The organism is Pseudomonas sp. H9, assembly GCF_004353925.1.
Taxonomy (GTDB): Bacteria; Pseudomonadota; Gammaproteobacteria; order Pseudomonadales; family Pseudomonadaceae; genus Aquipseudomonas.
On the sequence record NZ_SMOK01000017.1, the window covers coordinates 1 to 230,686 of the forward strand.

Annotated in this window: 204 protein-coding genes and 3 pseudogenes (1 of these 207 cut by a window edge); 111 read left to right on the plus strand and 96 right to left on the minus strand. The window is 60.2% G+C overall.

Annotated features, from left to right (window positions below; genetic code table 11):
- Nucleotides 1–248: 248 nt before the first annotated feature.
- The 3 genes from ycaC to E1573_RS13930 all read right to left on the minus strand — a co-directional run bounded on the left by ycaC (nucleotide 249) and on the right by E1573_RS13930 (nucleotide 2,594).
- Complete coding sequence (ycaC, locus tag E1573_RS13920) at nucleotides 249–875, minus strand: isochorismate family cysteine hydrolase YcaC (protein ID WP_133214598.1); 627 nt, start codon at nucleotides 873–875, stop codon at nucleotides 249–251.
- Between the two features lie 54 nt (nucleotides 876–929).
- On the minus strand, nucleotides 930–1,616 hold the full coding sequence (locus tag E1573_RS13925) for a hydrolase (RefSeq protein WP_133214600.1): 687 nt from the start codon (nucleotides 1,614–1,616) through the stop codon (nucleotides 930–932).
- A gap of 87 nt (nucleotides 1,617–1,703) precedes the next feature.
- On the minus strand, nucleotides 1,704–2,594 hold the full coding sequence (locus E1573_RS13930) for a pirin family protein (protein ID WP_133214602.1): 891 nt from the start codon (nucleotides 2,592–2,594) through the stop codon (nucleotides 1,704–1,706).
- Between the two features lie 96 nt (nucleotides 2,595–2,690).
- Between E1573_RS13930 and E1573_RS13935 the strand changes: the two genes are divergently transcribed.
- The gene (locus E1573_RS13935) at nucleotides 2,691–3,599 is read left to right on the plus strand and encodes a LysR family transcriptional regulator (protein ID WP_177494585.1); all 909 of its coding nucleotides are present in this window, start codon (nucleotides 2,691–2,693) and stop codon (nucleotides 3,597–3,599) included.
- Between the two features lie 84 nt (nucleotides 3,600–3,683).
- Here the strand turns inward: E1573_RS13935 and E1573_RS13940 are convergent, their stop codons facing one another.
- From E1573_RS13940 to E1573_RS13955, 4 genes are all read right to left on the minus strand, one after another.
- A complete protein-coding gene (locus tag E1573_RS13940; RefSeq protein ID WP_133214606.1) occupies nucleotides 3,684–4,559 on the minus strand; it encodes an alpha/beta fold hydrolase in 876 nt (291 codons plus the stop codon).
- Between the two features lie 16 nt (nucleotides 4,560–4,575).
- Nucleotides 4,576–5,196, minus strand: a complete 621-nt coding sequence (locus tag E1573_RS13945) for a LysE family translocator (RefSeq protein ID WP_133214608.1) — start codon at nucleotides 5,194–5,196, stop codon at nucleotides 4,576–4,578.
- Between the two features lie 109 nt (nucleotides 5,197–5,305).
- Nucleotides 5,306–5,896, minus strand: a complete 591-nt coding sequence (locus E1573_RS13950; protein ID WP_133214610.1) for a 2-hydroxychromene-2-carboxylate isomerase — start codon at nucleotides 5,894–5,896, stop codon at nucleotides 5,306–5,308.
- Nucleotides 5,897–5,925: 29 nt separating this feature from the next.
- Nucleotides 5,926–6,657 (minus strand): SDR family oxidoreductase, encoded by a 732-nt coding sequence (locus E1573_RS13955; RefSeq protein ID WP_133214612.1) that lies wholly within the window; start codon nucleotides 6,655–6,657, stop codon nucleotides 5,926–5,928.
- 91 nt (nucleotides 6,658–6,748) lie between these two features.
- Between E1573_RS13955 and E1573_RS13960 the strand changes: the two genes are divergently transcribed.
- From E1573_RS13960 to E1573_RS14045, 18 genes are all read left to right on the plus strand, one after another.
- Nucleotides 6,749–7,303, plus strand: a complete 555-nt coding sequence (locus E1573_RS13960) for a TetR/AcrR family transcriptional regulator (protein WP_133214614.1) — start codon at nucleotides 6,749–6,751, stop codon at nucleotides 7,301–7,303.
- Nucleotides 7,290–7,886, plus strand: coding sequence for a DUF4157 domain-containing protein (locus E1573_RS13965; RefSeq protein WP_133214616.1), 597 nt, complete (start codon nucleotides 7,290–7,292; stop codon nucleotides 7,884–7,886). The genes E1573_RS13960 and E1573_RS13965 overlap by 14 nt, the downstream gene beginning before the upstream one ends.
- A gap of 95 nt (nucleotides 7,887–7,981) precedes the next feature.
- A complete protein-coding gene (locus E1573_RS13970) occupies nucleotides 7,982–9,028 on the plus strand; it encodes a class I SAM-dependent methyltransferase (protein ID WP_133214618.1) in 1,047 nt (348 codons plus the stop codon).
- Nucleotides 9,029–9,141: 113 nt separating this feature from the next.
- Entirely contained in the window at nucleotides 9,142–9,810 is a 669-nt protein-coding gene (locus E1573_RS13975) for a GntR family transcriptional regulator (protein ID WP_133214620.1), read from the plus strand.
- A 193-nt stretch (nucleotides 9,811–10,003) separates the two neighbouring features.
- Nucleotides 10,004–10,936, plus strand: coding sequence for a 4-hydroxyproline epimerase (locus tag E1573_RS13980; RefSeq protein WP_133214622.1), 933 nt, complete (start codon nucleotides 10,004–10,006; stop codon nucleotides 10,934–10,936).
- Entirely contained in the window at nucleotides 10,933–12,042 is a 1,110-nt protein-coding gene (locus E1573_RS13985; RefSeq protein WP_133214624.1) for an FAD-binding oxidoreductase, read from the plus strand. The genes E1573_RS13980 and E1573_RS13985 overlap by 4 nt, the downstream gene beginning before the upstream one ends.
- On the plus strand, nucleotides 12,035–12,271 hold the full coding sequence (locus E1573_RS13990) for a (2Fe-2S)-binding protein (protein ID WP_133214626.1): 237 nt from the start codon (nucleotides 12,035–12,037) through the stop codon (nucleotides 12,269–12,271). Before E1573_RS13985 ends, E1573_RS13990 begins: the two co-directional genes overlap by 8 nt.
- Complete coding sequence (locus E1573_RS13995; RefSeq protein ID WP_133215068.1) at nucleotides 12,268–13,524, plus strand: FAD/NAD(P)-binding oxidoreductase; 1,257 nt, start codon at nucleotides 12,268–12,270, stop codon at nucleotides 13,522–13,524. Before E1573_RS13990 ends, E1573_RS13995 begins: the two co-directional genes overlap by 4 nt.
- Nucleotides 13,525–13,579: 55 nt before the next feature.
- Nucleotides 13,580–14,329 carry an AraC family transcriptional regulator gene (locus E1573_RS14000; RefSeq protein WP_133214628.1) on the plus strand — a complete coding sequence of 250 codons (750 nt, stop codon included), beginning with the start codon at nucleotides 13,580–13,582 and terminating at the stop codon, nucleotides 14,327–14,329.
- 238 nt (nucleotides 14,330–14,567) lie between these two features.
- Nucleotides 14,568–15,386, plus strand: coding sequence for a transporter substrate-binding domain-containing protein (locus E1573_RS14005; protein WP_133214631.1), 819 nt, complete (start codon nucleotides 14,568–14,570; stop codon nucleotides 15,384–15,386).
- A 10-nt stretch (nucleotides 15,387–15,396) separates the two neighbouring features.
- Nucleotides 15,397–17,178, plus strand: a complete 1,782-nt coding sequence (locus E1573_RS14010) for an aconitase X (RefSeq protein ID WP_133214633.1) — start codon at nucleotides 15,397–15,399, stop codon at nucleotides 17,176–17,178.
- Nucleotides 17,171–17,836: an amino acid ABC transporter permease gene (locus E1573_RS14015; RefSeq protein WP_133214635.1), complete on the plus strand. Its 666-nt coding sequence runs from the start codon at nucleotides 17,171–17,173 to the stop codon at nucleotides 17,834–17,836. Before E1573_RS14010 ends, E1573_RS14015 begins: the two co-directional genes overlap by 8 nt.
- Before the next feature lie 10 nt (nucleotides 17,837–17,846).
- The gene (locus E1573_RS14020; RefSeq protein WP_133214637.1) at nucleotides 17,847–18,497 is read left to right on the plus strand and encodes an amino acid ABC transporter permease; all 651 of its coding nucleotides are present in this window, start codon (nucleotides 17,847–17,849) and stop codon (nucleotides 18,495–18,497) included.
- Complete coding sequence (locus E1573_RS14025; protein ID WP_133214639.1) at nucleotides 18,490–19,212, plus strand: amino acid ABC transporter ATP-binding protein; 723 nt, start codon at nucleotides 18,490–18,492, stop codon at nucleotides 19,210–19,212. Before E1573_RS14020 ends, E1573_RS14025 begins: the two co-directional genes overlap by 8 nt.
- An 80-nt stretch (nucleotides 19,213–19,292) precedes the next feature.
- Entirely contained in the window at nucleotides 19,293–20,321 is a 1,029-nt protein-coding gene (locus E1573_RS14030) for a proline racemase family protein (protein WP_133214641.1), read from the plus strand.
- A gap of 123 nt (nucleotides 20,322–20,444) precedes the next feature.
- On the plus strand, nucleotides 20,445–21,362 hold the full coding sequence (locus E1573_RS14035; protein WP_133214643.1) for a dihydrodipicolinate synthase family protein: 918 nt from the start codon (nucleotides 20,445–20,447) through the stop codon (nucleotides 21,360–21,362).
- Between the two features lie 72 nt (nucleotides 21,363–21,434).
- The gene (abaF, locus tag E1573_RS14040; protein WP_133214645.1) at nucleotides 21,435–22,817 is read left to right on the plus strand and encodes a fosfomycin efflux MFS transporter AbaF; all 1,383 of its coding nucleotides are present in this window, start codon (nucleotides 21,435–21,437) and stop codon (nucleotides 22,815–22,817) included.
- Nucleotides 22,818–22,842: 25 nt separating this feature from the next.
- Nucleotides 22,843–24,423: an aldehyde dehydrogenase (NADP(+)) gene (locus E1573_RS14045; protein WP_133214647.1), complete on the plus strand. Its 1,581-nt coding sequence runs from the start codon at nucleotides 22,843–22,845 to the stop codon at nucleotides 24,421–24,423.
- A gap of 95 nt (nucleotides 24,424–24,518) precedes the next feature.
- Here E1573_RS14045 and E1573_RS14050 read toward each other — a convergent pair whose 3' ends face one another.
- Entirely contained in the window at nucleotides 24,519–26,984 is a 2,466-nt protein-coding gene (locus E1573_RS14050; protein WP_133214649.1) for a UvrD-helicase domain-containing protein, read from the minus strand.
- 221 nt (nucleotides 26,985–27,205) lie between these two features.
- Here E1573_RS14050 and E1573_RS14055 point away from each other — a divergent pair, with 221 nt between their 5' ends.
- Nucleotides 27,206–27,904 (plus strand): pirin family protein, encoded by a 699-nt coding sequence (locus E1573_RS14055; protein WP_133214651.1) that lies wholly within the window; start codon nucleotides 27,206–27,208, stop codon nucleotides 27,902–27,904.
- An 81-nt stretch (nucleotides 27,905–27,985) separates the two neighbouring features.
- On the opposite strand, the gene pgm is transcribed toward E1573_RS14055, so the two are convergent.
- The 3 genes from pgm to E1573_RS14070 all read right to left on the minus strand — a co-directional run bounded on the left by pgm (nucleotide 27,986) and on the right by E1573_RS14070 (nucleotide 33,629).
- Nucleotides 27,986–29,623: a phosphoglucomutase (alpha-D-glucose-1,6-bisphosphate-dependent) gene (gene pgm / locus E1573_RS14060; protein ID WP_133214653.1), complete on the minus strand. Its 1,638-nt coding sequence runs from the start codon at nucleotides 29,621–29,623 to the stop codon at nucleotides 27,986–27,988.
- Between the two features lie 95 nt (nucleotides 29,624–29,718).
- Entirely contained in the window at nucleotides 29,719–31,980 is a 2,262-nt protein-coding gene (locus E1573_RS14065; protein ID WP_133214654.1) for an ATP-dependent DNA helicase, read from the minus strand.
- A complete protein-coding gene (locus tag E1573_RS14070; RefSeq protein ID WP_133214656.1) occupies nucleotides 31,977–33,629 on the minus strand; it encodes a VRR-NUC domain-containing protein in 1,653 nt (550 codons plus the stop codon). Before E1573_RS14070 ends, E1573_RS14065 begins: the two co-directional genes overlap by 4 nt.
- A 301-nt stretch (nucleotides 33,630–33,930) precedes the next feature.
- On the opposite strand from E1573_RS14070, the gene E1573_RS14075 reads away from it, so the two are divergent.
- The 7 genes from E1573_RS14075 to E1573_RS14110 all read left to right on the plus strand — a co-directional run bounded on the left by E1573_RS14075 (nucleotide 33,931) and on the right by E1573_RS14110 (nucleotide 43,049).
- Nucleotides 33,931–35,958: a type VI secretion system tip protein VgrG gene (locus E1573_RS14075; RefSeq protein ID WP_133214658.1), complete on the plus strand. Its 2,028-nt coding sequence runs from the start codon at nucleotides 33,931–33,933 to the stop codon at nucleotides 35,956–35,958.
- A complete protein-coding gene (locus tag E1573_RS14080) occupies nucleotides 35,955–36,806 on the plus strand; it encodes a DUF4123 domain-containing protein (RefSeq protein ID WP_133214660.1) in 852 nt (283 codons plus the stop codon). The genes E1573_RS14075 and E1573_RS14080 overlap by 4 nt, the downstream gene beginning before the upstream one ends.
- Nucleotides 36,803–40,087 (plus strand): toxin VasX, encoded by a 3,285-nt coding sequence (locus E1573_RS14085; protein WP_256659534.1) that lies wholly within the window; start codon nucleotides 36,803–36,805, stop codon nucleotides 40,085–40,087. Before E1573_RS14080 ends, E1573_RS14085 begins: the two co-directional genes overlap by 4 nt.
- Entirely contained in the window at nucleotides 40,084–41,007 is a 924-nt protein-coding gene (locus tag E1573_RS14095) for a DUF6708 domain-containing protein (protein WP_133214662.1), read from the plus strand. Before E1573_RS14085 ends, E1573_RS14095 begins: the two co-directional genes overlap by 4 nt.
- A 130-nt stretch (nucleotides 41,008–41,137) precedes the next feature.
- Nucleotides 41,138–41,698, plus strand: a complete 561-nt coding sequence (locus E1573_RS14100; RefSeq protein ID WP_133214664.1) for a hypothetical protein — start codon at nucleotides 41,138–41,140, stop codon at nucleotides 41,696–41,698.
- The gene (locus tag E1573_RS14105; RefSeq protein WP_133214666.1) at nucleotides 41,695–42,609 is read left to right on the plus strand and encodes a hypothetical protein; all 915 of its coding nucleotides are present in this window, start codon (nucleotides 41,695–41,697) and stop codon (nucleotides 42,607–42,609) included. The genes E1573_RS14100 and E1573_RS14105 overlap by 4 nt, the downstream gene beginning before the upstream one ends.
- A gap of 5 nt (nucleotides 42,610–42,614) precedes the next feature.
- Nucleotides 42,615–43,049, plus strand: a complete 435-nt coding sequence (locus E1573_RS14110; RefSeq protein WP_305955361.1) for a hypothetical protein — start codon at nucleotides 42,615–42,617, stop codon at nucleotides 43,047–43,049.
- Between the two features lie 248 nt (nucleotides 43,050–43,297).
- Here E1573_RS14110 and E1573_RS14115 read toward each other — a convergent pair whose 3' ends face one another.
- From E1573_RS14115 to E1573_RS14125, 3 genes are all read right to left on the minus strand, one after another.
- On the minus strand, nucleotides 43,298–45,064 hold the full coding sequence (locus E1573_RS14115; RefSeq protein ID WP_133214668.1) for an FAD-dependent monooxygenase: 1,767 nt from the start codon (nucleotides 45,062–45,064) through the stop codon (nucleotides 43,298–43,300).
- Nucleotides 45,065–45,209: 145 nt separating this feature from the next.
- On the minus strand, nucleotides 45,210–46,115 hold the full coding sequence (locus E1573_RS14120; RefSeq protein WP_133214670.1) for a VOC family protein: 906 nt from the start codon (nucleotides 46,113–46,115) through the stop codon (nucleotides 45,210–45,212).
- 74 nt (nucleotides 46,116–46,189) lie between these two features.
- On the minus strand, nucleotides 46,190–47,023 hold the full coding sequence (locus E1573_RS14125) for a fumarylacetoacetate hydrolase family protein (RefSeq protein ID WP_133214672.1): 834 nt from the start codon (nucleotides 47,021–47,023) through the stop codon (nucleotides 46,190–46,192).
- Nucleotides 47,024–47,197: 174 nt separating this feature from the next.
- Between E1573_RS14125 and E1573_RS14130 the strand changes: the two genes are divergently transcribed.
- The 3 genes from E1573_RS14130 to E1573_RS14140 all read left to right on the plus strand — a co-directional run bounded on the left by E1573_RS14130 (nucleotide 47,198) and on the right by E1573_RS14140 (nucleotide 50,638).
- The gene (locus E1573_RS14130) at nucleotides 47,198–47,902 is read left to right on the plus strand and encodes a GntR family transcriptional regulator (RefSeq protein WP_256659535.1); all 705 of its coding nucleotides are present in this window, start codon (nucleotides 47,198–47,200) and stop codon (nucleotides 47,900–47,902) included.
- Between the two features lie 371 nt (nucleotides 47,903–48,273).
- A complete protein-coding gene (locus tag E1573_RS14135; RefSeq protein WP_133214674.1) occupies nucleotides 48,274–49,692 on the plus strand; it encodes an OprD family outer membrane porin in 1,419 nt (472 codons plus the stop codon).
- A 25-nt stretch (nucleotides 49,693–49,717) separates the two neighbouring features.
- Nucleotides 49,718–50,638, plus strand: a complete 921-nt coding sequence (locus E1573_RS14140) for a transporter (RefSeq protein ID WP_133214676.1) — start codon at nucleotides 49,718–49,720, stop codon at nucleotides 50,636–50,638.
- On the opposite strand, the gene E1573_RS14145 is transcribed toward E1573_RS14140, so the two are convergent.
- The 3 genes from E1573_RS14145 to E1573_RS14155 all read right to left on the minus strand — a co-directional run bounded on the left by E1573_RS14145 (nucleotide 50,635) and on the right by E1573_RS14155 (nucleotide 55,331).
- Entirely contained in the window at nucleotides 50,635–52,023 is a 1,389-nt protein-coding gene (locus E1573_RS14145; RefSeq protein ID WP_133214678.1) for a PLP-dependent aminotransferase family protein, read from the minus strand. The two genes, E1573_RS14140 and E1573_RS14145, sit on opposite strands and share 4 nt — an antisense overlap.
- Nucleotides 52,020–53,495, minus strand: coding sequence for a hypothetical protein (locus E1573_RS14150; protein ID WP_133214680.1), 1,476 nt, complete (start codon nucleotides 53,493–53,495; stop codon nucleotides 52,020–52,022). The genes E1573_RS14145 and E1573_RS14150 overlap by 4 nt, the downstream gene beginning before the upstream one ends.
- A gap of 813 nt (nucleotides 53,496–54,308) precedes the next feature.
- Complete coding sequence (locus E1573_RS14155) at nucleotides 54,309–55,331, minus strand: zinc-dependent alcohol dehydrogenase family protein (RefSeq protein WP_133214682.1); 1,023 nt, start codon at nucleotides 55,329–55,331, stop codon at nucleotides 54,309–54,311.
- 199 nt (nucleotides 55,332–55,530) lie between these two features.
- Here E1573_RS14155 and E1573_RS14160 point away from each other — a divergent pair, with 199 nt between their 5' ends.
- Complete coding sequence (locus E1573_RS14160) at nucleotides 55,531–56,445, plus strand: LysR family transcriptional regulator (RefSeq protein ID WP_133214684.1); 915 nt, start codon at nucleotides 55,531–55,533, stop codon at nucleotides 56,443–56,445.
- Between the two features lie 119 nt (nucleotides 56,446–56,564).
- Complete coding sequence (locus tag E1573_RS14165) at nucleotides 56,565–56,888, plus strand: gamma-glutamylcyclotransferase family protein (RefSeq protein ID WP_133214686.1); 324 nt, start codon at nucleotides 56,565–56,567, stop codon at nucleotides 56,886–56,888.
- Nucleotides 56,889–56,940: 52 nt separating this feature from the next.
- On the opposite strand, the gene E1573_RS14170 is transcribed toward E1573_RS14165, so the two are convergent.
- Complete coding sequence (locus E1573_RS14170) at nucleotides 56,941–57,864, minus strand: carbon-nitrogen hydrolase family protein (protein WP_133214688.1); 924 nt, start codon at nucleotides 57,862–57,864, stop codon at nucleotides 56,941–56,943.
- Nucleotides 57,865–57,945: 81 nt separating this feature from the next.
- Here E1573_RS14170 and E1573_RS14175 point away from each other — a divergent pair, with 81 nt between their 5' ends.
- Entirely contained in the window at nucleotides 57,946–58,845 is a 900-nt protein-coding gene (locus tag E1573_RS14175; RefSeq protein WP_133214690.1) for a LysR family transcriptional regulator, read from the plus strand.
- A 52-nt stretch (nucleotides 58,846–58,897) separates the two neighbouring features.
- On the opposite strand, the gene E1573_RS14180 is transcribed toward E1573_RS14175, so the two are convergent.
- The 6 genes and pseudogenes from E1573_RS14180 to E1573_RS14205 all read right to left on the minus strand — a co-directional run bounded on the left by E1573_RS14180 (nucleotide 58,898) and on the right by E1573_RS14205 (nucleotide 65,811).
- Nucleotides 58,898–60,097 (minus strand): 3-oxoadipyl-CoA thiolase, encoded by a 1,200-nt coding sequence (locus tag E1573_RS14180; RefSeq protein ID WP_133214692.1) that lies wholly within the window; start codon nucleotides 60,095–60,097, stop codon nucleotides 58,898–58,900.
- A 5-nt stretch (nucleotides 60,098–60,102) separates the two neighbouring features.
- Nucleotides 60,103–61,614: a 3-hydroxyacyl-CoA dehydrogenase gene (locus tag E1573_RS14185; RefSeq protein WP_133214694.1), complete on the minus strand. Its 1,512-nt coding sequence runs from the start codon at nucleotides 61,612–61,614 to the stop codon at nucleotides 60,103–60,105.
- Nucleotides 61,615–61,717: 103 nt separating this feature from the next.
- A complete protein-coding gene (locus E1573_RS14190; protein ID WP_133214696.1) occupies nucleotides 61,718–62,860 on the minus strand; it encodes an acyl-CoA dehydrogenase family protein in 1,143 nt (380 codons plus the stop codon).
- Nucleotides 62,861–62,872: 12 nt separating this feature from the next.
- The gene (locus E1573_RS14195) at nucleotides 62,873–64,069 is read right to left on the minus strand and encodes an acyl-CoA dehydrogenase family protein (RefSeq protein ID WP_133214698.1); all 1,197 of its coding nucleotides are present in this window, start codon (nucleotides 64,067–64,069) and stop codon (nucleotides 62,873–62,875) included.
- Between the two features lie 56 nt (nucleotides 64,070–64,125).
- Nucleotides 64,126–64,968, minus strand: a pseudogene (locus tag E1573_RS14200) (enoyl-CoA hydratase/isomerase family protein); the annotation flags it as partial.
- 66 nt (nucleotides 64,969–65,034) lie between these two features.
- Nucleotides 65,035–65,811 carry an enoyl-CoA hydratase gene (locus E1573_RS14205; RefSeq protein ID WP_133214702.1) on the minus strand — a complete coding sequence of 259 codons (777 nt, stop codon included), beginning with the start codon at nucleotides 65,809–65,811 and terminating at the stop codon, nucleotides 65,035–65,037.
- A 188-nt stretch (nucleotides 65,812–65,999) separates the two neighbouring features.
- Here E1573_RS14205 and E1573_RS14210 point away from each other — a divergent pair, with 188 nt between their 5' ends.
- From E1573_RS14210 to E1573_RS14230, 5 genes are read left to right on the plus strand one after another with little or no spacing between them, the layout of a single operon-like run.
- On the plus strand, nucleotides 66,000–67,658 hold the full coding sequence (locus E1573_RS14210) for an AMP-binding protein (protein ID WP_133214704.1): 1,659 nt from the start codon (nucleotides 66,000–66,002) through the stop codon (nucleotides 67,656–67,658).
- A gap of 30 nt (nucleotides 67,659–67,688) precedes the next feature.
- A complete protein-coding gene (locus E1573_RS14215; RefSeq protein ID WP_133214706.1) occupies nucleotides 67,689–68,456 on the plus strand; it encodes an SDR family NAD(P)-dependent oxidoreductase in 768 nt (255 codons plus the stop codon).
- Nucleotides 68,457–68,487: 31 nt separating this feature from the next.
- Entirely contained in the window at nucleotides 68,488–69,270 is a 783-nt protein-coding gene (badI, locus tag E1573_RS14220) for a 2-ketocyclohexanecarboxyl-CoA hydrolase (RefSeq protein ID WP_133214708.1), read from the plus strand.
- A gap of 57 nt (nucleotides 69,271–69,327) precedes the next feature.
- On the plus strand, nucleotides 69,328–70,467 hold the full coding sequence (gene aliB / locus E1573_RS14225; protein ID WP_133214710.1) for a cyclohexanecarboxyl-CoA dehydrogenase: 1,140 nt from the start codon (nucleotides 69,328–69,330) through the stop codon (nucleotides 70,465–70,467).
- A gap of 54 nt (nucleotides 70,468–70,521) precedes the next feature.
- Nucleotides 70,522–71,007, plus strand: coding sequence for a MarR family winged helix-turn-helix transcriptional regulator (locus E1573_RS14230; RefSeq protein ID WP_133214712.1), 486 nt, complete (start codon nucleotides 70,522–70,524; stop codon nucleotides 71,005–71,007).
- A 291-nt stretch (nucleotides 71,008–71,298) separates the two neighbouring features.
- On the opposite strand, the gene E1573_RS14235 is transcribed toward E1573_RS14230, so the two are convergent.
- The 4 genes from E1573_RS14235 to E1573_RS14250 all read right to left on the minus strand — a co-directional run bounded on the left by E1573_RS14235 (nucleotide 71,299) and on the right by E1573_RS14250 (nucleotide 76,601).
- Nucleotides 71,299–72,621, minus strand: a complete 1,323-nt coding sequence (locus E1573_RS14235) for an amidohydrolase (protein WP_133214714.1) — start codon at nucleotides 72,619–72,621, stop codon at nucleotides 71,299–71,301.
- A gap of 53 nt (nucleotides 72,622–72,674) precedes the next feature.
- Nucleotides 72,675–73,997: an OprD family outer membrane porin gene (locus E1573_RS14240; RefSeq protein ID WP_165957328.1), complete on the minus strand. Its 1,323-nt coding sequence runs from the start codon at nucleotides 73,995–73,997 to the stop codon at nucleotides 72,675–72,677.
- 68 nt (nucleotides 73,998–74,065) lie between these two features.
- Nucleotides 74,066–75,367: an MFS transporter gene (locus E1573_RS14245; RefSeq protein ID WP_133214718.1), complete on the minus strand. Its 1,302-nt coding sequence runs from the start codon at nucleotides 75,365–75,367 to the stop codon at nucleotides 74,066–74,068.
- 55 nt (nucleotides 75,368–75,422) lie between these two features.
- Nucleotides 75,423–76,601, minus strand: a complete 1,179-nt coding sequence (locus tag E1573_RS14250) for a M20 aminoacylase family protein (protein ID WP_133214720.1) — start codon at nucleotides 76,599–76,601, stop codon at nucleotides 75,423–75,425.
- 132 nt (nucleotides 76,602–76,733) lie between these two features.
- Between E1573_RS14250 and E1573_RS14255 the strand changes: the two genes are divergently transcribed.
- A complete protein-coding gene (locus E1573_RS14255) occupies nucleotides 76,734–77,687 on the plus strand; it encodes a LysR family transcriptional regulator (protein WP_133214722.1) in 954 nt (317 codons plus the stop codon).
- Between the two features lie 85 nt (nucleotides 77,688–77,772).
- Here E1573_RS14255 and E1573_RS14260 read toward each other — a convergent pair whose 3' ends face one another.
- The gene (locus E1573_RS14260) at nucleotides 77,773–78,975 is read right to left on the minus strand and encodes a hypothetical protein (RefSeq protein WP_133214724.1); all 1,203 of its coding nucleotides are present in this window, start codon (nucleotides 78,973–78,975) and stop codon (nucleotides 77,773–77,775) included.
- Between the two features lie 531 nt (nucleotides 78,976–79,506).
- On the opposite strand from E1573_RS14260, the gene E1573_RS14265 reads away from it, so the two are divergent.
- The 4 genes from E1573_RS14265 (at nucleotide 79,507) to E1573_RS14285 (ending at nucleotide 83,461) form a co-directional block, all read left to right on the plus strand.
- Entirely contained in the window at nucleotides 79,507–79,854 is a 348-nt protein-coding gene (locus E1573_RS14265; protein ID WP_133214726.1) for a DUF6124 family protein, read from the plus strand.
- 422 nt (nucleotides 79,855–80,276) lie between these two features.
- A complete protein-coding gene (locus E1573_RS14270; RefSeq protein WP_133214728.1) occupies nucleotides 80,277–80,894 on the plus strand; it encodes a LysE family transporter in 618 nt (205 codons plus the stop codon).
- 201 nt (nucleotides 80,895–81,095) lie between these two features.
- Complete coding sequence (locus tag E1573_RS14275; protein WP_133214730.1) at nucleotides 81,096–81,638, plus strand: cysteine hydrolase family protein; 543 nt, start codon at nucleotides 81,096–81,098, stop codon at nucleotides 81,636–81,638.
- A 557-nt stretch (nucleotides 81,639–82,195) separates the two neighbouring features.
- On the plus strand, nucleotides 82,196–83,461 hold the full coding sequence (locus tag E1573_RS14285; protein ID WP_165957329.1) for a DUF4303 domain-containing protein: 1,266 nt from the start codon (nucleotides 82,196–82,198) through the stop codon (nucleotides 83,459–83,461).
- 171 nt (nucleotides 83,462–83,632) lie between these two features.
- Here the strand turns inward: E1573_RS14285 and E1573_RS14290 are convergent, their stop codons facing one another.
- The 4 genes from E1573_RS14290 to E1573_RS14305 all read right to left on the minus strand — a co-directional run bounded on the left by E1573_RS14290 (nucleotide 83,633) and on the right by E1573_RS14305 (nucleotide 88,721).
- On the minus strand, nucleotides 83,633–84,616 hold the full coding sequence (locus tag E1573_RS14290) for a sensor domain-containing diguanylate cyclase (RefSeq protein ID WP_133214734.1): 984 nt from the start codon (nucleotides 84,614–84,616) through the stop codon (nucleotides 83,633–83,635).
- Between the two features lie 275 nt (nucleotides 84,617–84,891).
- Nucleotides 84,892–85,461 carry a cysteine dioxygenase family protein gene (locus E1573_RS14295; RefSeq protein ID WP_133214736.1) on the minus strand — a complete coding sequence of 190 codons (570 nt, stop codon included), beginning with the start codon at nucleotides 85,459–85,461 and terminating at the stop codon, nucleotides 84,892–84,894.
- Nucleotides 85,462–85,595: 134 nt separating this feature from the next.
- Complete coding sequence (locus E1573_RS14300) at nucleotides 85,596–86,924, minus strand: tetratricopeptide repeat protein (RefSeq protein ID WP_133214738.1); 1,329 nt, start codon at nucleotides 86,922–86,924, stop codon at nucleotides 85,596–85,598.
- A 414-nt stretch (nucleotides 86,925–87,338) separates the two neighbouring features.
- Nucleotides 87,339–88,721, minus strand: a complete 1,383-nt coding sequence (locus tag E1573_RS14305) for a hypothetical protein (RefSeq protein ID WP_133214740.1) — start codon at nucleotides 88,719–88,721, stop codon at nucleotides 87,339–87,341.
- Nucleotides 88,722–88,905: 184 nt separating this feature from the next.
- Between E1573_RS14305 and E1573_RS14310 the strand changes: the two genes are divergently transcribed.
- On the plus strand, nucleotides 88,906–89,598 hold the full coding sequence (locus E1573_RS14310) for a Crp/Fnr family transcriptional regulator (protein ID WP_133214742.1): 693 nt from the start codon (nucleotides 88,906–88,908) through the stop codon (nucleotides 89,596–89,598).
- Nucleotides 89,599–89,619: 21 nt separating this feature from the next.
- Here E1573_RS14310 and E1573_RS14315 read toward each other — a convergent pair whose 3' ends face one another.
- The gene (locus E1573_RS14315) at nucleotides 89,620–90,657 is read right to left on the minus strand and encodes an AraC family transcriptional regulator (protein WP_165957330.1); all 1,038 of its coding nucleotides are present in this window, start codon (nucleotides 90,655–90,657) and stop codon (nucleotides 89,620–89,622) included.
- 134 nt (nucleotides 90,658–90,791) lie between these two features.
- Here E1573_RS14315 and E1573_RS14320 point away from each other — a divergent pair, with 134 nt between their 5' ends.
- From E1573_RS14320 to E1573_RS14355, 8 genes are all read left to right on the plus strand, one after another.
- Nucleotides 90,792–92,612: a DUF1302 domain-containing protein gene (locus tag E1573_RS14320; RefSeq protein WP_256659536.1), complete on the plus strand. Its 1,821-nt coding sequence runs from the start codon at nucleotides 90,792–90,794 to the stop codon at nucleotides 92,610–92,612.
- The gene (locus E1573_RS14325; RefSeq protein ID WP_133214746.1) at nucleotides 92,612–93,958 is read left to right on the plus strand and encodes a DUF1329 domain-containing protein; all 1,347 of its coding nucleotides are present in this window, start codon (nucleotides 92,612–92,614) and stop codon (nucleotides 93,956–93,958) included. The genes E1573_RS14320 and E1573_RS14325 overlap by 1 nt, the downstream gene beginning before the upstream one ends.
- Nucleotides 93,959–94,101: 143 nt before the next feature.
- On the plus strand, nucleotides 94,102–95,133 hold the full coding sequence (locus E1573_RS14330) for an AraC family transcriptional regulator (protein ID WP_177494581.1): 1,032 nt from the start codon (nucleotides 94,102–94,104) through the stop codon (nucleotides 95,131–95,133).
- A gap of 176 nt (nucleotides 95,134–95,309) precedes the next feature.
- Nucleotides 95,310–96,002, plus strand: coding sequence for a response regulator transcription factor (locus E1573_RS14335; protein ID WP_133214748.1), 693 nt, complete (start codon nucleotides 95,310–95,312; stop codon nucleotides 96,000–96,002).
- Nucleotides 96,002–97,348: a sensor histidine kinase gene (locus E1573_RS14340; RefSeq protein WP_133214750.1), complete on the plus strand. Its 1,347-nt coding sequence runs from the start codon at nucleotides 96,002–96,004 to the stop codon at nucleotides 97,346–97,348. The genes E1573_RS14335 and E1573_RS14340 overlap by 1 nt, the downstream gene beginning before the upstream one ends.
- Before the next feature lie 75 nt (nucleotides 97,349–97,423).
- The gene (locus E1573_RS14345; RefSeq protein WP_133214752.1) at nucleotides 97,424–99,655 is read left to right on the plus strand and encodes a TonB-dependent siderophore receptor; all 2,232 of its coding nucleotides are present in this window, start codon (nucleotides 97,424–97,426) and stop codon (nucleotides 99,653–99,655) included.
- A 74-nt stretch (nucleotides 99,656–99,729) separates the two neighbouring features.
- On the plus strand, nucleotides 99,730–100,641 hold the full coding sequence (locus E1573_RS14350; RefSeq protein WP_133214754.1) for an alpha/beta hydrolase: 912 nt from the start codon (nucleotides 99,730–99,732) through the stop codon (nucleotides 100,639–100,641).
- Nucleotides 100,642–100,659: 18 nt separating this feature from the next.
- On the plus strand, nucleotides 100,660–101,214 hold the full coding sequence (locus E1573_RS14355) for a YdeI/OmpD-associated family protein (RefSeq protein WP_133214756.1): 555 nt from the start codon (nucleotides 100,660–100,662) through the stop codon (nucleotides 101,212–101,214).
- A 331-nt stretch (nucleotides 101,215–101,545) separates the two neighbouring features.
- Here E1573_RS14355 and E1573_RS14360 read toward each other — a convergent pair whose 3' ends face one another.
- Nucleotides 101,546–102,637 carry a DUF3616 domain-containing protein gene (locus E1573_RS14360; protein WP_133214758.1) on the minus strand — a complete coding sequence of 364 codons (1,092 nt, stop codon included), beginning with the start codon at nucleotides 102,635–102,637 and terminating at the stop codon, nucleotides 101,546–101,548.
- A 324-nt stretch (nucleotides 102,638–102,961) separates the two neighbouring features.
- On the opposite strand from E1573_RS14360, the gene E1573_RS14365 reads away from it, so the two are divergent.
- On the plus strand, nucleotides 102,962–104,014 hold the full coding sequence (locus E1573_RS14365; RefSeq protein WP_133214760.1) for a GGDEF domain-containing protein: 1,053 nt from the start codon (nucleotides 102,962–102,964) through the stop codon (nucleotides 104,012–104,014).
- Nucleotides 104,015–104,219: 205 nt separating this feature from the next.
- Here the strand turns inward: E1573_RS14365 and E1573_RS14370 are convergent, their stop codons facing one another.
- Nucleotides 104,220–105,629, minus strand: coding sequence for a DUF1254 domain-containing protein (locus tag E1573_RS14370; protein WP_133214762.1), 1,410 nt, complete (start codon nucleotides 105,627–105,629; stop codon nucleotides 104,220–104,222).
- 220 nt (nucleotides 105,630–105,849) lie between these two features.
- Here E1573_RS14370 and E1573_RS14375 point away from each other — a divergent pair.
- The 4 genes and pseudogenes from E1573_RS14375 to E1573_RS14390 form a co-directional block, all read left to right on the plus strand.
- Nucleotides 105,850–106,023, plus strand: a pseudogene (locus tag E1573_RS14375) (PaaI family thioesterase); the annotation flags it as partial.
- A gap of 375 nt (nucleotides 106,024–106,398) precedes the next feature.
- The gene (locus E1573_RS14380) at nucleotides 106,399–107,535 is read left to right on the plus strand and encodes an aminotransferase class V-fold PLP-dependent enzyme (protein WP_133214764.1); all 1,137 of its coding nucleotides are present in this window, start codon (nucleotides 106,399–106,401) and stop codon (nucleotides 107,533–107,535) included.
- A gap of 507 nt (nucleotides 107,536–108,042) precedes the next feature.
- A complete protein-coding gene (locus tag E1573_RS14385) occupies nucleotides 108,043–108,711 on the plus strand; it encodes a cupin domain-containing protein (protein WP_133214766.1) in 669 nt (222 codons plus the stop codon).
- 116 nt (nucleotides 108,712–108,827) lie between these two features.
- A complete protein-coding gene (locus E1573_RS14390; protein ID WP_133214768.1) occupies nucleotides 108,828–109,697 on the plus strand; it encodes a DMT family transporter in 870 nt (289 codons plus the stop codon).
- A 23-nt stretch (nucleotides 109,698–109,720) separates the two neighbouring features.
- Here E1573_RS14390 and E1573_RS14395 read toward each other — a convergent pair whose 3' ends face one another.
- Nucleotides 109,721–110,212, minus strand: a complete 492-nt coding sequence (locus E1573_RS14395; protein WP_133214770.1) for a GNAT family N-acetyltransferase — start codon at nucleotides 110,210–110,212, stop codon at nucleotides 109,721–109,723.
- 104 nt (nucleotides 110,213–110,316) lie between these two features.
- The gene (locus E1573_RS14400; RefSeq protein ID WP_133215078.1) at nucleotides 110,317–110,799 is read right to left on the minus strand and encodes an Lrp/AsnC family transcriptional regulator; all 483 of its coding nucleotides are present in this window, start codon (nucleotides 110,797–110,799) and stop codon (nucleotides 110,317–110,319) included.
- A gap of 135 nt (nucleotides 110,800–110,934) precedes the next feature.
- On the opposite strand from E1573_RS14400, the gene E1573_RS14405 reads away from it, so the two are divergent.
- Entirely contained in the window at nucleotides 110,935–111,564 is a 630-nt protein-coding gene (locus E1573_RS14405) for a LysE family translocator (RefSeq protein ID WP_133214772.1), read from the plus strand.
- 180 nt (nucleotides 111,565–111,744) lie between these two features.
- Here the strand turns inward: E1573_RS14405 and guaD are convergent, their stop codons facing one another.
- From guaD to E1573_RS14420, 3 genes are all read right to left on the minus strand, one after another.
- Nucleotides 111,745–113,085: a guanine deaminase gene (gene guaD / locus E1573_RS14410; protein ID WP_133214775.1), complete on the minus strand. Its 1,341-nt coding sequence runs from the start codon at nucleotides 113,083–113,085 to the stop codon at nucleotides 111,745–111,747.
- Nucleotides 113,057–114,361: a nitrate/nitrite transporter gene (locus tag E1573_RS14415; protein ID WP_133214777.1), complete on the minus strand. Its 1,305-nt coding sequence runs from the start codon at nucleotides 114,359–114,361 to the stop codon at nucleotides 113,057–113,059. The genes guaD and E1573_RS14415 overlap by 29 nt, the downstream gene beginning before the upstream one ends.
- Nucleotides 114,362–114,533: 172 nt before the next feature.
- Nucleotides 114,534–115,232 carry a hypothetical protein gene (locus tag E1573_RS14420; RefSeq protein ID WP_133214779.1) on the minus strand — a complete coding sequence of 233 codons (699 nt, stop codon included), beginning with the start codon at nucleotides 115,230–115,232 and terminating at the stop codon, nucleotides 114,534–114,536.
- 78 nt (nucleotides 115,233–115,310) lie between these two features.
- On the opposite strand from E1573_RS14420, the gene E1573_RS14425 reads away from it, so the two are divergent.
- Both E1573_RS14425 and E1573_RS14430 read left to right on the plus strand, forming a co-directional pair.
- Nucleotides 115,311–115,964 carry a hypothetical protein gene (locus E1573_RS14425; RefSeq protein WP_133214781.1) on the plus strand — a complete coding sequence of 218 codons (654 nt, stop codon included), beginning with the start codon at nucleotides 115,311–115,313 and terminating at the stop codon, nucleotides 115,962–115,964.
- A 13-nt stretch (nucleotides 115,965–115,977) separates the two neighbouring features.
- A complete protein-coding gene (locus E1573_RS14430) occupies nucleotides 115,978–116,766 on the plus strand; it encodes an NAD-dependent deacetylase (RefSeq protein WP_371925168.1) in 789 nt (262 codons plus the stop codon).
- A gap of 191 nt (nucleotides 116,767–116,957) precedes the next feature.
- Here E1573_RS14430 and E1573_RS14435 read toward each other — a convergent pair whose 3' ends face one another.
- Nucleotides 116,958–117,494, minus strand: a complete 537-nt coding sequence (locus tag E1573_RS14435; RefSeq protein ID WP_133214785.1) for an SMI1/KNR4 family protein — start codon at nucleotides 117,492–117,494, stop codon at nucleotides 116,958–116,960.
- A gap of 314 nt (nucleotides 117,495–117,808) precedes the next feature.
- Nucleotides 117,809–118,219, minus strand: a complete 411-nt coding sequence (gene fos, locus E1573_RS14445; protein ID WP_133214787.1) for a fosfomycin resistance glutathione transferase — start codon at nucleotides 118,217–118,219, stop codon at nucleotides 117,809–117,811.
- Nucleotides 118,220–118,548: 329 nt separating this feature from the next.
- On the opposite strand from fos, the gene E1573_RS14450 reads away from it, so the two are divergent.
- The 5 genes from E1573_RS14450 to E1573_RS14470 all read left to right on the plus strand — a co-directional run bounded on the left by E1573_RS14450 (nucleotide 118,549) and on the right by E1573_RS14470 (nucleotide 122,787).
- On the plus strand, nucleotides 118,549–119,349 hold the full coding sequence (locus tag E1573_RS14450; RefSeq protein WP_133214789.1) for an aminoglycoside phosphotransferase family protein: 801 nt from the start codon (nucleotides 118,549–118,551) through the stop codon (nucleotides 119,347–119,349).
- A 152-nt stretch (nucleotides 119,350–119,501) separates the two neighbouring features.
- Nucleotides 119,502–120,059: a DNA-binding transcriptional regulator gene (locus E1573_RS14455; protein ID WP_133214791.1), complete on the plus strand. Its 558-nt coding sequence runs from the start codon at nucleotides 119,502–119,504 to the stop codon at nucleotides 120,057–120,059.
- A 112-nt stretch (nucleotides 120,060–120,171) separates the two neighbouring features.
- Complete coding sequence (locus E1573_RS14460; RefSeq protein ID WP_133214793.1) at nucleotides 120,172–120,780, plus strand: HD family hydrolase; 609 nt, start codon at nucleotides 120,172–120,174, stop codon at nucleotides 120,778–120,780.
- Nucleotides 120,781–121,041: 261 nt separating this feature from the next.
- Nucleotides 121,042–122,382 (plus strand): hypothetical protein, encoded by a 1,341-nt coding sequence (locus E1573_RS26850; RefSeq protein ID WP_177494582.1) that lies wholly within the window; start codon nucleotides 121,042–121,044, stop codon nucleotides 122,380–122,382.
- Nucleotides 122,383–122,493: 111 nt separating this feature from the next.
- Entirely contained in the window at nucleotides 122,494–122,787 is a 294-nt protein-coding gene (locus tag E1573_RS14470; RefSeq protein ID WP_133214795.1) for a hypothetical protein, read from the plus strand.
- A gap of 221 nt (nucleotides 122,788–123,008) precedes the next feature.
- On the opposite strand, the gene E1573_RS14475 is transcribed toward E1573_RS14470, so the two are convergent.
- The 3 genes from E1573_RS14475 to E1573_RS14485 all read right to left on the minus strand — a co-directional run bounded on the left by E1573_RS14475 (nucleotide 123,009) and on the right by E1573_RS14485 (nucleotide 126,207).
- Complete coding sequence (locus E1573_RS14475; protein ID WP_133215080.1) at nucleotides 123,009–124,130, minus strand: P1 family peptidase; 1,122 nt, start codon at nucleotides 124,128–124,130, stop codon at nucleotides 123,009–123,011.
- A 59-nt stretch (nucleotides 124,131–124,189) separates the two neighbouring features.
- Nucleotides 124,190–125,299: a polyamine ABC transporter substrate-binding protein gene (locus tag E1573_RS14480; RefSeq protein ID WP_133214797.1), complete on the minus strand. Its 1,110-nt coding sequence runs from the start codon at nucleotides 125,297–125,299 to the stop codon at nucleotides 124,190–124,192.
- 92 nt (nucleotides 125,300–125,391) lie between these two features.
- Nucleotides 125,392–126,207: a carbon-nitrogen hydrolase family protein gene (locus E1573_RS14485; protein WP_133214799.1), complete on the minus strand. Its 816-nt coding sequence runs from the start codon at nucleotides 126,205–126,207 to the stop codon at nucleotides 125,392–125,394.
- Between the two features lie 154 nt (nucleotides 126,208–126,361).
- On the opposite strand from E1573_RS14485, the gene E1573_RS14490 reads away from it, so the two are divergent.
- The 6 genes from E1573_RS14490 to E1573_RS14515 all read left to right on the plus strand — a co-directional run bounded on the left by E1573_RS14490 (nucleotide 126,362) and on the right by E1573_RS14515 (nucleotide 131,135).
- Nucleotides 126,362–127,126 carry a helix-turn-helix transcriptional regulator gene (locus tag E1573_RS14490; protein ID WP_133215082.1) on the plus strand — a complete coding sequence of 255 codons (765 nt, stop codon included), beginning with the start codon at nucleotides 126,362–126,364 and terminating at the stop codon, nucleotides 127,124–127,126.
- Between the two features lie 72 nt (nucleotides 127,127–127,198).
- The gene (locus E1573_RS14495; protein WP_133214801.1) at nucleotides 127,199–128,020 is read left to right on the plus strand and encodes a glucose 1-dehydrogenase; all 822 of its coding nucleotides are present in this window, start codon (nucleotides 127,199–127,201) and stop codon (nucleotides 128,018–128,020) included.
- Nucleotides 128,021–128,265: 245 nt separating this feature from the next.
- The gene (locus E1573_RS14500) at nucleotides 128,266–128,796 is read left to right on the plus strand and encodes a glyoxalase superfamily protein (protein ID WP_133214803.1); all 531 of its coding nucleotides are present in this window, start codon (nucleotides 128,266–128,268) and stop codon (nucleotides 128,794–128,796) included.
- A gap of 333 nt (nucleotides 128,797–129,129) precedes the next feature.
- Entirely contained in the window at nucleotides 129,130–129,348 is a 219-nt protein-coding gene (locus tag E1573_RS27250) for a response regulator transcription factor (RefSeq protein ID WP_371925169.1), read from the plus strand.
- Nucleotides 129,348–129,587 carry a response regulator transcription factor gene (locus tag E1573_RS14510; RefSeq protein WP_133214805.1) on the plus strand — a complete coding sequence of 80 codons (240 nt, stop codon included), beginning with the start codon at nucleotides 129,348–129,350 and terminating at the stop codon, nucleotides 129,585–129,587. The genes E1573_RS27250 and E1573_RS14510 overlap by 1 nt, the downstream gene beginning before the upstream one ends.
- Before the next feature lie 156 nt (nucleotides 129,588–129,743).
- The gene (locus E1573_RS14515; protein ID WP_133214807.1) at nucleotides 129,744–131,135 is read left to right on the plus strand and encodes a hypothetical protein; all 1,392 of its coding nucleotides are present in this window, start codon (nucleotides 129,744–129,746) and stop codon (nucleotides 131,133–131,135) included.
- A gap of 523 nt (nucleotides 131,136–131,658) precedes the next feature.
- Here the strand turns inward: E1573_RS14515 and E1573_RS14520 are convergent.
- Nucleotides 131,659–132,519 carry a CAP domain-containing protein gene (locus E1573_RS14520; RefSeq protein ID WP_133214809.1) on the minus strand — a complete coding sequence of 287 codons (861 nt, stop codon included), beginning with the start codon at nucleotides 132,517–132,519 and terminating at the stop codon, nucleotides 131,659–131,661.
- A gap of 221 nt (nucleotides 132,520–132,740) precedes the next feature.
- Here E1573_RS14520 and E1573_RS14525 point away from each other — a divergent pair, with 221 nt between their 5' ends.
- Together E1573_RS14525 and E1573_RS14530 are read left to right on the plus strand one after the other, a co-directional pair.
- The gene (locus tag E1573_RS14525; protein WP_133214811.1) at nucleotides 132,741–133,613 is read left to right on the plus strand and encodes a GNAT family N-acetyltransferase; all 873 of its coding nucleotides are present in this window, start codon (nucleotides 132,741–132,743) and stop codon (nucleotides 133,611–133,613) included.
- Complete coding sequence (locus E1573_RS14530; RefSeq protein WP_133214813.1) at nucleotides 133,613–134,506, plus strand: polysaccharide deacetylase family protein; 894 nt, start codon at nucleotides 133,613–133,615, stop codon at nucleotides 134,504–134,506. The genes E1573_RS14525 and E1573_RS14530 overlap by 1 nt, the downstream gene beginning before the upstream one ends.
- A gap of 16 nt (nucleotides 134,507–134,522) precedes the next feature.
- On the opposite strand, the gene E1573_RS14535 is transcribed toward E1573_RS14530, so the two are convergent.
- The 3 genes from E1573_RS14535 to E1573_RS14545 form a co-directional block, all read right to left on the minus strand.
- Nucleotides 134,523–136,001, minus strand: a complete 1,479-nt coding sequence (locus E1573_RS14535) for a DUF1254 domain-containing protein (protein WP_256659537.1) — start codon at nucleotides 135,999–136,001, stop codon at nucleotides 134,523–134,525.
- A 54-nt stretch (nucleotides 136,002–136,055) separates the two neighbouring features.
- Nucleotides 136,056–137,522 carry a DUF1254 domain-containing protein gene (locus E1573_RS14540; protein WP_165957331.1) on the minus strand — a complete coding sequence of 489 codons (1,467 nt, stop codon included), beginning with the start codon at nucleotides 137,520–137,522 and terminating at the stop codon, nucleotides 136,056–136,058.
- A 288-nt stretch (nucleotides 137,523–137,810) separates the two neighbouring features.
- A complete protein-coding gene (locus E1573_RS14545) occupies nucleotides 137,811–138,554 on the minus strand; it encodes a lytic transglycosylase domain-containing protein (protein ID WP_133214818.1) in 744 nt (247 codons plus the stop codon).
- Nucleotides 138,555–138,764: 210 nt separating this feature from the next.
- Between E1573_RS14545 and E1573_RS14550 the strand changes: the two genes are divergently transcribed.
- Entirely contained in the window at nucleotides 138,765–139,097 is a 333-nt protein-coding gene (locus tag E1573_RS14550) for a DUF2790 domain-containing protein (protein ID WP_133214820.1), read from the plus strand.
- A gap of 59 nt (nucleotides 139,098–139,156) precedes the next feature.
- Here E1573_RS14550 and E1573_RS14555 read toward each other — a convergent pair whose 3' ends face one another.
- Nucleotides 139,157–139,804, minus strand: a complete 648-nt coding sequence (locus E1573_RS14555) for a cytochrome c (RefSeq protein ID WP_133214822.1) — start codon at nucleotides 139,802–139,804, stop codon at nucleotides 139,157–139,159.
- 267 nt (nucleotides 139,805–140,071) lie between these two features.
- On the opposite strand from E1573_RS14555, the gene E1573_RS14560 reads away from it, so the two are divergent.
- Entirely contained in the window at nucleotides 140,072–140,851 is a 780-nt protein-coding gene (locus E1573_RS14560; protein WP_218568381.1) for a hypothetical protein, read from the plus strand.
- A complete protein-coding gene (locus E1573_RS14565; RefSeq protein WP_133214826.1) occupies nucleotides 140,851–141,585 on the plus strand; it encodes a hypothetical protein in 735 nt (244 codons plus the stop codon). The genes E1573_RS14560 and E1573_RS14565 overlap by 1 nt, the downstream gene beginning before the upstream one ends.
- Nucleotides 141,586–141,598: 13 nt before the next feature.
- On the opposite strand, the gene E1573_RS14570 is transcribed toward E1573_RS14565, so the two are convergent.
- Nucleotides 141,599–142,573: a S9 family peptidase gene (locus E1573_RS14570; RefSeq protein WP_133214828.1), complete on the minus strand. Its 975-nt coding sequence runs from the start codon at nucleotides 142,571–142,573 to the stop codon at nucleotides 141,599–141,601.
- A gap of 116 nt (nucleotides 142,574–142,689) precedes the next feature.
- Between E1573_RS14570 and E1573_RS14575 the strand changes: the two genes are divergently transcribed.
- Complete coding sequence (locus E1573_RS14575) at nucleotides 142,690–143,613, plus strand: LysR family transcriptional regulator (RefSeq protein WP_133214830.1); 924 nt, start codon at nucleotides 142,690–142,692, stop codon at nucleotides 143,611–143,613.
- Between the two features lie 42 nt (nucleotides 143,614–143,655).
- On the opposite strand, the gene E1573_RS14580 is transcribed toward E1573_RS14575, so the two are convergent.
- From E1573_RS14580 to E1573_RS14595, 4 genes are all read right to left on the minus strand, one after another.
- Nucleotides 143,656–145,629: a choline BCCT transporter BetT gene (locus E1573_RS14580; protein WP_133214832.1), complete on the minus strand. Its 1,974-nt coding sequence runs from the start codon at nucleotides 145,627–145,629 to the stop codon at nucleotides 143,656–143,658.
- A gap of 119 nt (nucleotides 145,630–145,748) precedes the next feature.
- Complete coding sequence (locus tag E1573_RS14585; RefSeq protein ID WP_133214834.1) at nucleotides 145,749–148,160, minus strand: TonB-dependent siderophore receptor; 2,412 nt, start codon at nucleotides 148,158–148,160, stop codon at nucleotides 145,749–145,751.
- A gap of 122 nt (nucleotides 148,161–148,282) precedes the next feature.
- Complete coding sequence (locus tag E1573_RS14590) at nucleotides 148,283–149,260, minus strand: FecR domain-containing protein (RefSeq protein ID WP_133214836.1); 978 nt, start codon at nucleotides 149,258–149,260, stop codon at nucleotides 148,283–148,285.
- A complete protein-coding gene (locus E1573_RS14595) occupies nucleotides 149,247–149,762 on the minus strand; it encodes a sigma-70 family RNA polymerase sigma factor (RefSeq protein ID WP_133215088.1) in 516 nt (171 codons plus the stop codon). The genes E1573_RS14590 and E1573_RS14595 overlap by 14 nt, the downstream gene beginning before the upstream one ends.
- Nucleotides 149,763–149,944: 182 nt before the next feature.
- Between E1573_RS14595 and E1573_RS14600 the strand changes: the two genes are divergently transcribed.
- Complete coding sequence (locus E1573_RS14600; RefSeq protein WP_133214838.1) at nucleotides 149,945–150,457, plus strand: hypothetical protein; 513 nt, start codon at nucleotides 149,945–149,947, stop codon at nucleotides 150,455–150,457.
- A 77-nt stretch (nucleotides 150,458–150,534) separates the two neighbouring features.
- Here E1573_RS14600 and E1573_RS14605 read toward each other — a convergent pair whose 3' ends face one another.
- Both E1573_RS14605 and E1573_RS14610 read right to left on the minus strand, forming a co-directional pair.
- Nucleotides 150,535–150,756 carry a YMGG-like glycine zipper-containing protein gene (locus E1573_RS14605; RefSeq protein WP_133214840.1) on the minus strand — a complete coding sequence of 74 codons (222 nt, stop codon included), beginning with the start codon at nucleotides 150,754–150,756 and terminating at the stop codon, nucleotides 150,535–150,537.
- 11 nt (nucleotides 150,757–150,767) lie between these two features.
- A complete protein-coding gene (locus E1573_RS14610) occupies nucleotides 150,768–151,148 on the minus strand; it encodes a hypothetical protein (RefSeq protein ID WP_133214842.1) in 381 nt (126 codons plus the stop codon).
- Nucleotides 151,149–151,473: 325 nt separating this feature from the next.
- Between E1573_RS14610 and E1573_RS14615 the strand changes: the two genes are divergently transcribed.
- On the plus strand, nucleotides 151,474–151,836 hold the full coding sequence (locus E1573_RS14615) for a VOC family protein (protein ID WP_256659538.1): 363 nt from the start codon (nucleotides 151,474–151,476) through the stop codon (nucleotides 151,834–151,836).
- Here the strand turns inward: E1573_RS14615 and E1573_RS14620 are convergent.
- Together E1573_RS14620 and E1573_RS14625 are read right to left on the minus strand one after the other, a co-directional pair.
- On the minus strand, nucleotides 151,800–152,738 hold the full coding sequence (locus tag E1573_RS14620; RefSeq protein WP_133214846.1) for a LysR family transcriptional regulator: 939 nt from the start codon (nucleotides 152,736–152,738) through the stop codon (nucleotides 151,800–151,802). The genes E1573_RS14615 and E1573_RS14620 overlap by 37 nt on opposite strands.
- A gap of 300 nt (nucleotides 152,739–153,038) precedes the next feature.
- Complete coding sequence (locus E1573_RS14625) at nucleotides 153,039–154,031, minus strand: hypothetical protein (protein WP_133214848.1); 993 nt, start codon at nucleotides 154,029–154,031, stop codon at nucleotides 153,039–153,041.
- A gap of 179 nt (nucleotides 154,032–154,210) precedes the next feature.
- On the opposite strand from E1573_RS14625, the gene E1573_RS14630 reads away from it, so the two are divergent.
- The 6 genes from E1573_RS14630 to E1573_RS14655 all read left to right on the plus strand — a co-directional run bounded on the left by E1573_RS14630 (nucleotide 154,211) and on the right by E1573_RS14655 (nucleotide 162,409).
- Nucleotides 154,211–154,720, plus strand: a complete 510-nt coding sequence (locus E1573_RS14630; RefSeq protein WP_177494583.1) for an RNA polymerase sigma factor — start codon at nucleotides 154,211–154,213, stop codon at nucleotides 154,718–154,720.
- A gap of 3 nt (nucleotides 154,721–154,723) precedes the next feature.
- A complete protein-coding gene (locus tag E1573_RS14635) occupies nucleotides 154,724–155,548 on the plus strand; it encodes a FecR family protein (RefSeq protein ID WP_177494584.1) in 825 nt (274 codons plus the stop codon).
- Between the two features lie 89 nt (nucleotides 155,549–155,637).
- Nucleotides 155,638–158,142 (plus strand): TonB-dependent receptor, encoded by a 2,505-nt coding sequence (locus tag E1573_RS14640; RefSeq protein WP_133214850.1) that lies wholly within the window; start codon nucleotides 155,638–155,640, stop codon nucleotides 158,140–158,142.
- Nucleotides 158,143–158,285: 143 nt separating this feature from the next.
- Nucleotides 158,286–158,870 carry an RNA polymerase sigma factor gene (locus tag E1573_RS14645; RefSeq protein WP_133214852.1) on the plus strand — a complete coding sequence of 195 codons (585 nt, stop codon included), beginning with the start codon at nucleotides 158,286–158,288 and terminating at the stop codon, nucleotides 158,868–158,870.
- Nucleotides 158,867–159,805 carry a FecR domain-containing protein gene (locus E1573_RS14650; RefSeq protein ID WP_133214854.1) on the plus strand — a complete coding sequence of 313 codons (939 nt, stop codon included), beginning with the start codon at nucleotides 158,867–158,869 and terminating at the stop codon, nucleotides 159,803–159,805. The genes E1573_RS14645 and E1573_RS14650 overlap by 4 nt, the downstream gene beginning before the upstream one ends.
- Nucleotides 159,806–160,009: 204 nt before the next feature.
- Complete coding sequence (locus E1573_RS14655) at nucleotides 160,010–162,409, plus strand: TonB-dependent siderophore receptor (protein ID WP_256659539.1); 2,400 nt, start codon at nucleotides 160,010–160,012, stop codon at nucleotides 162,407–162,409.
- An 85-nt stretch (nucleotides 162,410–162,494) separates the two neighbouring features.
- Here the strand turns inward: E1573_RS14655 and E1573_RS14660 are convergent, their stop codons facing one another.
- The 8 genes from E1573_RS14660 to E1573_RS14695 form a co-directional block, all read right to left on the minus strand.
- Nucleotides 162,495–162,872, minus strand: a complete 378-nt coding sequence (locus E1573_RS14660) for a VOC family protein (protein WP_133214858.1) — start codon at nucleotides 162,870–162,872, stop codon at nucleotides 162,495–162,497.
- Nucleotides 162,873–162,909: 37 nt separating this feature from the next.
- Nucleotides 162,910–164,457, minus strand: coding sequence for a histidine ammonia-lyase (hutH, locus tag E1573_RS14665; RefSeq protein ID WP_133214860.1), 1,548 nt, complete (start codon nucleotides 164,455–164,457; stop codon nucleotides 162,910–162,912).
- A gap of 90 nt (nucleotides 164,458–164,547) precedes the next feature.
- Nucleotides 164,548–165,324, minus strand: a complete 777-nt coding sequence (locus E1573_RS14670) for an ABC transporter ATP-binding protein (protein ID WP_133214862.1) — start codon at nucleotides 165,322–165,324, stop codon at nucleotides 164,548–164,550.
- 5 nt (nucleotides 165,325–165,329) lie between these two features.
- A complete protein-coding gene (locus E1573_RS14675) occupies nucleotides 165,330–166,067 on the minus strand; it encodes an ABC transporter permease (protein ID WP_133214864.1) in 738 nt (245 codons plus the stop codon).
- Nucleotides 166,068–166,082: 15 nt separating this feature from the next.
- Nucleotides 166,083–166,787, minus strand: coding sequence for an ABC transporter permease (locus tag E1573_RS14680; RefSeq protein WP_256659540.1), 705 nt, complete (start codon nucleotides 166,785–166,787; stop codon nucleotides 166,083–166,085).
- A 105-nt stretch (nucleotides 166,788–166,892) separates the two neighbouring features.
- Nucleotides 166,893–167,744: a transporter substrate-binding domain-containing protein gene (locus E1573_RS14685; RefSeq protein WP_133214866.1), complete on the minus strand. Its 852-nt coding sequence runs from the start codon at nucleotides 167,742–167,744 to the stop codon at nucleotides 166,893–166,895.
- Nucleotides 167,745–167,862: 118 nt separating this feature from the next.
- On the minus strand, nucleotides 167,863–168,972 hold the full coding sequence (locus E1573_RS14690; protein ID WP_133214868.1) for an FAD-binding oxidoreductase: 1,110 nt from the start codon (nucleotides 168,970–168,972) through the stop codon (nucleotides 167,863–167,865).
- Nucleotides 168,965–170,029: an aromatic ring-hydroxylating dioxygenase subunit alpha gene (locus tag E1573_RS14695; RefSeq protein WP_133214870.1), complete on the minus strand. Its 1,065-nt coding sequence runs from the start codon at nucleotides 170,027–170,029 to the stop codon at nucleotides 168,965–168,967. Before E1573_RS14695 ends, E1573_RS14690 begins: the two co-directional genes overlap by 8 nt.
- A 154-nt stretch (nucleotides 170,030–170,183) precedes the next feature.
- Here E1573_RS14695 and E1573_RS14700 point away from each other — a divergent pair, with 154 nt between their 5' ends.
- Both E1573_RS14700 and E1573_RS14705 read left to right on the plus strand, forming a co-directional pair.
- The gene (locus E1573_RS14700; RefSeq protein WP_133214872.1) at nucleotides 170,184–171,224 is read left to right on the plus strand and encodes a LysR substrate-binding domain-containing protein; all 1,041 of its coding nucleotides are present in this window, start codon (nucleotides 170,184–170,186) and stop codon (nucleotides 171,222–171,224) included.
- Nucleotides 171,225–171,232: 8 nt separating this feature from the next.
- Complete coding sequence (locus E1573_RS14705) at nucleotides 171,233–171,592, plus strand: hypothetical protein (protein ID WP_133214874.1); 360 nt, start codon at nucleotides 171,233–171,235, stop codon at nucleotides 171,590–171,592.
- Nucleotides 171,593–171,927: 335 nt separating this feature from the next.
- On the opposite strand, the gene E1573_RS14710 is transcribed toward E1573_RS14705, so the two are convergent.
- From E1573_RS14710 to E1573_RS14735, 6 genes are all read right to left on the minus strand, one after another.
- Complete coding sequence (locus tag E1573_RS14710) at nucleotides 171,928–172,269, minus strand: DUF3325 domain-containing protein (RefSeq protein ID WP_133214876.1); 342 nt, start codon at nucleotides 172,267–172,269, stop codon at nucleotides 171,928–171,930.
- A 1-nt stretch (nucleotide 172,270) separates the two neighbouring features.
- Nucleotides 172,271–173,812, minus strand: a complete 1,542-nt coding sequence (locus E1573_RS14715; RefSeq protein ID WP_133214878.1) for a PepSY domain-containing protein — start codon at nucleotides 173,810–173,812, stop codon at nucleotides 172,271–172,273.
- The gene (locus tag E1573_RS14720) at nucleotides 173,809–174,096 is read right to left on the minus strand and encodes a DUF3649 domain-containing protein (RefSeq protein WP_133214880.1); all 288 of its coding nucleotides are present in this window, start codon (nucleotides 174,094–174,096) and stop codon (nucleotides 173,809–173,811) included. The genes E1573_RS14715 and E1573_RS14720 overlap by 4 nt, the downstream gene beginning before the upstream one ends.
- A 95-nt stretch (nucleotides 174,097–174,191) precedes the next feature.
- Nucleotides 174,192–176,405: a TonB-dependent siderophore receptor gene (locus tag E1573_RS14725; protein WP_133214882.1), complete on the minus strand. Its 2,214-nt coding sequence runs from the start codon at nucleotides 176,403–176,405 to the stop codon at nucleotides 174,192–174,194.
- 142 nt (nucleotides 176,406–176,547) lie between these two features.
- Complete coding sequence (locus E1573_RS14730) at nucleotides 176,548–177,885, minus strand: sensor histidine kinase (protein WP_133214884.1); 1,338 nt, start codon at nucleotides 177,883–177,885, stop codon at nucleotides 176,548–176,550.
- Nucleotides 177,882–178,607 carry a response regulator transcription factor gene (locus tag E1573_RS14735; protein WP_133214886.1) on the minus strand — a complete coding sequence of 242 codons (726 nt, stop codon included), beginning with the start codon at nucleotides 178,605–178,607 and terminating at the stop codon, nucleotides 177,882–177,884. The genes E1573_RS14730 and E1573_RS14735 overlap by 4 nt, the downstream gene beginning before the upstream one ends.
- A 286-nt stretch (nucleotides 178,608–178,893) precedes the next feature.
- Here E1573_RS14735 and E1573_RS14740 point away from each other — a divergent pair, with 286 nt between their 5' ends.
- The 9 genes from E1573_RS14740 to E1573_RS14780 all read left to right on the plus strand — a co-directional run bounded on the left by E1573_RS14740 (nucleotide 178,894) and on the right by E1573_RS14780 (nucleotide 190,608).
- A complete protein-coding gene (locus tag E1573_RS14740; protein WP_133214888.1) occupies nucleotides 178,894–179,724 on the plus strand; it encodes an alpha/beta fold hydrolase in 831 nt (276 codons plus the stop codon).
- A gap of 86 nt (nucleotides 179,725–179,810) precedes the next feature.
- Nucleotides 179,811–180,107 (plus strand): hypothetical protein, encoded by a 297-nt coding sequence (locus E1573_RS14745; RefSeq protein WP_133214890.1) that lies wholly within the window; start codon nucleotides 179,811–179,813, stop codon nucleotides 180,105–180,107.
- Nucleotides 180,108–180,294: 187 nt separating this feature from the next.
- On the plus strand, nucleotides 180,295–181,536 hold the full coding sequence (mexE, locus tag E1573_RS14750; RefSeq protein WP_133214892.1) for a multidrug efflux RND transporter periplasmic adaptor subunit MexE: 1,242 nt from the start codon (nucleotides 180,295–180,297) through the stop codon (nucleotides 181,534–181,536).
- 12 nt (nucleotides 181,537–181,548) lie between these two features.
- The gene (locus E1573_RS14755) at nucleotides 181,549–184,728 is read left to right on the plus strand and encodes an efflux RND transporter permease subunit (protein WP_133214894.1); all 3,180 of its coding nucleotides are present in this window, start codon (nucleotides 181,549–181,551) and stop codon (nucleotides 184,726–184,728) included.
- The gene (locus E1573_RS14760; protein WP_133214896.1) at nucleotides 184,725–186,149 is read left to right on the plus strand and encodes an efflux transporter outer membrane subunit; all 1,425 of its coding nucleotides are present in this window, start codon (nucleotides 184,725–184,727) and stop codon (nucleotides 186,147–186,149) included. Before E1573_RS14755 ends, E1573_RS14760 begins: the two co-directional genes overlap by 4 nt.
- Nucleotides 186,150–186,442: 293 nt before the next feature.
- Nucleotides 186,443–187,498, plus strand: coding sequence for a tetratricopeptide repeat protein (locus tag E1573_RS14765; RefSeq protein WP_133214898.1), 1,056 nt, complete (start codon nucleotides 186,443–186,445; stop codon nucleotides 187,496–187,498).
- Nucleotides 187,499–187,688: 190 nt separating this feature from the next.
- A complete protein-coding gene (locus tag E1573_RS14770; protein ID WP_133215096.1) occupies nucleotides 187,689–188,444 on the plus strand; it encodes an endonuclease/exonuclease/phosphatase family protein in 756 nt (251 codons plus the stop codon).
- Entirely contained in the window at nucleotides 188,441–189,658 is a 1,218-nt protein-coding gene (clsB, locus tag E1573_RS14775; protein ID WP_133214900.1) for a cardiolipin synthase ClsB, read from the plus strand. The genes E1573_RS14770 and clsB overlap by 4 nt, the downstream gene beginning before the upstream one ends.
- Nucleotides 189,655–190,608, plus strand: coding sequence for a YbhN family protein (locus tag E1573_RS14780; protein WP_133214902.1), 954 nt, complete (start codon nucleotides 189,655–189,657; stop codon nucleotides 190,606–190,608). Before clsB ends, E1573_RS14780 begins: the two co-directional genes overlap by 4 nt.
- Here E1573_RS14780 and E1573_RS14785 read toward each other — a convergent pair.
- Nucleotides 190,599–191,063, minus strand: coding sequence for a nucleoside deaminase (locus E1573_RS14785; RefSeq protein ID WP_133214904.1), 465 nt, complete (start codon nucleotides 191,061–191,063; stop codon nucleotides 190,599–190,601). The two genes, E1573_RS14780 and E1573_RS14785, sit on opposite strands and share 10 nt — an antisense overlap.
- Before the next feature lie 295 nt (nucleotides 191,064–191,358).
- Between E1573_RS14785 and E1573_RS14790 the strand changes: the two genes are divergently transcribed.
- Complete coding sequence (locus E1573_RS14790) at nucleotides 191,359–192,063, plus strand: type 1 glutamine amidotransferase domain-containing protein (RefSeq protein ID WP_133214906.1); 705 nt, start codon at nucleotides 191,359–191,361, stop codon at nucleotides 192,061–192,063.
- Between the two features lie 108 nt (nucleotides 192,064–192,171).
- A complete protein-coding gene (locus E1573_RS14795; protein WP_133214908.1) occupies nucleotides 192,172–192,975 on the plus strand; it encodes a CSS-motif domain-containing protein in 804 nt (267 codons plus the stop codon).
- Nucleotides 192,976–193,033: 58 nt separating this feature from the next.
- On the opposite strand, the gene hppD is transcribed toward E1573_RS14795, so the two are convergent.
- On the minus strand, nucleotides 193,034–194,110 hold the full coding sequence (hppD, locus tag E1573_RS14800; RefSeq protein WP_133214910.1) for a 4-hydroxyphenylpyruvate dioxygenase: 1,077 nt from the start codon (nucleotides 194,108–194,110) through the stop codon (nucleotides 193,034–193,036).
- 307 nt (nucleotides 194,111–194,417) lie between these two features.
- On the opposite strand from hppD, the gene E1573_RS14805 reads away from it, so the two are divergent.
- Together E1573_RS14805 and rarD are read left to right on the plus strand one after the other, a co-directional pair.
- Nucleotides 194,418–195,998: an EAL domain-containing protein gene (locus tag E1573_RS14805; protein ID WP_133214912.1), complete on the plus strand. Its 1,581-nt coding sequence runs from the start codon at nucleotides 194,418–194,420 to the stop codon at nucleotides 195,996–195,998.
- Between the two features lie 33 nt (nucleotides 195,999–196,031).
- Complete coding sequence (gene rarD, locus E1573_RS14810) at nucleotides 196,032–196,919, plus strand: EamA family transporter RarD (RefSeq protein ID WP_133214914.1); 888 nt, start codon at nucleotides 196,032–196,034, stop codon at nucleotides 196,917–196,919.
- Here rarD and E1573_RS14815 read toward each other — a convergent pair.
- Nucleotides 196,882–198,453, minus strand: a complete 1,572-nt coding sequence (locus E1573_RS14815; protein ID WP_133214916.1) for a TerC family protein — start codon at nucleotides 198,451–198,453, stop codon at nucleotides 196,882–196,884. The genes rarD and E1573_RS14815 overlap by 38 nt on opposite strands.
- Nucleotides 198,454–198,716: 263 nt before the next feature.
- Here E1573_RS14815 and E1573_RS14820 point away from each other — a divergent pair, with 263 nt between their 5' ends.
- The gene (locus E1573_RS14820; RefSeq protein ID WP_133214918.1) at nucleotides 198,717–199,304 is read left to right on the plus strand and encodes a LysE family translocator; all 588 of its coding nucleotides are present in this window, start codon (nucleotides 198,717–198,719) and stop codon (nucleotides 199,302–199,304) included.
- Here the strand turns inward: E1573_RS14820 and E1573_RS14825 are convergent.
- Nucleotides 199,293–200,078 (minus strand): AraC family transcriptional regulator, encoded by a 786-nt coding sequence (locus E1573_RS14825; RefSeq protein ID WP_133214920.1) that lies wholly within the window; start codon nucleotides 200,076–200,078, stop codon nucleotides 199,293–199,295. The genes E1573_RS14820 and E1573_RS14825 overlap by 12 nt on opposite strands.
- A 5-nt stretch (nucleotides 200,079–200,083) precedes the next feature.
- Nucleotides 200,084–200,626, minus strand: coding sequence for a helix-turn-helix domain-containing protein (locus E1573_RS14830; RefSeq protein ID WP_133214922.1), 543 nt, complete (start codon nucleotides 200,624–200,626; stop codon nucleotides 200,084–200,086).
- 161 nt (nucleotides 200,627–200,787) lie between these two features.
- Here E1573_RS14830 and E1573_RS14835 point away from each other — a divergent pair, with 161 nt between their 5' ends.
- On the plus strand, nucleotides 200,788–201,570 hold the full coding sequence (locus E1573_RS14835; RefSeq protein ID WP_133214924.1) for an aldolase: 783 nt from the start codon (nucleotides 200,788–200,790) through the stop codon (nucleotides 201,568–201,570).
- A 38-nt stretch (nucleotides 201,571–201,608) separates the two neighbouring features.
- A complete protein-coding gene (locus tag E1573_RS14840) occupies nucleotides 201,609–202,511 on the plus strand; it encodes a dihydrodipicolinate synthase family protein (RefSeq protein ID WP_133214926.1) in 903 nt (300 codons plus the stop codon).
- Here E1573_RS14840 and E1573_RS14845 read toward each other — a convergent pair.
- On the minus strand, nucleotides 202,488–203,501 hold the full coding sequence (locus tag E1573_RS14845; RefSeq protein WP_133214928.1) for an AraC family transcriptional regulator: 1,014 nt from the start codon (nucleotides 203,499–203,501) through the stop codon (nucleotides 202,488–202,490). The two genes, E1573_RS14840 and E1573_RS14845, sit on opposite strands and share 24 nt — an antisense overlap.
- Before the next feature lie 169 nt (nucleotides 203,502–203,670).
- On the opposite strand from E1573_RS14845, the gene E1573_RS14850 reads away from it, so the two are divergent.
- Genes E1573_RS14850 through E1573_RS14860 form a run of 3 tightly spaced genes read left to right on the plus strand, consistent with a single transcriptional unit; the run spans nucleotide 203,671 to nucleotide 206,326 of the window.
- Nucleotides 203,671–204,855: an acetyl-CoA C-acyltransferase family protein gene (locus tag E1573_RS14850; protein WP_133214930.1), complete on the plus strand. Its 1,185-nt coding sequence runs from the start codon at nucleotides 203,671–203,673 to the stop codon at nucleotides 204,853–204,855.
- The gene (locus E1573_RS14855; protein WP_371925170.1) at nucleotides 204,852–205,721 is read left to right on the plus strand and encodes a 3-hydroxybutyryl-CoA dehydrogenase; all 870 of its coding nucleotides are present in this window, start codon (nucleotides 204,852–204,854) and stop codon (nucleotides 205,719–205,721) included. The genes E1573_RS14850 and E1573_RS14855 overlap by 4 nt, the downstream gene beginning before the upstream one ends.
- Before the next feature lie 5 nt (nucleotides 205,722–205,726).
- Entirely contained in the window at nucleotides 205,727–206,326 is a 600-nt protein-coding gene (locus E1573_RS14860; RefSeq protein WP_165957332.1) for a TetR/AcrR family transcriptional regulator, read from the plus strand.
- Between the two features lie 289 nt (nucleotides 206,327–206,615).
- Here the strand turns inward: E1573_RS14860 and E1573_RS14870 are convergent, their stop codons facing one another.
- Genes E1573_RS14870 through E1573_RS14885 form a run of 4 tightly spaced genes read right to left on the minus strand, consistent with a single transcriptional unit; the run spans nucleotide 206,616 to nucleotide 212,663 of the window.
- Nucleotides 206,616–207,806 carry a hybrid sensor histidine kinase/response regulator gene (locus E1573_RS14870; RefSeq protein ID WP_133214936.1) on the minus strand — a complete coding sequence of 397 codons (1,191 nt, stop codon included), beginning with the start codon at nucleotides 207,804–207,806 and terminating at the stop codon, nucleotides 206,616–206,618.
- A complete protein-coding gene (locus tag E1573_RS14875) occupies nucleotides 207,800–208,375 on the minus strand; it encodes a chemotaxis protein CheB (protein WP_133214938.1) in 576 nt (191 codons plus the stop codon). Before E1573_RS14875 ends, E1573_RS14870 begins: the two co-directional genes overlap by 7 nt.
- On the minus strand, nucleotides 208,372–209,193 hold the full coding sequence (locus E1573_RS14880; protein WP_133214940.1) for a protein-glutamate O-methyltransferase CheR: 822 nt from the start codon (nucleotides 209,191–209,193) through the stop codon (nucleotides 208,372–208,374). The genes E1573_RS14875 and E1573_RS14880 overlap by 4 nt, the downstream gene beginning before the upstream one ends.
- Nucleotides 209,190–212,663, minus strand: a complete 3,474-nt coding sequence (locus E1573_RS14885; RefSeq protein ID WP_133214942.1) for a response regulator — start codon at nucleotides 212,661–212,663, stop codon at nucleotides 209,190–209,192. The genes E1573_RS14880 and E1573_RS14885 overlap by 4 nt, the downstream gene beginning before the upstream one ends.
- A 277-nt stretch (nucleotides 212,664–212,940) precedes the next feature.
- Between E1573_RS14885 and E1573_RS14890 the strand changes: the two genes are divergently transcribed.
- The gene (locus E1573_RS14890) at nucleotides 212,941–213,306 is read left to right on the plus strand and encodes a response regulator (RefSeq protein ID WP_133214944.1); all 366 of its coding nucleotides are present in this window, start codon (nucleotides 212,941–212,943) and stop codon (nucleotides 213,304–213,306) included.
- Between the two features lie 163 nt (nucleotides 213,307–213,469).
- Entirely contained in the window at nucleotides 213,470–214,789 is a 1,320-nt protein-coding gene (locus tag E1573_RS14895; RefSeq protein ID WP_133214946.1) for a glycosyltransferase, read from the plus strand.
- Here E1573_RS14895 and cobF read toward each other — a convergent pair.
- A complete protein-coding gene (gene cobF / locus E1573_RS14900) occupies nucleotides 214,755–215,504 on the minus strand; it encodes a precorrin-6A synthase (deacetylating) (RefSeq protein ID WP_133214948.1) in 750 nt (249 codons plus the stop codon). The two genes, E1573_RS14895 and cobF, sit on opposite strands and share 35 nt — an antisense overlap.
- Before the next feature lie 68 nt (nucleotides 215,505–215,572).
- On the minus strand, nucleotides 215,573–216,862 hold the full coding sequence (locus E1573_RS14905; RefSeq protein ID WP_133214950.1) for an OprD family porin: 1,290 nt from the start codon (nucleotides 216,860–216,862) through the stop codon (nucleotides 215,573–215,575).
- 364 nt (nucleotides 216,863–217,226) lie between these two features.
- Here E1573_RS14905 and E1573_RS14910 point away from each other — a divergent pair, with 364 nt between their 5' ends.
- The 3 genes from E1573_RS14910 to E1573_RS14920 all read left to right on the plus strand — a co-directional run bounded on the left by E1573_RS14910 (nucleotide 217,227) and on the right by E1573_RS14920 (nucleotide 218,796).
- A complete protein-coding gene (locus E1573_RS14910; protein WP_133214952.1) occupies nucleotides 217,227–217,586 on the plus strand; it encodes a histone-like nucleoid-structuring protein, MvaT/MvaU family in 360 nt (119 codons plus the stop codon).
- Nucleotides 217,587–217,804: 218 nt separating this feature from the next.
- Nucleotides 217,805–218,326: a lactoylglutathione lyase gene (gloA, locus tag E1573_RS14915; protein WP_133214954.1), complete on the plus strand. Its 522-nt coding sequence runs from the start codon at nucleotides 217,805–217,807 to the stop codon at nucleotides 218,324–218,326.
- A 221-nt stretch (nucleotides 218,327–218,547) separates the two neighbouring features.
- Complete coding sequence (locus E1573_RS14920; protein ID WP_133214956.1) at nucleotides 218,548–218,796, plus strand: hypothetical protein; 249 nt, start codon at nucleotides 218,548–218,550, stop codon at nucleotides 218,794–218,796.
- A gap of 34 nt (nucleotides 218,797–218,830) precedes the next feature.
- Here the strand turns inward: E1573_RS14920 and E1573_RS14925 are convergent, their stop codons facing one another.
- The 10 genes and pseudogenes from E1573_RS14925 to icmH all read right to left on the minus strand — a co-directional run.
- On the minus strand, nucleotides 218,831–219,043 hold the full coding sequence (locus E1573_RS14925) for a DUF3079 domain-containing protein (protein ID WP_133214958.1): 213 nt from the start codon (nucleotides 219,041–219,043) through the stop codon (nucleotides 218,831–218,833).
- Between the two features lie 111 nt (nucleotides 219,044–219,154).
- Complete coding sequence (locus E1573_RS14930; RefSeq protein ID WP_133214960.1) at nucleotides 219,155–219,850, minus strand: anaerobic ribonucleoside-triphosphate reductase activating protein; 696 nt, start codon at nucleotides 219,848–219,850, stop codon at nucleotides 219,155–219,157.
- A complete protein-coding gene (locus E1573_RS14935; protein WP_256659541.1) occupies nucleotides 219,847–221,694 on the minus strand; it encodes a ribonucleoside triphosphate reductase in 1,848 nt (615 codons plus the stop codon). The genes E1573_RS14930 and E1573_RS14935 overlap by 4 nt, the downstream gene beginning before the upstream one ends.
- Before the next feature lie 182 nt (nucleotides 221,695–221,876).
- Nucleotides 221,877–222,311 carry a hypothetical protein gene (locus tag E1573_RS14940; protein WP_133214962.1) on the minus strand — a complete coding sequence of 145 codons (435 nt, stop codon included), beginning with the start codon at nucleotides 222,309–222,311 and terminating at the stop codon, nucleotides 221,877–221,879.
- Between the two features lie 25 nt (nucleotides 222,312–222,336).
- On the minus strand, nucleotides 222,337–223,527 hold the full coding sequence (locus tag E1573_RS14945) for an NnrS family protein (protein WP_133214964.1): 1,191 nt from the start codon (nucleotides 223,525–223,527) through the stop codon (nucleotides 222,337–222,339).
- 41 nt (nucleotides 223,528–223,568) lie between these two features.
- Nucleotides 223,569–224,603, minus strand: a pseudogene (locus tag E1573_RS14950) (coproporphyrinogen III oxidase); the annotation flags it as partial.
- 105 nt (nucleotides 224,604–224,708) lie between these two features.
- Nucleotides 224,709–225,755 (minus strand): serine/threonine-protein kinase, encoded by a 1,047-nt coding sequence (locus E1573_RS14955; RefSeq protein ID WP_133214968.1) that lies wholly within the window; start codon nucleotides 225,753–225,755, stop codon nucleotides 224,709–224,711.
- Nucleotides 225,752–226,480, minus strand: coding sequence for a PP2C family serine/threonine-protein phosphatase (locus E1573_RS14960; RefSeq protein WP_133214970.1), 729 nt, complete (start codon nucleotides 226,478–226,480; stop codon nucleotides 225,752–225,754). The genes E1573_RS14955 and E1573_RS14960 overlap by 4 nt, the downstream gene beginning before the upstream one ends.
- On the minus strand, nucleotides 226,480–229,980 hold the full coding sequence (gene tssM, locus E1573_RS14965; RefSeq protein ID WP_133214972.1) for a type VI secretion system membrane subunit TssM: 3,501 nt from the start codon (nucleotides 229,978–229,980) through the stop codon (nucleotides 226,480–226,482). Before tssM ends, E1573_RS14960 begins: the two co-directional genes overlap by 1 nt.
- On the minus strand, nucleotides 229,977–230,686 hold the 3' portion of the coding sequence (icmH, locus tag E1573_RS14970; RefSeq protein ID WP_133214974.1) for a type IVB secretion system protein IcmH/DotU. 178 nt of this gene lie beyond the right edge of the window; the window shows 710 of its 888 coding nt (coding positions 179–888); its start codon lies beyond the right edge, outside the window; it ends in the stop codon at nucleotides 229,977–229,979. The genes tssM and icmH overlap by 4 nt, the downstream gene beginning before the upstream one ends.

The window sequence follows — 230,686 nt, forward strand, 5'->3', positions numbered from 1 at the left end:
TATCCGCTTCCTGTTCGTCAGGCCAGCATTTTGCCTCGGGCTTCCTTCAGATTCGCAGTCACCCGCGACACCCTTGCCTCTGGCTAACACTTCCCCTTGCCGGGTGTGTAGAGGACTTTCACCTCCAAGTCACCAGCGAGGCCACCACAGCCAAGCTGGTTGCGCTAACGCGCAACGCGCCATGCCTGGCGCACAAACGAAAACGGCCGGGCTGCACAGGCAGCCCGGCCGTTGCTCACGCGGCGCTGTTACTTGCCGTTGGTGAGGGTGTTGTAGCTGGTGATCAGGTTACGGTAGTCCGGGATGTGGTTAGAGAACAAAGTACCCAGGCCTTCGATGTCGTTACGCCAGTCACGGTGCAGCTCGCAGGCCAGACCAAACCAGGTCATCAATTGGGCGCCAGCTTGAGACATACGGTCCCAGGCCGAGTCGCGGGTCAGTGCGTTGAAGGTACCCGACGCATCGGTTACCACGAATACATCAAAACCTTCTTCCAGGGCCGACAGCGCCGGGAAGGCCACGCACACTTCGGTCACAACGCCAGCAATGATCAGTTGCTTCTTGCCGGTGGCCTTCACGGCCTTGACGAAGTCCTCGTTGTCCCAGGCGTTGATCTGGCCAGGGCGAGCGATGTAAGGCGCGTCTGGGAATTGTTCTTTGAGCTCCGGTACCAGCGGGCCATTGGGGCCGGTTTCAAAGCTGGTGGTGAGGATGGTCGGCAGTTTGAAATACTTGGCCAGGTCGCCTACTGCCAGCACGTTATTCTTGAATTTGTCCGGGTCGATATCACGCACCAGCGACAGCAGACCGGTCTGGTGATCCACCAGCAGGACAGCGGCGTTGTTCTTGTCCAGACGAACGTAGGGCTTGCTCATGGTCTAACTCCTTGCGTTGGTAAGCCGGCACCCTGAAGCACCGGTAAGGGTGAATCAGCGAGTGGAATCCAGTTGCTCTTTGTCAGTCACAACCTGTTGTGCCTTGAGGTAGCTCTCAATCAGCAATTGATAATGCGGGAACACTGCACTATAGGCCTCAGCCCACTGTTGTGCGTCGGCACGGTTCCAGGTGCGCTGCACTTCCGAGCACACGGCCGCAGTGTCCATCGGCACCACACCCGCCTGCATGATGCGCGCCAGGGTGATTTCCTGAGCCATCTTCGAGTAGGTACCGCTGGCGTCGATCACCGCAAACACCTGATAGCCTGCAGCGACAGCACTGATGCTCGGGAAGGCCATGCACACACTGGTGATGGTGCCAGCGATGATCAGCTGTTTCTTGCCAGTGGCCTCTACCGCCTTGACGAATTCGTCATTGTCCCAGGCGTTGATTTCACCTTTGCGTGCCACGTATTTGGCATGCGGTGCCGCTTCGTGGATTTCCGGGATCAATGGGCCGTTGGGGCCCTGCGGCACCGACGCTGTGGTAATGACCGGAATCTTGGCCAGACTGGCGACCTTGGCCAGGGTAATGGCATTGGTGCGCAGTTCGGTCATCGGCATGTCCTTGACCGTCTGGAACAGGCCGCTCTGATGGTCGATCAGCAGCATCGCGGCGTTATCTGGATCGATACGCGGCACCTGACCATTGAAGTTGGCAACGTTGGCAAATGTACTCATGACACATTCTCCTTGAGCTCAGACCGCAAGTTGTGCTCGCAGCCCAGGTTAAAGGCCGCCCAAAGGACGGCCTTTGGGTTTATCAGACTAGTTGTCGTGACGGGCACCGCCCGCCCCGTTCATCTGGCCAAAGCGACCGGCGCGGAAGTCATCGAAGGCCTCGGCGATTTGCGCCTCGGTGTTCATCACGAAGGGGCCGTAGCCTACGATCGGCTCATCCAGCGGCTCACCACTGAGCAGCAGTACCGAGACCTCGGTTTGCGCTTCGAGCAACAACTCGTTACCGGCGCGTTCGAACAGCACCAGCTGTGCCGGGCCCACCGCACGCTCGCCATTGACCAGCAGCTTGCCGCGCAGAACGACCAGCGCCGTGCTACGCCCCGCCGCACTAGGCAAACGTATCGGGGTGCCGGGTTTGAGCTGCACGTCCCAGACGTCCATTGGCGTGAAGGTCTGCGCCGGGCCTTTATGGCCGCGATAGTCACCAGCGATGACCCGCAACGAGCCGCTACCGGCGCCCAGCGGCACAACCGGAATATCCGTGCTCAGCAAGGTCTGGTAACCGGCAGGAGCCGACTTGTCTTTGGCCGGCAGGTTGACCCACAACTGCACCATTTCCAGGGTGCCACCCTTGGCAGCGAAAGCCGGCGAGTGGAACTCTTCGTGGAGAATGCCGTTGGCCGCAGTCATCCACTGCACATCGCCCGGGCCGATCAGACCGCCCGCACCGGTGGAGTCGCGGTGTTCCAGCTCACCCTGGTAGACGATGGTCACCGTTTCAAAACCGCGGTGTGGATGCTGGCCGACGCCACGACGGGCTGTGGTCGGGGTGAAGTCATGCGGGCCGGCATAATCGAGCAGCAGAAACGGGCTGATGTGCTGAGCCAGGTTGTCGTAAGTGAACAGGCTGCGTACCGGGAAGCCATCGCCGACCCAGTGCGGGTTGGGGCTGCTGTAAACGCCTTGGATCTTTTTCATGAGATGTCTCCTCTCGTGGATGGCTATAACCATACGAGCGCAACGACATCGGCGGTAGATCGGTTAAACTGCCCTCAGCGTTCCATATGGAGAACACTGGTGGAAGACCTTAACGACCTTTACTATTTTGCCCAGGTGGTCGATCACGGCGGCTTTGCCCCTGCCGGCCGCGCCCTGGACATGCCCAAATCCAAACTCAGCCGGCGCATTGCCGGGCTCGAGGAGCGCCTCGGCGTGCGCTTGATCCAGCGCTCGACCCGGCACTTTTCCGTGACCGAAATTGGCCAGGCCTATTACCGTCATTGCGTCGCGATGCTGGTCGAAGCGGAAAGCGCCGCCGAACTGATCGAACGCAACCGTGCCGAACCGCAGGGCATCGTGCGATTGAGCTGCCCCACGGCGCTGCTGAATTTCTGGGTCGGCGACATGCTGACGCGCTTTATGGTCCAGTGCCCGTTGGTGCAACTGCACATCGAAAGCACCAACCGCCAGATCGACCTGATCCAGGAAGGCATCGACATAGCCTTGCGCGTGCGCGTGCCGCCGCTGGAAAGCAGCGATCTGGTGATGAAGCCGCTGGCCCACAGCACCCAATGCCTGGTGGCCGCGCCGCAATTGCATGAACGCCTGCCGGCGCGCCCGGTACCGGCCGACCTGGCGGCCTTGCCGAGCATGCACTGGGGCAAACCGCACCGCGATTATCACTGGGAGCTGGTAGGGCCAAATGCGGTCCACGCCAGTGTGCGCTACCAACCCCGACTGGTCACCGACGACCTGATGGTGTTACGCCAGGCGGCGCTGGTCGGTGTCGGTGTAGTGCATGTGCCGCTGGTGGTAGTGCGCGATGACCTGGCCAGCGGGCGCTTGGTGCGCGTCACCCCAGACTGGGCGCCGGAGTGTGGTGTGGTGCACGCCGTGTTTGCCTCACGGCGCGGATTGCTGCCGGGTGTGCGCAGTTTGCTGGACTTCCTGGCAGCCGAGTTTGCAGCCAGCGATATCGCCTGAGTGATCGAACCGGTAGGAGCGGGCTTGCCCCGCGATGCAATTTTCCTGATACACCGCATCGCGGGGCAAGCCCGCTCCTACCGGTCAGTGCACCTGCAGGAACGCCTGTATCTGCTCGCTGCACGCCGCCGGATCTTCCTGCATGAAACAATGCCCGCCCGCCACCTGCTGCGCGGTCACGTGACGATTGCTCTGCGCCCAGCGCTGCACCGACTGCGGCACAAAGGGATAGGTGTGCTCACCGTAAAGCACCAGCGTTGGTGCCTGCACCCGAGTCAGCGACGCCCACATCCGCCGCGGGAACGAGCTGAAAATCTCGACCTCGCGGCTGGGGCGGCATTTGAGCACCACGCCTTCGCCGCAGTCGCCGATGGCATGGTCGATGTAGGATTGCAGCGCCGAATCGCTCCAGCCCTTGAAGATGCCACGGCCTTCCAGCGAGGCCCGTGCGGCACTGCGATCCGGCCAATGACTGCGGCGAGTGGCGGCTTTGCGTGCCAGGGCGTGACGGCGGTGCAGGCCGACCAGTGCGGCAGCGCCCATAATGCCCATCATCGACTGGCTGAACAGCACCGGATCGAGCAACACAGCACGCTGAAACAACTGCGGCTGCTGCGCCAACATCAACCCGGTGAGTACCCCGCCAAAACTGTGGCCAACGGCAAAACGCGGCACGTCGGCGTACTCGGCACGGCCCGCCTCGAACGCTTCTATTGCCAATTCTGCAGTGCGGTTCCAGCCCTGAAACGGGCCGCCGTGATCACTGTCGCCATGGCCCTGCACATCACACAGCCACAGGTCGAAGTGGTCGGCCAGGCGCGCCAGCAGAGGCTGGTAAGCCAGGCAACAGAAGCCATTACCGTGAAGAAAATGCAGCAGTGGTTTGCCGCTGGCGGCTGAGCGCCAGCCGCGCAAGGTGAAGCCGGCACTTGTGTCGTGGGACCAGGGAATCAACTGCATGTGCCAGCTTACTCATTCAGGAAAAGCTCGATTCTACAAACAGCAACGGATAAAGCGAAATCACCAGCAATGCCGCCATCAAGACATTGAACAGCATCAACCAGCGCGGATTCTGCAGCACCGTACGCAATGCACTACCGAACATTACCCAGACACACACGCTGGGCAGGTTGACCAAGGCGAACACCGTTGCAATCACAATCACGTTAGTGACGTAGCCTTGGGCAGGCGTGTAGGTGGTGATTGCCCCCACGGCCATCACCCAAGCTTTGGGGTTGACCCACTGAAAGGCCGCCGCGCCCCAGAAACCCAGTGGTTTGCGACTTTCCGGATGGCTCGCCGACAACGGCCCGGAGGTGGCGATTTTCCACGCCAGGTACAGCAAATAGGCGGCGCCGACATAACGCAGCACGGTGTAGATCGGCGGGTACGCCTTGAACACCTCACCCAGGCCAAAGCCCACCGCCAGCACCATGACCATGAAGCCAACACTGATGCCCAGGGCGTGAGGAATGGAGCGACGCACACCGAAGTTCACCCCGGAGGCCAACAACATGGTGTTGTTGGGCCCCGGAGTGATCGAGGAGACAAAAGCGAACAACACGAACGCGGTGATCAAGTCGATTGAGCTGAGCATGGCAGGCTTTCCAGATGTTTCAGGGGGCTGTCATGACACTAACGGAGACTTGTTCCGCGCCGACCATACAGTTACAGAAAATAATGCCACTACACTTGGCTGTACCCCTTCAGAGCAACGCTTCGCAGACAAACTCCAGACGGTCCTGGCCGAAGAACATCTGCTCGTCGACAAAGCAGGTCGGCGCACCGAATACACCGCGGCGCACGGCTTCTTCCGTGGCGTCCTTGAGTGCTGCCTTGACCTGTGGGTCGACCGTCCATGCCAGGTACTGCTGCGGGTCGAAGCCCGCCTCTTGCAGTACCGCTGCCAGCACCTCAGGGTCGCCGAGGTTGCGTTGCTGCACCCACATCGCCGTGAACACCGCCTTGAGGTAGGCATCAAAACGTTCGGGTTGGAACAGCTGCACTGCAACGGTGCCACGCATCAGGTTCAGGGTGTTGATTGGGAAACCCGGAGGGAACGCCAGGGTCACCCCGTAGCGCTTGGCATAACGTTGAAAGTCGGCAAACACATAGCGCGCCTTGGCCGGCACCATCACCGGAGATGCATTGCCGGTTGCCTGAAACACGCCGCCCAGCAGCATCGGCCGGTACAGCAACTGTGCATCCAGACGCTCGCACAGCGACGGCAGTTGGGTCCAGGCCAGGTAACTGGCCGGGCTGCCCAGGTCAAAGAAGAACTCAACGGTCTTGCTCATCGATCAATGTCCTTGTTGTTGTCAGAGGCTTACCAACGTTCCATCCACGGCCGCAGGTCCAGTTCGAAAGTCCAGGCATCTCGGGGTTGGGCATGCAGAAACCAGTAGCTGTCGGCAATGTGTGCTGGATCAAGAATGCCGTCTTGCTCTTTCAGGGCATAGCGCTCGGGAAAGCTGTCGCGGATGAATGCCGTGTCGATGGCACCGTCCACCACCACGTGGGCGACATGAATGTTACGTGGGCCAAGCTCACGGGCCATGCTTTGTGCCAGCGCACGAATGCCGTGCTTGGCCCCGGCGAACGCAGCAAAACCGGCCGCGCCGCGCAATCCGGCGGTGGCGCCGGTAAATAAAATGGTGCCGCGCTCACGACTCACCATACGCCGGGCCACGGCCTGGGCGGTCAAGAAACCGGCAAAGCAGGCCATTTCCCAGATCTTGAAATATTTACGTGCCGTCTCATCAAGGATGCTGCACGGCACATTGGCGCCAATGTTGAAGACAAACGCCTCAATCGGCCCAAGGGTGCTTTCGATTTGCTCAACCAGCGCCGTTACCTCATCTTCCTTGCGCGCATCGGAAGCAAAGCCGTGCGCCTCACCGCCTTGGGCACGAATCTCGTCGACCAAGGGCTGCAGTTTATCGGCGCTGCGCCGGGTCACGCAGGCGATATAGCCCTCCCGGGCAAAACGCTTGGCAATCGCTCCACCGGTGGCATCACCGGCCCCCACCACCAACACCACTTTCTTGCCCTGAGTCATCCATCGCCTCCATTGGTAAACGATCATTTAGTAAACGAACGCTATGCTATGATCCAGGCTTCGTCAAGCCAGTGATACGGAGCAGGTCGGCGTGCGTTACTCCACCACCCACAAAGAACAAACCCGGCAGAAGCTGCTGGAAAGCAGCGGCGCCCTGGCCAAGCGTGGCGGCTTCAACGCCACCGGAATCGCCGGGCTGATGAAAGCCATCGGCCTCACCGGCGGGGCGTTCTACAACCATTTCCCGTCCAAGGACGACCTGTTCACCGAAGTGGTACGCCGCGAGCTGTCGCTCAGCCCCATGGCCCAACAGCCAATGAACCGCCAACGCCTCGAACGCTGCCTGGACCAGTACCTGAGCCTTGCCCACGTGCACAACCCGGAAGGCGGTTGTGCCATTCCAGCGCTCGGTGCCGAGATTGCCCAGGCGCCGCTGCCGGTTCGTGAAGAGGCCGAACACTGGCTTCGTACCCTGCAACGTGCCTGGGCCGATACCCTGGAAGACCCAGACCTTGCCTGGGCCCTGCTCAGTCAGTGCGTGGGCGCGCTGGTAATCGCGCGCATGCTGGCCACTGAAGCGAGCCAGCAGGAAGTGCTCAAGGCCTCCCGTGATTTTCTTGCTGGGGCCATGCATGAAAGGTCTTGAAGCGCTGCTGCTTGGTGTTGCCCTGCTCGCCCCGCTCCCCGCCCTCGCCGCCTGCCCGGCTGGCCAATATGAAATCTGCCTGGGCAGCTGCCTGTGCTCGCCGATTGACCCAGGTGAAGCGGGCATCATGCTCGATGATCTCGGGCGCTTCGCCAGCAGTTCACTGGCCCTTGCCTTGCAACAGGCCCGCGACACAGCAGCAGCCGGTGAGGTGCTGCCGATCCCGCTGCACATCCGCGCCCAGCTTGAGCCGTATTACGACTTCCAGGTGCTCGACGCCGCGCGCTACAAAGTCGGTGACCAGCAGGCACTGGACAGCGCCAACGCGCTGCTGCAGAACCCTGATGTGAATGCCGTGACCCTGATCGACATCATCGTCTTTCGCAACGAAGCCGACGCCCAGGACAATGTCGCCCTCTGGGCCCATGAACTGCACCATGTGCAGCAGTACCAGCAATGGGGCGTAGCGGAGTTCGCCCGGCGTTACTCACGCGACTTCGACGCCGTGGAAGCACCGGCCTACGACATCCAGGCGAAGGTCAGCAAAGCCCTGCGCGAGCGCGCGTCCGGCCAGGCGCGCTGAACTAGACTTTACAGTTGCCTCACCTTGAATGGCCCGAGGCCGTCACTGCCGGTGACGGCCCCGTTGTCGTTGGACTTCGCACAGGAGAACACGCAATGGACGAAGCCAAACTGCAAGACTTCATGGGAAAACTGGTCAACGACATGGGCGCTGCGGCCCTGCTCGCTAATCTGATACTTGGAGATGAACTGGGCCTGTACCGGGCCATGGCCGACAGCCAGTTCATCACCCCCGAACAATTGGCCGAAAAGACCGGCTGCAACGCTCGATTGCTGCGTGAGTGGCTCAGCGCCCAGGCAGCTTCCGGCTATATGGAACATCAGGGTGGCCGTTTTCGTCTGCCTGAAGAACAAGCCATGGCCCTGGCCATCGAGGACTCGCCGGTCTACGCTGCCGGCGGCGCTTCGGTGATCGCCGCGCTGTACCACGACAAAGACAAACTGGTTGCGGCCATGCGCGGCGACGGCGGCCTGCCCTGGGGCGACCACCACCCGTGCATGTTCAGTGGCACCGAGCGCTTCTTTCGCCCTGGCTACCGCGCCAACCTGGTCAGCCAGTGGCTGCCGACACTCACCGGGGTGGTCGATAAACTCAAGGCTGGAGCTAAGGTCGCCGATGTCGGCTGCGGTCACGGCGCCTCGACGGTGATCATGGCCCAGGCTTTCCCGGCCTCACGGTTCATCGGCTATGACTACCACGCCCCGTCAATTACCGTGGCCAACCAGCGTGCCAGCGAGGCTGGCGTGGGCGAGCGTGCACAGTTCGTCAAAGCCAGTGCCAAAGATTTTCCCGACCATGACTACGACCTGATCTGCTACTTCGATTGCCTGCACGACATGGGCGACCCGGTAGGTGCCGCCCGCCATGCCTTCAAAGCGCTGAAAGCCGATGGCACGGTGTTGCTGGTCGAGCCTTATGCCGGTGACAATCTGGATGCCAACTGCACACCAGTGGGCCGCTTGTTCTATGCCGCCTCGACGTTCATCTGCACACCCAATTCACTGTCTCAGGAAGTCGGCCTGGGGCTGGGGGCACAAGCGGGGGAAGCGCGCTTGCGTGCGGTGTTTGAGGAAGCGGGATTCCGTTCGTTCAGGCGTGCGACGCAGACGCCCTTCAACCTAATTCTTGAGGCGCGCAAGTAATGCCAGATCGCGGGACAAGTCGGATCGCCGCACCGTCGCTCCTACCAGTGGGAGCGGGCTTGCCCCGCGATTTTCGTATACCATATCCATAAATAACTTCGGACGACACCACCGTGACCGTACCCCGCCTCAACGCCCCGGACTTGGGCAACACGCCTTCGACCTCGGAAATCATCACCCGCCACCTGCGCGATGCGATCATTGCCGGGCACTTTGCTGAAGACGAGGCGATCCGTCAGGACGACATCGCCCGTCAGTTCAACGTCAGCAAGATTCCGGTGCGCGAGGCACTCAAGCGCCTGGAAGCCGAGGGCCTGGTGATGTTCCAGCGTAATCGCGGGGCAATGGTCACGCGCATGTCCGAGCCGGAGCTGGCGCAAATGTTCGAAGTGCGCATGTTGCTTGAAGACAAAGCCCTGCGCCTGGCCATTCCGAACATGACCGAAGAAACCTTCGCCCGCGCCGAGCGCATCTGCCAGGAGTTCGTCGGCGAAAACGACGTCGGGCGCTGGGCCGAGCTGAACTGGGAGTTGCACGCTTGCCTGTACGAACCGGCGCAGCGGCCGTTTCTGGTCAACATGATCCGTTCAGTGAACGACAAACTGGAGCGTTACCTGCGCATGCAGATGAGCCTGTCGGCAGGCAAAGAACGCGCCGACCACGAACACCGCGAAATCCTCGAAGCCTGCCGGGCCAAGGATATCGAACGAGCGGTGACCCTGCTCGACGAGCACATCGCCGGCGTCTGCAAAACCCTCTTCGAACACCTGCCCCACAGATAACGGTAGGAGCGGGCTTGCCCCGCGATGCAATTTAATTGACACACTACAATCGCGGGACAAGTCGGGTCGCCGCACCGCCGCTCCCACCCGTCTGTGCTGATTTCGTCATTCACGTCGCTTAAACGCATCAAGCCTGCCGCCCCGCGAACACGTCACGCTGTCGTTCACCTCCCTGAACGGACGCGGCCTCCCCATGAAACGCATTACCGTGATCGACTCCCACACCGGCGGCGAACCGACCCGCCTGGTCACCGACGGTTTCCCGGACTTGGGCACCGGCAGCATGGCCGAACGCCGTCAGCGCCTGGCCCAGCAGCACGATCAATGGCGCAGCGCCTGCATGCTGGAGCCGCGTGGCAGTGATGTACTGGTCGGCGCGCTGCTGTGTGAACCGGTCGACCCCAGCGCCTGTGCCGGGGTGATTTTCTTCAACAACACCGGTTACCTGGGCATGTGCGGCCACGGCACCATCGGCCTGGTGGTGTCGCTGGCACACTTGGGCCGCATCGGCCCCGGCGTGCACCGTATCGAAACCCCGGTGGGCACCGTGCAGGCCACCCTGCACGACGATCACTCGGTGAGCGTGCGCAATGTGCCCGCCTACCGCTATCGCAAAGACCTGACACTAGAAGTGCCCGGCATCGGCCAGGTGGTTGGTGATGTAGCCTGGGGCGGTAACTGGTTCTTTCTGATCGCCGATCACGGCCTGCAGGTAGCAGGCGACAACATCGACGCCCTCACCGGCTACACCTATGCCGTGCAGCAAGCCCTCGACGACCAGGGCTTTCGCGGCGAAGACGGCGGCCTGATTGACCATATAGAACTGTTCGCCGACGACGCGCAGGCCGACAGCCGCAACTTTGTGTTGTGCCCCGGCAAAGCCTACGACCGCTCGCCGTGCGGCACCGGTACCAGCGCCAAGCTCGCCTGCCTGGCCGCCGACGGCAAGCTGCAACCCGCTCAGGTCTGGCGCCAGGCCAGTGTCATCGGCAGCCAGTTCGAGGGTTCCTATGAGGCCGACGGTGAACGCATCGTGCCGACCATTCGCGGCCGTGCGCACATCAGCGCCGAAGCCACGCTGATCCTGCAGGACGATGATCCGTTCGCCTGGGGCATTCGCCTGTGAGGGGTGACGCCGACGTCATCATCATCGGCGCCGGGATTATCGGCGCCGCCTGCGCACAGGCACTGGCGGCACGAGGCCTGCAGGTACTGGTGCTCGACGCCGGCCTGCACGGCGCCACCGCCGCCGGCATGGGCCACCTGCTGGTGCTCGATGACAACGCTGCGGAACTGGCGCTGAGCCAACACTCGCTGCAGCGCTGGCGTGAGCTGGCACCGCAGCTGCCCGAGGCCTGTGCCTACCGCAGCAACGGCACTTTATGGCTGGCCGCCAACGCCGAAGAAATGGCCGTTGCCGAACACAAGTTCAGTGTGTTGCAAGCACAGGGTGTGGCCTGCGAACTGGTGCCCGGCCATACGCTGCGCCAACGTGAACCAGCCCTGCGCGAAGGACTGGAAGGCGGCTTGCTAATCAATGGCGACGGCATTCTCTACGCCCCGGCCACGGCACAGTGGATGCTGCAAGCGCCGCGCATTGAACAACGCCGAGCCAAGGTCAGTGCCGTACAAGGCAACCGCGTGTGCCTGGACGATGGACGGTGGTTGCACGCCGAGGCGGTGGTACTGGCCAACGGTATCCAAGCCACCGAACTGTGCCCGGAGCTACCGATTCAGCCAAAGAAGGGCCACCTGCTGATCACCGACCGCTACCCCGGTACTGTCACCCATACCTTGGTGGAATTGGGCTATGTGACCAGTGCCCACAACGCCAGCGGCCCGTCCACTGCCTGCAATATCCAGCCGCGCCCGACCGGCCAATTGTTCATCGGTGCCTCGCGCCAATTCGGCACCACCGACCCGGCCGTGGAAGGCTGGATGCTCGCACGCATGCTCAAGCGCGCCACCGAATACATGCCAGACCTCGCACACCTGAACGGTATCCGCGCCTGGACCGGCTTTCGCGCCGCCAGCCCCGACGGCCTGCCGCTGGTGGGCCGTCACCCGCAACAGCAAGGCCTGTGGCTGGCGGTGGGCCACGAGGGGCTTGGCGTTACCACCGCCCCGGCAACCGCTGACTTGCTGTGCGCGCAACTGTTCGACGAGATGCCGCCGCTGGCGGCCGACGCCTACCTACCCGACCGTTTCCTCGGAGCACTCGCCCATGCCTGAACTGATCCTCAATGGCCGATCGCTGCGGGTGGCCGACGGCACCAGCGTGGCCGCTGCGCTGGTGCTCGGTGGCGATGGCTGCACGCGCACCTCAGTGAGCGGCCAGCGACGCGCGCCGCTGTGTGGCATGGGCATTTGCCAGGAATGCCGGGTCACCATCGACGGTCACCGGCGCCTGGCCTGCCAGACCCTGTGCCGCGACGGCATGCAGGTGCAGACATGGCCATGAACGAACACACCAACCTGCTGATTATCGGTGCCGGCCCTGCCGGGCTCGCCGCCGCCCAGGCTGCCGCGCCGACTGCCGCCCGCATCATTCTGCTCGATGACAACCCGCAACCGGGTGGCCAGATCTGGCGCGCTGGCCCTAAGGCCAACGTACCGGCTCAAGCACGCCAATTGCGCGAGCAGGTGCTGGCCTGCGCCAACGTGCAGTACTACCCCGGCACCCGGGTGATTGCCCAATCCGCCCCGGACACCTTGCTGGTAGAAGATGCCGAACGCGGCTGGCAGATCCGCTACGATCGCCTGATCCTCTGCACCGGTGCCCGTGAACTGCTGCTGCCGTTCCCCGGTTGGACCCTGCCCGGCGTAACCGGCGCGGGTGGTTTGCAGGCGCTGATCAAGGGTGGCCTGCCGGTGCACGACCAACGCATTGTCATCGCTGGCAGTGGCCCATTGCTGTTGGCCAGTGCGGCTACGGCCAAACAGAATGGCGCCCAAATCGTGCAGATCGCCGAACAAGCATCAACCGCCGCCGTTGCCGGCTTTGCCGCACAATTACCCCGCTGGCCGCGCAAGCTGCTGCAATCCTTCAGCCTGCTCGACCGCCAGTACCGCACCGCCAGCTACGTATTGGCCGCACTCGGCAACGAGCGCCTGGAAGGCGTGCGTTTGCAGCTTAATGACAAGGTGGTGGAAGTCGCCTGTGAGCGGCTCGCCTGCGGGTTCGGCCTGATCCCCAACACGCAGCTTGGCCAGGCCCTGGGCTGCGCGGTAGTCGATCAGGCGATCCGTGTTGACCAGTGGCAACAGACCTCGCAATCCGGCATCTATGCGGCAGGCGAATGCACCGGCTTCGGTGGCAGCGAGCGCGCCTTGGTCGAGGGCGCGATTGCCGGCTATGCGGCCGTTGGCGACCGTCAGCAGGCGCAGTCATTGTGGCGCCGCCGCAGCCGCTGGCATGGTTTTGCCAAGGCGCTGAACCGCGCCTTTGCCCTCGACCCGGCGCTGAAGTCGCTGGCGACTGCCGATACCCTGGTGTGCCGCTGCGAAGATGTCCCTTACGCCGCCCTCACCACCCAGCGCAACTGGCGCGAGGCCAAACTTGCCAGCCGCTGCGGCATGGGCGCCTGTCAGGGCCGCGTATGTGGTGCGGCGACCGCACACCTGTTCGGCTGGCAAACCCCGGCACCGCGCCCGCCGTTCAGCCCGGCGCGCATCGACACCCTGTTGTGCCTGGACGACACACACGACGCTTGAGCGTAACGCCGGGGGCGCACTATGATCCTGACGATCGCCCCCGGACCGTCAACGCATGCACGCCACGCTCAACCACTTCGCGCCTTGCGACCTGCCGACGTTACTAAGCAGCCTGCGCAGCATCGCACCGCTGCTCGACACCCTCAACGATGTGGTGTTCTTCATCAAAGACCGCGAGGCGCGCTACGCCTTCGTCAACCAGACTCTGGCCCGGCGCTGCGGCCGTCAGCACGGTAACGACCTGCTCGGGCTCACCGCCGAACATGTCTTCCCCGCGCGTTTCGGCCCGCTCTACACCGAACAGGACCGCCGTGTGCTCAGCAGTGGCCGGGAACTGGCCGATCAGCTTGAACTGCATCTGTACTTCGGCAACCAGCCGATCTGGTGCCTGACCCACAAACGTCCGCTCAAGGATACCGACGGTAACATCGTCGGCCTCGCCGGTATCTCGCGAGACCTGCAACTGCCGCAGTCCAACCACCCGGCATTCGATAAACTCGCCGCCGTGGACGCACACATCCGCAGCCATTTCTCCCGCTCCATCAGCCTCGCGGAACTGACCGCCATTGCCGGGCTTTCCGTGGCGCAACTGGAGCGCCACTGCAAACGCATCTTCCAGCTCACACCCCGACAGATGATCCACAAAGCGCGGCTGGAAGAAGCCTCGCGCCTGCTGCAAGACCCCAGCCTGCCAATCACCGACATTGCCCTGCGTTGCGGTTACACCGATCACAGCGCCTTCAGCCGCCAGTTCCGCGCCCTTACCGGCATTTCGCCGAGCCAATTCCGCGACAGCCAGCGCTGAGTGTTCCGTTACGGGGCGCCGCGCGCGAGCAGTGCTCCGATTTGTAACACCGACCGCAGCCCGAAAAACCATTGTAAAAGCCCCGACAGCAACACGCCCTCCACGCAGCCGCCCTACTTCACGGCCTGACATCCAATTGCCACTTCAGAAGCAAAACAGGCACGGCCATTGCTATAGAAAATATCGTATACGAAATCTTCAATACGATATCTAACAGCACACACGACACGAGGCCTCTATGAAAAACCGTACCTTTGCCGTAGCCCTCAGCGCTGTTCTCACTAGCTCCTTCATTGCCACCGCCCAGGCCGACAAACTCGATGACATCATCGGTTCCGGCAAGCTGCGTTGCGCCGTGACCCTGGACTTCCCACCCATGGGCTTTCGCGATGAAGCCAACAAGCCTGCAGGCTTCGATGTGGACTACTGCAACGACTTGGCGAAGATCCTCGGTGTCGAGCCAGAAGTGGTCGAAACCCCCTTCCCTGACCGTATCCCGGCGCTGATCTCGGGGCGTGCCGACGTCATCGTGGCGTCCACCTCCGATACCTTGGAGCGGGCTAAAACCGTCGGCCTGACCGTGCCTTATTTCGCCTTTCAGATGGTCGTGCTGACCCGCGACAACACGGGTATCAACAGCTTCGACGACCTCAAAGGCAAGGCGCTGGGTAACACCAGCGGTACCTATGAAGCCATCGCCCTGGAGAAAGACGTCAAGAGTTGGGGCAGCGGCAGCTTCCGCGCCTACCAGTCGCAGAACGACACCCTGCTGGCCGTCGCCCAAGGCCATATCGACGCGACCGTGGTCACCAACACCGTCGCCGCCGCTACCCTCAAGTCGGGCAAGTACAAGAACCTCAAGGTCGCCGGTAACGCGCCCTACGTGATCGATTACGTGTCGCTGGGCGCCAAGCGCAACGAGTACGGCCTGCTGCGCTACCTCGACCTGTTCGTTAACCAGCAAGTGCGCACCGGGCGCTACAAAGAGCTGTTCACCAAGTGGGTGGGCACCGAAATCGCCCCGACCGACCTGACCGTGCCACAGGTCTACTACTGAGGTGCGCAGTATGACCAGCACTCCCAACCTCTTGACCGGGCGTAGCCTGGTCGAGGGCGCGGCCCAGGGCGAACTGCTGTTCGCCGACACCGGGCTGAGTTTCTGGGGCGGGGTCGACCCGTTCAGCGGCGAAGTGATCGACCGCCACCATCCACTGAGCGGCCAATGTATTGCCGGGCGCGTACTGGCCATTCCCAGTGGGCGTGGCTCGTGCACCGGCAGCAGTGTGATGATGGAACTGATCAGTAATGGCCACGCACCGGCAGCACTGGTACTGGCCGAAGCCGACGAGATCCTGACCCTCGGCGTGCTGGTCGCACAGACGCTGTTCCAGCGTTCCCTGCCGGTGCTGTGCATCGGCAAGGAGGCCTTCGCCGGGCTCCCCGCTGCAGGCGTTGCCCGGGTCGAAGGGCAACGCCTGAGCCTGTTTGCCCAGGCCCCCGACGACCACTGGCACGCCCCGCCCCCTGCACACAGCGCCCCACCGTTCCACACCACCCTCACCCTTACCTCACTCGACCAGGCACTGCTCGACGGCTGCCACGGCCAGGCGGCACAGTTGGCCATGCAGATCGTCCTGCGCATGGCCGAGCTGCAAGGCGCCGAACAGTTGCTCGACATCACCCAGGCGCATATCGACGGCTGCATCTATACCGGCCCGGCCAGCCTGCGCTTTGCCGAACAACTGGTACAGTGGGGGGCCAAGGTACGGGTGCCGACCACCCTCAACTCGATTTCGGTCGATCAGCGCCGCTGGCGTGAGTTGGGGATCGACCCGGCACTCGGCGAGCCGGCCAGTGCCTTGGGCGATGCCTATATGGCCATGGGTGCGCAACTGAGCTTCACCTGCGCCCCGTACCTGCTGGACAGCGCGCCAGCCTTGGGCGACCAGGTGGTGTGGGCCGAATCCAATGCGGTGGTCTACGCCAACAGCGTGCTGGGTGCACGTACGCTCAAGTACCCCGACTACCTCGACATCTGCATCGCCCTCACCGGCCGTGCCCCGCGCATCGGCTGCCACCTGGATGACCTGCGCAAGGCGCAATTTATCGTCGAGGTGCCGCCACTGGGCGCGCTGGACGACAGTTTTTATCCACTGCTCGGTTACCACATTGGCGCGCTCAGCGGCTCACGGATTCCCTTGGTACGCGGGCTGGAACAGGCGCACCCGAGCCTGGACGACCTCAAAGCCTTCGGCGCCGCCTTTGCCACCACTTCGGCTGCGCCACTGTTCCACATTGCCGGGGTCACCCCCGAAGCGCTGAACCCGGCGCAGGTGCTTGAGCCCAGCATCGCTCTACCCTGTGAGCGGTTGCAACTGAACGAGCTGCTGCACAGCTGGCGTGAGCTCAACAGCGCTGACGAAGCGCACGTGGATGTGGTGTCGCTGGGCAACCCGCACTTCTCGTTGAGCGAGTTCGCAGCACTGAGCCGACTCTGCCACGGCCGCCACAAGCATCCCGAGGTGGTGGTAGCAATCACGTGCGGCCGTGCAGTGCTTGAGCAGGCCCGTGCTGCCGGCTACATCAGCGGCCTCGAACGCTTCGGCGTCACCCTGGTGACCGACACCTGCTGGTGCATGCTCGGCGAGCCGGTGATTCCGCCTGCAGCACGCACGCTGATGACCAACTCCGGCAAATACGCCCACTACGGCCCGGGTCTGGCCGGGCGCCCGGTGCATTTCGCCAGCCTCGCCGAATGTGTCGAATCGGCCTGCAGTGGTCAGGCCAGCGGCCGCCTGCCGGCCTGGTTGCAACCTGCCGCCTGCAAGGAGAAAGCCGCGCATGTTTGACTACACCTTCCAATGGCGTTCAGCCCTACGTGCCTTGCCCGACATGTTGAATGGCGCCTGGGTCACCTTCGAAACCGCGGCGCTGTCGATGATCTTCGGGGTGCTGATTGCCCTCGCCCTGACCGTGATGCGCGCGGGCAAACAGCCTGTGCTGCGCGCCTTCGCCGACACCTGGGTGTCGATTGCACGCAATACGCCATCGCTGTTCCAGATCTACATCCTGTACTTCGGCCTGGGTTCGCTGGGGCTGCATGTCAGCTCCTGGATCGCCTTGCTGGCGGGGATCACCTTCAATAACGCGGGTTATCTGGCCGAGAACTTTCGCGGTGGCCTCAAAGCCGTACCGGGTACGCAGATGCGGGCGGCGCGCTCGTTAGGCATGAGCGCCTTCCAGGCCTACCGCATGGTGATCATCCCGCAACTGTTGCGGGTGGTGTTCTACCCGCTGACCAACCAGATGGTCTGGGCAGTGTTGATGACCTCGCTGGGGGTAATCGTCGGCCTGAACAACGACCTCACTGGCGTGACCCAGGACTACAACGTCAAGACCTTCCGCACCTTCGAATACTTCGCCCTGGCAGCAGCGCTCTACTACGTGATCGCCAAAGCGATCGTTGCAGTAGCCCGGCTGATGGCCTGGCGGCTGTTCCGTTACTGAGGAGCTCAGCATGCCTTCTAGCGGTTTTACCTGGAACGACTTCATGTTCCTCCTCGACGGCGCCTGGGTCACCGTACAGCTGACCTTCTGGGCGATCATGCTGGGCACCTTCGCCGGGTTGTTGTTTGGCCTGGCCCGCGCCCTGTGGCCACGGCTCAGCTTGCCGCTGGCGTGGGTATTGGATGTGTTTCGCAGCGTGCCGTTGCTGATCCAGTTCGTGCTGTTCAACTCGTTCAAAAGCATTGTCGGCCTGAACCTCAGCGCCTTCAGCGTCGGCTGCATCGTGCTGGGGGTGTACACCGCCGCCTACTTCACCGAGATCGTCCGCGGCGGGGTACTGGCTGTGTCGCTGAGCGTACGCCGGGCCAGCCGTTCGCTGGGCATGAGCTACCTGCAGGACCTGCGCTGGATCGTCCTGCCGATGGCCACCCGGGTGGCCTTTCCTGGCTGGCTGAACCTGGTGCTCGGCGTCATGAAAGACACCGCGCTGGTGATGTGGATCGGCATTGTCGAACTGCTGCGCGCCTCGCAGACCATCGTTACACGGATTCAGGAACCCCTGCTGGTGCTGTGCATCGCGGGCCTCATTTACTACGTCATGAGCCTGGTGGTGGCCCGTTTGGGCGCCCGTCTGGAAAGAAGGTGGCAGGAAAATGATTGAGATCGAAAACGTACACAAATCCTTCGGCAACCTCGAAGTGGTCAAGGGCGTCAGCCTGACGGTCGACAAAGGCGAAGTGGTGTCGATCATCGGCGGCTCGGGCTCAGGCAAGTCAACCTTGCTGATGTGCATCAACGGCCTGGAGCCGATCCAGAAAGGCAGCATCCGGGTCGACGGTGTCGAAGTGCACAACCGCGCCACCGACCTCAACCGCCTGCGCCAGAAGATCGGCATCGTGTTCCAGCAATGGAACGCCTTCCCGCACCTTACCGTGCTGGAGAACGTGATGCTGGCGCCGCGCAAGGTGCTGGGCAAGAGCAAGGAGCAGGCCGAGGAACTGGCGGTCAAGCAGCTGACCCACGTAGGCCTGGGCGACAAGCTCAAGACCTTCCCCGGTAAATTGTCTGGCGGCCAGCAGCAACGCATGGCCATTGCCCGGGCACTGGCGATGTCGCCGGACTACATGTTGTTCGACGAAGCCACTTCGGCGCTCGACCCGCAGTTGGTTGGCGAAGTGCTCGACACCATGCGCATGCTCGCCGAAGACGGCATGACCATGGTGCTGGTGACCCACGAAATCCGCTTTGCCCGGGACGTGTCGGATCGCGTGGCGTTCTTCCGTAATGGCCTGGTGCATGAGATCGGTGCGCCGGATCAGGTCATTGGCAACCCGTTGCAGCCGGAGACGGCGGCATTCCTGAAGTCGGTGAAATAACAGCATCGCGGGGCAAGCCCGCTCCCACACCACCGGTGGGAGCGGGCTTGCCCCGCGATAAAGCACACAAGGAGTCCCCAATGCGCTCATCGAAAATCATCCACATCGTCAATTGCCATGCCGAAGGTGAAGTCGGCGACGTCATCGTCGGTGGCGTCGCCCCGCCCCCCGGTGACACGGTCTGGGAGCAGTCGCGCTGGATCGCCCGCGACGACACCCTGCGCAACTTCGTCCTCAATGAACCGCGCGGCGGGGTGTTCCGTCACGTCAACCTGCTGGTGCCAGCGAAAGACCCGCGTGCCCAAATGGCCTGGATCATCATGGAGCCTGCCGACACCCCACCGATGTCTGGTTCCAACTCACTGTGCGTGTCGACCGTGTTACTCGACAGCGGCATCCTGCCCATGACCGAGCCACAAACCCGCCTGGTCCTCGAAGCACCCGGCGGGCTGATCGAAGCCGTCGCCGAGTGCCGCGACGGCAAAGTGCAGCGGGTCGAGGTGAAGAACGTACCGTCGTTCGCCGATCACCTCGATGCCTGGATCGAGGTTGAAGGCCTCGGCTCACTCAAGGTCGACACCGCCTACGGTGGCGACAGTTTCGTCATCGCCGATGCCCACGCACTGGGTTTTGCCATCCGCCCTGATGAAGCCAGGGAAATCGTCGAGACCGGCTTGAAGATCACTCAGGCGGCCAACGAGCAATTGGGCTTTCGCCACCCGCTGAACCCGGACTGGTCGCACATCTCCTTTTGCCAGATCGCCGCGCCCATTGAGTACCAGAACGGTATCGCCACCGGCGCCAACGCCGTGGTTATCCGTCCCGGCAAAATCGACCGTTCCCCCTGCGGTACCGGTTGCTCGGCGCGCATGGCGGTGATGCAGGCCAAAGGCTTGCTGAACGTCGGCGACCGTTTCATCGGCCGTTCGATTATCGGCTCGGAGTTCCACTGCCGCATCGAATCACAGATCGAAATCGCCGGGCGTCCGGCCATTTACCCGTGCATTTCCGGGCGCGCCTGGATCACCGGTACCCATCAGTTAATGCTCGATCCGAGCGATCCCTGGCCACAAGGCTACCGGCTGTCGGACACCTGGCCCGGTGCCTGAACGCTAACCCCTTGATTTAAAACCAGCCTTAAACACCAAACGACAAGCAGCAAAAAAACTACTGGTCGATTTCTCACACTTCAAATATCGTATACGAAATACAATAAACAACCGGAGAACACCATGAGCAAGTACATCAACTGGAGCGGCGTCTTCCCTGCGGTCACCACCCAATTCAACGACGACTTCTCGATCAACCTGGAAAAGACCCACGAGGTGATTTCCAACGTCATCCGCGATGGCGTCTCGGGGCTGGTGGTTTGCGGTTCGGTGGGCGAGAACACCTCGCTGACCGCCGAAGAGAAAATCGCCGTGACCGAGGTCGCCGTCGATGCCTCCCGCGGCCGGGTGCCGGTGATCTGCGGCGTGGCCGAGTTCACCAGCGTGCAAGCGGCGAAAGTGGCCAACTCGGTGCGCCAGGTGGGCGTTGATGGGGTGATGCTGATGCCAGCCCTGGTGTACGGCTCCAAGCCATTCGAAACCGCCGAGCACTACCGCTACGTGGCCAAACACACCGACGTGCCGCTGATGGTCTACAACAACCCACCGATCTATAAGAACGACGTTACCCCGGACATCCTGATTTCCCTCGCCGACTGCGACAACGTGGTGTGCTTCAAAGATTCCTCCGGCGATACCCGCCGCTTCATCGACGTGCGCAACGAAGTGGGCGACCGTTTCGTGCTGTTCGCCGGCCTCGATGACGTCGTCCTGGAGAGCATTGCCGTCGGTGCGCAGGGTTGGGTCTCGGGCATGTCTAACGTGTTCCCCAAAGAAGGCGAAACGATCTTCCGCCTGGCCAAGGCCGGGCGCTTTGCCGAAGCCATGCCGATCTACGAATGGCTGATGCCGATCCTGCACCTCGATGCCCGCGCAGACCTGGTGCAGTGCATCAAGCTCTGTGAAGCCATTGCCGGTCGCGGCAGCGCCCTGACCCGCCCACCGCGCCTGGCCCTGCCGGAAGCGGATCGGGTCTACGTCGAGCAGATCATGGCCAAGGCCCTGGCCAACCGCCCGCACCTGCCGGACGTCGGCCTCTGATGTGATGACCGGGCCGGCACTCCTCCAAGGAGGCCGGCCCGCCTGTTTTGCGCCCATACAGGAAACGCCAGCATGTCCAGTCACCCTTCCAGCGCAACCACCCCTTCGGGATTGAAACGTGTCGTGGCCGCCGCCATGGCCGGCACCGTCGCCGAATGGTATGAATTCTTCCTCTACGGTACTGCTTCGGCACTGGTCTTCGGCCAGTTGTTCTTCCGCCAGACCGACAGCCCCATCGACGGCATCATCGCCGCCTTCGCCCTGTACGCCGTGGGCTTTCTCGCCCGGCCATTGGGCGGTTTGGTGTTTGGCCATTACGGTGACAAGTTCGGCCGCAAACGCTTGCTGCAACTGAGTTTGGTGGTGGTCGGTATCACCACCTTCCTGATGGGTTGCCTGCCCGGTTTCGACAGCATCGGCTACGCCGCACCGATCCTACTGGTGCTGCTGCGCCTGATACAGGGCTTCGCCTTTGGTGGCGAATGGGGCGGCGCGATTCTGTTGGTGTCTGAACATTGCCCCGACAACCGCCGTGGCTTCTGGGCCAGCTGGCCACAAGCCGGGGTGCCGGCAGGTAACCTGATCGCCACCCTGGCGCTGTTGCTGTTGTCGAGCACCCTCTCGGAAGAGCAGTTCCTCGCCTGGGGCTGGCGTATCGCGTTCTGGTTCTCGGCTGTGGTGGTGCTGATTGGCTACTGGATTCGCACCAGCGTCGATGATGCGCCGATTTTCAAAGAGGCCCAGGCGCGCCAGGCGAAAAAAGCCGAGCAGCAACTGGGCGTGGTCGAAGTTTTGCGCCATCACTGGCGTGCCGTGCTGGTGGGGATTGGCGCGCGTTTTGCCGAAAACATCCTCTACTACACCGTGGTGACCTTCTCGATCACCTACCTCAAGCTGGTGGTGCAAAAGGACACCTCGCTGATCCTGTTGCTGATGTTTGGCGCGCACCTGCTGCACTTCTTCCTGATCCCGGTGATGGGCTACCTCTCCGACATTGTCGGGCGCAAACCGGTCTATCTCACGGGTGCCGTGCTCACCGCATTCTGGGGCTTCGTCGGCTTCCCGATGATGGACACCGGCAACAACTGGCTGATCATGGCGGCGATCACCCTGGGCCTGGCCATCGAGTCGATGACCTATGCGCCCTACTCCGCCCTGATGGCCGAGTTGTTCCCGACTCACGTGCGCTACACCGCTTTATCGCTGTGCTATCAGGTCGCGCCGATTTTCGCCGGCTCCCTGGCCCCGCTGATCGCCATCACCTTGCTCAACAAATACCACAGCTCGACCCCCATCGCCTGGTACCTGGTGGGCGCTGCGCTGATCTCGATCGTTGCCGTCGGCCTGACCCGCGAGACCCGCGGCAAGTCGCTGCACACAGTCGACGCCGAAGCGGCCGCCCGCATCGCCGACAACCAGCCCGCCGCTGCCCGCCCGGGCCGTTCGCTGGCCTGACCTCACTCTTGACCTGGAGCTTTCCATGCCGGACATCCTCGGCCACAACTACATCGGCGGCGCGCGCAGTGCCGCTGGCACTGTCACCCTGCAGAGCCATGACGCGACCACAGGTGAGGCGTTGCCCTACCGTTTCCATCAGGCAACCCCTGCCGAAGTTGACGCTGCGGCGCAGGCCGCTGCCCAGGCATATCCAGCGTTTCGCAGCCTGTCACCGCTGCGGCGCGCGGCGTTTCTCGACGCCATCGCCACGCAACTGGAGGCCCTGGACACCGATTTTATTGAACAGGTAACCCGCGAAACCGCGCTGCCCAATGCACGCATTTTGGGTGAGCGTGGACGTACCAGCGGGCAGATGCGTCTGTTCGCTCAGGTGCTGCGCCGGGGTGATTTTCTCGGCGCGCGGATCGACCGCGCCCAGCCCGACCGGCAACCGCTACCACGCGCAGACATTCGTCAGTACCGCCTCGGCGTAGGACCAGTAGCGGTGTTCGGTGCCAGCAACTTCCCGCTGGCCTTCTCCACCGCCGGTGGCGATACCGCTGCAGCACTGGCCGCCGGCTGCCCGGTGGTGTTCAAGGCACACAGCGGCCACATGGCCACCGCTGAACGGGTGGCTGATGCGATCATCCGCGCCGCCGAACAAACCGGCATGCCTAAGGGGGTGTTCAACATGATCTACGGGGCCGGGGTCGGCGAGGCCTTGGTCAAACACCCAGCCATCCAGGCCGTCGGTTTTACCGGCTCGCTCAAAGGTGGGCGGGCGTTGTGCGACATGGCGGCTGCCCGCCCCCAGCCGATCCCGGTATTTGCCGAGATGAGCAGCATCAACCCGGTCTTGGTGCTGCCAGAGGCATTGGCCCTGCGCGGCGAACAGATCGCCCGTGAACTGGCTGCCTCAGTGGTGCTCGGCTGCGGGCAGTTCTGTACCAACCCCGGATTAGTCATCGGTGTACGCTCAACGGCCTTCAGCGCCTTCACCGAACAGCTGGCGGCGCAACTGGCCGAGCAACCGGCTCAGACCATGCTCAATCTCGGCACCCTCGCCAGCTACCGCAAGGGTGTCAGCGCGTTGCTCGCCCACCCACGCATCCGCCATCTCAGCGGCCAGCCATTGCAGGAGCATAAGGCGCAGCCACAGCTGTTCAAGGCTGATGTCAGCCTATTGATCGACGGCGATCCGCTGTTGCAGGAAGAAGTCTTTGGTCCGGCCACGGTGCTGGTCGAAGTGGCCGATGTAGGCGAATTGCAACAGGCCCTCAACGGCCTGCACGGTCAACTCACCGCCACCTTGATAGGCGAACCGGCAGACCTGCAGACCCACGCCGAGCTGCTACCGCTGCTGGAGCAAAAAGTCGGCCGTGTGTTGTTCAACGGCTACCCAACGGGCGTTGAAGTCTGTGATGCGATGGTGCATGGCGGGCCTTACCCGGCCACCTCGGATGCCCGTGGCACCTCGGTCGGCAGCCTGGCCATCGAGCGCTTCCTGCGCCCGGTGTGCTATCAGAACTGCCCGGATGCGCTGCTGCCTGAAGCCCTGCAGAACGCCAACCCGCTGGGCATCGCCCGCCTCGTTGATGGCCTGAGCAGCCGCGACGCGCTGTAACGCAGAATCCACTGTGGGAGCGGGCTTGCCCCGCGATACGATGTGACTGACAGATCGTAATCGCGGGGCAAGCCCGCTCCCACATAAGCCCGCTTCTACTCGCGGCCGTCTTCGAAGAACGCCTTGCGGCCATCGACCTGACTCGACGCCCGCGGCAGGTTGGCCGCCTCCCCAGTGGGTTTCTCCACATACCAATAGCAATGCTTGGCCGCCCGGGTAATCGCCACATACGCAAGACGCAAGACTTCGTCCTTCTGCGCATTGTCGAACGCCAGTGGATCTCCCGCCCGGCCTAACCCTGCCTGGCGATACACCTGGTTTTTATAGGGTGAACTGGTCAGGTGCTGACAATCACCGAGCATGAACACTGCATCGGCCTGCAGCCCCTTGGCACTGTGGTAGGTCAACTGCCGGAACCGTCGCTGGTTGGCTGGCAGCCCGGCCTCGTGATTAACCAAAGGCTTAATATGCTCTGATATCAATAACTTATCGCTGCTTTTTCGAAACAACATCATCACGGTTTCACCGCGGCGGTAATGCTCCATCAGCGTTTGCGCCAAGGCGGCTTCGTCACGCTCCAGCACTTTGACCGGCAACGGCTCGGCTGCTGCCGGGCCACAGGCCTTGGCTTTCTTGCCGGTGATCGCTGGCGCCGACTTCACGATGTGCTCCGCCGCATCGATGATGTACTGATGGCTGCGGTAGTTGTCCGCCAGCATCACCCGGGTGTTGCTGGGCGCCGGGAACTCCTTGGTGAACTCCATGAAAAACTTTGGCGAACTGCCACGCCAGCCATAAATTGACTGCCAGTCATCGCCCACGCACAGCAACGACGAATGCTGAGCGACACGCCCGACGTTCATCGCCGGGCCGCGGCGGCGGATTTCCCGCAGGCAGGCTCGCAGCCACGAGACGATCTGCGGCGAGACGTCCTGGAACTCGTCGATCATCAAGTGCGCCAGCGGCCGCAGCAGTGGGTCAGGCAGCAGGCGCAGGTTCTCCGGGTTGTTCTCGCCGAACAAGGCAAACATTCGATTGTAGCTCATGATCGGCGGCGACTGGCCGAGCAGGTGCGCTTCCAGCGCCTTCCAGTAAAGGGCCAGGGCTTCGAAGAACGCCGCGTCGCTGTCGCCTGCCGGAAAGCTCATGGCCGCGACCGCCGGGTTAACCTCAAGCCCGAGGTTCTCGATAAAACCTGCAGCACCGACAAAAGCGTCCAGCAACGGCACCGCCGCCAGCTCGCCTTTGACCTTGTAATCAAACCCTGGCCCTGCGACGGCATCGCCCGCCAGCGAAGATGTCAGGCGTTTTGCGGCTGCATAATTTTCCAGCCAAATCACAGGCTTATCGCAGAAAGCTTGAAACAGGGTGCGCTTTATCACCCACTCCGCCCAGACCGGCAACTTGGCACCCGGGCGCTTGTACTGCTGGTTTTCACCCGGGTCGAAACCCAGTACCACCCAGGCATCAAGCTCGGCGATATGGCCATGAACATGGAAGCGACTGCCGTTGATCTCAACCGTCTCACGGCAGGGCTCAATGCCTTTGATCGGCCAGGCACCTGCGGCAAACCAGAGGTCTTCCAGGGTGTCGCACAACTCTTCGTCACGGCTGGCTGACAACTGGGTCACGGCAACACGCTTTTGCACGTCCGGGTGATCGCGATCCAGAGCCTTGAGTTGCAACGCCTCACGGCGCAGGCCAGCTATCAACTCGGCAAACCGTGGGCTGCTGTTAAGCAGGTCGCGGTAACACAAGTTCAGTTGCTGACGCTGAGCGTCGTTGATCCGCAAGTCGAACGGATTGCTCTCTGCGTTGGCTTCACTGCCAGTGGGCATGTCGCTGCCCAGGGTCTCGAACGCGCGCACCTGGCTGAAGCCCGGCAGGCTGCGCACCAGCGGCAGAATGCGTGAGTGGAAGGTGCGCACCAGTTCGCGGGCCTGAACCGGGGTCAGCTCCAGTTGCCAGAGCCCAAACACTTGCCCCAAACGCGCGATGAAGTCTTTGCGCGACTCCCGGGTGAAGGTCACCACGGTCATGGCGTCCAGCTCGTAGCCCAGGTAGTGACGCAACAGCAGGATCCGCAGCACCAGCGAGGTTGACTTCCCTGCCCCGGCCCCGGCAATCACACAGGTCGACGGCGTGTCACTGAAGATCATCTTCCACTGCGCCGCGCTCGGTTGCGCGTGTGCGGGCAGGCGCAAGGCGACGTCGGCCTTGAAGCGCTTTTTCAGCTCGGCGGTCAGTGGCAGGCGCCAGTCGTCGAACAGCTGGTCATCGCGCCCCGGCACGCCGTGGCCCTCCGGACGCGTGTCGCGGATCACCAACACCTGGCGCCCGGCTTCATAGCCGTCTACCCGCCCTTCTTCGTAGCCTTCGCGCAGCCCATCGGCGTGACCGGTGCGTTGGCCACTGGCGTGTCCTTGAAACCAGGAGTCACGATGCTGTGCCTGCAGCCGACTCAAACCACGGCCCAGCAGCCGTGCTGCCAGGCGTCTGATCCAGGGCAGTTGCGCGGGGGGAGTCAACTCCGGGGGTAGCTTGGGACGCTGTTCAGACACACCTGCTCCAAATCAAAAAAACCTGCGCCCATGTTCGCTCCATCGAAGAAAAATCACCAGCTGAATGCTTGCATATCAGTCAATTAGACGATGAAGCGCATAAACCACCGCAGCTCATTAAATCGAATTAATCGATCAGAATTAGCCGAAATTTACGCTTATTTTCGATATTGGATTCAGCCATCATCACTCCATCAACTGACTTACCAGGAGAGCCCATCATGCTGCAACTGCGCCCGTTCAAGAGCCTTGGCCATGCCAACCATGGCTGGCTCGACGCTCACCATCACTTTTCCTTTGCCGAGTACTACGACCCGCAACGGATGCACTGGGGCACCCTGCGGGTCTGGAACGACGACCTGATCGCTGCCGGGAGTGGATTCCCGCCGCACCCGCACCGTGACATGGAAATCATTACCTATGTCCGTGAAGGTGCCATTACCCACCAAGACAGCCTGGGCAACAAAGGCCGTACCGAGGCCGGTGACGTACAGGTCATGAGTGCAGGCACGGGTATTACCCACAGCGAATACAACCTGGAGAAGGTTGATACACGGATCTTTCAGATCTGGATCATCCCTGAGCAGGTCGGACAGGCACCGTCGTGGGGCACCCGGCCCTTCCCTAAAGGCGAGCGCGGTGAAGGCTTCGTGACCCTGGCCAGCGGCCGTGAAGGCGATGAGGGCAGCCTGCGCATTCGTGCCGATGCCCGCTTGGTGGCAGCCACTTTGCAGGCCGGCGAAAGTGCCGAGTACCGTTTTGAAGCTGGCCGTCGCGGTTATCTGGTGCCGGCCAAAGGCCTGATCGAGGTTAACGGTATCCGCGCCGAAGCCCGTGACGGGGTGGCGATTGAGGATGAGCAAGTGCTCACGGTGACGGCCTTGCAGGACAGCGAGATCGTCTTGGTTGATGTGGCCTGATCAAGGGCCTCATCGCGGGGCAAGCCCGCTCCTACAGATGACCTGTGGGAGCGGGCTTGCCCCGCGATTCATATCAAACCATCACGCAATCGCAGCATCCACCAACGCCTGCGCTTCAGCCACTAGGCGCTGCAGGTGCGCTTCGTCAACAAAGCTTTCCGCGTAAATCTTATAGATGTCCTCAGTACCCGACGGCCGCGCCGCAAACCAGCCGTTGGCGGTCATCACTTTCAAACCGCCAATGGCCTGGTTATTGCCCGGTGCATGGCTGAGGATCTGCTCAATCGGCTCACCGGCCAACTCGGTCGATTTGACCTGTTCCGGCGCCAACTTGCTCAGCAGCGCTTTCTGCTGTGCATTGGCTTTGGCCTCGACACGGGTGGCAAACGGCTCGCCCAAGGCTGCGGTCAGTTCAGCATAGGCCTGGCTCGGGTCACGACCGGTACGAGCGGTGATTTCCGCCGCCAGCAGCGCCGGGATCAGGCCGTCTTTGTCGGTGGTCCAGACGCTGCCGTCCTTGCGCAGGAACGAGGCACCGGCACTTTCCTCACCACCAAAGCCCAGGCTGCCATCGAACAGGCCATCAGCGAAGAACTTGAAGCCCACCGGCACTTCGTACAAACGCCGCCCCAGGCGCGCGGTGACGCGGTCGATCAGGCCACTGCTGACCACGGTCTTGCCGACCGCAGCTTCTGCACGCCACTGTGGGCGGTGCTGGAACAGGTAGTCGATGGCCACGGCCAGGTAATTGTTCGGTGCCAGCAGGCCATTCGGGGTAACGATGCCATGGCGGTCGTGGTCCGGGTCGCAAGCAAAGGCCACGTCGAAGCGCTCACGCAGGCCGATCAGGCCCTGCATGGCGTAAGGCGAAGAAGGGTCCATGCGGATCTGGCCGTCCCAATCGACGCTCATAAAGCGGAAGGTCGGGTCGACCTCGGTGTTGACCACTTCCAGGTTCAGCTTGTAGTGCTCGGCAATCGCCGACCAGTAGCGAACACCAGCGCCACCCAAGGGGTCGACGCCCAGGCGCAGGTTGGCGCTACGGATGACCTCGAAATCGATGACGTTTTCCAGGTCGGCGACGTAGCTGCTGACGTAGTCATGGCGATGGGTAGTGCTGGCGTGTAGCGCCTGCTCGTGGTCCATGCGCTTGATGTCTTTCAAGCCGCCGGCCAGCAGTTCGTTGGCCTTGGCCTCGATCCATTTGGTCACGTCACTGTCGGCCGGGCCGCCATTGGGCGGGTTGTACTTGAAGCCACCGCTTTGCGGCGGGTTGTGCGACGGGGTAATGACAATGCCATCCGCCAGGCCGCTGCTGCGCCCACGGTTATAGCAGATGATCGCGTGGGACACTGCCGGGGTAGGCGTGTACTCGTCGTCTTTGGACAGCATCACTTCAACGCCGTTGGCGGCCAGCACCTGCAACGCGCTGGCGGCAGCCGGTGTCGACAGCGCATGGGTGTCGGCACCGATGAACAACGGGCCGTCGATACCCTTGGCCTGACGGTACAGGCAAATAGCCTGGCTGATGGCCAACACATGATGCTCGTTGAAACTCAGGTCCAGCGAGCTGCCCCGGTGCCCGGAGGTGCCGAAGGCAACGCGCTGGCTGGCAACGCTGGCATCGGGTTGGCCGGTGTAGTAGGCGGTCAACAGGCGCGGGATATCCACCAGCACGGAGGCTGGAGCCGGTTTGCCTGCCAAAGGACTGAGCTTCATGCAAAACCTCAAGAAAGGATGTTCAGGGTAATGAAACAACAGAGTTTACTGGCACTTTGACAAGCACGCGACGGCAATACTCCCCTGCACCACGATTATTTCTGCTGCCCGGCCCACCAGGCCGGAAACATCCCTTGCACCCTGGGTTCGGCAAAACGGTCATCGATCAGCATGACCATGCCTTTGTCTTGCGCGCCGCGAATCACCCGGCCAGCGGCCTGAATGACTTTCTGCACCCCAGGGTACAGGTAGGTGTAGTCAAAGCCGGCGCCGAACAGCTGATTCATGCGCTGCTTGATCTGCTCGTTCACCGGGTTGACCTGAGGCAGCCCCAGCGTCGCCACAAAGGCCCCGATCAGACGCGTGCCCGGCAGATCGACGCCTTCGGCGAAGGCACCGCCGAGCACTGCAAAACCAACCCCGCAACCAGCGGGCTGAAATCGCTCAAGAAAGGCCTGGCGCTGCGCCTCGTCCATGCCGGGCGTTTGGCTCCATTGGGGAATTTGCGGGTACGCGCTGGCCAGTGACACCGCCACCTGTTGCAGGTACTCGAAGCTGCTGAAGAAGGCCAGGTAGTTGCCGGGTTCGGCGCGGTATTGCCGGGCAATCAGCTCGGTGATTGGCGCCACCGAAGCGGCGCGGTACTGAAAGCGGGTTGAAACGTCGCTGATCACCTCGACCCGCAACTGCTCAGCGGCAAAGGGGGACGCCACCTCAAGCCAGGCGGTATCCGCCGGCATCCCCAGCAAGTCAGCGTAATAGCGCCGGGGGCTCAGGGTTGCAGAAAACAACGTGACGCTCACCGCTCCCGCCATACGCGGGCCGATCTGCGCAGCCGGTACCACGTTGCGCAGGCACAGTGTCGACAGGCTGCGCTTGCCCGGCCCTACCCGCTTGCTGATATCGAAGAGAAAATGGCCATCGAACAGCTCGCTGACACGGATGAACTGCAGGGCATCGAAGAAAAACTGCATCAAGGCCGGGTCGAGCCCGCTGGGTTGCTGGTTCATCTGCTCCTGAATCAGGCCGACACACTGCTGCAGCGCCTTGAGAAACGCCTCAGGCAAGGTGTCGGCCACCCGATAAGGCGCCAGCTGCGCCTTGTGCAGGGCATTCCATTGGCGGTTGAGACGATCCAGCGCGCTGCCCATCCCCTCGGGTTTGCTACGTCGCAACGCCTGTAACTGCCATTGATCGAGGCTGGCGCTGTACATCTGCCGCGCGCGTTCGACCAGGTTATGGGCCTCGTCCACCAGCACCGCCACACGCCATTGGTTAACCTGTGTAAGGCCATGCAGCAAGGCGCTTTGATCGAAGTAATAGTTGTAGTCGGCCACCAGCACATCGACCCAACGCGCCATCTCCTGCCCCAGGTAATACGGGCAGACCTGATGCGCCAGTGCCACCTCGCGCAAGGCTGCCTTGTCGAGCACAGTCAGCGCCTGAGCGGCCTGGCGAGCCGCTGGCAAACGGTCGTAAAAACCTTTGGCCAATGGGCAGGCCTCACCATGACACGCTGACCCGGGGTATTCGCAGGCCTTGTCGCGAGCCACCAGTTCCAGGCTGCGCAATGCAAGGTCGGGGGCGTTGCGCTGTACCTGGTGCAACGCTTCCAGGGCCAGCGCACGGCCCGGGGTCTTGGCGGTGAGGAAAAACACCTTGTCCAGACGCTGCGGCACCATGGCCTTGAGCAGCGGAAACAGAGTACCGAGGGTCTTGCCGATACCGGTGGTGGCCTGGGCCATCAGGCAACGCCCGGTGCTGACCGCCTTGTATACGGTTTCGGCCAGGTCGCGCTGGCCACGGCGCATCTGCCCATAGGGAAAGCCCAACGTCTGCAACCCGCTGTCGCGCGAGGCGATACGCTGCAGTTGTTGTTCGGCCCAGTGCAGAAACACACGGCACTGGTCGTTGAAGAACTGTTCGAGTGCGGCCGCGCTGCAGTGCTGTTCAATCAGCGTCTGGGTATCGCTGTCGACATCCAGGTACACCAGCGCCAGGTTGATCTCCGAGAGCTGACGCTGCTGGCACAACAACCAGCCATAGACTTTCGCCTGAGCCCAGTGCAACTGCCGGTGATTATCCGGCTGGCGCGCCAGGTCGCCCCGGTAGGTTTTGATTTCTTCCAGACGGTTGAGCTGCGGGTCGTAGCCATCGGCCCGGCCACGCACCTGCAAGGCACCGAACTGCCCCTCAAGGCTGATTTCCGCTTCATAGTCCGCCCCACGCCGGGCCACCACACGCTGATGGCCGCTGATGCCCTCCTGAGCGGTGGGCGACGGGGTAAAGCGCAAGTCCAGGTCGCCCACTTTGGCGCTGAACTCACACAAGGCCCGTACCGCAACGCGATAGCTCATGCTGCAGGCGTCATCCAGCGCACATGACACACTTCCACTGGCAAGCTGTGCGCCGCGCAGAACTCGATCCAGCGCAATTGGTTGTCTTGCAGGCGATCCCCCGGCCCTTTGACCTCGATCATCCGGTAGCGCCGCTGTTCGGGCCAGAACTGAATCAGGTCAGGCATGCCGGCACGGTTGGTCTGGATGTCTTCAAGCAAGCGCTGGAAACACTGCTTCAGATGATCGGCCGGCAGGCAGGTCAGCGCCTGTTCGAGCAGCGGCTCCGTGAGCACCTGCCAATAGACAAACGGCGACTGCAGGCCCTGCTTGCTGACGAAGTGACGGCGAATGGTCTGCTGGTAACGGCCATCGTCCAGCTGTGCCAGGCAGTCATCGAACAGCGCACTGCGGCGTGCCTGAAATTCAGGGTCGTGCAAATCCTGGGGCGCGCTCTGGAACGGGTGGAAGAACGCACCCGGGACCGGCGCAAAGATCGCCTCCCAGCACAACAGGCCGAACAGGCTGTTGAACAGCGTGTTCTCGACGTAATGCACCTGCCCGCCTTCCTGCTCTAGGTGCCGTTGTACCGCCTGCTCCACCCCCAACACCGCGTGTTCGAGCGGTAGTTCCAAGTCAATCAGGCCGGTCAGCGTTTTACTCCGCCGTGGTTGGGGCGGCCCGCCCAGCTTGCGTTGCAGGCGCGGCAGTATGCGCGCCAGCGCCTGCACCTCAAGCGGGCCGGGCGAGCGCTGCGCAACCTCCAGGGCCAGGGCGTGAGCCTGCTGCCACTGCTCACTGCGCTCCAGCACGCGGATACGCCGAATCCTCGCTTGCGGGTGATCGCTGCCCAGGTACACCTGCAAGGCCAAATCCCATTCGCCAAGGCGCTCGCAGTGCTGGCCAAGCTGATACAGCAAGCGCGAACGACGCCGCAGCAGCCACGGGTTGTCACTGGCCAGTGCCTCGACTTCAGCCAGCACCTGCAACACTGGCGCGCCCTGCTCCAGCCATTCGGCGCAGTGATGCAGTGTCAGCGCCAGATCAACGTCACTGCGCTGACGCAACGCCCGCGACTGCTCGCTGAACGCGACGTGCTCGTAACGCAGCACGCCCAGATCCGCCAGGATAAACTCCGACCAGTCCTGATACAGGTTGCCAAAAAACAACAAGCGAAACCGGTCGCACAAGGCTTGCAGCTGCAAGGTGATGATCGGCTCGGCAAAATCCGGTAGCCAGGCGCGCCAGGGCTGCGGCGCCTGATCGAGGGCCTGAAGTTGCTCGAACAGCTCAGCCTTGGCCGCCCGCGGGCGGGCCAGGTGCGGCGCAAAACCGCTGGCGATTTCGTCCTTGCGCAACACCTGAAACAGCTGTTCAAGGCTTAAGGGGCTGTCGTCACGGACCCAGCCCCGTTCAAGCAACGGTTGCAACGCCGGCAGCGGCGGGCCGATTTCAGCGTAAGTGAGCTTACTGGGGCGAAACAACTCCCCCTTACGCATCACCATCCGCACCAACAACGCCCGCGACGCCTGCGGCTGCTCAAGAAACTGCTGGATGAACGCCTGCTCGCCGTCATCGAGCAAATCGGCATAGCGCAAGGCAATCCACTGCAGCACTTGCTCAAAGTTGCGCAGGTAATAAAACGGGTCGTCGACAGAGTGGGCAATCACGGCAGGCTACTGACAGGCATCGATGGCACTGGTTATACATACAGACCCTACCTGTTGGCAACCTGCCCAGATGAACAGCACACCTACGGTAGGAGCGGGCTTGCTGTGGGAGCGGGCTTGCCCCGCGATTCGGTGTGACTGACAGATCGCTATCGCGGGGCAAGCCCGCTCCTACAGCAAGTCCGCCCCCACAAATTGGCAGATGCAGGCGCACTTTCGGAAGCGTCTGACATATTTCCTAATGAAACCTAGGTAGCTTTTCCGGGGTTGATTTTCTACCCGTTTAAGGAAAAACAAGCCTATGTCGACCTCGGCCCACTGCGCACGTTTTACGTTAACAATCCCTGCCGTGCGCAACGACTTCAAAGTCCTTACCTTCCACGGCACGGAAACCATCAGTTCCCTGTACGCGATTCAGGTGGAACTGGTCAGCGAACACCCTGACTTCGCCATCGAAAGCCTGCTCGGTCAACCCGCCTTCCTGCAATTCGGCCACAACGGCGAAGGCCTCCACGGGCGGATCGAAAACGCCCAGGTCGGTGAGCCCGGCAGGCGCCTGACCCGCTATCAAATCACCCTGGTCCCGGCCCTGCATTACCTGCAGTTCAGCCACAACCAGCGAATTTTCCAGCACATGACCGTGCCGCAGATCATTACCCAGGTGCTGCAGGAACATGGCATTCAGGCCGACGCCTTTACCTTCCATGTCAGCCCCAGCCCGGAGCGCGACTACTGCACGCAATACGGTGATGCCTCCGACTTCAGTTTCATCCAGCGCCTGTGCAGTGAAGAAGGCATCGCCTGGCACCATCAGCACAGCGCCGATGGCCACCACCTGGTGTTCACCGACCATCAGAGCTTCTTCCCCAAACTGGCGGAAACGCCCTATCGGCAAGGCAGCGGCATGGTCGCCGACCATCCGGTGGTTAGCCAGTTCGCCCAGCGCTTCAGCACCCGTACCAGCCGCGTCACCCACCGCGACTACGACCTCAAACGCCCGAGCCGCTTGCTCGAAAGCCGCCAGCGCGTCGACTTCACCCCCGCCCTTGAAGACTACCGCTACCCAATGCCCTTCGACAGCGAAGAGCGCAGCAAACAACTGGCCCGCCAGGCCCTGGAACGCCACCGTCTCGACTACCAGCTGGCCGAAGGTGAAAGCGATCAACCCGCGCTGCGCAGTGGTCACTTTTTCGGCCTCACCGAGCACCCGCGCAAAGCCTGCAACGACCTGTGGCTGTTGCTCAGCGTCAGCCACGAAGGCAAGCAGCCACAGGTGGTTGAGGAAGCGGCCAGCAGCACAACTCAAGCCGCAGACGGCTTCAACCAAGGCTACCGCAACAGTTTCAGTGCCATTCCCTGGGACGTGTTCTACCGGCCGCCGCTGGTCAGCCGTGAGGCACTGTTGGTCAGCCAGACCGCCCGCGTCACCGGGCCCGAGGGCGAAGAAATCTATTGCGATGAGCACGGTCGGGTCAAAGTCGAGTTCCACTGGGACCGTGCCGAACTGAACAGCGACAACAGCAGTTGCTGGCTGCGGGTGGCGTCCAACTGGGCGGGTGCGGGTTTTGGTGCAGTCACTGTGCCGCGCATCGGCATGGAAGTGCTGGTCACCTTCCAAGAGGGCAACCCCGACCAGCCGCTGATTACTGGTTGCGTGTCGAACATCCGCACAGCGCCGCCTTATCCGCTGCCCGCCAACAAAACCAAGACCGTACTGCGCAGCCGCAGTACGCCCGACAGCAGCGGCTACAACGAACTGTCGATTGAAGACCGCAGCGGCCAGGAGCTGATCTACCTGCGCGCCCAGCGCGATCTGGAACAAAACATCGAACACGACAGCCGCCTGCAGGTGGGTAACGAGCGTCGGGAAACGATCAAGGGCAACAACATTGCGGTGCTTGAAGCCGAAGAGCAACGCACGGTGACGGCTGACCGCAAGGTCGAACTCAAGGCCAACGACTACCTGCAGGTCGCCAACAGCAGCCACACCCGGATCGGGCAAACGCTGGTGGTTGAGGCCGGTCAGCAGCTGCACCTGAAGGCAGGCGTCCAAGTGGTTCTCGATGCCGGAGCCAGCATCAGTTTGAAAGGCGGCGGCCAGCATATCGTGATCGGGCCCGGGGGCATTTTCAGTAGCGTGCCCATCGTACTCGGTGGCGCGCCGGTTATGGGGGCTCCCGCAGAGCAGGGCCTGCCAACTGTACCGATGACCACCGAGGCGCCGGTTGCGCTGTCACTGATTGATCAGCAAGCGACATTGAAAGACACCGCTGAGCAAGCTGCCGCCGTCTGTGCTGCTTGCCAAAAACCAGCGGAGTCGAACACATGAATCAGGCCTATCTGCTGCTCGATGGCGCTCAGATCGATGATCTGCCGAGCCGCCTGCTGGAGCTTACCGGCAGCACGCCGTATCACATGCTGTATCAACACACCGCATACAGCGGCCTGCTAGCGGTCAGCCCGTTGTTGGTGCCAGTCATTCCGGACAGCCCATTGGCGCAGCATTTTGCCGCGACGTGGCGTTTAACGGCGGGCATCTGGCTGGAGTCCGAGGCGGATCAGGCCGCTGTCGTGCAGCATCTGCGCAGCTTGATTCACGCCCGCATCGAAGGCGATGTCAGCGTTTTCTTTCGCTACTACGACCCGCGCATAACACACTTGTGGCTGGCCGACCTGGAGCCCCAACAACGTGATCGCCTGATGGGGCCGGTCCGCCTGATTTCCTTGCCGCAATCGCTGCTCCCTGGCGGGGTCATCCGTCAGGAAAATCCCGAGCAACCCATTGCCCAATACGCGCATAGGCCTTGGTTATTCCTTCCCCAGGAACGCGTGGAGCACCTGAGTGGCGCCAAACGCCAGCGCCTGGCCCAGCAACTGATCGAACATTGCCAGCAATACGTTCCCGAGCGCCTGCAAGGGCTGGATTCTGAGGCACAACAGCTGTGGGCTCTGGACTGTCAGCGCAGCGCTGAGCGCCACGGCTTTAGTGCCGTCGATCACGTCATGCGCTGGGCCAATGTTTACGCCGTGTTAGGTGATGAGTTTCCCGATGCGGCAAGCCACGCCGTTTACCGCCAGATCCTCGACGACAAAGGGGCTTTACCTGAACAACGCCTCAACAACCTGAGTGCCGAGCTGCGTCGCCAACTGTTCACCACCAAGGAGCTCAGCGCATGAGTGCAGAAAAACTGGCAATGCTCGACCGACTGGCCCAGGCGGATCGCGCCGCCGATGCGATGCCCCACGACGATATCAACAGCTACATCACCCCCTGCCGTGTCAGTCGACCTGAAGTGTTCGTGGTCCCAGTGCGCTATGCCTTGGCCGAAGAACCCGCGTCCCACCCCAGTTGCACCCCCGGCGTGACCACGCGCAGTCATCCCATGGCGGCACGCCGCCTGCGTGGCGGTTTTCTCTACCTGTGGCAACACCAGGGCCCGCTCAAGCGCTATGCCGTCGGGCTGAATGCTTTGCTCAGCGAGCAACCGCTGGACGAAGACGACACCCGCTTGATCGAAGGCACCCTGGCGGGCGTGGCCCTGGCCAAAATCCATGACGCCTGGATGCTCTACTGCGAATACCCGTTGCCCTTGGAACAGTGCGAGGCGTTAAGCACCAGCAGCAGCCTGCGCAGCACGCACATGCGCCAGCTGGCCTTGCGCACGGTGGTCAACGAGCTGCAGGCGCCGCACTGCCCGCCGCTGAGCAGCGCCAAGCAGGTCATCGCCGAACTGATTCCGACTACCTACGCCCGCGCGATGAAGGCCGACCAAAAAAACAACCGGGGTGACGACACCGCCGCGCTGGGTGCGGCGGTGATGAAAGAACCCAGCACCGCCAACATCAACGCCTACACCACGGCGATGCACCGCGCCCGAGAGCGGGACAACATCATTCACCAACACCCCGAGGCCAGCGACGAGGAACCGGGCCTGTGGAGTGCCGAAGCCTGGCAGGGGCAAGGCACCCAGGACTGGCTGGAAACTGCTCAGGCCCAGGCAAAAGGCTGGTTCCCGGTGTTTGCCTGCCTGGATGATGACCTCGGTGTGCTGCGCGATATCAACCATGAGCAAGAGCGGGTGGAAGCGCATCACGAACAGTGGGTCGCGGACAACAACCTGCGCCTGAGCGTCGGCGGCTTTGTCCGCAGCCTGGTCAGTGAAGACGGTGCCGAACTGGCCGGCGACCTCAACTACCGCTACAGGGGCCGCCATTTCAGCCTCACGCCGGAACAGGGCAAGGTCATGCTCGATGCCCGGCATCGCCAGCATCAACTGGACGCGGAACTTAAAGCTGAAACCCAGTCGCGCCGTTACGGTGGTCACCCCACCCAGGCTGAAGCCAATGCCCGCGATGCGCGCATTGCCGAGATCCTCGCCCCGGTGCGGGCCTTCATTCCGGCTGATCTGTACTACGACGCGGAACACCTGGTGCGCCAATACCGCGAGAGAAAACAGGCCAACCTCGATAACGATTTCCTCAGCGACAAGGTCGCTGAGCACATCAACCTGGAGGCAATGAACACCTGGCTTGATACCACCGCGCCCGCGCATTTCCAGCAGGTCGAACAACGCCATACGGCCCTGTTTCGTGACCGTGGCGTGTTCCTCAAGCGCTCGAACAGCGGTACCTGGTTTGTCGACTACCACGACCTCGACAGCCGCCAGTGGCTGACCCAATTGGCCACCGGTTGCCTGACCGCCCAGTGCATCCGCGCCAAGGGCGCCGAACAATACGCTGCCTACGTGCGCGCCGCCGATGGCGGCGCCCTGACTCAACTGTTCCGTGCCTGGATACCGTCGCTCGATGCCGGCATCAACAGCACCACGCGCCTCGGTGAATTGCTGGCAGCACTGGCCGCCGACAACCTCAACGCCACCCGCCAGGCCCTGGCGCCCCTGAGCCAGCCGCTTCTGGATGACCTGGCGCAGATGGCCCAACACGCCAGCCACCCATGGAACGTACTGGTCAACCGCCTGGCGGCGGCCTTGCTGTTGCTCAAAGACGGCGGCGCCTTCAGCAGTGCCTGGCTCGGCATATTCATCGTCGCGCGCCTGGGCAGCGACACGCGCTTGCAACACGTGATCGAAGGTGGCCGCCAGCAATGGAAGCTGCTCGGGGACAAAGCCGAAGGCCTGAGCCGGTGGGCCCGTGATACCGGAAAAGCCATTGGTGGCGGGCATGTGTCACGGATCACCCGCTCGCCTGCTGTGAAGAATAGCGGTGGGGTCGTGCCACTGGCGGCCCTGCTGCTGAACTCGCTGAATGCGAGTAATTACCTGAGTCAGGCTGGGGTGTTGGAGGGGATGGATAGCCAGCGGGTTAATGACACTGCTTCTTCGACTCTGTATACGGCGGCTGCGTTGACGGCGGTGATTGATAGTCAAGTGCGGTTGGGGCTTGGGAAAGATCGGTTTCACTTCTTTAGTACCGCAGCCCCAGCGCTGACTCTGTTTGGCGGGGTGATTGGAGGGCTATCAGCTTACGCGGCCCTAAAGGAATACATGTCACTACAAATACAACTGGAGAGTGCACAAACCCGGATCGATCCGTGGTTGGAGATGCGTCAGACGGTGGTCGGCGGACAGATCGCGGCTTTTGGCACCCAGGCTCTATTGGGCGTCAGCTACACCATGAGAACCTTAGCGGGGGTGATCGGAGTCGAAACCGCCATCCTGGGCTATACGCTGTTTATGGGCCCACTGAACTGGATTATTGCCGCGCTGGGCGTGCTGTACCTGATCACCTGGTACTTCCAGCAAACACCGATACAGAATTTCCTCAGCGGCTGCTGCTGGTCGCACGCACGGGCAGACAATCTGGCGCCGATTGTCGCCGAGGCTCAGCACGCCGAACTCAACCGGCTGTACGACATCCTCTATACCCCCCGGGTCAGCATGAAGAGCCACTTGGACCTGGGCAGTGACCCTACCCCCTTGGGGATGGGCGGCAAAAGCACCATCGATGCCCTGACCATCGACCTACCCGGGGCCGAGCCTGGCAGCGTCTATCTGAAGCTAAGCCTGATGGGTGACCCGTGGGATAGCCAGCTCTCCCGCCACTTGCGCACCAACTGCCCACCCAGTGAATACCGGGAGCCCAGGCCTTGGCGGGACATGACACCCCACTGGCTGCCCAGCAGCACCTGCAGTTGGATTCCGTTCAAGGACGGCCAAGGCTTGCGCCTCAGCGGTCCCTTCAGCGCCGACCGGGAGGTCCTGGGTTCAAAACCCCGCACCGTGTCCCTGCGTGTGTGGTACCGCTCTCCGTTAACCGCGCTGTTAGGCGCACGAGAGTTTATCGGCGGTGAACGGGGCGTGGCTTTTACCCTGAATGAGCACTCAGGTGTGGTTGCTCTTCGCGGCGACCCAACACCAGAACTGGATCGAATACAACGATATGAGCTCGGCGCGGGCCTCCCCGGTTCCTATTCTCTGCAACCCAAGGACAACACATGAGCACTCCACCGGCAGGAACCACGAAAAAACGGTTGTTCTCGCGCAACGACTATCTGGCCCCGCTGCCCATCCCTACGGGTAGAAAACCCTGCGATGTGCTCAATATCATTTGGCGCAAGAACGAGGTGTTTCTCGACATCAGTAATTACAGCATAGGCTCGGCAGTGATGGTGCTATGGCCAATGGTGATGCTGTTTTTGGGGCTGAGCTATGTCTTTAATGACCCAGATGCGTTGGTTTTGGGAGCTTGTATTACAGGCATTCCTATCTTTTTTTTGATCCAGGGGCTGTTCCGTGAAGCGCCCTTACCCGTGCGCTTCAATCGGCAACGCCGTGAAGTATGCGTCCCGCAGGCAGACGGCGAATACTGGGTTGTTCCCTGGGAAAGCGTGACCGCAGCGGCGACGCAGCATTCGTCGGTCAGTCAGGGAGGTAGAGTCACGATGGGCTTATTGGTCATCGGCTTTGAAAACCCTGACCCGCAGGCTAAGGACGACCAAAAGCATTTCTCAATGGGCTTCAACTGTGGCGGTGGCACCACCGCCATGGCGTTATGGGAGTGCATCCGCAGTTATATGGAAATCGGACCGGATGCTGCGCCAGAGGCAGTAGCTCTTGATTCTGGCGGTAGTCTGCACTACTTCATCGACTACATGAGGGATAAGGCCAAAACGCGCGGCTGGTTTCTAACAATATTGTGGGAGGGCTTTGTTGGGACAATAATTTTCAACGCCCCTTTGGCTGTATACCTACAAAGGAAAAAGCTTTATCCACCACCCGACCTGACCTACCCCGCCATCATCGAATGGTCCAAACCACTACCGCCCGAACAATGGGCCAAGCGCTCCCCTGAGTTGGAAATAGCCATCGCCGAGCGTGAGGCTGAGTTGGCTGCGCAGACGGCACAAGAGCAGGCTTGATATTGACCTCAGTGTATCCAGGTGGGAGCTGGCTTGCCCCGCGATGGCGGCTCTTCAGTCACATCGCATCGCGGGGCAAGCCCGCTCCCACCGTGGAGACAAGCGCCATGACGATAGCTTTCAAGTCAGCATGAAGAGCCATTTTGACATGGGCTTTTACGCTGGCCCCTTAGGCTTGGGCGGCGAAAGCACCATCGATGCCCTGACCATCGACCTGCCCGGGGCCGAGCCTGGCAGCGTCTATCTGAAGCTGAGCCTGATGGGGGACCCGTGGGATAGCCAGCTCTCCCGCCACTTGCGCACCAACTGCCCGCCCAGTGAGTACCGGGAGCCCAGGCCTTGGCGGGACATGACACCGCACTGGCTGCCCAGCAGCACCTGCAGCTGGATTCCGTTCAAGGACGGCCAAGGCTTGCGCCTCAGCGGTCCCTTCAGCGCCGACCGGGAGGTCCTGGGTTCAAAACCCCGCACCGTGTCCCTGCGTTTGTGGTACCGCTCTCCGTTAACCGCGCTGTTGGGCGCACGAGAGTTTATCGGCGGTGAACGGGGCGTGGCTTTCACCCTGAATGAGCACTCAGGCGTGGTTGCTCTTCGCGGCGACCCAACACCGGAACTGGATCGAATACAAAGATATGAGCTCGGCGCGGGCCTCCCCGGTTCCTATTCCCTGCAACCCAAGGACAACACATGAGCACGCCACCGGCAGGAACCACGAAAAAACGGCTGTTCTCGCGCAATGACTATCTGGCCCCGCTGCCCATTCCTACCGGCGAAAAGCCCTGTGACATGCTCAACATCATTTGGCGCAAGAATGAAGTGTTTCTCGATGTTGGCACTTACAGCATAGGTTCGGCGGTGATGATGATATGGCTAATGGCGATGTTATTTATGTTTATGTATCACATCACATCTAACTCCATAATATTGGGAGGTGGGCTTATCATCGTGGGTATCCCTATTTGCTTTGTGATCCAAGGCCTATTCCGTGAGGTGCCGCTACCCGTGCGCTTCAATCGGCAACGCCGTGAAGTATGCGTCCCACAGGCGGACGGCGAGTACTGGGTTATCCCTTGGGAAAGCGTGACCGCAGCGGCGACGCAGCATTCGTCGGTCAGTCAGGGAGGTAGAGTCACGATGGGCTTATTAGTCATCGGCTTTGAAAACCCTGACCCGCAGGCCAAGGACGATCACAAACACTTTTCAATGGGCTTCAACTGTGGCGGTGGCACCAGCGCCATGGCGTTGTGGGAGTGCATCCGCAGTTACATGGAAGTAGCGCCGGATGCAGTGCCTGATAGCCGAGTAGGTATTGCGCCCTATGAAGAAACGCAAATCGGCTCGATCATCACCGACTTGCGCAAGGGAGATCTGCTGCAGGTTTTATGGGGAATATTCTGTATTACGATTTTGGGAACATACCTCGCGGAGAAACTACAGAACTTGAAGTTGTCGCATCCTCCTGATTTGACCTACCCCGCCATCATCGAATGGTCCAAACCACTACCGCCCGAACAATGGGCCAAGCGTTCCCCGGAGTTGGAAATAGCCATCGCCGAGCGTGAGGCTGAGTTGGCTGCGCAGACGGCACAAGAGCAGGCTTGATGCGGATGTCGGTGCACCTCCGGTGGGAGCGGGCTTGCCCCGCGATTGTGGTGTATCAGACACATCGCATCGCGGGGCAAGCCCGCTCCCACCGCTTAGACCAGCCCCGTCACTTGGGTATGGAGGCGGTAGCTCTTGATTCTGGCGGTAGTCTGCACTACTTCATCGACTACATGAGGGATAAGGCTAAAACGCGCGGCTGGTTTCTAACAATATTGTGGGAGGGCTTTGTTGGGATAATAATTTTCAACGCCCCTTTGGCTGTATACCTTCAAAGGAAAAAGCTGTATCCACCACCCGACCTGACCTACCCCGCCATCATCGAATGGTCCAAACCTCTACCGCCCGAACAATGGGCCAAGCGTTCCCCGGAGTTGGAAATAGCCATCGCCGAGCGTGAGGCTGAGTTGGCTGCGCAGACGGCACAAGAGCAGGCTTGATGCGGATGTCAGTGCCCCTCCGGTGGGAGCGGGCTTGCCCCGCGATTGTGGTGTATCAGACACATCGCATCGCGGGGCAAGCCCGCTCCTACCGCTTTGAAATACACCTGGGCTTCGACCTGCCCCGTCACTTAGGCGTTACGGTCGCGAATGTGCTCGCCCAAAGCCCGGGCCGGTGACGATGTCGACGGTGCCGCCAGCCAGGCCGTTATCGGCCTGGCTGGTGAGGTGATTGAGGGCGGGGAAACTCAGTGACGGGCGAGAACGGTCTTCAGTGCTTGCAGCAGCTCCGCTTCAGCCGCAGGTGACGCACTTTGCGCACGCCAGGCGACATGATGGTCAGGACGAACCAGCACGCAGCCACCCTCTTCGATCCAGCGCTGACGGGCCCAGTCGCCGTAGCTGTCGCTATAGTCCAGGCCCAGGCCAATACGCCGCACCACAAGGTCGATGCCCAGCTCGCGCGCAGCCGATGCTGCGGCTTGGCTCCAGGCGTCGCCACCGTGCCCGGTGAGCAAGGTCATGCGCCCGTGGCCACAGATATCCAGGGTCGACAGTTTGCGCCCGCTGCGGTCATGCAGCCAGGCATGGGGCAAGTGTGCGCCCGGCCAAGTGGTCGGGTGGTAGTAAAGTTCGTGGTCACGGCTATACGCCGGTGCCTCGCTGCCATCACTCTGCACGGCACAACTGGCGTAGCGCTGACCGAGTTCGACACCGTGGCAATTGAACTGGTAATGCTGCAACTGGATCGCCTGCTCCAGCGCCGCGCGCCGCTCACGGCCTTCGGCGCTATCGGCATTGAGTTCGTTCAAGCTGGCCCAGCCCTCGGCCTCGCTCTGCCCTGGCTTGAATCCCAGCGCGTTGGAGATCGGCAGCATATTGCGCACGCTGGTCATGGCCCGGTCCACCACTTGACGCCCCACCGGCTGACGCTCCTGGCTGTAACTGTCGAGCAAGCCTGGCCCGGCCTCGCCCTTGAGGGTCATGGCCAACTTCCAGGCCAGGTTGTAGGCATCCTGAACCGAGGTGTTGGTGCCCAGGCCATTGGCCGGCGGGTGCCGGTGCACGGCATCGCCACAGCAGTACACTCGACCCTGGGAATAACGCTCAGCAACCACATGGTTGATCTGCCATTTGCTGGTCGCCAACACCTCCACCGGAAAATCCGCGTCGCCGATCACGCGTCGGGCCCGCTCGATCACCGCCGCCTCGCTCAGGTCCGGCTCGCCCTGGGCTGGGTCGTACATGAACAACATCACCCACTCGTCCCACGGACGTACACAAATAAAGGTACCGCTGCCGACCCAATAGTCATTGCCCGGCTGCACCATCCAGTAGAGCACGCCCGGGCGGCTTTCACAGAAGCGGCGCAGGTCGGCGCGCAGCCAGACGTTGACCGCACAGCCCAGGCCCATCTCGCCTTGCAGCGGGATACCGAGCAACTCCATCACCCGGCTGCGGGCGCCGTCGGCACCGATCATGTATTGCGCACGGACGTTGAACACACGCCCGGTCCCGCGATCGAGAATGCGTGCGGTGACGCCATCGGCATCCTGGGTGAAATCCAGCAGTTCGTGGTTAAAGCGCATCTCACTGCCGGCACGCAGCGCCTCATTGGCCAGAATCGGTTCCATCAGGTGCTGGGGGATGTTGCACATGGCCGACGGGCTGGCCAGTTCATAGTCGGACTTGCGCTCAATGGCGTTGCCCCAGGTGAGCAATCGCCCCAACTCCTGGCCGCTGAAACCGGTGGCCCAGATATTGTTGGCCATCAGTTCATGGGGGCTGGCAGCGGCGACCACCTGCGGCTCGACGCCCGCGTCGCGGAACACTTCCATGGTGCGCTGGTTGGTGATGTGCGCCCGCGGGCTGTTGGCGGTCCAGCGATACTTGTTGACCAGCAGGTTACGAATGCCATAGCGCGACAACAGTAAAGAGGCGGTCAGGCCGGACGGGCCGCCGCCAACGATCAGGACAGGAACCTCAATGGTTTCGGAGGTGCTTTGCGAATTCATGGTCGTACTCCGTACTCTTATTCTTGGATACGCAATGCCCAGGGCTCGCGGGTCACGATCAGCCGGCAAGCCGATCCCGTGCCGCAGGCCCGGGGCGTGCGGCAACGCATGAGACATGGGCGTCAGGGTTCAGCCGGCGTGGCGCTCAGCCGTTCGCCTCGGTGTTATGGATGAAGTAGCCGGGCACGTCGGGGCCCCAGAGGTACAGCGAACTCTCTGCCGGGAAATCCCCCGCAGGCCATTGGCTGCCGGCTTCGATAAAGTCCATCTCCGTGGAGTATTCGCTGAACGAGCCCCACGGGTCGCGGACGTAATGGAAAAAATTCGAGCCCAGGCAATGGCGACCTGTGCCCCAGCCCTCGACGTAACCTGCACGCATCATCTGCTGCGCGCCATTGCCCACCTCGTCGATGCTCGACACCTCCCAGGCGGCATGGTGAAAGCCCTTGGCCGTGCTGTTGGCAAACGCCACCAAGTGATGGTCACAGCCGTGCGGCGCATGGGTGAAGGCGATAACATCCTGAGAGCGGTCAGACAGCTTGAGCCCCAGTGCCTGCTCGTAGAACGCCACGGCCCGCGACACATCCGGGGAAAACAACAGCACATGAGACAAGCGCTGCGGGCGCACCTGGCCGACCGTGTCGCGACTGCCCACGCCGCGTACGCCACGCACGCTGCGGGGTGGCTCGGGACGGGTATCCGGCATGGTCTTGCGGCCCACTTTGATCTGCAGCAGGTTGCCGTCCGGGTCGTGGAACCAGAAACCGTTACCATCACCGTGGGTGAACAACGCGCCGCTGCGTGCAACTTGTTCGCGCAGCGCAGCGAAATCGGCCTCGAAGCAGTTGAAGCTGATCCACGCCAGCGACTTGCTCGCGCCCGGTAGCAGGCGCGCCCAGCAATGGCCGTCGTCTGCATACAGGTGCAACTGCCCTTCCTGCTCGCGCAGCACCAACCCGAAGTGCTCAAAGAAGTGCCTGCCCTGCTGCAACGATGGCACGAACAGCGCGTAATGATCGATCGAATGCACACCACAGGTTGTGATAGTCATGATCGCTTCCCTCGTCTTGTTGTTGTCGAAGCCCCGGGAAAGGGGCTTCTTTCAAGTGCCTGTGCGAGGCCGACTCAGGCTTCGTCCACCACTGGGTTAACCAGTACACCGATGCCTTCGATCGACACTTCCACCACATCGCCAGCCTTGAGGTAAACCTGCGGATTCATGCCGAAGCCGACACCGGCCGGGGTGCCGCTGACAATCACGTCGCCAGCCTCCAGGGTCACCGCCTCACTGAGGGTGGAGATGATGGTGGCGACGTCAAACAACATGTCTTCGGTATTGGCCGACTGCACCAGCTTTCCGTTGACTCGGGTCTGCAGCAGCAGGCCCTTGCCACCGGGTGGCAGCTCATCGGCAGTCACCAGGTCAGGGCCGAAGGCGCCGGTGTCGTCGAAGTTCTTACCGACCGTCCACTGCGGCGATTTGAATTGGTAGTCACGCACCGAGCCTTCATTGAACAGGGCGTAACCGGCCACGCACTCCAGCGCCTTGTCCTTGGGAATATGACGCCCACCCTGCTTGAGCACTACCGCCATTTCCCCTTCATAGTCGAGGGTGTCGGACACCCGTGGGCGTACCAGCGGCTGGTTATGGGCCGTCAGGCTGCTGGCAAAGCGTGGGAACAGGGTCGGGTAATCAGGCTGCGCGTAAGGCGATTCTTTGGTGTGGTCGGCATAGTTGAGGCCGACGCAGATGATCTTGCCGGGCTTGCGCATCAGCGGCAGGTAATCCTGCTCACCGATCTGCACCACCGCCCCCTGAGCGGCAGCGCCGTAGGTGCTCAGGTCTACCCCGCGCGCCAGCAGCGCCTCCAGGGTTTCTTCGCCCAGCACTTTAACGCCTTCTGGGGTACGGACACCGAGTACGGCGCGGCCTTGGTGCTTGAAAGACACATAACGCATGGATCGTGACCTCTTCTTGTGTTGTTCGGCCACCGTCAGGCAAGACGGCATGGGTGAAAACTAAGCCCAAACAAATATACGGTCAACAATAAAATATATTTTTCATCAGATTTTCTATAAACGAGGCTGTGTGTATGATGGCTGCACACCGTTGATGCACGCTGGGAGTCTGCTATGAACCAACCTGAACGCTGGATGGAGTCAGCCACTGGCACCGACAAGCGCACCATGGCTTCCCAGCTGGAAACCCGGGTTCGACAAGACATCATCACCGGGCGCCTGGTGCCGGGCAGCAAGCTGCGTCTGAAGGAACTCGCCGAGTCGTATGACGCCGGGGTGATCCCCCTGCGCGAAGCCCTGTCGCGCCTGGCGGCCACCGGCTTTGTGGTAGCTACTGAACAGAAAGGCTTCAGCGTCGGGCACATTTCTGCAGAGGAAATCCGAGACATCACCCGTACCCGCTTGCTGATTGAATGCGAGGCGTTGCGGATGTCCATCACCCAAGGCGACCTGGACTGGGAAAGCCGCCTGATCGCCACCCACCATCGCCTCGATCGCCTCCCGGTGGTTGAGGGCCCGGAAAGAATGTTGCGCCCGGACTGGGAACAGGCGCATGAAGCCTTTCACACCGCCTTGCTGGCAGGCTGCGACTCGCCCTGGCTGATGCGCTTTACTGGCATGTTGCGCGACCAGACCGCCCGTTACCGGCAACTGTCGATGCACTACGCGGGCAGCATTGACCGCGACGTACCGGGAGAGCACCGAGCCTTGCTGGATGCGGCGCTAGCCCGTGACGTCGAGCGCGCCTGCGCCTTGCTCAGCGAGCACTACGAAACCACCACCCGCAACGTCCTCAAGCACGAACGCCTGAGCGACTGACTTCCCGGCAGCACCGCGCTGCTGTAGGAGCGGGCTTGCCCCGCGATAGCGACCTGTCAGCCATACCGCAATCGCGGCGCAAGTCCGCTCCCACCGGGATGGCTTCATGGCCAATTAATGCCCCACACGTCAGTTGATCCCACACCGGCAAACGGTAGCGGCAAAGTCCCTATGCTCGGCTACCTTCAATATCGGGCACAAGCAATTCATCGTTCCACAAACAGAACATAGAAGCCCGTTCATGTGGATTACGCGCCCACCTCAAACCCACTAAAGTCAGCCGTTATTCGATCAAGGCCGTCGATTGCGACGCATTCTGTCCTCTCAACGTACCCGTATTAGAACAACGACATTTTGGGGGCAATGCACCGATGAGCCGGATCACCCCGCGCCAATCCCCCTTGCTGGCCCTGAGCCTGGTATGCGCCTCTTCTGCCAGTCAGGCCGATAACTCCCTGGGCCAACGGGACAACATCAACATCGACCTGACCCAACGCCAACACGCAGAGCTGGCGATTCCAGCCGGGTTGGTCAATGGCTCAAGCCTTAACGGCCTGCTGCGCAATTACTACTTCGGCCGCGACAACCACCACACCCCGGCACGACGCGATCAGCGTGAGTGGGCGCAAGGTGTGCTGTTGTCCTTGCGCTCCGGCTACACCGACACCGTGATCGGCATGGGGCTGGATGTGCATGGTTTCAGCGCCCTGAAGCTCGACGGTGGTGGCGGCCGCGGCGGCGCCGGGTTGATGCCACTTGATAGCCAGGGCAAACCGCAAGACGAATTTGCCGCCGCCGGTGCCGCGTTGAAGTTCCGCGCCTTCGACAGCCTGCTCAAGGTCGGTGACCAACTGCTGGAAAACCCGCTGATCGCCAGTGGCAGCAGCCGCCTGTTTCCCCAAAGCTACCGCGGCGTGACGATCAAGAACTTCAGCCTCGACGCAGTCATGTTCGATGCTGGCTGGGTCGAGTCGACCCGCCTGCGCAATCAAAGCGGCCACAGTGACCTGCAAAGCGCCTATGGCAACGGCAACCGTGCCGGTGTCGCGCCTGATCGGGAAAGTTCACACATGACTTGGCTGGGTGCTACTTACACCGCCCCTCAATCACTGAGCCTGAGCGGGTACAGCGGACGCCTGCAAGACCTCTGGGACCAACACTACCTGGGCCTGAGCCGGACCTTTGCATTAGCGCACGAGCTTCGTCTGACGCCGTACCTGCACTACTACAAAACCCGCGACCAGGGCCGCAGCCAACTGGGCCCCATCGATAACGATGCCTACAGCGCCGGCCTGACCCTGGCACAAGGCAGCCAGTCACTGACCCTGGGGTTACAGAAAATCGACGGCGACACGCCGTTCGACTTTCTCGCCCAGAACGATCGCACCTTCCTGTACCTGAACAACGCCATGCAATACGCCGACTTCAACGGCCCGGGCGAGAAATCCTGGAAGCTGCAATACCAGACCAGCCTGCAGGCCCTGCGCGCGCCCAACCTGCAGTTCAGTATCGGCTACACCCGCGGCGAAGCCGACCTCACCCGTGTCGACCCTGCCAGCCCTGGCTATGGCTACATCTATAACCCCGACGGCAAACACGCCAAGCACTGGGAGCGCGACATCGCCTTGCGCTATGCCGTGCCCGAAGGCCAGGCCAAGGGCCTCAACCTGACCCTGCGCTGGGCCAGCCACCGCCCCGGCGACGGTTACACCGCCCCCGGCAACACCCGCGGCAACGCCAGCGCCGACGAATACCGGGTGATCCTCGATTATCCGTTCAACCTGCTTTGATCAACGCCCGACAAGAGACCAACGCATGCGTGCAACACACCTGTCCACCCTTGGCCTGCTCTGGCCCCTGCTGTGTCTGGAAGCCCAGGCCGACAGCGTCAGCCTGCCCCCCTTGCCGCTGGGTAACACCAGCTTCCTGGACGGCATCACCATGCCCGGCATGCTGTTCGAGCTGCCGTTGCAATACAATCGCAGCAATCAGGCGGTTGACGCCGGTGGCCACTCGGTACCCGGCAAGCAACGGGTGCGCAGTGCCACCTTGCTCCCGCACTTTGCCTACATCAGTGAACAGCGCATTGCTGGCGCCTACTACGGCGCTGAAGTGCTGTTACCGTTGGTTCACCTGGACCTGGACATCGACGGCGGCCCGCAAGGCACCCGCACCCGTCAGGGCGACCTGGTGGTCAGCCCGTTACTCTTGCAATGGGACCCAGTGACCCTGTTCGGACGCCCCTTCTGGCAGCGCTTGAACTTCGTCTTCACCCTCCCCACCGGCGACTACGACAAGAACGCCGAGATCAACACCGGCAGCAACGTCTGGACCTTCAGCCCGCACTACGCCTTCACCTGGCTGGCCAGCGAGCGCCTGGAGTTCAGCGGCCGCCTGCACTACGCCTGGAACAGCCGCAATGACAGCCCGGCCGAGCGCCTGCAAGCCAGCGATATTCAACCCGGCGAAGCTGTGCACAGTAACTTTGCAGCATCCTATGCACTGGACGAACACTGGCGAGTCGGCCTGGCCGGCTACCACCTCAAGCAGATCAGCGCCGACCGCATTGATGGCCATCGCCAGAAAGACTCCAAGGAACAGGTATTCGGCTTTGGCCCAGGGGTGCGCTACAGCACCGGCGGGCACAGTGTGTTCGTTAACTACTACAGTGAGTCTGGTGCGCGTAATCGGGCCGAGGGCGATCAGCTGACCCTGCGCTACCTGTTGGCGTTTTAGGCCAGTTGCAGCGCCTCACGCAGCACACTCAAACCAGCCTGCAAGTCATTGTGCGCCGAAGGCGGCCACCCCAGGCGCAGATGCTGGCGATAGTCGCCTTGCAAGCTGAACAACTCACCCGGTGCAATCACCAGCCCTTGATCGAGCATGCGGTGGAACAGCGGGCGGATGTCCAGGGTTGTGTGTGCCTGCGCCCAGATAGTGGTGCCACCTTCGGGCATATGGAACTGCAGGTGTGGCCCCAGCTGCACCTGCATCTGCCGGTACAAATGGGCGACGCGCTCCTGCAATCGCATTCGGGCCTGCTCCAGGTGTACGTCAACCCGCCCTTTGGCATACAACCGCGCCACTGCTTGCTGGCGTAACGGCGGCAAGCGAAAACCGCGGAGCATGAACTGACGCTGCAAACGCTGCGGGCAGTGGCGTGTCAGGGCATATGCATAAGGTGCTTCGGCGCCCACTGTGCGCTCCAGTGACGAGAACACCAGCAAGCGCTGCGGGTCGACCAATTCACGCAGCAAGCTTTGGGGCGGCGCAGCAAAGCAGTACTCGCTCTCCAGGTCATTCTCCAGCAGCCACACGTCGTACTCCGCCAACAGCTGGGCAATCGCTTGCTGCTGGGCCTGTGGCTGCAGGCTGCCGTGCGGGCTGTTCAAGCGTGAGGCGAGCATGACCATACGCACCGGTTCGCGCTTGAGCACCTCGGTGAAGCGCTCCAGATCCACTGCACCATCACTGCCTAATGGCAGCTCGATAACCCGCAAACCGGTAGCCTGCAAGATTCTCAGCAGGCGCCAGGAACAGGGCGTTGTTACCACAATCGTACACCCCTGCAACTCCACTGCAGCCAGCACGGTCTCGAACAACGCGTGCAGGTCCACCGCCAGGTAGACATCCTCGGCATTCCAGTACAGTTGCACCGAGCGGGTATAGCGCGCCGCCAGGGCGGTTCGCAATTCCAGATCACCACAAGGGTGGGCGCAACCGGCAGGCCGTGGGTTGTTGCGCAACAGTTGACGCTCGACACCGAACAAGCTGGCCTCCAATGAAGGCAGCGACTGCACACCACTGAACGCCAGCATTTGCGGGCTGCTTGCGTGCTGCTGCAGTTCTTGCACCATGTCATCGGCGTACAGCGCCTGGGCGACCAGCGTGCCACCCCTGGCAAAGTAGCCCGACTTCGGCACGGACTGCACACGCCCCTCGTGCTCAAGCAGCGAATAGGCGTACTGAACCGTTGAAATCGACACGTTCAAGCGTTGGGCCAGATCGCGCAGTGAAGGTAACTTGCTGTAACTGCCAGGGGGCATCTGCGCGATCAGCTCACCCAGGTAGCGATACACCGCCTGGTAGGCGAACTCGCTGTTTTTTGTCCGCTGCTTCATCTACGAACGCCGACCTGCACATCCTGCAGAAACCTGCTGTCTGCCACCCTCACCTGCAAATGGCGCAGGTCGGCACCGCGCGCCTGCAAACTGGTCAACAGGCAATCAACCGAGCGCTGGTTTAACGGCCTACGGCTGTACAGGCTTTGCAGCATCGGCAGCGGCAAGCCGCTGATGTCCACCAGCCATTGCACCACCGGCTCAGGCGCAGGCTGACCGCGCAAGGCTTTATGCAAATACGGCACTGCCACCAGCATGCCGGGGTGGCATCGACGCAAAAACGCCTCCAGTTGCAAGCCCCGCCCCATAAATGGGCTGAACAGCTGGCACACCAGTTGCGCTTCACTGAGCCCGTAGGCTCGTGAGGCAAAATCATTGGCTTCGACACGCCGCTGCTCCAGCGCACTGGGCTGCCACGCAGTAAACAGGCGAGTCTGCACGGCAGTAGGCACCCCCTTGCGTTGCAGGCTGCAGCGCACGTGTTGCAAATACGCGTCGATACCATCGCGGTAGCGGGTGTTGTCGATGAACTCGGCGCGAAGCCCCTGCAGGTGTGCCAACAGCAAGGGATTGGCAGCCCCTGAACGTTCACAGGAAAACGCCTGCTCATCAAACCGATAACCCAGAAAGCGGTTCAGCCGCTCGCCATGGGAGGCGTCACCGTCGAACACCAGGTCGTCGATGGAAATGAAGCGTAGCGCGGGCCTGAAGTCGTTGTCGGGCGTCACCGGCTGTGGTGCGGGCGGCTCCTGCCCGTGCAACAGGTTCAAGTAGCGCGTGTGCAGTTCGCTCAGGCCTTCAAGCAGCGATGCTGCGCAACTGTGGATCGGACGTACCCCGAGCAAGTCGGCATTGCGCAGCGAACGCCGGCTCCAGGCCAGATAGCGTCGACGATCGACCAGGCACTCGGCACTGATAATGGCATCGACACCGCCTTTCCAGCGCAGCGCCTGCAATGCCAGCTCGGCCAAATGCAAATAACCGTGGCTGGCGAAGTTCACCCAGTGAGGCGCATCGCCTGCCAGATGCCCACACAGCAGCAACTCCTGTCGTTCTGCCTGGCGCTGCTCGGCAGAGGGGGCACGGCGATGCTCATAGGGCATCAGTTGGCCGGCATCCAGCACCAGCAAATCGATACGCGGGTCATCATGCATAAACAACCGCGAGAACGTGCTTTCGATGTTTGCCAGCGTTGTTGCGCTCATGCCGGCTTGCCAGGCCGTGGCAATGCGCAGCTGGAAGGTGCCGGGCGAGCGTGCAGCAATACTCAACTGCGCCGCACGCACGCAAGCCAGGGCCTGGGCGCTTGACTGGCTGGCGTCGAGCACGAACATCAAACGCAGATCCCTGATCCGCTCGCTGCCTCCGGCGGTCACAATCAACCGTTGTATCAACAACTGCAGCGAGGCCTTTTGTGCCTGCGACAAATGCTCAAGTAACCGTTGTAATACTTGCTGATATATATACTGCATGGCCTGGTCGTGAATATTGCCCATAACGCCCACCTGAATTTCAGTTACGGCCGCCTGAATAACACTGCTCCTGCATCGTCATTCAATCAGCAGAGATAAGGACCCACCTAATATCCTAAGAACTTTCCCACAAGTTCCTACAGAAACTTATAGGCACACCAAACACATCCTACAAACCTCTGCAACACCACGTCATTACGGGCTCCTGCCCGTCGAGTAACCATCATCACCTCATGCTCCCTGAGCAAACCAACTAATGGCCATTATCGGCAGTTGATCGGTGAATAAAAGATACAGAACGCGGTAAAAAAACCGTTCAGAACCAGAAGGGTCAATATTAAGAAATGAGCTGAACAACAGGGACATACAACTTAAAACAGCCTGACTCCCACCTTGCGCGGGCCAAACAAATAGTTGAATTGTTCGAAATCCATTGAGGAAGATTTCGATCTGGCAGGCTGTTACGGGCTATCTTTCGATAACTCAGTGGGAGCAACTGCCTTGCAGGGCTTTACCCGAAATGACCATTGACCATGAAGCCAGCCCCCGGTGGGAGCTGGCTTGCCCTGCGATCTGGCGCGAAGCGGCAGCAATTCAGTCGCCTCGGTATGTCAGCTGTCTTGTAAGCAGCTGTTTTTACGGCCGCTGCGCAGCCGATCGCGGGGCAAGGCCCGCTCCCACCGGGTTTACCCGCACCTCGGGCCATCAACTTGCCATTCGCCGCTCTCACTCCAGATTCTATTCCTTCCTCAAGACACAAGCGGGCTAGCTCCCACCAAGGCTTGGATCAAATGCTGATTGTTGATCCAATGATCAGGCGTCGGCGACTTCCAGCACCAAGCGCCCCCCACAGGGGCATTCGTCCATGTAGCGATGCGCTTCAACCACACGCTCAAGCGGATAAACCTTGATGATCTGCGGCGTGAGCAGCTTGTCGGTGGTGAACTGGTTGATATCACGCAGCGCTCGTTGCAGGGCCACCTGGTCCTGACTGATACCCAGCTCGGGCTTGCCAGTGAAGTTGCCGATGCAATGTACAAAGAACTGAATGTTCTTCTGAAACGCCGCGCAGGCCGGAAACGGTGTTTGATTGCCGCCCTGCAGGCCGTACAACACCAGGCTGCCGCGTGGTGCCAGAACATCGCCGAGCAGCGACATCTGCGGGCCACCGAGACCGTCGAGGACCATGTCGACCCCACGGTTTTCGGTGTACTTGTTGATCTGCATAAGCAGGTCTTGCTCTTCGGTGACAATAACCTTGTCGGCGCCCAGCGAGAGCAGGTATTCGCGATCCTCCGCCTCTTTGGTGGCGGCAAACACTTTCAGGCCCAGCGCCTTGCCCATCTGCACAAAGGCCGGCCCGGCACAATGGCTGGCATCGGTAACCAGCGCCGTTTGCCCGGCTTTGGCCCGCGCCAGGTCAACATAGGCGAAATAGGCAATCAGCATTGGCGTGTAATGCACGCTGGCTTCAATCGGTGTGAGGTTTTGCGGGTAGCGGGTCACGGCATTGCGCGGCAAAACGATGATCTCACCATACACCGGATAGTCGTTGGCACTGGCCGCAGGAAAACTGGCCACCGCGTCACCCACAGCCAAATCATCGACGCCGTCGCCCACGGCGATGACCACACCCGCCATTTCATGACCCATACCTGCAGGCAAGCGTGCCTGTGACGGCGCCAGGTTCTGGCGCCAGAGCACGTCGTACCAGCTGATGCCAATCGCCTGAACGCGAATCTGCACCTCGCCGGCAGCCGGCTGCGGCACGGCCTGCTCTTCGATCTTGAGCACCTCGGCCGGGCCGAATTTATGGAAACGGATCATGCGGGACATCGCAAACCTCGCCTAGTGAACCTCTAATACCCTGAACTCTATCCGGGCTTTTGCGGTTAGACCATCCGTGGCCATTAATAGTCAACATGCCTGTCATTGATTGAAGGTAATGCCGCAGGCAGCAAATTATGCGGTGCAGGGTAACAGCCTTTACCCGTAAGATTCACCCCTGCCCCAAACGTCCAGTGAAGTTGAGCCGATGAACCGTAACGACTTGCGCCGCGTCGACCTGAACCTGCTGATCGTCTTCGAGACGTTGATGCACGAACGTAGCGTAACCCGCGCAGCGGAAAAGCTGTTCCTCGGCCAACCGGCGATCAGTGCTGCGCTGTCACGCCTGCGCAACCTGTTTGACGACCCGCTGTTCGTACGCACGGGCCGCAGCATGGAGCCCTCGGCGCGCGCGGTGGAAATCTTCGCCTTGCTGTCCCCCGCGCTCGACTCGATCTCCACCGCCGTAAGCCGCGCCGCCGACTTCGACCCGGCCACCAGCACCACGGTGTTTCGCATTGGCCTGTCCGACGATGCTGAGTTCGCCCTGCTGCCACAGTTGCTCAAGCGCATTCGGGCCGAGGCCCCCGGTATTGTGTTGGTAGTGCGCCGGGTCAACTACTTGTTGATGCCAGCACTGCTGGCCAGCGGTGAAATCTCGGTGGGCGTCAGCTGGACCAACGACTTGCCCGCCAACGCCAAACGCAAAGTATTGCGTCGCAGCATGCCGAAAGTGCTACGTGCCGACAGCATGCCTGGCAGCCTGAGCCTCGACGACTTCTGCGCCCGCCCCCACGCGCTGGTATCGTTTGCCGGCGATCTGAGCGGTTTTATGGATGAAAACCTCGAAAAGCTGGGGCGCAAACGTCACGTGGTTCTGGCCGTTCCGCAGTTCAATGGCTTGGGCAGCCTGCTGACCGGCACCGACATCCTCGCTACCGTGCCCGACTACACCGCTGAGGTACTGACTGCAGCGGGCGGCCTGCGGGCTGAAGATCCGCCGCTGGAAGTGCAGAGCTTCGAACTGCACATGGCCTGGCGCGGCTCGCAGGATAATGACCCAGGCGAGCGTTGGTTGCGTTCGCGCATTCAGATGTTCTTCGGCGACCCTGACAGTCTCTGACGCCCCTTGGCCGTACTGGCTGATCATGTCACCGAATCCCTGATAATGACGGGCAGCGACAATTGCCTTGCCCCCGGTCCTACGTCAGGATTACGCCCCTTGGAACAGTAGGAACACCTATGCAACGTCTCTTCGTTTATGGAACCTTAGGGCCAGGGCGGCCAAATGAACATGTGATGCTGAACATCGGCGGCGACTGGCAGCCTGCCATGCTAAAGGGCCGTTTGGAGCAAGCCGGTTGGGGCGCCGAAATGGGCTTCCCGGGTTTGGTCATCGCGGACGATGGTGATGAGATTCACGGCCACGTTTTCTCTTCAGAGAACTTTCCCGCCCATTGGCCGGCACTTGATGAGTTTGAAGGCGCCGAGTACCAGCGTGTCCTGACCAACGTGACGCTGGCCAGCGGCGCGGTGATTGAGGCTTACGTCTACGCCCTGCGTTAGCCAAAAGTGCTCAAGCCCCCTGTAAAAACGGCGCCTCAGGCGCCGTTTTTGATCATTGCTCAAACCTGACCGTGTGCTTGGGGCGCTCATCCACCGTCAGTGAAAACACGTCAGGGCGCGCATAGTGGCCAACCACATCGAAGTCGTAGCGGGCACGCACCAACTCATCCAGATCAATCTCGGCCGTCAGCAACCCCGTCTCATGCTTCAACGGCCCGGCCAGCACCTCACCCAATGGCCCGACGATTACGCTGTTACCTTGAATCAGCGGGCGATCTGGCTCCCAATGAGGCACCTCAATCCCCAGCGCGTTGGGTGACGGTTGCACCTGACACGCACTGATGAGAAACACCCGCCCTTCATGCGCGATGTGCCGCATCGACGCCTGCCACACATCCCGCTCGTCCACGGTCGGCGCGCACCACACCTGCACGCCCTTGGCATACATGGCCGTGCGTAACAGGGGCATATGGTTCTCCCAGCAAATTGCAGCACCGATACGCCCGACCGGCGTGTCGACTACAGGCAGTGTCGAACCATCACCCTGCCCCCAGATCAGCCGCTCTGTGCCGGTGGGCATCAACTTGCGGTGCTTGGTCACCAGCCCCTGCGTGGGTGAGAAGAACAGCGCGGTGCAGTACAGCGTGTTGCCTGAACGCTCGATGACGCCAATCACAAGCTCGGCTCCGGTACGCGCTGCCAGACCCGCGAGTTCGTCGGTTTCCGCGCCTGGCACATCGATCGCGTTGGCGTAGTACTGCGCATAGGCCTCACGGCCTTGCGGCAAGCGATACCCCAGATAGGTGCCAAACCCCTCGCCTTTCGGATAACCGCCGAGCAAGGCTTCTGGCATGACCACCAGGCGAGCCCCTGCCGCCTTGATCTCTTCTTCAAAGCCAAGAATCTGCTCCAGCGTGGCCGCCTTACCCAGTGGGGACGCACCGATCTGCAGCGCAGCAACGATTGATCGAGACATCTCAAAGCTCCGTGAATGAGTAGTTGCCTGATGGTGCTGGCGCTGGAATCATTCATCAATCGCGCACGGCGAGAATCTGATATGAATGAAATTGATTTCAGAACCATGGACCTCAACCTGCTCAAGGTCTTCGAAGCCCTCCATGAGGAAGGCGGTGCAGGCCGCGCAGCGATTCGCCTGGGCTTGACCCAATCGGCGGTCAGCGCCGCACTCGGACGGCTGCGTACCCTGTACGCCGACCCCTTGTTTGCCCGCACCGGTCGCGGCCTGCGCCCCACGGCCAAAGCCCTGGAACTGCGGCCGGTGATTGCCGAAGCCCTTGATCGTTGCCGGCACAGCCTGGCACTGGCCACACAGCAGGCAAACCTCGGCGGCCGCACCTTGACCCTCGGGCTGTCGGACGATTATGAAATTGCTTACGGTTTTACACTGGCGTCCCGCGTGCAGGCGCAATTGCCCGGCCTGCGCCTGATCCTGCGCCAAACCCACAGTTTGCTGGCCAATGACATGTTGATGGCCCGAGAAATCGACTTGTCCCTCAGCGCCGGTGGGATCGTGTCACGCACCCTGGGCCGCCAGGTGCTGGGTACGGGAAATTACGCCTGCGTCGTTGATCCTGACCATGCCCCAGCTGATGCTCTGACGCTGGATGAGTACCTACGGCGCGATCACGTCCTGGTTTCATCTGGCGGGTTTATCGGCGTGGTGGATGAAGCGCTGAGCACCTTGCAGCGCAGCCGTCATGTGCGCGTCTCCACCACCCACTTCGCTGCACTGCCTCATCTGCTATTAGGCAGCGATGCAGTGGCCACACTCCCCCGCCATGCCGCGCAAGCCTTGGCCCGAGTGACCCGACTGCGCTGCATGGAGTGCCCAGTGCCGATGCCGCAATATTCAATAGAACTGGGCTGGCGCCTCGAAAGCCAGCGCGATCCTACCCTCCAACAACTCAAAGCACAGGTGGTCAGCCTATTCCGGTAGGAGCGGGCTTGCCCCGCGATAGCGATATATCAGTCACATCGCACCACCACTCCTACAGCCGCTCAACCACGCACGCGATCCCCTGCCCCAAGCCGACACACAAACTGACCAAAGCATAACGCCCACCACAACGCTCCAGCTGACGCACCGCGCTGTACACCAGACGCGCCCCGGAAGCGCCCAATGGGTGGCCGATGGCAATCGCGCCACCATTGGCGTTGAGCCGTGAATCGTCGAATGCCACGCCCATCTGCCGCGCACAACCCAGCACCTGACTGGCAAAGGCTTCATTGATTTCGATGACGTCCATGTCCGCAAGGCTCAAGCCTGCCCGTTGCAGGGCCTTGGCGCAGGCCGGCACCGGCCCCAAGCCCATCAGCCGTGGCTCGACCCCCGCCACCGCGCCAGCGAGGATACGCGCCCGAGGTGCCAACCCGACCCGCTGCCCCACCGCCAGCGAACCCACCAGCAACGCCGCAGCACCATCATTGATGCCCGAGGCATTACCGGCAGTGACCACACCCCCTTCGGCCAATGGCCGCAGCGCTGCCAATACTTGATAGGTGCTGTCCGGGCGCGGATGCTCATCGCGGTCGATCACCTTGGGGGATTGCTTGCGACCTTGCGGCACTTCAACCGGGTGAATCTCACCGGTAAAGAAACCTTCACGCGCCGCTGCGGCGTAACGCGCCTGACTGCGTGCGGCGTAATGGTCGGCCTGCTCACGGCTGATGTCCAGTTCGCGGGCGACGTTATCAGCCGTTTCGGCCATGGTATCGGCACCAAACATCTGCTCGATTCGCGGATTAGGGAAGCGCGCGCCCAGGGTGCTGTCGTACACCTGAATGTCACGGGCATACGCGCTCTGCGCCTTGGCCATGACAAACGGTGCACGACTCATGCTCTCGGCGCCGCCGGCAATGAACAGCTCACCTTCGCCACAGCGCACGGCCCGCGCGGCATCAAGCACCGCCGCCAGGCCGGAACCGCACAGGCGGTTGACGGTAAGCCCGCCCAGCGTCACCGGCAACCCGGACAGCAAAGCCACGTGCCGCCCCAGGTTGCGGCCATCTTCACCGGCCTGGCTGGCACAACCGACAATCAAGTCTTCATAGTCGTCGGCGGCAAATGGATTGCGCGCCACCAAGGCACGCACCACACCCGCCAACAGGTCGTCCGGGCGAACGCTGGCAAGCGCTCCGGCATGGCGGCCGAAGGGGGTGCGTAAGCCGTCGTAGAGGTAGGCACTCATGCTCATCACTCCGCAGTGGTCAGGGGTAAGCCCAGTTGCACACGACGGCGCAGCCAAGGGCTGAGTCGATAACGCGGGTCTTGGTACTGGCCGTGTATCGCCTGAAGGATCTGCATGATCCGCGAGGCACCGTAGTGGTCGCCGAATGCCAGTGGGCCGTAGGGGTAACCCAACGCCAACTGCACGGCACGGTCCAGTGTCTGCGGGTCGGCAATACGCTGCTGCGCAATGTCGCAACCCAGATTGACTAGCGTGGCCAATACCCGCTGGGCGATGAAGCCGGGTGAGTCGTTGATGACTTCCACCGGTACACCATCAGCACCCAAGGCATACCGCGCTTGCGCCTGAACGGCGGGATCAAGTGCCGGTTGACGCATCAGCACCCGACGCTTGTCGAACCCAGCGAAGGTATCCACGGCCAGGCTGCGCGCGGGCGGCAACTCCAGACGGGCGATGACGCTGCTGGCATCTTCGCCCAGCGGTGTTAGCAGGCAGATTGCCTCGGCGCTGGGCTGCGGGCCGGTTTCCAGCCGCGCACCTGCCTGCGCCAACACGGCGGCGACTTGCTCGCGCACCTCGGCATCAGCGCTGTCGAGCCAGAACGGGCGAATCATGGCCACCGGTTCAGCGGGCTCCAGCGCCGGTAACTGCGCCACGCCATCCGCATAGCGATAGAATCCCTGCCCACACTTGCGTCCCAACAACCCTGCCGCCAGACGCGCAGGCACCAAGGCGCTGGGAGCGTAGCGTGGGTCTTGATAGAACTGCTGATGCACCGAGGCCATGACGGCATGAGCGACATCCAGCCCCACCAGGTCGAGCAGCTCGAACGGCCCCATGCGAAAACCCAGGCAATCCTTGAGAATGCGGTCGATCTGCTCGGGCGTGGCAATGCCTTCGGCGAGTATGCGCAACGCTTCCGGGCCATAGGCGCGGCCAGCATGGTTAACCAGAAAGCCCGGTGAATCCGGCGTCACCGCAGCAAAGTGGCCGGCTTGCGTCGCTACAGCGCACAAGCGCTGGATGACCTGCGGGTCAGTACGTTCGCCGCGCACCACTTCGACGATTTTCATCAATGGCACCGGGTTGAAGAAGTGAAACCCCGCGACCCGCTGCGGATGTTGGCAAACACTGGCGATTGCCCCGATGGACAACGATGAAGTGTTGCTGGCCAGCACCGCGTCAGGCGCAACCAGCGCTTCAAGGTCGCGAAACAATGCCTGCTTGGCCTCCAGCTGTTCAACAATCGCCTCGATCAGCAAGTCGCAACCGGCCAGCTCGGCCAGGCTTCGCGCCGGGCGCATGCGCGCCACGGTCGCGTTCAGCGCATCGGCGCCAAGTTTGCCCCGCTTTACCAAACGCTCAAGCTGCTGGCGATTGTCGGCCAGCGCCTGATCGATGGCTTCAGTGCGGCTGTCAAACAGCAACACCTCAACACCTGCCGTGGCGAACAGCTGCGCGATTCCACGGCCCATCGCGCCGCTGCCGATCACGCCGATCTGTTTGAAAGTACCCATGAGGCCTCCTTACTGTGCCGTGCCCAATTGACGTTGAAGTCCACCGCACGCTTTACCGCTACCCGTGCTTGCATGCACTTGTCCTCTGCTGACGTCGGGGCGCTCACGCCACGTGCAAGCGCGCGGCGTAGGCCTGCAGATGGTGATCGTCGTCACCCAATTGATGGCTGAGCATGACCAGACGCTTGGCGTGGTGCGCCAACGCGTACTCCCAGGTCATGCCAATGCCGCCATGCAGCTGGATCGATTGTTCGGCGATAAACCGCGCCGCACGGGTGACGATGAACTTGGCCGCGCTCAGCCGTTGGCTGCGTGTGTCGCTGTCGGGCTGGTCGGCAACACAGGCGGCGAGGATCGCCATCGAAGCGGCCATTTCCAGTTCGGCACGCAGGTCGGCCATACGGTGCTGCAACACCTGGAGCTTGCCGATGGGCGCACCGAACTGCTGACGGGTTTTCAGGTACTCAAGGGTCAGTTCACAGGCCACCTGCATACTGCCCACCGCTTCGGCGCATTGCCCGGCAATTGCCCGGCCCTGCTGGTAACGCATGGCGGGCAACGCATCCCCGAGGCTGCCGAGCAACTGTTCAGCCGTCACCTGTACGTCCTCCAGGATCAGGTCGCAGGCCCGTGGACCATCAATGGTGGCGTAATCACGACGACGCACACCGGGCGCCTGCGGATCAATCAAAAACAAGCTGATGCCCTGCTCGTCGCGTTCAGCTCCGCTGGTGCGGGCGCTGACCAGAATCTGTCCGGCACTGCCGCCGCCCATCACCACCACCTTGTGCCCGTTCAGGCACCAGCCACCGTTGACCGCCTCGGCGCGGGCTTGCACGTCTTCCAGGCAGTAATGGCTCTGGGGCTCTTCAAAGGCCACGGCCAGCTGTTGGTCACCCGTAATGACCGCGTCCAGCAGCGCCGTCTGCTCTGCATTGCTGGCCAGCTGTTGCAGCAGGCCACCGGCGTAGATCTGCGAGTACAGATACGGCTCCAGGCACAAGCCTCGGCCCAGCTCGGTCATGACCAGCCCATTGTCCACACCGTTGCCGCCCAGGCCGCCCGCCGCTTCGCTGAACGGCACGGCGGTCAGGCCCAGGGCACACAGCTGCGACCAGAACGGCGCACTGTGGCCCAGGGCGCTTTGCGCCACCTGCTGGCGCTGCTCGAAGGCATAGGTGTCACGCACCAGGCGGGCCAGGGTGTCTTGCAGCATCTGCTGCTCTTGCGTCAGTTTGAAGTCCATGGCGTGCCTCCCTCAGAGTGCGAGAATCATCTTGCTGATGATGTTCTTTTGAATTTCATTGGAGCCGCCGTAGATCGACAGCTTGCGCAGGTTGAAGTACTGACTGGCGGGCGCCGCGCTGTAGCCGGTGTGCCGCGGCTCGATCACCTCGTCCAGCTCAAGTTCGGCGTCGACAAAGGGTAAGGCGTGTACCCCCAGTGCCTTGCGCAGCAGGTGGCTGATGGCCTGGCGGATCTCTGAGCCCTTGATCTTCAGGATCGAACTCTCTGCACCCGGCACCCCGCCGTCCTGGGCCGTGGCGAGAATGCGCAAGGTGCTCATTTCGATGGCCATCAATTGCATTTCCAGCTCGGCAATCTGCGCGCGGAACAGCGGGTCGTCGAGCAGTGCGCGCCCGCCCCGCCGTTCACTGGCCGCCACCTGTTTCAAGTGCGCCAGTGCCGCCTTGGAGCCGCCGATGCCGGCCTGCCCAGTGCGCTCGTGGGTCAGCAGGTACTTGGCGCAGGTCCAACCTTGGTTTTCCTGCCCGACCAGATTGGCCAGTGGCACCCGCACGTCATCGAAGAACACCTCGTTGACTTCGTGCTCACCTTCCAGCGTGATGATCGGGCGCACGGTGATGCCCGGCGTGTTCATATCGATCAGCAGAAAGCTGATGCCACGTTGCGCCTGTGCCTCGGGGTCGGTGCGCACCAGGCAGAAAATCATGTCGGCATGCTGACCGAGGGTCGTCCAGGTTTTCTGGCCGTTGACCACGTAGTGGTCGCCCTCGCGCACGGCGCGGGTTTTCAGGCTGGCCAGGTCAGAGCCGGCGCCCGGTTCGGAATAGCCCTGGCACCACCAGTCCTGGCCGTCGAGGATGCGCGGCAAGTAATAGGCCTTCTGTGCCGGCGTACCGAACTTGATGATCACTGGCGCAACCATGTTGACCCCAAAGGCGATCAACCGTGGTGCCCCCGCCGCCGCACACGCTTCATCGAAGATGTGCCGTTGCACCACGCTCCAGCCGGTACCGCCGTATTCCACCGGCCAGTTGGCGGCGTACCAGCCCTGCGCGGCGAGAATGCGTTGCCAACGCTGGTGGTCGGCCTTGCTCAAGTGTTTACCCAGACGCACCTTGCTGGCGATGTCGTGTGGCAAGTGGCTGCTCAGAAAGTCACGCACCTGTTCGCGAAATTCGAGTTCGCCGGGGGTGTAGTCGATGTCCATGAAGCACTCCTCGATTGAAAAGGATCGCCAGCGCGTCAACCGACGCTGCGCTTGGCCTTGGCCGCCTGACGTTGGGCAAAGAACTGCTGCACCAGCGCCGCGCGTTGCGGTGAGTGCATGCACTCCTGAAAAAGTGCCCGCTCCCGTTGCAGTCCGGCGCTCAGCGGCAGGCAGGTCGCCGCTTCGACGGCGGCGATGCAGCGCAGCGGTGCAAACAGTTCGGGGCGCTCGTTGCGCTCACGCTGGCGCCGCGCCTCGAACAGCGCGCAGTCCGCCACATCGCTGAGCAAGGTGCGCTCGCCAGTGCGCCTTGGCATCGCCCTGGCGTTGAGCAACTGACGGGCATGGGCCAGGCCTGCGGCCAACGGTTCAGCGTCAAACAGCTGATCCACCAGGCCACAGCCTTCGGCTTGCGCGGCTTCGATAGGCTCACCGCTGACAATCATCTCCAGCGCCCGCGCCACACCTACCAGGCGCGGCAAGCGTTGGGTGCCACCGGCACCGGGCAGCAACCCGAGCTTGACCTCCGGCATGCCCAAGCGCGTCGAGCGCTGGGCGATGCGGTAATGACAGGCCAGCGCAACTTCCAGACCGCCGCCCAGCACCGAGCCATGCAGCACCGCCAGCACCGGTTTCTGACAGGCTTCGATGACCTGGATCAGCTGTCCGAGCGACGGTGCCTGAGGCGGCTGGCCGAACTCGCGGATATCGGCGCCCGCAATAAAAGTGCGACCGGCGCAATACAGCATCAATAAGCCGACCTGCGGATCAGCCTCGGCCGCGTGCACAGCCTCCAGCAGGCCCGCACGCACTTCGTGGCCAAGGGCGTTTACCGGTGGGTTGTCGACACAAATCAGCGCCAGGTCATCAACCCGCGTCAGGTGTACAGGGACGGACATCGAACAGCTCCTGCAGTGCATGCCTGCTGTTGTTCTGGTGGGGCCGTAACGTTGAGGCCACAGGCCTCAGCGGTGCGTCCAGACGGGTTCACGCTTTTGCACAAAAGCTTGCATACCTTCCTTCTGGTCGGCGCTGGCGAAGCTGGCGTGCAGCAGGCGCCGTTCATACAACACACCTTCGGCCAGGGTCGTTTCGAAGGCGCGGTTGACCGCTTCTTTGTTCAACTTGACCGCCATCGACGAGTAGCTGGCGATCTGTTCAGCCACCTGCAGAGCTTCATCGAGCACGCGCTCGGCTGGTACCACGCGGCTGACCAAGCCACTACGCTCTGCTTCATCGGCGTCGATGAAACGCCCGGTCAGGCACAAGTCCATCGTCCTGGCCTTGCCGATCGCACGGGCCAGACGTTGCGTACCACCCGCCCCCGGCAATGTGCCAACCCGCACTTCAGGCTGACCGAAACGCGCCGTGTCGGCGGCGATGATCAGGTCGCACATCATCGCCAGCTCGCAACCGCCGCCCAGTGCCAGCCCTGCCACGGCGGCGATCACCGGCTTGCGACAGCGGCACACCTCCTCCCAGTTGGCAGTCACGAACTCTTCCAGATAGACGTCGGCAAAGCCCTTGCTCTGCAGCTCGGCAAGGTCGGCACCAGCGGCAAACGCCTTGCTGTTGCCGGTGATAACGATGGCGCGTGTCTGCCCGTCGCGCTCATAGGCGCGCAGTGCCTCGCCCAGTTCGCTCATCAAGGCGTTGTTGAGCGCGTTGTGTACTGCCGGCCGGTTCAGCCGGATCAAGCCGACCGGACCGTGCTGCTCAACGAGGATGTTGTTATAGGCCATGGCGGCACTCCTCTTTCAGTTGACTCCGACACCCCTGACACCCAGGCATCGACCTTGGACCGAGTCTATCCACCACAAAACATAAAGACAACATGTTGACATATTAATTTTTGCAGGCGTATTGTTTGCTCAACGCCAACGCCGTCATCGCTGGCGCTATAGTCGCGTACTAATCACTGGTACATACAATGAAAACAACAACAAGCCAGCTTTCGGAACGTCGTTCAGCCATGCGTGCCTCTGGCGCATGGAATGACAAGATCATTACAGAATATTGGGATGTCGCCCTGCAGGAAGCACCCGAGCACACCGCACTGGTGGCCTATCGGGTAGGCGATGATCAACGTGTCACCATGAGCCGCCGCGAACTCGACATTCACGTCACCCGCATTGCTGTCGGCCTGGCGGCACTGGGGGTAGAAAAAGCCGACGTGGTGTCGTGCCAGTTGCCCAACTGGTGGCAGATGTTTGCCTTGCACTTGGCCTGCGTGCGCATTGGCGCGGTGCTCAACCCGCTGATGCCGATCTTCCGTGAGCGCGAACTGCGCTTCATTCTTGAGCATGCGCAAAGCCGAGTGCTGGTAGTGCCCAGCAGCTTTCGTGGCTTCAACTATGCCCAGATGGCTAACAACCTGCGCGACACCCTGCCCCGGCTCGAACACGTGCTGACCATCGGCGGCGACGACAGCTTCACCCAGCAGTTGCTGAACCGCGCCTGGGAACGGGAGACCGACGCTCGGGCCCTGTTTAACAGCCGCCGCCCCCACGCCGATGACGTCGTGCAATTGCTGTACACCTCCGGCACCACCGGCGAGCCCAAGGGTGTGCTGCACAGCTCCAATACCTTGTTCGCCAACGTGCGCCCCTATGCCGAACGCTTGCAGTTGAACCACAACGATGTGCTGTTCATGGCCTCCCCGATGGCCCACCAGACCGGCTTTCTCTACGGCTTGATGATGCCGGTGTACCTGCAGGCCACTGCGGTGTTGCAGGATGTCTGGGACCCACGCTTTGCCGCCCGCGTGGCCGCCGCCGAGCGCCCGACCTTCACCATGGCTTCCACCCCGTTCCTCGCCGACCTGGTCGAGATCGCCCCGCAGCATCACGACGCCCTGTCTTCGCTACGAGTCTTCGCCGCCGCTGGCGCGCCGATCCCCAGCATCCTCGTAGAGAAAGCCAGCAGCGCCATTGACGCGCGCATTGTCTCGGCCTGGGGCATGAGCGAAACCGGCGCGGTGACCATGACCCACCTCGATGACCCGGTGGAACGGGCGATTCACAGCGATGGCTGCGCCTTGCCGTACATGGAAGTGAAAGTGCTCGACGATCACGGCCAACCCACCTTGCCCGGTATTGAAGGCCACCTGCTGGTGCGTGGTGCGAGCCTGTTCATCGGCTACCTGAAACGCCCCGAGTGGTATGCCGTGGATGAAGACGGCTGGTTCGAAACCGGCGATCTGGCGCAAATGGACGCGCAGGGCTACATCCGCATTACCGGGCGCACCAAGGATGTAGTGATTCGCGGCGGCGAGAACATCCCGGTGGTCGAAGTCGAGAACCTGATCTACACCCACCCGGCGGTAACCGCCGTGGCCCTGGTCGGCTTCCCCGACGAGCGTCTGGGCGAACGGGTGTGCGCCTACGTGACCCTGCATGAAGGCGAAGCGCCCCTGACCCTGGCCGCGCTGGTGACGTATCTGCAGCAACACCAACTGAGCAAGAACTACCTGCCCGAGCACCTGGAAGTCCTGCCAGAACTGCCGCGCACGCCCTCGGGAAAAATCCAGAAATTCAAACTCCGCGAGCGGGCCCGGGAAATTCGCCTGCACCCAACCACACCTGCCTGACCCTTAGCCATTAATAAGAGAGACATCGACATGAAAGGTCTGAATGGAAAAACCGTGATCATTACTGGCGGCGGCGGTGGTATCGGCCGCGCCGTGTGTCAGCGCTTCGCCGCCGAAGGCAGCCTGGTCGCCGTGCTTGACCGCGACGCAGCCGCCGCCCAGGCAACCGTCGATCTGATCCTTGAACACGGCGGCAAAGCCAAGGCCTATGCCGCCGACATCACCGACTATGCAGCCATCGTCGCCACCGTCGCGGCCATCGAGCACGATTTGGGCGTACCGACCGTGCTGGTCAACAACGCCGGTTTCGACCGCTTCCTGCCGTTCCTCAAGACCGAGCCACAGCAGTGGGAGCAACTGATTGCGATCAACCTCACTGGCGCCCTGAACATGCACCACGTGGTGTTGCCGAAAATGCTTGAAGCCGGTGCTGGCAAAGTCATCAATGTCGCCTCCGACGCTGCCCGCGTCGGCTCCTCCGGCGAAGCGGTGTACGCGGCCTGTAAAGCCGGCCTGATCGGCCTGTCGAAAACCCTGGCGCGGGAGCTGGCAACCAAAAACGTCAACTTCAACGTGGTCTGCCCAGGCCCGACCGACACCGCCCTGCTCAAAAGCGTGGCCGCCACCTCGAACAATCCGGAAAAGCTCCTCGAAGCCTTCCGCAACGCCGTACCCATGCGCCGCCTCGGCCAACCCGAAGACTACCCGGGAATCATCGCCCTGCTGGCCAGCGACGACGCCAATTTCATCACCGGACAAGTTATCAGCGTGTCTGGCGGCCTGACCATGGCCGGCTAAGCCTACCGAACCCACTGACGAGAGCACCGACATGAACTACGAAGACATCCTCTACGAAGAAAAAGACGGCGTCGCCACCATTACCATCAACCGCCCGGAGCGCTACAACGCCTTCCGTGGCCAAACCTGCCTGGAACTGATCGATGCCTTCAACCGCGCTGGCTGGAACAAAGCCATTGGCGTGATCGTGTTCACCGGTGCTGGCGACAAAGCCTTCTGCACCGGCGGTGACCAGGGCGCCCATGAAGGCCAGTACGACGGCCGCGGCCTGATCGGCCTGCCGGTTGAAGAACTGCAAGGCCTGATCCGCGAAGTGCCCAAGCCGGTGATCGCCCGGGTCAACGGCTTCGCCATCGGCGGCGGCCACGTGTTGCACGTGGTGTGTGACCTGTCGATTGCTTCGGAAAACGCCATCTTCGGCCAGGTCGGACCGAAAGTCGGCTCGGTCGACCCTGGCTTTGGCACCGCTTACTTGTCGCGCCTGATCGGTGAAAAGCGCGCCCGCGAAATCTGGTACCTGTGCCGCAAATACAGCGCCCGACAAGCGCTGGACTGGGGCCTGGTCAATGCTGTGGTGCCCCACGAACAACTGGATGCCGAAGTGCAGAAATGGTGTGACGAAATTCTGGAAAAAAGCCCCACTGCGTTGTCGATTGCCAAACGCTCGTTCAATGCCGACAGCGAAAACATCGCCGGTATCGGCGGCCTCGGCATGCAGGCCCTGAGCCTGTACTACGAAACCGAGGAATCGCGTGAGGGCGTTGCCGCCTTCAAGGAAAAGCGCAAACCGGATTTCCGCAAGTTCTACCAGTAATCCCTGCGCCGTCCCACACGGGGCGGCCCCTCATCGTCAGCGGGCCAGGAGAGAATCATGAACTTCGCCTTCACCGAACAACAGAATGCCATCCGCGAAAGCGTCGCCCGCTTCAGCAGCGAAGTGCTCGCCCCCGGTTACCAACAGCGCGACCGCGACGGCTGCATCGAACGCTCCACCATTGAGCAGTTGGGGGCCATGGGCGTGCTCGGCGGCGAGCTGCCGGAAGCCTATGGCGGCAGCGGCCTGGACTGCGTCACCGCCGGGATCATCATCGAAGAGCTGGCTCGCGGCGATTTCAACGTCGCCTACATGCCGCTGCTCGCCTCCCTCAACGGTCAGATCATCGCCCAGCATGGCGAACCTGAACTGGCCCGCTACTGGCTGGGTGAAATCACCGCCGGGCGCAAGGTGGTGTGCATCGCCCTGACCGAACCCAGCGGCGGCTCCGATGCTGCCAGCCTGCGCCTGAGAGCCGACCGCCACGGCGACAGCTATGTGCTCAACGGCGAGAAAACTTCGATTTCCATGGCCGACCAGGCCGACGTCGCCGTGGTGTTTGCCCGAACCGGCACGGTTGAGCAACGCGCCAGCGGCATCAGCGCCTTTCTGGTGCCGATGAACCTGCCCGGCATCAGCACCACGCGTTTTGACGATGCCGGCGAGCGCGCCATCGGCCGCGGCTCGATCTTCTTCGACAACGTCAAAGTGCCGCTGAACCACCGCATGGGTGACGAAGGCAAAGGCTTCAAGCAGGTGATGCAGGGCTTTGACTACAGCCGCGCGTTGATCGGCCTGCAGTGCCTGGCGCTGGCCCAACAGTCGCTAGACGAAACCTGGCAGTGGCTGACCGAGCGCCAGGCCTTCGGCCAGTCGCTCAATGCCTTTCAGGGCCTGACCCATCCGCTGGCCGAGTTGCAGACCTACGTGCATGCTGCACGACTGCAGTGTTATTACTCGTTGTGGCTCAAAGACAACAATCTGTCGCACAATGCCGAAGCCGCCATGAACAAGTGGTGGGGCCCGAAGCTGGCGTTCGATGTAGTCAAGCAATGCCTGTTGGCCCACGGCCATACCGGCTACGGTGAAGACCTGCCGTTCGCCCAGCGTTTGCGCGATGTACTCGGCCTGCAGATCGGTGACGGCACCGCGCAGATCATGAAAAACATCATCGCCCGCGAACTCACCCCCAAGTAACCCTGCGCCGCCCGAGCGGCCGCGCGCATACAGCCGATCGGACAAGGAGCAGTAATGACCACCAACGAGGCGAAGAGCATCCCCAACCGGTTGTTCTTCCGGCTCTTCCAAACCGGAAACACCCTGCAGCGTCAGGTGCAGAACGAGTTCGGCATCAGTACCGTGCAATGGGCGGTACTCGGTGCCCTGTCCCGCGAAGGCTTCGAGCAAGGGGTTTCCTTCAACCAGCTCACCGAATACCTGGTGGTCAGCCGGCAGAACCTCGACGGCGTGCTCAAGCGCCTGGAGCGCGACAACCACGTGCTGCGCGTACCGCACCCCGACGACGGCCGCGCACGCATGGTGCTGCTGACCGACTCCGGCAAAGTGTTCTGGGATTCACTGCAAGTGCGTATCTACGAGTTCTACCGCCAGGCCCTGCAAGGCTTCAGCTTCGACGACAGCGTCGGCCTGCTGCACCTGCTGAACAAGCTCAACGTTGACCTGGCCAGGGTTTCTCTGGGCGACGCCCACCCAGCGCCCGAGCAACCACCGACGTAAAACAATCGCGGGGCAAGCCCGCTCCCACAGAAGCTGACAAACTCCAGTGGGAGCGGGCTTGCCCCGCGAAATCGCCAACTCAGGCACCACGCCCGGCGTAGTTGAGCACGAACACCCCCAGCACTTTCTCCCACAGAAGTTGACAAACTCCGGTGGGAGCGGGCTTGCCCCGCGAAATCGCCAACTCAGGCACCACGCCCGGCGTAGTTGAGCACGAACACCCCCAGCACTTTCTCCCACAGAAGTTGACAAACTCCGGTGGGAGCGGGCTTGCCCCGCGAAATCGCCGCCTCAGGCACCACGCCCTGTGTAGTTGAGCACAAACTGCACATGCGCCTTCACGCCGGTCGCCAAGGTGGCATCATCGGCCACGAAGTACGGGCTGTGGTTGTTGGCCACCTTGCTCATGTCTTCACCCTCAGGCGTAGCCCCCAGGAACACAAACAACCCCGGCACTTTCTGCGCATAAAAGGCGAAGTCTTCGCTAGGCGAAAGCGAAGCCGGCAAACGCTCCACCTTACCCGGCGCAGCCTTTTCCAGCGCCGGCAGCATAGCCTGGGTCAGCGCTGGGTTGTTCACCGTCACCGGCGCATACGGCACCAGTTGCAGCTCTGCTTTGGTCGCATAACTGCTGGCGATGCTCTCCACCATCGACGGCATTTTCTCCAGAATCCCCGCACGGATGTCCGGGTGGTTCGAACGAATGGTCCCAGTCATCACCACCGACTGCGGAATGATGTTGCTGGCCGTCCCCCCATTGATCGAACCCACGCTGATTACGCCCATGCCCTTGGTCAGGTCGGTACGCCGGCTCACTAGCGTTTGCAAACCGTTGACGATCTGCGCACTGGCCACAATCGGGTCAGTGCCGGTCCACGGCGCCGAGCCGTGGGTCTGGTTGCCGCTGACGGTGATGCGGAACTCGTCATCACTGTTGAGCACCGGGCCGTCTTTGTAATACAGGTGCCCGGTCGGGTAACCGGCCATCACATGCACACCAAACACCGCTTCCACCTTGGGTGAATCCAGTGCGCCGTCGCGAATCATCGCGCGGGCGCCAGCCACGCTGTGGGTGTCGAAGTCGTCGGCGTCTGCCGCGCCCTCTTCTGCCGGCTGGAACAAAAACACCACGGTTCCGGCAATCTGCTCACGGTGCTCGGCCAGCACCTTGGCAGCCCCCAGCAACATCGCGGTATGGGTATCGTGCCCACAGGCATGCATCACCGGCACGCTTTTGCCCAAGCGCACACCTTGTGCCTTGCTGGCGAACGGCAGGCCGGTCTTTTCTTCGACCGGCAAGGCGTCCATGTCGGCACGCAAGGCAATCACCGGGCCAGGCTTGCCGCCTTTGAGTACCCCCACCACACCGGTTTTGCCCACGCCGGTGCGCACCTCGATGCCCGCCGCACGCAACTGCTTGGCCACCAGCGCCGAGGTGCGCACTTCCATGTTGCCCAGCTCCGGGTGCTGGTGAATGTCGTGACGCCATTCAATCACCTGTGGGTTCACCGCCGTCACGGCGGACTCGACCCAGTCGACGTCTGCGGCATGGCTCGCCGAAGCGACCAGCAAACTCAAGAGGCTGAAGGATAAACAGGCAGGTGCCTTACGCATGGTTGAAACTCCATTGAGGTATTGTTTTTGTTGGGTGGTAACCGCTGTTGCACTCAGAAAATTTGCAGTGGCCATTCGACGATGATCATGTGCATGCTGATATCGCCATCCGGCTGCCCACGCATGGCGTTGTGGTGCCCCTCGCGCAGGCGCACTTTCAAGCCTTTGGCGGTGCCGCTCTGCACGACGTAGCGGGCTTCCAGGTCCAGCTCCTGATGCTCTGCATCGTCCGCCGCCGACCAGGCCTGATAGTTGGGGTTGGGTGAACTGCTGATGTCGTAGCCGTACACATAGCGGCCCATAAAGCTCAACCCCGGCACGCCATAGGGCGTCATGTCCAGGTCGTAACGCAGCTGCCACGACTTTTCATTCGGGCCGTTGAAGTCCGAAGCCATGACTGGGTTGCTCAGGTAGATGGAGTTACCGAACGCGCCGGAGCCGTTGTTACCAAAACCGATGTAGTCGAACGGCGTGTCGCCGATGATCCGCTGAAAGCCGAGGCTGACCTTATGGTTGAGCCACGCATAGGCAACCTGAGCGGAATACGCCGTAGTATCAATGTCACCGGCCAGGGCCTGGCCGTTGTCGTTGGTGCGGTAGGCATTCACATCAAGGTCAATGTGCGATGCCGGGTCGAGGGTCCAGCGGTAGGTACTGCCCAGGTAGTACTGGCGCCACAGGTCTTCGAAATCGGCGCCATAAGCGCTCATCGACCAATGATCATTCAACACATAGCGCCCGCCCGCAAAGTCGACCGCACGGGTTTCGACGTTGGCGTAGTTGGCCCACAGCCCGCCTTTACTGCTGGTGGACGACGGCTCGGTGCCGGCAGTGAAGTGTCCGCCTTCGAGCATCAGCCCGGCGATGTCTTCACTGCTCAACAAAAAGCCGGTGGCGGTGCTGGGGAACACACGGGTGTCGGAGGTGGCAAACACCGGGTTGGTCACTTGCATCTGGCCATAGCGCAACTGCGTTTGCGCATAGCGCGCCTTGACCAGCGCACCGGCCCTGCCGAAGCTGCGCTGCGCTTCGCCGTGTTTGTTCATCTGCACCGTGCCGTAACCGGCATGGCCGTCACCGCCATCGAGCTTGAAACCACTGTAGGCGAAGGCATCGATCCCAAGGCCCACCGTGCCTTGGGTAAACCCGGACGCGAAGTTAGCCTTCAAACCCAGCGACGCATCGCGCGGGTCGCGCCGGTTGTTGGGGCGGCGGTCATGGCCATCGCCTTTGATCTGGTTGTTGAGAATCACCGAGCGCGTGCTCAGAATCAGCTCACTGTCTTCGATAAAGCCGTGTTCCGCCGCCGTTGCCAGCAACGGAAAAACAGTCACGCACGCAATAGCCAACGGCCGCGAAGTCGAGAGAAAGGTCATGCAGATATCCATCAGAAGAGGCGCTTTCAGCGCTTGTTGTTATTGTTAATCCGCCCTTTGCGGGCGGCTTAGTGCAGCGGTTTGCCGGCGGTCTCCTTGACAAGTGACACGCCGACCAGGGTGGCGGCTACGCACACCATCACGTAGAACGCCGGAGCATGGCTGTTGCCAGTGAGGCTGATCAGCCCGGTGGCAAAGAACTGCGCAAAACCGCCGAAAACCGACACGCCCAGGCAGTACACAATCGACAACCCAGAGGCGCGAATCACCCGTGGAAACAGCTCAGTGATCATCACCACCGATGGCCCGGTAATCAGCACCAGAAAGAAGGTGCAAACCATCGACACCGCCAACAACGTCGGCAAGCTCGGGAACTGGGTCATCAGCACGAACGCGGGATAGATCAACAGCAGCATCGGCACACTGCCCAGCACAACGGTACGGCGCCGACCGATACGGTCACTGAGCTTTCCGGCCCACAGCGACAACACGATCTGCACAAAGGCACCCAGGCAGGACGCACCGATGCCCATCGACAACGGCAACTTGAGCACGGCGACGGTGTAGTTGGTCATGTAATCAAGCACGATGTAGCTGCTCGCCGTACCGCCAATGGCCATCAACACACCCGCCAACAACACGCGACGGTGGCGGGTGAAGATCAGCTGCAGCGCAGGCGTGCGCACCTCGCCCGGCACGGTCTGCTCAGCGGTTTCCTGCAGGTGACGGCGGATGTACACACCCAACGGCAGAATCATCAAGCCAAGCAGAAAAGGCATGCGCCAGCCCCAGCTTTCCAGTGCCTCGGCGCTCAAACTCAGCGACAACGCCAGGCTCACCAACGCGCCCAACAAAAAGCTCAGACCCTGGCTGAAGAACTGCCAACTGCCATAAAAACCGCGGTTGTGGTCGCCGGCGTACTCCATCAGCATCGCCGTCGAGGCCCCGACTTCACCGCCAATGGCAAAGCCCTGCACCAAACGTGCGGCCACAATCAGCAGCGGCGCCGCCAGGCCGATTTGCGCATAGGTGGGTGTGCATGCCAGCAGCGTCGAACCGAGGGCCATCAGGCTCAAGGTCAACAGCATCGCCGGGCGCCGCCCGACACGGTCGGCATAAGCGCCAATGATCACCCCACCCAGGGGGCGCATCACAAAGCCCAACCCAAACGTCGCCAACGCCAGCAACAACTGACTGAATGAGCTCTGTGCCGGGAAATACTGACGGCCGATCAGCGTGGCGAAAAAGCTGAACACCGAGAACTCGAAAAACTCCAGCGCCGAGCCGACGGTGATCGCGGCAATCGCGCGGGCACTGATTGGCGGGCGAACGACGGCGACAGGCGCCGCTTGCAAAACGGTAGCAGACATAACAACTCCTCTGGCCCGAAGCGCTCACGGCTGCTGGGCGGGCAGGCAGTGAAATTCAGACCAGAAAAGCTTCGACCAAACGCACCCAGTAGCTGGCGCCCAGGCCCAGGCAGTCGTCATTGAAGTCGTAACCGGGGTTATGCACCATGCAGCCCCCCTCGCCGTCGCCATTACCGATCAGCAAGTAGCTACCGGGGCAATGCTGGAGCATCACGGCAAAATCTTCGCTGCCAGTCAGCGGCGCCGTTTCGCTGATCACCCCGTCGCTGCCTAACCAGCCCAGCGCCACCTGACGCGCGAACGCGGTGGGCTGCTCATGATTGACCAGCGGCGGAAAACGCTGCGCCTCATCCACCACCACCCGCGCACTGGCGCCAAAGCTGGCAGCCTGCGCTTCAGCGATGGCAGTAATTCGCTCGATCAACTGGTCGCGCACCTCCAGCGTCAGCGCTCGCACGCTCAACTGCAGCGCGCAATGTTCGGGAATCACATTCGCGGCAGTACCAGCATGAAACGCCCCCACCGTCACCACCGCGCAATCGAGCGGATTGACACTGCGTGCCACCACACTCTGCAGCGCCATAACGATGGCCGAGCCGACCAGCACCGCATCAATCGCCTTGTGCGGCATCGCCCCATGCCCACCAACGCCCTGGACATGAATGCTGACCGTGTCCGTCGACGCCATGAACGGCCCACTACGAAACGCCAACTTGCCCACCGGCAGCCCCGGCATGTTGTGCATGGCAAACACCGCATCGCACGGAAAGCGCTCAAACAGCCCGTCTTCAATCATGCGCCGGGCGCCGCCATCACCCTCCTCGGCCGGCTGAAAAATCATCGTCAGCGTGCCATCGAACTCACCGCTTTGCGCCAAATGCCTGGCTGCCGCCAACAGCATCGCACTGTGCCCGTCATGCCCACAGGCATGCATCTTGCCGTCATGCTGACTGGCGTAAGGTAAGCCGGTCTGCTCAGTAATAGGCAACGCATCCATATCCGCGCGCAGGCCGATGGCCTTGCTACCCGTGCCGCGTTTCAGCCTGCCGACCACACCAGTCTCACCCAGGCCACGGTGTACCTCATAACCCCATTCCTGAAGTTTTGCGGCAATCAAGTCACTGGTGGCGAACTCTTCAAAGCTCAACTCCGGGTGAGCATGCAGGTGCCGGCGCAGGGCGATCATTTCAGCTTCAATGGCCTGAATACCGGGGAGCACGGACGGATGACTCATGGCGTTTCCTATTGTTGTTTTTCCCAGGGCTGGGCATGCTGCGCAGATCATGGGGCAGGCTCCGCAGCCCCGGAAGTCCGCAATTCGGTTGGGCTGACAACCAAAGGTTTACGCTCACAGGCAAGGGAAACCATGAAGCTGCATCAACTCCAGGCACTGGTGGCCATTGCCGATTGCGGCAGCATCCGCGCCGCTGCGCGCGCAGTGAACGTCTCACAAACCGCCATCTCCAAAGCCCTGCGCGAACTGGAAACCGACCTGCAACTGCCGCTGCTGGTGCGCAACGCCAATGGCGTTGGCCTGACCCTCTACGGCCGCTCGCTGCTCACCCATGCCCGGCAAATGCTCGGGCAACTGGAACAAGCGCAGCGCGAACTCACCCACCTCAAAGGCCAGACCGAAGGCCACCTGCGCTTTGCCATTTCGCCGTGGATGGGCATGGCATTACTGCCGGAAGTGGTGCAACTGTTCCGCCAACGCATGCCAAAAGTGCGCCTGGAAATCTTCGAAGGCCTGATGGCCGTTACCCTCCCGCGCCTGCGCGAAGGCACCATGGAATTCGCCATTGGCCTGGTCTCCGCCCTGCTGCCGAGGCCGGAGTTTGCCTGTGACCCGCTGCTCACCTACAAGATGGCGGTGATAGCCAGAAACGGGCATCCGAAACAGGGGGTTCGCAGCATTCATGAGCTGCTGGATCAGGATTGGGTGGTGAACTACCCAGACACCGGGCATGACGACTTCATGACGGAGTTGTTCTGGCAGCACAATGCGCAGATTCCCGTCGAGCAGGTGCAGCGGGCGCAGTCGTTGCAGTTGATGCTGTCGTTGATTGAACAGACGGATATGTTGAGCTACTGCCCCGAGCCGATGCTGACCGTGCCGATTTATCGGGAACGGGTGAGCAAGCTGGAACTGGAAGAGACGTTTGCTACGGATACGATCGGGATTGTGACGCCGCGAAATACCCAGTTGGGGGCGGCGGCGCAGTGTTTTGTGGAGTGTTTGTTACAGGTGGTCAGGCGGCGGGCGCGGTCGAATAAGCGGGAAGATCGGGAGTTGTTTGATGCGGTTGGGTTGTTGATATGAGGGGAGAGGCATTCGGTTTGGAGGTTTGATTTTAACCTCCTCCCCGCACAGATCGGTGCCGTTGCAGTACCGTACTATGTTTTCTCTAATTGCCCAAAATCCTGTCAAAGAGAAAGCTCAAGCCTTCGCCCGCCTTGAAATTCCAGATGACCCGCTCACCAGCTTCTCCCCTGAAACTGGCGCTGTTCTCACCTTTGTATTCATTAAGTGAAAGCTGACAAAAAGCAGTCAGCCTGCAGAATATATCTCTATATTTCCCTGAAGACCTACGCGCAATGTTACCGGCAGACAAATATGAAGAATAATTCAGGCTTGTTTGCGCGCGGGCAATGATTAACGCCTTGCTGTCAGGCGGATCATTCAACAGCTCAGAGGCCTGCATAAAATCCAGGTATTTTTCAAGCGCTCTTCTGGGGCACCAGAAAGACCAGAGGCCGCATACCATAATAGGTAAATTACAATCCCTGTTGCCCTCATAAGTCAAAGGCCGATCCCAATCAGGTGAGACATCGCTGTTCTCCAGCGCTTGCAGGTCTGCATCCGCGCGATACTTAAAGTATTCAGGAAAGCAATCGATGGCGTCTTTCAACGCCTCGGAAAAAAAACTGGCATGAACATTGTTGGTCAACGCATCGTTTGCCCTCTGAACCACTTGGGCCTTATCAATATTCCCACCAGAGAAGATCCCGCCGAAGGGCCCATCTAATTCCCAGCTTGCTGAGTTGGTTTTCTTCAAGTCTTTTTCTTTGTAGTGCTCAATAGGTACGACAAATCGCCTGAATAGGTTTGCGTAGCTGACGGGAAAATATCGCGCGGCAAATAACCAACCCACGACATTGTCTTTATCAAGTAGGCGCGACTCGATGTCCGAATTTTTCAGGATTTCGTAGTCAAAGGGCATGCTTTTATTGTTCTTGAGTCCTTCGAGTTTAGTGATTAGAGGACCGCTGGGCACGGTGGAGTAGAAACCGATAAATTTCGTGCAGCCATTGGAGTAGACGGCTGACAACGGATCGTATTCCTGATCGGCGCCCACGGCATTATCGCCATCAGCATAATGCTTGCAGCTGACTAATACATTCTCACCATTCAATTGGACCTTGAGATCCAAATCATTATCTGGCCCCCTTGCGGTACCTGCCAGTACAACGCCACCTAGTATCTTTTCAAAATATTCTTCCGCAAATTTTTCAAATGCATCCAGTTCATCCTTTACCAATGCCTTTTTTCTAGCCTTTCGCAGCTTAGGGCTGGCAGAAGGAATCTCACGAAAATCTAAAATACCCACACGACCTCCAGGTCCTTAATGTTCCATGATTCGTTCAAGTGTTTCATGGAGCTTATCAATAGAAAAGACAGTGGAGTTCATACTTGAAGAAGACGAATGACGGGAATTCCTCACTACTTGGCAGCTTGGCGTGCGATTGGGACCTTCGTTTTCATCATTCAGACATTGGCCATCGCGGGGGAGGCCCGCTCCCACTGGCTCGGCTTTCACAGTGACGGACTGTTGTTCCGTCTGTAGCGAGTCGAAACTCACTACCCCTTGAATCCCTCCCCCAACCCCGCTACCCTCCCACCGTCGCTGTCAATCCAGCGACCGGGTTTGGTAGCCCGGACGATAATCAAGGCGCACAAGCGTCCTATCCGAGCAGTTGGCGCTTTTTTTGTGCCCGCTGTTTCGTGTTATGGCAGCTGTGCGTAGGGCGCACTCGTGCGCGCTGGGTTCCTTGATTCCCGGTCTACCAACCTGCGCACAGCCGCCACCCATTCGTTTGGTAGCGATACGTGGCGGCTCCATCAATCAAGGAGCTCCACCATGACAAAGATAGTCCCCGATCCACCACCCTCCACCACCCAAACCAGCACCACCTTTGGCACCTGCAACGGCAGCCACGATCCTCTGTTCGCCGTGCGCACAGGTGTCTCTTCCGAAGATGCGTTGGTCCACGCCTGCGTCTTGCTCAAAAGCGCCTATCACACCACGGCCCACGCCTGTGACATGGTCGATAGCGAGGCGCGTGGGTTGTTGTGGGCGACTGAGCAATCGCTGGAAATGAGCCTGGCGCTGGTCGAGGCTGTGCTGGATGAAGTGGAAGCCCGCGCGGCGACGTTGGCGGTATTGCGTCGTGCTGCGCAGGCGGATCGAGCCGCGGCGAAGGAGTAGCCGCAGGTGAGATCTGGGCCGCAGGTGCGGCCCGTCTCAGAAGGTAATGGCAACTGCGAATCCATGAAATAAGCAACCCTTTGTCGCAGATTGAAAACCCCACAGGTAAGGATGCCATCAATTATGCGAAGAAGGTCAATGCGGTGGCGAGGACGCTGAATGAACGCCCTCAAAAGACACTAAACTACGAAACACCGGCCGACAGGTTCAGCCAATGAGTTGCATCGACCGGTTGAATCCACAGCCAATAGCAGTCACTCCCTACAAGATTTCTATCTCACTCTCCTTTAGCCAACCAGCAGCAATGACATCCTGCCTGGCTAGGGCAGGTTGGCGAGTGTGAGGCAGAGCCATCTACCGCGTAGCGCAGAGGTGATAGACTGCGCAAGTTCAGCCTGTCTTATCGTTCCGGAGAGCTACCCATGCTTGGAGTCACCGACTACGGCTCATTCCTGATCGCCTTCATTGTCCTCCTTGCCATTCCCGGCCCCGGGAACTTCGCTTTGATTTCAGCCACAGGAAAGGGCGGTATCAAGGCTGGTCTGGCGGCGACCTGTGGGGTGATCCTCGGCGACCAGGTGCTGTTGTGGATGGCGGTAGCGGGGGTAGCAACTTTGTTGGCCACCTATCCGGCGGCATTCCATGCCGTGCAATGGCTGGGCGCTATGTACCTCGCATGGCTTGGGCTGCGAATGCTACTGAGCAAGCCGGGCAGTGCGCCCCGCGCCAGTCGAATGGATAACGGCCACTACTTGCGCCAGACGATGATTATCACCCTGCTGAACCCCAAGGCGATCGTGTTCTATATGGCATTCCTGCCGCTCTTTATCGATCCGGTGAAGCATCAGGGCCTTGTCACCTTTGCCTTCATGGCTGCGACCGTTGCTGTGGTAACGTTCCTCTATGGCCTGATCGCCGTAGCCTTGACCTATAAGCTGGCTCAGCGCATGCGCGCCAACCCACGCGTCGCCAATATGCTGGAGCGTCTGGCCGGCGCTTGCCTGGTGGGGTTCGGCATCAAGTTGGTGGCAATGCGCTAGGAGGCTGGCGTCATCACCTAACACCCAAGAGCGGATCAAATTGACCCGCTTTTTCGTTTCAACACCTGCCAGAACATCTATCGGGCCGTCTGCTAATGGCCGACTTTCGCCAGATGCGACAGGCTGCTTCCGACCCATTGCAGTCATTCATGGGGAACAGCGACAATCCCCATCGCCGGTTCGTTTCGTAAGGAAGCAGATATGAAAGCACTGATCGTGATCGATGTGCAGCACGGGCTATTTACGCCATTACCTAGGCCCAACTCATCTTTAGAGGTCGTGAATCGTATTAACGAATTGTCACGGCGCGCTAGATTGGATAACGCGCCCGTTATCTTTGTTCAGCACGAAGCTATCAGCGGCGACTATTTCAGGCATGGCAGCGAAGCATGGACCCTGGATGCCGGGCTCATTACAGGCAGCACTGATCATTTTGTTCGCAAGACCACCCCTGATTCCTTTTTGAAAACGAATCTCGAATCCGTACTGGTAGAAAGCGGCATTTCTCATCTTGTCGTATGTGGCTATGCCACGGAATTCTGCATCGACACCACGGTCCGGCGTGCAGCTTCACTGGGGTATGACGTGACCCTAGTGAGTGATGCTCACACTACTCACGACAAAGCCCATGCCGAGGCGGCGCAAATCATCGCTCACCACAATGCCACTTTGCCCAGCATCAAAAGCTTTGGGGTGCATATCCTGGCCCAGGAAAGTAATGCCGTTGAGTTCGCTCACGTTTAGGAATCCAGCGTTCTGACAGGTCGGTGATTTGTCCACTGGAATGGCTGCTTCGGGTCGTAAGCAGCCATCTATGACCGGCAGCTTTCGACCCATTGCTGCCATTGGCGACCGGCCGCAATCAGCCGAATCCAGCCTATTGCGACAGACGCCTTCCACCCCTTTGCGGACGCACACTCAAGAGCGACATTGAAATACAGTCCTTGTCTCCAGACGGTCGCTACCAATTCCAGGCGACCCCGTGAGAAGCAGGCAACTCGCACTGGCTGTTCCCGCCGCAAATCATAGATACCCAAAACAGAAACGTGGTGTTTGGCTTCGAGGATCCTCTGTGGTCAGCAGACCTCAGCACCTGGCTAAGCCCGACCCGGGTAGAACTCAAGCTGCGCAAATACCCCGGCCATCGAGCACCTTTGGGGCTCACGATGATCGTTGAATATGCGCTGCGTATCGCTGAATATGGCGATGGCTCGCACATTGAATTGGCCCGTCTGGAAAGCACCCTTGAGGGGATGCTCGATCTGCTCGGCTGAACTTACTTGTCAGCAAGGACCTGAATGATGAATTGGACGGCTCTGGAACAGGCGCTTTTCGACGCCGCCAGACAAACATTACAAACGCTGCTCGATGAGGGAGGCAGCCCTTTGTACGCCGCAGCGTTTCATGCCAGCTACCGAGAAGAAGAGGCGGTTCTGTCGCTGCCCAGCTTTGCCGCAAACAGCCTGCAAGCACTCAGCGAAGACTACCCCGACGAGGAGGATGAAAGCTTCAGTTCGGTGAAGTGGAACCCGGCGGACTGGCGCTGGGATTGGGAAATCTGCGCTGGTGAGCCGTTTACGCGGCTCGATGATGAGCTGCAAGCCCACGCCAATCGGCTTGGCCCGCGCCAATGGCAAGCGGCTGAGCAACGCTTGCTGGTCACCGTTAGCCGTGCCGCCAGGTCCCTGGGCCGCCATTTCAGCCAGCATCCTGGTGTGACGCCTGGCTTCGTGGTGATTTTTCATGACTTTGCTGGCTATATGCCCTTGGCCAAGCGCAGCATGACCCGCCAGCAGTTCGAGGATAATTTCCCTGTCGAACTGGCGATTGAAAACACCCTGCGCGATGTCACTGCCTTGCCGCTCGCCGAGCAGGTCGCGTTCTACGTCAGCCGCTTACATTGTTCGGATGGCATTTCGGGGGAAGACGCAGAGCGCTGGCTGATTGCCAACGGCCGTCCCGCACAGGCAGCGCTTATCGAGCAGCTCAGCGGGCATAAAGAGTCTACCGCTGCCGCGCGTATTCTCGGGCTGGCCGGCATGGCTGATGAGCCCGTCATCCAGGCCCTGCGCCGACAGGCGATTGAGGCCTGTAAGCAGCCGACCCGCAACTGGTGCGCAAATGCCTTGGGTTACCTTGAGGATTTCGATTGGCTTATGCAGCAAGCGCCCGACGTCGCTGTCGCGGGGATTTGCGCTAACTTTGACGGTTTCCGCTGGCGGGGCGTGCAGCCACCGGTGCTGAACTACACACCCGTTGAGCGTCTGCTTGATCAGCGTCCTGAGCTTCGGGCTGCTGTTGAAGAGACCCTTGAAGAAGTCTACGGCCAGATCGATACCACCGCCGCCGATGTTAGCGAAGCCTTGCGCGGTTTGGTTTCACCCCACGTAGCCATTCGTCGTCATGCCGTGAGTGGATTGAATAACCGTGGCCTGCTGCCCGGCGACGCGCTTCGAGCCATTGAGGCGCTACGCCTGGCAACACAGGATACCGATGAGCAGGTGCGGCACGTCGCGGGCCTTGGCCTGGAAGCTATGAAACCCAGCCTGGCTCATCGTTTTTCCTGAGTGCACCGCAGATGGATACTTTACGAGCGTTCATGGGCGATTCGCTGACTATGGGCCTACAGGTTACCGATTCAACTCGGTGATGAGCGTGTGCCCTGTCGGACGGTTGCGAGAGGCTGCTTTCGACCCTCAGCAGAACTCACAGGCCCTCTATGAATGACTGTTAGTTGTTTATTCTTCTGCACTTTCAACTGCAGACCAGCACCCCGCCCCCTCCAATGGCACATATTCAATGCGGTGCCGTCCATTGTTTTTAGCCGCATACAGCTGCTGGTCTACGGCTTTGATGAAGTCTGTAAGCTTTTCCCGCTCACCTGGCGCCACCGAGCCTGCGCCTATGCTGACAGTCACGCGGTGACCATGTGGCGATAGCGCATGCACGATGGATTGCTTCTGAATCAACCGCTGGCAACGCTCAGCAACTTTACGCGCCACCTCGGCATCGGCTTCGGGCAGCAGCACGACAAACTCTTCGCCGCCATAACGAGCCACAAGATCGCGAGGGCCGTCCAACGCCAAACTCAGCGTTTGGGCAATCGTTATCAAACATTTGTCGCCTTGAACATGGCCGTACAAATCGTTGTACTGCTTGAAAAAATCGACGTCCAACAAGAGCAGAGACAGTGGCTGGCGTTCGCGGCGCGCACGTTCCCATTCCAACTCGAAACAGCTATCGAAGCGGCGGCGGTTGGCGATATTCGTCAAACCGTCCTTGAACGACAGCACCTCTAGCTCTTTCTGCAAGCTCAGCAGTTGGTCTTCGGTCTTCTTGCGTTCGCTGATGTCAAACATGAAACCGATCAGTGCTTCGACCTCGCCCCTGTCATTGCGCACCACGTGCACAACGTCGCGAATCCATACATAGCCGTTGTCTTTGGTCAGTGCTCGGTAGTCAGCCTCGTGGTCCACGCCAGCCTGGGATTGTGTGACGCAGAAATTCACCACATATTCGCGATCTTCTGGGTGCATGCGCATAGCCCAGTCTTCCACACTCACCCAACTTTCAGGGCTCCAACCCAACAACGCCTCAATTTGAGGGCCGATGTAGGCGAATTTCATCGAGGCCCAATCAATCTTCCAGGGAATCGCCTTGGTCGACTCCAGCAAGGTTCTGTACACCTCACTGTCATTCACAAACTCGCTTGCATCGGACATACGCAATTGCCCCCAGATCCGTGTCAGTAAACCACTGTAGTCGGAAGCGGTCAGTCGTGGAAATTTACTGAGCGGCTGTTGCTGGCCGTTTTTGGGTCGGTAGCAGGCTGGGGTAGAAGGCCGCTTTAGCCGAAGGGTGATGTATTGATGCTGCTGGCCATCGCGGGGCAAGCCCGCTCCCACCGGTTCGGCTCACTCTGTGCCGGACTAAGGAATAGCCGTAAGTGAGATCTGGGCCGCCGATGCGGCCCGTCTCGGAAGCTTGAACCATCCGCCTAACTGGCGTTGTGCTCCACCGCCATAAACCGTCGCGTGCCTGCGTCCACATCGTAGATATGGAAGTTGTTCATCATGCGCCCATACAGGTGCAGGCTGACCGCGCGGGAGCGTTCGCTGGGTACGCCAGTGATATGGATGTGGTCCGGGTTGGGTACAAAGCTGGTGACCGAGCCGGATGGCAACAGGATGACGCCACCTCGCACCAGGTCGATGCCTTCATCCAGGCTGCGGTCAGCCGACAGGCACACGTAGCTGCGCTCTTCCAACACGCCTTCGACGATGCCGACCACGCCCCAACTGCCGTGGTCGTGAACCGGGGTCCATTGCCCCGGTGACCATACGAGTGCGTACAACGACAAACCGTCATCCTCGGCGCGGTAAATCAGGTTGCGGCAGTAGTGGTTGGGGTCGCTGCGGTAGTGTTCGGGCTCAAGAAAGCGCGGCGCATGGCTCACCAGCTCCAACATCGAAGGTGCCAAGGCTTGCACGCAGTCGCAGGGCGAGCAGTGTTGCTGGCTGAGCCTGTCGGCCTGCTCGATAAACCGCACAAGTTCCGGGTGTGGCATTGAACAAGCCCTCCCTGATGATGCAAACCTATAAACCACCTTGCCAATGGGGCGGAACACAACATGAACTGGGAGCAGATGCTCAGGGAAAATGTAGCTGATTTGCACAGATTCGCAGTGACCGCCCTGCTTGGTTAACTGCAGTCACTCGCTGCGCGCAGTTTCCAGGCGCGGTTGAGTGGACTCTGGGGCTTCAGTGCAAGCCGCTCGGCAACCAGTGCCTCGGCCAGTGCGCGATTGCCCAGGCGCAGTGCAGCTTCAATCAGTGTCCATGAGAAGACATCGCGCTGCGCGTGACTGCCGCCGAAGCGGTTGGCTTTGGCACGTAACGGCATTAAACAGGCTATGGCCTGGGCGTAATCGCCACGACCAAACGCCACCAATCCTTCGCACGCGGGCACACCGATCTCCCTGCTCATCATGGCGTTGGTACCGATACCAGCAGCGGCCCGCCTCAGGGTGTCCAACTGCTGAACTTGTGCGCGGCTGTTTGCAGCCCCCACAAACGCCATCATCGCGTTCACGTCGTTAAAGGCGTACAGGCCATCTTCACAACGGGGCTCCCATTTTTCGGCCAGCCCCCGCCACCGATCGCCAACGTCATGGCCAAGCAGAGAGAGCCTCCACAGCAGCGCGGAGCTATCCAGCAACTCAAGCGCCTGAGCAAATCCACCCGCTGAAATGTCTTCATCGAAAAGACGAAGCGCACCCGCCACGTCATTGGCCTCAAGCAGGAACAGCGCCTGGTGCCACCATAGATGGAAGGCAAACATGCTATTGGGCGCCCAGGCACTGGCGCTGGATGAAAGGTAACGGGCCCCTTCCTCGGCGCGGCCCTGCATTTCCATGACATGCGTGACGGCATGCACAGCCCAGCCATCCTGTGGGTTCAAGGCTACCGCCTCGCGCCCCTGCTCTTCGGCCTGGCGGTAATCCCCTGACTCTTCCAGGCCAAAGGCATACATGCCTTTCACAAAGCCAACGCCAGGCACCTGGCTGTCCCAGTGCGGCATCACGCGGGCCACGCGATCACGCAGCATGTGCGAGTAACCCAGATAGAAATCGCCCAGATGGGCAAATTGCAGGGCCAGCAGATCGCGCGGGTACTCAATCGAAACACAGCCCCAGGTTTCAATTGCTCGCTCCCAGTCGCCGTCGAACCAGGCGCGTATGGCATGGATATGCTGGCGTTCGCGGTCATTGGCTTGGCTTGCCAGGTGCTCTGCGGCGTCCAGGCTCCTGAGAAGCTCCGCGTCGAACGCCTTGTCGGTCGCCGTCGCAATCGCGCCGGCACGAAAGGCATGAGCCAGAGCGAAATCCGGATGCTGGGCGATGATGGTGTCAGCCGCAGCCAGAGGGTCGGCCTGGTACGCGTGCAGCAAGTCGCAAGCGCTGTCCAGCGCGTCGATTGCCTCTTGCACGCCATAAGAAACCGGATTGCCACGCTTGTCGCGTTTGCTCATGGTTTGCTCCTGACCACACCACAGGGACATACCTGATCGAGAGGATGTGAAGATCGCTCTCGATTGTCTCCCCGAATGTGAATCAGGGACACTTTTCCGACGAAACGTGAAGGGCTGTGTCAAGTTCAACATTGACGGCAGCCTGTTGGCAGGATCGGCTGGCCATCGCGGGGCAAGCCCGCTTGTGTCTTGAGGAAGGAACAGAATCTGGAGTGAGCGCGGTGAATGGCAAGTTGATAGCCCGAGGTGCGGGTAGGCCCGGTGGGAGCGGGCCTTGCCCCGCGATCGGCTGCGCAGCGCGCCGTAAACACAGCTGCTTGCAAGGCAACTGGTATACCGAGGCGACTGAATTGCTGCCGCTTCGCGCCAGATCGCAGGGCAAGCCAGCTCCCACCGGGGGCTGGGGGCGGTTGATCAGATGCTGCAGCCGCGCTTTTCGAACTCGGTTTGGGACATGTAGCGGGTGTCAGGGAAGTATTCCTTCATCACCGCCGCTTCCTCACCCAGTTTGTGGGTAGCAAACAGGCTTTGTTGGAAGTCTTTTGCCGGGATCATGTTGCGGTACAACAAGAAGCCACCATGGGTGTTGCCGATACCATCGCCCACGCGCCCCCAGTCCATCCACGCTACACCGCATTCAGGCCTGGCATTGACCGGGCGCTTGTCGGCTGCAGACACCACGATGGTGTAGTCGCCTTGCGCGTCGGTCGGCACTTCTTCGTCATGCACGCACGAATCGACCGCAGTGTCGCTAAGCGAGCGGTATTTGCACACTGACCAGTAACGCAATTGGCCGGCGGCCATGGTTGTCTCGCCGTCATGGGTCTTGGGGGTGGTCGGCGCCTTGGCATGCAGCACCAAGACATCGCCAAAGCGGCTATCGATGTAGGTGCTCATGTAGGTGTTATCCAGGGTGCTGTAATAGCCGCCGCGCCGGGTGACATCCATTTTCTGGCGGATCGCTTCGTAGGGCGTGCCGATCAGCGTGGTAGTAGCGGCGAGCGGAGCATTGAAGAAGGCATTCCAGTTAGGTGGGTTTTGCGCCGGATGGTGGGGCGAGGTGGTGCTGGGCAAATTCTGCAAGATTTTGAGTTTTTCCGCAGCCAGGTGCACATCGTTGATCGAACCTTCCTTGACCACGATGGACTGGCACAACTCGCCACCGCGCAACTGTTTGCCATCGGCTAGTGTCAGCACAGGCTCCGGCAGCGGCACACCTCCGCGTGCATCACGCCCGGCATCGGGTACGTAGACTCGGTAGTACAGCTGGTGCAGGGCATCACCCTGCTGTACATACAACGTACCGGGTTCGCGCTTGGCATCATCCAGCGGCTGGCCAGCGACCAAGGCAAGCTCAGCCACATTCACCCGATAATCACGTTGTGCGGCGTCGCGCCTGGCTCCAGCCTGGAACGGGTTCGTCGCGCCTGCTACAGCGCTCATCATGACGTCATTGATACGGTCGACCGGTACGCCTTCAAGATAGCTATTGAAAGAGATATGCCGGGCATGCGGGAACTGCCCTTCCAGGGTCAGTTTTGCGCCCGCCGGCAATCGGAACTGCGTCGCCCAGTAAGTTACCCCGGAGTCAGGGAACAGGATATTGTGCGTCTCGGGGCTGACCGTACCAACCCAGAAACAGTTGCTCAGCCCGGAGCGCTGATTGGCCGAGTCGATTTCTGCAACGGGGATGGGCACAAGTTTTGGACGGAAGCTGTTGAAATCCAGGGCAGGTGTTTCTGCATGGGCCCAGGCGCTGCCCAAGACGAGTGCTAAGCCGAGAATGACGCGTTGCATACTGACTTTCCTTATTGTTATAGGTAAGAGTGTTGATCGCTCCTTGATTGCACTACCGCGCATTGTCAGTGACGACATGCATGCCGCAAGCTCGAAGCTCAGCTGAACTTATCAACGCGTCCAGAGCCTGGTCTGTCATCTGGATGACAACTTTCATGATTACAGCAAACCCAGGAGGCTCACCGTGCTCTCACCCCGACAGCTGTTCACCTCCTGCTCCTGGTTCGATGCCGTGCCTGTGCACGTCATCGAGAAACTGCTTGAGCAGACCCAGGTCCGATATTGCGAAGCCGGTCAGTGCCTGTATGCATGCGGCAGTCAGCCGGAAGGGATCTACGGCGTATTGAGCGGTGGTTTCAAGATCAGCTTCACCAATCGCGAAGGCGATGAAGCCGTGGTCAATGTGATTGGCGAAGGGGGTTGGATGGGCGAAGTTGCATTGTTCGAGAATGCGCCTTACCCGGCTAGCTGCTATGCCCTACGCCGCTCGGAAGCGCTGTTTCTACCCCAAACAACGCTCCTTGAACTCGCCGAACGCTGGCCGGTTGTTTACCGCAACCTGTTGCGGGACACCTGCACCAAGCTCAAGCAAGTGTGCTGGATGTCAATACAGAACAAGATCCAGCGCCCAGAGCAACGTCTGGCCAATCGTCTGTACCTGCTGCCTGAAGTGCAGCACACGCACGTAAGCGACTGGCTCGAGCTGCCCGAGCGCTTGCCCCATGAACTGCTGGCGCAGATGCTCGGGCTGAGTCGCCCACGCATCAGCCAGGCCATGAAGGCGCTTGAGCAGGCCGGGGTACTCCTTGGCGGGCACCACAAACTTAAAATTCATGTGACACGTTTGCGTCTGTTTTGCGAGGGGGTCGAGCCTTAGGTGCCCGGCACCGCCAAACGGTCAGCGCTGCTGGTAGGCACCGGGGTTGACGCCATACCAGCGACGAAAAGCACGGATAAAGTTAGACACCTCCTGATAGCCCAGGCGACCGGCCACTTCGCTGATACTCAACACCCTTGCCTGGATCAAGTCACGGGCCAGGTATCGCCGATGTACCTCTACGATGCTGTTAAAGCTCCAGCCTTCGCGCTGCAAGGCACGGTGCAAGGTGCGTGACGTCATGTGCAGGGCTTGTGCCGTCTGCTCCAGGTCTGGTCGCTCGTGCAAGTGCTGAAGCACCTCGCTGGCGACGCTTTCCAGCACCGATGCCTGCAACGTTTGCTTCGCGTAATTGCGCAAGGCGGCCTGCAGCGCCTTGCCGACCGCCTGGCTGCCTGGCGCTCGTTGCTCCTTGACGGCTGTCATGTCCACGACGGCTTCATCACGCTCGGCGCCAAACTGCACCGAGCCAACCGCCAACGCCAGCCAAGGGCCGGGGTTCTCGGGCTCGCTGCGGCGCAGACGCAGCATGCGAATAGCGTTGGTGGTTCCTGGCATACCCTTGAGGTGCAAGACTTGTTGTGCCGCCCAAAAATCGATCTCTTCAGTGGCCGGTTGCATCGTCTGCGCAGGCATCAAGGCTACGCACAAATGCCCTTCACGCTCGTCGAAATTCAATTCCAGATGACCGGCCAACAGCGGCCAATACTGCGCCAGCACTCCCAGTGACGCCTGGCGACTGGGCATCAGTTGCATCAGGTAAGCCACACCCAGCATCTGCCCGGGGTCGATATGCCGCGCAGCCACCACACCGATTGCCGGATCGCCGCTCAACGCCCGTGCCACTTCCCAGAATCGCCGGGCCACAAAGGCCGGCACCCGCAGATTGGGTTGGCGCAAGTAGCTCAAGCGGGTGCCCCACTGCGACTGCAATTGCTCAAGGTCAACCCCCAGGCTTTCCAGTGCCAGAACCCCGCAGATCAGATTGGAGGCGCTTAGCGACGGCCTGTTTCGATGTTCGGGAAAAGTATTTGTCGGCCAATGATTACCTGACAGCACGCTATTGCTCCCATTGTTGCTGCGGGCTGAACACCGCCCGATAGCAGGGCGCAGCCTACGGCCGAGATCGACAACCGCGGCGTTGGCGGCGTTCGAAGTACTCACCAATACAAAAATAACAGGTGACTTAGAGCATGAAAGACTTCGCCAGTCTTCGCCCCGTCGCAACCCACCGGCCGAGCATGCGGCCCACCTTGTTGGCCGCCGCCATTACCGCGGCTGGCACGGTTAGCCCCTTGGCCATGGCCACCAGTTGGCAGGTCAGTGACGATTGGTCGTTGACCACTAACACCACCTTGACCCTGGGCAGCAGCTGGGCACTGCGTAACGCTGACCCGAATCAGTTGACCATCGCGGATGCCCGCTCGATCGGAAAAAACGGTGAAGGCATAAACTACAACGCCGATGACGGCAAGCTCAACTTCCAGAAGCACGATGCCATCTCGCAGGTGTTCAAGGGCCTGACCGACTTCGACCTCAACGATGGCAACCAGGGCGCCTTTGTGCGCTTCAAATACTGGTACGACCATGCCTACGAAACCCGAGACGGTGACTTTCGCAACTTTGATGACAGCGGCTGGCAGGACCTGGCCAAGTTTCAGGGTTTCGAGGCGCTGGACCTGTATGTCTGGAGAAATTTCGACATCAACGCACACCAGCTCAATGTGAAGCTGGGCAAGCAGGTGGTGTCCTGGGGTGAGGCGCTGTTCCTGCAGAACGGTATCAATGCCATCAACCCCCTCGACGCCTCGGCGTTCAACCGCCCGGGCGTGGAACTCAAAGAGGGTCAACTGCCGGTCGAGATGCTCAGTTTCAACTATGACCTGGCTGACTCCCTGAGCCTGGAAGGTTTCTATCAGTACAACTTCCGCCCTACGGTCCTGGACGGGTGCGGCACCTTTTTCTCCATCAGCGACAACGCCCAGGAAGGCTGCCAGGTTGAGCAGATGCTGGTGAACCCGCCCGGTAACCTGACCACCCAGCAACTCATCAGCGCCCGTTCGTATGAAAGCCGTGGCGCCACCCAGTGGGCGAGCGATGGCGGGCAATACGGGCTGGCGCTGCGCAAGACCCTGGAATCGCTGAACGACGCCGAGTTGGGGATTTACTACGCCAATTATCACAGCCGCACTCCTATGGTCAGCGGCGTGGTGCGCTCCCGCCTGGCACCCGGCACCTTGCCGACCGGTCAGTACTTCACCGAATACCCCGAAGACATCCGCCTGTTCGGCCTGAGCCTCAGTGGTGTGATCGGTGATACCGCAGTGTTCAGCGAACTGAGCTACCGCCCGAACCAGCCCTTGGCCTACAACGGCTCAGACGTGGTGGCCGTGATTGCCGGCGCTGGCGCCAGCACACCAATCTTCGACGGCGTCGCGCCACCGCTGGGCAGCCGCATCAATGGCTACAAACGCAAGGAAGTCTGGCAATACAGCCTGGGCGCTACCGACAGCATCAGCAACGTCCTCGGCGCGCAGAAGCTCAATTGGGCGGCCGAGGCCGGGGCCAACTGGATCGGAGCGCTGGACGTCGACGATGAACGCTATAACCGCGCCAGCGTGTTTGGCCGCGTGCAGGACAACGGCGCCGTCTGCTTCACCCCGTCGGTCAATGGATTGAATGCGGCGCAAGCGGCGAAGAAAAACGCCGACTTCTGTAATACCCACGGTTACACCACCCCATTTTCCTGGGGCTACCGCCTGCGCGCTGCGCTCAGCTACGAAAGCCTGATCCCGGCCACCGTGGTAACCCCGGCGATCAACTTTCGGCACGACGTCGAAGGTTATGGCCCGAACTTCCAAGAGGGCCAAATGGCAGCGAGCGCTTCGCTGACCTTCGACTACCGCAACGACTACTCGCTGGAGCTGGCTTACAACGACTTTTTCGGCACCAACACGTTCTCCACCATCGACGACCGTGACTTTGCCTCGGTCAACTTCAAGGTGAGTTTCTGATGAATACAATCATAAAAAAACTGCCCCTGGCCCTGAGCCTGCTTGCCGCTTGCACCCTGGCCCAGGCCAACCCGATAGATGCCGGACAACTGGATGGCCCGTTGACGCCGATGGGCAGCGAGCGCGCAGCCAACGCTGACGGCAGCATCCCGGCCTGGGACGGTGGTATGCAAAGCGGCGCCGCCCCGATCAGCGCCATCGGCAACTATGCCGACCCTTATGCCGCCGAAAAGCCACTCTACATCGTCAGCAAGAGCAACCTGGCGCAGTACAAAGACCTGTTGAGTGCCGGCCAACAGGCCATGTTCGCGAGGTTTCCCGACTATCGCATGCGGGTGTTCCCGACGCATCGCAGTGCACGCCTGCCACAAAAGTACGTGGATGAAAGCCGCAAGAACCTGAACAAGGTCACCTTAACCGGAGGTGGCTACGGTTTGCAGAACTATAACTTCGGCATTCCCTTCCCAATCCCAACCGATGCCATGCACGTACTCTGGAACCACCTCACACGCTTTCGCGGTGGCACCCTGCACCGTGAGTACGCTTCCGCCACCGTACAGGAAAAAGGTGATTTCACTCTGGTGACTTACGATGCGTTCAATGCTCTGCGGGAAAACATCAAGGACCTGCCCGCCGACTCCAACGTGCTCCTTTTCAACCGCATACTGACCTTGTCGCCATCGCGCTTTGCTGGCGAAATCACCCTCGTCCAGGAGCCGATCAACCAGGTCGTCGAACCGCGCTCGGCCTGGCAGTACATCCCAGGTCAGCGCCGGGTCCGTCGCGCCCCCACGGTGGCGTATGACTCCAGTGCCCGCTACAGCTTCGGCCAGGTAGTCTCGGACAGCGTGGATGGCTTCAATGGCGCACCAGACCGCTACGACTGGAAACTACTCGGCAAGCAGGAACTGTTGGTGGGCTACAACGCCTTCCAGTTAGCCAGCAAGGATGTCAAGTACACCGATCTGCTCAAGCCCAACTTCATCAACCCAGACCTGGCACGCTACGAGAAACACCGCGTGTGGGTGCTCGAAGCGAATCTCAAGCCCGGTGCCCGACACATGTATGCCAAACGGCGCTTCTACATCGATGAAGACACTTGGCAGATCATGGCCTCGGATATTTATGACAGCCGTGGCGAGTTGTGGCGCAACTACGAGTCGCACCTGACCATGCTGCATGATCATGCGTTGCCACTGAGCGCCATCGAGAGCACCTATGACCTGCTTTCCGGGCGCTACGTGGTCAACTTTCTGAGCAACGAAGTACAGAAAAAGCCGGAAATCGGATTGATCACCCAGCAAGCCGAATTCACCCCCGCTCAACTCAAGCGAATCGGCAAGTAACAATCAGGTAACGTGCCCGCCAGGCGGGCACGTTACCTGCGGCCAAGTACGCACCTGTGCCTCGACATAAATGCATCGCCCGCTTGTGCAATTGCTATCCCACGCCCATGCTTGCCCCGTGTTCCATTCGCCCTGACCGCACCATGAGCCCCACCGACCCGCTCCCCCCTCCGACGCCGACCACTTTGGCAACGGTGGTGAGTTGCATCGCCGCCACCCTCAAAGGCGTCTACGCCATCGATCCTCTACCGGTATTACACAGCGTTGGCATCGACCCTGCGGTAATGCAAGACAGCGAAAAACGTCTGCCCCTGACCGTGCTCAGGCCGCTCTGGCTGCGCTGCGTGGAACTGACCGGTGATGAAGCCTTTGGCCTGCGTGCCGCGCGCTTTTACCAGCCGGCGCAGTTCTACGGCGTTGACCTGGCATTCTGCGCAGGCGCCACCTTCGGCCAGGCCCTGGAACGCCATGTACACAACATCCGGGTACTTACCACGGTGGCGACGCCGATATTGACTACCGACCCCGACGGCGACTTTCGCCTGGCGGTCTTGCAAAATGGCGCCCTGCGGCCCACCGACGCGGCGCTCGATTGCTTCTTCTACGGTATGCACATCCGACTGTTCGAACGCCAGACGGGAATGCCCGCCGCCCAATTGCTGCGGCGTCTGGAACTACCACGCAAACAGCCTCACGATCCGGCGCCCTGGCTAGCCTATGGCGTGCCGGTTACTTTTGATCGTCCCTGTGCCCTGGTGTTCAAGGCCCAAGCCTGGGACCTGCCATTACCCGGTGCTAATCCCGCCCTGTTGGCGGAACTGGAACAACCGATCCTCCAGCAACTGGTACACCTCGGCCTGCCACTGCCCACCCGTGCGCTGTGCGCTCGCCTGACCGAAATGTTGACCAGCGATCCAAGCCTTGAAGGCCTCGCCCGAACGCTGTCCATTAGCCCGGTGTTATTGCGCACCAACCTTACCCGGCAAGGTGTGAGTTTCCCGCAACTGCTCGACCAGGCCCGAGCGGCACAAGCCCTGGTGCTCTTGGCCGACCCATCATTGAGCCTGGAGCAAGTGGCCAACCGGATCGGACTTGGCAGCGCGAGTAGCTTTACACGTGCCTTCCGACGCTGGCATGGCGAAACACCTTTGCGCTACCGGCGCCAGCACTCATAACCCACTAACCTCGCCGATGCGGCCCATCTCGGCAGGTGTTGCTAGCTGCGAAACCACGAAGTAACAGTCACTCAACCGTTCATCCTGGCCGAAAATTGCCAAGCCCCTCATTGCCACCAACCCGCCTGCAATGGGATGATTCGTATTTGCAACAAATTCTCATCAAAGGCCTTCCTGTGTCGCCCACGTTGCTCCTTGCTGAAGACGATCCGCACCTGCGCCAAGACCTGGAACGGCACTTCCAGGCCCGGGGCTTTACCGTCACCGCCTGCGAGACCGGCACGCAGGCCTTGAGCGCGGTGCATCGGGGTGGTTTTGATTTGCTGCTGCTGGATATCATGCTGCCGGGCGTCGACGGCCTGTGCCTGTTGGACGAACTGCGCCGCCATCAAAGTGTGCCGGTGATGTTGATGTCGGCATTGGGCGCCGAGCAGGACCGTATCAGTGGTTTCACCCGAGGTGCCGATGACTACCTGCCCAAACCGTTCAGCCTCGCCGAACTCGATGCGCGGGTCGATGCGCTGTTGCGCCGTGTAGCCCTGGACAAACGTCATGCCCAGGCCAGCACCAGCGACGCGTTGACCCTGGACCAAAACGCTCAGGATGTTGTGCATCAAGGCCGTAGCGCCGGCCTTACCGGTTCCGAGTACCGTTTGTTTGCCACCTTGCGCGCCCACCCAGGCGAAGCCTTGAGCAAGGCCTTTCTCTATCAGACGGTGCTGCACCGCGCCTTTACCAGCCTGGATCGTGGCCTGGACGTGCATGTGTGCAATCTGCGTCGCAAGCTGGCCGATATCGGCGCGCAGCACTTGCAGATCCAGGCGGTGCGTGGCCAGGGTTACATCCTGGTCGACGCACAATTGCTCTGATGCGCCGTCATCCTCTGCTGTGGAAGCTGGCGCTGCTGCAGGTTGGCTTTTGTCTGCTGCTGACGTGGTTGATCTGGACCTGGGGCTTGTCGGTCGAGCGCAGCACTTACTTCCTCAGCCCGGCAGATCAGCAGTACCTGGCGCGCTATGCCCAGCAAGCCGAAGCGGCTTGGCACAACGGTGGCGCTGCCGGTGTCGAGGCCTATCGCCTTCAACTGCAAAGCGCCGAAGATACCTGGGTAGCGGTGATCGGCCCGCGTCTGGAGAGCCTTGGCAGCACCGCGCTGAGCGCCGAAGAAGCCGGGCGTTTGACCTTCATGCGCAAGCTCGATTGGCCGATGAGCCGACGCCTGCAAGACGAGTTGCCGTACGTCAGTATCGAGTTTCCCGAGCGGCCTGCCGATGGCCGCCTGGTCATCCAGTTGCCTGAACGTCTGCTGCCCACCGGCCTGACGCCCTGGACCCATATCATCACGCATGGTGTGGCGCCTACGCTGCTCGCCTTGTTGTTGGGCCTGGCCCTTTACCGTCAGTTGGTGGTACCGCTGAACCGCTTGCGCACCCGCGCCGATGCCCTGCGCGCCGACGATCTCGATAGCCCGGGCCTGCCCTTGCAAGAACGGCGCGACGAGTTGGGCGAGCTGGCTCAGGCGTTCGAACACATGGCCAGGCGTTTGCGTCAGAGCCTTGAGCAGCAACGTTTGCTGCTGCGTACCTTGTCTCACGAACTGCGTACACCGCTGGCGCGGCTGCGCATCGCCCACGACAGCAACCTGCCGCCCGAGCAACTGCGTGAACGCTTGGGCCGTGAAGTGGACGACATGCAAAAGCTGCTGGTCGACACCCTCGATTTGGCCTGGATGGACACCGGACACCCGCAATTGCCCACAGAACCGGTGCTGGTGCTGTCAGTCTGGGAAGCGCTGTGCGAAGACGCTTGTTTTGAAAGTGGCTGGGCACACAATCGCCTGCCCTGCACGCTGGGCACCGACTGCCTGGTGCAGGCTCACCTGAACAGCCTGGCTCAAGCCATGGAAAACCTGTTACGCAACGCCATCCGTCATTCACCGCCCAGCGGCGTGATCAGCCTCGACGGTTGGCGCGAAGGCGATCACTGGCACCTGCGTCTGCGCGACCAGGGCCCAGGCGTGCCCGAGGCCGATCTGGAGCGTATTTTCGCGCCCTATCAGCGCCTGGCCGACAGCGGTGCGGGTTTCGGCCTGGGCCTGGCTATCGCCCGGCGCGGCATCGAACTGCAAGGCGGCCGCCTGTGGGCCAGCAATGCTCAGCCGGGTTTGTGCCTGCATATCGTGTTGCCGGCGGGCGACAAATGTTTAGAAAGTTAATGAGCTTTACTCTCAAATAGGATTATTTATCATCTGCGACCTCTTACCTTCCGCTCGATGTTCCGGAGATCGAAGATGTCGCCCCGTCCGCTGCCCCTCGCCCCTTTCCTGCTGTTGACCAGCTGCCTGCTGGCCAATGCTGTGCAGGCTGCCACCACCGCGTCACAACCCGTCGAGCTGGAAAGCCAGAACGTGGTGGCCACAGCCTTGGAAGAGACCAAACAGGCTCCTGGCGTCTCGGTGATCACCGCGGAAGACATCAAGAAGCGCCCACCGGCCAATGACCTGTCGCAGATCATCCGCACCATGCCCGGGGTCAACCTGACCGGCAACTCCACCAGCGGCCAGCGCGGCAACAACCGGCAAATCGACATTCGTGGCATGGGCCCGGAGAACACCCTGATTCTGGTCGACGGCAAGCCCGTCAGCAGCCACAGCTCGGTGCGCTACGGCTGGCGTGGTGAGCGCGATTCGCGCGGCGATACCAACTGGGTGCCGGCCGACCAGGTTGAGCGCATCGAAGTGATCCGCGGCCCAGCCGCCGCACGCTACGGCTCCGGGGCCATGGGCGGGGTGGTGAACATCATCACCAAACAGGCCACGAGCGGAACCCACGGTAACGTGACGGTTTACCAGAACTTCCCTCAGCACGGCGACGAAGGCGCAACCAAACGCATGGACTTCGGCCTCAACGGCCCGCTCACCGACACCCTCAGCTACCGCGTGTACGGCAACGTGGCCACGACCGACGCCGATGACTGGGACATCAACCAGGGCCACGAGTCGGCGCGCACCGGCAACCAGGCCGGCACCCTCCCGGCGGGGCGCGAAGGCGTGCGCAACAAAGACCTCAATGGCCAACTGACCTGGCGCCTGAGCCCGGAGCAAAGCCTGGCTCTTGAAGCGGGCTTTAGCCGCCAGGGCAATATCTATACCGGGGATACACAGAACACCAACTCCAATGCCAACGTAAAAAACATGCTGGGCAAGGAAACCAACCGCATGTACCGCGAGAGCTACGCCCTCACCCACAACGGTGACTGGGACTTCGGCAGCTCCATGGCCTACCTGCAATACGAGAAAACCCGCAATTCGCGCATCAATGAAGGCTTGGCCGGCGGTACTGAAGGCATCTTCAACAGCACTGACTTCTACACCTCGACCCTGCGCGACCTCACTGCGCATGGCGAGCTGAACCTGCCGATGCACGCCTGGCGCGACCAGACCCTGACACTGGGCGCCGAGTGGAGCCAGCAAAAGCTCGATGACCCGAGCGCCAACACCCAGTCGACCAGCGAAGGCGGCGCCGTCGATGGCCTGGCCAGCAGCGGCCGCGATACCACTTCGCAGGCACAGATCGTCTCGTTATTTGCCGAAGACAACATCGAGCTGATGCCCGGCACCATGCTCACTCCGGGCCTGCGCTTCGACCATCACAGCATCGTTGGCGACAACTGGAGCCCATCGCTCAACCTGTCGCATGCGCTGACCGACACCCTTACCCTCAAGGCCGGTATCGCGCGCGCCTACAAAGCACCGAACCTGTACCAGCTCAACCCCGATTACCTGCTCTACAGCCGTGGCCAGGGCTGCTACGGCCAGACCACCAGTTGCTACCTGCAGGGCAACGCAAACCTCGATGCCGAAACCAGCGTCAACAAAGAGCTGGGGATCGAGTTCAAGCACAATGGCTGGGTCGCCGGGCTGACGTACTTCCGTAACGACTACAAGAACAAGATTGACTCAGGCCTGAGCCCGGTCGGCAGTGCCAGTGGTGGCACAGGTAGCAACGCCAACGCGGCAATCTATCAGTGGGAGAACATTCCCAAGGCACTGGTAGAGGGGCTGGAAGGCACCTTGACCATACCGCTGAGCGCGCAACTGACCTGGAGCAACAACCTGACGTACATTCTGCAATCGAAGAACAAGACCACGGGCGAGACCCTGTCGGTAACGCCGGACTACACCCTCAACTCGATGCTCGACTGGCAGGCCAATGAAGATCTGTCGCTGCAACTGAGCGTTGCGTGGTATGGCAAACAGACACCGAAAAAGTACGACTATCATGGAGATCGGGTAACCGGCAGTGCCAACGACCAGCTTTCGCCCTATGCGCTGGTGGGCATCAGCGGTACCTACGCTATTACCAAGAACCTGAGCCTGACCACCGGGATGGACAATCTGTTCGACAAACGCTTGTTCCGGGCCGGTAACGCTCAAGGTGTGAACGGAATCGAAGGGGCTGGCGCGGCCACCTACAACGAACCTGGTCGCACGTTTTACACCAGCCTGACGGCTTCCTTCTAAGCTGTTGAACTGTTGAAGCGCCGCCTGCCTTAATCAGGCGGTGCCTTGGCAAGAAGCCACAACGAGAACGCCGCATGAACAAGCCCTCCTTACTGTTGGCATTGGCACTGAGCTTAGCGACTCCCGGCCTTACCCTGGCGCAGCCGGTGCGCGAGCAGAAGATGGACACCAGCCTGTTGCAGCATCAAGAGCTGGCATATTTCTTCACGACCCTGAATTTGGACTCTGCCGACGGCAAGCGTCACTATCAGCTGTGGGTTGGCCGCCCTGACCGCCCCGCCCCCGCTGCAGGCTACCCGGTGCTGTGGATGCTCGACGGCAATGCCGCTATCGGCGCCTTGAGTCCCGAGCAGTTACAAACCCTCGCCAAGGGCCAGGCACCGCTGCTGGTTGCCGTGGGTTATCAAACCGACCAGCGCATCGAGCGCAGTGCACGCACCTATGACTACACCCCACGCTTACCTGGACAAAGCGAACAGCTCGACCCGCTGACCGGGCAACCCAGCGGAGGCGTGGATGAGTTCTTCGACCTGCTGAATCAGCGCATGCGCCCAATGGTTGCCAACGTCGCGCGTATCGACAACAGCCGGCAAACACTCTGGGGCCACTCCTACGGTGGGTTGGCGGTGCTGCACGCGCTGTTCACCCGCCCACATGAGTTCAGCACCTTCGCGGCTGCCAGCCCTTCGCTGTGGTGGCATGATGGCGCAATCGTGCAGGAAGCGGCCGGTTTGCAACAGCGGCTGGGCGCTAAGCATGCACACCTGCTGTTGATGCGCGGCAGTGATGAACCTTCACAACCACGGGGCCCGAGCCAAGGCGATGCCGAGCGCCCCGCCCGCGAACTGGGTGCGAACCTGGCGAACGTGCCGGGCCTGCAAGTCACCTTCAAACGCTTCGATGGCCTGGGGCACGGGCCGATGCTGCCAGCCTCACTGGGCTGGGTGATTGCAGGGATGTCAGAATCACCGGCACCCTCTTTGTAGATCGCTGGAGGCGTTGCAATGACAACACCCGACGTGAAAACCCGGTTCGAAGCAAAGCTTCTTCGTCCGGCAAAGCCTGGAAATGATGTGTCGTGGGCGTTCGTCGTATTACCAAGGGACGCGAGTGAACGGCTTCCGAGGCGAGGAAGGACGACAGTTGAAGGCACAATTAATGGGCAACCTTTCCAGGCAACCCTTGAGCCGGATGGCCAGCTGAGCCATTGGCTGCAGCTCAGTGCAGCGCTCGTCGAAGCCACAGGTGCGGCCGTTGGGGATATCGTTACGTTAGAGCTGTCCCCTGTGAAGAAGGAACCTGAACCTGAAGTCCCAGCAGATTTTCAGGAGGCGCTGGCAGGCATGCCTGAGGCTCGTTTGGTCTGGGACAGCACGACAACCATCGCCCGAGTAGACTGGATACACTGGATTACTTCAGCCAAACAGGTGAAGACGCGCGCGAAACGAATTGGCAACGCCTGCGAGATGCTTGCGTCCGGCAAGAAGCACGTTTGCTGCTTCGACCCGTCCGGTTACTACAGTAAGGCCTTCGGTGCGCCTGAGGCAGAACATCGTTAAATGGATCCCGCCCCCACAGGTTGAGAATCTGTGCAATCCGGGGGGGGCAACTGTCTTGCAGGGCTTTGTCCGAAGTGATCATCGACCATGAAGCCAGCTCCCGGTGGGAGCTGGCTTGCCCTGCGATATGGCGCGAAGCGGCAGCCATTCAGTCGCTTTGGTATGCCAGTTGCCTTGCAAGCAGCTGTTTTTACGGCCGCTGCGCAGCCGATCGCGGGGCAAGGCCCGCTCCCACCGGGCCTAGCCTGTTCGACAGAGGAAGATAGTGCTGCTGGATGCGCTTGAGGCCCTCGATCTACGCGGGAAGCGCCTAGAACGATTTTTGTCATGACTAATCCAGGGCGAACAAATCCCCTTCCACACCCCGCTCACCACGTTTACGACCCTGCGCCACCGCATCATAAACAATCAACAACACCTCCCCACCCTCCTCACCCCGGTCAAACAAGCACATCCCCTCGGCATGGTCATCCCCTTGCCCGAAAGGCACCTGCAGTACCGTCTCCAGCTGTTCGGCAAAGACCACAAGCGCTTCATCAGCGCCGAAACCACCACGCCAACGAAACACCGTCACCGGCCCATCCAGATCCATGGTCGGCCCTGCCAAAATCAACAGATCATCACCGCTGACACACAGGTCGCGCACCCCCAGCCCATTGAGCGAGAAGAAGTGCTTGCGGTAGCGACGCCCATCTTCCCCGATCTTCTTGAGCACCAGCGTGTCCACTGAGTTGCCATCGAGCTCAGGTTCGATCTCCAGTAGCACGGTCCACCCGCGCAGCACCGGCCCGCGCAAGCCCAGCAACAGCCGCGAGCCGATCACCGCCAGCCCTTCGATGTCGAATCCGTTGTCTTTACCCGGGATACGCAGAAAGTCCCGAAGCTGATCATCCTTGGCGATTTCCGCAGTCAGGTCGTTGCCAAGCGCGTTGCCACGCAGCTGCGCCGCCGTACGGCCATCGGCATCCACCACCCAGGCCAGCTCATGGTGGTCGTGTTGCTGCACCACAGGAACACGCGCCAACAGAAAGCGGTTACCGTCCGCCTCTATCGTTGATAGCCGCTTGATGTTCTTCTGTGCAGGTTTGTCGGGGTCGGCCTTTTTGCGCTTGAGGCTATGCGAACCCACCACCCAGAGGTAGCCGCTGTCTTGATCGTAGGCCAGGCCCTCGATATCGATCTCGTCGTCCGCCTCCGGTATGGGCAGGTCCAGGTAGGCCATGAGCGGGAACGATTGATGCGCATCGCAGATCACCTCGTCGCCGGGCGCCGTGCTTTGAACGGTCAGGCGCTCCAGGCTGGTGGTCTCGTCATTGGCCACCCACAGGGTGTCGCCAATGCGCTGAACGACCGAAAGGCCATCACGCAATGCTGCTGAGGCCCGGTCAAAACTCAGAATCACCACATTGCTTCGGTCGCTCATGAGCGCTCTCCCGCGTTGGTGGGGTAAGCGAATCCACTGTTGTCGAGGCTAGGCTTTGCCCAACGACAATCAAGCGGCTTCGCTATCACGTTTTTTCACAGGCCATAGAACAGCGGAGAATAATAAGGAAAACCCACCAGGCAAACGCGACCAGGGAGTCAGGAACGGACCACGGCGGCCTTTAGCCAGTAGACATTAAGGGCTACCTTTCGTACCGTGTGGACCGCACACTGGGTGTCAGCCTGTTCTTACACCTTGGCTGCCGGCCATAAGTAACCACCAAAAAAGAAAAACTCATAGGTGGCTCACTAGGAAGCAAGGGATATGCAAGCAATGCACTCAAAAGGCGCGTACAAGCGCGATGCTCGTCCCGAGTTCTGGCAGCTTGCAATGCGTTGCTGCGTGTTGGCTGGCAGCATTGATATAGCTTTTTTCTTCATTTTTCTTGCGCTTGATTCCCCCATTCTGGCCTGGGTGAACGTGATCAGCGTGGCCATGTATATAGGCGCCTATCGTGCGTTCATCCATCGGCGTAATCGGATTGGCTTTGCGTTGATTCAAACAGAGGTGCTGGTGCATGCCGGGCTGGGAACGCTGCTGATCGGCTGGGACAGTGGCTTTCACTATTACTTGCTGATGTTCATTCCCGCGCTGTTCGTAAGCACGCGTGCCCGCATTGCCTGGATCCTGGCTGGGCACCTGTGGATCTACTATGCAGGGCTGTACGTACTCATGTGGTATGTGAAGCCGCTACAACCCATCCCCTCTAATGCCCTGCTGGGTGTGAACATCTTCAACCTGACCGTGGTGTTCTGCATGTTCAGCTACCTTGCGCTGTTCTATGTCATCACGGTCAGCCGCGCGCACACGAGCCTGTCGCGAATGGCAACGACAGACTCATTGACCGGCCTGTTCAATCGCAGGCAAATGGTTGCCCTGACCGAAAAGGTGCTGGCACGCCACCACAGACACCCCAGCAACCTCACCTTGATGTTGATGGACATAGATCACTTCAAGCAGATCAATGATGCATACGGGCACGATGCAGGCGATCGGGTACTCATTGCCGTGAGCCAGCACCTGCAAAGCTCAATGCGCGAACAGGATTTTATGGGGCGCTGGGGCGGTGAAGAGTTTCTTGGGGTATTGCCGGACACCGACCTGGAACAGGCGGCGGAAATCGCTGAGCGCCTACGCAAGGCCATTCAAGTGTTGCAGATTGACAGCGACGGCAAGCAAGTTCAGGTGACGCTGTCTATCGGCATCACCCAGTACCATGCTGACGAGGTGCTCAGCAACGCCATTGCGCGGGCCGATTACGCGCTCTACAAAGGCAAGTCATCCGGGCGCAACAGGGTCGAAGCCATTCAAGCGTGAACGCTTGTTTTTGACCGTAAGGACGTGGCGTTTCGAATAGGCGAGCTGACGAGCAGCAGCCTGAAGGCCATGCCATTGATACCCTATCAGCTGGTCTTCGGTCGGTTGCGAGAGGCTCGCTACCGACCCATTGCGGTCCTTCGCAACATGTAATTGCAGGTTTCGAGTGGTCGTACGCACTTGATACGATCGCACAAACTATCAACTACATCCGCTTAACCGGAGGCGGATTCCATTTGCCAGTGAGTGCATCTGCCTTCGGGCCATACAGTCGCATGGTCAGATTGAATGCCCCTTCGGGTGCAGGTAACCAATTGGTTTCCTTATCTTTACCAGGGCTCTCATGTTGGATGTACAGGTCCAGAGACCCGTCAGCGTTGCTCTTGAACGGCATCCAACTGCTGACGGCAAAGCGATTGAGCACGTTACCTACCTGGAAACCTTCGCTGTCGTACAAGGTGACTGACCAGAATGCATTGACCGGTGGGGTAGCCCCCTTGTCGAAGTGCAGTGTGTACTGGTTGGCTCCATTGAGCGGTTGCCCCGTGTCATCGGTGAGGTTCAACGGATAGATCGCATCCTCTGGGAGGTTGGCGCCCAGGCCCTGTTGCGCGACGATGGCACGCTTGAGGTAGTAGTTGCCGTAGACCCCCATCGTATCGGTGTTCATTGACCAACCATTGGCGACCCTGGCAAGCGACGCCACCTTCCATTTCATGAGTTCTTGCGCTTCTGCCGGTACCGTCTCAAGCGCCTGTTTGAGCGCCGGATCGAGCTTGTCGATATCAAAACTCTTGCCGGGTTCCAGGCCGATTTTTTTCATCTGCGCGATGATGGGTTGGTCGGTACTGTGGGGGGGATTGACCTTGAGTAATTCGGCGGCATAGGCAAAGTACTGGGCGGCAGACATGGAGTCGACCTGCGTTTTTGGGGGTGTTTTCATGTCCACACTCGGGTCAATCTGGGCTGTGACCGGCTCTGCTGCCTGGCCCCATTGCGAGAGTGGAGTCACTTTATAACCTGCCTGAATCTTTTGTACCGCCGGGTAATCCGCCTCGCCGTCGGTCTTGGTACGACCGATGATCCAGACATAAGGTGTGGGTGCCGGCAGTTGGGTGAAGCCCTGCGCAACCGTGCCGCTCCATCCGGGTGGGGTTACTAGGAAATTGCCCGCCTGGGTGCCGGTAGTCCGCCAGCCAGGGGAGGCAAAGACATCCGTCCACATGTCTAGCATCGGCAAAAGGTAGAAGCGTCCCTCGGTGTCCGGTGTGGAGATCACCAAGGCTTCCTTGGTAAGGTCCAGCCACGCAGCGGAGTAGAGCGTGTCAAAGTTAGGGCGCACCACCCCCTTGAAGTCGGCGGGTGGATACTTGGGCATGTTCACGAATGTATTCATCGGGCCTTTGCCGATCTCCTTACCGGGCTCGATGTTGGTGAATTGCTTGCGGGTGAGGTCCATCGACAACAATGGATAGAGATAGGTGTAAGCATCGATGCCAATGGAGTGCGCCTGCTCAGGGGCAATCCTCGGTTCAGCATGCGCCCCGGACAATGGGAACAGAGCGAATAATGCAGGCGCACATACGATGGCTCTAAGCGATTTGGTGCTCAACATTTCGCTTCCCCCGGCAGTCATTGGCAGTGAGTTGGTCAAAAAGGTTTAGCACAAGAAGTGACTGGAGACTCGCCCAACGGTTGCGCCGTTGTGCTGCGTATGAACGCAAATTCCGCATACGTATAGCTCTTGCCCCATCGCGCGATTACGAATAAACCTCCGAATGGATTGGAGTATTCAGGTCAATGAAGCCGGTCAATAGCCGACACAAGGAGGGATCATGAATGCCACAGCCATTCCCGAGGGTTTCACTCCATTTACCCGTAGTAGTCCGTTGCTTGATTTGCTTGGCCCGATTTACGCGAGGGGTAATGGGCTGCAATTGGAATTAGGATTATTGACTGACTCACGACATGCCAATGGCCGCGGCACATTGCATGGAGGTGTATTGGCAATAGAAGAAAGCTGAATGGGTTTTGCTAAATGGAATGGGGGATGTTGCTGCTTGAGTATTCGCTGCTTATCTCTACCCTTTCCAACGGTCGATTAATAACGCCATCGTTACAGGTCGAGCCCTGTGTGCCTTGGTGAAGTTTCACTAGGGTCTGTATGAAAAGTTTTGAGACGAAGGTCAGGCAAGGCGAAAACAGCCGAGGAAGCGGAGTTTACGGGTTGTAAATGAGCATTCCGAGGCTGTTTTCAACGCAGCATCACCGAGTTTCAAAGCTTTTCGTACAGAGCCTAAAACGGTGTTAGCCGCTACTGCCCTGACATGGGTACGCGACGGTCGGCTCGATACCACGGACATCTCTGCCAAAGGAGTCACCCCATGTCAAAGCTATACCCCAGTATTGATCCTGACGGGCTGGTCGAGTACTCGGTGGTTTACACCGACCGCTCGCTCAACCACATGTCGCAGTCATTTCAAGGCGTGATGAACAACATTTCCAAGACCCTGAAACAGGTCTACAACGCCCAGGCTGTTGCGGTAGTCCCAGGCAGCGGCACATTCGGCATGGAAGCGGTAGCGCGACAGTTTGCCACCGGCCAGCACTGCCTGGTGATACGCAACGGCTGGTTCAGTTATCGCTGGAGTCAGATCCTTGAGATGGGCAACATCCCGGCGGCCACCACAGTGCTCAAAGCCCGACCGGTCGACACCGGTCGCCAGGCTGCCTACGCACCTCCTCCTCTGAACGAAGTGCTGGCAGCCATTGAGGCGCAGAAACCGCAGATTGTCTTCGCCCCCCACGTTGAGACGTCATCAGGGATTATCCTGCCCGAGGACTACCTGCGGGCCGTCGGCGACGCCGTGCATGCAGTGGGTGGCCTGTTCGTGCTGGACTGCATCGCTTCAGGCACGATTTGGGTTGATATGCACAAGTGCGCAGTCGACCTGCTGATCAGCGCACCGCAAAAAGGCTGGAGCGCCTCCCCTTGCTGCGCCTTGGTGATGTTCAGTGCATTGGCCCTCGAACGTATCGCGCAGACGCAGAGCAGCAGCTTTGCCTGCGACCTGAAAAAGTGGCTTCAGATCATGCAAGCCTACGAACAGGGCGGACATGCCTACCATGCAACCATGCCTAGCGATTCCCTCGCGCGGTTCAACGACGTGATGAAAGAGATGCAAGCCTACGGCTTCGACGAACTGCGCAGCGAACAACAGGCGCTGGGTGATCGGGTGCGGGCAATGTTGACCGGCAAAGGCATCAAAAGCGTGGCTGCTGCCGGCTTTCAGGCCCCTGGTGTAGTGGTGAGTTACACCGATGATGCCGACATCAAGAACGGCAAGAAATTTGCCGCGCACGGCCTGCAGATCGCCGCTGGAGTGCCGTTGCAATGCGACGAGCCGGCCGACTTCCAGACCTTCCGCATCGGCCTGTTCGGGTTGGAAAAACTGCACAATATCGAGCGCACAGTCAGCATCCTCGAGCAGGCACTGGACGAGGTGATGGTGAACGGGTAGGCCCGGTGGGAAATACCGTCTTGCAGGGCTCCCGGTGGGAGCTGGCTTGCCCTGCGATCTGGCGCGAAGCGGCAGCAACTCAGTCGCTTCGGTATGTCAGTTGCCTTGCAAGCAGCTGTGTTTACGGCCGCTGCGCAGCCGATCGCGGGGCAAGGCCCGCTCCCACCGGGTCTACCCGCACCTCGAGCTATCAACTTGCCATTCACCGCTCTCACTCCAGATTCTATTCCTTCCTCAAGACACAAGCGGGCCTTGGCCGTAAAAACGGCGACTCGCAGGCAAATGACATAACTTCTGCCCGCGCAGGCCCGCCGGGTTACTGGTGCCATCTGGGATGTTGACGGCGGGGTCATGGCGGGTCGCAACTAAGACCAACGCTGGCGGCCAAGGGCTGGCAAAAAAACTTTGCACTCCTGCTGACTTCAACCGTTAATTGGAGAACACGAAGAGAACCGGTCGCCACCACCGTGGAGGCCGATTCCTTACATTTCGGCTTGGATAATCCGCATGTTGATCAACGCTGACTTCACTCGCCCAGTTGTTGTAGCACCTCACCAATACCAGTGGGTTGCGTCGCCCCAGGCTGGCGTCGACCGCGTGATGCTGGATCGGGTCGGTGCAGAGAACGCGCGTGCCACCAGTATCGTGCGCTATGCGCCGGGCTCTTGCTTTTCTCGCCACCTGCACCCCGGCGGAGAAGAGATCCTGGTGCTGTCGGGCACGTTCTCTGACGAGAGAGCGGATTATCCAGCGGGTTGGTATCTACGCAATCCACCTGGCTCCAGCCACCAGCCCTCCAGCGCCGAGGGCGCTGTCATCTTCGTCAAGCTGCAGCAGATGCCTGCCAGCGAGCAACGCCCTGTGCGCATCAATACCCGCGCCCCGTCCAACTGGTATCGCCAGGGCTCGCGTGAGGTGTGCCCGTTGTTCGCCGACGATTCAGAACAGGTGAGCCTGCAACGGCTGGTAGCGAACGAACATCTGTTCAATGATCCGCTGCAGGGCTTCGAACTACTGGTACTGGAAGGTAGCGTAACGGTGGGGGAACAGCCCTATGAGCGCGGTACCTGGCTACGCCTGCCAGCGGGACACAATCTGGATATAGTTGCCGGTCAACAGGGCGCCACCGCTTACCTCAAAACCGGCCACCTGACGCCCTCAGTAGTGCAGGCATGACCCTGCAAACCACCCGCATTGGCTACTTGGACGCATTGCCGACATAAACAATAAAAAGAGGGGTAAGAATGGATGCCAAGAAGAGTACTCATGTAGAGGGCACCGGGAACAGGTTGATGCTGGTTGTCGCCATGACCAGCTTTGCCATGCTGGCGTTTGCAGCCAACTCACTGCTGACTCGCATGGCATTCCAAACCACTGCAATTGACGCGACCGCGTTCACCGCGATTCGGGTGGTGTCTGGTGCCCTGACCCTGTGGGTCATTGCGATGCTCCAGGGCGCGAAGCTGAAGCCCACTCAGACCGGCTGGTGGTCCGGGGTCTTGCTGTTTACCTACGTAGCGGCGTTCTCATTTGCTTACCGCGATATCAGCACGGGCGCAGGCGCGTTGGTGCTGTTCGCCTCGGCTCAGTTATTGATGATCTCTTATGGCTACTGCACTGGAGAGCGAACAAGTTTCTGGGGGGTACTGATTGCATTGGGCGGGATTGCTGCCTTTCTTGCACCCTCCGCCTCGGCGCCACCACTATCAGCGGCTGCGCTGATGGCTGTGGCCGGATTCGCCTGGGGTGGCTTTTCATTATTGGGAAGATCCTCCGACTCGCCAATATCCAACACGGCAGCCAGTTTTCTGTGGGCCGTTCCCCTTGCGTTGATCCTGATGTTTGCTCAGCGCGAGCACCTGAGTGTCGACACGCTGGGGGGTGTCTATGCACTGCTGTCTGGCAGCCTGGCATCGGCCATCGGTTACGCGATCTGGTACTGGGTGCGTGTTCGTATGACCGCGATCAGCGCAGGCGCCGTACAACTCTCGGTGCCAGTGCTCAGTGCGGCGCTCGGTGTACTGATCCTCAGCGAGGAGATCTCGTGGATCGGCGCGATATCGGCGCTGATCACCCTGGGCGGTGTTGCCTGGGTCACGCTTACCGCCAAGGCAGGACAGCAGAGACGTACTTCAGCCAGCGCGCAAGAGCCGAGCCGATAGCCCCTGCCTGATGGGATTGGGTACTACAGCTCCATGACCATTTCGTGCCACGACATCCCCCCATGCTCGGAGGGGGAAGGCTTTACATAGCGATAGCCAAAGTGCTTGTACAGGTCGACGTGCTGCTCCTTGCACATCAGGTGAATGGTTTGTTTGCCCATTGCGCGCATCTGCTCGATGAACCGGCGCATCAGTCGGGTTGAATGCCCCTGCCCCTGGTGGGCAGGGTCAAGCACCACCGACATGATGACCACATTAGGAGCGGCCGCGTCGTGGCCCACCAGCTCTTTGAACGCTTCGTCGGACATCACCACTTCATGGGCACAGCCACTGTTGATGAAGCCCGCAATTTCCCCATCCAGCTCCATGATCAGAAAGCCCTCTGGATACTGAGCAATCCGAGTCGCGATCTTCTCGCGAGTCGCTGCTTCATCACCCTCATATGCGAGGGTTTCGATATGGAAGCAGCGTTCCGTATCTGACGGGGTTGCTTGCCGGAAAATGGGGGCTCTCATCTGGATTAATCCTGTTGTTGCGCTAACTGCCGTGCGTGGTGGCGCTTCTACGGCAAGTTTAAGTTCAATTTGGAATGCAAAACGGGCTGCCCCGCCGCTGCCACTTAGCTGGGCAAATGATTGAGTGGCAAAGGGCTTTGCGCCTTGACGGTTTGTATCGCGAAGTTACTGCGAATATCACTCACTCCCGGCAGTTTGAGCAAGGTTCCGGTTAGAAAACGCTCATAGCCGCGCAAGTCAGGCACCACCACATGCAGTAGAAAATCAGACTCGCCCGATACCAGAAAAGCAGAAATTACTTCCGGTAGTGCCAACACGGCCTCGCGGAAGCGCTCGGCTTCTTTTTCGTGATGACGCTCGACCTTGATGCCAACGAATACTGTCAGTCCCAATCCGACTTCATCGGGATCAAGGCTCGCCTGATAGCCCCGAATCACGCCCACTTGCTCAAGATGCCGCACACGGCGCAAACAAGGTGAAGCTGACAGACCAATCTCGTCCGCCAACTGCACATTGGTCAAGCGGCCATCGCGCTGAAGGGCCGCCAGAATACGGCGATCGTAGCCATCGAGTTTTGTTTTGGGCATGTTGGCGCTATCCATTATAAAAAATTGGCAGATAATGCCAATTTTAGGCCGCTATGGGGACAAACACGCAAGCACCTACCCTGCCCTTCAAGCTTAAGATTCGCTTCAGCGCTCACTCAGTTGGAGTACCGAACAATGGAAAACCCAGGGTTGTACTTGCTGGCTTTAGCCATGATTTTCCTGATGCCCGGCCCCGACATGATTTTGTTGCTGCACATCGGCGCAGGTCAGGGGCGAAGAGCGGCACTGGCAACTGCATTGGGTCTGGCCATTGCCCGAGGCTGTCATGTGGCACTGGCCGCCTTGGGGCTGGCAACCTTGTTCAAGGTGACGCCCTGGACATTCGATGTAGTGCGTATCGCAGGCTCGGGCTATTTGCTGTGGATGGGCGCGCAGTTGTTCAAAGCGGACGCGTTAGTCTCTTCCCCCGGCGCTGGCAGGCTGCCGCAAACAGCATCCTTGCGAACAGCCATTCAACGGGGCGTGCTGACGAATCTGCTCAATCCCAAAGCCTTATTGTTCTGCTCGGTATTGCTGCCTCAGTTCATCAACCCCCAAGCGGCGTCAGTAACAACCCAATTTGCAATGCTCGGCGTTGTGCTGGTTGCCGTGGGGTTGGTGTTCGACAGCAGCTATGCACTGGCCGGCACCTGGATCGGCCGTTGGCTGGAGCGCAGCCAGACAGCGCAGCGAATCCAACGCTGGCTGTTTGGTGGGCTGCTGATTGGTTTTGCAACACGCCTGGCCTTCATGCAGCAAGCCTGACTGACGGCTGTGAGTCGGCTACTGCTGCCCGTCACCGGTAGAGATCGGCCAAGAGCGGCCGTTCATGAAGGCCAACTCACCGAAGCAGATGCCGCCTCAGCAGCACCTCTAAAGCAGAACAGGTAAAGTCGGGCGAACCAGATACATCCTCAACCTGCGTAAACCAGTGCATAGCGGCCCTTATTCTGGATAGGTGAAAGTCCCAGCTGCACCTTCGCGACTGTAGACTTTCTCTCCAGCGACATAAGTGGCCTTGATTACTCGGTCATCCCCCAGAATCATGAGCACGAACAACTGCTCCACAATGTCCTTACAGAATTCACTTCTGACGGCGAGTAACGGTGTGGCTTTCTTGTCCAGGATTACCAGATCAGCCTCATAGCCCTTTGCAACGGTGCCGATACGGTCTTCAAGACAAAGCGCCTCGGCGCTACCTCGCGTGGCAAGGTAGTACGCCTGAATTGCATTGAGCTTGGTCTGGTTCATCTGGGCAACTTTGTAAGCCTCATTGAGGCTCTGCAGCTGGCTAAAACTGGTTCCGGCTCCCAGGTCAGTCCCCAACCCGACGCGCACGGGGCGCTTGGGATTCTTCGCATCGAACAGACGGAAGAGCCCGCTGCCAAGGAAGAAATTTGATGTCGGACAGTGAGCGAGTGCCGCACCCGTCTGATGGCAAGTGCAGAAATCCGCTTCGGTAAGGTGGATGCCGTGTCCGAACACCGACCGATCCCGGACAAGCCCCGCATGGGCGTACACATCCAGATAACTCTTACGCTCGGGGAAGAGTTCCAGCACCCACTTGATCTCATCTTTGTTCTCGCACAGGTGCGTCTGTATGAACGCATCCGGATGCTCGCCGGCGAGGGCTCCGCACACTTCCAACTGGGCTTCAGTACTTGTCGGAGCGAAGCGAGGGGTAATGCAGTAGTGCTGGCGCCCCTGGTTGTGCCAACGCTGGATCAGCGCAGCGCTTTCGTCATACCCGCGCTGGGCAGTGTCCAGGAGCGCCTCAGGGGCATTGCGATCCATCAGGACTTTGCCAGCGATCATCCGCGTATTGAAGCGACTCGATTCACCGAAGAACGCATCAACTGATTGAGGGTGTACGGTGCAATAGACCACTGCGGTGGTCGTCCCAGCTCTGAGCAGCTCGCGCAGGAAGACCTTCGCAATCCGCTCTGCATGTTCAACGCTGGCGAAGTTTTGCTCTGCCACGAAGGTGTAGGTGTTCAGCCACTCCAAAAGCTGCTCGCCGTAGGCACCTATCATCTCGGTCTGCGGGTAGTGGACGTGAGTGTCGATGAATCCGGCCGAGATGATCGCGTCCGAGTAATGCTCGGGCACGATGCCGTCAGGTAGCCGCTTGAGTAACTCCGATGACGGGCCAAGGTCGGCGATGACGCCATCCTTGATGACGACGATCGCATCAGGGATGAACTGCAGACATTCGGCTGGCTCCTTCAGGAAGGGGTCCGCAGAGAATGTTACGAGGTCAGCTCGCAGCGCTTTGACTTTGGACATGGTCGCTTTCCTTGCCGGATGTCGTGATATGGGGGTAGCTTTCACGCATGATCATTGCCAGTATCAGAGCAACAGCCAGGGCGATCAGCAGCGGCTCAGCGGCATATTCGGCCAGAGCCAGGCTGTGCTCGCTCAGACCTGCTGCCTCGCCAGACACGACACGAGCCCCTGGTGCCGCGATCATGAATCCTCCCGCGATGAACGCCAGTCCGTTGACGAAAGCAGCTGACGTACCAATCAACTGGGGCGGTACCACATCGGCGGCAGAACTGAAGGTCAGCATGTGCGCCGAGTTAGCGAAGCCGAAGACGAAGTTGATGACCATGGCCAAAGGGACAGGAATGCCTGGCACATAGAGCAGCACAGCGGCACACGCTAGCTGCACCAAACAACCGACAATAATCAGCGGTTTGCGGCGATGCGTGCGGTCGGACATCGCCGGCAGCACCAAGCACCCTAACGCCAGGCCCAGCCACAAGAGCGAGGCGCTCAAAGCAGCCGTTTCCAGGCTGGCCCCAAGGGTCAGCATCAACTTGGGCGTCCACACGACCCCAGCAGCCAGCAAACTGCCGAATAGAGCAGAGCAGATCAGCGCGCTGATCCAGACATGGGGAACCTTGGCTACTTCGAGCAACGCCCCCAGCACTGAAGAGACAAAGCGTCCAAACCCGTCGGACTCGCTGGACTCGACTGGCGTGGGATTACGCAAGTAGATGAACCCCAGGAGCGTAAGAACGATGCCGAAAACACCGACATAGTTGAACAGTTCCCGCCACGGCAGCTCGTTCAGGGCAAACTGCAATGCGTTGACGGAGAAGGCCGACGACAGCGATGCGCAGAACTGCACCAGGCCGAACATGAGGCTGAACTTGGCCATACCGAACCACTGTCCACCGATGTATCCGGCACCGACGAATCCAGTGCAGGCACCCAGTGCCATGACGAATTGGGACACGATCAGCATGGTGTACGAGGAGGCGTTGGCAAAGATGAACACACCGATAGTCACGAGTGCTATGGACACCGGTAGCACCTTATGAGCCCCCAACCTGTCGAGCAGCGCTCCACCGAAAAACTGGCTGATCGCGAACACCCAGGTGTAGGTCGCAGCGATGGCGGCAACTTGAGTCACCGACAGCGAAACGCTCTTCTGGATTTGCGGGTTAACGATCGAGTAACCGGTTTGAACGCTGAACAGGTAGATCACGAAAGTCACAGCGAGCGCCCACACCCACCATGCCTTCAGTCCTCCCAACTGGAAACCTGGAGCGGCCATTTGTTCCCTCCCTTATGTAGTCATAAGCCAAGTCGGCCATGTGCATCAGGTAAGGAACAGATTGCTTGTAATGCTTGAGCATCCCTACTCTCACACACGGAACGGGTGTTCCGTACGCCATGAGGTTAGCAGAGAAAGTCTAGGTGCCAAGCTGACCAAGAGGACAGCGCCGCTAATAAAGGGCTTCCGCTTCCCCTGGAAGTAACTCGTTTTTAATGGCAGCGCGGGATGTGTTGCCCCCCGTCAAATCGCCCAGCAGCATCACCGAACGTTCTTCATAAGGATGGAATGCCCCCCCTGCAATCACCCACTTCCCGAGATACCCGCAGCGGTCCAATTTGTCCAAGCCGTCTTGGCAGATTCCCCACTCGGGAGAAGCGAAAACGACGGCCAGCAGACGATTGAAAATCGACCTGTCCTGCCCACCCGGCGGCATCAATGAGGTGTCGAAAGGCACAATATTGAAAAACAGACGGTGTTGCTGTACTTCCAACATCACACTTGCCACGTCATGTGCATCAAACGCCGGGATGGAATTGCATAGAAAGCAGGCGCACAAGGAATGGATAACCGTCTCGCCCCATTGCTGGAATGTACGGTTACAGTTTTGGTCGGCGTAGGCCAATTGATAGTTTTGCGGCAGAAACTCACGTTCTACAGGTTCTTCGTCCAAGAAGAAGACATATGAAAAGTGCCCAAATACCTGCCTTGATACATCCTGAGGTGCATTGACGAGAAACGTTAGCCGGACATGAGGACTGATTGACTGGAAGTCTTCATGCATGCGCAAACCTTCGTCATCTGCAAAGGTGTAGATACGAAAATCACTGAAGTCGACCGGAAAGTCAAAGACCTCGCTGATCCTGCTCAATCCATCCTCTCCCGCGCATAGTGTCATTCGGCTATCATGGCATATCCAACAACACTCCTCTAAAAAGCCGACGCCTCCATGTCCTTCGTACCTTCCTTTTTCGACTTCCTGACCCGCCATTTACAGCATGAGGAGCGACGTCGCATGCTGGCTTCTATGGCAGTGACGGCAGCCCCAGAACATTGGCTAAGCCTCGAAGCAGCTGCGTTGCTGGACATCCATCGGGAACGCTTTGACTTGGGAGAGCCGCTCAACGAGCGCCTCAACGTTCCCCGCTGGCTAGTCGCTGCCGAAAGAAAGAAGGTGGACATCTGGGTTGAGGATCAACGAGGCCAACAGCCACCGCATGCATTGGAATTCAAAGTTGTGCATAACAACAAGAATGCCTACCAGAAAATCTATGAAATCCGTCGCGACCTGCAAAAGGTGATCCCGAATACTGACTGGAACGAGCATGCCAATCGATGGGGTATTGTGCTGTTGGCGTTCCATCATTTCTACGATGACCAGAGCGGGAATTACTCGGTGAACCGAGAATTCAAGGACTGCGAAGCTATGCTCGAAGCCTTCCAGCATCAGCTGCAAGATGATGATGAATGGTATGCCGGCGTGCCAAAACTGGAGTTGGTCGCGGAACCCACGTTAATTTGCGACATGACCACCGCAAATTATATTGATGCCGCAAAGGGGCCATCAGCACTCTATATGGCGTTGGTCCAGAGGAAACACTGAGGTCACTGCCATGTTGCTAGATCAACGCTTGAGCGATGCGTTACGCGATGCCCGGCATGTCCTGGTTTTTACAGGCGCTGGCGTCTCTGCCGAAAGCGGGATCCCGACCTTCCGGGATCCACTGACGGGATTGTGGGCAAACTACTCCCCTGCCGATCTCGCCACCCGCCAAGCGTTCAAACGAGACCCGGCGCTGGTATGGGGTTGGTATGAGTGGCGGCGAATGCAGGTGTTCAACGCCCAGCCCAATGCAGCCCATCGGGCAATCGCTGAGTTATCCACCTACGTCCCTAGACTTACAGTGGTGACACAGAATGTCGACGACCTACATGAACGCGCTGGCATTACCGAAGTCTTACACCTTCACGGTAATTTGAATCTGCCGCATTGCTTTGCCTGCGCCAGACCGAGTGACGCTCCGTTGCCGCCACCTGAGGAGTCAGCCTCGGGTTGGTATCTTGACCCTCCCCGATGCAGCCGTTGTGGTGGCAGATTACGCCCAGGCGTTGTGTGGTTTGGTGAAAGTCTTCCGGCATCCGTGTTGAAGCAATCCTTTGCAGCAGCTCAAGACTGCGATGTTCTTCTGGCCGTTGGGACATCCGGTGTAGTCGAACCGGCCGCAAGAATACCCTGCATCGCCTGGCAGGCAGGTGCCACCGTGTTGCACATCAATCCACAAGCCAAGGAGGTTCGTATCGCTCGCGAGACCTGGCTGCCTGGACGGGCGGGCGAGGTATTGCCACAGTTGTTGAGGGAAGTATTTGGTGGGTGTGGCAGCGTAAAAATGTCCGCCCACGATTGACTGCTAACGACCCGGAGTGACCGCTCACGAACCCCGACTTTGTTCAGGTTAACCAGGCTGCTGAACATCGAAATCGCTACGCAGTGCCGCAACAACCTGATCAATTGATGGGCCTTGTACCAGCAGCGGTACAGGGCGTTCACAAAACGCTCGCCACACAAACAGGTGGATCTGGCACAGGTTACTCGCCATTAAGTTTCAGGCTGCAACTCATTTTCTAAGGCGGCCTTATGCAAAAACTCTCTTAAAGATAGAGCCAACAACCCTAACCCGTCACCCACAACTAAATTGTCTGCGTAATACCGCCAATGAAATACATTTTTATAGGTTGGGGAATCAGGCCTTACGTCATAAATGATATACGCATCAGCATCGTCATCATAATTTGTACCAATAGCTATTAAGCCATTAGGCAGTAATGATCTGTGATCATATATTGATTCCTGCAACAGCTTTGTTGACGTCACAACCCTATCTGTAGAAGATAGCACCGTCATTACGGTCACCCTGCTTTTTTCATTGTACCTCGCTGTAAAGCTATCTAGGCCATCTAGTGGGCCGCATGCCTGATCAGCCACCAGGCAAACATAATCTTTGTATTCACCTGGCAAATTAATCAATAACGCTTTTTCGACGTCAGTAATTTTTTTCTTTATCAGCAGGGAGTCAATGATTAGATTTGGTTCATCTGTTTCCCATTTTGCCAAATCTTCTTTCTGTATCTTCATACTAAAAATCCTCACTGCGCCACATTGAATTCCCTTTATGGCCTCGCAGGTGCCAGCACCTCTCAAGACGGGCCGTTCATTTTCGAAAGAAACGCCGGGGCAACCGGCACGTTGGATGCTGAGCCGATGACCGAGTCAATTCCACATTTTGGACACAAAGCGGTGGTATCCAAGTCGACCCATTCTTTGATCTCTAGGGGGGGAGAACACACTTAAGCAATAAAAACAGCCACATCGATCGCTCGCTTCAATGTGGAGGCGGTGATTTTTACAAAATCGGCGCGCTGAAATGATATCCATGGGTGAGCCCTTCATTAGTCAAAGAACTCCATACCTGCGTAAGGTTGGCGCCGACATTGATCAAGCCGCGAGGCCAGACTGCCAACATGCAACTCCAGTCGGTGCTTATCGGGATCCAGGAAGTAAAAAGAGTCACCTTCGCTCGAATTGGTTTTCCACTCGATGACATTCCGTAACCGCAAGGAAGCAGTGATTCCTGCAAAATCGCTTTGCCCTACCGTAAAGGCATAGTGCGTGTAATCCGGGTGATTTTTCGAAACACGTTGCTCGTCGAGAGACAAACAGAGCCAGAGTTCGCCAACGGTAAGATAGGCCCCCGTTTGCCAGCGAGCAGCCAATCTAAAACCGAGCAGTTCCACGTAAAATTCGATACTGCGAGGAAGGTTGGCAGTCGCCAACGTAAGGTGGTTCAAGCCAGCCAACATGATCAGGCACCCAGAACACGTCCATGAGAAGGGTGAAGGATAACAATGTCGACTTTTTCAACACAATCGGTCGGAAACTGTTGTTCGTGGCTGGCAGCAATCGGCTGTAGATTCAACCGGCAGATGCAACACACTAGATCCTTTCGTTGTGTTGGCAGATTGCGCGCTCAATCAATACCACGCTGGAGAAAGCAAGCCGTAGCCATTGTGCGAAGCTCTATAGGGAGCTGTAGAGTATGTGGTCTTTCGAGCTGAAGAGCCCGGCGAATACATCATTGGGTTTCATTTTTCCTGCTTGAGGATGTACATCGATTTTTATGACAATCGCTATGTTCGATAAATATTTGAAGCAATGGGAGTTAACCATTGATGGCGAGGCTTTCGTCTCTCTGAACGGGAATCTGCTTCCCGTTCGTCAACGCGGCTTGCCAGCCATGCTCAAAATCTCGCAAGAGCCGGAGGAGCAAGCAGGCAACCAGCTCATGGCTTGGTGGGGCGGCGATGGCGCGGCGCCCGTGCTGGCCCATGATGGTGGGGCTTTGCTGATGGAGCGCGCGCAAGGGTCGGCCTCGCTCGTGCAAATGGTCAAATGTGGCCAGGATGACGAGGCCACCCGCATCCTCTGTGCGGTAGCGGTCCGCCTACATGTGCCACGCGCCAAGCCGATCCCGGAGTTGGTTCCGCTAGTGCAATGGTTCGAAGCGCTATGGAGCATGGCGGCTACTCACGGCGGCATTCTTGAGCACTGTGCAAGGGCTGCAAGCGAGCTTTTGGCTGATCCGCGCGATGTCGCGGTACTGCACGGCGATATTCATCACGGCAATGTGCTCGATTTCGGCCAGTCCGGATGGCTCGCCATCGATCCCAAAGGGTTATACGGCGAGCGCGGCTTCGACTACGCGAATATTCTCTGCAATCCCGACGACGCAAGCGCGCTTGCACCTGGATGCTTCGCGCGGCGAATAGCGCTCATCGCGGGTGCTTCTAATATTGATCGCCGAAGACTTTTGCAATGGGTGCTTGCATGGGCAGGGCTGTCGGCAAGCTGGATGCTCGAAGACGGCGCTGAGCCAGACAGTAGGCTTGAAGTGGCGAGGCTCGCAGCTTCGACACTCAGTATTGACGTCTAAGAGATATCGACCAATAGCTATAGGTCGCGTTGCTATCGGGTGTTCGTTTTCGACTCATAGCTGTCGCTGGTGGAAGACAGCTATCGGCCAGAAGCCGCCGCCCACAAGCAGTTGGACCGGCGTAGCAGACCACCACATTCCCGGAGCTCAAAATGCCTGACCTGTTGCCAAAACCTGCGTTACCCGGCATTGCGCTAAAGAGATGGCGTATGCTGCACCGCGTCAAACAGTCCCATGCGGCGCAATTGTTCAGGGTCACCCAATCCACCCTTTCTCGCTGGGAAAGTGGCGCGCAGACCATGAATCCCTTGGCTCAAGAGCAGCTTGAGCAATTGCTGGCCGCGCGGCTTGATGCAGCCGCTGATCAAGCGCTGGCGAGGCTTGTCAGGGAAAGCTCGCGGCCTGTTCACCTCATCTGTGATCTGACCCATCGCTTGCTGGCGTGCTCCCCCTCTCGCGCAGCTGAATTCACCAGCCCGATCAGTACACTGCTGGGGCGTTCTTTGTGGCGCTTTGCAACGCCTGAGATCATCCGCATGGAGTTGACGCTGGATGACACCGGATGGCGAGAAATCATTGCACCGCCCGCGCTGGAGTTTGCCACCGGCAACAATGACTCTGACATTGTTCCTATCAGCCAGAGCCTGTGCCGCTGGACACGTATCCCCCTCTCGGACGGAACCGCAGCACGCTTGGTAGAAACCCTCTGAGTGAACGTGCGCCTTCGATGCGCATATTTTATGCGTGGACGCGCGGCACCTTCAGGCCTAGCCTGACCTCAACGGCAAAACAGCGGTTTGGACCGACGGAGTCAGTGGGTTTATGGATATCGAACAACTCAACGGGCGTCTCGCGTTTCTACGCGAGGCGGAGAAACTCAAGGATGTGCTCAGAAGCGCCCATACCTCTTGCGGGCGCATCGAAAGCACGGCAGAACATAGCTGGCGCCTTTGCCTGATGGCGCTGGTTTTCGGCGATCAACTCAACGGCCTCGATCTGCTGAAAATACTCAAGATGTGCGTCATTCACGACCTGGGGGAAGCCATCAGCGGAGACATTCCCGCCATCAACAAAGCATCGTATCCCAACAAGAGCCAGCAAGAGCGAAGCGACTTGTTGCGCTTGACCAGCACGGTGGATGAACAGCTAAAAAGCGAGATCTTGGCGCTTTGGGATGACTATGAACATGCGCTGTCGCCAGAAGCCAAAGCGGTCAAGGCACTCGATAAGCTGGAGACGTTGCTTCAGCACAACCAGGGCAAAAACCCGCCGGGCTTCGACTACTCCTTCAATCTGACCTACGGCAAGCACTACACCGATGCCGACCCGTTGTTCAAGACGCTTCGCAGCATCATTGACCGGGATACAAAAGAAAACATCCGCGTGAACACTACAATCCGCAATGAGCACAGCCAAGACATTTGCGGGTGAGGTTCCGATAGCTACTGTGGACTACCCCCATCATTTCAAGCCAGCAGCAGTTCGAATCGCCGTTTCAAGGTTTTGATAGCATTCGGCAAATCCTGCTTGGTCACATTCGGCTCCTCTGTTGGCCCACACCTGGATGCGAAGATCAAAGTATCTCTATTGGCGTCAATGGCGGGATAAACTAGCGGCCCCTGTACGACAGGTTGTGTCGCACCTAGAGGGATACTAGCGCAACTCAAGACGCCCACCACAAGGAATCGGGACATGCATCGCGATCAGTACCTCGGCACCACTTCTTCCGCCACTACGACCCCTGTGGTGGGTGACTTTGTCGATTGGCTGGCCAAAAACCTGGGCAACACGTCGCTGTTCACTCATCAATACACGGACCGCCGCAGCGGCATCCGTTGGAAATGCCAAGGGCTTCAAGACGCTTGCGCACGCTATCAATGGCGGCACAAAGGCACGCCTGGCGTGCCACCAGGAACAGACCTCACCAGCAACGCAGCAGCACTGAACGCACTGAGTAGCGCGTTGCGCAGCAGCCTCAACCCGGCAAATGATCAGGCCGCATTTTCCGCTGCTGCGCACGTGATGACGTGGGGCGGCGTCCAGGCAGGGAACATTCGCTGGCTGAGCATCAACACCAACAAACTGGCCCAGACCCTAACGTCGACGGCGGCCGCATTGAGCCGCGGCGACCTGACTGACCAGCTCCTGGTGAGTAATGAACTGCGCTTTAACGCTGGCATGACCAAGGTCTACTCGCTGCTGGTCAACGATTTCATCATCTACGACAGCCGTGTTGCGGCTGCGCTGGGCTGGATTGTCGTGAAGTATTGCCAGGAGAAGCAGCTCTCGAGTGTCCCCGCCGAACTTGCCTTTCCCTGGGCGCCGTCGAAAGAGGGCCCTAATGCAAAGTCGCCCAAGAACCGCAACCCTGGTCAGGATGGTTTCAGTTTTCCGCGTTTGATCGCCGGCGCTCACCATGCGCAGTGGAATCTCAAGGCCAGCTGGATTCTGGCGGCGGCATTGGCCCGGGCACCTGGCGGCAGCTTCACCGGCTCCTCTGCTGTACCGGCGCTACGCCAACTGGAGGCTGCATTGTTCATGATCGGTTATGACCTGCCCCGTGACGCGAGCAACGCAGAAGCTATATTGACTGCACCGCCAACGCCCGATGATGGTTGGATCGAGTGCTTCACCGCAGCAAAACGCAACAAGTTCTACTACCTGATTGACGACGGCGGATTACGGCTTCAAGACGACCGCCGCTATCCGATCGAGGTCATCAACAAGATGTTGAATATTCTTTGGGAGGTCTCGGGCAGCACGCCATTCCCGCTAGCCAACAGCGCAACCAAGGTCCGTGCTGGCGAAAGCGCGTTTGGTATCGGCGTAGCCTACTACGAAGCGACCGACAAGAAAGGTAATCCGCCTGACGCCAGCGCGCTTGCAGCCGTACTTCAAGACATTGGTGCACTGTGCTGCACACCGGGCCGTCGTGACGCATGGTCGATCAACACGCAAGCGTTCCCTCGCGACGGCATGATCGACGTCACTGCGCTCATCACCCACGAAATCGAGCTACGCGAAGACTTGTAAGCAATCACTAGAATCGGAGCGTGCATCACCCACGCTCCGAGATTCTGCCCCCTTTCAACCTTGCCAAAGGAGCGCGCCATGTCATCCAGATAACGATATGGAGATATGAATATGGCACGCACCTACAGGCGCCAAGGCTGCCAGTACGATTATATTTTTGTGCTCTGGGACATCGAACCCGAGCTGCTCACTTCGCGCTGTCTCGCAATTCGCAAGCGCCTGGCGCGCTTCCACAGCGACAGCTTCGCAAGTCAGCGAGAGACGCCACCGAGACGTTTTCGAAAGGTCGACGATCGCAAAATACGTTCCGCAAACCTGACGGCCCTCGCCTTTTGGCTCAAGCATCCGGACGTCGATCTGCTGTTTTGCGATGCCCGCCGCTGTCCTGCGTGGCACCCCATGTAAGCCTTGATGCAACTTCGGGTGTTTGTAGTGAGCGATTGTTGAACGTGGTGACGGGTAGTAATCGCCTCACAGCGGCCCCTGCATAAGTCTGAATCCGGCCATGCACGCGCGCCCGAATGTGAGGTCAATGCAGAAACCGGTGTGTATATTCCGTATGCCGGCGTGGTCTACGACTCTGATCCAAGGGCAATTTGCACTGTTGGAGAGCGATGGCGGATCGGTTAGCCATTCGTCACTCCCGGCCAGCCGGCCTGATGCAAGGCGTTGAGCAGTGTCTTCGCATCCAGTCCCGGCACGGTATGGCCGTTGCCTTCGGCAGTGTCAGCGGCCAGCAAGGCATTAATGATCGCTTCCTCCACCGACTCGGTAGCGGCCAGGAACAACTCGCTGATGTGGTCGTTGTTGACCATGCTCAGGTTGTCGGTGGTCGGCGCGCGCTTACGCTCATAAGCCGCCGGCGGCACATGATTGCCGGTGGCAAAGGCGATAAAGATGTCACCGCTATGATCTTCGTTACCACCCCCGGTGCGGGCAAGACCGAGGCTGGCCCGTTGCGCCAGGCGCGTACATTGGTGCGGTAGCAACGGCGCGTCGGTAGCCAGGCAAACGACTATCGAACCCATGCCCGGGTGCGGCAGCGAAGCCTTGAGGAACGGCGAGTTACCCTGTTCCATGCAGCGTCCGACCGGGTAACCGTCAACACGCAGCTCGTTGCGGATGCCGTGGTTGGCCTGGACGATGGCACCAACTGTCCAGCCGCCCTGCGCAGCGCTCAGACGCCGCGATGCTGTGCCAATGCCGCCCTTGAACTCGTGACAGATCATGCCGCTGCCGCCACCGACATTGCCCTCAGCAACTGGACCACCCGCCGCCGAGCGCACCGCTTCGGCCACGTGCTCGACCTTGACGTGAAAGCCGTTGATGTCGTTGAGCAAACCGTCAAAGGTCTCCAGCACCACCGGCATGTTCCAGTAGAGCCGCCCGTCCTCCGGTTGCTGCTCGCGATCCAAAACGATCAGTGCGTCACGCACCACGCCCAGGCTGTGGGTGTTGGTGAAGGCAATCGGGCTGGTCAACAGCCCGGCCTCGCGAATCCATTCCAGACCGGTGGCGTCGCCGTTGCCGTTCAGCACATGGACGCCAGCAAAACAGGGTTGCTGGCTGGTGGAACCGGCACGCGGTTCGATGACCGTTACACCCGTCAGGATGTCGCGGCCGTTCGCGCTGCGTCCTTGCACATTGCTATGGCCAACCCGTACACCCGGTACATCGGTGATGGCATTGAGGGGACCGGGTTGCAGTTGGCCGAACTGAATGTTCAGGTCGCGGGCACGCGGTTTCATCGTCTCTTTCATGATCTTTCTCTTGTTTGATGTGTTCCATGACGGGGCTTGGCTGAGCATCAGGCGCCAGTCTTTACCGTGTTCCACGTACGGGTGCGCACGCGTTCGATCTTCAGCGGGAGGGGTTCGAGCGGAAATAGCGTGTCCAGCACGTCCTTGGATGGATACACCCCGGGGTTGTCGCGGATTTTCTGCTCAACAAGCGCGGTGGCATCCTTGTTGGCGTTTGGATAGCTCAGGTAGTTGGATGACTCAGCGATGACGTCGGGGCGCAGCATGTAGTTGATGAAAGCCAACCCTTGCTCCGGGTTCGGCGCATCGTTGAGCTGCACCAGACTCTCTACCCACACCGGAGCACCTTCACGCGGAATGCTGTAGACGAGGTTGCGATGGTTGCCGGCCAGCTCGGAGGCTTTTTGTGCATCAGCAACACCACCCGCCCAGCCCAGCACCACGCAGATGTTGCCATTGGCCAGGTCAGAGATGAACTTGGAAGAATCGAAGTAAACGATATGGGGACGCAGTTTCAGCAGCAGTTCCTGGGCTTTTTTGTAATCGTCCGGATTCCGGCTGTTGTAGGGCAGTCCAAGGTAGTGCAAAGCGATAGGAACAACCTCGTTAGCGGCGTCCAGCATGGCCACACCGCATTGACTCAGTTTGGCCAGATTTTCTTCCTTGAAAATCAGGTCCCAGGAATTAACCGGCGCATCTGGGCCGAGTATCGATTTAACCTTGTCGGCGTCATAACCGATGCCAGTGGTACCCCACAGGTACGGGGCGGCATAGCTGTTGGCGGGATCGTTGCTCTGCAGCTTGGCGAGGATCTCAGGGTCGAGGTGCGACCAGTTGGGCAACTTTGAGCGGTCCAGTTTTTTCAGCACGCCTGCTTTGATCAGGTTCGGTAACAGGTCACCACTGGCCACCACCACGTCGTAGCCGCTGCGGCCGGCCATCAGCTTGCTTTGCATGACGTCGCTGTTGTCAAACACATCGTATACCGCACTGATGCCCGCTTCTTTCTGGAAGTCGCTCATCGTGTTCGGGGCGATATAGTCATACCAGTTGTAGATGTGCACACTGGGCTTGGCAGGCTCGTCGGCCTTGGCGCAGGCCAGGCCGACACTGAAAAGCGAGACCAGGGCGAACTGCATATAGCGAGTCGATTTCATCGGGATGCTCCAGAGCATTAGCGCCGGGTCCAAGGACACGAACACGGCTCCTGCTGATTTGTGATTTTTGTTGTGGCAGGGTCGAAACCGCTTCAGGGGATCAGTAGCTCACGTAGCCCGTCAGCGTGCTCAATCTGCTCGCCGGTCAGGAGCAAGCGTCGGTCATTTAGGTAGTCATAATCGCGGCGGGCGGTGCGCAGCAGGTCGAGATCCAGCTCCACCACATGACGGCACTCTGCGCGCCCCGCTTCGAACAGCGTGCGCCCGAAGGGGTCGATGGCGGCACTCCCACCGGCAAAAACGAGGCCGTCATCGCCGTCACCAACTCGATTTACCATCACCGCGAATGCCTGATTTTCCTGAGCGCGAGCCATGATCGCGGTGCGGTGGACAGCGCCGTAAGGGTCCATGTTGCCGTTAGTGACCAGGATGAGTTCGGCGCCGAGCTGGCCGAGCGCCCGAGCACTTTCCGGCAACTCAATGTCGTAGCAAATCAGGATGCCGATACGCACGCCCTTCCAGAGCACAGTGGCATAGCGGTCACCTGGTTGGAACAGGCCGCGTTCCGAGGGCCAAAGGTGAGTCTTGCGATAACTCAAGGCGATCCCTTGTGGGGTTACCAGCACGGAGGTGTTGTAGAAAGTGCCGGAGTCGTTCTCTGCAATGCCAACCACCACTGAGACGTTGCGTTCGCGTACGGCGTTCAGCACGGCCTGCAGACTTGGTCCGTTCAGGGGCTCGGCGACTTCGGCGAGCTGTTGCGGGCTGGCAAATCCCATCAACTGGGTCTCTGGAAAAATCAGCAGGTCGGTATCCACTGCGCAGGTAGCGATGGCCTGCAAGGTACGCCCCAGGTTATAAGCGGTATCGCCATCGCGACCGCCAAGTTGTACAAGTTCAATCTTCATCGCTGATCCTTTCACGTGTATGCGGGCTCGCAATCGCCAAACTGAACAGATCCCGCTAGGGTTGAATGGAGTATGGAGAGCCAAGAAATGGAAAGTAATCACATCGATGGGGTAACCCGGTTTGGGTAGTAACGTAAGCATTACATTGCACGACATGGCCTGGCACCAAGCAATTGCCAAGCTGATTGAGGCACTTGACCGCCCTGATTTCTGGCTGACGCTGGTGCGTCTTCTGGATAGGTACATTCCAGTGGACAGTTGGGTCGTGCTGATTTTCAGCAATGGCCGCCCACAAGTGCTCGCAGAATGCCCAGGCAAAGATGGTGGGCCAGACCCGCTCTTTCAGGATTACTTGAAAGGCCTGTATCTGCTGGACCCCTTTTACCTGGCCATCCGAGAGACACCGCACAACGGTTTATTCTGGTTAGCCGACGTGGCGCCGGAGTGCTTCGAACACACCGATTACTACCAACGTTACTTCCGCCTGAATGTCGTTGCCGACGAAGTACACATCAACGTCCAGCTCGACGCGCAACGCAGCCTCAGCCTGTCGCTGGGAAGTGAGCGTCAGTTCAATGCAGAGCAGATCGCCCTGCTCACGCTCATCCAGTCCTGGGTTGCCGCCCTGATGCGTCAGCGCATGGCATTCGAGCGCGAAGGACTGGAGCAGAACGCGGCGCCGCCACTCAGCTGGCAGAGCTGGCTGGACGCCACTGACCAGCAGTTGGAAACGCCGCTCTCTGCCCGCGAGCTGGAAGTCGGCCGGCTAATGCTCAGCGGCTGCTCGAACAAGGAAATCGCGCGCAAGCTGGAGATTTCTGCGGAGACGGTGAAGGTCCACCGCAAGCACATGTATAGCAAGCTCGGCATTAAGTCTCAGTCCGAGCTGTTCTCACTGTTTTTGAACGCGCAGAACTGAAGCCGCTGCTTCAGGGTGGCGTCAGGCCCCAATTCAGTCGGCTTCGCCGCCATCACGGAGGATTCGTCTTTTATGGACAATAAACTGGCTTGCAAAATCGCGGTCGTTACCGGGGCCGCTCAAGGAATTGGTGCTGCAATTGCACGACGCTTCGCGCAGGAAGGCTGCTTCGTTTACGTCACGGATATAAACGATGAACTCGGTAAAGCGGTTGCAAGCTCGCTGGGCGATCGTGCCTGCTACCTGCGTCTGGATGTGCGCAATGAAGAGCACTGGCAGCGAGCGATGACGCAAGTCTTGAACGACCGCGGCAGTTGGAACATCTTGGTGAACAACGCGGGGATTACTGGGTTTGAAGAAGGCCCCGTGCAGCATGATCCGGAACATGCACGCTTGGAGGACTGGCGCTCTGTGCATCACACCAATCTCGACGGTGTATTCCTGGGCTGCAAATACGCCATTCGCGCTATGCGTCAGTCAGGCGCGGGTTCAATCATCAACATTTCTTCTCGCTCCGGCCTGGTCGGTATTCCAGGCGCCGCAGCGTACGCATCGTCTAAAGCTGCCGTGCGCAATCACACTAAAACGGTGGCCCTCTACTGCGCCGAGCTAGGGCTGAACGTTCGATGCAACTCGATTCATCCGGCGGCCATCCTCACGCCCATTTGGGAGCCAATGCTGGGTAACGATGCAGGCCGCGAGGAGCGAATGGCCGCACTGGTTCGAGACACTCCGCTCAGGCGGTTCGGAACGCCTGAAGAAGTGGCGGCTCTGGCCTTATTACTCGCCTCGGATGACGCAACCTACATCACAGGCAGTGAGTTCAATATTGATGGTGGTCTATTGGCTGGGTCGGCTGCGACTCCAACGGTGGTGGAGGACAGTGGCGCTTAGGTGAATAAAACAGTGCATGGGGACCGCAACGATAAATCGACGCCCAAACAACGGGAAAACGGCACGCTAAAGCTAGCTTCCGAATACTCGACAGCCTGTGTACTATTGGCGGAGGCTTATGCTGCCTGCCGCTCGCGCCGTTAAGGAAAGGTGAAAGCATATCTGCTCCAAACCATTTCGCATCTCTCTTGATAGTCGGGGTTTGGCAACGCGAGCACCAAGATGCTTCGACTCCAGGAGGAATGATGTCGACAATCGAAAATGCCAAGCGCATGGCTAAAAGCTTGCGCACCTCGCTTGAGGCTCGCAATCACGAGATTTCCCATTCGGCTGCTCTTGAAATGGTGGCTCAGCAGTTGGGCTACAAAGACTGGAATACTGCATCGGCAGTGCTCCCTCACGAGCAGACCAGCCCTGCAATCACGCTGAAAAAAGCCATCCCGATTCTGCGAATGTTCGATGAGGCGAAAGCAAGGGAGTTTTACCTCGACTTTCTGGGCTTCAGCGTAGAGTTCGAACATCGTTTCGAAGCAGATCTCCCGCTTTATTTAGGGCTAAGCCGAAATGACGTGCAAATCCACCTTTCCGAGCATCATGGCGACGCAAGCCCAGGAACGACCATTTTTGTTCCCATGCAGAACATTGAGTTGTTTCGGGACGAGCTGATCACCAAACGCTACGGTTTTGGTCGGCCAAACATTGTAGAGCAGGACTGGGGAAAGCTTTTGGAGGTATACGATCCTTTTGGGAACCGTATCCGTTTCTGCCAAAGTTGATTCGAGCGGTTCTCGGGGTTAGTAGCTTTACCCCATCGAAGTGACGAAACGCCCGTTTAGCCAGATGAGGCTAAATGGGCGTTCTCTTATGGAATCTCCCGGACGCTTACATCGCCAGCGCTGGCTACACTCTTCGAGTTTCTCTAGGTGCGCCTGCCAACTGACGCGACTGATGGGGCGCCGGTTTTAGCCAATTTTCATTCTCTCGCGTTTGGCGCTAGCGCTAGGAGCAACAAGCTCCATTTCACCCGTGTGAACACCCTCTATCTAAGCGATAACCAGCCGGAAGGAATCGCGGTCATCGAACAGGGAAAGCTATCGACAGTTCAAGGCGTGCTGCTCACATCCCGCGAGCTAGATGTCCTCGCTTGCATGTTACAAGCCCTTGGCTGCAAGCAAACCGCGCGTCTGCTTGGTATCGGTGAACACACGGTTCGCAAACACCGAGGCAATCTGCTCCGAAAGTATGGTGTGAGCAATGCCGTTGAACTTGTAGCGTTCGCATTAGCGACCGTACCGCATATGGGACCCGCCGAATCGGACCCCGTCTAATGGCGCTGGCGGCTCGGCTAACGGGCCGCGAAGTCACCGTTGCCCGCCTCGTTGCGCAAGGCTTGAGCAGCAAGCGCATCGCCCGCGAGTTGGGCATTAGCGACTTGACCGTCAGAAAGCACCGCGAAAACGTATTGAGAAAGCTTGAGCTATGCGACACGGCCCATGTGGCGGTGTGCTGGCCGTTGATTGCTCGAGTACTGCAAAGCGACGCGGCTGCCGACCCAACTATTTTTTGATCTCAACGCTGTCAATACGGCATCGGTGCCGTTGTCTGCCTGACACCACCGTACGATGCTGCGCTGGCCTGCTCTTCATCTCCCATCGTTACCCAATTGGCCAGGAGTTGTGGCAGGTGCGTACTCAACGAACCATTGATTGACAAGGAGTTCATCATGCCTCGTACACTCTACATTTCTGGAACAACAATACGCAGCTGGCCACACGTTCGCGTTTGGCAACGCAATCATGGACAGTATGGTGACATCACCGCCCAATGGAGCTGGTCGAACCAACCTCACCAGCACTACGAAGTCCTGACGCTGCAGGACGGCTCCTGGTGGGTGCCGGTGTCGACAAACCCGCCACACTCCTGGGGTGGGTCTACGCCCGTCACCGGTACCCTGCCCACCGGCCAACAGCCGGTGGATCCGGATCATGTGGAGAGCCGTCCGACGGGGACCTACATCTGGATTCCGAACGGCAGCATCCCGGTGAACCTCACGCCGGGCGTGACGAGCAATTGCGTGGTTTGCAATGCGCCCGCTGCCTATCCGCCTGTACACGTGGGGGCAGCCTCCCTTGAACAGCTCCAGCTGGCCACCTCGCACGAACTACTCGACTCTGTGCTCACGCTAACGGACAACAACCAGGCGGCATTCCAGGATTCGGACGGCTTAATTTCATTTGTGTACCTATCGAGCTCGTTCGTAGCGAACAATCCGGAGTTCAAAACGGGGCGCGCGGTGTGCGACAAGGTTTCCAACTTCTTCGCCACACTGCGAATCAAGGTGTTCCAGTACCTGAAGGCCAACCCCGCAAAAGTCCTCCCAGGGGACAGCGTGCCAACGTCGCAATGGTCAGCATCAGTGACACACTACATGCAGTTCATGTTGGCGCAGTCTGGCGGACTCACCAACTACCGCGTCACGAGCGAAACCTACTCTGTAACGCAGGTGATCACGGAGTTCAGCACTGCATTCCTCAAGCTCATCTTCGACGCGGTCGTCGTGCCCGAAGCGGTGATCGCGGACGTTACAGCCTTCATCCAGGGAGTCGGTTCCAGCCTGCGCGCAAGCTGGGACGATCGTTCGCGCAACTATGAGACCGCTATACTCGCCCAGTGCCATGAAGCAGTGCCTACAGACAGCACCGGTGACACTACGGTCTACTTCCCTAAGATCAAGTACTACTACCTGTCCGTTGATTCGTCTCAGCAGGCGTTTACGTCTCCGTGCACCTCAGTTGAGAAGATCACCTTCAACTTCAAGTATGAATACTACGTCACAGGCCTGAAGGCTTCGATCCTAGACCCGACTTCGGCCGACTACGCCAGCTTCGTCGCGTTCCTCGACAAGGCCCAGGGCATCTCGTATAAGCAGGCAAACAACAACCTCGACGCCGTGCTGGCGGACACCTCGTCGCCTGGCACCTCGCAGACGGCTGGCGCGCTGCTTGAGCTGGATGCCGGGCAGTTGCTCGGTGTCAACCTGGTCGAATACCCGCGGACGGTCGGCACACCTCCACGGACCATTGAAACCCTGTTGAACACGCGCCGAGCGGTGTAGAACGGCGGCCGAGTCCCTCTGTTAAGGGGAAAGGCCAGGATTCGCCCTGGTACACCCATCAGGGCAATCCTGGTTCTTCAGGTCCCGAGGTCCGCATAGGGCAGTCGCGCCAGAGCTGGGGACGGCGAACAGTAAAGAGATCGCGGTATTCAACCAGTAGACCCGGTGGGAGCGGGCCTTGCCCCGCGATCGGCTGCGCAGCGGCCGTAAAACCAGCTGCTTGCAAGGCAACTGACATACCGAAGCGACTGAATTGCTGCCGCTTCGCGCCAGATCGCAGGGCAAGCCAGCTCCCACCGAGAGGCGACGGAGCAGTCGCTGGAAATGAGCCTGGCGCTGGTCGAGGCCGAGTGTCCGGCGCAATCAACTGACAGCAAAGCAGACCTGTTGTAAGCCATCCGTATCAAGTTTGAGGGGCTGAGTGGGGTGCCAACACTCGGCTCCCGTTCATTGGTCACGGCCAATCACATGCTGGGCCTTACCATTCTCGCAGCGCCCTAAACCTGCCGGGGCTCACGCGCCCTCAAGGGGCGCCGAACAGCATCGTCCAGTACACACCCTCATCGCTGCGCGAGTTCGTGGCATAGGCGGCACCCACCTGGGTAAACATCGGGTTCATCAGATTGGCGCAATGCCCGGGGCTGGCCAGCCAGCCTGCCATTGCCTTGCTCGCTGAGCCCTGGCCGGCGGCGATGTTCTCGCCGATCTGGCGGCCACGGTAACCAGCGTCCCTCGCCCGGTCTGCCGGCATATCACCGTCGGGGTCACGGTGCGCGAAGTAATTGCTGTTGGCCATCGTCCGGCTGTGTTTCTGCGCCGCCGCCCCCAGGGCGGTATTCCAGGCCAACGGACGTGCTGCGGCGAAGCGCTGGCGACCACACAGGCGCGGCTTTGCCCGCGCTGCGTTGACCTGTGCCAGCAACGCTTTGCTCGCGGATCGCCCATCGCCAAGCGGTGCATCGAACACGGGGCGCGCCAGCACCACCCGCCACTCGTTACGCGCGCGACTGACGCCGATATCGGTAAATTGAGTATCGAGCAGGGCTGCGCAGTAGTCGCTCTGGAGCATGTCAAAGGCCTCCTCGGCGTCCTGCGCGCCTACCAGCCGGATGCTGCGCACCGTCACCGCCTGGTAGCCGGCAGCCTTCAACCTTTCCCGCAAAGCACCGCCATAGCCGACCGGCAACGCCAGGTTCGACTTCAACACCAACGGCGCCGAGCCCCGAGCCACTCGCCTCTCGCAGCGCTGGGGCTCGGCGCGGTAGTCGTTGATGGCCTCCACCAGTTGCCTTTCTCCGCCGGCATGGGCGGGGCTGGCAAACAGGGGGAATAAAGGAATGAGGCAGAGCGAGACAAAGCGGGAGCAGCGGACGGCTTGGCGCATGGGGCGAACAGCTCTGATGGGATGGATGACGGTAATGCCGATAACAGGGCTCGGCTAAGACTGCGCTCCTCAACACAAGGTTCACGAGCAACGAGGACAAATTTATTGGTGGCACAAGGTGACGTAACGGCCTGGATCAATACCCGGGTTGAAGCTATACCGAAAGGGTTCAGAGTGGTGATGGAGCACATGCTCGATTAGCAACCGAGGAGAACCTCGCGGTGTCGAATGAGCTGGTCATACGCAACATGACCCGTCCCGAGCTGGACGAGCTCGTCGATTGGGCTGCCCGTGAGGGATGGAATCCCGGCCTTCACGATGCCGAGTTGTTCTGGGCTACGGACCCTGCCGCCTTCATCGCGGCATCACGCGGTGGCGAGTTGATCGGCGGCGGTGCCATCACCTCCTACAATGGCGACTTTGGTTTCATGGGTTTTTTCATCGTCCGGCCTGAATATCGCGGCCAAGGTCTGGGCAATACCCTCTGGCACGCACGCCGCGAGCGACTCCTCGCCCGCCTCCACCCAAGCGCAAGCATCGGCATGGACGGCGTCTTTACGATGCAGGACTACTACGCCAAAGGTGGTTTCGTCTTCTCCCATCGCAACCTGCGTTTTCGTGCCGAGATCAGCACGGGCACGGCGTCGTCACAGGTAGACGATCAGGATATCGTTCCGTTGGCCAGCTTCCCGTTCGATGAGGTTGTCGATTACGACCGCACCTGTTTCCCCACCGCGCGAGAAACCTTCCTGAGCGGATGGATAGCCCAAGCCGACGCACTCGCCGTGGGGTGCCAGCGCGAGGGCAGGCTCAGCGGTTATGGCGTCGTAAGGCGCTGCCGGGAAGGCTGCAAGATCGGCCCCTTGTTCGCCGATGACGCCCTGGCTGCCCATGCTCTCTACGCGCGCCTGGCGGGCTTTGCCCAGGGCGGGCCGTTGTTTCTCGATGCCCCGGAAAATAACCCCGCCGCGATGGCGCTCGTACGTCAACAGGGCATGATCGAGGTGTTCGGCTGCGCCCGCATGTACCTCGGCCCGCCTCCGGCGATCGCGCACGAACGTGTGTTCGGCGTCACGACCTTCGAGCTGGGCTGATGTCCGCTCGCGACCTCATCGGTTATGGCGGCTGCCCACCCCACCCGCGCTGGCCTGGTGAAGCACGCGTCGCGGTGCAGTTCGTACTCAACATCGAAGAGGGTGCGGAATCATGCATTCTCAATGGCGATGCGCAGTCAGAAGCCTGGCTTCATGAGCTACCGGGTCGCCCGCCACGTGTGGGGGAATCGGACTTGAGCGTCGAGGGCATGTACGAATATGGATCGCGCGCCGGTGTGTGGCGCATTCTGGAGCTGTTCAACGCCCGAAGTTTGCCGCTGACCGCCTTCGCTGTCGGTCGGGCACTGGAACTCACCCCAGCGATTGGCCAGGCACTCTGCGCTGCCGGGCATGAGGTTGCCGGGCACGGCTACCGTTGGCTGGACTACCGCGACATACCTGAGGACCAGGAGCGCCGCCATATCCGCCTCACCCTCGACAGTATCGAGCAGATCTGCGGTAAGCGCCCCGTCGGTTGGTACACAGGAAGGGTGAGCCAGAACACCCGCCGCCTGTTGCGTGAGGAAGGCGGGCTTCTGTACAGCTCGGACGCCTACAACGATGACCTGCCCTATTGGCTCCCGGGCTCACCCTCCCACCTGGTGATCCCCTACACACTAGTCAACAACGACGCCCGCTATCTGCTGCCGAATGGTTTCGCCTGCGGTGGAGACTTCTTCCAGTTGCTCAAGGATGCTTTCGACCTGCTGTGGCAGGAAGGTGCACTACACCCGAAGATGATGAGCGTCGGCCTGCATGGAAGGATCAGTGGTCATCCTGGTCGGGCGATGGCGCTGGCACGCTTTCTCGATTACGTGCAAAGCCATGACGCGGTGTGGATCTGCCGACGCGAAGAAATTGCCAGGCACTGGATAACCCGATTCCCCGCGTGAGCGGCAAGCCAGTTCCTTACTTCACCTTCACCACATCATCTGGCTTCCAGGTCTGGTCATAGAATGGGTCTTCGCTGCCGTACAGGCGCAAAGCGACCAGGAAGTTGCGCCCCGGGATGGTCTGGATGAAAGCAGCGTCGGCGATGTCGTTGGGTTTTTCCGGGCCGAACCAGATTTCGATGGCGCCGTCCGGTTGCTTGGGAATGTCGTAGTAACCGTTGGTTGATGGCAGTAACTGGCTGGTTTCCGGCATGGTGCCGTCGGTTATGTTGTAAGCCGTCACCGCCCAGAACAGCGCCGCTGGCGGGTTTGGTGGAAGACGTAGTTTGTAGGTGCTCCCACCTTCGAGGAATTTGCCGTCCTTGTCTCGACCCGTGAAGGGGTATTTGGAACCAGCGCCAGTGGTATGCATCACCATTGCCGGCGCGGAGGAATAGGCGAACTGGAAGAAGTTGGCCCGCTGGTTTACGTCCAGGTAGCTGTCCTGCATCCAGTCGTTGGTACCACCTGCCCAGGTGTTTTCGTACTGGCGGTCGTTGTAGTAAAGGTTTCGCTTGTCGTCGCGACCGAGCTGGCGATTGGCGAGAATCATCTTCGGCGCAATTTCAACTGCCTTCTTCAGCAGTTCCTGTTGTTTCTGATTGGGCTCGAAGGGTTGGCCCTTAACGATACCAATGGAAGCCAGCACGCCACGCAGTTCCGGGTCGATGGCCTCAACCGGCTCATAGTCGACAAAGGACTTGAGCTTGGTCCAGTAGGCGTTGTCGACGGGGTACATCATGTCGAGCTTCTTGCCGCTGGCATCGGGAAACTCCATGGGCTTGGCGTCTTTCTCGGTTGCCCAAAGCGGATAGACACGGGTTGCCTCGGCATTTTTCACTGCCGGTGCCGGGTCCGGCTTTCCGTCCCCCTTGGCCATCACCGTACGGAAGAACAGGAACACATTGTAGGTCCGCGACTTGACCGCAAAGTAGCCACCCGGCACGGGTCCGTTGTAATCCGGTGGCAACAGCAGGTACAAGCCTCCACGGGCGCGATCAGGGCCGATAGCGCCGACATCGGTGAGGGTACGCTGGAAGAAGTCGGTGAACATGCCGATGACGTTGGCAGGCGCCTTCACGACTAGCGGGCCGGTCTGCTTCAAGTCGAGGTAACTCATGGAATAGATCACATCGGCGTTTGGCGTAGGCACCATGGTCCGTGAATCCATTCGCTGCTTCCAGATCGGCAACACGTTATAGCCGGCCCCGAAGGCTTTCTCTGACCCATCCTTCATGCCGATCGTGTTGAGCGCCGGCAGCATGGTCATGTAAGCAAACACTGCCCGTTGGTAGTACATCTCCTCGCGAAGGCTTTCAGCCTCCTTCGGATCGAGCCAGTTGCCATTGTTGATCTGTTTGATCAGCGGCGAGGCCGGAGCCTGATCAGCGGCCTGTGCCACAGGTACGAAAGCCAGCGCTGTAGCCAGCGCCGATACTACGAAAGCTCTGTTCATTGAACTCATTTGAACCCCCTGACTGAAATGCGCCAAGCGCCGCGAAACATCGGTTCACTTGATCCTCTTGATGACCGGCGGTTGCCAGGTGCCGTCGAGGATCGGCCCGTCACCCCAATAGGCACGGATATAGAGCGAGATAGACTCCTTCGGTGACGGCAGCCAGTTGCTTTCCTTGTCCTTGCCCGGCGAGGTGGGGCCAACGTAAAGCGTGAGCGAACCATCAGCGTTGCGTTTGAGGTCTTTGTTCTTGGTGCCCAGGGAGTAGCGCTTGAGGTCGTTGGCGCTGAACAGGTGCCTCTCGTTGTACAACGTCATGGACCAGAAGCCCTTGACCGGCGGTTCCTCGCCCTTTGCGAAGGTGACCTCGTAGCTGTGGGCTCCGTTGAGTTGAGCGCCAGTGCCGTCAAAGTCGGTGTAGTAATACTGTGTTTCATTGGGGCGGTTGTCGAACATGTTCGACTTGGATGTTCCGGTGCGGTTGAAGTAGTCCACGCCCCATTGAGCATTGTTGGTGGAACGGTTCCAGCCGTTGCCGGCCGGACGACCGTTGTGCTTCCACTGGAAGAACGGGGCGATCAATTCCTTGTCAGCCAGCTTGGCTTCTTCCACTAACAGTTTCTTGATTTGCGGGTCCTTCGCGGCAATCGCCAGCAGTTGGCGGAACTGGGCGTACAGCGCCTCCTCGCCCGGCAGCGGCACCACGGTATCCAGCACTTGCGGGAGCTGGTCGAAGAACTGCTCCGGCACCACCCACTTGGTTTCACCCTGGCTCGCACTATCAGCATTGGGTACTGGGATATCCGGAGCCTTTTTCCAGTCGATGGTCTTCATCTTTCCGTCAAAGTCTTTCAGCGGGTAGAAGACAACCTGGTTGAGCTTCTCCTGAATGGCCGCACGGTCTGTGTCGGTATCGTCCATGAAGACTCGGGGAATGGTGTTGGCCAATGCTGTGGGGCTGCGAATAATGGCTTCCACGCCATCGGGTTTTTCTCCTTTCCAGTTCGGCCCCACCATCAGGTAGAAACCGGGCTTGCTGGCATAAGGCTTGCCCAACTGACCGAACTGGTCGGTGCGCTGGTCGTACATGGCGTACACCCAGAAGCGCTCACCGAAGTCTGGCACCTGGGCGATCACGGGTTCTTCATCCAGAGAGAAGAAGCCCAGGCCGTACACCACATCCTGGTTCGGGCAAGTCACAAAGGTCTCAGCTGGGGTGATGTAGTCGTGCAGCATCCCTAGCTGGCCACGGGGTGCGGCCGGCAGGATGCCCCCCAACAGCCCCGGATGCGGTGCCTTGGTGATGCGATCATAACGATTGATCATGTTCACCATCGGCCACCCCCAGAGATAGGCCATACGTGCGATCGTCTTCACATACTCAGGATGCATCAACGCATCGGCATTGGGTTGAGTAAGCTGTGAAGCGCTGAGCGGTTGCTGCTCGGAAGCCTGGGCCAATGGTGCATTGAATGCCATGGCCAGCAAAGCAGCAGAAATGGCGGTGAGAGCGTGATGCATCGTCGAATTCCTTTCTGGTTGGAAAACGAACGAGACGAATCAGCGAACGACGGTGAACCGCATGCTCACGTCCACACTCAACATTTTCGCCCCGCAAACCGTCTGAGAGTCTAGACGCTGATGGAAAACACACGAGGCTCCGTACGAATCTCCGAAGGGCCTTCCGGTGGGAGCGGGCTTGCTGTGGGAGCGGGCTTGCCCCGCGATAGCGATCTGTCAGTCACACCGCTTCGCGGGGCAAGCCCGCTCCTACCGTCGGCCAGTCGCCTGAAAGGGCTGTGTGATCTCCTACTGCGACCTGCCAGAAGCTTCGCGGCGATAGCGTTCGGTCAAGGATTGCACCAGGGTGACGTAGGATTGCGTCTCGGCATAAGGCGGCACGCCGTTGTACTCGACCACGGACGCTTCGCCAGCGTTGTACCCGGCTAACGCCAGCATCTGGTTGCCATTGAAGCGCTTGAGCAGCCAGGCCAGGTAGCGCACGCCGCCCCGTATGTTTTGCCGTGCGTCGAACGGATCGTCCACGGCGAAACGCTCGGCGGTGGCGGGCATCAATTGCATCAACCCCTGGGCGCCGGCTTCAGAGATGACATTGGGGCGAAACGCTGATTCGGCATGTATCACGGCGCGAATCAGTGCCCTGTCGACACCATAGTGGCCCGAAGCGGCTTCGATTTCCCGCCGATAGGAACGGGTGTCCAAACGCAATGCGGCGACGTTGAAGCCCTTCGGCGCCGTGCACAGATAGCAGCCTTTGATGTAATAAAGTTCAAGGGTATCGACCCGTGCGGCGATGCCGACGGGCCGTCGGCTTACATATTGGCGCACCCCCTTGTGGATGAAGGTGTAAACCCGAATCCGAACCGCACCTGGGGTGTCGTACCGCACTATCTGTGGCCGGGCCGCTGCCTTGGCGCTGCCACCGGCCTGGCACTCGAGCTGGGCGCTGGCACACAGCGGCGCGATCAGCAACGCCAGCCCGATGCTGCCAGGAAGGCTCTTGCGAGCCCATCGCCATGTTGTGGACTTCATCACATCGACCCTCGTTCTGATAGTTATAGCCCTTGTGACCACCCTTGGAACCTGTGTTGACGTACGGGCTGGCGTGTCGATGCGATCGGTCATCGCGGGGCAAGCCCGCTTCCACTGCGCCGGGTTGGCTTACGAAGATGTAATCCCCTGATCATTCGGGCGACAGCTGCCGAACCTTATGCTTGAGTCACACCCATCGGAGTGATGACCATGAAAGCGTTTACAGGTATTGCCGCTGCACTCATCCTTTCGGCCTCTTCGCTTGCGTTGGCCGAGGGTGGAGCCGACCGTGTGTACGGGAAGATGATTCAGGCCAATGAGCAAGCCATGCGCGCTTACGCAGAAGCCAATGGCAAGAATGTTCCAGAGGTGACGCATTACCGTTATGGCATGAAGATGGACGTTGCCAGGGTGGTTAGCGTGACCTCGGTCCGGCGCAGCTGCGATGTGGTGCCAACGCAAATGACTTACGAAGATTCGAACGGTCAGCTCAACATCCTGGAATACCGTTCCGGCGGTTTCGGTTGTCCGGGTCAGAACTGAGATGAAGACAGAAAACGGCGCTGTGAAGGCGCCGTTTTTTGTCAGACGCTTAATCGCCTTCAGCCTTCATGGGTGTGCGTTTTGCCGTCTTTGTGGGTATGCGTCTTCGAATCCGGTTTGGCGTGATGATCATCAGATTCGGCCATCTCTGTCTCGTGATGGCTATGCGTGGCACCTTCACCGCCCCCATGCTGGTGCCCCCCACTGCTGGCGACCAGTGTTTTGTACTGCTCGGGGTTCATCTGCGGCAGTTCCTCAAGGAAAGCGACAAGGCCCCAGATGTATTGATCCCCCATGCTCTTCCCCCAGGCCGGCATGCCAGTGGCCTTGATGCCGTGCTTGATGGTCCAGAACGCCGCTGCCGGATCTCCGACAGCGCCTTGCTTGGTAAGGTTGGGAGGCGCTGGGTAGAGCGCTTGGCTGAGTTCGGTTTTCTCAATGCCCGGGGCGAGGTGACAACTGACGCACATGGCATTGTAGTTCCCGGCTCCGGTGCGTATCAGGGCTTCATCTTTCAGATGCGGCACTTCGATATCGCGTGCGCGAACCTCGACAGACCGATCGCGTGCCATCGCAAGGAATGCAAACACTGCTGGCGAATGGGGATCATCAGCACCGACGTTGACCACACCGAAATAAGCACCGCCCAAGACTGCAGCGCTACCCACAGCGCCTGCTACCACCAACGTTGTAATTATTTTCTTCATGTCAGGTTCTCAATACCACCCATAAATGCCGGCAACGGGCGCCAGGCCCTGAGGCACAGTAGAGCGCCTGGGCTTTCAGCCAGCTGAGCCCGACATTACAGTTCCGTCAGGCAGCCTCCCCGTGGCAACTGCAATTGCTATCGCACCTGATTTCTTTAAGATATGGCCCATCGCCACACCTGAGATGGAACTCGCTGCATGTTCAACGGTGACTTGAAGAAAAACGCCCTCGTACAACTCGAAAAAGCACGTAGCTGCCAGGTGCTGGTGGCCGCAGACGTCGAAGCGGGTTGCAATGAGCTTCACACGGTACGCCAGAATGTCAGCACTGAGTTGATGAACCATGTTGAGGCCTACATCAACAGGCTGGCGAACACGCCCAAGGCGTTCGAAAAGTCCTATCAGGCTTTCAAAGCTGAAACCCAGTCGTTTTGCACACTGGTCGAAAAGCTGGTTATCGAAGCCGATAAAATTGAATTCACCGCAAGTTCCTCGGCAGCCGCAGGCGTGGCGGCCGGCATCGGGACTGCGGCGTTTGCACCCACTGCAGCGATGGCGGTTGCCACCACCTTCGGCACAGCTTCAACAGGCGCCGCTATTTCCGGTTTATCAGGCGCGGCGGCCAACAGTGCTGCGCTTGCCTGGCTGGGCGGCGGCGCGCTCGCAGCGGGTGGCGGTGGCATGGCGGCCGGCTCGGCGCTGCTGGCTTTGGCCGGCCCCATTGGCTGGGGGATTGGCGCAACCGCCCTCCTCGGCGGCGGGTTGTATGCCCGGCGCAAGAACAGAAAAATCGCTGAACAGGCCACAGAGCACCGTGCTCGCATCGAGGTCTCGACCCGTAAGTTGAAGGTCGCCAACGACTGGGTGACACGCATGACCGGCAGCACCGTGCAACACGCCAATGGCATCGTCCAATTGCTGAGCGAACTGGCCCGTACCGCGCCGAGCGATTACCAGCATTTCAATGCGCAGCAGAAAGACGGGCTCGGCGCGCTGGTCAACCACATGAATGCATTGGGGCCACTGCTGAACAAGGTGCCCGAATAATGGCACCTGATCAGCTGGATACACTGCGCGGCCAGGCCGCTGCGACCGCTGGTGCGGTCGGCGCTACTGTTGGCCTGAGCGCTGCGCTGTATGGCAAGTACAAAGACGGTAAGAATGCCTTCAAGGGCGACTTCACCGCGCAAGATTGGGCAGACGTGGGCATCGTCACCGGCAAAGCGGCTGTCGGTGGTGCCGTTGCCGGTGGCTCGATTGCCTTGATAAGCGATTATGCCGACTTGGCTGCCCCCTTCGCCGGAGCCGTGGTCAGCGCCGCGCAAGGCGCCAGTGCGCTGCTGGCTGACTTCCATGCCGGGCGCATCGACCTTGAGGAGTTGCTCAGCTTGGGCACAGTGGTCTGTGCCGAGTCGGCAATTGTCGGCCTCGCCACCGCAGCGGGGCAAACGTTGATCCCTCTCCCGGTCATGGGTGCAGCCATCGGTGCTGTGGCCGGCAAGGTATTCTCGGCGTTTCTGAAGGGGCAGTCGGCGCCGATCCAGGCCGCCATGGATGCACGCCTGGCCGAGTACCTGAGCACCGTCGACCAGCAGTGTCAGGCGCTGCTGGTCGACATTGTGCAGGCGTTCGACACCCTGGATGAGCTGATGACCGAAGCCTTCGATTTCCAGAACAATACCGAGCTGTTGCACAGCAGCGTCGATCTGGCGTTGGCGCTGGGGGTTGCGCCCGAGCGAGTGGTCATCAACCACGATGAACTTGATACCTTCATGAGCTGACTGCAGCAGCGTATCAGCTCATGTATTTGCCCAGGAACGACAGCACCTTCTCGGGTTGACGACCGAACCAGTTGTAGCCATCTGCAAAACGGGCGGTGGTGCCCTCAATCCAGATCAGCTCCTTGTCGGTGCTGGCCAGGGCATCGAAGGTGCGTTGGGCGTCGCTTGGGTTGTCGATCACCGCATCATCGCGCACTTGCCACATCAGTACAGGCAGCTTGACGTTCGGCGCCCACAGCGCCCCAGACATCGCAGCAGCAGGGAAGCCACCCAGCTTGAGCAACTCCAGGTCGATCAGTTCCTGATACTGCGTGATTCCCTGGTAGCCTGAGAGCTTGCTGAACACCGAATCCATGTTGGGCACCAATGGGCTGACCAGGCATTTAACGTTTTCGAACAGCTCCGGGCGCTTGCTGATCGCCGCATAAGTCGAAATACCGCCCAGGCAGTTACTGAACAAAGCTACGTCCATCTTGCTCAATTTCGGGTGGGCATCGACATACTTTTTCACCCCCACGACATCCCGCCATTCCCACTGGCCGACACCACTGATTCCACCATTGGCAGCACCGCTTTGCCCATGGTTGCGAAAGTCGAAAGTCAGCACGTTATAGCCCGCGTCGGTCAGGTGCTTGTACTGGATCACGAAGTCGATCTCGACCGCTTCCACAAAGTTGCTCCACGGCTCGCCCAAATGCCCCGGATAACCGGCGCGGCACATTGGCAGAGCGTGGCTGAAGATGACCAGCTTGTTGCTCTCGCCACCCTTGGCCGGGATATACCAGGCTTCCAGTGGCGTGCCGTCATCCGAAGGGATAGACAGATCGTGCCAACCGGTCATGCCGTAATCGTCGGGGTTCTTGAACAGGAAACTGCGGGGCATCTTCACCATACCGGCCAGTGCTTTGACCTTTTCGTGATCGTCCGCCGAGATGGTTTTTTCCTGTTCCAGGGCTTTTTGCATTCTTTCTTTCGAGATACCGGTCATGGCTGTCATTCCTCGGGTGAACTGCTGCGTGTGGTTCGATGGATGAATAGTAGCCTCGGGTTTGTTACGGAAAAACCTGCCAAAATGAACATGACTCGTCAGGAATACTTAACAATATGACTATTAACCCATCGCTGCTTCCGGCCCTGGCCTGGTTTGTCCATATCGCCCGGCACCGCAGCTTTACCAAGGCTGCAACCGAAATGGAGATATCCCGTGCGGCGCTGTCGCAGCACCTCAAGGGCCTGGAGCAGCAGCTCAACGTGCGTCTGCTGCACCGCACCACGCGCGACATGTCGCTGACGGAAGAAGGCCAGCGCCTGTTCGATGCGCTGGCGCCGGCCTTGAAGATGATCGACAGCGCAGTCGCCGAGTTGGGTGAAGTGCCCTCCGCACCTACAGGCCTGATCCGGGTCAACACCTCGCGCATCGCCGCGCGCACCCTGCTGGAACCGCATCTGGGCGAGTTCTTCCTGCGCTACCCCGGCATTCGCCTGGAACTGGTGCTCAACGACGGCTTTGCCAACATCATTGCCGATGGCGCCGATGTCGGGATTCGCCTGGGCCAGAGCCTGGACGAGCACATGATGGCAGTGCCGATCAGCCCGCGTATCGAGATGGCAGTGGTCGGCTCGCCGACCTACTTCGAACGTCACGGCATACCGCAAAACCCGGCCGAGCTGAGCCAACACAACTGCCTGGCCTACCGCTTTACCAGCAGCGGCACGCTGGATCGCTGGACATTCACCGAGCCGGACGCAGAGGGCCATACCCAGGTGTTCGAACCGCGCGGCAGTGCTGTGTTCAACGACGACGAAAGCATGCTCAAGGCTGCTATCCAAGGCGTGGGCCTGATCAAGTACCTCGATGTTTGTGTACGTGAGCAACTGGCCTCGGGCGCCTTGGTGAGGGTGTTACAACCCTGGTGTCCGTCTTTTCCGGGCTTCTACCTCTATGCCCCTACGCGGGAGCAGATGCCGGCAAAAGTACGCGCCCTGATCGACTTTCTTGTAGAGAAGCGGTCGACAGAATTGTGCTGATGCTACGGGCCATCGCGGGGCAAGCCCGCTCCTACCAAGCACTCATCGAACCACATGCAGATAGTGCAGGTGACGCTCGTACTGATCGAGGATGTCGCCAATCACATCCTCCCGGCTCCAACCCATGATGTCGTAGTCCTGCCCGCCTTCTCGCAGGTGAACTTCGGCGCGGAAGTACTTGCGCGCGTCGGAACCCTCGTCGCTGTCGCACACCACAAAGCTGGGGGTGGTATACGCGCGCGGGCGCACCTCATAGAGAAAACGCCCCTCCCCGGCGTGCGGCAACTCCAGTGCCACGCTGCCATTGTCGGACTCGTTCACCATCACCTCATGGCCCTGTTTGCGCAGTTCGCCAGCCACCTCCTCACACGCCGGCTTGACCACCTCACTGATGAATCGGTTGACATGGGCACGCCGGGGGCGCATCGCGATACTGCGTAAACGCCGCTGCCAGCCTCCATGGGTGTGCGGGGCATGTTGCGGCCCAGGCAGTGCCTGATTACGCAGCCCGCGGCGGGTGGCGTCCAGGTTCAATGCCTTGAACAACCCCCAGATGGACGCCAACAGAATGATCGAAAACGGTAACGCACTGGCGATTGTTGCGGTTTGCAGGGCCTTCAGCCCATTGGCCAGCAGTAGCGCAATGGCCACCACACCGATCGCCACTGACCAGAAAATACGCTGCCACAAAGGCGAATGGTCATGCCCCGACGACGCCAGCATGTCGACCACCAACGCCCCCGAATCGGCGGAGGTGACAAAAAACACCACCACCATCAATACCGCCAGCATCGAGATGAAACCCGAGGCCGGGAAATGCTCCAGAAAGGCAAACAACGCCAGCGAGGTGTCCTGATCGATCACCTGCGCCAGCTCCGTGACACCCTCGTTGAGAATCATGTGGATGGCCGAGTCGCCAAAGATGGTCATCCACAACAGGGTGAACCCGGCCGGCACAAACAGCACGCCACAGACGAACTCGCGAATCGTCCTGCCCTTCGAAATGCGCGCAATGAACAGGCCGACAAAGGGCGACCAGGACAACCACCACCCCCAATACAGCAGAGTCCAGCCACCGATCCAGTCCGTCGGCTCGTAGGCATACAGATTGAAGGTTTTGTTGACGATGTCGGAGAGATAGGCGCCAGTGTTCTGTACGTAGGTCTGCAGCAGGAAAACCGTCGGCCCCAGCAGCAGGATAAAGACCATCAGCACCACGGCCAGCCCGAGGTTGAGCTCGGAGAGGATGCGGATCCCCTTGTCCAGGCCGCTGGCCACCGACAAGGTCGCCAGCGCACAGGTCGCCGTGATCAACATGACCTGCACCGAGGCGTTTACCGGCAAGCCGAACAGGTGATGAAAACCGCTGTTGATCTGCAATACGCCATAACCCAGCGAAGTCGCCACCCCGAACACCGTACCGAGGATGGCGAACACATCCACGGCATGGCCGATCGGGCCGTAGATTCGCTCGCCAATCAACGGGTACAGCGCCGAGCGCAAGGTCAGTGGCAGGCCGTTGCGAAAACTGAAATAGGCCAGGATCAACGCCACAATGGCGTAGATCGCCCAGGCGTGCAGGCCCCAGTGAAAGAAGGTGATCTTCATTGCTTCGCGCGCCGCCGCAACCGTGCCACCCTCGCCCACCGGCGGGCTGCTGAAGTGCATGACCGGCTCGGCCACCCCGAAGAACATCAGGCCGATGCCCATGCCAGCGGAAAACAACATGGCAAACCAACTGCTTTTCTTGTACTCCGGCTCGCTGTGATCCGGCCCCAGCTTGATATCGCCATAGCGACTCACAGCCAGAAACACCACACTGATCAGAATCAGGGCCACCGCGAGAATGTAGAACCAACTGGCGTTGGTATTGATCCAGCGCTGTATATGGTCAAACCGGGACTGCGCCTCGGCCTGAAAGACCACGGCATAGAGCACCAGCAACAAGATCAGGGCCGCACTGGTGTAGAACACCGGCGGATTAAGCGTGCTCTTGGGCTTGCTGGGGCTATCCATGAACAGGTCGCTCTCTTCTGGGGAACAATATCACCCATCGAGTGTAGCTATCGCGGGGCAAGCCCGCTCCCACAGGGCCGGTGGGAGCGGGCTTGCCCCGCGAGCTGGTGCGCACTGGCTTACCAGTTGTAACTCACCTTGGCCGTAATTTCGCGCCCTGGGTTGTAGTAGTCCGCCGTGCCCGAGCCCACCACATGCTGCTCATCGAACAGGTTGCTGACGTTCACCGCCAGGTCGGTGCCCTTGGCAATCTGGTAGTTGAAGGCCGCATCAAACAGCGTGGTGCCGTCGCTTTTTTTAGTGTTGGCGGCATCCATGTAATAGGCACCGACATAGCGCGCGCCCAGGCCAACGCTCACGTCAGTACCGGGAATGCTGTAGTAACTCCACAGCGAAGCAGAATGCCGCGGCGCCGTGGTGAACTCATTACCTTTGAGCGAGGAGCCGTCGTACAACGAGCCACGCAACACCTCAGACTTCATGTAGGAGTAACCACCGATCAGGCTGAGGTTCTGCGTCACTTGTGCTTTGGCTTCCAGATCGAGGCCGCGCGCCCGCGATTCACCCACGGTCTGCTGCTCGATAATGCCGCTTGGCAGCACCACAGCGATTGTGACGTTTTCCTGGGTCAGGTCATAAACGGCTGCCGAGAACAGCGCATCCATTCCCATGGGCGAGTACTTCACGCCCACTTCGTACTGCTTGCCGGTCTGCGGTGTCACACCAACCTGAGGAGGCGAGACGGATTCCACCATGCTCACATAGGTGGACACCTCGTCATTGACGATATAAGTCAGCGCACCGCGGTATGAGGTTTCGGAAAAACTGTCGTTATCGTCGAACTGCACCGGGCTGGAGTACAGGTTGTAGCCCTTGCTGGACAGTTCCATGCTGTCGTTGCGCACACCGGCAGTGACGATGAAGCGTTCGTAGAACGACAGGTTTTGCTGGAGGAACACGGCCTTGGTGGTGGCGTCGTTGTTTTGTCGGGTGTAAGGCGTGAGTGCGCTTGAAACACCGGTGAACACCGGATTGGCAATATCGATCGAAGACGCCAGGTCGTACACCGAGCTTTCCTTGCTCGACGAGTCGAGATATTCCACGCCCACCAAGGTGCTGCTGTCGATATGCTCGAAGCGGGCATCGTATTGCAGCATCAAGTTGCCGTTGAACTGGTCGGCATCGCTGTCGGTACCCAGCAGGTAACGGGGAATCGTGGTGCCAACACGCGAGGCGCTATCGCTCAGGTAAACGTAGCCATAATCATCGCTCAGCTCGCTGTAACGCAGGTTGCTGCGCAGAACAAAGCCGTTGTCAAAGTCATGGGTGATGTTGCCGCTGAGGCTGGTGCGCTCGACATCGTGATAGTTAAAGCTGGGCTCGCCATAGAAATCGCTGCGGTCGTATTCCTTGTCCAGCGGATAGCCACCGCTGTTAGGCGAGCTGTTGGTTTTCAGGTAGTCCAGTATCATCGTGGCCGAGGTATAGTCGGTGGGCGCCCAGGTAAGGCCTCCCATCACAAACCTTTCGTCGTCTTGCGAGTGGTCGTACTCGCGGTCGCTGTTTTGCAGCTTGGCCGTAAAGCGACCGGCCAGAGTGTTGTCGTCGTTCAGTGCATCCCCGACATCAATGCCCGTCTCGGCATGGTCAAAAGAGCCGTAGGTGACATAGCCCTGGCCGAACTTTTCGAAACGCGGCTGTTTAGTCACGAAGTTCACCGAGCCACCTGGGTCTGCCGGGCCGAACAACGTGGAGTTGGCGCCGCGTAGAATCTCGATACGCTCATAGGCGAAAGGATCTTCACGCACGCCCCGCATCGAACTCAGGGTCAAGCCGTCACGGTAAGTGGTGGCCTGAAAACCGCGGATCTGGAAATAGTCATTGCGGTCGTCGGAACCATAAAAATCGCTGACTACCCCCGGAGTGTATTGCAGCGCCTCTTCTGTGGTGCTCACACTGCGCTGTTCCATCTCTTTGCGGGTCACCACAGACACCGAAGCCGGCGTGTTGAGGATGCTGGTCGCCACCTTGCCGCCGACCCACAGCTCCTTTGCGACCACCGAGTTGGCGTCGTCGTCGGCACTGGCCTTGACTTTGGCATTGATAATGACGGGCGCGAGGCGGTAGTCCTCTGTGGCACTTGCGCCGAGGTCCAGCGGGCTGTCAGCCTTTTTTACAGGGATCAGCAGGTAAGCATTCGGGCCTTGTTGCTCGCTCTGCAACTCGCTGCCCTGCAACAACGATGACAGTGCTGACGGCGTATCAAGCGCACCGCTCACCCCCCGGGTCGTGCGGTTGGCCATGCTCGACGCATCGTAGGACAAGCTGATACCCGCCTCACGCGCAAAGCGGTCAAGCGCTGGTGCCAGCGGGCCGGCGGGGATATTCCACTGCTGAACCTGGGCACTGTGACCGGCGGGCGAAGCATGCGCCAGCGACGGCAGCGCGTAGCTGCTGACGATTAAACCAAAGGCTGCAGCGTGTATGGCACGGCTCAGTGGATGGCGCTGTGGAACCGGGGACGAACTCATTTTCTCGCTCCGTGAACGGTGATCGGCAGATGGGCCTGTATATCGGCATTCCTTACAGGCCGAACGAGAATGAGAATCCCCCTCAATTTATTTTTTCAGAACAGCAAAATGTGCAAAAAGGCTCAACTGGCGGCGCTTAACGTCACCCAAAATCGCGTCCGATAATCAATGCGCAAGTGCAGTGACTGCGCCACCAGAGCCAGTACCTGATCGTTATCGGCGAGCTGGAAGGTGCCGGAAACGCGGCGATCAGCCACCGCTTCGGCGCAGCGCAACACGCCGGGGCGATAGCGCGACAACTCGTCAATGAAATCACTCAGGCGCATATTGCGGGCGCTGATCACCCCGTCACTCCAGCTCCACAGATCAAGGCCGTTATCCCTGAACTCGCGCGCGCCTTCTGAAGTGAACAACAGCTGCTGCCCAGCCTGAACGACGCTGCTGCCTGTCAGGTTGTGACTGCCCCCGGGAAATACAGTGACGGCACCACCCTGCACGGCGAGCAAGGTGCCGTCGTCACGCTCGCGCGCCAACACGCGAGTATTCAGGGCACGTATGGACCCATCGCGTGTTTGTACCCAGAGCGGGCGCGGCTGAGCCGAACCCTCGGTTGCGCCGACATTCACGATGATTTCACCGCGACGTAAGCGGATCAGGCGCCGCTGTGCGTCGAAGTCGACTGCACTGTCACTATTGAGCTGGATGAGGCTGCCATCATCGAGCTGGACGTGGCGTTGCTCCCCGGTGCTGCTGTGCACCTGCGCGAGCATGGCCGGCAACGGTGTGTAATCCCGCCCCAGCCACGCCGCACCACCGACAGTGGCCAATACACCCAGCAGCTTGAGACTTTCCCGGCGACGCAGGCCAGCACGGGCGCCGCTAAGGGTTTGACGGGCTAGCTGCGGCGGTATGCCTGCGAAGTCATTGCCCAGCGCTGCGACACGCCGCCACGCGACCTCATGCTCCGGGCGCTGCTGCAACCAGTGCTCAAACGTGCGCTGCGTGTGTTCATCGGCTTGGTTGAAGCGCAAACACACCAGCCAGTGGATTGCCTGGTCGACCACGGCAGGCTCCAGCGCCTGCGCTTCACTCCTCGACATAGCGCAAGCGATAGCAGTGTTGCAGGGCCGTGGCCAGGTCGCGCTCAACCGTCGCGCGGGAAACACCCAGTTTTTCGGCGATTTTCGGACAGGTCAAACCGTCAAGCTGGGCCAATAGAAACGCTTGGCGAACTCTCGGCTTGAGGGTACTCAGCATCCGGTCGATGCGCTCAAGGCTATCCAGAATCAGCAGCCGGCTCTCTTCCGAGGGCACCTCGTGTTCCGGCAGTAGCGCGACGCTCTCCAGGTAGGCGCGTTCGAGTTCACGACGGCGGTACTGATCAATCATCAACCCGCGGGCGATGCTGCTCAGATAGGCACGGGGTTCGCGCAAAGGGCTTACCTGCCGGGACTTGAGCAGGCGCACGAAGGTGTCCTGCGCCAGGTCAGCTGCGTTTTCACGGCATCCAACCCGCCGGCTCAGCCAGCCGTACAACCAGGAATGGTGGGTGTGATAAAGCAGCCCTACCTCGGCGGTACCTAGTGTCTCGTCGCTGCGCATCGACATCCCGGGAAATACGTAACTGATAATGAATCGCATTGTATTCGGGCGCCACGCATCAGGCAAACCCAGTTTTGTCGACACTGGCAAACTTGCGCCGACTGCCGGCGCGATGGTGTCTGACACCCAGATGGTGGCAATATGACTTCATCTCGTAATCAATCGTACATGGAGGTCCAGCAATGCGTTTCACTCTGGCTTTGGCTCTTACCCTGACGGCTACCGCTGTCCAAGCGGAGCCTAGCGTGTTCGGGCTGACGATCGGCAAGACGACTGAGGCGCAATTCCTCAAGCAGTATTCGGCCAGTCAGGTTGGAACTAACGCCTTTAATCAAGGGCACATGTATGAGGTAGCGCCGGGCAGCATCGACTTTGAGGGTTTGCAGAAGGTGCTTGTGGTGTTTGATGCCCAGGGTTCGCTGGCTGGGGTGAATGCCCAGTTTCCCAAAGAGAAATTCGACTACCTCAACCAAGCACTGGCCAAGAAGTACAAACTGGTCGACAAGCAGATCCCATTTGTCGGTAACAAAAGTGCGACCTACAGCGACGGCAACGCGAAGATCATCCTTGAGGCGCCGCACATGTCATTTCAAATGAACATGACTTACCTGACCAAGACGTTCGACAAGGCAATTGCCGATGGCCAGCGAAAGGCTAAGAACCAGCAAAGAGACAAGGAAGCCTCTCAACTCTGAGACGGACTGCGCCCGGTAGGGCTTGCCCCGCGATAGCGCTCGGCCTGTTGCAGTGCAATCGCGGGGCAAGCCCGCTCCTACTGTTTGCGGCCTCGGATGTTGCCAGCAACCCCGCCAGCGATGCCGCCAATCGCGGCGCCCGTCCAGCCGCTGCCACCGGAAATCGCGGCAATGCCTGCACCGGCCGCAGCACCGATAGCGGCACCACTGAGCGTCCCTTGCTGCTGAGCGGACATCGACGTGCAGCCGAGCACACTCACTGCCGTGAGGGCTGCGGCAAACCACAGGGACTTGTTCATGTTCACCTCCGCTACGGGTTCTGCTTCAAACCTGGCAAGACCATCTCGAACCAGATGGTCTCGATGACGGGCCGTTTCACCTGGTCGGGGTGGGCGGCGTACCACTGGTTGAGGCCTTCGCGTACGGTATCGAGCGTCTGCCCCTTCAACCCCCTGCCAAAACGCGGAATCAGGCTGTGCTCATCGGACGGCGGCTTCGCCGCATGGTAGGCGGCCTCCACTTCAAAGGCATTGGCGACGCCGATCAGATAGACCTTTTTGAGCTGCTCCGACGACTGCATCCATTGCTCGCCGGTGATCAAGGCGACCCCTTCGGCGCGGGCAATACCCGAAGCCGTCGTCAGGGTCAGCCATGCCGCCAATACCAACGTACCCACTCGCAATGCGCTCATCGTCTTCCCTCCTCGCCAGGCAGCCGGGAAATCCGGGTCTACCTGCAAGTTTAGATTCACGCGTGAAGACCGAACTGTTTTGCACCTGATCGGTAGAGCTGGCTTGCCCTGCGAACTGGCGCGAGGCGCATCATTCATCAGCCGCATATGGCTCGTACGAATAAACGATTTTCCTTACATACTGCTGACAGGCGATGCTTCTACTACGCAGCGAACCTTGTCATTGAATCAAGAGGAAACGTAGATGAAAGCCGAGGCAAATACGAACGATTCGAGGCCTTTTGAAGTCAAGCACTTGGACCATGTAGTGCTCAGGGTCCAGGACATGCAGCGCAGTCTGGCGTTTTACACCCAGACGCTGGGATGCCAAATCACCAAACATCGCGATGACCTTGGCATGATTCACCTCGCCGCCGGGACCTCAATGATCGACCTGGTCGATGTTCAAGGCCCAATGGGCCGTCAGGCAGGCGGTCCGGCAGATCCACAACACCGTAATGTCGATCACTTCTGCCTGCGCATCGCGCCGTTCGACGAAACCGAGATTCTGGCGTTCTTGCATTCGGTCGGCATCAAGGCAGAAAAAGCGGTGACCCGCTACGGTGCCGAAGGCGATGGCCCTTCCCTGTATTGCTTCGATCCGGACGGCAATCAGGTGGAGCTCAAAGGGCCACCCGTTTCGGTGTGAAAGGGTTGTCCGGCTTCAACGAAGCAGTTTCGCAGCCATCGCAACGCCGGATCGGCATCCTTTCTGTTATGCCAGGCTTGCCGATAGGCAAGCTTGGGCAAGGCAAGGGGTGGCTCAAAGCAACGCAGATCGGGGAACCGCTCGATCCCGATCAGGGCTTTGCTGGCGATGGTCAGGATCAGATCCGTTCCCTCGATCAACTCGGCGGCGGCGCTCCAATGCGGGAGTGCCAGGGCAATGTTGCGGGTCAAGCCTTTGGCACTGAGCGCCCGTTCGATTTCATCATTGGCGTCTGGTCGCAGGGCCAGCATCACATGCGGCCTGTGCAACCACTCCTCCAGCGTTAGCCGCCCCTGCGCGGGTAATGCAGCGGCATCGGCCACGCTCACGAACTGGTCGGGAAACAGCTCCTCAGCCAGGATTTCCTCGGGCAGTTCTGGAAAGATGCCCAGCGCGAGATCAAGCTCACCGTCGACCAACTGCGCGTGCATTGCCTCGCGGCTCGCCTGGCTGATCGCCAGCTCGATACCAGGGGCTTCGCTTCTCACCCGGCGCACCACTGCGGGTAGCACGGTTCTGGCGGAGTAATCGGACAGCGACAAGCGCATTCGGGCGCGCGCGGTTGCCGGGTCGAAGTCTGCTTCCCCCAGCAGGCTGTTCAAACCTAACAGTGCTGCTTCCAGGGGTTTTAGCAAGGCCTGGGACTTGGCCGTCAGCGCCATGTAGCCATCGCGCCGGATCAACAACTGATCGTTGAAATGGACACGCAGTTGCGCCAGTGCATGGCTCACCGCAGGCTGGCTCTTGTGCAAGCGCACCGCGGCTCGGGTCACATGGCGCTCGGTCAACAGCGCATGCAACGTCAGCAGCAGGTTCAGGTCGATACGGCGAAGCTCATCCATGGCAGGGTTCCGGTAAGGCATTGATCCCCGGGACCCTATCAGATCCATGGTATGAAGTGGCACCCTGTAGGAGCGGGCTTGCCCCGCGATGCAATGTGTCTGTCAAGCCGCCATCGCGGGGCAAGCCCGCTCCTACAGCGTCTATGCGAAGGCTTGGAGCTATCGACGATGCTACCTACCGCACACCGCATGACTTTTATGCCTTGAAAGCATCGCCCCCGAAAACGTTGCGCAGCCGGACAGATGATTGCCGTCGGCAGCTGGCCTTCAGTTATCTGCGCCCACCGAGTGAGAGCGTGCTCAGTGCAGGACGATGCTGTTCACCACCAACGGACACAGCGCCTGGAGCTTGGTGAAATCTTTATCCGCCTGTGCTTTTTTGGCCTGGCTACTCGTCGTCCCGCAACTGACCAATACGGCTTTGTCAGCCTTGAAAAACACGTTGAGGCGCACTGCCTGATACGCCTTGAAACCGTCCTGTTCTACTTCGGTGTTGTAGTCCAGCCAGTAGCCTGGCAGTGATGCAACCGTCTGTGCGCCACCGTTGATGAATGTACTGTCAGGCGGGGTCAGCGTTCTGATTCTGCCGCCTGCAAGCTGGTCTTTGATGTCCTGGGTTGAAATCCTGGCCCCCGTGTTGACGACATCGAGGGTAATGACCTGTCGGCCGTAGCCGGCCATGCTGTGCCAGCGCTGAACACTCTTTGTGTGCGCTTTTTCCGCGACCCATGAAATCGGTAGATCCATCATCAGGTTCACCCCCAGCGAATTTGGCTGCCCCTGTGTGTCGAAGCGCTGAAGCAGTTTGTCCGTGAACTCACTGGCGGGCTGATCTTTGTAGCGGACAGCCGCCAGGTACGGAAACACGCTGGCATCCACCTTGCCTTTCTCTGCGTTGTTCACTTCGGCGATGAACTTGACGGCATTGCGATGTGTTAAGGCTGGCACGTCGATCTTCTCGGCAAGGGCTGCCTCCATGCGCGAAACCATTGGGCGGAAGGTGTCCTCGCCGATCGCTGCACTTATTTCTGCACCCAGTTTGTCCTTGATCGAATTGCCAAACACCGAGGCGAAATTAAGCTCGGCGCTTTTGGCCGATGCCTGTAACTCGGGGTATCGCGTGGGGATGAGTTTGAGCGTGTAGTCTTGAGCGAGTAGGTAACCATAGGCCTTGCCGAGCCCCAGCATTGCCTCGTCGCTGCGACCAAAACTGAAGTCGGCAACGGCAGGAACAGAGAAGGCAGCAAGCATCAGGCTCAGTGGTGCGAGGGTGTGGCGGCGGAGCGTTTGCATCGGGGAAAGGTCCGTTTTCAAAACAGCGGTGGCATAGATCGGCGCACATCTAAACACTTCTAAACAGAGATGTACAAAGTGCCATCATCGCGTTCAACTGCGGTGCCCGTGGGATGTCAATTTGCCCAGCCTAGAAACATCGTGTTATAAATGAGATTCACTATCAATTGGGCGCCATCATGGCTTCGACAGATAAAGATCTCCTGCAGGCGTTGGCCTTGCACTATGACGATCTGGTCGAGCACATCCGCCGGCGATTCTCCAACCAGCATTTCGCCCGTGACGTGGTGCATGACGTCTGCGTGCAGATTCTTGAAAAGCCGCCGCTCAAAGCCATCAATGTCCCCATCGCTTTCCTGCGCCGCGCGACGCTCAACCGGGCGATCGACCGACGCCGCGCCGAAAGTACCCGTTCGTTGTACGTGCAAAGCCAGATAGCGGTGGTCGAGCAGCATCGCGACGACCTCGATGGCGCGATGGCACTGGAGTTCGAACAGCGCCTGCGCGCACTGCTGGCGGTTATCGAGTCGTTGCCGGATCGCCAACGTCAGGTGTTCCTGCTCCATCGTATCCACGGCATGCCACAGCAGGAGATCGCCGACGCGCTGGAGATTTCGCTGAACATGGTTGCCCAGCATTTCATGCGGGCCATGCGCACTCTCGCCAAACGCTGGCAGCCTGAGGCCTGACTGATGCAACGCCGTCCCCCACCCGCTGTGCCCGATGCCTTGGAGCCCTACGCCGAAGCCTTGCGCACGCTGGTGCCCAGCCGTGAAGCGCTGCTGGCCGAAGCCAAGGCGCAGCGGGCCAATCGCCGGCGCAAGACGGCCGGCACCGCCTTGTTGCTGGCGTTGGCGGGCTGGATCTGGCTGGCCGACCCGATGCTGGGCTACCGCCAGGTTGAGGTCGCCAGCAGCGACCACGACGTGTTGCGCCTGGACGATGGCAGCGTGATCGAGTTGGACGCTGGCAGTGTGCTGCGCATCGAGTACCGCCTGCGTAGCCGACAGTTCGAACTGCTTGCGGGCGAAGGCCTGTTCAGCGTTGCCCACCTGCCCACACCCTTCATCGTTCGCAGCCAGGGCGTGGCGGTGCGCGACATTGGTACGGTGTTCGATGTACGCAGCGACCTGCGCGGCGTGCGGGTGGCGGTGATCGAAGGCGCCGTGGAAGTCGACAATGGCCAGGCCCGCCAGCAACTGACGGCCAACCAGCAACTGCTCGCCAGTCGCCAGGCACTGGGGCCGGTCGAAGCGAGCAATCCTGACGAACTGCGTGCCTGGCTGTATGGCATGTTCCACTTCGACGGCACACCGCTGGACGCCGTCATCGCGCAGTTGCAACGCCACCGCGACGCACCAATTCATCTGAACAACCCGACTCCCCCGCTACCTCGACTGAGCGGCGAGTTCCCGACCGACAATGTCGAACAGCTGATCGACGCCCTGCCGCGGCTGGCCCCGGTTGATGTTCAGCGCGAAAAAAACGGCAGCGTCGAGGTGAAGGTGCGCCGCTGAATTTTTTTTCAGCGGCACATCAATATTCGTCACAACACAAACGCCAATCCCAATGAAACTTATTCTCAACCGTTTCCGATAGGGATTACATGACGTTCTTTGTCCATTCGCGACGCCAGGCGAAGGTGCTGGCAGCCCTCGGTTTACTCGTTGCTGGCCCGTTGCAGGCCGAACAGTTGCACTACCGCATTGACCTGCCGGCGCAATCACTGGATCGCTCGATCAACGCCCTCGCACGCCAGACCGGCAGCCTCATTCTGTTCAACACCGACGCGGCCCAGGCCGTTCAGGCACCGGCACTGCACCAGCAACTGAGCGTCGAACAGGCGCTGCGCCAGTTGATCGCCGGCAGCAAGCTGAGCCTTAGCCAGACCACCGATGGCCAGTACCTGATTACCCTGCCCAGCGAACCGGTTAAAGGTGCGCTGGAGCTGGATGCCTCCAGTGTCATCGGCCGCCCTCCGCTGAGCAGCATCACCGAGAACAGCCACTCCTACGCCATCGGCGCCACAACCGTCGGCAGTAAGGTGGCGCAATCGCTCAAGGAAGTGCCTCATGCGGTATCTGTCGTCACCCGCCAGCGCATCGAAGATCAGAACCTCACCACCCTGACCGATGCTCTGGACAAAACCACCGGCGTTACCCTGCAGAGAAACGGCGCCACCGGCTCGTCATTGGGCAATGACTCGAACTTTTTTTCCCGTGGTTTTGAAGTGTCGAACATCCAGCTCGATGGCGGCGCACCGATGGACACCACGATCTCCGGCTACGGCTCGATCAGCCAGCTGGACCTGGCCCAGTACGACCACGTCGAGTTCCTGCGCGGCGTCGATGGCCTGTACTCCGGCAGCGGCAACCCCGGCGGCACCATCAACCTGGTGCGCAAACGCGCGCTGGATCACAACCAAGTGAAGTTCTCGACCTCGGCCGGCAGTTGGGACACCTATCGCAGCGAGCTCGACGTCACCGGCCCACTGAACGAAGCCGGCAACATTCGCGGTCGGGCAGGCGCGGCGTATCAGAACAATCAGTTCTACTACGACACCGCCAACATGGAGAAGCACCTGTACTACGGCTCGCTGGAGTTCGACCTGAGCCCAGACACCCTGCTGACCGTCGGCGGCAGTTATCAGGAAAGCGAAGGGATACCCAACTTCGGCGGCCTGCCACGCTACAAGGACGGCAGCGACATCGGCCTGTCGCGCCACACCGCGTACCTGGCCGACTGGGCCTCGGTGCATGAAAAAACCAAACAGGCCTACCTGAAGCTCGACCACACCCTCGCTGAAGGCTGGGTGTGGACCACCGACCTGACCTGGATGGACATGGACCGCGACGGCAACTCACTGTTCGCCAACGGTGCCATCGACCCGCTCACCGGCAAAGGGCTGAAATGGATGAACTACCCCGCCAAGACCGGCCTTGAGCGCAAGAGCATCAACAGCTACGTCAAAGGTGGCTTTGACCTGTTCGGCTTGCAGCATGACGTGCTGCTGGGCGGCGACTACGCCCATTCCGACGGCTACACCGTGCAGCGCTGGGGCCTGCTTAACTTCAACGACGTCGACGTCTTCAACCCGACACAACCCGTCGACCCCGGCAGTACGCCGAACAAGACCCACGACAACACCGTCGAGAAGTACGGCTACTACGGCATGACCCGCCTGTCGCTGACCGACAGGACCAAGCTGATCCTCGGCGCGCGTGTGTCCACGTACAAGTACCGCGACACGGAAGTGTTCTTCGACGATTTCGGCAACGTGCTGGACGACCCTGCGCCCTATCACCGCAGCCTCAAGGAACAGGGGGTGACCACGCCGTATGCCGGCCTGACCTTCGACCTGACGCCGCAGTGGACCACCTACGTCAGCTACGCCGAAACCTATAAACCGCAGTTTCTACAGGTCGGCGCAGGTGGCAAGACCTTGGACGCCGCCACCTCGAAAAGCTACGAGATCGGCCTCAAAGGCTTGCTGAACGACGACCGGATCAACACCACCTTCGCTGTTTACCGCATCGAACAGGAAGGCGCCGCTATCGAAGACCTGCGCTACCCGCCAACCTACGGGGCGACCAACTGCTGCTACCTGAACCAAGGCGAAGTGGTCAGCGAAGGCTTCGATGCCGAAATCAGCGGTGAAGTACTGACGGGCCTGGAACTGTTTGCCGGCTACACCTACAACCACACGGTCGACAAAGCCAACGACAGCACGCGGGCGATCTACGCCGCCGTCACGCCCAAGCACCTGTTCAAACTGTGGGGCACCTACCGCCTGCCGGGCGACCTGGACAAATGGAAGCTTGGCCTGGGCGCCACCGCCCAGAGCAACAATGGCCGGAGTGGTACGGTGACCCCTTACAACCCGGCCACCGGCAAGTACGACGGTGATCCAGAAGCGTTCAAATTTGTTCAGGCCGGTTACACCATCTGGAGCTCCAGTGTGGAGTACCAGATCGACCAGCACTGGTCGGCGATCGTCAACGCCAACAACCTGTTCGACAAGAAGTACTACCAGACCGTCGGCACCTCGGCCAACGGCAACTTCTACGGCGACCCACGCAACTTCACCCTCACCGTACGCGCCACGTACTGAGTCTGTAGGAGCGGGCTTGCCCCGCGATGCGATCTGGCTGCAAGACCGCTATCGCGGGGCAAGCCCGCTCCTACAAGGGGACAATTTGCGAACAGTGACGCAAATAGCAATACTTCTTATTTACATAGTGTTGACAACTATTTATGCTGCCCGACGCGACCAAGCCGGTCGTTTCACAGAGCAGCCTGATCGTGCCGATTGCCCTCCCCTCTGCGCCAGTCTCGCAAAGCCCGTCGTGGCAGGACATCGACCTGCGTTGGGCCTATAACGACTTGCTGCTCAGCCTCAGCCGCCAGACCCGTTGTGTACAGCGCGCCTATGACGTGCTGCACGACGCACTGCTGCGCTTTGCATTGGCAACCCACCCCCAGCCGCTGACCCAGCCCAACGCCTACCTGCGCCAGGTGGCGCAATCGGTGTTGATCGACCATTTCCGCCGTAATGCCCGTTTGCAGCCACTGCCCGAGGAACATGAGCAAGACGGTGACCTACATGTCACCCCGTCTGCCGAGCACCTGCTGGACATCCAACAGCGGCTGATCGCCCTGCAGCGCATTCTCGATTGCCTGCCCGCGCGCTGTCGCGAGGTGTTCTGGTTGGCGCGCATCGAGGGTTACGCGCAGAAAGACATCGCCCAGCAATTGGATATCAGCCTGAACATGGTCGAGCGCCACATGGCCCGGGCCTTGGTGACGTTGCGCAACGCTCGCGACCTGCTGCGCCCATGAACAATCCACGCGAACAGGCCGCACTGTGGTTTGCGCGCCTGCACAACGACGCCGACGACCACCCTGAACGTGCCCATTTCGACGCCTGGCTGGCCGCCGACCCGCGCCATGCCGCCGAATACCAGGCGCTGCAGGAACTGTGGGGCGACTTCAGTTCCACCTCGCGCACCCAAGCCTTGGCCCAGGCCATGGAACACAGCCACCAGCACCAGCGTCAGCGCCGTCGGTTGTTACAGGGCGGTGTGCTGGCCGTGGTGCTGACGCTGGGCAGCGCGTTCGGCTGGCACAGCCACCGCTATGGCCCGCTGGACCTGAACCTGCAAACCGCCATCGGCGAACGGCACGTGCAGCACCTGCGGGACGGCACCGAACTCACCCTCGATGCTGACACCCATTTGCACCTGCACTACACCCCGCAGCAGCGCCTGGTCGAACTGTTACGCGGCGAGGCGATCTTCGCTGTCGCGCGCCAGCCGCAGCGGCCCTTCATCATCGACAGCGGCTTGGCCCGGGTGCGGGTGCTGGGTACGCGTTTTGTGGTCAACCGCCTGCCGGACCGCCTGCGAGTTAGCGTCGATCATGGCAAGGTCCAGGTCGACAGCCTCTCGCGACCCGGTGAAAGCCTGGTGCTGGAAGCCGGTGAAGTGGCCGAAGTGAGCGCCGATGGGCGCCTGCAACGCCTTCAGCGCGCCGCCAGCGATGCCTTCTCGTTCCAGCACGGCAGCCTGGTGTTCGACCAGGCCGACCTGGCAGAGGTCGCCGCCAGCCTGTCGCGCTACCGCCAGCAACCGGTGCAAGCCGGTGTTGGCAAGAGCCCACGCGTCAGCGCTGTGGTACAGCTCGCTGATGTCGATAGTTTCCTGCAGTCACTGCCGCAGGTGGTGCCGGTGCGCCTGCGCGACGTCGCTGGCACCACCGTCCTGCAGCCCCGCTAACAAGCTTGCTGTGTGCTGTAGGAGCGGGCTTGCTGTGGGAGCGGGCTTGCCCCGCGATGCGATGCGACTGAAAAACCGCAATCGCGGGGCAAGCCCGCTCCTACCGTTCGTCGGCATCGCAAATAATTCGCAATCACAACATCAGGGTAGATCGCCCTTCGCGCGTTAGTGCTAGAGCAATTAAACACAAGAAGGATGTTCTGCATGACGATGCAACCGACCCTGCGTGCCCTGTCGGCCGCAGTGGCCCTGATCCTGGCCGCGCAAGCTGTGGCCGCACCGATCGACCTCGACCTGCCGGCCCAGCCGCTGGCCACGTCGCTGCGCCAACTCGGCGACGCCGCCGGGCTGACCATCGCGGTCGACAGTAACCTGGTGCAAGGCCGCCAGGCGCCCGCGCTCAGCGGCCAGCTGGAACCGCACGACGCGCTGTCGCGCCTGCTCGCCGGCAGCGGCCTGAGCTACCAGCAAAGCGGTACCACGCTGATTGTCAGCCAACCGAGCGGGGACGCCCTGGAGCTCGGTGCCACCAGCATCAACGGCGTCGGCCTGGGCGCTACCACCGAGGGCACTGGCTCCTACACCACCGGCTCGACCGCCACCGCTACCAAGCTGCCGCTGACGATCCGTGAAACCCCGCAGTCGGTCAGCGTGATGACCCAGCAGCGCATGGAAGACCAGAACCTCACCCAGTTGCTGGATGTGGTCAAACAGGCCCCGGGCCTGAGCGTCAACCAGGGCGGTAACGCCGGCTCCGACTCCAGCCAGATCTTCTCGCGCGGCTTTGCCGTGGAGAACTATCAGGTCGATGGCCTGCAACGCCTGGACAGCAACTACAAGTCCGTGGCGCAGAGCAACGACATGGCCCTGTACGACCGCGTCGAGATTATCCGCGGTGCCACCGGCCTGACCAACGGTGTGGGTACCCCCGGCGCCACCGTGAACTTGATCCGCAAGCGGCCGACTGCCGACTTCCAGAGCAGTATTTCGAGTTCAGTCGGCTCATGGAACTATCAGCGCACCGAAGTGGACGCCAGCGGCCCGTTGAACGACAGCGGCACCCTGCGCGGCCGGGTGGTCGGCGCCTATCAGGATAACGAGTCGTACATCGACCGTTTCAACGAGCGCAAGAAGATCTTCTACGGCATCATCGAAGCCGACCTGGGCCCCGATACGCTGTTCACCTTCGGCATGGACTCGCAGTCCCACGATGCCGACGACCACGCCCGCAGCGGCCTGCCGCTGTTCAACAAGGACGGCTCGCGGACCGACTGGTCGCGCTCCGATTCGGCAGCCGCCAGTTGGGCCTACTCCAATCGCCACTTCACCACCGGTTTCGCCACCCTTGAGCACAACCTCAACGAACGCTGGAAAGCCAAGCTGACGCTGAACCGCGACCGTTACGAGTACGACGAAGTGCTGGGCTATGCCGCCGGCGGCAACCCCGATCCGGCAACCGGTGCCGGGGTCAACCTGTGGGCCGGACGCTGGGAAGCTAAGCCGGTGCAAACCAGCGCTGACTTCAACATCGCCGGTAGCTTTGATCTGTGGGGCCTGGAACACGACGCGGTGATCGGCTACACCCGTCAGCACACCGAGTTCCGCACCAACGGCTATCCACTGTGGTGGTTCGATGGCTGGAGCAATGCCATCCCCAACATCTACACCTGGAACGGCGATGTCCCCGGCAAACCACCACTGCCGGCTACCAGCCGCATCGACTATCAGGAAGACCAGACCGCCACCTATGGCAGCACGCGCCTGCGCCTGACCGACGATCTGTCGCTGATTCTCGGTGCCCGCGTCAACGACTGGAAAAACACGGTCAAGACCGATTACTACGACGACACCCCCGACACCGACGTGCGCCGTAAAGAAACCGGTGTGGTCACCCCGTTTGCCGGCGTGGTCTACGACCTCGACCAGCACTGGTCGGTGTATGCCAGCTACACCAGTATCTTCAAGCCGCAGAGCAACAAGGACATCAACGGCCAGTACATCGACCCGCTCGAAGGCGATGGTTATGAGGTGGGCAGCAAGGCGTCGTTTTTCGACGACCGCCTGAACTTCGGCCTGGCGCTGTATGAGATCAAGCAGGACAACCTGGCCGTGCTGATCCAGCCGAACGTCCCGGTACCTGGCGGTGGCTTCGCCTACCGCGCCGAGTCCGGCACCAAGACCCGCGGTTTCGAACTGGAACTGTCCGGTGAACTGGCCACGGACTGGCAAGCCAGCGCCAGCTTCAGCCGTAACATCGTACAAGACGCCAACGGCAACAAGCTCAACACCAACGTGCCGCAGAACACCTTCAAGCTGTTCACCACCTACACCCTGCGCAGTGTCGGCAACGGCCTGACGGTGGGCGGTGGGGTGAACTGGCAAAGCGAGATCTACAGCAACAACCAGGGCCCGAGCCGTGTGCGCTTCACTCAGGAAGACTACGCCGTGGTCGACCTGATGGCGCGCTACCCGATCACCCGCCAGTTGAGCGCTACGCTCAACGTCAACAACCTGTTCGACAAGGAGTACTACACCAACACCGCCGGCAGCAGCTACTACGGCACCCCGCGCAACGCGACCTTCGGCCTGAAGTACGACTTCTAAACCGTCGACCTGTAGGAGCGGGCTTGCCCCGCGATGGCGATCAGTCTGATGCATCGCAATCGCGGGGCAAGCCCGCTCCTACCCGTCAGGTGAAGCAGTACGCTGCGATTTTATTGCCGTCCAGATCCCGGAAATACGCCGCGTAAGCGTTTTCCTTCCAGTTGCGCTCACCAGGCGTGCCCTCGTCTTTGCCGCCCATGGCCAGCGCGGTGTGGTGGGCAGTATCGATGCTTAAACGGCTAGGCGCCTGAAAGCTCACCGTAACGCCATTGCCAACGCTTGCAGGCTGACCATTGGCCGGTTTGAGAACGAAGAACGAAGGGGCATCGATGCCCCAGATCGATCCGTTGTCGCCCAGGTCGGCCAGGCGCTGCATGCCGAACTGGCCCAGCACTTGATCGTAGAAGGCGCGGGCTTTGTCCAGATCGTTGGTACCGACAGTTACGTGGGTAAACACAGCCATGTTGCTTTTCCTTTTGTAGTGAACGGAGGGTCTGCGGTTATTGATTGGCCAGCACACGCGTCACGCTGGCGAGCAGTTCACCAGAGCGCAACTGCTCGGTGACCGCGACAATGTCGGGGTAGAACGCCCGGTCTTCATTGGCCACCGGTACCCGGCTACGCACCAGGTCGTACAGCGCGCGGGTGGCGCTGGAGGCCTTGCTCAGGTCATGGAAGTCCAGGGCCTGGCAACCAACCAGCACTTCGATGGCCAGCACCGATTCCAGCTTGCGCGACACCTGATAAGCCTTGATCGCAGCGTTGTAGGCAAAGCTCACCGGGTCTTCCTGGTTGCCGCAGGTCGACACGCTGTCGATGGTCGAAGGCTGCGACAACACCTTCATTTCCCCCAACAACCCGGCAGCGGTGTACTGGATGATCATGTAGCCGTTGTTCAGGCCGGGGTTGCGCACCAGAAACGCCGGCATTTCACTGAAGTGCGAGTTGACCATGCGGTCGGTACGCCGCTCGGAAATCTTCGCCAGGTTGGTCATGGCGTTGCACAGGGTGTCGGCAGCCATACCAACGTAAGAGCCATCGAAGTTCGCCCCGGAGATCGCTACGCCGTCGTCTTCGCTGGTCGGGTAGATCACCGGGTTGTCGCCGGAGGAAGCGATCTCGTTGTCGATGCAGGCCTGGGCGTAGGCAATGAACTGCTTCGACGCGCCGTGCACTTGGGGAATGGCGCGCAGGCTGTAGGTGTCTTGCAGACGGTAGTCGATGTTCTCCTCGATCAACTGACTGTCGGCCAGCAGTTGTTTGATGTAACGGGCGGTCTGCGCCTGAGTGCTGTGGGCTTTGACTGTGTGGTAGCGGGCGTCGAAGGCGCGAATGGTGCCCTTGAGCGCCTGCAACGAGATCGCCGCAGCAACATCCGCCGCCTGGGAGGCCTGGTTGGCGTTGTACTGAGCCAGGGTAGCGATGGCAGTCACCGAGGTGGTGCCGTTGAGCATCGCCAGGCCTTCCTTGCACTGCAGCGCAATCGGCTGCATGCCGACCTGACGCAACGCGGTGGCACCGTCCACCCAGTCGCCACCGGCCACACTGGCCTTGCCCTCGCCAATCAGCACCAGGGCCAGGTGACCTTCAGGGCCGAGGTAGCCGACCGAACCTTCGCCCGGTGCAAAGGGCACCACGTCGTTGTTGAGCAACCCGGCGATCTGTTCGAGCAAGGCCATGCGTACACCGGAATAGCCCTTGCCCAGGCTCACCAGAATCATCAACTGCACCGCCCGTACCTGTTCCCGGTTGAGCGGCTCACCAATCGACACGGCGTGGGAGCGCACAATGTTGACCTGCAGGGTTTGCGCGTCTTGCGGGGAAATCACATGGCGGACGTTGTCGCCAAAGCCGGTGGTCACGCCATAGACCAAGCGGTTCTCATCGAGAAAGCGCTCGATCAATCGCCGCGATCGCGTAACGCGGTCACGGTAGGCGTCGGAGAAACTCACCTTGGCGCCATAGCGGGCAACGGCGATAAACGCCTCGATCGAGGGCTTGGCGTCGTCGAGTACCACCGTGGTGATGTCTTTCGGGTGCATAGGCATTGCTGTGCTCTCTCTGCTTATTGACTTTTTTTGGGCGTAGAACGCCTGCCCCGTGACAGCACAGGCGAAAAAACGACGGGATCAGTGCGCTCAGGCGTGGCTGAGAATGAAGCGGCTGAAGCGCTCCGAACGCTGTTCCTGGAACATCTCTTGCGGTGTCCCCTGGGACTCGATCAGGCCCTGATTCATGAACACCACACGGTTGGAGACATTGCGGGCAAAGCCCATTTCATGCGTAACCACCAGCATGGTTCTGCCCTCCTCGGCGAGTGAGCGCATGACCTTCAGCACCTCCCCCACCAGCTCCGGGTCAAGCGCCGAGGTGGGCTCGTCGAACAAAATCACCCGTGGCCGCATCGCCAGGGTTCGGGCGATGGCCACGCGCTGTTGCTGCCCCCCAGACAGAAACGCCGGGTAGTGGTTGCGCTTGTCGGCCATGCCGACTTTTTCCAGCAGCGCCTCGGCTTCATCGATGCACTCGGCGCGTCGGCGCTTTTGTACATGCACCGGGCCTTCGATCACGTTCTCCAGTACGGTCATGTGCGACCACAACCCGAAGCTTTGGAACACCATGCCCAGCTCCGGGCGTATGCGGTCCACCTGGCGGCGGTCGGCGGGCACCCGCAGGCGATGACGACCGCGCTTGAACGCCACCTGTTCGCCGGCCACCTGAATGTCGCCGGCATCGGGGATTTCCAGCAGGTTGATACAGCGCAAGAAGGTGCTCTTGCCCGAGCCGCTGGCGCCGAGGATCGACACCACGTCGCCTTCATGGGCATCCAGCGAGATGCCTTTGAGCACCTCCAGGTTGCCGAATGATTTACGGATATGTTTTACCTGCAACACCGGATCGTTACCTGTCGTCATGCCACTTACCCTCTACGTACGCTGAGCGCGTACTTTTTTGTTGTTGGACGCGTGGTCAGCGGTTGCCGGGGCGACAACCGGTGTTCAAGCCACGCCAGTGTGCGGACAATCAGGAAGTTCAGAACCAGGTAGATCACCGCCGCACAAAGGAACACCTCAAGGGTGCGATAGGTTTCGGCAATGATCCGTTGGGCGACACCCGACACTTCATAAACGGTGACCAGGCTGGCCAGTGAGGTGGCCTTCATCATCAGGATGATTTCGGTCGAATAGGCCGGCAGGCAGCTGCGCAGTGCTATCGGAATGATGATCCGCCGTGCCAGTAACCAGCCAGACATCCCCGCCGCCCGCCCGGCTTCGATCTGCTGCGGTGGTACCGCCAATAAGCCGCCGCGAAAGATCTCTGCCATGTAGCCGGCGGTACACAGCGCCAAGGCAATCACCGCGCAACTCAGCGGGTCACGCAGCACCGGCCAGAATGGGCTCTGGCGCACCTCCGGAAACTGGCTCAGGCCGTAGTACAGCAAGAACATCTGGATCAGCAGCGGCGAGCCGCGAAACACAAAGATGTAAGCGCGCGCCAGGTGCCGCAGTGCGGCAACCTCACAGACCCGCAACCACACCACCAGCAGTGCCAGCAGCGTACCGATGGCCACCGAGGCGGCGAACAGCAACAGCGTGGTCGGCAGCGCACGCAGCAGTTGCAGCAGGGTGTCGCCAATGAACGCAATATCTACAGACATGCTGTACTCCCCTGCTCAGCCACGGCGAAAGGTTCGGCCCACACGCAATTCCGCGCGGGAGAACACCAGGTTGGAAAAACCGGTCAGCACCAGGTACAGCGCGCAGCCGGTCAAGAAGAACAACACGAACTGCCCGGTGGACGCCGCTGCCACGCGGCTGGCGCGCATCAACTCGACCAGCCCGGTCACCGAGATCAACGCCGAATCCTTCAGGCTGATCTGCCACACGCCACCGATACCCGGCAGGGCAAAGCGCAGAATCTGCGGCGCGATGATCCGCCGAAAACGCAGCATCAACGGCATACCAATGGCCTTGGCCGCCTCCAGCTCGCTGCGCGATACCGCCTGGAAAGCGCCACGGTAGACTTCGGCCTGATAGGCACCAGACACCACACCCACTGCCAATGCCCCGACCAGAAAGGCCGGCATGCTGATAAAACCCTCGACACCGAACAGTCCACCCACGCTGCTCACCAGCGCTGAACCACCGTAGAAAAACAGATAAATCACCAACAATTCCGGGATACCCCGAAATACCGTGGTGTAACCCTCGCCAAGCATGCGCAGCAGCCCGCTGGGGTGCAGCTTGGCGGCCGCCACCAGGGCACCGATCACGGCGCCGATCAGCAACGCCGCCACGGTTACCAATACCGTCATCAGCGCTGCCAACAGCAGCACGCTGCCCCAGCCCTTCGCGCCAAAACCAATCAAGTCGATCACCCGTAGTCCCGCCTCTAAGCCTGTGAGAGATCGGCCGGCCCGCGCGGTGGCGCGGGCGGCCCGTCAGCATCCGGCGTCAGCGCAGACGCCGGATGGCCCAAGGGATTACTCGGTGGGCGGGGTGAAGTCGTGCTTGAACCACTTGCGGCTCAGTTCACTGATGGTGCCGTCGGCGATCAGCGAATCGATGGCCGCATCCAGTTTGGCCTTCAGCTCCGGTTCACCGGGGCGAATACCAAAGGCCTCGCCCTCGCCCCAGATCGGCCCGTTGATCGCCGGGCCGACCAGCGCCAAGCCACTGTCACCACCGCGCTGCAACTCGCCGGAGAGGAAGCCGAGGTCTTCGAACACCACATCGACCCGACCGTTTTTCAGGTCCATCAGCGGTTCGGGCGGGGTTTTGTATTCTCGGATAGTCGCCACCTGACCGAACTGGTCACGAATGAATTTGCTGTACACCGTGCCACTGACAATGCCGATCAGCTTGCCTTTGAGGCGGTTGCGCAAATCATCGACTGCGGGAGTATCCAGCTCCGGGTTACCGCGCAGGTGCAAAGTGCCGCGGCCCAGGTCAATGCCGCTCGACTGCAGGGCGATGAAGGTTGCCGGGGCCTTGGTGTAAGGCCGGGAGAAATCGATCACCTTGCGCCGCTCGGCACTGATCGCCAGAGCATCCATGACCACATCGAACTTACCGGCCTTAAGCCCTGGGATCAGGCCGTCCCAGTCTTGGGCGACGATCTTGCAGTCGGCCTTCATCCGTTGGCACAAAAGCTTGGCCATTTCCGGTTCGAAGCCATCGAACGAGCCATCGGGCAAGGTGCGGTTCCACGGTTCATAGACGCCTTCGGTGGCGATCTGAATGGTGTTCCACTCCTTGGCAGAGGTGCTCAGCGAAAAGCTGGCAAGCATCATCATCAGCGAGCAGGCGGCGAATCGTGTTTTTTTGTTGTTCATCTTTTTAATTCTCCGGTGCAAAGCACAGTTTTTGGGCATGCGAGGCAAGGCACAGCAGGGTCAAACGTCATTCGATAGGCTGTTCGTCCTGGGTTGATTCAAAGGGTTGGCAGCGCCGCTATGGGGTGTTCAGGGCCAGCACCACAGCGGAGGTGGGCCGCGCGCAACACAACAGCACCTGACCGGGCTCGGGCGTCATCAGCGGCGCTTCGCTGTATTGCACCGTGCCGCTGAGCAGCGGTGTCAGGCAGCTGTTACATAGCCCAGCGCGGCAACTGAACGGTGGTGCCAGCCCGGCCTGTTCGGCGCATTCAAGCAGCGAGGGGCAAGCGGCATCCCATGCCACCGATTGCCCGGACGGCTCGAAACGCACGCTCAGCGCGGTGTCGGCCTGCGGCGTTGGCGCAGTCACCGGGAGAGCTGCCGGGCCTTCGTCTTCATCGAGGATCGTTGCCGGGCCGAAGAACTCGTAGCGGATTCGCGCCTTGTCGATACCCAGCCCCCGCAGCAGGCGCCAGTTTGCTTGCATGAATGGCCGTGGCCCGCACAGGTACACGTCGTAGTCATCCAGCGGCAGCAGCGCCTGCAATGTCTCCCGGGTGACCAGGCCACTGCTGTGGTGATGCGCCTGTTGCAGATCACCCTCACTCGGCATCCGGTAGCAGAAATGCACGTTGATTCCGGTACGCGAGTTCGCCAGTGCCAGCACTTCTTCGCGCAAGGCATGCACAGCACCGTTTTCGCAGGCATGGATGAAATACACCGGCCGCGCGGTGTGCGCCAGGCGATGCAGCATGCTCACCATCGGGGTCAGGCCCACCCCACCGCTGAACAGCAGCACCGGACGCTCGCTGCTTTCATCGAGGAAAAAATTACCCGCCGGGCCAGCGATCTCCAGGTGTTCGCCGACTTGCACCGCTTCATGCAGAAAGCTCGAGCCTACGCCTGCCGGCACATCCGGCGCATGCGCCGGGGCCAGTTCGTGCTTGACCGAAATGCGCAATTGCGCGACATCGTCCGGGTCGCTCGACAGGCTGTAGGCACGCAGCAACTGCGGCCCCTGGGCCTGGGGAATGCGCACGACGATGAACTGGCCAGGGCGAAACGCCACGCGCCCGGTGGCTGGGGCCGGTTCCAGCACGAACGAGGTAATCGACGCGCTCTCTTGCACCTTCCTGGTCACCTCAAAGCGCGCGAACCCCTTCGCGGCAGGAATGGCTTCAAGCATGAGCCTTGACCTCAAGGGTGTTGATCAGGTTGGCAGCGCCGTTCTGTTCTGCACGGATCAATTGCTCCATGCCCCGACGGAAGCGCAGCGGGCCGGCGTCGATGGCCAGGTCGATGTTGGCGCTCTGGCGGTTGTTCATCCCGGCATGCACCGCCGCGAGGATCACCCGGTCTTCTTCGAAGGCGCGCCGGACATCGGCGGCGAACTGGCGGGAGACGTTTTCGTCATCGGCGTCGAAGTTACGCAACTGGAACCAGTAGTAGCGGGTGCGGTGTTCGTCGACCGGGGTCATGAAGTTGTAGGAGTCCATCAAGAACGCCTGTGGGTGTGCCGGGGCATCGTCGCCGCCGAAGCCTGCCGGGGTGTGCACGCCTTTGATGATGGCATGCGCCGGGTAACGCACTTCGTAGTACTGCAGACGATCGCAGCGCCCTTCAAACTTCAGGTACTGCTGATAGAAAGGCGCCACGTCGATGTCGTACAGCCAGCGCGAAACCACCACACCGTTGTCGTTGACCACCGTTTGCAGCGGCTCGGACTCGCACGCCGAGGTGCCAAAGGTGCTCTGGTGTACCCAGGCAACATGCGAGGGGTCGAGCAGGTTGTCGGTCATGTACAGGTAGTTGCAGTCGATGGTCATCGAGTCGCCGCGGTTGATGCCCCAGTTCGGGTCATCCCATTCGGCAATCTCCAGCAGCTTGCCCGGGTCGGCCAGGGCCGCCTCACCCATCCACAGCCAGACCAGACCGTAGCGTTCTTCCACCGGGTAGCTGCGCACTTTGGCGACTTGCGGGATGCGCGACACACACGCGGCCTTGACGCAGGACCCGGCGCCATCGAAGGTCAGGCCGTGGTAGCCACACTCCACCACATCGCCGTGCAAACGCCCCATTGACAGTGGCAGCTTGCGATGCGGGCAAGCATCTTCCAGGGCCACGACCGAGCCGTCGAGCTTGCGGTACAACACGATGGATTCACCCAGCAGAACGGTTGCATGCAAGTCCTGCTTCACTTCGCTGTCCCAGGCGGCGGCGTACCAGGCGTTTCTCAAGAACATGGCGTGTAGCTCCTCTTGTTGTTATGCGAAGCCTCGGCTTCTTGAGAAACAGCCTAGGCTTGGAGCGAACAAAAGAATAGATGGGCTTTTCTGTTGATTTGTTAAGTATTTCTAAACTACAAATAGCCGATCATCTGGCCTGTCGAGCACGCTTATGAGCCACCTCCCCCCGTTACGCGCACTGGAAGTTTTCGAAGCCGTTGGCCTGTGTGGCGGCATCACCCAGGCGGCCAAACGCCTGGGTATTTCCGCCGGCGCGGTCAGCCAGCAAATGAAAATCCTCGAAGAGGCAGTGGGCTTGAACCTGACCGCCAAAGAAGGCCAGCGCCTGCGCCTGAACGCAGCGGGTCAGCGCTTTCATGAGGGCTGCAGCCAGGCCTTCGAGCGCCTGCGCGCTGCCTACGCCGAGCTGGAGCGGTCAAAGAACGCCAACAGCCTGTACATCAGCGCCCTGCCCTCGCTGTTGTCGAAATGGCTGGCGCCGTTGGTGGCCGACTGGCAACTGGAGCATCCGCAGTTGAGTGTGTATCTGGATGGCACGCACACCGAACCGTCGGAAGCGCAGGCCAACGGCGTGGACTTTCGCCTTAGCTATGGCGAAGGCATTCACGATGACCAACTGACCATCGAGCTGTTTCGCGATTGCGTGGTACCGGCCTGCAGCCCCGCGCTACTGGGCGACAATGTAGCCCCCGAGGCCTTACTGGCTCACCCGCTGATCACCATCGACTGGCGGCCGAAGTTCGACTCACCACCGTCGTGGGAGCAGTGGTTTGCCGAGGCCGGAGAAACGGCTGTGGCGATTCACAACTACCGGATCTACTCGTTGTCTTCCATGGCCATCGAGGCGGCAATCGAAGGGCAAGGTATTGTGTTGGCGCAGTACTCGATGATCAGCCGCGACATTGCCAAGGGCCGTTTGGTCATTCCCTGCCAGCGGGCACTGCCGATGCCGGCTGCGTATTACCTGACCTGGAACCACAACAGCTTCCACCGCAGCCAGTGCCGTAGCTTTCAGCGCTGGCTGATCGAGCGTGGCCGTGACCAGCAAGAGCAAACGGATCGGCTACTGGCAGGAGCGCCGGTGCAGCTTGCGGTGGGAGCGGGCTTGCCCCGCGATAGCGATCTGTCAGTCACACCGAATCGCGGAGCAAGCCCGCTCCTACCAGGGCCAGATGATCGCGGTGATGATTAGAACCGGCCATGCCGAAACCGCCGTGGGCACGCGTTGCCAGTATTGTGTTGGCGCAGTACTCGATGATCAGCCGCGACATTGCCAAGGGCCGTTTGGTCATTCCCTGCCAGCGGGCACTGCCGATGCCGGCTGCGTATTACCTGACCTGGAACCACAACAGCTTCCACCGCAGCCGGTGCCGTAGCTTTCAGCGCTGGCTGATCGAGCGTGGCCGTGACCAGCAAGAGCAAACGGATCGGCTACTGGCAGGAGCGGTGGTGGGCCTTGCGGTGGGAGCGGGCTTGCCCCGCGATAGCGATCTGTCAGTCACACCGAATCGCGGGGCTAGCCCGCTCCTACCAGGGCCAGGTGATCGCGGTGATGATTAGAACCGGCCATCCCGAAACCGCCGTGGGCACGCGTTGCCAGTATTGTGTTGGCGCAGTACTCGATGATCAGCCGCGACATTGCCAAGGGCCGTTTGGTCATTCCCTGCCAGCGGGCACTGCCGATGCCGGCTGCGTATTACCTGACCTGGAACCACAACAGCTTCCACCGCAGCCGGTGCCGTAGCTTTCAGCGCTGGCTGATCGAGCGTGGCCGTGACCAGCAAGAGCAAACGGATCGGCTACTGGCAGGAGCGCCGGTGCAGCTTGCGGTGGGAGCGGGCTTGCCCCGCGATAGCGATCTGTCAGTCACACCGAATCGCGGGGCTAGCCCGCTCCTACCAGGGCCAGGTGATCGCGGTGATGATTAGAACCGGCCATGCCGACAACGCCAGGTACACCGCAGCGCGTGGGTAATACGGCAACAGCAGAACCAGCGCCAGGCCCGCCAGGGAGATCAGGCCAAACCAGCCTATCGGCCCCATGGCCCACCCCCAGGCCGCAACGCTGGCGGCGAAACTGCCCAGCAGCGCCAGCCAGCCCAGCAGGCGCAAGCCACGACGCCCAACCGCCGTGGGCACGCGTTGCCAGACGTGCTTGTAGTGCCGCTCCAGCCCCAGGCACAGGCTGATCATGCCGCTGTAGGCCAACAACAGGCCAGTCGATAATGCCAGGCTCATCTCAGTTGGCCTCCAGACTGGCGTTTGCTGCCCGGCGTGCCGGACGTTCCTTCGGCGGTTGGCCGAGTTTCCAGCAGCACCAGCCCAGCAACGCACCAATGAATACGGTGGTGATTTCCAACAGCATGTAGTCACCGCGATTGACGGTGAACACGTTCAGTAGCGGCAGGCTCAGGCACAGCAATGCCGCCAGCCCCAGTTGCTCTTGCCAGGCGCGCAGCCAGGGGCGAACGATGGCGTGGCCCAAGGTGGCCAGCCAGATCAGGAAGAACACCCGCACTTCCCACCCGGCGCGCTGATCAAGCTCCACGGGCAACAAGCGGTTGGCCCACAACATCCCGATGCAGGCCACTGCCAGGCCAGCCACGGCACTGACGTTGATGCGTTCGGCGGCGTGGTAGAGCAGCGCACCCAATGCACCTTCGCCATCATGGCGACGGCGGCGCTTGACGGTGAACAGCACCAAGCCGGTAGCAATCATTGCGCAACTGGCCAAGCCACAGATGAAGTACAGCCAGCGCATCGAGTAGCCGCCGAACTGGGCGAAGTGCATACCTGACATGACCCGTTGAGTCAGCACACTGGGGCGGGTCTCGGCCGGCGCCCGTACGACGTTGCCGGTCACGCCATCGAATACCATGCTCTGGCCTTTGGTCAGCTCGATACGGTTACCCAGTACCGGTCGTACTTCGATGCGTGCATCGCTGCGCCCGGGGTTATGGATCGAAATCGAGGACACCGGCCCCATGTGCTGCTGCGCTTGCGCAAGCACTGGGCCCAATGGCGTCAGCACAGCGTCTTCCTGAACGTGCTGCCCGGCCGGCCGCCCGCTGGCGTGCTGCTGCGCCGGCACACCGCGCAGGGCCTGGCCCAAGGCGTTGCGATCACCGTCAAACAGGGCATCGGCAGCGGCTGGCATGTAGATCAGGTAGAAAATCACAAGGCCGGTGTAGGTGATCATCAAGTGAAACGGCAACACCAGCACAGCGGTGGCATTGTGCGCGTCCAGCCAGGAACGTTGGCCCTTGGCCGGGCGGAAGGTGAAGAATTCCTTGAAGAACTTCTTGTGAATGACGATGCCGCTGATCAGCGCCGCCAACATCACCATCGCGGCCAGGCCGACCACCCAGATGCCCAGCGTGCGTGGCAGGTTGAGGGTAAAGTGGAAACGGAAGAAAAAGCTCCCGCCTGCCGTCTCGCGTACCGCCAGTGGCTCACCGGTTGTTGGGTCCAGCGCCTGGCCACCGCCGCGACGCTGCTCACCTGCAGACACGTTAAGGCTCGGCGAGCGCTCGGTGGGCAAGCCGATATTCCAGGCGCTGGCCCCGGCATGATTGGCCTGCAGATAGTCCAGCGCTCGCTGTGCTGCCTCGGGTTGGCTCAATGAATGGGCTGGAATCTCCGGGCGCATCCAGTTGTCGATTTCTGAGTCGAACACGGCAATGGTGCCGGTCAGGAAAATCGCGAACAGGACCCAACCGAAAATCAGCCCGCTCCAGGTGTGCATCCAGGACAGCGACTGGGTGATGGTCTTGTGCTTCATCTCACGCTCTCCATCAATTGCGGCCAGAAGCCGATCAGCGCCAACGGCAGCGCCAGCGACATCCCGGCCCAGGCGCGCCACGCTGTACGGCAGGCAAACGCCCAGAGCATGGCGCCGGTGTATACAGCAAACGACGGCAGGCTCGCGCTGACCAGCGCATCGACCTTATCCAGCGGGAGCAGACGAGCCAGCGCGGCCGTGAAGGCATAGGTGAAGGCGTAGCCGCCAAGTACGGCGGCTACGATCCTGGACAGCACGGCCCAGGAGAAGCTTGTTGTTTTCATGCAGAGTCCTCATCAGTGACCCGACCCGCTTCGAAGTACGACAAAAGCCCAGCCGGGTCAGCGCTGGGCTTTTGGCAAATGCCAGGAACCTTGCATCAGAACGATGTGGTCACCGAGGCATAGAAGGCGCGCCCTGGTTCGTTGTAAGTGTTGGCACCGGCACTGGTGCCTGCACCCTCGCGGTACACACGCTTGTCGAACAGGTTGTTGATACCGGCACTGAACGACAGGTTCTCGTTCACCTCGAAGACACCGCCAACCCCCCAGATGTGGTACGGATCAAGGGCCTGCAGCTCGTTCTCGGCAGTGACGCCGACCTCGCGCGTCGGGTTGAAGCGGCGTGGCTCCTGTTTGCCGTAATACGTACCGGTGAGGCTCAAGGACAGTGCCTGAGTCACCTGCCAGTCGAGCATGCTGTTGACCGTGTACTCCGGCACCACCGACAACGGGTTGCCATCGCTGTCTTCGTTGGAGTCCATGTAGGTGAAGTTGGTGTTCCAGCTCAACACCTCGCCAGCTTCGCCCAGCAGCGGTACGCCAATGCTGCCTTCCCAGCCCTTGACCACTGCATCCTTGGCATTGTCCCAACGCAGAATCGCTTCATTGGTCGGGGTACGCCCGACCACATCGTTGGCGGAGGTGATCTTGTTGTCGTAATCGTTGCGGAAATAGGTCAGGCCAGCACTCCAGCCATTGCGGGCGAAACTGACCCCCAGCTCTTTGTTGACGCTGACTTCCGGATCGAGGTCTTCATTGCCCAACACGTAGCAGCCATTGGCGTTGAGGCTTGGCGCACAGCCGTTGCCGTTACTGCGGTACAGGTAGTTGGGGTTGGACTGGTAGAGGTTGGGCGCCTTGAAGGCTCGGGCGATACCGGCCTTGAGGGTGATGTCTTGCGTCAGCTTGTACGAGGTGTTGAGGCTCGGGCTCCAGTTGTCGCCAAACTGATCATGATGGTCAAGGCGAAGGCCAGGCGTGAGGAACCAGTCGGGGGTCAGCTCGATGTTGTCTTCGGCATAGACGGCCATGATGGTCGCGTCCATATCGGTGGGACGTGCCCCGGCAGCCGAGTTCGGCAGGGTGCTGCCCACTGAGCGGTCCAGCGTGCTGGGATCATCCAGTTCCTGGTAGTTCCACTCTGCGCCCAGGGTGAGGGTCTGCGGGCGCAGCACTTGCAACGGAATGTCCAGTTGGCCCTGAACGAGGTAACTGTCGTAGGTGCTGGTGGTTTTGTCGTTGCCGTTGATGTCGCCATCAGCGCTGCCAGTCAAGCCTTCGAGCAGGCGGTTGTTACGGGTCTTTTCGTATTGCGCCAACAGGCGCGAGGTGCCGAACTCCCAGTCACCACGATGGGTAACGGAGAAGTCCTGACGGTACATGGTGTTGGTTTCGCGGCCCAGCCAGCTGTTGATGGTGCTGCCCGGCGTCAGGGAATCGGTGGCACCGGTACCGACGTCACCGGCATAGATGTTGCCCTGGCGGCTGAAACCGGTTTCAAAGTCGATGATCTGTTGGTTATCCAGCGCCCAGCTCACCAGCGCGTTGATGTCTTTGTTGCGCACCCCTTCGCGCCCCGCAGCCAGCGACGAACCGACCGCGGTATGGCCCTGGTTGATGTCGGCATCGTCGGCATCGGTTTTGTTCAAGTTGCCGTACACACGGAAGGTCAGCGAATCCGTCAATGGGCCGGCAAGGCTGAAGGTGGTGCGCTTGGTCATGCCTTCGGCATCATCTTCAGGCAGGTTGGTGAAGGCGGTGATGCTACCGCTCAATGCCTGGGTCGGGCGCTTGGTGATGATGTTCACCACCCCGCCCATGGAGCCGGAACCATAACGCGCAGCCGCCGGGCCACGCAGCACTTCGATACTTTCGACCTGATCGGCGGGCACCCAGTTGCTGTCGCCACGGGTGTCTCGCTCGCCAGCGCGGGTATAGCGCACCGCGTTGCGCGAGGTCACCGGCTTGCCGTCGATCAGGATCAGGGTGTTTTCCGGCCCCATGCCACGCAGGTCGATCTGGCGGTTGTTGCCGCGTGAGCCACTGGCACCGTTGCCGGTCAGGTTGACGCCTGGCATCTTGCGGATGATTTCCGACAAGTCATTGACCGGCGGGCGCTTCTTGATGTCTTCGGCGCTGATGATCGATACACCCGGTGCCTGTTTCAGCTCTTGTTCGGCAGTTGCCACCACATGGGTGTCGACCAGCTCCAGCGGCTCGTCGCCGGTTGCGTCGATAGCCGCCCACAAGGTGGAAGGCGATGCAGCCATCAGGGCCAGAACGAAGTGGTTGAGGGTGAATCGGGGCTGCATCGAATCTCTCCTTACACAGTGAAAACATGCAGGAAAGGCGCGAGGGAATTGACGAAGCAGCGGCATCCGACGCGCCCCAGACCTGCCCGGGACGAGCGCGAATGCTATAGATTCTCAAATGTGAGTAAATCTTTTTTACATTTTATACATTTCTCAGTTTGAAGCTGACCCGTAGCCCGGGGCTGCGGTTCTGCGCCCAGGCATCGCCGCCCTGCAACTGAGTGACGCTGCGGGCAATCGACAGACCCAAGCCGAAACCATCACCGCCAGGACGCGCGACATTGAGCCGGGAAAATGGCTCAAAGATTGTTTCCAACTTTTCGGGGGCGACGCCTGGGCCCTGGTCGTCGATCCACACCTGCCAGTAATCCCCCTCACAACGGCCGCCCAGGCTGACAATGCCGTCGGCGGGCGAATGGCGCACGGCATTGCGCAGCACATTCTCCATGGCCTGCGCCAGGCTGTTGAGATGCCCAAGTACCGTGCAGCCGCCGGGCAGATCACAGCGCAATTGCTCGGCCGGCCAGCCGGTCTCGTAGCAGACGTCCTCGCACAGCACGTCCCACAGGCGCACAATGTCCACGCGTTCAAGGGGTAACAGCGGGCGCTCGGTATCGAGCCAGACCAACTCGAGGATGTCGTTGATCAGGCGCTCCATACCCTGCACTTCCCGCTCCAGGCGTTCGCGCAGTGCCTGCATGTCTTGCTCCCGTTCGCCGGTAACGCGCAAGCGGCTCAGCGGTGTGCGCAGTTCATGCGACAGGTCGCGCAGCAACTGGCGCTGAAAACCCACCGTGTTCTGCAAGCGCCCGGCCATGTGATCGAACGCCCGCGCCAGTTCTCCCAGTTCATCTCGGCGTTCGGCGAGCTGTGAACCCACCCTGGCAGACAGGTCGCCGGCACTCAAGGCAATCGCCTGGCGCCGCAGGATGGCCATCGGTGCAATCACCGTGCGGTACAGCAACACACCCAGGCCCAGGGCCAGGCAGGCAGGCAGCACGCGCTCCAGGAGTATCTTCCACAGGTGGTTGTGCTTGCGCGGGTTCAGCCGCGCGGGCAGGTCCATGACCAACCTGGCTTCACTGCCACTGAAAGGCATGAAAAACGTAGGCGTGCCGCCGGGTCGGCCAACCGACCAGTCCAGTGAACGCATGAAGTTGAGCTTCTTGCTTTCGGCCTGCTGCAACGGCTGCGAAGACAACGACCGGTCATGTGCGCCGACCACCACTGCCCACACCCCCTCACGCGCTTTTAATTCGGCAAGAAAGCCGTCTACACCACCCTCCCCGCCCGCTTTCCAGGCCCGCTCAGCCTGCTGCGCATACTCAGACAATTGCTTGCGATCCTGCGCACTGAGTTTGGAGGTGGCTTTATCGAGACGCTGGCTGACATCCACATGCAGGCTGATGATCAACAGGCTGAGCAGTGCAATGCCCCCCAGCAGCGTCCAGAACAGCGAATGGCGATCCGGCAGCCTCATGGCATGACACGCTTGAGTACGTAGCCAGCCCCACGCACGGTATCGACACGCCCGGCGCTGTAGCCAATGACCTGCAGTTTGCGGCGGATGTGGCTGATATGCATGTCCAGGCTGCGGTCATGGATCGAATAGGCCCGGCTCAACGCCTGCTGATAAAGGAACGTCTTGCTCAGCACTTCGTCGGGTGCGTGGCACAGCGTTGCAAGAATTCGGTATTCGGTGCTGGTCAGATCAGCCCACTGGTCGTTGTAGCCTACGTCGCTACGCCCCGGGTCAAACGTCAGCCCCAGGTCTGCGCCTTGCGCGTGCTGCTCTACCTTGTCTTGCCGTTCGTAGGCGACCCGGCGCAGGATAGCCTCGATACGTACGTCCATTTCGCCCATGCTGAACGGCTTGGGCAAATAGTCGTCAGCGCCTTGGCCGAAACCAATGATACGGTCTTGCTCGGCTCCCAGCGCCGACATCAGGATCACCGGAATCCGCTGCCCGCGGCGCAACTCGACCAACATCTCCAGGCCATTGCTGTCAGGCAGGAGGATGTCCAGCAAGATCAGGTCGTAGTCGCCTTCACGCACCAACTCCACCACATCACTGGCGTCATTGCGCAGGGTCACGGCAAAACCACGCTCGCCCAAGTGGCTGCCAATGTGAGCGGAAAGCACAGGATCGTCTTCGATGGCGAGGATACGAACGGGGTGGCGGGAGGCAATGGCCGGCTGCATGCGGTGACCTGGCAAATGATAACGATTATAAATCCCACATTCTGACAAACTCCATGCTCTACGCACAAATGGCTTGAGGTGACTTTTCCAGGTCAACAGAGGCCCGTTCACAACGTTCGTGCTTCTGGTCCAGCCAGGCCGCTGCTTTTCACCCGCTCTTCTATGCTCATAGATTGCCTTCAACCTGGCATTCACCTTAACCCTCACTCAAACCCTGGAGTTGATCGACGGCCATCGGCAAACAGCAGGTTCACGCAGTTCCCACCCCAACTGAGGAGCACCGAGCATGGCTTTTGTTACCAGCAAAGACGGCGTTGAAATCTTCTACAAAGATTGGGGCCCGCTTGATGCCCCGGTCATCTTCTTCCACCATGGCTGGCCATTGAGCGCCGACGACTGGGACGCGCAGATGCTGTTTTTCCTCGCCCAAGGCTTTCGGGTGATCGCCCATGATCGCCGTGGTCACGGGCGTTCGAGCCAGGTCTGGGATGGCCACGACATGGACCACTATGCCGATGACGTGGCGGCGGTGGTGAAACACCTCGATGTGCACGGTGCGGTGCATGTCGGGCACTCCACTGGCGGTGGCGAAGTGGTGCATTACCTTGCTCGTCACGGCGAGGATCGCGCCAGCAAAGCCGCTATTCTCGGCGCTGTGCCGCCGCTGATGGTCAAAACCGCCAGCAACCCTGGTGGCTTGGACAAGTCAGTGTTCGATGGCCTGCAGGCACAACTGGCCGCCAACCGCGCGCAGTTCTACTACGACATTCCGGCCGGCCCGTTCTACGGCTACAACCGCCCAGGTGCGGAGCCCTCGCAGGGGGTGATCTGGAACTGGTGGCGCCAGGGCATGATGGGCTGTGCCAAGGCCCACTATGACGGCATCGTTGCCTTTTCACAGACCGACTTCAGCGAAGACCTCAAAGCCCTCAAGCTGCCGGTGCTGGTGATGCATGGTGATGATGACCAGATCGTGCCTTACGAAAACTCAGGTGTGCTCTCGGCCAAATTGCTGCGCAACGGTACCCTGAAAACCTACAAGGGCTTCCCCCACGGCATGCCCACCACCCACGCCGACACTATCAACGCTGACCTGCTCGCCTTCATACGAGGCTAGGGATCGTCCGGTGCCAGGGGTATGCTTCTGGCACCGGGTTACCCGGTTCAAAGCAGCTACGATAGGCGTTGAATAGGGGACACAGAATGACCGCTCACCCAGCGTTCAAGCCCATATCACGGGTAGTACCTTGCCTGCTTGTCCTGTGCCTGGCCGTGTCGGCGGGCTGTTCAAGTAAACCGAAGCAAACGTACTACTCAAGCTCGCGCGCCGGCTCCAGCTGTTACGCCAAAGCCCTGCCCACATCGGGCGAAGGCGGCCTGGCCTGGGGCGCTACCCTGCAGATGGCCCGGCAAAAGTCCTTGAACAACTGCATCCGCTATGCTGGCCGCTCGGGCGGCACACCCAACACCTGCAAGGTGGTATTGGCCGAGTGCAAGTAACCACCCTGTAGGAGCGGGCTTGCCCCGCGATAGCGTTCTGTCAGTCACAACGAATCGCGGGGCAAGCCCGCTCCTACCGGCGGTGACCTATCATTCGCAGTGATAGTTATCTTCGGCCCGTTCGATTCGTTGTTAATGGTTACAAATCGCAGAATCCGCCCATTCTCAATACATTGGCGGATTTCCCATGGAACAGTCACTCAAACCTTTGCGTTACCCCTTGGCTCTATTGGCTGTACTGGTGATGAGTGCCTGCGGTCGTACCCCGGAAGCTGTGCAGGCGCCGGCGGCGACCAAGGTGAGTGTGGCAAAGGTACTGGAACAACCGATTAATGAATGGGACGAGTTCACCGGGCGCCTGGAAGCCCCGGAAACCGTTGAAGTACGCCCGCGGGTGTCCGGGCAGATCGATCTGGTGGCCTTTACCGAAGGCGCTCAGGTCAAGAAAGGTGACCTGCTGTTCCAGATCGACCCGCGCCCGTTCCAGGCCGAAGTCCGTCGTCTGGAAGCGCAGCTGCAACAAGCCCGCGCCACCGCCGCGCGCAGTGACAACGAAGCCCGCCGCGGCGAGCGTCTGCGCAGCAGCAACGCCATCTCCGCAGAGCTGGCCGAATCTCGCAGCAGTGCGGCCGCCGAGGCCCGCGCCGGTGTCGCCGCGATCCAGGCGCAACTGGACCTGGCGCGCCTGAACCTGAGCTTTACCCGCGTAACCGCCCCAATCAGCGGCCGGGTCAGCCGCGCCCAGTACACCGCCGGCAACATTGTCAGCGCCGACGTCACGCCGCTGACCAGCGTGGTCTCGACCGACAAGGTCTACGCCTACTTCGATGCCGACGAACGCGTGTACCTCAAGTACACCCAACTGGCGCGCAACGGCCAACGCGGGCAGACCACCCCGGTTTACCTGGGCTTGTCCAACGAAGCCGGTAACCCGCACCTGGGCCAGATGAACTTTGTCGACAACCAGGTCAACCCCAAGACCGGCACCATCCGTGGCCGCGCCGTGTTCGACAACAGCGACGGGCAGTTCACCCCAGGCCTGTACGCACGCCTGAAGCTGGTCGGCAGTGCGACCTATTCGGCGGTGTTGATCAATGACGAAGCGGTCGGTACCGACCTGGGCAAAAAGTTCGTGCTGGTCATGGATAAAGACAACACCGCCGCCTACCGCGCCGTTGAGTTGGGGCCCAAGCTTGAAGGCCTGCGGATCGTTCGCAGCGGCCTGAGCAAGGATGACCGCATTGTGGTCAAGGGCCTGCAGCGGGTTCGCCCAGGTTCGCCGGTCGATCCTCAGGACACGCCAATGGCCAGTGAGGCCACCCTGGCCGCCCTCGCCCAGCAACGTCAGGCGCTGGAAGCCAGCACTCAGGGCAAACCTGCCGCCACTGCCACCGTAAAACTCGCCAGTGCTTCGGCACCGCGCGGTTAAGGAACCGGTCCGATGAATTTTTCCAAGTTCTTTATTACTCGGCCGATTTTCGCTGCCGTGCTCTCGCTGCTGATCCTGATTGCTGGCGGCATCTCGCTGTTCCAGCTGCCGATCAGTGAATACCCTGAAGTGGTGCCGCCGACCGTGGTGGTGCGCGCCAACTTCCCCGGTGCCAACCCCAAGGTGATCGGTGAGACCGTGGCCGCGCCGCTGGAACAGGCGATCACCGGGGTCGAGAACATGCTGTACATGTCCTCGCAGTCCACCGCCGACGGCAAGCTGACCCTGACCATCACCTTCGCCCTGGGAACCGACCTGGACAATGCGCAGGTGCAGGTGCAGAACCGCGTGACCCGCACCCAGCCCAAGCTGCCAGAGGAAGTGACTCGTATCGGTATTACCGTCGACAAGGCCTCGCCTGACCTGACCATGGTTGTGCACCTGACCTCGCCGGACAATCGCTACGACATGCTCTACCTGTCCAACTACGCCATCCTCAACATCAAGGATGAGCTGGCGCGCCTGGGTGGTGTCGGCGATGTGCAGTTGTTCGGCATGGGCGACTACTCGCTGCGGGTATGGCTCGATCCGAACAAGACCGCGTCGCGTAACCTCACTGCCAGCGATGTGGTGGCGGCCATTCGTGAGCAAAACCGTCAGGTCGCCGCAGGCCAGCTGGGCGCACCGCCCGCACCGGGCAGCACCAGCTTCCAATTGTCGGTCAACACCCAAGGGCGCCTGGTCAGCGAAGAAGAGTTCGAGAACATCATCATCCGCTCCGGCGCCGATGGTGAAATCACCCGCCTCAAAGACATCGCCCGGGTCGAGCTGGGTTCCAGCCAGTACGCCCTGCGCTCGCTGCTGAACAACCAGCCTGCGGTGGCCATTCCGATCTTCCAGCGTCCAGGTTCGAACGCCATCGAAATCTCCGATGAAGTGCGCGCGAAAATGGCCGAGTTGAAGAAAGACTTCCCGCAAGGCATGGACTACAGCATCGTCTACGACCCCACCGTGTTCGTGCGCGGCTCCATCGAAGCGGTGGTGCACACCCTGTTCGAAGCCCTGGTGCTGGTGGTACTGGTGGTGATTCTGTTCCTGCAGACCTGGCGCGCCTCGATCATTCCGCTGGTCGCTGTGCCGGTATCCTTGATCGGTACCTTCGCGGTGATGCACCTGTTCGGTTTCTCGCTCAATGCCCTGTCGCTGTTCGGCCTGGTGCTGGCCATCGGGATCGTGGTCGACGACGCCATCGTTGTGGTGGAGAACGTCGAACGTAACATCGGCCTGGGCCTCAAGCCGCTGGAAGCCACGCAAAAAGCCATGGGTGAAGTGACCGGGCCGATCATCGCCACGGCCTTGGTATTGTGCGCGGTGTTTGTACCGGCGGCGTTCATTTCCGGGCTCACCGGGCAGTTCTACAAGCAATTCGCCCTGACCATTGCCATCTCGACGGTGATCTCGGCGTTCAACTCGCTGACCCTCTCGCCTGCGCTGGCTGCGGTCTTGCTGCAAGAGCACCACGCGCCGAAGGATCGCTTCTCACGTGTGCTGGAGCGCCTGCTCGGTGGCTGGTTGTTTGGCCCCTTCAACCGCTTCTTCGACCGCGCCAGCCACAGTTATGTCGGCACTGTCGGTCGGGTCATCCGTAGCAGTGGCATCGCCCTGTTCGTGTACGCCGGCCTGATTGGTATGACCTGGCTGGGCTTCTCGTCCACTCCGACCGGTTTCGTTCCGGCTCAGGACAAGCAATACCTGGTGGCCTTCGCCCAGCTGCCAGATGCCGCCAGCCTGGACCGCACCGAAGCGGTCATCAAAAAGATGAGCGAGATCGCCCTCAAGCAACCGGGCGTTGCCGATTCGGTGGCCTTCCCCGGCCTGTCGATCAACGGTTTCACCAACAGCCCGAACAGCGGCATCGTGTTCACCCCGCTCAAGCCGTTCGATGAGCGCAAAGACCCGAGCCAGTCAGCGGCTGCCATTGCCGATGCATTGAACGCACAGTTTGCCGACATCGAGGACGCCTACATCGCGATCTTCCCACCACCGCCGGTACAGGGGTTGGGGACCATCGGTGGCTTCCGCCTGCAAATCGAAGACCGTGGCAACCTTGGCTATGAGGCGCTGTACAAGGAAACCCAGAACATCATCGCCAAGAGCCATAACGTGCCGGAGCTGGCCGGGCTGTTTACCAGCTATCAGGTCAACGTACCGCAGGTCGATGCTGCCATCGACCGGGAAAAAGCCAAGACCCACGGCGTGGCCATCAGTGACATCTTCGACACCCTGCAGATCTACCTGGGCTCGCTGTATGCCAACGACTTCAACCGTTTTGGCCGCACCTATCAGGTCAACGTTCAGGCTGAGCAGCAGTTCCGTCTGGAGGCCGAACAAATTGGCCAGCTCAAGGTGCGCAACAACCAGGGCGAGATGATTCCGCTGGCGACCTTCATCAAGGTCAGCGATACCTCCGGGCCAGACCGCGTGATGCACTACAACGGTTTCATCACCGCCGAGATCAACGGCAACGCCGCGCCGGGCTACAGCTCTGGCCAGGCGGAGAAAGCCATCGAGAAGCTGCTCAAGGAAGAACTGCCTAACGGTATGACCTTCGAATGGACCGAGCTGACCTACCAGCAGATTCTTGCCGGTAACACTGCATTGTTCGTCTTCCCGCTGTGTGTACTGCTGGCCTTCCTGGTGCTGGCTGCGCAGTACGAAAGCTGGAGCTTGCCGCTGGCAGTAATCCTGATTGTGCCGATGACCCTGCTCTCGGCCATCACCGGGGTGATTCTGTCGGGCGGTGACAACAACATCTTTACCCAGATCGGCTTGATCGTACTGGTGGGGCTGGCGTGCAAGAACGCGATTCTGATCGTCGAGTTCGCCAAGGACAAACAGGCCGAAGGCCTCGACCCGCTGGCCGCAGTTCTGGAAGCTTGCCGCCTGCGTCTGCGGCCGATCCTGATGACCTCGATTGCCTTCATCATGGGTGTGGTACCGCTGGTGTTCTCCTCCGGTGCCGGTGCTGAAATGCGTCATGCCATGGGCGTGGCGGTGTTCTCCGGGATGATCGGGGTGACCATCTTCGGCTTGCTGCTGACGCCGGTGTTCTTTGTCTTGATCCGCCGTTATGTCGAACGCCAACAGGCCCGCAAAGCCGCCCGTGCGCTGAAGCTGGAGAGCCATGCATGAACCGTTTGAAACTTTGGGCCCCCAGCCTGCTGCTGTTGGCGTTGTCGGCTTGCGCGGTTGGCCCCGACTATCAGGCACCCGACACTGCAGCCGCACAGCTGAGCGCCGCCAACGATCCAGCAGCCAAGGGCAGCTTTGATCGCAGCCGCTTTGAGCGCATTTGGTGGAAGCAGTTCGACGACCCGGTGCTCAACCAACTGGTCAGCCAATCGCTGCAAGGCAACCGTGAGCTGCGCGTGGCCTTCGCCCGGCTCAAGGCCGCGCGGGCGATCCGTGACGACGTCAGCAACGACGCCCTGCCGACTGTGACCAGCCGGGCCAGCAGTGAGCTCGGCAAGGGCCAGATCCCAGGGCAGACCGACGACCGGGTCAACAGCGAACGCTACGACCTGGGCCTGGACATGTCCTGGGAGCTGGACCTGTTCGGCCGTATCCAGCGCCAACTGGAAGCCAGCGAAGCCCAGCAGGACCAGGCCCAGGCCGACCTGCAACAACTGCAAGTCAGCCTGATTGCCGAATTGGTCGATGCCTATGGTCAGCTGCGGGGCGCGCAACTGCGCGAGAAAATCGCCCTGGCCAACCTCAAGACCCAGCAGGATTCGCGTGGCATCACCGAAACCCTGCGTGACGCTGGGGTCGGCAACGACCTCGATGTGGTACGCGCCGATGCCCGCCTGGCGCAGGTAGAAGCGACGGTGCCGCAGTTGCAGGCCGAACAGGTGCGGGCGCGTAACCGCATTGCGACCTTGCTGGGCCAGCGCCCCGATGCCTTGAGTGTTGACCTGGCACCGGCACAACTGCCGGCGATTGCCAAGGCCCTGCCGGTGGGTGATCCGGGCGAACTGCTCAAACGGCGCCCGGACATCCGTAGTGCCGAACGGCAACTGGCTGCCGCCACTGCCAACGTCGGTGTGGCGACGGCTGATCTGTTCCCGCGGGTTAGCCTCAGCGGCTTCCTCGGCTTTACTGCCGCCCGCGGCTCGCAGTTGGGTTCATCGGCCGCCCAGGCCTGGGCGTTGGGCCCAAGCATCACCTGGGCAGCGTTCGACCTGGGCAGCGTGCGCGCGCGTTTGCGCGGCGCCAATGCCGATGCCGAAGGCGCCCTGGCCAACTACGAACAGCAGGTATTGCTGGCACTGGAAGAGTCGGAGAATGCCTTCAGTGACTACAGCAAGCGCCAGCAACGCCTGCTTTCCCTGCTGCGCCAGAGCGAAGCCAGCCGCAAGGCTGCCGAGCTGGCCTCGGTGCGCTACCGCGAAGGCACCGTGGATTACCTGGTGCTGCTCGACGCCGAACGCGAACGCCTGAGCGCCGAAGACGCCCAGGCTCAGGGTGAGGTCGACCTGTACCGAGGCATCGTGGCCATCTACAAAGCCCTCGGCGGTGGCTGGCAAGCTGAGAATGTGGCCGACATCAACTGATTCAACAGCTCCTTTGGTTGGTTTCTGACCGGCCCTTTGCCCCGCCAGTTCACACTCGCGGGGCTTTTTTGTGGGTCCGGTAGGAGCGGGCTTGCCCCGCGATCGGCTGCGCAGCGGCCGTAAAAACCACTGCTTGCAAGCCAGCTCCCACCAGGAGCTGGCTTCATGGTCAATGGTCACTTCGGGCAAAGCCCTGTAAGACAGTTACTCCCACATGTGCCCCAGTATTTGACGCAAACCCCTCCCCTGTCCCAAGCTGGTGCCTTTGCCAGTTGCAAGCTTCGGATCCACCCATGTCGAAACAGCGCCAATTCACCCTGATCAGCCTGATCCTGCTCGTTGTGCTGGGCCTTGGCGGCTACTTCTGGCGTGATGACAGCCCGGCCCCTACGCCCGTACTCAAGCACACCTATGTCAAGGCCCTGGCCATGGCACATAACGGCCAACCCGGTGCCGCCCGGGTGTTGTATCAGCAGTTGGGGCGCACTGACCTGTCCGCCATTCGCCGTGCAGGCCTATACGAAGAACTGCCCAATTACCCCTCGCCCCTGGCATTGAAACTGGCCAGTGCTGACCTGCAGCACGCCGATCCCCTGGTACGCCGGGCGGCCATTGCCAGCATTCAGGCGATGTTGCCCGACGCCCAGCGCAGCCTGGTCCTCGGCCCCTTGCTCGATGACGAAGACCTCAGTGTGCGCTTTGCTGTGGTCGATGCCCTGCTGGGGCTCGGCCCGGACGATATCGGCCTGTACTTCGGTCCCTTCCAGCACACACTGGAGCAATACCAACAGGCGCTGGCACAACAAACCGACGACATCGCGGCACAACTGCACCTGGCCCAGCTGTACTTGCACGAAAACAGCCTGGAAGAAGCCGCTGCGGCAGTGCAAACAACCTTACAGCTGGACCCGGACAACCTTGAAGCCCTGGCCGTTCAGGTGCAGATCCTCGAACGCCAGGGCCAGACCGACGCCTCGCGTCAGGTACTGGCCACTGCCCTGCAACAACGCCCGGATTCGGCCTTCCTACAACATGAGCTCGGGCGCTGGCTGCTGCGTCACGACCAGGACGAGTACGCCTTGCTGGCCTTCGCCCGCGCCCTGGAACTTGAACCCGACAACAATGAGTACCGCTATACCCTGGCGACCGCGCTGCACCAACTGGAGCAGGTGGAACCGGCGCAGAAACAACTGGAGGCGCTACTAGCCCGCGACCCGGCCAACCGCAAGGCCAGGGTGTTGTTGATTGAGTACTGGAAAGAAACCGGGCAAATGCAGAACGTGCAAGTGCTGCTGGCGCAGCTGGAACAACTCAACCCCGACGACCCGCTGGTACAGCAAGGCCTGTAACGCAGCACGCTGACCGTCGGGCAATACGGGTGAACCTGCGCCTCGATGCCGTGGTCCAGTGATAGTGCAGCAACAGTGGACGCCACCAGCGAACACTGCCTGCTCCTATCACAGGAGGCTCCCGGTGAGCGACTCGTCACCCGCCCTACAGCGCGATGCGACCCCACACCAGACACACCCGGCAGATGCCCTGGCCGAGGCCGCTACCGTGGATCATCTACGCATCCTGACGGTCAACGCCCACAAGGGTTTCAGCGCGCTGAACCGGCACTATGTGCTGCCCGAGCTACGCGAAGCGGTGCGCAGTGAAGACGCCGATCTGGTGTTTCTTCAGGAAGTGCTCGGCAGCCATCGACGTCATGGCTTGCGTCACCGCAACTGGTCGGATGTACCTCAATACGAGTTTCTCGCCGACAGCCTCTGGCCGGTGTTCGCTTATGGTCGCAACGCGGTGTACCCCGACGGCGAACACGGCAACGCCCTGTTGTCAAAGTACCCGATCGTGCGTTACGACAATCTCGATATCAGCGTCAAAGGCAGCGAACAGCGTGGTTTGCTGCATTCGGTACTGGCCCTTCCCCGTGGTCGGGAGCTGCATGCCATCTGCGTGCATCTGGGCCTGGATGAGCGCCAGCGCCAGCAACAGTTGCAGCTTCTCTGTGGTGTGCTCGACACGCTGCCAGGCGCAGCACCGGTCATTGTTGCCGGCGATTTCAATGACTGGCGCCGATGCGCCGACGCCCCTCTGGCGCTGAGCGGGCTGCAGGAAGTGTTCACCCAAGCCTTTGGTCGCCCGGCGCGAAGTTTTCCGGCGCGCTGGCCCCTGCTCTGCCTGGACCGCATCTACCTGCGCAATGCTCAAGGCCACGCCCCCAAAGTCATGTCGCGCAAACCCTGGACGCACTTGTCCGACCACCTGCCTTTAACCGTGGAGGTACGTTTGTGAACGCGCAATGGCGGGCAGACAACCAAGTACAGCTGTTGATCAACGGTGAGGCTTACTTCCCGAGTGTCTTCGCCGCCATCGAACAGGCCCGCGAAGAGATCCTGCTTGAAACCTTCATTATTTTCGAAGACAAAATCGGTCGGCAGTTACAACACCTGCTGATCGATGCAGCGCAGCGTGGCGTGCGCGTGGAAATGCTGGTGGATGGTTACGGCACCGCCGACCTGAGCGGTGACTACATCAAGGCCCTGAATGACGCGGGCGTGCATTTGCAAGCCTTCGACCCGAGCCCCAAGCGCCTTGGGATGCGCACCAACCTGTTTCGCCGCTTGCACCGCAAGATTCTGGTGGTCGATGGCGAAGTCGGCTATGTCGGCGGCATCAACTACAGCGCCGATCATCTGGGCGACTTCGGCCCAATGGCTAAACAGGACTACGCCGTCCAGGTGCGAGGCCCGATCGTCACCGACCTGCGTAACGCTACACTAGCGCTGCTTGAGCAGTGCACCTGCTTGCAACAGCGCAGCCGTCGCTGGTGGCAACGGGCCCTGCCGCTGGCTGCCGACAGCAATCAGGCCAGCATGATGCTGAGCATTCGCGACAACCAGGACCACCCCAACGACATCGAACGGCATTACCTCAAAGCGCTGGAGGCGGCACGGGAACGCATTACCATTGCCAATGCCTATTTCTTTCCGGGCTATCGCCTGCTGCGAACCTTGCGCAATGCCGCCCGCCGTGGCGTGAAAGTCACCCTGGTGCTGCAAGGTAGGCCCGATATGCCTTGGGTACGGTTGTGTTCACGCTTGCTCTACAACTACCTGCTGCGTGACGGCGTGCGCATTTTCGAATACTGCGAGCGGCCACTGCACGGCAAGGTGGCGCTGGTAGACCGGCATTGGTCTACCGTGGGTTCAAGCAACCTCGACCCCTTGAGCCTGTCACTGAACCTTGAAGCCAATCTGATCATCCACGATGCCTCGTTCAACGAATGCCTGCATGAGCATCTGCAGGCGCTGTGCGTGCAGCGCTGCAATCCGGTGAGCCTGCAACGCGTGCTCCGTGGCTACTGGTGGCGTGCGCCGCTGATCTTCCTGACCTTTCACTTCATACGCCATTTTCCTGCCATGGTCGGCTGGCTTCCGGCCCATGTGCCACATCTGCAACCGCTGATAAACGTAGACGAGCAGCAGCCCTCCGGTAAGGCCACATGAGCATACACTCGGGACACTGGCATCGCGCCCGACAGCTCCTCACCCTGGGGTTCTTCATTCTGGTACCCGTGTTGCTGTACACCCTGCTGAAGAATCTGGACTGGCAGGAAGTTCGCCACGCATTGGCCGCCTACCGCTGGCAAACCCTGGCGCTGGCCGGCCTGGTCAGCGCCAGCAGCTTTGCCCTGTTCAGCTGTTTCGACCTGGTCGGGCGACGCTACACCGGGCATCAACTGCCAGCGACGCAGGTGCTGCCACTGGCGTTCGTGTGCTACGCCTTCAACCTCAACTTGAGCGCCTGGGTTGGCGCCATTGCCCTGCGCTATCGGTTATACACCCGCCTTGGCCTCTCATTGGCAACCATCACCCGGATACTCAGCCTGGGCCTGCTGACCAACTGGACAGGCTATCTTTGCCTGGCGGGCGCTTTGTTCCTCTGTGGGCTTCCTCCGCTACCGGCAGGCTTTGAGATCGGCAGCAGCGGCTTGCGCCTGACCGGCTTGCTATTAGTGTTGACCGTGCTGGGCTACCTGTTGGCCTGCGGCTTCGCCCGACGGCGCACCTGGCAACTGCGCGATCATGAAATCACCCTGCCCAGCCTGCCCATGGCCGCACTGCAGCTGCTCATGGGAGCCAGTAACTGGGCGCTGATGGCCTTGGTGGTCTACACCCTGCTGCCGGACAAGGTAGGTTACCCAACAATACTGGCCGTACTGATGATCAGCAGTATCGCCGGGGTCATCACCCACATACCGGCAGGCGTGGGCGTGCTGGAAACAGTGTTCCTCACCTTGCTGCACGCCCACTACGGCAAAGGTACGTTGTTAGCGGCGCTGATCGGCTACCGGGCGGTGTATTTCCTCGTACCATTGCTTGTTGCCGGAGTGGTCTACCTGCTGCTGGAGCGCTTGACCAGTCAGCGCAACGGTGTCACCTCCAGTCAGTCCTGACGGCCGATGTCTTCGTTCCACAGCTCCGGCCGCGCGGCAATGAAGTCGTTCATCATGCTGATGCAGGCGGCATTGTGTTGAACGTCTAGCGTGACGCCACGCGAGCTGAGCAACGCTTCTTCGCCCATGAACGTCTGGTTTTCACCGACAATCACCCGCTTGATCCCGTACAGCAAAATCGCCCCGCTGCACATCGCGCAGGGCGACAAGGTGGTGTACAGCGTGGACTCGGCATAAACCTTCGCCGGTTGTCGGCCGGCATTCTCCAGCGCATCCATTTCGCCATGCAGGATCGCGCTGCCCGATTGCACGCGCCGGTTGTGCCCACGGCCGATAATTTTTCCGCCATGCACCAATACCGAACCAATCGGAATACCGCCTTCGGCCAACCCTTTGCGCGCCTCGTCGATGGCGGCCTGCATGAACTCATCCGTTTGTGTGGTGATAGTGCTCATAGGGCATTTGACTCCGATGTCAGCTACAGGGTTATCGCAAGGCTAGGCTCTGCATGAAAAGATTTGAGACGAAGGTCAGGCAAGGCGAAAACAGCCGAGGAAGCGGAGTTTACGAGTTGTAAATGAGCATTCCGAGGCTGTTTTCAACGCAGCATCACCGAGTATCAAATCTTTTCATGCAGAGCCTAGCACAGCGCCCAGCGGGCATGGCATCCCTACCAGGTACAACTATGCTGTAGGGGTTTACCTTGGCGATCCGGGTCGGCCGGGTGCGCCCCATCAAGGGAGCCTGATGATGAGCAAGAAGATGTTGGTGGTCCTGACTAACACGGCCAAATACCCGACCCTCAAGCGCGCCACTGGGCTTTGGCTGGGAGAGGCGGTGCATTTTGTCGACAAGGTCCAGCAGGCGGGTTACGGGGTTGATTACGTCAGCCCGGCCGGGGGTTATGTCCCCATCGACCCCCACAGCCTGAGCCTGGCTCAAGACATCGACTGGCAGTGGTACAACGACAAGGCCTTTATGAACCGCCTGGGCACCACGCTCAGCCCCGGTCAGGTCAGGGTCAAAGACTACAGTGCGATCTACTACGCCGGTGGACATGGCGTGATCTGGGACTTCCCCGACAACGCCGATCTGCAAGCACTGGCACGACAGATTTTCGAAAACGGCGGCGTGGTCGCATCGGTCTGCCACGGTGCCGTCGGATTGCTCAATATAAAGCTCAGTGACAACACCCTGTTGGTCAAGGATCGTGAAGTCACCGGTTTCTCCAACGTCGAAGAGCAACTGGCCGAGCTGGACAAAGTCGTGCCCTTCCTGACCGAAACCGAGCTGGGCGCCCGCGGAGGCCTGTACCGCAAAGCAGAAGACCCGTGGCAGGCATTTGCCATCGCCGATCAGAAAGAAGGCCGTTTGGTCACTGGCCAGAACCCCGCCTCTGGAGGCGCGGTAGCGGAACTGGTGATCAAGGCGCTGTCTGGGAACATGCGCGCTTGACCGGGCTATCACGCTGAAGGGTACTACAACGGCTGACAGTGAAGCCTACAGGCGCCTAAGATTCAGTTCTCTATGCTGACCCTCCGTTCAGCATAGAGGCATCCATTCATGGTTCCACACTCCCACGCCGGGCGTAGCCTGATCGAATTTCTGGTTACCCTCCTGATCGGTTTGGCGCCGATCGCTTGCGGCATGCTTGTATTGACCTTGCAAGTCGACCGCAAACAAGAAGAAACCATCGAAGTGACGGCACGCGAAGCCGTGTACACCATCGACAGGGTCATCGAGACCCTGCAAACCACCGGCACACAGGCCATGAGGTTGACCGGCCAGAGCTGCGATTCAATTTTGCCCCAACTACGTGAGGAAGCCGTCCGGCAACCAAACGTACGCTCGCTGGCCCTGGAGAAGGAAGGCAGGATTTACTGCAGCACCCTTTATGGTGCGACCGATATTTCGATCGACCCGGGCAGTTATGTCAATGGACGCCTGCGGGTCTATACCAGCGACCGGGCCACGCCAGGCTCTGCCATTCTGTTGTATCGCATGCAGGCCAACGGCTATGCGGCGGTCACGTCCGCGAACATGCGTGTGTTGCAGGCCGAATTGCTTGGCTTCCAGAATTCGGTAGTGCTCAGCCTGGATTTTGGTGGGCATCACATTTGGGCGACCGGCAACGGCGAGCGTTACCAGATCCCCAACCATGCCGAGAACACCATGCAACTCAACTCCCAGCGATATGGTTATACGGTCACTGCCGGATACCCTGACGGGGAATCATGGCAAGTCATCAAGCAGTCTATGCAGGCCGTCCTGCCCTCGCTGCTGCTGGTTGGCATCATGACCTCTGCTGCGGCCTACTGGGGACTGTTCAGGCGTAGCAAGCCTCGCGCCCACCTGCGGCACACCTGATCAGAAAAAAGGCCATTGAGGTTACCCTCAATGGCCTTTATTTCGCAGCTGAACAGGATTACTCGACGTTCAGTACACCGCGACGTACCTGGTCACGCTCGATGGACTCGAACAGCGCCTTGAAGTTGCCTTCACCGAAGCCATCATCCCCTTTACGCTGGATGAACTCGAAGAACACCGGCCCCATCAGGGTTTCGGAGAAAATCTGCAGCAGCAGGCGCTTGTCGCCCTCCTGCGAAGACCCGTCGAGCAGAATGCCACGCGCCTGCAGTTCACCTACCGGCTCACCGTGGCCAGGCAGGCGACCTTCAAGCATTTCATAGTAGGTTTCTGGTGGCGCGGTCATGAAGCGCATGCCCAGCTTCTTCAGGGCGTCCCAGCTCGCCAGCAGGTCATCGCTGAGGAAGGCAACGTGCTGGATGCCTTCGCCGTTGAACTGCATCAGGAACTCTTCGATCTGCCCGGCGCCCTTGGACGATTCTTCGTTCAGTGGGATACGGATCATGCCATCCGGAGCGGTCATGGCTTTGGAGGTCAGGCCGGTGTACTCGCCCTTGATGTCGAAGTAGCGGATTTCGCGGAAGTTGAACAGTTTTTCGTAGAACGCCGCCCAATAGGCCATGCGCCCACGATAGACGTTGTGGGTCAGGTGATCGATGATCTTCAGGCCGGCACCGACCGGGTTACGGTCGACACCTTCGATGAAGTTGAAGTCGATGTCATAGATCGAGCTGCCTTCTTCGAAGCGGTCGATCAGGTACAGCGGCGCACCACCGATACCCTTGATCGCCGGCAAGCGCAGCTCCATCGGGCCGGTTTCGATTTCTACCGGTTGTGCTCCCAGCTCCAGGGCACGGGCGTAGGCTTCGTGGGCGTTACGCACACGGAACGCCATGCCGCAGACCGATGGGCCATGTTCGGCGGCGAAGTAGGAAGCGATGCTTTTCGGCTCGTTGTTGAGGATCAGGTTGATGCCGCCCTGACGGTACAGGTGTACGTCTTTGGAACGGTGGGTGGCTACCTTGGTAAAGCCCATGATCTGGAAGATCGGCTCAAGGGTGCCTGGGGTTGGCGATGCGAACTCGATGAATTCGAAGCCCATCAGGCCCATCGGGTTTTCAAAAATGTCGGCCATGCTCATTACCTCATCATCAAAGCGCTAAAACAGAAATTAATTGCTATCGATGTCGAGCGATGATGGCGGTGCGCAGGAGATGCCCCTCACACTGCGTGCGAGGTAGTCACCATAAATCAGCTTGAACCCATGACACTTCATATGGACCCATTCTCGGCGGGCTGATTCCTCAACGACGAGGAACCTTATTATTGTATGCGTAAGGTGATTCTACAGTGCGTAATCCATTTTGTCGCACTTTAAGTTCAAGCACGATTCCGACGAGCGGCTATCATCTGCACAATGCTGTCTATTCAGGTTAGTCCCTATGCCATTCTCGGTAAAACGCCGGCCTCGGCGCCTGTGGCGTGTTGTGTTGCCGTGGCTGGTAGGCGCCCTGCCCATGGCCTGCGGATTGTTGATCATGCACTGGCAAGCCGAGCGCGAGCTGCAAAGTCGCAGCGAGGCCAGTACCCGCCAGGTGGTCAGGCAGATCGACCACATCCTCGACGATATCTCCGCCGCCGCCCAGGCGCTGCTGCCCCTGGCCGGGCAACCCTGTGCCGCGCAGTCACTGGCGCTGCGTGAGCAGGTGGTCCGGCATGCCTTCGTGCGCTCTACCAACCTTGAGTATCGCGGCGAGTTGTATTGCAGTTCATTGTTCGGCACCTACCGCGAAGTGATCGATAGCAACGACTATTTCCAGGGGCGGCTGTGGCTGATGCAGGGTAATTCGGTTACCCCCGGACACCCTTTGCTGGCGTACCGCACCGCTGCCGATGGTCGCGGCGCCATCAGTACGGCCGATGGCGATCATCTGATTGGCGCCTTGCACCTGCTGGATGATGACACCCGCTTGATCTTGCAAGTCGGCCCGAACTGGATGGGCCAGAGCGGGGAGGTGCATACCGGGCCCCGGCCGGTGCCGCAAGTGGCCGTCAGCGAGCTGAGTTCATTGCACTACCCCTTCTCGATCCTGGGTGGGTACGATCAGGGCAAAGTCGGCAAAGTGATGCGCAGCGAATACCCGGCCCTGTTCGGATTGCTGATTCTGCTCGGCGCGATGGCAGCAGTGACCTGTTACTGGCAACTGCGTCGGGCCAGTTCACCCCGCGCTGAGCTGCAGCGTGCCATTGAGGCCGACGAGTTCGTGCCGTACTTCCAGCCCGTAGTACGCCAGAATGACTACGGCTGGGCCGGTGTCGAGGTATTGATGCGCTGGCAGCATCCACGCGAAGGCCTGGTCAGCCCGGACCTGTTCATCCCCTATGCCGAGCACAGCGGCCAGATCGTGCCCATGACCCGCCGGCTTCTGGAACGTACCGCCCAGACCCTGGCGCCCCACGTTGAAAGTATGGGCAGTGACTTTCACATCGCCATCAACATCACGGCCGATCATTGTCAGGACCTGGCCCTACTGGACGACTGCCGGGCTTTTCTGGCCGCCTTCCCGGCCAACAGCGTAAGGCTGACCTTGGAGCTGACCGAGCGCAAACTCATTTCTCCCACTGAACTCACCCACACACTGTTTGCCGGGCTGCATGAATTGGGAGTCTTGATTGCCCTGGACGATTTCGGCACAGGACAATCGAGCCTGGCGTACTTGCAGCAGTTCCAGGTCGATTACCTCAAGATCGATCAGAGTTTTGTCGCGATGATTGGCGGTGACGCCCTGTCGCTGCACATTCTCGAGAGCATTATCGAACTGTCGAGCAAGCTGGGCCTGGGTATTGTGGCCGAAGGGGTCGAGACCGAAGCGCAACGTGACTACCTGGCACGGCACAACGTCGATTTCCAGCAAGGCTATCTGTTTGCCCGGCCGATGTCGGCCGATGTATTCATCCAGGCGCTGCAGGCGCAGTGCCTGACGTCGCCGCCCGGCCAACCGATGTACGCGGGCGATGGCTAAGCGTCTTTTCTTTTCCTGCTGATAGAGGCCCTCGTGTCCAAAGGCATCATTTTATCGGTCACGGCGTCTTGCTTGTTCGCTGTGATGTATTACTACACCTCGCTGCTGACCCCGCTGGACGGTGAAGAAGTGTTTGGCTGGCGCACATTGCTGACCCTGCCCTGCCTGACCGTATTCATGCTGCTGAGCAAAGACTGGCCGCTGATTACCGGCCTGCTCAAGCGCATCCGGCAATCACCGCTATTGCTGCTGGGTTTGCTCGGGACGTCGTCGATGTTGGGCGTACAGCTGTGGCTGTTTCTCTGGGCGCCGTTGCACGGGCGCAGCCTGGAAGTGTCGCTGGGCTATTTTCTCTTGCCATTGAGCATGGTCCTGACCGGGCGTGTGGTCTACGGCGAACGCCTGTCACGCCTGCAACTGCTGGCAGTGGTCTGCGCAGCGACCGGCGTCGCCCATGAGTTGTACCTGCATGGTAGTTTCGCCTGGGAAACCCTGGTCGTGGCCATCGGCTACCCGATGTACTTCATTCTGCGGCGCAAATGCCGCACCGATCACTTGGGAGGCCTGTGGGCCGACATGTGCCTGCTGCTGCCAGCCGCCCTGTACTTTGTCAGCCAGGGCCCGTTGAGCGCCCAGGACCTGACAGAGCACCCGGCCCTGTATGGCCTGATTCCGTTGTTGGGGGTGATCAGCGCGCTGGCGCTGATCTGCTATGTGCTGGCAAGCCGGCTGCTGGCGTTCAGCTTGTTCGGCCTGCTCAGCTATGTCGAGCCGGTGCTGTTGGTAGCGGTGGCCCTGCTACTGGGCGAGACCATCGGCCCCGACCAGTGGCTGACTTACCTGCCGATCTGGCTGGCAGTGCTGGTGCTGATCCTTGAAGGCATCAAGCACCTGCTTCGCCAGCAACGGCGCTCGGTGTAAGGCGTACCTCGCGAACGCGACGCTCCTCCACCGCAACCACCGTCATTTTCCAGTTGTTCCATTCCAAGTGGTCGCCGACCACAGGCAGTCGGTCAAGCAGGCTCATCACCAGGCCCGCGAGGGTCTGGTAGTCCTCGGTGGGTTTGGCGGTAAAGCCAGTACGCGCCTGAATCTGGCTCAGGTTCAGGGCGCCGCTGACGACAAAGCCGTCTGCGTCTTCAACAATCCCTGGCCCTTCCACCTCACTGGCATCGGGCAGTTCACCGGCAATCGACTCAAGGATGTCGGTCATGGTCAGCACGCCGGTGAAATCACCAAACTCGTTGACCACAAAGGCAATGTGCGTCGACTCATTACGCATCTGTTCCAGCGCGTTGAGAATGCTGAAGCTTTCCAACAGGTTCAGTGGCGCACGTACCAGGTTCTCCAGGTCGGGCTCGTTGCCGGCCAACAGTTCCTTGAGCAATTCCTTCTTGTGCACAAAGCCCAGTGGCTCTTCGACGCGGCCATTGCGGATCAGCGGCAAACGCGAGTAGGACGAGTGCATCAGGGCCGTACGGATGGCCTCTGGCGACTGCGCCAGGTCGATGGCGTCGACCTTCGCACGTACCGTCATCAGCGTCTTGATCGGGCGCTCGGCCAGATTCAACACACCACTGATCATTACCCGCTCACGACGGTCGAACAGCACCTGCTCTTCGCCATCTTCGATCAGATCGGCAATTTCCTCACCCACCTCGTCGGCCTCGATACGACGACCGCCCAGCAGGCGCATCACCGCATGGGCGGTGCGCTCACGCAACGGCCGGTGCTGCTGCAGGCTGCGCTTGCGACGGGCACGCGCCACCTGGTTGAACAGCTCGACCAGGATCGAGAAACCGATGGCCGCGTACAGGTAGCCTTTCGGAATATGGAAGCCCAGGCCTTCGGCGGTCAGGCTGAAGCCGATCATCATCAGGAAGCCCAGACACAGCATGATCACGGTCGGGTGACTGTTGACGAAACGAGTCAACGGCTTGCTGGCAACGATCATGATACCGATCGAGAAAATCACCGCGATCATCATCACCGACAACTGCTCGACCATACCGACGGCGGTGATTACCGCATCCAGCGAGAACACCGCATCGAGCACCACAATCTGCGCCACGATAGGCCAGAACGCCGCATGGCGAGTGCTGCCGTTGGTTTGTGCAACGTGACCTTCAAGGCGTTCGTGCAATTCCATGGTGGCCTTGAACAACAGGAACACACCACCGAAGAGCATGATCAGGTCGCGACCGGAGAAGGTCTTGCCCAATACCTCGATCAACGGCGCGGTGAGTGTCACCATCCAGGAAATACTGGCCAGCAGGCCCAGACGCATGATCAACGCCAGGGTCAAACCGATCACCCGCGCACGGTCGCGCTGATGCGGTGGCAGTTTGTCGGCAAGGATTGCGATGAATACCAGGTTGTCGATACCCAGTACCAGCTCAAGCACAATCAGCGTGGCAAGGCCCAGCCAGGCCGTAGGGTCGGCTAGCCATTCCATGGGCGAGTACTCATGCGGGCGAACAACGGGGAAACGTCACAAAGACGGGGGGATGGCCGGGACGGCCAGGTACTGGGGGGCTCCGAGAACGAAGTCATATCAACCTGAAATCAATTGGGGAGGCGATCCTACAATTGCAGCAGGTATTTCTAATAGTGCGAAACTATTTCAAATTCTGTATTCGCAGCCAGGGTAATTTCCTTCAATACCGGCAATCGTCCGCCCCTCAGACTCAGTCACTCCCTCCTTAAGGATGAATGCACATGAGCCTGACACTGTCCATGGCCGCCTTTGCGCTGGCGGCCTCCATCTCCCCTGGCCCGGTCAACATTGTAGCCCTGGGCAGCGGTGCCCGGCACGGCCTGCGAGCAAGCTTGCGGCATGTCACTGGGGCCACCGTGGGCTTCAGCCTGTTGCTGTTGCTGATCGGCCTGGGCTTGCACGAAATGCTGCGCCATTGGCCTGGCATGACGCGGATACTGCACGCGGGCGGCGTGGCGTTTTTGCTGTACATGGCGTGGAAGCTGGCCAGCGATCAAGGAGAACTGGCGCAAAGCAACGCCCCCGCTGCGCCATCGATGCTTGCTGGCGCCACCCTGCAATGGCTCAACCCCAAGGCCTGGCTAGCCAGTGTGGCCGGTGTCGGCGCCTATGTTGGCGAAGGTGAAACCACCCTGCTCTGGCAATTTGTCGGGATCTACTTTGTCATCTGCTATTTGTCGATCGCCAGTTGGGCCTGGGCCGGCAGCCTGATCAGTCACTACCTGGGCAACGCTCGCCGGGTGCGCGTGTTCAACCGGGTATTGGCAGCGCTGCTGGTTGCCAGTGCGCTGTATCTGTTAGTGGGCTGATCGATAGTGTCCGGGGGTTGCGGCCAGGTGGCGTTTGAACGCGCGCTGCAGATGGGCCTGGTCGGCAAATCCAGCTTCCAGCGCCACCTCGGCGATCATTGCGCCGCGACGCAGCCGCGCACGGGCGTATTGCACCCGCTGGTCCAGTAGGTAACCGTGGGGCGTCAGGCCGAAGTGCTGCTTGAACGCACGAATCAGGTAGGAAGTCGATAAACCCGCCGCCTCACTGATGTCTTCGAGCCGCAACGGCTCGGTACAATGCTCGCGGATAAAGGCTGCGGCCACCAGCAGCCCCGGGTTGAGCCCACGCCCGGTCGACTCGCCGCACGGTAGTTGCTGGATCAATTCACTGAAAAAAATCCGTGCCGCAGCGTGCTTGCTGGACGCACTGCACTGGTCGTCTACCAATAAGGCGTGCAATTGGCACAGCCTTTGGTACAGGTAAGGCGAGCAACTGCTGAGCACGTCGAACGGCTGAAACCCGAGGGCCTGCAACCAGGGCAAGTCCACGTACAGCATCAGGTATGACCACGGCTCATCGTCGATTGGATTGCAGTGATGCACCACGCCGGGGTTCATCAGTACAACGGTCCCGGTCGAGATCTGTTGATGGCTGTCGCCACTGACATAGGTGCTACGCCCGGCGGTGATCGCGCCGATGGAAAACCCTTCGTGGGAATGTGCCGCATAGCACACGGTGCGCCCATCCTCGACACTGCGCGCCTCAATGAACGGCAGTGCCGGGTCACGCCAGAATCGAGAAGGGTTAGTCATCGCCATCAGTCCTCAGCGTCGTGTACCACCACCAGCAATTGCGCCTGCTGCTCGCCCAATGAGCGCAGCCGATGCGGTGTTTGCGCATTGAAGTACAAGGCATCGCCCCGCTCAAGAATGACCCGCTCACTCATGAAGTCGACTTCGACCTGGCCTTCATGGACAAACAAGAACTCCTCGCCCAGGTGCTCCTTGAAGGTCGAATCGCTGAAGTCGTGCGGCGGGCTCATGATGAACGGCAACAAGCTGCGGCTGCCGATATGGTTGGCCAATACCGCATAACCCGATCCGTGGCCACTGCCGGACAGTGGCTGACGTTCGCCACTGCGCACCAGGCTGAAGCGCGCCTGGCCCGGTGCATCCTCGGCAAACAGCTCTTCGACATTGACCCCCAGCGCCCGCGCCAACTTCAAGGCAGCGGCAATAGAGGGTGTGTTGAGGCCCCGCTCAACCTTGGAAAGATAACTTTTGGTCATACCGGACTTTTCGGCCAGCACTTCCAAGGTAATGCCCAGTTTTTTTCTCAGCAATTTCAATCGGATAGACATTTGGTGCAATTTTCCCAGTGCCGCGGGCAAGCTTTTGCTTGCTAATGACACATTGTGTCATTTATCCTTTTTTGTGTCATCTGCTTGACCGCCCCCTCCACCTTCCAAGTAGCCGGGGGCGGGCCAGCCTGACATTTCTTCTTACCCTTGAGGATATCCCCATGGCCAAGACTCTGACACTGCCCAAGGACCACCTGATCAAGCAGGCCCTTACACAGATGCAAGGCTCGCTTGCCGATAATACGTGGACTGCACGGGAAAAGCTGGCCCTGACCTGCCGAATTCTGTTCGACAACGGTCACGATTCGGGCCTGGCCGGGCAAATCAGTACCCGCGGGCCGCAACCTGGCACCTTCTATACCCAACAACTGGGCTTGGGTTTCGATGAAATCACCGCCAGTAACCTGTTGCTGGTCAATGAAGACCTGGAAGTGCTTGAAGGCCAAGGCATGCCCAACCCGGCCAACCGCTTTCACAGCTGGGTGTACCGGGCACGTCCGGATGTGAACTGCATCATTCACACCCACCCGACCCATGTCGCCGCCCTGTCGATGCTTGAAGTGCCGCTGCAGGTGTCGCACATGGACCTGTGCCCGCTGTATGAAGACTGCGCTTTTCTGGAAGCCTGGCCGGGCGTGCCCGTCGGCAATGAAGAAGGCGAAATTATCAGTGCCGCATTGGGCGACAAGCGCGCGATTCTGCTCTCGCACCACGGCCAGTTGTCTACCGGTGCAAGCATCGAAGAGGCCTGTGTCATCGCCCAATTGATCGAGCGCGCAGCCAAGCTGCAACTGCTGGCCATGGCTGCCGGCGAAGTCAAACCGATTGAGCCGGCCCTGGGCCGTGAAGCCCACGACTGGATCTCGCGCCCGAAACGCCACAGTGCTGCCTTCAACTACTATGCGCGCCAGTGCCTGCGGGTGCATGCCGACTGCCTGAACTGATTGTTCGCCCTATTTGCCTTTCTTGCGGAGTACCTTTCATGAGCACGACTTTCCACGGCATCATCGGCTACACCATCACCCCGTTCAGCAGCGACGGCCAGCAGCTTGACCTGCCCGCACTGGGCCAGTCCATCGACCGCCTGATTGCCGGTGGCGTACATGCCATCGCGCCGCTGGGCAGTACCGGCGAAGGCGCCTACCTGAGCGACCGCGAATGGGATCAGGCTACCGAATTCAGCCTCGCGCACATCGCAGGCAGAGTGCCGACCATCGTCAGCGTTTCGGACCTGACCACCGCCGGCGCCATCCGCCGCGCCCGCTTTGCCCAGGCGCATGGCGCCGACGCGGTCATGGTGCTGCCAACTGCTTACTGGAAACTCAGCGAAGCGGAGATTTTCGAGCACTACCGAGCGATCGGCGCCAGCATTGACGTGCCGATCATGCTCTACAACAACCCGGTCACCAGCGGTACCGACATGTCGGTGGAACTGATCCTGCGCATCGTACGCGAAGTGCCCAACGTCACCATGGTCAAGGAGAGCACCGGCGACATCCAGCGCATGCATAAATTGCAGCTGCTTGGCGAAGGCAAAGTACCGTTCTACAACGGCTGCAACCCGCTGGCGCTGGAAGCGTTCATCGCCGGTGCCAGTGGCTGGTGCACGGCGGCGGCCAACCTGATTCCCGAACTTAACCAGGCGCTGTACAAGGCGGTGGTGAGCAACGACCTGAAAACCGCCAAGGCGGTGTTCTACCGTCAATTGCCGCTGCTTGATTTCATCCTCAAGGCCGGCTTGCCAGCGACGGTCAAAGCCGGGCTGGCGATCCAGGGCTTACCGGTTGGCGAGCCTCGCCGCCCGGTGTTTGCCCTGAACCAGGCCGGGCAAGATCACTTGCGCGGCTTGTTGGAAAACCTGTCAACGCCGGGCAGCCATGCGTAACCGGTAGTTACCCGGGCTTTCTCCTGTCCACTTTTTGAACGCCCGGTGGAACGCACTGGGTTCCTGGAACCCAGTGCGTTCAGCAATCTCGGCAATGCTCATGTCCGTTTCACGCAGGCATTCGAATGCCGTAGCACGACGTACCTCGTCTTTGATCTGCTGAAACGAGCGCCCTTCACGCTCCAGTTGCCGCCGGAAACTGCTGGCACTCAAGCCCTGACGCTTGGCCATGGCCACCAGCGTTGGCCACTCCCCCTGCTCGCGCTCGCGCAGGTAGCGATACACCTGGGCCACCTGGCCATTCTGATTGCGATAACGAATGACCAGCCACTGCGGCGCACTGCGCAGGAAGGTTTTCAGCCCCGCCAGGTCCTGCACAACCGGCAAACGCAAGTAGTCCGCGGCGAACTCGATTTCACTGACCCCGGCGCCCAGTTGCAGGTTGGGGCCCCACAGCAGTGGATCGTCGTCTTGTGGCGGACGCTGGTCGGTCAATGCCGTGCGGTCGATCACCAAGCGCTGCCCAGCCAGCCAGCACAACAGGCTGATGACCAACGCCAGAAAGGTTTCTTCGGCATACACCCGGGTCAGCGGGTCGTCGATCTGCGATTGCACGCTGATCACCACGCGCGCACCTTTGATTGACACACTGCCGCGCACGTCTTGCAAAAACAGCGCGAAATTGCTCAGGCACTGGCGCAGCGCCTTGCCCAGGTTCGGCTCCTGGATCAGGCCCCGGCAGATCAGGGCGAAACTGCCGATGGGCATGCCATGGCTGTCCAGGTTGAAAAACTCGTCTTCCAGGGCCTGGATCAGAATCAGCCAGAGCCGGGTAAAGGCGCTGGCCGGCACCCGCGCGGCAGGTTCATCGAGCACCAGCGGGTCAATGCCAGCCTCGCGCAACAGCTGCGCCGCCCGTGCTGGCTGGTCGCGCAGCGCGTGCAACATGCTATGAACGAAGTAAACCGCGACTGTATCGTTTTCCCGCATGCCGGATTCCGAAAAGGGGGTGGCAAAAAATACCAGTTTTGCTGAACAGTTAAGGCATAGGCCTGGCCAAAGGCTTTGCCTAGACTCGATGACAACCTGAACTGGCGTGGCGTGCATTCTCGCAGAGCCTGCCACTGCCCCGCCATGCTTTCGCATACTGGAGTCAATCATGAGCACCCCGGAAATCTACGTAGTCAGCGCCGTCCGTTCGGCCATCGGCAGTTTTGGTGGCACCCTCAAGGATATGCCCCTGGCTGACCTGGCCAGCACCGTGACCCGCGCCGCGATCGAGCGTGCCGGTGTGGCACCTGAACACATCGGCCATGTGGTCATGGGTACCGTGATTCCGACCGAAGCCCGCGATGCCTACCTGGCGCGGGTTGCCGCGATGAACGCCGGCGTGCCGAAAGAAACCCCGGCCTTCAACGTCAACCGCCTCTGCGGTTCGGGCCTGCAGGCCATCGTCTCTGCCGCGCAAACCCTGCTGCTCGGCGAAGCCGAAGCAGTGGTGGCCGCCGGTGCCGAATCCATGAGCCGTGGCCCTTACTTGCTGCCGCAAGCCCGTTGGGGTGCGCGCATGGGTGACCTCAATGGCGTCGACTACATGCTCGGTGTGCTGCACGACCCGTTCGCCGGCTTCCACATGGGCATCACTGCCGAGAACGTTGCCGAGCGCAATGGCATCACCCGTCAGATGCAAGACGAAGTTGCCCTGACCAGCCAGCAGCGCGCTGCACGCGCCATCGCCGAAGGCCGATTCACCAGCCAGATCGTGCCGATTGACATCCCAAGCCGCAAAGGCACCGTGCGCTTTGAAGTCGACGAGCACGTGCGCGGTAATGTGACTGCCGAGCAACTGAGCGGCATGAAAGCTGCCTTCAAGAAAGACGGTACCGTCACTGCCGGTAACGCCAGCGGCCTGAACGACGGCGCCGGCGCTCTGGTTCTGGCCACCGGTGATTTCGTCAAACGCCACGGCCTCAAGCCGCTGGCACGCCTGGTGTCTTACGCCCACGCCGGCGTCGAGCCAGAACTGATGGGCCTGGGCCCGGTTCCTGCCACCCGTAAAGCGCTGGCCAAAGCCGGTATTGAAGTCGCTGACCTGGACGTTATCGAGTCCAACGAAGCCTTCGCTGCACAGGCCTGCGCGGTGTCTGCCGAGCTGGGCTTTGACCCTGAGAAGGTCAACCCGAACGGTTCGGGCATTTCCCTCGGCCACCCGGTTGGCGCTACCGGCGCGATCATCGCCACCAAAGCAATCCACGAGCTGCAACGCATTGAAGGCCGTTATGCCCTGGCCACCATGTGCATCGGCGGCGGTCAAGGCATTGCCGTGGTCTTCGAGCGCGTCTGAGCCAAGGAGCTTTCAAGGTGAGTATTCAGAATATTGCGGTCATCGGTGCAGGCACCATGGGCAACGGTATTGCCCAGGTCTGTGCGGTGGCCGGTTATCAGGTGACCCTGATCGATGTGTCCGACGCCGCGCTGGAGCGCGGCCTGGCCACCCTGCGCAAAAACCTCGAGCGTCAGGTCAGCAAACAGACCCTGTCCGCTGAAACCGCCGAAGCGGCAGTGGCACGCATCCGCACCACCACCGACTACGCCCAGTTGCAACAGGCGCAATTGGTGATCGAGGCGGCCACCGAGAACCTCGAGCTGAAGTTGCGCATCCTGCAGCAGATCGCCGCCAGCGTCAGCAGCGACTGCGTGATTGCCACCAACACCTCGTCGCTGTCGATCACGCAACTGGGGGCTGCGGTCAGCCATCCAGAGCGCTTTATCGGCGTGCACTTCTTCAACCCAGTGCCGATGATGGCGCTGGTCGAGATCATCCGTGGCCTGCAGACCAACGACGCGACCTACGCTGCGGCATTGGCGCTGACCGAACAGGTGGGCAAGACGCCAATCAGTGCCGGCAACCGTCCCGGTTTCGTGGTCAACCGCATCCTTGTGCCGATGATCAACGAAGCCATCTTCGTGCTGCAGGAAGGCCTGGCCAGTGCCGAAGACATCGACACCGGCATGCGCCTGGGCTGCAACCAACCGATCGGCCCGCTGGCACTGGCCGACCTGATCGGTCTGGACACCCTGCTGGCGATCCTCGATGCCTTCTACGAAGGCTACAACGACAGTAAGTACCGCCCTGCTCCCCTGCTCAAGGAAATGGTTGCCGCCGGCTACCTGGGACGCAAGAGCGGTCGCGGCTTCTACACCTACTGAGGAGTATGCCCATGAACGCCGCTTTGCGCTGTGCGAACTTCGATGAGCGGCGTGACAGGGCCTTGGCGCTGTTTGCCGAGAAAGGTTTTGGCCAGGTAAGCATGCGCGAACTGGCCAGCCACCTGGGTTTGACCCCAGGATCGCTGTATCACCATTTTCCCAGCAAGCAGGACTTGCTGTACGACTTGATCGAAGAGTTGTACGAAGAACTGCTTGCCACCCTTAACCAGGGGCGGCGTGCTCATCAGCAAACCCTGACTGAAGTGATCGCCGCCCATTGGGCCCTACATGCCGAGCGGCCATTGCAATTTCGCCTGGCCGAGCGCGACCAATGCTGCCTGACGCCCGAGCAGCAGGCCCGTATCGGTGAGTTGCGTCAACAGTACGAAACCGCGCTGCTGCGCCTGATCGTGCCCAAGGCCACCTTGCGCGGCAAGGCGCTGAATGCCACGGCCCATGTCATCGCCAACCTACTCAACAGCCTGCCTGGCTGGCTGCAAGCCTCACAGCTGCCGCAAGCGCAAGGGTTGGCGTTGATGGAAAGCATGGTATTGGGCGGCATCGAACGCACCTTGCGCGGCGAAAGCCTCAACACCATGGTATGAGCAGTCAGTGGGAGCGGGCTTGCCCCGCGATAGCGCTGTATCAGTCACATCGCATCGCGGGGCAAGCCCGCTCCCACAGCAGACCCGCATTGCCCTGGATTGCCGTTGATGGAAAGCATGGTATTGGGCGACATCGAACGCACCTTGCGCGGCGAAAGCCTCAACACCATGGTATGAGCAGTCAGTGGGAGCGGGCTTGCCCCGCGATACGATGTGACTGACACACCACTATCGCGGGGCAAGCCCGCTCCCACTGAGCAGGGCCTCTGTAAAACATGGTATTGCGCACCTACAGTTTGATCAGTGGTAGGCGCACGGTGAAGGTTGCGCCTTCGCCTTCCGCGCTTTGCACCTCGATACGACCGCCATGCGCCAGCACGATCTGCTCCGAAATGTACAAGCCCAGGCCCAGGCCCGCATTGCCCTGGTTTGAAGTAACACGCTCAAACTGCTGAAAGATGCGCTGCTGGTTCTGCGGGCTGATGCCAATCCCCTGGTCACGGACCTCGACGCAGGCCAATCCCTGCTCCTCGAAAGTCCGCACCTGGATCGGCTGCCGTGCGCCGTAACGCAATGCATTGGTCAACAAGTTGGCTACCACCTGTTCAATGCGAAACTCATCCCACACCCCCAGCAACGGCGCATCGGCCTTGAACTCAAGGGGCGAATCAGCCGCCACGGCCTGCGCGCTGAAGTTCTCGACCAGGCCAGCCACCAAGTGCGTCAAGTCAAACTGGCCGGGGCGGATCGACAGCTTGCCGGTACGTATCCGTGACACATCGAGCATGTCTTCAATCAGGCGGATCAGGCTATTGATCTGGCGTTCGTCGCGTTCGACCATCGCCTGCATCTTGTCGAGGGTAAAGGCCTCGGCATTGCCCCGTGCCAAGTGCAATTTGCGCAACTGGGTTTCGAGAATCAGACCATTGAGCGGCGTGCGCACTTCATGCGAGACAATCGACATGAAATCGTCACGCATGCGCACCGCATGCTCCAACTCGCGGCGGGCGAACTGCAATTGGGTCAGCAGTTGTTCCTGCTCTTCGCGACTGCGTTCAAGGGCCTCCAATTGCTGGCCCAAGGCTTTACGCTGGCGGAACAGATCGACAAACACCGCCACTTTGCTTTTCACCGCCTGGATATCCAGGGGTTTGTGCAAAAAGTCCACCGCCCCGCTTTCATAGCCCTTGAAGGCATAGTTCATTTCGCGCCCGGCGGCGCTGACAAAAACGATGGGGATGTTCTTGGTTTTCTCAGTGCCGCGCATCAGTTCTGCCAGTTCGAAGCCATTCATGCCGGGCATCTGCACATCCAGAATGGCCAGGGCAAACTCATGTTCAAGTAACAGCGACAACGCTTGGTCGGCAGACTGGGCTTGATGCACTTCAATGTCGCTGCCCTTGACCACAGCCTCCAGTGCCAGCAGGTTCTCTGGCAGGTCGTCGACGATCAGCACTTTAGCTTGGATATGGCTTAGCATTCTGGGGGTTCCAGCTTGGCGAGCAATTGCCCGATGCCGCTCAGCGGCAATATGTAGTCAGGATGGTGCAAGGTCAGCGCGGCCTTGGGCATGGTCGCGACTTGCGCCTCGTGCGGGTCTTGAACGACGGTATAGCCGCCCAGCTGTTTGATCTGCGCCAGCCCCCGGGCGCCGTCTTCATTGGCGCCTGTCAGCAGTACCCCGAGCAGCGCCGGACCGTAGGCGTCGGCGGCAGACTCGAACAGAAAGTCGATGGAGGGGCGCGAAAAATACAGCCGTTCCTCCTGGCTCAGGGAAAAACTGCGGTCACGTTCGACCGACAGGTGATAACCGGGGCCGGCAAAATAAATCATACCGGCAGCCACCGGCTGCTTGTCCTGCGCTTCACACACCGGGCGCCCCAGCTTGCGGCTGAACACGTCTGCCAGCTGACTGTGACGATCATCGGGCAAGTGCAGCACACACACCAGCGGCACCTGAAAATCCTGCGGCAAGGCATGGAACAAGGTGAGTAAGGCACTGACGCCACCGGCTGAGGCGCCGAGCACAACCGCTTGGATGCCGTTCATGATTTGCGGTAGATCCGTTCGGGCTTGACCAGGGTCTGGAACCGGTCCGCATAGGCGGAGAAGTCCAGGGTTTCCTTGCTGCCCAATACCAGAAAACCACGATGGCACAACGATTCGTGAAACAAGCCGAACGCGCGATCCTGCAAGCGTTTGTTGAAATAGATCAGCACATTGCGGCAGGAGATCAACTGGGTTTCAGAAAACACACTGTCGGTCGCCAGGCTGTGGTCAGCGAAGGTCACGTTTTCGCGCAGGCTGCTGTCGAGAATGGCATTGCCGTAGGCACAGGTGTAGTACTCGCTGAAGTCTCGCCGGCCACCGGCCTTGCGGTAGTTCTCGGCATACCCACGCATGTTCTGCATCGAGTAGATACCCTGCTTGGCCTTCTCCAGTGAACTGGGGTTGATGTCGGTGGCATAGATGATTGTGCGCTCCAGCAACCCTTCTTCACGCAGCAGGATGGCCATCGAGTAGACCTCTTCACCAGTGCTGCAACCGGCGATCCAGACTTTCAACGACGGCCAGGTATGCAGCAGCGGCACCACCTCCCGGCGCAGAGCGAGGAAATGTTCCGGGTCGCGAAACATCTCACTGACCGGGATAGTCAGAAACTGCAATAACTGCATGAACGTTCCGGGATCGTGCAAGACCCGCTCCTGCAGCGCCGAGACTGTTTTGCAGTCGAACTGGCGCACAGCATGCTGGATCCGGCGCTTGATCGAGGCCCCGGAATAATCGCGAAAATCGTAGCTGTACTTGAGGTAAATGGCCTCGATCAACAGCCGTATCTCGATGTCAGTGTTACGTTCGATAGTCAAATGCGCTCCAGTTGCGGCAGCCACACGCGAATCAGCGAAAACAGGCGGTCAAGGTCGATGGGCTTGGCCAGATAATCATTGGCGCCAGCCTGCAGGCAGCGCTGTTGATCATCCTTCATGGCTTTGGCAGTGACGGCGATGATCGGCAGCTTGCGCCACTGCGGCTGTAGACGAATCAGCCGCGTGGCCTCATAGCCATCCATCTCCGGCATCATCACGTCCATCAACACCAAGTCGATGTCGGTATGCTGTTCCAGGCGTTCGATCGCCTCACGCCCGTTGCGGGCGATCTCGACAATCGCGCCCTTGTGCTCCAGAGCGCTGGTCAGGGCGAAGATGTTGCGTACGTCATCGTCTACCAGCAGCAGCTTGCGCCCTTCGAAGACTTTATCGCGGCTGCGCGCGGTCTTGAGCATGCGCTGGCGTTCATGAGACAGCGAGGATTCGACTTTGTGCAGGAACAGGGTCACCTCATCCAGCAAGCGCTCCGGTGAGCGTGCGCCTTTGATGATGATCGAGCGTGAATACTTGAGCAGGTCGGCTTCTTCATCGCGGGTCAGGTTGCGCCCGGTGTAGACGATCACCGGCGGAAACGCGCAAATGTCTTCAGTCGACATGCGTTTGAGCAGTTCATTGCCAAGCATGTCGGGCAGCTTCAGGTCGATGATCATGCAGTCGTAGACGTTCTCGCGCAGCAGGTCCAGGGCGTCCTGAGCCATACCGACGGCGGTGATCTCGATGTCATCGTCACCAATCAGCCGCGCGATGCTTTCACGCTGCAGATCATCGTCTTCGACCAGCAGGATGTGCTTGAGCTTCTGGGTCAGTTTGGCTTCCAGGCGGGCGAACACCGCCTTGAGCTCTTCCCGGCTGGTGGGTTTCACCGCATAACCAACGGCACCCATGTGCATGGCCGCCTCTACCCGGTCCTCCACCGAAATGATGTGCACTGGAATGTGCCGAGTGCTGGCTTGTTCCTTGAGGCGCTGCAAGACGGTGAGGCCGGAGTGATCCGGCAGGCGCATGTCGAGCAGGATGGCATCGGGAACAAAGCTGGCTGCCAACTCGAAGCCCTCGTCAGCGGCCTGCGCGACCAGGCAGCTGTAGCCCAGCTCATGGGCCAGGTCGAAGAGAATGCGCGCAAAGTTCGGCTCATCCTCAACCACCAGAATGCAACGATTGCTGAACGGCGCCAGGGCCCGGTCATCGGCAAACGCCGGCGCACTGCGCGGCACCGGCGCCGTGGTGGGCGACACCTGGGGTACGTCTGCCACCACGCTGACCGGCATCTGAGCGACGCGTGCCTCCGGCTTCTGGTTGATGATCGGTTCGTAGCGTTCCGGCAGAATCAGGCTGAACACACTGCCCTGGCCCAGGCTGCTGTCGACGCTGATCTGCCCACCAAGCAGGTGCGCCAGATCGCGGGAAATCGACAGGCCCAAGCCGGTACCACCATAACGACGGTTGCTGGTGCCATCGGCCTGGTGGAAGGCTTCGAAGATACTTTGCTGCTGGTCGGCGGCAATACCGATGCCACTGTCGCGAACCGCGAAGACCACGCCGGTACCTGGCTGCCAACTGACCGTCAGGCTGACCTCGCCTTTTTCGGTGAACTTCACCGCGTTGGACAGCAGGTTTTTCAGGATCTGTTCCAGACGCTGGCGGTCGGTGTACACGCTTTGCGGCACCTGCGGCTCGATGACCACGCTAAAGCCCAATTGCTTCTCGCTGGCCAGCGGCTCGAACAGCGTTTGCAAGCTCTCAGCCAGGCCAACCAACGGCGTGTTTTGCGGGCGCACCTCAAGCTTGCCGGCCTCCACCTTGGCGATGTCGAGAATGTCATTGATCAAGCTGAGCAGATCATTACCCGCCGAATAGATCGACTCAGCAAACTTGACCTGTTCGTCACTGAGATTCTCCTCGGCATTCTCGGCCAGCAACTTGGCCAAAATCAGCGAGCTGTTGAGCGGCGTGCGCAACTCGTGAGACATATTGGCGAGGAATTCCGACTTGTACTTGCTCGAACGTTGCAACTCCTGGGCACGGGTCTGCAACTCTGCCTGAGCCTGTTTCAGCTCACCGTTCTTGCGGTTCAGCGCGTCACGCTGCTCGGCCAGTTGCTCGTTGGTTTGTTCCAACTCGGCCTGTTGCGTCTCAAGATGAGCCTGCGACTCCTTGAGCACGCGCGACTGTTCTTCAAGTTCTTCGTTAGCGGTTTTCAACTCTTCCTGCTGCACTTGCAGCTCTTCGTTGAGTTGCTGGGTTTCCGCCAGAACTTGCTGCAGGCGTTGGCGATAGCGAGCGCTTTCAATGGACGTGCCGAGGTTCTCGGCAACCAGCTCCAGCAGTTCGACATCGCGCTCGGTCAATGGCCGCAGAAAGCCCAACTCGACCACACCATTAACCTGCCCGTCGTTGCTGGCCGGCATCATCAGCACACTGCGCGGCAAGCCTTCACCAAGGCCGGAGCTGACCTTGAAGTAATCGGCTGGCACATCATCAAGGCGCAGCAGACGCCCCTGGTTCACCGCTTGGGCAAGCATGCCTTCCTGGGCACCGATCACCTGCTCGCGCGCCTGTTGCTCACGAGAAAAACCGTAGGTGGCCACCCGATGCAAGCCTCCGTGTTCATCGCGCACATACAGCGCCGCGACCACACTGCCCAGGTAGCGGGCAAAAAACTGCAGAATGTTGTTGCCCAACGTCGGCAGCGTCAGTTGCCCCAGCACCTGTTCTGCCAGTTGCGTCTGGCCGGTCCGTAACCAGGCTTGTTGTTCAAGACGCTGCGTTGAACGCTGCTGGGCCTGCAGATTGCTGTTATAGCTTGCAGACAAGGCCAACAGATCGCGCCGCCCCAACCACGCCAGCAGCGCACTGAGCAGGACGATGAAGGCCAGGTACACTGAAATCGCCCACGTCGTCTGCGAGCTGACCTGTTCGTTGCGCGCGACCCTGAACTGCTGCTCCATGCCAATGAACGCCTCGTACTCCCTGCGGATCTCATCGGTGATGCGCTTGCCGCGCCCTTCTCGAATCGGCCCGCGGTAGTCAGCGTCCTCGCGACGCAGGCCGATCACCTGACTGGCAAAGCTGTTCCACTCTTGTTGCAGTGCCAGCAAGCGGTCCAGCCGATCCACTTGCTGCGGGTTGTCGGTGACCATTTGCTGCAGGTTCATCAGCCCGGACAGCACTTGCGGCTTGGCTACTTCATAGGGCTCAAGAAAGCGCTCATCGCCGGTGATGAGAAAACCGCGCATGCCGGTTTCCATGTCGATCGACAGCTTGAACGCCTCGTTGGCGTTATTGATCACCCGGTCGGTGTGCTCCACCCACTGGATCGCCGACAACAGGTAGTTGATCACCACCACGAACACCACGGCACTGAGCAGGCCAACGCCAAGAGGCAGGCCGATGTTGCGACTCAGCAATTTGCGAAAGCTTTGCTGATCGATTGAGGCTGGTTGAATCATCGCGTACGTCCGGGCAAGTGAATCAATCAAAAGAGTGTGGCGGATTATTCGAGTATTTGTTCTATTTCCCGCCAGTGAAGGTGATCCATGCACCTTTCTTGTCATGAGTCTAAACAGCTTTGACATTTCTGGCAGGGCATTTAGCCAGCATTTGAGGCCTGAATGCCCGGATCGTTCCCTCCCCTTGTACAGATCGCTATGCTGCACAACAAACAGGGAACTTCAGGTAGCGCCCGGCATACAGAGTAAGTACATACACATGCACAGGACCTTGAACATGCCTCCACCTCCCGCGCCCCTTCTGGTTGTCGAAGACGACGCTATCGTGCGCATGTTGATCATTGATGTGCTGGAAACCCTGGGCTATGCGGTAGTTGAAGCCCAGGACGGCGCTGCAGCGTTAGCGATTTTGCACAATCCCGATCAAGCGCTGGCGCTGATGATGACCGATATCGGCCTGCCCGACATGAACGGCCAGGCGCTGGCGGCCAAGGCACGAGAAGTCAGGCCGTTGTTGCCGATCCTGTTCGCCAGCGGCTATGCCGAAAACACCCAGGTGCCGGAGGGCATGCACCTGATTGGCAAGCCGTTCAGCATCGATCAACTGCGCGACAAGGTGCAAAGTATCCTGTCCATCGACTGACCGGTGGGAGAACTGTCTACAGTTTGTGGGAGCGGGCTTGCCCCGCGATGCAATTTCACAGACATCCGCAATCGCGGGGCAAGCCCGCTCCTACAGCAAGCTCGTTCCTACGTCAGCCCGGCACACTGTAGAATGGGCCTTTTTCCCAAGGCCTCTTCCCCTCATGCTCACGCCTGCTCTCAACGTCCTGGTCATTGGTTACGTCTGGCCTGAACCGCGCTCTTCAGCTGCCGGCGGTCACATGATGCAGATCCTCGAAAGCTTCGTGCAGCGTGGCTGGCGGGTAACGTTCAGCAGCCCGGCTACGGTCGGCGAGCACAAAGCTGACCTGGCTACCCTGGGCATTGCCGAGCAACCCATTACCCTCAACGACAGCAGCTTCGATCAGTTTGTCAGCGAACTGGCCCCGGATGTGGTGCTGTTCGACCGTTTCATGATGGAAGAGCAATTTGGCTGGCGCGTGGAAAAGCACTGCCCCAATGCCTTGCGCGTGCTGGAAACTTCAGACTTGCAAAGCCTGCGCGATGCACGCCAGCAATTGCTGCGCCGCCGCCTGATCGAAGGGCTTGACCCTAACGACTTCCGCGCCTTGTTCGCCACCTCAGGGCCCGAACTGTATCGGCAGATGGCCAGCGCCGACCTGACCCTGCGCGAACTCGCGGCCATCTACCGCAGCGACCTGAGCCTGATGATCTCCGACGTCGAGATCGACCTGCTGATCAACGGCTTCGGCGTTCCTGAGCACCTGCTGCACTGGTGCCCGTTAATGGTCGAAGTACCTACTGCGCCGTTCAAACCGTACGAGGAGCGCGCTCACTTCCTCAGCATTGGTAACTTCCGCCACGCCCCGAACTGGGATGCCGTGTTGTGGATGAAGAACAGCTTGTGGCCAATGATCCGCCGCCGCCTGCCGCAGGCCCAGTTGCACATCTACGGTGCCTACACGCCCCCTAAAGCCACGGCATTGCACAAGCCGGTTGAAGGCTTTCACATCATGAACTGGGCTGAAGACGCCCTGGAGGTGATGAGCAATGCACGCATCTGCCTGGCGCCGTTGCGTTTCGGTGCCGGAATCAAGGGCAAGCTGACCGACGCCATGGTGTGCGGCACGCCCAGTGTCACCACACCGATCGGCGCAGAGGCGATGCACGGTGCCCTGCCCTGGCCTGGTGCGGTAGCCAGTACCGCAGAGGGGCTGGCCGAAGCTGCCGCGCAGTTGTACAGCGACCCGGCACGCTGGCAGAAGGCACAACAACAAGGCTTACAACTGCTCGGCGCACGCTATGACTGGCGCCAACACAGCGCGGCCCTGGTCGAGCGCATCGAGTACGCCTTGGCCGACCTCGACCAGCATCGTTTGTTCAACTTCACCGGTGCGATGCTGCGCCACCACCAACACAAGAGTACGCAATACATGGCGCAGTGGATCGAGGCGAAGAACCGCCTGGCTAGTGCAGGCGACGCAGCAGATAAGTGTCCATGATCCAGCCCTTGCGTAACCGGGCCTGCTCACGCTGTTGCAAAATCTGTTCACGCACCGCGTTCAAAGGCCCGGCGATCAGCATCTCATCGGCGGTACCGAGGTAAGCGCCCCAATAAATCTGCAATTGCGGATCGTCCAGCGCGGCAAATGCGCATTGACCGTCGAGCATCACCACCAGGTTGTCGACCTGCGCTTGCTCTGCCAGGCGTCGGCCCGGCAACACGGTCAGGGGCTCACCAATACGATTCAACGCCACCTTATGACGAGCCGCCAGGGCCTGTACGCTGCTGATGCCAGGGATGACTTCAAGCTCAAGGGTAACGCCACGGCTTTGAACAAGATCAAGAATGCGTAACGTGCTGTCGTACAGCGTCGGCTCGCCCCACAGTAGGAAGGCCCCGCATTCACCCTCAGCCAGTTCAGACTCAATCAGCCGGGCGTACAGCGCAGCGCGTTGCAGATGCCAGTCTTGCACCGCGCCCACGTAGTCGCTGGCAATGGTGTCACGTTGCGGGTCTTCGACCTGCACCAGGCGGTAGTTCCGATGTGGGATGTAGCGTTCAAGGATGGCCTTGCGTAACTGCAACAGTTCATCCTTGACCTCACCCTTGTCGAGCACGAAGAACACCTGGGCGCGGTTCAGTGCATCGACGGCCTCATAGGTGATCTGACGCGGATTACCCGGCCCGATGCCGATCAACAACAGTTGCTTCATTGCCATTCATTCCCACGCCCGACCAGCCGCCATTGTCGGCTGGTCGGGCAGGCGTGGCAATGCACGGCTTACCAGATCGAGAAGTTGTAGCTGACGATCACCCGTGTTTCGTCCATGTCTCGCGCCCACTGTTCGTAGTTACTGCGGTAAGTGGAATTACGCAGGCGCACGCTGACATCTTTGAAGGTGCCGCTTTGTATCTGGTACTTGAGCTCGGTGTCGCGCTCCCACTCCTTACCCTCGGCCAGGCTGCCCGGCACTTTGATGTGGTCACCGTTGATGTAACGGGTGAAAAAGCTCAAACCGGGCACGCCCAGCGCTTTGAAATCATAGTCGTAGCGCAGTTGCCAGGAACGCTCCTGGGCGGCGGCAAAGTCGTTAACCTGTGCGTAGTTGACCAGATACGGGTTGCTGCCATCCAGGTACGGCATGGCGCTTTCACCGTACATACGCTGCCAGCCAGCGCTGACCTTATGCCCGCCAAGGCTGTAGCCGAGCATGCCGCTGAATGCACGGTGGTCGATTTCACCGGCGCGGGCATTGCCAATATCGTCACTCTTGATCAGGCGCAGGTCGGCCGACAGGCTACCTACGTCAAGGGGTTGGCTGGCGACAACACCGAAGTAATGCTGGCGATAGATGTTTTCCAGCTTGGCGACCTGATACTGCGCACTGAGGCGTTCATTGAACCTGTAGTCGACACCGGCCATATCGAAATGATCGGCGGTAATGTTGCAGGCATAGCGCTTGTTCTTGCAGTGCACGCGGATGTCCTGGCGATCGGTCGAGTCACGTGCGGTGTATTTGTCGAGGCGAGCAACACTGAATTTGAGGTTGTTGATTTCCTCAGAGGTGAGCAGCGCGCCCTGAAACATCGTTGGCAGCAAACGCCCGTCGTTGTACTTGAGCAATGGCATGTCTGGCAGCAGTGCGCCGTACTTGAGGACACTGCGCGAATAACGCAGCTTTCCAGTCAATCCCAACTTGGCATATTGATCTACCGACTCACGCGGGTCGTGCCCACTGGAGGGCAACAAGCCACTGTTACTGTCGGCCGGACTGGAGTCGAGTTTGATTCCGAGCATTCCCAGTGCATCGACACCAACGCCCACAGGGCCCTGGGTAAAACCGGACTGCACATTGAGGATGAATCCCTGAGCCCACTCTTCGCGTTTCGAAGCGCCCTGGTTGGAGCTGACATGACCATCGCGAAAGTCGCGATTGAAATAGACATTGCGTGCTTCGACTTTAGCGCTGCTGTCTTCAAAAAATCCGCCTGCTTCAGACGAAGCGGCAGCCAACATCGCAAGCAGGCCAGCAAGGCTGCGTCCGGGTGCAAGTGGAAATGGGGCAAACATGAGAAGCAAAATCCGAAAGAATGACAGAACACAACCGACGCCCTTCTAGGCAGCGGCATCGCATCCAGCACTGGCAAGTGCGAGGCTGACCTGAAATTATCTCGAAACCGCTCTATCTCGGGCCATAGGACCATGGTCTAAGGCACATGAAAGGCGCTCGGCTAGTTATTTCCGATTAACGCGCAAGTAAGTAAGAAAGTTCCATTGCAGCAAAGTTAAATTTCAAATATTTACCCGTTGCCGCCAAACTACTACACTCTTTAGTAGTGTGATGTTGGGCCCAACCCAGTGCTGGCTGCGTAATTCAGATTTTTCCTTGTTTGTACGCATGCCGGGTCACTGCAGACATAAAGGAGTGATGACAGTGTCCAGACTTGCAGAGTTTCGTGCTGCCGAAAAAGCGCTTCAAGAACAGATGGCGCAATTGGAGGCGCTGAAAAAGGACGCCGGCCTCAAGCGCGAAATCGAGTTCGAACGCAAACTTGTCGAGCTGATGAACAGTTATGGCAAGAACCTGCGCGATATCATTTCAATTCTTGACCCTAAAGCCGTAGCCAAAGGGGCGGTCGCTGCCCCCAAAACCCGTCGCGCGCGCGTGGTCAAAGTATACGAAAACCCGCACACCGGTGAGTTGATCGAAACCAAGGGTGGCAACCACCGCGGCCTCAAAGCCTGGAAAGAACAGTACGGTGCAAAAACAGTCGACAGCTGGTTGCGCTCGTGAAGACGTTCTTCACATTTTTTTCACAAGCACTCGCTCAGGATGAAGATCGCTAACGGACTAGCGCCCCATACGCCCGCCTCGGCGGGCATCTAATGCTTGCGCCCCGCCCTTGCCAGGCGGGGCGCTTTTGGTTTGCGCAATTGTTTCAGTTCCGTATCATGTGGCCCTGACTGTTTTGCTGGCAGCGCAGTTGCCAGCCCTTTGAAAGCGGAGTGCCCATGAGCCTGAATCAACTTGACACCCTGCCGGGTGTCACCGCGCAACCGGATGCCGCGACCCAGAACTTTGTTTTCAACCACACCATGCTGCGGGTCAAGGACGTTGCCAAGTCGCTGGACTTCTACACCCGTGTTCTGGGTTTCAGCCTGATCGAAAAACGCGACTTCCCGGAAGCCGAGTTCAGCCTGTATTTCCTGGCGCTGGTCGATAAGGCGCAAATCCCTGCCGACGCGGCCAAGCGCACCGAGTGGATGAAGTCGATTCCTGGCATCCTCGAACTGACCCACAACCACGGCACCGAAAACGACCCGGACTTTGCCTACCACAACGGCAACACCGACCCACGCGGCTTTGGCCACATTTGTATCTCGGTACCGGACATTCGCGCCGCCTGCGAGCGCTTTGAGCAACTGGGCTGCACCTTCCAGAAGCGCTTGAGCGATGGTCGCATGAAGCACCTGGCATTCATCAAAGACCCGGACGACTACTGGGTCGAGATCATCCAGCCGACCGAGTTCTGAACAGTCGAGCGCGTAGGAGCGGGCTTGCCCCGCGATAGCGGTGTGCCTGTTACATCGTATCGCAAGGGAAACCCGCTGCCATAGATGGTGGGAGATGGTATCTCCCACACGTCGGCCCAAGTCCCCCCCCTGCCCCTGCTGTGGTATACCCGAAAGAGCACCTGAACGAGGAGTGCTTGAACACGGCGAGCTACCGATACCCCAGCAGCGAGGTCAGGACGATGAAAACCCTTCAGTGCACGCATCGCAACCACACCATTACCGCCAGCGTCGAAACCCACGACGGCATTCCCACACCGTTTGCCGGCGGTTGTCTGATCACCGATCCCGAAGGCCACACCAGCCGGCGCCTGTCGCTGCCGGTGAAGATGGCATTCATGGCGGATCTGGAGAATGCCCAGCACGCGTCGCTTGCGCATGGTAAATGGCTAGTCGATCAGCAACTGGACAGGCATCAGCATGTGTTCTGACTGAACAACATTGAGTGGGTTGAAAGGGTCCGATTTAGCCGGGCCCTTCACCTTTATCAGCATCGTTGCCGGGTGCAACGATGCCCCAATCACCGTGCAGGTACCAGTCGTCACCTAGCATCTCTGCAGGGTGCATAGTCCGGTCGGCTCCGTTGCCACAGGCCAGCGCATGGCTCGCGCAATAGCGATCGCAGCCCCAGCAGATACGCTCGGGGTGCTTTGGACTAATGGGAAAGGGCTTGGCCATGTATGTCCCCTGATGGGTATAAAGGCACCTTCAAGTTAACGCCCGGTCCGCAGGTACGCCTTGATTTACATCAATTGCGCCTGGCCCACGCCAGCTCGGGTGAAGTAATAGCTAACTGCGCACTTCAAATACCGGAAACAACTCACCGAGACGGCCCCACAGAACCGCCAGGGCCTCGGGCTGCACATCATCGGGCAGGCTCGCGTCCAGCATGCGGGCGCTACGCACCTGCTGTACGACAAAGCGTTTGACACCCCGCTCATGCAAACGCTGGCCCAGGATCAACAACCGTGCCGGGTCGATCAACTGCCAATGCACCGTGGTCCGGCATTCATACTCGACATCGCTGGCCAGCAGCAGGTCGAGGCTGCGCCAGTTGACCGCCCCGCTACCCCGCACTTGCGTGATCACCGCGCACTCCTCGGCCAACGCCTTGACGTCGAAGCCAACCCAGTCGGCTGCCGACAGTGCCCGGGCGAACGCCTGCGGTTTGATACCGGCACTGTGCAGGCCAACGCTGAAGCCCCGCTGCCGAACCTCGGCCATCGCCTCAGGCAGTTGCGCCTGCAGCGTTGCCTCGCCGCCACTGAACACCACCGCATCAAGCAGGCCGGTACGACGCTCAAGAAAAGCCAACACCTGCTCCCAAGGCAATTCGTGTTGGCCCCGTGGTGAGGTCAACTGTGGGTTGTGGCAATACCGGCAGCGCCAGGCACAACCTTGGCAGAACACCACACAGGCCAGTTTGTCCGGATAGTCGAGGGTGGTCAGGGGCACCATGCCCCCGACCCGTAGCGCACACGTCATGGCCGCCTGGCCATCGCAGGGTACTCAGTGAAGTGTTGGCGCTCGCGGTGCTCCGCCTGTTTGCCCGGGTTGAACGCCGACACCGGGCGGTGATACCCCATCACCCGCGTCCAGACTTCGCAGCGTGTAACCCCGGCGCATTTCGGGCAAAACGCGTGCTCGCCTGCCAGGTAGCCATGCACCGGGCAGATGGAAAAGGTCGGGGTCACCGTCAGGTAAGGCAGGTGGAAACGCCCTAGGGCGTTGCGTACCAGTTGCTTGCAGGCCTGCGTAGAAGAGATCTGCTCGGCCATATACAGGTGCAGCACCGTACCGCCAGTGTATTTACACTGCAGTTCATCCTGAAGCTCCAGCGCTTCGAACGGGTCATCGGTGTAACCCACCGGCAGTTGCGAGGAGTTGGTGTAGTACGGTGCCTGCGCGCTGCCGGCCTGGAGGATGTCGGGGTAGCGCTTGAGGTCTTCCTTGGCGAAACGGTATGTGGTGCCTTCGGCAGGTGTCGCCTCCAGGTTGTACAGGTGGCCGGTCTGCTCCTGGAAACGCACAAGGGTGGCGCGTATATGGTCCAGCAGGTTCAGCGCAAAGCGCCGACCGGTGTCGGTGTGCAGCCCCATCTGGTCATCGCTGAAGTTGCGCAGCATCTCGTGCAGGCCGTTAACGCCGATGGTAGAAAAGTGGTTGCGCAAGGTGCCCAGGTAGCGCCGGGTATATGGGTACAGACCGGCGTCCATGTGGCGCTGAATCACCTTGCGTTTGACCTCAAGGCTTTCCATTGCCAGCTCCATCAAGGCGTCCAGGCGCTGGACCAGGCCATTACTGTCGCCTTTGAACAGATAACCCAGTCGAGCGCAATTGAGCGTGACCACACCCAAAGAGCCGGTCTGCTCCGCCGAACCGAACAAGCCACCACCCCGTTTGAGCAGCTCTCGCACATCCAGTTGCAAGCGGCAGCACATCGAGCGCACCTGATTGGGCAGCATGTCGGAGTTAAGGAAGTTCTGGAAATACGGCAGGCCATAACGCGCAGTCATCTCGAACAGGCGGTCGGCGTTGTCGCTATCCCAGGGGAAATCGTGGGTGATGTTGTACGTCGGAATCGGAAAGGTGAACACCCGCCCCTTGGCATCACCCGCCTGCATCACTTCAATGTAGGCACGATTGAGCAGGTCCATTTCCGCCTGCAGCTCGCCATAGGCAAATGGCATTTCCTCACCGCCAATCACCGGGATCTGCTCGCGCAGGTCTTGCGGGCATACCCAGTCGAACGTCAGGTTGGTAAAGGGTGTCTGGGTACCCCAGCGCGACGGCACATTGAGGTTGTAGATGAACTCCTGCATGGCCTGACGCACCTGCGCGTAGTCGAGCCGATCCTTGCGCACATAGGGTGCCAGATAAGTATCAAAGGAGCTGAAGGCCTGAGCACCGGCCCATTCGTTCTGCAGCGTACCGAGGAAGTTGACCATCTGCCCCAGCGCGCTGCTCAAGTGCTTGGGCGGGCCGGCCTCGACCCGACCGGGTACACCGTTGAGACCTTCATGCAACAACGTGCGCAGCGACCAACCGGCGCAATAGCCCGCGAGCATGTCCAGGTCGTGCACATGCAGGTCGGCCTCACGATGAGCGCGGCCAATGGCTTCGCTGTACACCTCATCAAGCCAGTAATTGGCAGTGACCTTGCCCGCCACATTGAGCACTAGCCCTCCCAGCGAGTAACCCTGATTGGCGTTGGCCTGGACCCGCCAGTCTTCGCGGTCCAGGTACTCATTCACCGAACTCGCCACTTCGACCAGCGTCTTGCGGTCTGGGCTGCCCCCTACTCCTACCCTGCTCTGCATGCTGCCCATTTGTCCCCCGACACTACATATAGGTGTTTAACTTCAAAAAAAACACAATATGCAGTGCAGGTTACGGATAAAACGGCGCGCTGGGATTGATTGATATCAAGGTTGCCAGGCACTTGTTGGAGCGGGCTTGCCCCCGCGACAGCGGTGTGACAGTGACATCCTATCGCGGGGCAAGCCCGCTCCTACCCGTAGAACATGGCCTTGGCGAGGATCACGATCAGCAGCATGTGGCTGAGAATGCTGTAGCGAATTCGGCGGGCGCGCTCTTCACTTAGGCGCCCCCGCTGCAGCCAGTAGGCCAACAGCAAGTAATGCCCGATGATGCTCAGCGCCAGGAGGATTTTCAGGCTCAGCAGGCTGGCAAAGCTGCTTGCCAGTGGCTGGCTCAGTGCGCTGCGGTGATACCAGGCCAGCACAGCCCCGGCGCCATACAGCACCAGCACCACACCATGCAGCACCTTGCGCGAGCGTGAAGCGATGGCCTGATCAACCGCAAGTTGCGAGCCAGGCAACAACTGCCGGCGCGCCGAATACCAGATGCACACTTCAAAGAACAACGTGCCAATGAAGGCAATCGCCGCCAGCAGATGGATCACCAGCACGTACGGATAGAACATCGTCAGCCTCCTGCTACGCTGCGGGCTATCCCGGATGCCCGTCAACCCGTGCACTCAACAACATGGGCGCGTAACGCCAGAGAATCAGGGCAAACGCCGCAATCCAGCAGCCCCCGGCAAGCCATAACCCCGTCATTGGCATCCACGGCACCAGTAGCACTCGGCTCACCCCGGCGAGGTTAAGCAGGATGAACGCCAATGTCACCCCCGCAGGGGGCTGCAAAGGCCGCCCGGTATGCCCCAGGCTGACCCGGGCGACCATGGCCAGAATCAACCCGGCCATTGCGCCGACGGTCAGGCTGTGCAGCGCGAGGCTTGGGTTCACGGTGACGCCAAAATGCCACAGCGCCATGCCCAGGCAGGCAACGGCCAACCAGCCATAGGCGACATGCAACGACCACAGCAACGGCACGTGCCACAGTCCATGATCATGCCAACGCCACACCCGCAGCCCATGCCCGAAGGCCAACACCGCGAATAGCACACCGATCCAGGCATTGGCGGACACTGCAGGGCCTGCCACATACAACAGCGCCACCAACGCAGTGCCTGCCAGCAGAACGCCGTCCAGCCAAGGCCAGGGCGCCACACTTTCGACTCGCCCCAATCCGCGCTGGGTAAAGAACGGAATAACTCGCCCTGCAATCAATCCCATCAGCGCAGCAACCAGCCAGATGCCACTGAGCACACCCTGACGTTGCCAGCCGTCGTGTCCCTGAGCCAACCCGTACATCGCAATGGCATCCGCTGCCGTCAGCAACAGCAGCACCAACACGACCGGGTAATTTCGCTTTTGCCGAACCCGCCACAGCGCCCTGGCCATCAGCACAGCCACCAGCAGCGGGAAGGCTAGCTCCACCAACACCAGCAACGGCCATGGCAGATTGACCAGCCAGGCCAGACGGCCCGCCAGCCACAATAGCGCCAACACCGCCAGCGGAGTGCCACTGAGCCCAGGCTGACCAGTCCAGTTTTGCACCGCGGTTAGCAGGAAACCGGCGATGATCGCCAAGCCAAAACCAAACAACAATTCGTGCCGGTGCCAGGCCAGCCAGCCCCCGGCGGGTTGCCAGTCCCCCAGCGCGCCTTGCAATGCCGCCAGCCATAGCGGCACCGCAAGCAATGCCAGGCCACAACCGGCAAGAAAGAAAGGGCGAAACGCCAGACGCAACAGCGGCACAATGGCCAAGGCTTTACGCCGATCAAGGACCTGCATGTTTCGACTCCCGGCATTCGCTATGCGGTCGTGGTGGGCAACCAGCCTCGGCATGTGGCCAATTGGCCCTGCTGCAGTTTTTCCAGGTACATACCCAGCGCCTCGGCATTTTGCGCATACAGCGTATCAATCTGACTGATGGCCCCCAGGCCAACGCCTAAGTGGTCGCAGTAACCATAGCGGGTAAAACCCAAGATGTTGCGATGCAAGCGACCACGCTCTTGCGCGATAGCCAGATCATCGTCCGGCCTGACAAACAGCCCCAGACCGATGTGCTGATAGCCCGCCTCCAACAGACGTTCAAAACAAATTCTGCGCATCAGCGTTTTGTCGGGCGCGCTTCCGACAAGACGTTGGCCACAGTGGGCATAGCGTAACGGTGGCTGGGCATAATCGAACACCTGCAAGCGGTCGGGCTCCAGTTCTATCAGGGTGGCCAGTTTCCGGGTGACACTGTCCGGGGTTTGCCAGGCATGGCCATAACCAAGGTCAACACTTACTGTTCGGAAGCCAAAGGTACGCGCGGCATCGATCAGCGATTGAATGGGCGCAGGGTTCTGAAAGCTGGCCACTGACAGACCGTTGGCGATGTCTGGCACACCAATGCTGACATGAAGAAAACCCAGCTCACGCAGAACGCCCATGGTCGCCCAGGTAGTGTGCTGCACATCGACATCAACGCTGTAATCATCACTTTCGTCGAAGATAAAGTTGAAGCGCCGCCGCAATTGGCTCATCAACTGCTGTAGCCGCGCAGGCTCGGGCGTGAGCCCCCCCAGATGAAACTGCTCGACCCGCTGCTGCTTCGCCACGTGACAGCCAACCCGCTCGATCTCCTGGGCCAGGCCGCGAAAATAAGCCTCCATGCAATGCCCGGCAACACGCAAATGCGCCGGCACCTGCAGGTTCAACGCCAACTGGCGTTGCTGTTGACGACTGCTGCGTAACGCACGCAGTACATCCAGTGAACCGACACCAGGGTGGAATGCACTAGCATCGAGATGGCAATAGGGTTCGAGCACGCCTTCATCGTGTCGAACGGTTGGCTCGCTGTGAGAGTGAAGGACATCGAGCATGACGGGGCTCCGAGACGAACTGCGAAGCTTCAGTGTCTGCCGAGAACGGCGTGAGGGCCTTGATTTGTATCAAGCGCTGGTGGTCTGCCATAGCGGGCCTCAGTGTCAATTCCGCCAGCGCTTGAACCAGGGCACCGGCTTGTTGAACGCATCCTGCAGCTCGCAGACCGTGGTCTGTCGTACCGACGGATCAAACGCCAACGCTCTGCGCAGTGCAGGCCAACAGTGCTTCGGAAGGTTCGGCGGCGCTTGCAGCTTTTGATCAAGCCCCTCGTCACGCGCCTGGGTCGAAGGCAATCGGCGGAACGGGTGTTTGCCACTGGCCAACTCATAAATCACACACGCCAGCGAATACAGATCGCTCCTGACTGACAGTGCGGCACCCTCCAGTAGCTCAGGAGCAGCATAACTGGGCGTCCAGGCCTTGAAGCGCGCGCGACTGAGTTGCGGCAAAGCGCTCAAGCTGCCCTCCTCTGCCTGACTCAGGCCGAAGTCAAACAGGCGCACCCCCTCTTCGCACAACATCACGTTACTCAACTTGAGGTCGCCGTGCAGCACACCACAAGCGTGGCTGTAGGCCAAGGCATCCAGCAGCGGCAGCAGTACATTACACAGCTCGTTCCACGGTAAACCAGCAGGCCGCTCACAGAGCAGTTTGTCCAGCGCCAGGCCGCGCATCAGCTCCATGGTGATAAAGGCGCGGCGCCAGTGGCTGTCCACCTCGAAACTGTACAAGCGCACGACGTTCGGGTGGCGCAAACGTCGGGTCAGGGTGAACTCGCTGAACAGCAAGGCGCTGGCATCCGGTGACTCGGCGAATGCTTCGCTTATGACCTTGAGCGCAATGTAAGGGTCCGGATCACCGAACTGTTCGTGAAGTAGATCCCGCGCGCGATAAACGGCCCCCATACCACCGGCTCCGAGCAAGTGTTCGAGGCGGTAACGCCCAGCCAATACTTCCGGAAGTTCACCGGCAGGCAGCACAGGCTTGGTGTTGATACGCGAGCACTTTTGGGAGCGCTTGCGGCCTTTGCCCTTGGCTCCAACGCAAGGGGGCGCCTCGTGGGCGTTGGCGAAAGCGAAATACGTCAGGTTCTCGGCCGCGTCCTGGCCTGGCTGGATGTGCTCTTGCACAGGCTTGAAGTCACTCATTGGCGGATCACCACAGCGGTCATGTTGTCCCTTGCCGCGCCTTGCATGGCGCCGTCGAACAGACGTTCCAGCGCCGCTTGCGGCGACGCCAGGCTCAACGCAGCGCCCAGCGCGTCACTGGTCAGCCCCTGATACAGGCCATCACTGCACAGCAAAAAGACATCACCGGGATAGACCTGCAGCTCCAGGATCTCCAGGGTCAGCTGTTCACTCGCGCCCACCGCCCGTGTCAGGGCGTTGGCCGCCGGATGCACCCGCGCCTGCTCGACGCTGATCTGTTGCGCATCGAGCAGTTGCTGCAGCAGTGAATGGTCTCTTGATAGCTGATACAACCGCTGCCCGCGCCACAAGTAACAGCGACTGTCACCCGCCCAGATGCACGCCGCACGGTTGCCTCTGAGCAGCAGTGCAACCACTGTGCTGCCCATGATGCTGTCCTGGCACTCGGCAGTGACGGTCAACTCTTGGCGCAGTCGCCGGTTAAGCCAGTGCAGGCACTGGCGCAGGCCCTTGAGTTGCTGTTCAAAACCTCCCTGCTCCGGTAACTCAGCCAGGCTGGCCACGATCAACTGACTGGCGATGTCACCCCGTTGATGCCCACCCATGCCGTCCGCGACCACCCAGAGCCCTTGCTCCGGGCACGCGAGAAAGGCATCTTCGTTACGTGCTCGGACCTTGCCCGGATCGGTGCGCGCAGCGCTGCGCCAAGGCCGGTTGACCGGCATCAGAGCTCCACCGGCATGCGATAGCTGCGCAAAACCCGCACATCAAACGGATTCGGCACGCGCTGACTCATGAGCAGATAGTTGGCACGCAGCCCTCCCACCTCAGCCTTCAGCACCATCACGTCGCGGCCAGTCAGGTACTCGGTCTGCATCAGGTCGAACAGACGGAACAACGACCAGGGCCCGGTGTTCTTCTCGATGCCAATCGAGAGCCCGGCGGCCTTTTCCAGCACCAGGCTGGTCCGACCGTCATCGGCATCGGTTGGCCATTGGAAAGATTTCGGCACGATCGGACCGTGACGGTACTCCATGGTCTTGTCGCCGAATCGGAACTCGGAACGGCTAACCACTGGGTCCAGGGTGTACGGTTCCAGCTTGAACTGCACCTGCGGTTGCGCCGGGTTTTGCGCGAAGAAGCTCTGGCGGATCACCTGGGCCGCAGCCACTTGATCGAGGTAAGCCCTGGAGACTGGCAGACTGTGGCCGTCGATGCTGCGCAGGTGATAATTGCTCGGCCCGCCACTGACGAATGGCCGCATGTAGGTTTCAAAGAAGCGATCAGCAATACCCTGGGCCTTGAAGAACTCGCGAAAGTCGTTCATGGCGACATCGCTGGTGCTATGGGCGTTGAAGGGGTAACGCTTGCTGATGGCCTTGCCGTAGAAGCTGTACAGCTCGCTCTGGTAGCGCTGATTCAGGTACTGGTAGGCGTCGCTGAGCACCAGGCGCCAAGCGTCCTCGGCCAGCAGGTTGAACCAGGCACTCACGGGGCGCGGCAAGCGCGTCGATGCGTTGCGCAGGTTGCTCAACACATCACACTGGCCGCGCATGCGGGTCTTGGCCAACTCGTACGCCGCCTGTTCGGGCACACTGGCACGGGCCAGGCCGGCCAGTTGCAGCTGTAGATCGTTCAGCGCCTGAAGCACCGGAGTCAGGTCCGCCGTTGGGCCGTCGTTGTCATCCAGCAGACGGTGCAGCGGCTCAAAGCGGCGTTGCAATGATTTTTTCGCAGTGTCTGGCAAATGCTGAGCCAGCGCGCCCTGAGCCTGCCCAGCTACTGTTGCAACCTTGCCCAGCGCCCCACCCTTCGCGGACACCTTGCCCGCTGCGGCGCTTATCTGTTCAGCGCTTACGGCATTGGCCTGAAAGCGGGTGTTTTCACGTATCGCCATCAGTAGTTGCAGCACCGGCGAGTTGGCCGAGATCAAACCTGCAACCTGATCAGCGCCCTCTCCGGCATCACCGAACGGTTGCAGGCCAACCTGGCCGATCGCCTCACTCCAGTAGTTGGCATAGTCACGAAAATACAGCTGCTCAAGCTCCACCATCAGCCCGCGCAGGTCCATGTCGCTGATACCGCTGCCTTCACCCAACACCCAGTTATCGCGCAGGATATCGTTGACCAGCGTAACGCCCTGAATCGAAAAGTACTGCTGATAACCTTGCTGAGTGTAGAAGCCCGGAATGGCGTAGTCGGTGCCGTAGAACAGCTCCCCTTGCGAGCCCAGATGCTGGCTCAAACGGTACTCCGGCAGGCTGCGCCCCTGCTCACGCAACGCACGGTACACCACGTTGGCGAGCGACTCGCTACGCAAGATCTGGCGGGCCTGGGCTACCAGCGTCTCGTTCAGCGGAAAGCTGAATGGCAGTGCCAGCAAGCGTTCAAAGTGCTGGTTCAGGCCATTCTGCACAGCGGTATTACCGCTATAGCGTGAAGACCAATCGGTGGCTACCCAGCGCTGCAACCAGGCATGGTCGCGACGGTCTTGCAGGTTCAACATCAGGTACGCCCGCAGGCTGTTGAGCAGGCGGTCACGATTACTCAGGCTGGTACGGATCTGTTCTTCGAGCATCTGCGCCACCTGTGGCAACAACAGCGCCTGAAGTTCACGCTCGTAGGCGCTGAGCACCACCGGGTTGCTTTCACGCCCCTGGTACAGGCCGACCCGCTCGTGCAACGCGACTCCCCGCGTACCCGGAAACACCTGGGTGGCCTGGAAACGGGTGTCGAGGGCGTTGAGCGCCGCCATCGCATCATCGTCGGCAGTCAGACTGGAGCGCTGCTGGGTCCAGCTCTGCGCCAGAGTGCGCAGCTTTTCCAGGCGCTCATAATTAATGGAGAAGCCTGCGGCCCAGAGCAGACCAAACAACACCAGGGCCAACAATGCTCCACCGTAAACTGCACGCTGGCCCCAATGAATGCGGCTACGCTCACGCCGGTCCAGGCCAGCCAAATCGGCTTCGGGAAAAATTACCCGGCTCAGCAGATGGTGAATGAAGCGCGATTGACTGCTGTGCAGGGGCGACGGTGCGTCGCTGCGCTCACGCTGTTGGTCGCGCTTTTCCTTCAGGTGCGGCACGCCGGTCAAGTAAAAACCACGCAACCGGCTCGCCCGCTGGTAGCGGTTTCCCGTGAACGCCGCCTCAACGAACACGCACAGGTGCTGGCCGATCTTCCCCAATTGATGTGGGAAGTCGAGAATGCGGCCACGGCGCTGGGTATCGCGCTCCTGGTGCATGCGCATGATCACCTGGCTGTTCAGGTGGCGCAGCAATTCTTCGAACGCTTGGCGCAGTACGTCGACGTCAGTGCCGTTCTGCTCCTTGAGAAAACTGGTACCGAGTACCTGATCGCTTTCCTCGCGACTCAACTGATCGAAAAACTCATCGAAACCCAGCAACTGGTCGGCTTTGCTCAACACCAGATACACCGGCACGTCGACATGCAGAGCCTGATGCACTTCGTGCAAACGCTGGCGCACCTTACGTGCCAACGACTCAACCTCGGTTTTATCGTCGGTGAGCAGTTTTTCGACCGGTAGGGTCACCAGCACGCCATTCAACGGTCGCCCACGACGGCGCTTGCGCAACAGGGTGAGCAAGGTGTTCCAGCCAGTACTGTCGACACCTTCGGTTTCCTGACTCAGGTAGCGACCGGCGGTGTCGATCAGCACACCGTTGTCTGCGAAGTACCAATCGCAATGCTCGGTGCTGAGGGATTCGCGGGTCAGCTTGCGCTCAAGTTTGTTGATCGGGAACTCCAGACCGGAGAAATCCAGCAGGCTGGTCTTGCCACTGTTCTGCGGACCGATCAATAGGTACCAGGGCAAGTCTTCACGCCAGCGCTCGCTACGTCCGCGATACAGACTCGATGTCTTGAGGGTATGCATGGCTTCTTTGAATCGACTGGTCAGCGCTTTACGCTCCTTGTCCAGCAGCCCTTCACGATGCAGACGCGCCTGACCGTCTTCGCTGTCCTCGACGGCGTTCCGACGGACACCCGCACGCCAGCTGACAAAGACCATGGTCAGGCCCCAGATCAGCAACAGCGCGCAGATGCTCAACAGCCGCGAGGTCGGGCTTTTCCAGAACTTGTAATCGTTGACCGCCAGCAATGGCCCGACGAACCACACCAACAACGTCGCGGCCAGCACCAACAGCAACGTCCAGAGCCATGTCTGGCCCAGGACGGAACCGACTTTCTTGAAGAGGTTTTTCATTGCACATTCCTGAATTGCTGCTGGAGCTGGACCACCGACGGGTCGGGCTGCTGATAAAGATGCAGAACGCTATCGCGCTGCTCGCCCAGTACCCAGGCAAACCCCGAATACATCACCACCAGGCAAACCCCGGTAAACAGCGCGACCATCCACCACGGCACGATGCGCACCAGACGCCGGCGTTTGTCGCGCAGGCCCTGCCAGTGTGGCGACAGCTCACGCGGTACATCGCCACGCAGCTGGCGGATCTGTCGGTACAGCGAATCACGAATGCCTTCGAGTTCGCGATTGCCGTGGGGCATGATCCGGTACTTGCCCTCAAAGCCCAACGCCATGCACAGGTACATCAGCTCCAGCATCGGCAGGTGCTTGACCGGGTCCTTCGTCAGCTTCGACAGCAGCTGGAAAAATTTCTCGCCACCAAAGGTCTCGCTATGGAAACGACTAAGCAGGCTCATTTGCGGCCAGTGACTTTCATTGCCCTCAGCGGCGGTGACCACTGCCTCGTCGACCACGGTGCACAACAGGTAGCGGGCAGTGTTGACGTGGCTACTTTCCGCCCCCTTGTGCAGGGCGCGCGCTTCGAACCGATCCACCTCATTGGCCAGCCGCGTGTTGAGCGTTCCCAATTCTTCCTGGGCCTTGCTGTGTTTGAGCTGAACCACTTCCGATAACAAATCGGAAGCCGCCGCCACCAGCGTATTCA

Coding starts and splice junctions, on each gene's coding strand:
- ycaC (WP_133214598.1), bottom strand. CDS start 875: ATGAGCAAGCCCTACGTTCGTCTGGACAAGAACAACGCCGCTGTCCTG.
- E1573_RS13925 (WP_133214600.1), bottom strand. CDS start 1,616: ATGAGTACATTTGCCAACGTTGCCAACTTCAATGGTCAGGTGCCGCGT.
- E1573_RS13930 (WP_133214602.1), bottom strand. CDS start 2,594: ATGAAAAAGATCCAAGGCGTTTACAGCAGCCCCAACCCGCACTGGGTC.
- E1573_RS13940 (WP_133214606.1), bottom strand. CDS start 4,559: ATGCAGTTGATTCCCTGGTCCCACGACACAAGTGCCGGCTTCACCTTG.
- E1573_RS13945 (WP_133214608.1), bottom strand. CDS start 5,196: ATGCTCAGCTCAATCGACTTGATCACCGCGTTCGTGTTGTTCGCTTTT.
- E1573_RS13950 (WP_133214610.1), bottom strand. CDS start 5,896: ATGAGCAAGACCGTTGAGTTCTTCTTTGACCTGGGCAGCCCGGCCAGT.
- E1573_RS13955 (WP_133214612.1), bottom strand. CDS start 6,657: ATGACTCAGGGCAAGAAAGTGGTGTTGGTGGTGGGGGCCGGTGATGCC.
- E1573_RS13965 (WP_133214616.1), top strand. CDS start 7,290: ATGAAAGGTCTTGAAGCGCTGCTGCTTGGTGTTGCCCTGCTCGCCCCG.
- E1573_RS13970 (WP_133214618.1), top strand. CDS start 7,982: ATGGACGAAGCCAAACTGCAAGACTTCATGGGAAAACTGGTCAACGAC.
- E1573_RS13980 (WP_133214622.1), top strand. CDS start 10,004: ATGAAACGCATTACCGTGATCGACTCCCACACCGGCGGCGAACCGACC.
- E1573_RS13990 (WP_133214626.1), top strand. CDS start 12,035: ATGCCTGAACTGATCCTCAATGGCCGATCGCTGCGGGTGGCCGACGGC.
- E1573_RS13995 (WP_133215068.1), top strand. CDS start 12,268: ATGAACGAACACACCAACCTGCTGATTATCGGTGCCGGCCCTGCCGGG.
- E1573_RS14000 (WP_133214628.1), top strand. CDS start 13,580: ATGCACGCCACGCTCAACCACTTCGCGCCTTGCGACCTGCCGACGTTA.
- E1573_RS14005 (WP_133214631.1), top strand. CDS start 14,568: ATGAAAAACCGTACCTTTGCCGTAGCCCTCAGCGCTGTTCTCACTAGC.
- E1573_RS14010 (WP_133214633.1), top strand. CDS start 15,397: ATGACCAGCACTCCCAACCTCTTGACCGGGCGTAGCCTGGTCGAGGGC.
- E1573_RS14015 (WP_133214635.1), top strand. CDS start 17,171: ATGTTTGACTACACCTTCCAATGGCGTTCAGCCCTACGTGCCTTGCCC.
- E1573_RS14020 (WP_133214637.1), top strand. CDS start 17,847: ATGCCTTCTAGCGGTTTTACCTGGAACGACTTCATGTTCCTCCTCGAC.
- E1573_RS14025 (WP_133214639.1), top strand. CDS start 18,490: ATGATTGAGATCGAAAACGTACACAAATCCTTCGGCAACCTCGAAGTG.
- E1573_RS14030 (WP_133214641.1), top strand. CDS start 19,293: ATGCGCTCATCGAAAATCATCCACATCGTCAATTGCCATGCCGAAGGT.
- E1573_RS14035 (WP_133214643.1), top strand. CDS start 20,445: ATGAGCAAGTACATCAACTGGAGCGGCGTCTTCCCTGCGGTCACCACC.
- abaF (WP_133214645.1), top strand. CDS start 21,435: ATGTCCAGTCACCCTTCCAGCGCAACCACCCCTTCGGGATTGAAACGT.
- E1573_RS14045 (WP_133214647.1), top strand. CDS start 22,843: ATGCCGGACATCCTCGGCCACAACTACATCGGCGGCGCGCGCAGTGCC.
- E1573_RS14055 (WP_133214651.1), top strand. CDS start 27,206: ATGCTGCAACTGCGCCCGTTCAAGAGCCTTGGCCATGCCAACCATGGC.
- pgm (WP_133214653.1), bottom strand. CDS start 29,623: ATGAAGCTCAGTCCTTTGGCAGGCAAACCGGCTCCAGCCTCCGTGCTG.
- E1573_RS14065 (WP_133214654.1), bottom strand. CDS start 31,980: ATGAGCTATCGCGTTGCGGTACGGGCCTTGTGTGAGTTCAGCGCCAAA.
- E1573_RS14075 (WP_133214658.1), top strand. CDS start 33,931: ATGTCGACCTCGGCCCACTGCGCACGTTTTACGTTAACAATCCCTGCC.
- E1573_RS14080 (WP_133214660.1), top strand. CDS start 35,955: ATGAATCAGGCCTATCTGCTGCTCGATGGCGCTCAGATCGATGATCTG.
- E1573_RS14085 (WP_256659534.1), top strand. CDS start 36,803: ATGAGTGCAGAAAAACTGGCAATGCTCGACCGACTGGCCCAGGCGGAT.
- E1573_RS14095 (WP_133214662.1), top strand. CDS start 40,084: ATGAGCACTCCACCGGCAGGAACCACGAAAAAACGGTTGTTCTCGCGC.
- E1573_RS14100 (WP_133214664.1), top strand. CDS start 41,138: ATGAAGAGCCATTTTGACATGGGCTTTTACGCTGGCCCCTTAGGCTTG.
- E1573_RS14105 (WP_133214666.1), top strand. CDS start 41,695: ATGAGCACGCCACCGGCAGGAACCACGAAAAAACGGCTGTTCTCGCGC.
- E1573_RS14110 (WP_305955361.1), top strand. CDS start 42,615: ATGTCGGTGCACCTCCGGTGGGAGCGGGCTTGCCCCGCGATTGTGGTG.
- E1573_RS14115 (WP_133214668.1), bottom strand. CDS start 45,064: ATGAATTCGCAAAGCACCTCCGAAACCATTGAGGTTCCTGTCCTGATC.
- E1573_RS14120 (WP_133214670.1), bottom strand. CDS start 46,115: ATGACTATCACAACCTGTGGTGTGCATTCGATCGATCATTACGCGCTG.
- E1573_RS14125 (WP_133214672.1), bottom strand. CDS start 47,023: ATGCGTTATGTGTCTTTCAAGCACCAAGGCCGCGCCGTACTCGGTGTC.
- E1573_RS14130 (WP_256659535.1), top strand. CDS start 47,198: ATGAACCAACCTGAACGCTGGATGGAGTCAGCCACTGGCACCGACAAG.
- E1573_RS14135 (WP_133214674.1), top strand. CDS start 48,274: ATGAGCCGGATCACCCCGCGCCAATCCCCCTTGCTGGCCCTGAGCCTG.
- E1573_RS14140 (WP_133214676.1), top strand. CDS start 49,718: ATGCGTGCAACACACCTGTCCACCCTTGGCCTGCTCTGGCCCCTGCTG.
- E1573_RS14145 (WP_133214678.1), bottom strand. CDS start 52,023: ATGAAGCAGCGGACAAAAAACAGCGAGTTCGCCTACCAGGCGGTGTAT.
- E1573_RS14150 (WP_133214680.1), bottom strand. CDS start 53,495: ATGCAGTATATATATCAGCAAGTATTACAACGGTTACTTGAGCATTTG.
- E1573_RS14155 (WP_133214682.1), bottom strand. CDS start 55,331: ATGTCCCGCATGATCCGTTTCCATAAATTCGGCCCGGCCGAGGTGCTC.
- E1573_RS14160 (WP_133214684.1), top strand. CDS start 55,531: ATGAACCGTAACGACTTGCGCCGCGTCGACCTGAACCTGCTGATCGTC.
- E1573_RS14165 (WP_133214686.1), top strand. CDS start 56,565: ATGCAACGTCTCTTCGTTTATGGAACCTTAGGGCCAGGGCGGCCAAAT.
- E1573_RS14170 (WP_133214688.1), bottom strand. CDS start 57,864: ATGTCTCGATCAATCGTTGCTGCGCTGCAGATCGGTGCGTCCCCACTG.
- E1573_RS14175 (WP_133214690.1), top strand. CDS start 57,946: ATGAATGAAATTGATTTCAGAACCATGGACCTCAACCTGCTCAAGGTC.
- E1573_RS14180 (WP_133214692.1), bottom strand. CDS start 60,097: ATGAGTGCCTACCTCTACGACGGCTTACGCACCCCCTTCGGCCGCCAT.
- E1573_RS14185 (WP_133214694.1), bottom strand. CDS start 61,614: ATGGGTACTTTCAAACAGATCGGCGTGATCGGCAGCGGCGCGATGGGC.
- E1573_RS14190 (WP_133214696.1), bottom strand. CDS start 62,860: ATGGACTTCAAACTGACGCAAGAGCAGCAGATGCTGCAAGACACCCTG.
- E1573_RS14195 (WP_133214698.1), bottom strand. CDS start 64,069: ATGGACATCGACTACACCCCCGGCGAACTCGAATTTCGCGAACAGGTG.
- E1573_RS14205 (WP_133214702.1), bottom strand. CDS start 65,811: ATGGCCTATAACAACATCCTCGTTGAGCAGCACGGTCCGGTCGGCTTG.
- E1573_RS14210 (WP_133214704.1), top strand. CDS start 66,000: ATGAAAACAACAACAAGCCAGCTTTCGGAACGTCGTTCAGCCATGCGT.
- E1573_RS14215 (WP_133214706.1), top strand. CDS start 67,689: ATGAAAGGTCTGAATGGAAAAACCGTGATCATTACTGGCGGCGGCGGT.
- badI (WP_133214708.1), top strand. CDS start 68,488: ATGAACTACGAAGACATCCTCTACGAAGAAAAAGACGGCGTCGCCACC.
- aliB (WP_133214710.1), top strand. CDS start 69,328: ATGAACTTCGCCTTCACCGAACAACAGAATGCCATCCGCGAAAGCGTC.
- E1573_RS14230 (WP_133214712.1), top strand. CDS start 70,522: ATGACCACCAACGAGGCGAAGAGCATCCCCAACCGGTTGTTCTTCCGG.
- E1573_RS14235 (WP_133214714.1), bottom strand. CDS start 72,621: ATGCGTAAGGCACCTGCCTGTTTATCCTTCAGCCTCTTGAGTTTGCTG.
- E1573_RS14240 (WP_165957328.1), bottom strand. CDS start 73,997: ATGACCTTTCTCTCGACTTCGCGGCCGTTGGCTATTGCGTGCGTGACT.
- E1573_RS14245 (WP_133214718.1), bottom strand. CDS start 75,367: ATGTCTGCTACCGTTTTGCAAGCGGCGCCTGTCGCCGTCGTTCGCCCG.
- E1573_RS14250 (WP_133214720.1), bottom strand. CDS start 76,601: ATGAGTCATCCGTCCGTGCTCCCCGGTATTCAGGCCATTGAAGCTGAA.
- E1573_RS14255 (WP_133214722.1), top strand. CDS start 76,734: ATGAAGCTGCATCAACTCCAGGCACTGGTGGCCATTGCCGATTGCGGC.
- E1573_RS14265 (WP_133214726.1), top strand. CDS start 79,507: ATGACAAAGATAGTCCCCGATCCACCACCCTCCACCACCCAAACCAGC.
- E1573_RS14270 (WP_133214728.1), top strand. CDS start 80,277: ATGCTTGGAGTCACCGACTACGGCTCATTCCTGATCGCCTTCATTGTC.
- E1573_RS14275 (WP_133214730.1), top strand. CDS start 81,096: ATGAAAGCACTGATCGTGATCGATGTGCAGCACGGGCTATTTACGCCA.
- E1573_RS14285 (WP_165957329.1), top strand. CDS start 82,196: ATGAATTGGACGGCTCTGGAACAGGCGCTTTTCGACGCCGCCAGACAA.
- E1573_RS14290 (WP_133214734.1), bottom strand. CDS start 84,616: ATGTCCGATGCAAGCGAGTTTGTGAATGACAGTGAGGTGTACAGAACC.
- E1573_RS14295 (WP_133214736.1), bottom strand. CDS start 85,461: ATGCCACACCCGGAACTTGTGCGGTTTATCGAGCAGGCCGACAGGCTC.
- E1573_RS14300 (WP_133214738.1), bottom strand. CDS start 86,924: ATGAGCAAACGCGACAAGCGTGGCAATCCGGTTTCTTATGGCGTGCAA.
- E1573_RS14305 (WP_133214740.1), bottom strand. CDS start 88,721: ATGCAACGCGTCATTCTCGGCTTAGCACTCGTCTTGGGCAGCGCCTGG.
- E1573_RS14320 (WP_256659536.1), top strand. CDS start 90,792: ATGAAAGACTTCGCCAGTCTTCGCCCCGTCGCAACCCACCGGCCGAGC.
- E1573_RS14325 (WP_133214746.1), top strand. CDS start 92,612: ATGAATACAATCATAAAAAAACTGCCCCTGGCCCTGAGCCTGCTTGCC.
- E1573_RS14330 (WP_177494581.1), top strand. CDS start 94,102: ATGAGCCCCACCGACCCGCTCCCCCCTCCGACGCCGACCACTTTGGCA.
- E1573_RS14340 (WP_133214750.1), top strand. CDS start 96,002: ATGCGCCGTCATCCTCTGCTGTGGAAGCTGGCGCTGCTGCAGGTTGGC.
- E1573_RS14345 (WP_133214752.1), top strand. CDS start 97,424: ATGTCGCCCCGTCCGCTGCCCCTCGCCCCTTTCCTGCTGTTGACCAGC.
- E1573_RS14350 (WP_133214754.1), top strand. CDS start 99,730: ATGAACAAGCCCTCCTTACTGTTGGCATTGGCACTGAGCTTAGCGACT.
- E1573_RS14355 (WP_133214756.1), top strand. CDS start 100,660: ATGACAACACCCGACGTGAAAACCCGGTTCGAAGCAAAGCTTCTTCGT.
- E1573_RS14360 (WP_133214758.1), bottom strand. CDS start 102,637: ATGAGCGACCGAAGCAATGTGGTGATTCTGAGTTTTGACCGGGCCTCA.
- E1573_RS14365 (WP_133214760.1), top strand. CDS start 102,962: ATGCAAGCAATGCACTCAAAAGGCGCGTACAAGCGCGATGCTCGTCCC.
- E1573_RS14370 (WP_133214762.1), bottom strand. CDS start 105,629: ATGTTGAGCACCAAATCGCTTAGAGCCATCGTATGTGCGCCTGCATTA.
- E1573_RS14380 (WP_133214764.1), top strand. CDS start 106,399: ATGTCAAAGCTATACCCCAGTATTGATCCTGACGGGCTGGTCGAGTAC.
- E1573_RS14385 (WP_133214766.1), top strand. CDS start 108,043: ATGTTGATCAACGCTGACTTCACTCGCCCAGTTGTTGTAGCACCTCAC.
- E1573_RS14390 (WP_133214768.1), top strand. CDS start 108,828: ATGCTGGTTGTCGCCATGACCAGCTTTGCCATGCTGGCGTTTGCAGCC.
- E1573_RS14395 (WP_133214770.1), bottom strand. CDS start 110,212: ATGAGAGCCCCCATTTTCCGGCAAGCAACCCCGTCAGATACGGAACGC.
- E1573_RS14400 (WP_133215078.1), bottom strand. CDS start 110,799: ATGCCCAAAACAAAACTCGATGGCTACGATCGCCGTATTCTGGCGGCC.
- E1573_RS14405 (WP_133214772.1), top strand. CDS start 110,935: ATGGAAAACCCAGGGTTGTACTTGCTGGCTTTAGCCATGATTTTCCTG.
- guaD (WP_133214775.1), bottom strand. CDS start 113,085: ATGTCCAAAGTCAAAGCGCTGCGAGCTGACCTCGTAACATTCTCTGCG.
- E1573_RS14415 (WP_133214777.1), bottom strand. CDS start 114,361: ATGGCCGCTCCAGGTTTCCAGTTGGGAGGACTGAAGGCATGGTGGGTG.
- E1573_RS14425 (WP_133214781.1), top strand. CDS start 115,311: ATGTCCTTCGTACCTTCCTTTTTCGACTTCCTGACCCGCCATTTACAG.
- E1573_RS14435 (WP_133214785.1), bottom strand. CDS start 117,494: ATGAAGATACAGAAAGAAGATTTGGCAAAATGGGAAACAGATGAACCA.
- fos (WP_133214787.1), bottom strand. CDS start 118,219: ATGTTGGCTGGCTTGAACCACCTTACGTTGGCGACTGCCAACCTTCCT.
- E1573_RS14450 (WP_133214789.1), top strand. CDS start 118,549: ATGTTCGATAAATATTTGAAGCAATGGGAGTTAACCATTGATGGCGAG.
- E1573_RS14455 (WP_133214791.1), top strand. CDS start 119,502: ATGCCTGACCTGTTGCCAAAACCTGCGTTACCCGGCATTGCGCTAAAG.
- E1573_RS14460 (WP_133214793.1), top strand. CDS start 120,172: ATGGATATCGAACAACTCAACGGGCGTCTCGCGTTTCTACGCGAGGCG.
- E1573_RS26850 (WP_177494582.1), top strand. CDS start 121,042: ATGCATCGCGATCAGTACCTCGGCACCACTTCTTCCGCCACTACGACC.
- E1573_RS14470 (WP_133214795.1), top strand. CDS start 122,494: ATGGCACGCACCTACAGGCGCCAAGGCTGCCAGTACGATTATATTTTT.
- E1573_RS14475 (WP_133215080.1), bottom strand. CDS start 124,130: ATGAAACCGCGTGCCCGCGACCTGAACATTCAGTTCGGCCAACTGCAA.
- E1573_RS14480 (WP_133214797.1), bottom strand. CDS start 125,299: ATGAAATCGACTCGCTATATGCAGTTCGCCCTGGTCTCGCTTTTCAGT.
- E1573_RS14485 (WP_133214799.1), bottom strand. CDS start 126,207: ATGAAGATTGAACTTGTACAACTTGGCGGTCGCGATGGCGATACCGCT.
- E1573_RS14490 (WP_133215082.1), top strand. CDS start 126,362: ATGGCCTGGCACCAAGCAATTGCCAAGCTGATTGAGGCACTTGACCGC.
- E1573_RS14495 (WP_133214801.1), top strand. CDS start 127,199: ATGGACAATAAACTGGCTTGCAAAATCGCGGTCGTTACCGGGGCCGCT.
- E1573_RS14500 (WP_133214803.1), top strand. CDS start 128,266: ATGTCGACAATCGAAAATGCCAAGCGCATGGCTAAAAGCTTGCGCACC.
- E1573_RS14510 (WP_133214805.1), top strand. CDS start 129,348: ATGGCGCTGGCGGCTCGGCTAACGGGCCGCGAAGTCACCGTTGCCCGC.
- E1573_RS14515 (WP_133214807.1), top strand. CDS start 129,744: ATGCCTCGTACACTCTACATTTCTGGAACAACAATACGCAGCTGGCCA.
- E1573_RS14520 (WP_133214809.1), bottom strand. CDS start 132,519: ATGCGCCAAGCCGTCCGCTGCTCCCGCTTTGTCTCGCTCTGCCTCATT.
- E1573_RS14530 (WP_133214813.1), top strand. CDS start 133,613: ATGTCCGCTCGCGACCTCATCGGTTATGGCGGCTGCCCACCCCACCCG.
- E1573_RS14535 (WP_256659537.1), bottom strand. CDS start 136,001: ATGAACAGAGCTTTCGTAGTATCGGCGCTGGCTACAGCGCTGGCTTTC.
- E1573_RS14540 (WP_165957331.1), bottom strand. CDS start 137,522: ATGCATCACGCTCTCACCGCCATTTCTGCTGCTTTGCTGGCCATGGCA.
- E1573_RS14545 (WP_133214818.1), bottom strand. CDS start 138,554: ATGAAGTCCACAACATGGCGATGGGCTCGCAAGAGCCTTCCTGGCAGC.
- E1573_RS14550 (WP_133214820.1), top strand. CDS start 138,765: ATGAAAGCGTTTACAGGTATTGCCGCTGCACTCATCCTTTCGGCCTCT.
- E1573_RS14555 (WP_133214822.1), bottom strand. CDS start 139,804: ATGAAGAAAATAATTACAACGTTGGTGGTAGCAGGCGCTGTGGGTAGC.
- E1573_RS14565 (WP_133214826.1), top strand. CDS start 140,851: ATGGCACCTGATCAGCTGGATACACTGCGCGGCCAGGCCGCTGCGACC.
- E1573_RS14570 (WP_133214828.1), bottom strand. CDS start 142,573: ATGACCGGTATCTCGAAAGAAAGAATGCAAAAAGCCCTGGAACAGGAA.
- E1573_RS14575 (WP_133214830.1), top strand. CDS start 142,690: ATGACTATTAACCCATCGCTGCTTCCGGCCCTGGCCTGGTTTGTCCAT.
- E1573_RS14580 (WP_133214832.1), bottom strand. CDS start 145,629: ATGGATAGCCCCAGCAAGCCCAAGAGCACGCTTAATCCGCCGGTGTTC.
- E1573_RS14585 (WP_133214834.1), bottom strand. CDS start 148,160: ATGAGTTCGTCCCCGGTTCCACAGCGCCATCCACTGAGCCGTGCCATA.
- E1573_RS14590 (WP_133214836.1), bottom strand. CDS start 149,260: ATGTCGAGGAGTGAAGCGCAGGCGCTGGAGCCTGCCGTGGTCGACCAG.
- E1573_RS14595 (WP_133215088.1), bottom strand. CDS start 149,762: ATGCGCAGCGACGAGACACTAGGTACCGCCGAGGTAGGGCTGCTTTAT.
- E1573_RS14600 (WP_133214838.1), top strand. CDS start 149,945: ATGCGTTTCACTCTGGCTTTGGCTCTTACCCTGACGGCTACCGCTGTC.
- E1573_RS14605 (WP_133214840.1), bottom strand. CDS start 150,756: ATGAACAAGTCCCTGTGGTTTGCCGCAGCCCTCACGGCAGTGAGTGTG.
- E1573_RS14610 (WP_133214842.1), bottom strand. CDS start 151,148: ATGAGCGCATTGCGAGTGGGTACGTTGGTATTGGCGGCATGGCTGACC.
- E1573_RS14615 (WP_256659538.1), top strand. CDS start 151,474: ATGCAGCGCAGTCTGGCGTTTTACACCCAGACGCTGGGATGCCAAATC.
- E1573_RS14620 (WP_133214846.1), bottom strand. CDS start 152,738: ATGGATGAGCTTCGCCGTATCGACCTGAACCTGCTGCTGACGTTGCAT.
- E1573_RS14625 (WP_133214848.1), bottom strand. CDS start 154,031: ATGCAAACGCTCCGCCGCCACACCCTCGCACCACTGAGCCTGATGCTT.
- E1573_RS14630 (WP_177494583.1), top strand. CDS start 154,211: ATGGCTTCGACAGATAAAGATCTCCTGCAGGCGTTGGCCTTGCACTAT.
- E1573_RS14635 (WP_177494584.1), top strand. CDS start 154,724: ATGCAACGCCGTCCCCCACCCGCTGTGCCCGATGCCTTGGAGCCCTAC.
- E1573_RS14640 (WP_133214850.1), top strand. CDS start 155,638: ATGACGTTCTTTGTCCATTCGCGACGCCAGGCGAAGGTGCTGGCAGCC.
- E1573_RS14645 (WP_133214852.1), top strand. CDS start 158,286: ATGCTGCCCGACGCGACCAAGCCGGTCGTTTCACAGAGCAGCCTGATC.
- E1573_RS14650 (WP_133214854.1), top strand. CDS start 158,867: ATGAACAATCCACGCGAACAGGCCGCACTGTGGTTTGCGCGCCTGCAC.
- E1573_RS14655 (WP_256659539.1), top strand. CDS start 160,010: ATGACGATGCAACCGACCCTGCGTGCCCTGTCGGCCGCAGTGGCCCTG.
- E1573_RS14660 (WP_133214858.1), bottom strand. CDS start 162,872: ATGGCTGTGTTTACCCACGTAACTGTCGGTACCAACGATCTGGACAAA.
- hutH (WP_133214860.1), bottom strand. CDS start 164,457: ATGCCTATGCACCCGAAAGACATCACCACGGTGGTACTCGACGACGCC.
- E1573_RS14670 (WP_133214862.1), bottom strand. CDS start 165,324: ATGACGACAGGTAACGATCCGGTGTTGCAGGTAAAACATATCCGTAAA.
- E1573_RS14675 (WP_133214864.1), bottom strand. CDS start 166,067: ATGTCTGTAGATATTGCGTTCATTGGCGACACCCTGCTGCAACTGCTG.
- E1573_RS14685 (WP_133214866.1), bottom strand. CDS start 167,744: ATGAACAACAAAAAAACACGATTCGCCGCCTGCTCGCTGATGATGATG.
- E1573_RS14690 (WP_133214868.1), bottom strand. CDS start 168,972: ATGCTTGAAGCCATTCCTGCCGCGAAGGGGTTCGCGCGCTTTGAGGTG.
- E1573_RS14695 (WP_133214870.1), bottom strand. CDS start 170,029: ATGTTCTTGAGAAACGCCTGGTACGCCGCCGCCTGGGACAGCGAAGTG.
- E1573_RS14700 (WP_133214872.1), top strand. CDS start 170,184: ATGAGCCACCTCCCCCCGTTACGCGCACTGGAAGTTTTCGAAGCCGTT.
- E1573_RS14705 (WP_133214874.1), top strand. CDS start 171,233: ATGCCGAAACCGCCGTGGGCACGCGTTGCCAGTATTGTGTTGGCGCAG.
- E1573_RS14710 (WP_133214876.1), bottom strand. CDS start 172,269: ATGAGCCTGGCATTATCGACTGGCCTGTTGTTGGCCTACAGCGGCATG.
- E1573_RS14715 (WP_133214878.1), bottom strand. CDS start 173,812: ATGAAGCACAAGACCATCACCCAGTCGCTGTCCTGGATGCACACCTGG.
- E1573_RS14720 (WP_133214880.1), bottom strand. CDS start 174,096: ATGAAAACAACAAGCTTCTCCTGGGCCGTGCTGTCCAGGATCGTAGCC.
- E1573_RS14725 (WP_133214882.1), bottom strand. CDS start 176,405: ATGCAGCCCCGATTCACCCTCAACCACTTCGTTCTGGCCCTGATGGCT.
- E1573_RS14730 (WP_133214884.1), bottom strand. CDS start 177,885: ATGAGGCTGCCGGATCGCCATTCGCTGTTCTGGACGCTGCTGGGGGGC.
- E1573_RS14735 (WP_133214886.1), bottom strand. CDS start 178,607: ATGCAGCCGGCCATTGCCTCCCGCCACCCCGTTCGTATCCTCGCCATC.
- E1573_RS14740 (WP_133214888.1), top strand. CDS start 178,894: ATGGCTTTTGTTACCAGCAAAGACGGCGTTGAAATCTTCTACAAAGAT.
- E1573_RS14745 (WP_133214890.1), top strand. CDS start 179,811: ATGACCGCTCACCCAGCGTTCAAGCCCATATCACGGGTAGTACCTTGC.
- mexE (WP_133214892.1), top strand. CDS start 180,295: ATGGAACAGTCACTCAAACCTTTGCGTTACCCCTTGGCTCTATTGGCT.
- E1573_RS14755 (WP_133214894.1), top strand. CDS start 181,549: ATGAATTTTTCCAAGTTCTTTATTACTCGGCCGATTTTCGCTGCCGTG.
- E1573_RS14760 (WP_133214896.1), top strand. CDS start 184,725: ATGAACCGTTTGAAACTTTGGGCCCCCAGCCTGCTGCTGTTGGCGTTG.
- E1573_RS14765 (WP_133214898.1), top strand. CDS start 186,443: ATGTCGAAACAGCGCCAATTCACCCTGATCAGCCTGATCCTGCTCGTT.
- E1573_RS14780 (WP_133214902.1), top strand. CDS start 189,655: ATGAGCATACACTCGGGACACTGGCATCGCGCCCGACAGCTCCTCACC.
- E1573_RS14785 (WP_133214904.1), bottom strand. CDS start 191,063: ATGAGCACTATCACCACACAAACGGATGAGTTCATGCAGGCCGCCATC.
- E1573_RS14790 (WP_133214906.1), top strand. CDS start 191,359: ATGAGCAAGAAGATGTTGGTGGTCCTGACTAACACGGCCAAATACCCG.
- E1573_RS14795 (WP_133214908.1), top strand. CDS start 192,172: ATGGTTCCACACTCCCACGCCGGGCGTAGCCTGATCGAATTTCTGGTT.
- hppD (WP_133214910.1), bottom strand. CDS start 194,110: ATGGCCGACATTTTTGAAAACCCGATGGGCCTGATGGGCTTCGAATTC.
- E1573_RS14805 (WP_133214912.1), top strand. CDS start 194,418: ATGCCATTCTCGGTAAAACGCCGGCCTCGGCGCCTGTGGCGTGTTGTG.
- E1573_RS14815 (WP_133214916.1), bottom strand. CDS start 198,453: ATGGAATGGCTAGCCGACCCTACGGCCTGGCTGGGCCTTGCCACGCTG.
- E1573_RS14820 (WP_133214918.1), top strand. CDS start 198,717: ATGAGCCTGACACTGTCCATGGCCGCCTTTGCGCTGGCGGCCTCCATC.
- E1573_RS14825 (WP_133214920.1), bottom strand. CDS start 200,078: ATGACTAACCCTTCTCGATTCTGGCGTGACCCGGCACTGCCGTTCATT.
- E1573_RS14830 (WP_133214922.1), bottom strand. CDS start 200,626: ATGTCTATCCGATTGAAATTGCTGAGAAAAAAACTGGGCATTACCTTG.
- E1573_RS14835 (WP_133214924.1), top strand. CDS start 200,788: ATGGCCAAGACTCTGACACTGCCCAAGGACCACCTGATCAAGCAGGCC.
- E1573_RS14840 (WP_133214926.1), top strand. CDS start 201,609: ATGAGCACGACTTTCCACGGCATCATCGGCTACACCATCACCCCGTTC.
- E1573_RS14845 (WP_133214928.1), bottom strand. CDS start 203,501: ATGCGGGAAAACGATACAGTCGCGGTTTACTTCGTTCATAGCATGTTG.
- E1573_RS14850 (WP_133214930.1), top strand. CDS start 203,671: ATGAGCACCCCGGAAATCTACGTAGTCAGCGCCGTCCGTTCGGCCATC.
- E1573_RS14860 (WP_165957332.1), top strand. CDS start 205,727: ATGCCCATGAACGCCGCTTTGCGCTGTGCGAACTTCGATGAGCGGCGT.
- E1573_RS14870 (WP_133214936.1), bottom strand. CDS start 207,806: ATGCTAAGCCATATCCAAGCTAAAGTGCTGATCGTCGACGACCTGCCA.
- E1573_RS14875 (WP_133214938.1), bottom strand. CDS start 208,375: ATGAACGGCATCCAAGCGGTTGTGCTCGGCGCCTCAGCCGGTGGCGTC.
- E1573_RS14885 (WP_133214942.1), bottom strand. CDS start 212,663: ATGATTCAACCAGCCTCAATCGATCAGCAAAGCTTTCGCAAATTGCTG.
- E1573_RS14890 (WP_133214944.1), top strand. CDS start 212,941: ATGCCTCCACCTCCCGCGCCCCTTCTGGTTGTCGAAGACGACGCTATC.
- E1573_RS14895 (WP_133214946.1), top strand. CDS start 213,470: ATGCTCACGCCTGCTCTCAACGTCCTGGTCATTGGTTACGTCTGGCCT.
- cobF (WP_133214948.1), bottom strand. CDS start 215,504: ATGAAGCAACTGTTGTTGATCGGCATCGGGCCGGGTAATCCGCGTCAG.
- E1573_RS14905 (WP_133214950.1), bottom strand. CDS start 216,862: ATGTTTGCCCCATTTCCACTTGCACCCGGACGCAGCCTTGCTGGCCTG.
- gloA (WP_133214954.1), top strand. CDS start 217,805: ATGAGCCTGAATCAACTTGACACCCTGCCGGGTGTCACCGCGCAACCG.
- E1573_RS14920 (WP_133214956.1), top strand. CDS start 218,548: ATGAAAACCCTTCAGTGCACGCATCGCAACCACACCATTACCGCCAGC.
- E1573_RS14925 (WP_133214958.1), bottom strand. CDS start 219,043: ATGGCCAAGCCCTTTCCCATTAGTCCAAAGCACCCCGAGCGTATCTGC.
- E1573_RS14930 (WP_133214960.1), bottom strand. CDS start 219,850: ATGACGTGTGCGCTACGGGTCGGGGGCATGGTGCCCCTGACCACCCTC.
- E1573_RS14935 (WP_256659541.1), bottom strand. CDS start 221,694: ATGGGCAGCATGCAGAGCAGGGTAGGAGTAGGGGGCAGCCCAGACCGC.
- E1573_RS14940 (WP_133214962.1), bottom strand. CDS start 222,311: ATGTTCTATCCGTACGTGCTGGTGATCCATCTGCTGGCGGCGATTGCC.
- E1573_RS14945 (WP_133214964.1), bottom strand. CDS start 223,527: ATGCAGGTCCTTGATCGGCGTAAAGCCTTGGCCATTGTGCCGCTGTTG.
- E1573_RS14955 (WP_133214968.1), bottom strand. CDS start 225,755: ATGAGTGACTTCAAGCCTGTGCAAGAGCACATCCAGCCAGGCCAGGAC.
- E1573_RS14960 (WP_133214970.1), bottom strand. CDS start 226,480: ATGCCGGTCAACCGGCCTTGGCGCAGCGCTGCGCGCACCGATCCGGGC.
- tssM (WP_133214972.1), bottom strand. CDS start 229,980: ATGAAAAACCTCTTCAAGAAAGTCGGTTCCGTCCTGGGCCAGACATGG.